Genomic DNA, 230686 nt, shown 5'->3' with positions numbered 1-230686 from the left:
AGCCAGGCATACTGGTCGATGGTTTGCACGAAGCCATTGGCGATGTTGGCCAGGGAGTACAGCAGAATGGAGCCAAACAGCACCGAGAGCCGGCCCCGCCGGTCGCCGAGTATGCCCCAGAGAATGCCGCCCAGCAGCATGCCGCCCATCTGCATGTTAATCAGGAACAAACCCTGGCTGGTCACCTGGTCAGGTGCGGTAACCCCGAGGTCAGCCAGACTTTTTACCCGCACGATACTGAAGAGAATCAGGTCGTAGATATCGACGAAGTAGCCCAGGGCGGCCACGATGACAACGGCGGAGAACAGGCCCGTGGTTTGGGCGGGGGAAGAGCTGGATTTTGGGGACTGCACGGAATTGGCGGCGTTTGGAGGCCCGAAATGTACAGGAGTAGCGCCGAATTCCATTCCGCGCCGAGCTGGCAGTAGTACGAAATTCTATTCCGCAGGAGGCTGGGGTGGGCCGCTCTACGGCGCGGAATGGAATTCCACGTTACCAGGGCAGCCGGGGCCGTCTTCTACCTGCACGGTGGTGTGGTGGATGTGAAATTCCTTTAGCAAAGCCTGGGAAAGCTGGCTTAGCCAGGCCGCATCGGCCCCGCCGGGCCGCACGAGGTGAACCGTGAGGGCAGTATCGTGGCCGTCGGAGCTGAGGCTCCACACGTGCAGGTTGTGTACGGACTGCACCCGGGGCTGGCGCAGCAGGAAAGCCCGCACGGCGCTCAGGTCAATGCTGTCGGGCACGGCGTTCAGGCCCAGGCGCACGGTGTCGCGCAGCAGGCCCCAGGAGCCCATGGCAATGACGGCCAGCAGGACAAGCGCCAGCACCGGGTCGAGCCAGGCCCAGCCCGTGAGCAGCGTGAGGCCCCCGCCCACTACCACGCCCACGCTCACCAGCGCGTCGGTGAGCATGTGCAGGTAGGCGCCGCGTACGTTCACATCGTCTTTCTGCCCGCGCCGGAACAGCCAGGCCGTAAAGCCGTTGATGAGCACGCCCAGGCCGGCCAGCCCCATTACCAGGCGGCCATTCACGGGCTGGGGGTGCAGGAAGTGGTCGGCGGTTTCCCAGAGAATAAAGCCCAGGGCCGCATACAGCAGCGCCGCATTGAGCAGCGCCGCCTGAATGGTAGCTCCGCGAAAGCCAAAGGTGAAGTTCTTGGTAGCGGGCCGCCCCGCAAGCCAGGCTGCACCCCAGGCCAGGGCCAGGCTCAGCACGTCGCTCAGGTTGTGGGCGGCATCGGAGAGCAGGGCCGCCGAGTTGGCCCAGAGCCCGCCCAGGGTTTCGGCCACCACAAACAGCACGTTCAGCGCAATGCCCGTGGCAAAGGCCGCGCTGAACCGCCCCCCGGCCGGCGGGCTGGCGTGGTGATGGTGGGCATGGTCGGGGTGATGGTGCTGGGCCATGCAGTGGGAGTTGATGACGCAAAGCTAGCCCGGGCCACAGCCCGGGGCTTGCAGATACGGCAAACGGCAGCGGCACAGCCAGGTGTTCGGGCCGTCCACTTATTCCGCCGGGCTAAAACCGGCCTGCCAGGACGCGCCGCCGGATGCTGCAGTAGTCTTCTCTTTCTTCTTCGGACAAGCAGGCGCTGGTAATGAGGCTATCCCGTGCCGCCGCAAACCGCGCTTTAAGTCCGGCATTCTGCTTATCGAACTGAAAGGCCTGCAGCGCTTCGGCATAAGCCAGCTGCAAAGGCTGGCATTGCAGGTTGCGCCCAAAGGTGCTGCGCGGGTCGTTGGCCAGCATAAGGAAGTTGTCGGGCAGCCCGGCCAGGTAGCGCACTGTAAGTTTCTGCCCGATTATCGCACCGCGCCAGGTGGTTCCAGCCCTCCCCGGCCCCGTACACGTCGGCCAACTGGTCGTCGAAGGAAGGTTCCCTACTGTAGTAGGCCCTAATCCCTGCCCACCATGCTCTGTGCCCCTTGGCAGTCAATGAGGTAAACGTAAGGATGCGGCTGCTGTTCTGGCTCGCATTCAATCAAGCCAGCAGGACCTTCCCTTTTAAGCGGTTTAGGAAGGCGTTAGCAGGTCATGCTGAACAGCTTCATTAGCTGCTACTTCAACTCCCCTGCGCCTGCCGGAAAACAAAACGCCGGGCCCGGCATTACCCCGGCCCGACGCTTAAGCACAGGCATAGCCCTGCTAAGCCGCGCTCACGCAGCTGCGCAGTATCAGCTCATTGTTCAGGGCGGCGGCGGCCCGGGCGCCACTGGCGGCAGCATGAATTACCTGCTGCAACGGCCCGGTCATGTCGCCCACCGCATACACGTTGGGCACGCTGGTCAGGCCGGTTTCGTCTACCTGCACATACACGCCATCGGAAGTAAGGGCACAGCCCAGCTGGGTGGCCAGGTCGGTGCGCTGCCGCTGGGCGGGGCGCATAAACACGGCATCGACGGGCAGGCGGCTGCCATCGGAGAAAATAATAGCCCGCAGGCATTTCGCCGTGCCATCAAAGGCTTTCACGCGGGCCTCCCTGATTGCTACGCCGAGGCTGTTGAGGTGGGCCAGCTGGCCCGGGGTGAGCCCGGCCGGCCCATCGGTGCACAGCTGCAGGGTAGGGCTCCACTGCTGCAGCAGCACGGCCAGGTGGTAGCCGGCTTCCCCCCGGCCGTACACAGCCACCCGGCTATGGCGGGTTTCCCAGCCGTGGCAGTAGGGGCAATGGTATACGCCGCGCCCCCACAGCTCTTTCAGCCCACTGATGCCAGGCAGCACGTCGGTGACGCCGGTAGCCAGCAGCAGGGCGGGAGCCGTCACCACTTCGCCCTTGCTCAGAGTCAGGGCAAAGCCTTCGGCAGTGGTTTTCACCCGGCGGGCTTCAGCGGCTACCACTTCCACGTTATAGGGCTGCAGCTGCTCGCGCCCAATACGCAGCAGGCCCTGGGGCGGGGCACCGTCGCGGGTGAAAAAGCTATGGGAATGAAAGGCCGGCGCATTGCGCGAAGGCCCGCCATCGAGCACCAGTACGCGGCGCCGGGCCCGGCCCAGCACCAGCGCCGCGCTCAGGCCGGCGTTGCTGGCCCCCACAATGGCCATGTCATAAGCAGAAAAAGAAGGCATCAGAAAGTTTGTTTGATAGAAGCAGACACAATGGCCTACCTCCTGGACTATTCATCCGGAGAAAGGGTTGTTTCGGCAGGAAATGAGTTTTGTCGAACCACCCAAGCCAGGTAGCCGGAAAACAGCGGGCTTCCGTAAACACGCCGCGCTACTCTCCGGCTACCCTGGCCTAAGCTACTGGCCTACTGCACCGTTACCGGGAAGTTTACCTGCAGCTCGCTGCCTTCGAGGTTAGTAGTGGCATTCTTGGTACCGGGCTGGTGGTACAGCACGATGCGCAGGCTGCCGCTGCCGGCGGCATTCGCCCGCAGCGTGGTTTGCAGGCCCAGCTCGCGGTTGTTGCCGTCGCGGTCGGTGCGCGCAATGGTGAGCAGGGCCGCGGGGGTCGTCGTGTAGCCTATCAGGTGGTCGTTGGCTTCCTGTCGTACTTCGTCGCTGATGTTGACCGCCGGATTCTTGGTCTCATCCAGGAAGGTGAGCGTGCCGGTGTAAGACGTATTGGCGGCCAGCGTCAGCGGGGTGATGGTAGGAGCAGCGCCGCCATCCCCGTCCAGGTCGCGGAAGGTGGCCCGTACCGTGGTACCGCCACCAACCGGCGTCAGCACATATTCTGCGGTCGTAATCAGCTCTTTGTCGCCATTGTCTGGCTCAGGGTCTTTCTTGCTGCAGCCAGACAGCAGAACGAGCGGAGCGGCCAGCATTACGAAGAGAAGGTGGCGGAAAGAATTGGTTTTCATGAGAAAAATGAGTTAGGTTTTTTTGAAATGAGTTGAGAATATGTGTTCATTGTAGAAAAGCTGACCTATCGTGACGCGGCCCCGAAGGCCAGCGGCACCCGCAGGCGCAGCGTGATGTTGCGCCCCATCTCGTCGGTGAAGTAGCGGTAGCGGTTGAGGTAGTCGCGGTAGCGCTGGTCGAGCAGGTTGCTGCCCGTCAGGCTAATGGTAAGGGGCAGGCGGCCCAGCTGCAGCGTGGCCCCTACCTCGGCGCCAAGCAGGACATAGCCCGCAGGCGCCGTGGTGAAATCGTACACCTCGGAGGGTGTGCGGGTCTGCCGACGCACCCCCAGCCCGCTGAGCTGGGCGTAGCGCTGGCGCAGGCGGCCCGGCGTGGCCGTGCGGTTGGGCCAGCTCCGGCGCAGGCTCAGCTCTAGGCGGTCGGCGGGCCCGAAAATGAGGTAGTCGCGCTGGTCGTGGTTGTAAGCCACCACCACGGCCGCTTTGCCGGCCAGCTGCCAGCCCTGGGCCAGGTCGTAGGTTCCGGCAGCATCGAAGCCGGTGAACGAGGCGTCGCTTTGGTCGAAGCGGAAGCTGGGAAACACGCCCCGAATGGTGACGGGCGGCGGCATGGGCAGCTGGTAGATATAGCCCGAAATGCGGGTGTGGTAGAGGGTGACTTCGCCGTTCAGCCGGCGGTAGCCGTGCCAGGTAGCCGTCAGGCCAGTGTTGTAGGCCGTTTCGGGCTGTAGGCTGCGGCGGGGTGCGCCGGCCGGCAGGAAATCGTTCTGCAGGTCGAAGCCTTCCTCGTACTGGGCGTTGTGCACGCCCTGGCTGTAACGCTCGTTGGGAGCCGGCGCCCGGCGGGTCAGGCCCAGGTCGCTACGCAGCGTGAGGTGGGGGCCAGCTTCAAAGGAAGTGCCCAGGCTGGCGGCCGGCGTGACGTAGGTGAAGGCCGTCCGCTCCACATAGTAGCCGGCGCCGTTGCCCCGGCCCCGGCGCACCTGCAGGTGGCGGTAGTCGGCCCGCAGGCCGGCTTCCAGCTGCCAGCGGCGGCCGTGCCAGTGCTCGATGAGGAAGGCACCACCCACCACATTGGTGTAGAAGGGCACAAAGTAGCGGAAAGCGTAGGTGTTGTCCTGGTAGGTACCGGCCAGGCCTACGCTGCCCGTAAAATTGCCCAGCGGGCGGTGGTCCAGCAGCAGCTCGGCAGTGGTGGTGCTGTTCTCGTAGCGCAGCTCGGGCAGGTTGCGGGCAGCCAGCGCGTCGTTGTAGGGCCGGTACTTGTCGTATTCTTCCCGCAAGTCCTGCTGCCGGGCCAGGGTGGCCGACAACCGGCCCAGCCCCGTTTTCACAAAGCCACTGAGCTTCAGCAGGTCGTGGGCCACGTACTGGTAGGGCCGGTCGATTTTGTAGCTGAAGTCTGCCGTTTCCCGGGGCCGCGGCCGGGCCACGGCGGCTTCAAAGTCTTCGCGGCTGCCCAGGTGGGCACTCGACAGAATGCCCAGCTTGCTGCCGAAGTGACTAAAGAATGCCTCTACCCCATACCGGTCTTTGTGCCAGCCCAGCGCCGCCGAGTAGTTGAGCTCGGCCTGCCCGGTGTTTTTCTGGTAGTAGTCGGGCGTACGGGTGTTGCCGGCCCGCTTGGCGGTGCCCTGCACCCGCCAGCGCAAGGCCGGCAGGCCCGCCGGGCTGCCCTGCACTGCCGCCGATGCCGCGCCCAGCCCGTTGTTGCTCATCCCCACCAACTGCAGCTCGGCCGAGGTGCCGGCCGAGTCGGGCAGCGGGGCGGGCTCTACCAGCACCACGCCGCCGATGGCATCGGAGCCGTGGCGCACGCTGGCCGCGCCTTTCACCACCGTCAGCTGCGAGGCAATGAAGGGGTCGATTTCGGGCCCGTGCTCCTGGCCCCACTGCTGGCCTTCCTGGCGCACGCCGTTGTTCAGAATGCTGATGCGGTTGGAGTGCAGGCCGTGAATAACCGGCTTAAACACGTTGGCCCCGGTTTGAATAACCGACACGCCGCTGATTTTCTGCAGGGCCTCGCCCAGGGCCTGCCCGCTGGTCTGGCGCAGGGCCTCGCCGCTAAGGGTGGCCGTGGCCTGGGTGCCGGGCAGGCCGGGCTGGTGCCCGCGCACCACGGCACCCTGCAGTAGCACGGCATCGGAGTGCAGGCGGAAGTTGCGCAGCACGGTGCGACCCGGCAGCAGGCGCACTTCTACTGTTTCGAGGGCATAGCCTACGAAGCGCACCTGCACATGGTACAAGCCGGCTGGTGCCTGCAGCTGGTAATTTCCGCTCAGGTCGGTTTGGGTGGCTTGCTGGGTTTCAACCAGCAAGATGGTGGCGCCAGGCAGCAGCTCACCGGTTTCGTGGTCGCTTACGCGCCCGCTTACCAGCGTTGTACTGCCCGGCTGGCCCGGACTGGACTGGGCCCGCACCGGTAGCGCCAAAGCACCCCAGACGGCCAGCATCAGCAGGCGCCATTGCCACCCCGCAACCGGCCGAGCGGCCAGATATCGGAGAAACATCACTAACAAAAAAGGGGGTTGCCGCGCCGTAATGCGCTAATGGCCAATTACTCCGCAATAAGCAGAGCGTAGTGGCGGACGTGCTGTCCGCAGGGGGCCTCCATGCACAGAAGGCCCTGAAAGGATTCTACCGGTTGCCAGAACGCCGCTTCAGGCTGCTGGCTAGCAGGCTTGGAGCTGGGTTTTCGTGCTCGAATCCTTAGGCGCGAGCCGGCGGGCCACGCAAGGCGGCCGGCCCCGTAGCCACACCCGTAGCGCCCGATACGGCCAGCGCCAATAGCGGCTGGGCATATACTGGAGCCACCCGCGGCCCCGGCACTACCACCGGCGCGCCGGCCTGGTAGGCTACGTTGTAAAACTGCTCTACCGGGCAGTGCTGGTGCTTGACACTGAGCAGGGATTTGCCCTTATGCTTGTAGGCTGGCTCGTGGGCAGCCTCTACCTCGGTGTGCGCGTGGGAGTGCAGCGCCAGCACCCATGCCTCGGGCAGCAGCGTCCGCGTGAGGCAGAGCAGCAGCAAGAGGGCAATATGAGAGCGCAAAGCGTGCATTGAAGTACAAAGATGACACGAATCCTGGAAAGCTTACCAGGCACTGCCACAGCGACGTGTAGCGCGACCAGCGCTTAAAGGTTGCCGAAGATAAGACAAGCGCCGGAAATTCCTGGTTTCAATCAACATAAACTATAAAAAGACATAACCTGCCTTCCTCTCTTTTTTACTTCAGCAAAATGCGCCAGCAGCTATGACAACAGCATCTTCAGAACTCACCTGATGTTCAATATTCAAACTTGATTTATTTAGAAAAAATCTAAACAAGCTTTGAATGGCTCTGCTTCCTGCCGTTACTTTGCACTGTTTATAATCATTCTAAATAAACAATGCGTCTTCTAGCACTCCTTCGTTTTGCCTTGCTGCTAAGCTTGCTGCTGCTCAATCTTGACCTTTATGCCGCCGGAGCTGGCTTTGGCAGCGTGCTTGGCACTGCTCGCATGGCGAATACGCAGCCGGCCGCCTTTGCCAGCATTGCCTTAAAAGCAACCAGCATAGGCAGCACCGCCGACGACCAGGGCCGCTTCCGCCTCGACCGCGTGCCGGCCGGCACTTACACCCTGGTGGTGCAGGCAATGGGGTTTGAGCCCGTGGAGCAGACGGTTACCATTACAGAAGGCCAAACAAGCCGGGTTGAGGTAACGCTGGCCGCCAGTGCCACCAGCCTGCAGGAAGTAACCGTGCTGGCCCGCAGCTACACGGCCTACCAGCGCGACGCCACCAACATTGCCACGCGCTCCGACACGCCCCTGCGCGACATTCCGCAGAGCGTGCAGGTGCTGCCGGCGGCCGTGCTGCGCGACCAGCAGGTGCAGCTGCTGCAGGAAAGCATCAAGAACTTCGCCGGCATCAGTCAGTTTGGCGGCTACAACGACTTCAACATGCGCGGCTTCCGCTCTACCACCGGCAACTTCGCCTACAACGGACAGCGCCTGGGCGGGTCGTCTTATACGCCGCAGCCCACTTACAACCTGGAAAGCGTAGAGGCCATCAAGGGGCCGGCCTCGGTGCTGTACGGCTTTGCGGCGCCCGGCGGCATCATCAACCAGACCACCAGGCTGCCCCAGGCCACGGCCCAGCGCGAAATCCGCCTCACCTACGGCAGCTTCAGCCAGCTGCGCGGGGTGGCCGATGCCACGGGCCCGCTCACGGCCGACGGCCGCTGGCTGTACCGCGTGGTGGCCGGTGCCGAGCGCACCGACCACCAGATGCGCGACTGGAAAACGCGCAACGTCTTCATCAACCCGTCCTTTACCTTCCGTCCCAGCGAGCGTACCGACCTGACACTCACAGCCTCCTACTTCCACCAGAACGAGGACGGGGGCACCTGGTACAACCGCGGCATCATGGCCGTGAAAAACGGAGCCGGCCAATACGACCTAGGCGTGCTGCCCCGCAGCTGGAGCCACCACGATGCCAACGACCGCGGCGCCGACCGCATTGCCAACGTGCAGTTTCTCGGCCGCCACCGCCTGGCCGATAAGCTCAGCGTGAGCGTGCTGGCCCGCTACAGCTACTACCACTCCATTCAGCAGTACCACCACATCAACCGCAACAGCTTTAACGCGACTACCGGCACCATTCGTCGACACTTCCGCGACATCGACAACGTAACCCAGGATGCCTTCGTGAACACCTACCTGACCTGGACGCCCCGCACCGGGCCGGTAGAGCACACCATTCTGGCGGGCATCGACTACGGCCACAGCCAGAACGGCTACGACTACGCCCAGAGCGGCGTCGGCGTGCCCGGCCTCAACATCTTCAACCCGCAGTACGGGCAAACCGACCGCAGCTCTTACCTCGGCGAGCGGTACAACGCCCGCTACGACAACCCCAGCAACTTCCTCGGCGGCTACGTGCAGGACCAGCTCACGCTCACGCCCCAGCTCAAGGCCGTGCTGGGCCTGCGCTACGACACCTACCGCAGCACCAGCCTCGACAAGGACCGCACCGAGCAGGTAAGAAACCCCACGGCGGCCATTGTGCTGCCCCAGGACACCTCGACGGCTTCTGCCTTTGTGCCCCGCGCCGGCCTGGTGTACCAGCCCCTGCCCCAGCTTAGCCTCTACGGTTCCTACAGCCAGAGCTTTCAGCCCCAATACTCCAACCTGGCCCGCAGCGGTGGGCCTTTCGACCCCGAAGTGGGCAAGCAGTGGGAAGTAGGCGCCCGCACCGAGCTGCTGGGCCGCCGCCTGGTGGGCTCGGTAGCCTTCTACCACATCCGCAAGGTCAACATCCTCACTACCGACCCCAGCGACCCCAACGGCGAGCGGCAGATTGCCGGCAACGAGGCCACCAGCAAGGGCGTGGAGCTGTCCTTGACCGGCCGCGTGCTGCCCGGCCTGAACATCATTACCAACTACGCTTACAACGAAGCGAAAATCACCAAGAACGGCAACCCCAGCGAGCCCTATGCCTCGCCCTGGTTTGAGAACGCGCCCAACCATACGGGCAACCTCTGGGCCGTGTACACCCTGCAGCGGGGCCCGCTGCAAGGCCTGGGCTTCGGCGGCGGCGCCTACCACGTAGGCAAGCGCTATAGCTTCGTCGAAGACTTCTCCATCCCGGCCTACACTACCTTCGATGCCGTGCTGAACTATCAAATCAAACGCGCGTCCCTGGCCCTGAACCTCTACAACCTGGCCGACACCCGCTACTACTCCGGCGTGTTCTTCAACGACATCGTGTGGGTAGGCAACGGCCGCTCCTTCCGCCTGACGGCGGGCTATTCGTTTTAGTTGCTGGTTGCCAGTTGTTAGTTGTCAGTTGTTAGTTGTTAGTTTATTGATACTCGGCTGAGTACAGCCTCTAGCCAGCAATTGTCTCCATACCCGCCTGCAGTCAGGAAAACCCGCGCCAGCCCACACTGACAACTGACAACTAATAACTGACAACTAAAAACAGATGGCCCGCTCCACCTTCACCCGCCGCTTGTTTACGCTGCACAGCTGGCTGGGGCTGATTACGGGCCTGCTGCTGCTGGTGGTGAGCCTGAGCGGGGTGCTGCTGCTGTTTGAGCCGGAGCTGGACCATGCCTGGAACCCGCAGCTGCTTTCCGTGAGCGCGCCCCCGGCCGGCCGGCCTTCGCTCGACCGGGTGATGGCGGCGGCGCGGCAGCGGTTTCCACAGCCGGCCCATCTGCGCCTGCGCCGCATTCCCACCTCGCCCACCGCTGCCGTGCAGGTGAGCGTCGACCAGCCCGACCACCGCTGGCTGCTGGCTTACTTCGACCCCTACACGGCCCGCTACCTGGGCCAGCGCGACGCCCGGGCCCACTTCTTTGGCTGGCTGCTGGGCCTGCACTACAGCCTGCTGGCCGGCAAGGGCGGCGAGCTGACAGTGGCCCTGCTCGGCCTAGCCCTGGTGCTGAGCGTGCTAACCGGCGCCGTGGTGTACCGCAAGCACCTGCTGCCGGTGCTGCTGTTCCGGCAGAAAGTGAGCTGGAACAACTGGCGGACGGCATCTTCCGGCCTGCACCGGTTGGTGGGCGTGTGGTCCCTGGCTTTCAACCTGATTATTGCCGGCAGCGGCGTGTGGATGCTGCGCGCTGCCTTTCTGCCCGAAACCTACGCGGCCGAGGAAGCAGAGAAGCCGCTACTAACGCAGCCCAAGGTGGCTGTCTCCCTCGACACGCTGGCAGCCCGGGCCGCCAGCGCCGTGCCCGGCTTCCAGCTCCAGGGCCTGGCCCTGCCCCGCACGGCTTCCGACACCGTGGTGAAAGCCCTGGGCCGGCTCGCCGACCGCCCGCTCTACGGCGACTTCAGCCAGACCATTACGCTGTCGGCCCGCAGCGGCCAGGTGCTGGCCGCTGCCGACGTGCGCCAGGCGGCCCTGGCCGAGCAAACCGAGCTGCTGGCCTTTACCCTGCACTTCGGGCAGTTTGGCGGCCTGCTCGTGAAGCTGCTCTGGAGCCTGGGCGGCCTCTCCCCCGCCCTGCTCAGCCTCACCGGCTTTCTGCTGTGGTGGCGCCGCCACAAAAAGCCCGGCCCCCAGCAAAAGGCACCAAGCACCAAATCCCACAAGCCCCTCCTGGTCAGATAGCCCATTTCCAAAACGACCACTGCGCCTAACCACTGCGCACACTGCGGGAAAGCTAGCAGAACAGCTCCGCCCAACTGCCAGCCTGTCAGCCCGCCCCGGGGTGGAACAAGAGTTGAATAGCCGCTCCGCGAACGACGGCTCGGCAAAACCGGCCAAAAATTCACGTTTCTCTCCGTCACATCATCACTTCATAACCTTAGTATGCAAGAGACCGGCTCTATCTCCATCCACACCGAGAACATCTTCCCCATCATCAAGAAGTTCTTGTACTCCGACCACGAAATCTTCCTGCGGGAGCTGGTTTCGAACGCCGTCGATGCCACCCAGAAGCTCAAAAGCCTGGCCCAGCTCGGCGAGTTCAAGGGCGAGCTGGGCGAGCTGAAGGTGAAGGTGAGCGTGGACAAGGAGGCCCGCACCATCACCATCGCCGACCGCGGCCTGGGCATGACGGCCGAGGAAATCAAGAAGTACATCAACCAGATTGCCTTCTCCGGCGCCACCGAGTTTGTGGAGCAGTACAAGGAGAAGGACGCCGCCACCAAAGACCAGATTATCGGGCAGTTCGGCCTGGGCTTCTACTCGGCCTTCATGGTGGCCGACAACGTGGAAATCTTCTCCAAGAGTTACAAGGAAGGCACCGAAGGCGCCCACTGGGTATGCGACGGCAGCACGGAGTTCACCCTCGAAACCACTGAGAAGGAAGACCGTGGCACCAACGTGGTGCTGCACGTAGCCGCCGACTCCGACGAGTTCCTGGAAGCCAGCCGCCTGCGCGGCATCCTCACCAAGTACTGCAAGTTCCTGCCCATCGAGATTGAGTTCGAGGACACGGTAATAAACCAGACCGCGCCCATCTGGACCAAGCAGCCCAGCGACCTCACCGACGAGGACTACAAGAAGTTCTACCATGAGCTCTACCCCCTGAGCCTGGACGAGCCCCTGTTCTGGATTCACCTGAACGTGGACTACCCCTTCAACCTGACGGGCATCCTGTACTTCCCCAAGGTGAAGGACGAGCTGCAGCTGCAGCGCAACAAGATTCAGCTGTACTCGCGCCAGGTGTTTATCACCGATGAGGTGAAGGACGTGGTGCCCGAGTTCCTCATGCTGCTGCACGGCGTGATTGACTCGCCCGACATCCCGCTGAACGTGAGCCGCAGCTTCCTGCAGGCCGACGCCGCGGTGCGCAAAATCAACACCTACATCACCAAGAAGGTAGCCGACAAGCTCAGCAGCCTGTTCAAGCAGGACCGCGCTGCCTACGAGGAAAAGTGGGGCGACATCGGCCTGTTTGTGAAGTACGGCATGCTGTCGGACGACAAGTTCTACGACAAGGCCAAGGACTTCGCCCTGCTGAAGAACGTGGACGACAAGCTGTTCACCCTCACCGAGTACACCGAGCACGTACAGGCCAACCAGAAGGATAAAAACGACAGCACCGTGGTGCTGTACACCAACGACGCCGAGGCCCAGCATGCCTACGTGGCCGCCGCCCAGGAGCGCGGCTACGACGTGCTGAACCTCGACCAGGTGCTCGACCCGCACTTTGTAGGCCTGCTGGAGCAGAAGCTCGAAAAAACCTCCTTCAAGCGCGTGGATGCCGCCACCGTGGGCCAGCTCATCGAGAAAGAGGAAACTACCGAGAGCGTGCTCAGCGAAGACGACCAGAACAAGCTCACCACCCTGTTCGTGGATGCCATTGCCAACCCCGCCATGCACGTGAAGGTGGCCCCGCTCTCGCCCCAGGATGCGCCGGTGGTCATCACCCAGAACGAGTTCATGCGCCGCATGAAAGACATGCAGCGCACCGGCGGCGGGGGCGGCATGCAGATGTTCGGCGCCTTCCCCGACTCCTTCGACGTGACCGTGAACGCCAACCACCCCGTAGCCCAGAAGGTGCTCAGCGGCGACGACGGCGGCAAGCTCGCCAAGCAGGCCTTCGACCTGGCCCTGCTCGCCCAGGGCCTGCTAAAGGGGGAGGCCCTGACGGCCTTCGTGAAGCGCAGCACGGAGCTGCTGTAGCCCCACCCCCAACCCCTCCCCTGTGGGGGAGGGGAGCCTGATGATTAAAAGAAAAAGGTCTGTTGCTTTCGCAACAGACCTTTTTCTGTAAAAAGCGAGCTTGTTTTAGTCAGAAAGTCGAAGAACGACAGGTTTAGGCTCCCCTCCCCCACAGGGGAGGAGTCGGGGGTGGGGCTACTTCTCGTTCCGCGCCACCACAAACATCCTATCCCCGAACTTGCCGGTCAGCTTGTTCAGGTAATAGGTAGGGTACTGCCCGGCCAGCTTGCCCACCTTCTCCACGATGCTGCCACCCAGGCGGATGTGGGTGGGCGGCTTCACGGGATTGAGCAGGTCTACCACCTCAAAGCCCTGCTTGGCCAGCATGCGGCGGATGGTACTCGGCGTGAATTCGTAGAGGTGGTAGGGTGGGATGTCCATCTTGCGCTGCTTGCCCAGCATGCCGTAGGCGGCGAAGCCCAGGCGCACGGTGGGCAGGTTGAGCGTGGCGGGCAAGGCCAGCACCAGCAGCCCGCCCGGCGCCAGAATGCGGTGGAACTTGGCCAGCGTAGCGGCCGGCGAGAGCAGGTGCTCCAGCACGTCGCCCATGTAGGCCAGGTCGAACTGGTTTTCGTGGAAGTCCTTGGTGGTTTCGATGTTGCCGGTTACCACGGGCAGCTTCAGGGCCTGGCGGGCAAACTCGGCGGCGTGCTCGGATATCTCCAGGCCGTGGGTTTCCCAGCCCAGGCTTTGCAGGCTTTTGAGGGTGTAGCCGGGGCCGCAGCCTACTTCCAGGTAGCGAAACTTACGGCCCGGGTAGTGGGCCTGCATGTAGTCGACAAACTTATCCGGCCGGGGCTTGGTTAAATCCAGCTGTTTGCCTTCGTCGATAAACTTCTTGTCCTGCTGGGTGCGGTCGTAGTTGGGCCGGTCGGTGAAGTACTCCTTGCCGTAGAGGCGTTCGAGCTGCTCAGGAGTGGGCTGGGGGTGCAGAAACATCAGGCTGCAGCTGCGGCACTGGGTGCCCTGCAGCTTCTGGCCCTCAAATTCGTAGTAGAAAGGCAGCTGCTTAAAATCGGTGCTGCCGCATAAGTCACAAGTACGCATACACAAAGTAACAATGCAGAACGCGCCGTGCCGTGTTTCCGCTACTCTACCACCTGAAACCGCTTAAGTAGTAAGCCAAACGACAAGGCCCTCCCTCGGCAGCGCTGAGGCTGGAAGGGCTGGCCTTTTTAATCCTACTACTTAATACTTACCACTCAACACTCTCTATGCTCGATGCCCTTGTAATTGGTGCCGGCCCCGTGGGCCTGGCCTGCGCCCTTGAAATCCAGCGCCGGGGCCTGCGCGTGGTCATTGTAGAGAAAGGGGCCCTGGTGAACTCCATTATCGGCTACCCTACCAACATGGAGTTTTTCTCAACGCCTGAGCTGCTGGAAATCGGCGGCTACCCTTTCCCCACCAGCCAGTACAAGCCCCTGCGCGAAGACGCCCTCGACTACTACCAGCGCGTGGCCCGCGCCGAAAAGCTGGAGCTGCGCCTGCACGAGCGGGTGCTGAGTCTCAGCGGGGAGCAGGGCAGCTTCACGGCAACAACCGGCCTGGGCGAGATTCAAGCCCGCAACGTGGTAGTAGCCACCGGCTTCTACGACCTGCCCAACCTACTTAATGTCCCCGGCGAAGACCTGCCCCACGTCAGTCATTACTATAAGGAGCCGTACCAGCACGCCGCCCAGCCGGTGGTGGTGATTGGCGCCAAAAACTCGGCCGCCAAGGCTGCTTTGCAGCTCACCCGGGCCGGGGCCAGTGTCACGCTGTTGGTGCGCGGCCCCGAAATCAGCCCCAGCGTGAAGTACTGGATTCGGCCCGACCTGCTCAACCGCATTGCCGAAGGCCGCATCACCGCCCACTTCAATGCCTGCGTGACAGCCATTCACCCCGATGCCGTGGACATTACCACACCCAACGGCCCGCTCACTGTGCCCGCCCGCTTCGTGTACGCCCTCACCGGCTACCACCCCGACGAAACCCTGCTCGGCGCCCTGGGCATTGAGCCCGACCCCAACGACGTAGCCCGCGCCCCACTGTTCGACCCCACAACCCAGGAAACAACGCAGCCCGGCGTGTACGTAGCCGGTACCGTGTGCGGCGGCCGGGCCACCAGCCGCTGGTTTATCGAGAACGGCCGCCATCATGCCCAGCTTATTGCCGCGCACCTGGCTCGGTAATACCGCTTGGCTTGCTAAAAGGCGCCGGTCCGACACCTTTTAGCAAGCCAAGCGGCTAATTCACATAATTCACATTGTCTACCACGGTCTGCATGTTTACAGACCGGCTGTAGCGCAGCTGCATCTCGTCGGCCGTCAACCGAACCACTTCATAGGGAATGGTAGACGCCCCCATGTTGGCCGCGCCAATGGTAAGAATGGTTTGGCCTGAGTTGAAATTCCAGGGAGCGGTGAGTACCACCGTTTGCGAATTGCCGCTGCAGGGAAGGGGTCCTTCGGTGCGGGTCATCACCCCATTGGTGCCGAAGCTGTACCGGTCGTCGCGCTGACAGGCCTGGGCAGGCATTTGGTCTACGGGCGAGCCGGAGCCTGTAGTACTCGTCCAGGAGGTCATGCGCCAGGGGTCGGCTGTCAGCAGCTGGGTTTTGGTGTTGGGGGCCGGGCCTTCAGTTTCAGTGTCGCAGGCCACCAGCGTAGCCGTGGCCAGAATGGCGAGTAAGGTAAGCTTTTTCATAACTGAATTAGACGAAAAAGAGAAGAAAAGGTGACGCCTGGGTATTTTGCCGACTACCCGGGCCTTCAAGAAACGCACCAAAGCAAATTTGCTTTTCCACTTATACGCAAAAAAGCGCCCTTTCCACGCAGGAAAGGGCGCTTTTTGTAGTTAAACCCGAAGCCTAGCGTGGGAACTGAACGCCGCGGTATTTGGTGGCATCCACGGTGGGGATGGAAGCATCGTACTTGGCATTGATAGCCTTAATCATCTCATTGGCGATGAAGGCATAGCCGCGGGGCGTGGGGTGCACGCCATCAAGGCTGAACAGGTTTCCGGAGATGAACGCCGCCGAGTTCATTATGGTGTTGTTCATAATACCATTGGCTGCAACCCCACGGAAGAAGGTGTTGGCATCAAAGATTGCCAGGTTGCGGGCATTTGCAGCCGAAATCAGCGCCCGGTTGAAGTCGTTGGTAGCGTTCACTACCGCGGTCTGCTCAACATCGTCAAGCACCAGGGTGCTGGGGAAAGGATTCTGAGTGGTCTGGCCAAAAGCCCGGGTGGTATCAACTCCCATAACCAGCAGGAATGTCGACAGGTTGGGTATCGTGGGCGGCAGCGAAGGCCGGGCCTGCTGGTAGAAGTCGCGCCAGTACTTGCCCGAGGGCCGGCCGTAGAGCCCCAGATAGGGCGAAGCCGTGAGCGTGAGCAGCAGGTTGCCGGCGCCGCTGGCATCGCGGATGCTGGCCAGCGTAGTGTTTACGCGAGTGTTGGGCTGGCCGGGAGCCAACGTTCCCGTGGTGTACACAAAAGGCGCAGCGCTGGGCACGTTGTTGGCCGGCAAAGCCAGGGTAGCCCGGAACGAAGGGCCTGCCGTAGTGAAGAAGGGAATACCCGTCACATCCGGGATGGTGGCTACCACGCCCTTGGCACCACCCGAAATCAGAGCGTCGAGCATCTGATTGTTGTTGGTCGTGAACGTGGCGAGCGGGGTGATGGCGTTGGCGGCTGCACCAGCGGTGGCATAGCCCAGTACGTCGTTGTTGCCCAGCCACGAGGTGAAGAAGGTTGGCTTGATGGACCCCACCGTGGCCTGTACACGCTGCAGGTAAGTCTGGAGGGCCATGGCATCGGGCGTAATCCGCTCAAAATAGGGGTTGCCCTGGGTGCTGCCATAGCCGGCCGTGTTGATATCGGACATCCGAATGCCGGGAATGCCAAGGTTGTTTACCGGCTCGGTGAACTTGGTATAGGGCGCCGAGGTGGGCGTATTGCGGCCAGCCGAGCCTGCTACCGGCGCCGTAATTGGCGAGCTGTTGGAATTGGCCGTGGGTGTTGTAAAGCCGGCCAGGCGCACGTAGCCGCTGCCGCTGGCTTGCGCTTCGGTAAACAGGGGCTGTACGAAAGTACCTCCTCCTACGCGGCTAAACTGCTGGGCCAGAATACTGGGGTAAGAATTCAGCTGGCCCTCGCGGTACAGCCCATTGTCGGAAAAGCCGGCGGTCAGGGAGTTGCCCACGGCAATGTAGCGGCTGAAATCAGCCTGTCCGGCGCTTGACTTCGGGTCATTGGAGAGGTCAGGCTGGCAACCACCCAGTACCAAGCCCAGGAGTGCCAAAAACGGCGCGGAACGTTTGAAATTCTGGTTCATACAAACGAAGTAATAGCGGAGTGAAGCTTGGCCTTAGAAGTTATAGCGCAGCCCGATGCCGGGAATGCTGATGTTGGTGCGGTACGTGCCGGCGGGCCGGTCGGTAGTGCCGTTATTAACCAGGTCCTGCTCAGATTGCGAGCGTTTCTGGATGGCCTGGAACATAAAGGACGCGTCTACCCCGAAGTTTTCGGTGATGTCGTAGCCAATGCCGGCCGTGCCGATGATGCGGTTGCCGTCTGGCGTTTCCGGCGTTACGAACCCGTCCTTCACGGCGGTCATGTCGTAAGCGCCGCCCAGGCGCAGGGCCAGCTTATCGGTGGCCTTGTACTGCCCGCCCACGCGGAACGTGAAGGCATCCTGAAACTCACGCTTCGACTCTGAGAAAGTGCCCCGGCCAACCTGTGCCGGCTGCCCGTCTTTCGTAAAGTCAAAGCGCAGCGACTTATAGGCGCTCCACTGCACCCAGTTCACGTCCACGCCAATGGTCAGCTTTTCGGTAGGCATGATACCGACGCCAAAGTTGACCGAGGCTGCCAGCGGCAGGGTAGCATCAAACTTATTGCCCGCGAAGTTTGCCTGCAGGGCTGGGATGGGGTTAGTAACGGTCACGTCGCCGCCTTCTACGCGGGCATCAATCTTCGAGCGGTAGCTCACGCCCAAGCTCAGCTTGTCAGAAGGCTTGAAGAAAATGCCCGCATTCACACCAAAGCCCATTTTGGTCTTGCCGTCCAGCTCAATCTTGCCTTCGGTTCCTGCTACATCAATGGAGCGCTGCAGGTTAACCGCGCCCCGGGCCAGTATCATCAGGCCCGCGCCTACACTCAGCTTATCCGTAAGGGCATAGCTCGCGGTGGGCTGCACATAAATGGCGCTTAGCGTGATTTCTCTCAGGCTATAGCGGCCCTCCCAGCCCTCGGCGTACCGCAGCGTAGAGCCATAAGGAGTGTACACCGAGATGCCTGCCCGAAACTTCCCCTCTTTGGGGCCAAAGCTGGCGTACAGGTTAAATGGCGTCACAACGGTGTTTTGCAGCTCGCGCTGCTCACCACCCGAAGCCGGGCGGAAAGCCTGGCGGGCAAACGTTGCGCTCACGCCTACTTGCACGCCATTCTGGCGTAGCATGGCCAGGGCGCCGGGGTTCAGAAACTGCGCGGCCTGCTCCATGGAGAGGCCCACGCCTACCCCACCCATGCCAATGCTTTGCTGGCTGGGCAGATACACCTGAAAGCCGCTGGCTGAAGCAGCCGACACGCTGCCAAGCAACGCACCACCCGCAAGGAGTAAAGTTTTAAACGTCATAAGAAGTGTGGAAGAATTAGGTGGGTTTGGTTCCTGGGCTTAAAAGTAGCGGAAATTTTCAAGCGAACTAGTAGGCGTGCCGAATATTTTTTTGCCAGTCCCGCTTCCTGTCGTAACGGTACACGGCAGAAGCCAACCTTACCTTTGCCCTTATGATTCTTCGCGCCGATAACCTCATTAAAAAATACAAAGCCCGCACCGTCGTCAATGATATGTCGGTACGGGTAGAGCAAGGCGAAATCGTAGGCCTGCTCGGGCCCAACGGGGCGGGCAAAACCACCTGCTTCTACATGATGGTGGGCATGGTTAAGCCCAACGCCGGCCGGATTTTCCTCGACGACGAAGAGATTACCTCCATGCCGATTTACCAGCGGGCCCGGCGCGGCGTGGGCTACCTGGCTCAGGAAGCCTCGGTGTTCCGCGACCTGAGCGTGGAAGAGAACATCCTGGCCGTGCTGGAGCTCTCCGACCTGCCCAAGGCCAGTTGGAAAGACAAGGTGGAAGAGCTGCTGAATGAGTTCAGCCTCACCCATGTGCGCAAAAACCTGGGCAAGGTGCTGAGCGGCGGCGAGCGCCGACGCACGGAAATTGCCCGCGCCCTGGCCGTCGACCCCAAGTTTGTGCTGCTCGACGAGCCCTTCGCCGGCGTCGACCCCATTGCCACCGAGGAAATCCAGGGCATTGTGGCCAAGCTCAAGCACCGCAACATTGGGGTGCTCATCACCGACCACGACGTGCAGGCCACCCTGGGTATCGTAGACCGGGCCTACTTGCTCTTTGAGGGCAAGCTGCTGAAAGCCGGCACCGCCGAAGACCTGGCCAGCGACGACACCGTGCGCCGCGTGTACCTGGGCAAGAACTTCGAGCTGAAGCGCAACCGGGGCTAAAGCAGTAGAAGCGAAGGCCTGCAGCGCCCACGGCTATACAATGCTTGCTTTACCGGGTGTAAGGCCCGCGGCCTTGCTGCGGACTTCTCCGTATCCGCTATTTCCGGCTAAACCTACATTTGTGGCATGTTCGACCTGCTCCTTTCCGCCGCCGTACAGGCTGGCAGCCTGCGCCGCCTGGAGCACATTCGCCGTCAACCCATTGAAAACCAGGAGCAGGTATTACGCCAGCTGCTGCGCCACGCCCGCAGCACCGACTGGGGCCAGCGCTACGGCTTTGGCGAAAACATTTCGGCTGCAGCTTTTGCCGAGCGGGTACCGGTAAGCACTTACGAGCAGCTATACCCCGAGCTGGAGCGCGTATTGCGCGGGGAACGCGACGTGCTCTGGCCCGGCCGCCCCCGCTGGTTTGCCAAGTCCAGCGGCACCACCAATGCCCGCAGCAAATACGTACCCGTCACGGCCGAATCCTTGCATCAATGCCACTACCGCGCCGGGCGCGACATGACGGCCCTGGCGACGCACTTCTACCCCCGGGAGCGCCTGCTGGCCGGCAAAACCCTGTCGCTGGGCGGCACCCATGGCCCCAACCCCTTTCGCCCGGCCGAGCCCCGCTCCCGGGCCGGCGACGTTTCGGCCGTTATTATGCAGCAGCTGCCGTGGTGGGCCGAGCAGATGCGCACCCCGCCCCTGGAGCTGGCCCTGCTCGGCGAATGGGAGGAAAAGATTGAGCGCATTGCCCGGCACGTCCTGCAGCAGGATGTACGCACGCTGGCGGGCGTGCCTACCTGGATGATAGTGCTGCTGCGCCGCGTCACGGAGCTGGCCGGTGCCGGCAGCATTTGCGAGGTGTGGCCCCGCTTACGCCTGTTTCTGCACGGTGCCGTAGCCTTTGGCCCCTACCGGGAGCTGTTTCGCCAGCTGATTCCGGATGCCCGCATGCGCTACCTCGAAATTTACAATGCCTCTGAGGGCTACTTTGCCGTGCAGGACCAGCCCGACAGCGAAGACCTGCTCCTGCTCCTCAACCACGGTATTTACTACGAGTTTCTGCCGGCCGAGCAGTGGGACAGCCCCGAACCCCGGCCGCTGCCCCTGTCCGAGGTACAGACGGGCCGGACTTATGCCTTGGTTATCAGTACCAATGCCGGACTGTGGCGCTATCTGGTAGGCGACACCGTGCGCTTTACCTCCCTGGCGCCCTACCGCCTGCGCATTACCGGGCGCACCAAGCACTTCCTCAATGCCTTTGGCGAAGAGCTGGTAATAGAGAATGCCGATGCCGGCATTGCTGCCGCCTGCCAGGCTACCGGGGCCGCCGTGCGCGACTACACAGCGGCCCCGGTGTGGTTTGCCGGAGCAGCCGGCTCGCGGGGCGGCCACGAATGGGCCATCGAGTTTCTCAGCAGCCCCAGCAGCTTAGCCCGGTTTACCGAAGTGCTGGATACTACCCTCCGGCAGCTCAACTCCGACTATGATGCCAAGCGCCACCGCGACCTGGCATTGGCTCCACCCGTAGTTAACTACCTACCGGCCGGCACATTCGAGGCCTGGCTGGCTGGGCAGGGCAAGCTGGGGGGCCAGCATAAAGTACCCCGCCTGCTCAACTCGCGCGAGGTTCTGGAAGCGGTTCTCCACCTGCACAAGTAAGTGGACTAGGCGTCAGTACTCAGCAGAGTACGCCTCTTTTATGGCTGTGTTTATCGGGAAAATTGCACTCTTTGCGGAGCTTTAGGATTTTTTTGACGAAATGTTACGTTGCCTTATCATAATTTTCGTTACTATTACTTTTTGATTACTCTAAAATTCCCACCCAACGCGTTAATTTCTACTTCTCCAGTGGCTTCCGCAACCAAAGTATCCCCGTACAAAAGGCCGTATAGCTCACGCCGCAAGCGCTCCTCACAAATGGGCAGCACCAAGTCCAATGGCAACCATATGCTATTGCGCCTGCTTATTGCGCTGGTTGTAGTCTTGGTGGCTACCATCGTTTTCATTGTCAAATTTACTGGCAATGAAACTGTTCCTTACAACATTGTGCAGTCTATGCAGTAAGCGATAGAAGAGCAGCAGGCATTAGCTGACTGCTCTTCTATCGCTTACTGCTAAAGGCTATTGCTCCGTCAGGCTGTCGAACATGCCACCCAGCATGCCGCCGCTCTCCTTGCGGGCATTGCCGCCGTTGGGTGCCAGCGCCTGGATGAGTTTTTTTACAGGCATCGACTGCAGCCACACGCGGCCCGTGCCGCGCAGGGTTGCCAGCAGCAGGCCTTCGCCGCCAAAAATCATGGACTTGAGTCCCCCGGCTCGGGTAATGTCGAAGTCGATGCCCGGCTCGAAGGCGACCACGCACCCCGTATCTACGCGGAGCAGGCCATTGTTGAGGCGCTTCTCAATGATGGTACCGCCGGCGTGTATAAACGCTTTGCCGTCGCCGGTCAGCTTTTGCAGGATAAACCCTTCGCCCCCAAAAAGGCCGGCGCCAATCCGCTGGTTGAAGTGCAGGCTGATTTTCGTGCCGCGGGCCGCCGCCAGGAAGCCGTCTTTTTGCACGATAAGGCCCGCCGGCAGGTCACGCAGGTCGACCGGAATAATGGTTCCCGGGTAGGGTGCCGAGAAAGCCACCCGGGTTTTGCCATAGCCGCCGCGGTGGGTAAAGTGGGTCATGAACAGCGACTCACCCGTAATCAGGCGGGTGCCGGCCGAGAACAGCTTGCCCATAAAGCCCTGGTCGGGCTCGGAGCCGTCGCCCATCTTGGTTTCAAAGGCAATGCCTTCCTCCATGTATACCATGGCGCCGGCTTCGGCAATCACCGTTTCGTTGGGGTCGAGCTCAACTTCGAGCACCTGAATGTCGCCGCCAAGAATGCGGTAGTCAATTTCGTGGGAGTTCACGGGCAGGAATGGTTATAATGATTCACCGCAAAAGTATGCTTCTGCGGCAGAAACTACCTATTCCTTTGCTTATTCGTCGTCGAGGGGCAGCTCACCCCGGGTAGCGGCTGCTTCGCGGTCGGGCTCGGCCATGTTCTTTTTGACCTTGGCCTCGCGGCTGCTGCGCTTCATAAACTCCTCTTCCGACTCCTCTGGCTCGGGCTCGTGATGCCCGTCCTGAATCGGGAAAGCTGCGTCCTCCTCTTCTTCCGGCGTGGGCTTCTCCCCGAACTGCCCGGCCCGGTCCACCAGCTTCTTATCGCGCACGTGCCGGCCCAGAAACTGGTTTATCTGCTCGATGCTGTAGTTGGACGTGATTTCACCCAGGGGGTTAACGCCGATTTCAAAGCCCTCCAGCTCTTTATGGACGCGCGCCTTCTTGTTGGGGTCGGCAGCTTTTTGTTTTGGTTTGACGGGTTTCTTGGCCATGGCATTAGAAAGTTCGCGGAGCAGCGCTGCCCCATCGCTCTCTACGCGAACCGCCGCGAACAGGTGACAGCAGCGGCAGGTATTTGCCTAGGCCAGCACGGCGCCGGCAATCAGCGCCGCCGCGATAATGGCCACTGAGGGCACCTTTTCCCAGAGCAGCAGCAGGAAAGTAAGCCCTACCAGCAGCGGATTAAGCGGCACGCCATAATAAGGCCCCAGGTGCCAGCCCCCCGGCAGAGCCAGCATGCGGTCGGGCAGGGGGTGATAGAGCAGAAACGTGGCAGCACACACCAGACCAGCGCTTACGGCATTTACGCCTTCCAGCGAGGCCTGCACCACGCGGTACTGCCGCAGCCCGTCCCAGAACCGGATAACAAAAAAGATGAGCAGGGTACCCGGCAGAAAGATGGCCGTAGCGCCCACTACTGCCCCCAGCAGCTGCCCGGGTATGCCCGCGCCGGCCGGGCGCATGGCCAAGGAGCCGATGTAGGCCGCAATGGAAAAATTGGGGCCCGGCATGGCCTGCACCAGGCCCAGGCCCGACAAAAACTCGGTGCTGCTGAGGTAGCGCTTGAACTCTACAAACTCGGCATACAGCAGCGGGGCCAGCACCTGCCCGCCCCCAAACACCAGGGAGCCGTTGCGGTAGAAATTTTCAAACAGACGCACCGGCAGCAGCTTGGTGTAGGAGCCCAGCAGAGCCGCGCCAACCAAGATGCCCAGCCACAGCAGAAAGTTGGCCCACTCCACGCGCAATGGCTTTTTCTCCTGCACAATGGCATGACGCCGGTAGCGCACCGTGGTAACGGCGCCCCCGGCCAGCAGCAGCAAGGGCAGCACCCAGGGCAGCTGGAAAAAGTAAGCCAGCATGGCCGAGGCCACGGTCAGGGCCACCGAGGTTTTGGTATGAATCACCTTTTCGGCGATGCGGTAGGCCGAGAAGGCCACAAAGCCCACGGCCACGGGCTGCACAAACTGCACCAGATGCGCCAGGTGGGCGGGGTTGAGCTGGCTCAGGGTCAGACCGGCTACGGTCATGAGCGTGACGGCCGGCGCGGCCCACACCAGCAGGGTGAGGTAAGCCAGGTTGGGGCCGCCCAGCCGGAAGCCGATAACGGTAATGGTTTGGGTGGAGGTAGGCCCCGGTAGCAGCTGGCACAGGGCCTGCAGCTCCAGCAGCTCAGCCGCCGTGATGTAGCGGCGCTTGTCAACCAGCAGCCGGAACATCATGGCCAGGTGAGCCTGGGGCCCGCCGAAGGCCGTGAAAGCCAGGATGGCCACGTCCTTCAGAAAGATAATGCCCCGCACCTGCCGGGTGCGCTTGCCCGAGCGCCGCGGGGGCGGCGTGAGCGACACTTCAGCCACCAGGGGCGGCGAGGCATGCGGCAGCGGGGGCGAAGTACTCATAAATCAAAACGTCATGCCGAGCCTGCCAAAGCATCTCGCGGGTGGTAGTAACTCAATCGAATGGATTACTGCGGCGGGCAAGATGCTTAGCCTGCGCTCAGCATGACGTTCTGACTTGTTGGTATTCGCTTTATTTCTTCTTCAGGCCCAGCTCAATCAGGCGCTCGTTGAGGAACTCGCCGGCGGTGATGTCGGCTTCCTTCTTGGGGTTGTCGGCCGTTACGCAGTGCTCCAGCGCCGCCAGGCTCATCTCCGAGCGGGGGTGCATAAAGAAGGGAATGCTGAAGCGCGAGGTGTTCATCTTCTCGCGGGGCGGGTTCACCACGCGGTGAATGGTTGACTTGAGCACGCCGTTGGTCAGGCGCTGCAGCATGTCGCCCACGTTCACCACAATCTGGTCGGGCAGGGCCGTGATAGGAATCCACTTGCCATCACGGCGCTTCACCTGCAGGCCATCGGCGCTGGCGCCCATGAGCAAGGTAATCAGGTTGATGTCGCCGTGCTCGGCGGCCCGCACGGCATCCTGCGGCACTTCATCCGGGTTTTCAATGGGGAAGTAGTGAATGGGGCGCAGGATGCTGTTGCCGTGCTTCACCTTGTCGTCGAAGTAGTTCTCGGGCAGGTGCAGGTAGATGGCAATGGCCCGGAGCACGTCCTTGCCGGCATTTTCCAGGGTGCGGTAGGCGCGGAAGGTGCTTTCCTTAAAGGTCGGCACTTCCTCGGGCCAGATGTTGGCCGGGTACTCGTTTTTAATGGGGTCTTCGTCTTCCACTTCCTGGCCTACGTGGAAGAACTCCTTCAGGTCGCCGGTGTTGCGGCCCTTGGCGTGCTCCTTGCCTTTGCTGATGTAGCCGCGCTGGCCAGCCAGCTCCGGGTTTTCATAGCGCTGCTTGGCGTCGTCGGGCAGCTTAAAAAAGGCCTGCACATCGGCGTAAAGCTGGCCGGTCTGCTCGTCGGAAAGGCCGTGGTTCTTAAGGGCGACAAACCCGATGTTCTGGTAGGCTTCGCCAAGCTCTTTCACGAATTTGGCTTTGCGCTCGGGGTCGCCCGAGCGGAAATCAGCAAGGTCAAGGGAGGGGATTTCTTCTAACAGCTGGTCTTCCATACAAAAATTGCGTTTACTTTAGACACGACAGTGCCCGTGGTGGGAATGATGCAAGTTATGCAAAACCCCGCAGCGAGTCACGCTCGTATTGCCCCTAATTTTTCCCGAACACCCGCAATTCATGAAACGCCCTGCCTGGCTGCTGTGCAGCACCGCCCTTGCCCTGACCCTGCTGATGAGCTGCGAATCCAGCCGGTCGGCAGGTGAAGCGGCCAATAGCACGCCCACCAATATTTTGGGTCAAAGCATCGAAAAAAATGGTATCCGCCTGATTCCCTTCGACGACTCGCCCAAATTTCCGGAAGCCCAGCTGCGGCTGAGCACCCCGGCGGCCGGCGCCACCGCCCCCAGCGGGCCCGTAGCCTTCGACTATCAGATTAGCAACTTTGAGCTTACCAAGATGAGCGGCGGCCGGCACATGACCGACATGGCCAACTCCATGAAAGGGCAGCACATCCACAACATTGTGGACAACGAGCCTTACACCGCCCACTACGAAACCAAATTCAGCAAGCCCCTGGCCGATGGGTCGCACGTGGTGCTGTCGTTTCTCTCGCGCTCCTACCACGAAAGCCTCAAGCACCGCAGCGCCTACGACCTGCGGGTGGTGAACGTGGGGAGCACGGCCGCGGCCGCGCCGGCCATCGACCTGACCAAGCCCCACCTGTTCTATAGCCGGCCCAAAGACAACTACAGCGGCGCCGACAGCAAGCGTGTGATGCTGGATTTTTATCTGGTTAACACGGTGTTGGAACCCGGTGGCAACAACGTGCGGGCGTCCATCAACGGCACTGAGTTTATCCTCGACAAATGGCTGCCGTATCAGATGGAGGGCCTGCCCGCCGGTGAAAACACCATCAAGCTGGAGCTGATAGACGCCAATGGCAAGCTGCTGCCCGGGCCGTTCAACTCGGTAACGCGCACCTTCACTATTACGCCTTAATACCAAGGCCATATGGCTTTTGCTAACAAGTCCCGTGGCCCAGGCTGCGGGACTTTTTTAATGACGTGCCGGTTTTTACGTACTTGCTTCCTGCACACCTCCGGCTGGAGCCGAGCGTGCTGCTTCCCTCCTTACTTTGCTGCATGCCCGCTACCACTCCCGTCGCCGACTCTACCAACCTGCTCACCCGTGAGCAGGTGCTGCGGGCCCTGCGCCAGATAGACCGCGAGGGGCGGCGCCTGCCGGCCAGCACCGTGTACGAGCTGGTGTACAAAGGCCGCCGCTACCCGCCCCGAGCCGTGGCCGAGCTGGCGTACCGCCTGGCCCGGCGCGACCCCGCAGCCACCTGGCCCCGCCCGGCCGGCAGCCCCACCAACGCGGTGCTGGAGCAGCTCGATTTTACCATCAGCACCAAGCGCCCGGTGCTGATGCCCGGCTCGGCCCACGACGGCGACGAAGCCGCCCGCCAGCAGGCCGAGGAGCTGTACACCGGCAGCGGCCGCGCCACCCCGCCCAGCCCCCGGCTGCCGGCTGCAGCCGCTGTAGCCGAGCCGGCAGAACCATATGCTACGCCCCCACCCTATTCGCGGGCCGACGCGCTGGCGGAGCTTTTCATCGACGAAAGCAGCCTGGATGCCGCCCTGGCCGGCCTGGCCCGCCGCCGCAACCTGCTGCTGCAGGGCCCACCCGGCACGGGCAAAACCTTTCTGGCCCGGCGCCTGGCCTGGCTGCTGCTGGGCAGCCGCGACGAGGGCCGCATCGAGCTGGTGCAGTTTCACCCCAGCTATGGCTACGAAGACTTTATTCTGGGCTTTCGGCCCGACCAGCAGGGCCGCTTTCAGCTGGTGCCCGGCACCTTGCCCCTGCTGGCCCAGCGCGCAATCAACGACCCGGGCCGCCCCCATTTCCTGCTGATTGATGAAGTAAACCGGGGCAATGTGCCGCGCATCTTTGGGGAGCTGCTGCTGCTGCTCGAAGCCGACAAGCGCGGCCCGGCCCACGCCCTGCGCCTGCCTTACGCGCCCCCTGATGCCCCGCGCTTCTACGTTCCCGAAAACCTATACGTCATCGGTACGCTTAACCTCGCCGACCGCTCGCTGAGCCCCCTGGACTATGCCTTGCGGCGGCGCTTTGCCTTCGTGAGCCTGCTGCCGCAGTTTGGGCTGCCCTTTCAGGAGTTTCTGCGCTCCCACCGGGTTCCGGCGCCCCTGGTGGAGCAGCTTTGCGCCCGCATGGCCGCCCTCAACCAAACGATTGCCGACGACCCCGAGCTGGGCCCCGATTTTCAGGTGGGCCACAGCTACTTCTGCCAGCCCCCCACCGATGCCAGCCAAGCCCCGGGCTGGCTGCGCCTGGTTCTGGAGCAGGAAATAGGCCCCCTGCTGGTCGACTACTGGCGCGAGCAGCCCCAGCTGGCTACGGCCCAGCTGCGTAAGCTGCTGGCCTAGCTCCCGGCAGCAAACCGCTTTCCCAGCAAGCAGTAGAGGCCCCTTAGCCCGGTCTCTCATTCCATCCTGCACTCCGCATACGCTGCGGTTACGCCATGATTCCCCTCGCCACGCTGTATTATTTTCTCTGCTATGCCTGGAACCGCCTGCCGGAGCCGGCGCTGCTGCGGGCATCGGAGGCCCGGGCCTTCCACCGCCCCCTGGAGCTACTGGCCCAGGTGCTGCTGCAGGCCACCCGCCGCCGGCTGAAAAACGGCTTGCCTCGGGCTTTCACGCCGCGACAGGAGGAGCTGGCCAGCCTGCGCGGCCGCGTGGAGCTGGCTGCTTCCCTTAGCCAGGGCCTATTGCCCCAGGGCCGGGCCCTGTGCTCTTTCGATGAGCTAAGCACCGACGTACCCCTGCACCACCTGCTGGCCGCTACCCTGGCCCAGCTGGCCCAGGCCACTACGCTGCCAGCGGCCCTGCGCCGTGAGCTTAGTCAGCTACGCCAGCGCTTTCCTTTTCCTTCCACGCCCTCGCTGCGGCCCCAGGCCGAGACTTTTAGCAGGCTGCGCCGGCAGCGCCCGGGTAGTGAGGCGGCCTTTTTGCTGCACATCTGCGAGCTGGTGTGGCAGGTGGCCTTACCCACCCCCACCAAGAGCGGCCGCAGCCGCTTTATCGATTTCCGCCGCGACGAAGCCCTGATGGCCCGCATCTTCGAGCAGTTCGTGCGCAACTTCTACCGCCGGGAGCAGCGCCGCTACCGCGTGTACGCCGAAACCATTGCCTGGCAGGCCGAAGCCCGGGAAGCCCCGGACCTGGCCCTGCTGCCCACCATGCTTACCGACACCACCCTGGAGGCGCCCGACCGCAAAATCATCCTCGACACCAAGTACTACGCTGCCGCGCTGCGCCCCCGCTACGACCGGCAGCGCCTCATTGCGCCGCACCTCTACCAGCTGTATGCCTACCTGCAAAACCAGCGACCCACCCCCGAACAGCGTCTGGAGGGCATTTTGCTTTACCCGGCAGCTACCCAGGCAGTGGACGTACGCTACTCCCTGGGCGGGCACCCGGTGCGGGTAGTCACCCTCGACCTGCATCAGCCCTGGGCTGGCATTGCGGCCAGCTTGCTGGCGCTCATTCAGTAGCCTGGCACTTCATTCACTACTCGAATACCTGGCTCTCAACACCATAAAACAAAAGCCCGGACTTCCATCAGGAAATCCGGGCTTTTGCTTATTCTTCTGCTGACGCTAGGTCAGCATCGAATTACTTAACTTCGGTGGTCGTGGTGGTGGTAGAGCCAGCAGCAGCACCTTCGGTGGTGGTAGCACCAGCGGTGGTGGCAGCACCTTCGGTGGTGGTAGCACCAGCCGTGGTAGCACCTTCAGCACCCATGGCAGCACCAGTGCTGTCGGTAGTGGTGGTGCTCATTTCGGTGTTCTCGGTGGTGGTGGTCTCGGTGGTCGAGGTCTTCGACTCGCAAGAAGTCAGACCAGCAGTCAGGGCCAGGCCCAGGGCAGCAACTTTGAACAGGTTGTTCATTTTAGGGGTAAGTTTGAAATTGGGTTTTAACTAAAAAGCGCCCTTTATCCGGTGTTGGGAAAAAGGTAACCCACCTGAGAAAAATTTTTTTTGAGTGGGTTACAAACGACCCACTTCAGTATTAAAACCAAAGTGAATGAGCAGGGGTAACCTTTCTTCTTCTTTGACTACCGACGACGCGCTGATTGCGGCTATTCATAGCGGCGATGAGCGGGCCCTGGCCCACCTCTACCGCCTGCACTGGCCCATGGTGTCGCACTTCGTGCTGCAGAACAGCGGCTCCGAAGACGACGCCCAGGATGTGTACCAGGAGGGGGTGATGGTGTTTTATGAGAAGGTGCGCGAAGGCTCCCTGGAGCTGAGCTGCCAGATTAAAACCTACCTCTATGCCGTGTGCCGCCGCCTGTGGTTGAAACGCCTGACCAGCAAGAGCCGCTTCGGTGTGCGCCTGCTGGACGATGAGGAGCACGGCCCCTACCTCCACACCGGAGCCGAGGACGACCTTCTGGCCGCCGAAGAGCAGGACCGCCGCTTTGCCACCATGAGCGAGGCGCTGACCCACCTGGGAGAACCCTGCCGCTCGCTTTTAGAAGGATTTTACCTGCTCGACAAATCGATGCAGGATTTAACGGCGGAGTTTGGCTATACCAATGCCGACAACGCCAAAAACCAGAAGTACAAGTGCCTGGTGCGCCTGAAGAAGCTGTTTTTCGCCCATTACAAGGAAGAAGAGACACGCTGAACGCTGCCCGGGAAGATTACCTATGAAGACGGAAGCCGATTACTACGCTCTATTTGAAGCCTACGACCGGGGCGAGCTGGCCGCGCCCGCCCGGGCCGACCTGGAAGCACGCCTGGCCGCCGACCCCGCCCTGGCCCTGCGCTACGCCGACTTTGTGGAGCTCACCAGCACCCTGCGCGCCTTTGGGCAGCGGCAGGCTACCCGCCGTAAGCTGCGCGGCATTCACGCGGCCATGCTGGCCCCCGAAGCGGCCGACGAGCCGCTGGCGGCCTCCGTCGCCTCGCCCCTCACCCGCTCGGTAAACCCCATGCTGCGCATCTCCCGCACCGAGCAGGCCCTGCGCAACTTCTGGAACGGGCACCGCGCCACTATCGGCGTTGCGGCTTCGGTGGCTATACTGGCAGTTTTTGGCTCCCTGCTGGGCGTCGAGATGTGGCGGGCCTCCAAAACCCAACCGTCGATGTACGGCTACACCATACTGCGCCGCGAGGTAGACAAGCTAAAAAATGGCCAGAAGGTTCTTTCGCGCACTATCAACGAGATTGGCGTTCCGGTGCCACCGGTTAACAACGGCAAGTTTAGCGGCACCGGCTTCGCTCTCACAGCCGATGGCTACCTGGTAACCAGCTACCACGTAATTGCCGGGGCCGACTCGGTGATGATTGAAAGCCGGGACCTACAGCGCTACCATGCCGAGCCGGTGTACTCCGACAAATCCCACGACCTGGCCATTCTGCGCATCACCGACAGGAAATTCAACGGCTTCGGGCGGCTGCCTTATACTTTCAAGGCTGGTCAGGCCGACCTGGGTGAGCGGGTATATACTCTGGGCTACCCCCGTGAAGACGTCGTATATGGCGAAGGCTCGCTCAGTGCCCGCTCGGGCTTCCGCGGCGATACTACCTTTTATCAGATTAGCATTCCGGTAAACCCAGGCAACTCGGGCGGGCCGCTGCTCGACGACAAGGGCAACCTGATTGGGGTAGTGAGTGGCCGGCAGAACGACGTGCAAAGCGCCGCCTTTGCCACCAAGTCGTCTTGCCTTATGCGCCTGGTCGATTCGCTGAAGGCGGCCAGCCCGGCGGCTCCTTACCACCTGCCCAAAACCAACCAGCTTACCGGCAACACCCGCCCCCAGCAGCTGAAAAAGCTGCAGGACTATGTATTTGTGGTGAAGGTGTTCGAATAAGCCGTTCCCTGCCTCAGGCATCTTCTATTTTGTTAAAGCCCGTTTTACCACGTAAAACGGGCTTTTTGCTTAAAACTTTGCGCGGGCAAAGTCAGTACTATAGCAGTAAGGTGCTGCTCCTCGCTCCGTCTTCTTCCTAGCAGATGGAAAGCAAGCACCGGCATCTACCAACTGAGTTAATTGACTAGTAGACCATTTAGGTTTTCCTTTGCTTACGTAGTGCTTATTTCTAAGGACTACGCTACCTTCACCCCGCTTCTTTTTTCTTACGCCCGTGCCTCAAAACCCGCAGACCCCGCCCAGTGGCAGTGATGTTGCCAGCTCCGACATATTTAAAAAGTTCTTAGGCAAAGCCGAGGGCTACATCCGCCAGCCGACGCGCATGAAGCAGCTGCTGACCGATGCTTACCACAAAGCCAGCGAGAAGAACGAGGTGGGTACCCTGGCCCATGAAGCCTGGGAAACCCTGCAAACCCTGTTTCGCCTTATCAAAGCCTCCATGTCGGGCGAGTACACCGGCGTACCGGGCACCACCGTGGCCGCCGCCGTCGCCGTGCTTATTTACTTCCTTAGCCCCATCGACCTGATTCCGGACTTCATTCCTGTTCTGGGCCTGCTCGATGATGTAGCGCTGGTCGCCTGGTTTTCTACTACCCTCAAATCGGAGCTCGATAAATTCCATGAGTGGGAAACAACCCGCCCGGCCCTGGTAGCTGCCACCATTGACCACAGCCACAAAGAGGCCGCTGAAAAGGCTGCTGCGGCCATGAGCTCCACTCCCACCTCGGCCACAGTTATGCCAGAGCACCCCGAGCCCGCGCGTGAGTCGGCTAAGAACGCCGGCACAGTCGACCTGCCCGGTAACCCCGCTACGCAGTCGAACACCGACTCGGGCCTGGGCTCGCCGGAAAGCAGCAGCCCACGCCCGGTACACGAGGCCGGCCCCGACGCGACGCCCTCCGATGACACCAACGGCCCCACGGTGCGGGCCTGGGAAGGCAGCCGCAACGGCACCGATGCCAGCAACCTGGACACCGGCGGTAACGTCCGCTAATCGCTCCAAACCTAAAAAAAGCCCCGGCAATTGCATTGCCGGGGCTTTTTCATTCCGTTTCCACACCCTGCCTTATGCGGCTGCGGCGTGGTCGCGCACGTAGCGCACGAAGTCGCCTACTGTGTACAAGGGCACTTCATCGGGAATGGTGATGTGGAAGTTACGCTCCAGCTCCAGGATGATATCCACCACGTCGACGGTGTCGAAGCGCAGGTCGCGGGATAGGCTGGCGGTTTTACGGACGCGGGAAGCCCGAATGGCTTTGCGCTTGCTGATGATGCGGAACACTTGCTGCTCGATGGAAGCAGCGGGGGCGGCGGTAGTGGTGGATACGTACATATTGATTTGCAAAAAAAGGCTGGCTTGGGAGTAGCAGGTTTTCTGTTGGAGGCTGCCTGCCGGGTTTCTAAAAAGCCACTAGCAGGCAGCCGTAACGAACAAGATGCTTAGGCCAGTACAGCCGGCTCGTGGGCCTTCACTTCTTCAGAGTCAGCCTCGGCCTGATTGGTTGCAATGGTGTCGGGATTTTTTCCGGTAATTTTTCCTTTCAGCGTTTCGCTCAGCAGGTACATCACCGGCACCACTACCAGGGTGATAAGCGTGGCAAAGCTCAGGCCGAAAATGATGGTCCAGGCCAGCGGGCCCCAGAACACGACCGACTCGCCGCCGATGAAGAAGTGGGGGTTGCCGGAGGCGAACAGTTCGTAGAAGTCGATGTTCAGGCCAATGGCAAGCGGAATCAGGCCCAGGATGGCCGCCGTGGCCGTGAGGATAACCGGGTTGAGGCGGGTGCGGCCGGCCAGCACGATGGCTTCGCGCAGGGGCATGCCCTGGGAGCGGAGGATGTCGGTGAACTCGACCAGCAGGATGCCGTTCTTCACCACGATGCCGGCCAGGGCGATAATGCCCACGCCCGTCATCACGATGCTGATGTTCATGCCGGTAATGGCCAGGCCGAACAGCACGCCGGCGATGGAGAACAGCACTTCCGACAGAATGATGAGCGGCTTGCTGAACGAGTTGAACTGGGTAACCAGAATGATGAAGATGAGGCCCAGCGAGAGGGCACCGGCCAGGGGCAGGAAGTCGCTGGTTTCTTTCTGATTTTCCTGGGCCCCGCCCATGCGGATGGTGTAGCCGGGCGGCGTGGGAAAGGCTTTCAGCGCCGTCTCGATGTTGGCCACCACGTCGGGGCCGGTGTAGCCGCTGAGTACGTTGGAGGAGATGGTAATCACGCGCTTCACGTCTTTGCGCTTGATGCCGCCGTAGGTGGTGCCGTAGGTGACGTCGGCCACGGCGCTGATGGGCACCTGCCGTACCTGCCCGGTAGCGTCGCGGAAGGTGAGCGGCGCATTCACGATGGCGTCGATGTCGGAGCGGTAGGGCTGGGCGTAGCGCACCTGAATGGGGTACTCGTCATCCGTCGTCTTGAATTTGCTGGCTTCCGAGCCGTAGATGGCCGTGCGCACTTCCATGCCAATCTGGGCGGTGCTGATGCCTTCGCGGTTGGCCCGGGTGCGGTCGATGTTGACGGCAATTTCGGGGTTGCGGTCTTCGAGGTTGGAGCGCAGCTGCTCCACGCCGCCAATCTTGAGGGAGTCGACGTAGCGGGTCACCTTCTTGGAGAGCTTGGCCAGCGTGGGGTAGTCGTCGCCGGCTACTTCAATGGCAATTTCCTTGCCCGTGGGCGGGCCGCTGGCTTCCTGGTCGACCGACACTTCGGTGCCGGGAATGCCCTTCACCACTTCGCGGATTTTGTCCATGTAGGTGCCGGTGGCCGGCCCCTTACGCTCGCTGAGCTCCTTGAAGGCCACGCCCACCTTGCCCAGGTGCGACTGGGCCACGCCCGAGGCGCCTTCCGAGCCGTCGGTAGCGCCCAGGGCCACGTTGGTAATCACCGACTCCACGTCGGGGTTGTTGCGGCCGATAACGCCGTAGATGCGGTTTTCGAGCAGGCGGGTTACCGAGTCGGTCACGGCCACACGGGTGCCTACCGGCATTTTCACGTAGGTGTAGATAAACTTCGGGTCGCCCTTGGGGAAGAAGGCCACTTTGGGATTTCTAACCTTTACTGCCACCCCCGAGAGAACGAACAACACCACCATGCTAATCATCACCAGCGCCGGGTGGCCAATGGCCCAGCGCACCAGGTTGGCGTAGCCATTCTGGAAGCGTGGCAGCGCGCGGGTCTGGAACCAGGCTATCATCCGTACAAACACGAACTTGTTAAGGAAGCACAGCAGGATGATGGTCAGCATCAGGTTGCCGGTGAAGGGCGAGCGGAAGACGTAGCCCAGCACGGCAATAAGCGCGAGTACGCCCATGGCGATGAGGAAGCCGCGGGTCATCTTCGGCTGGTTGTCCTCGGCGTGGTGGTCTTCGCGCTGCATGAAGCTCACGGCGAACACCGGGTTCATGATAAAGGCCACTACGAGCGACGACATCAGGGTGACGATGAGCGTAACGGGCAGGTAGTACATGAACGAGCCCACGATGCCGGGCCAGAACAGCAGCGGCACGAAAGGCGCCACGGTGGTGAGCGTACCGGCCAGCACGGGTACGAATACCTCGCCGGCGGCAAACTTGGCGGCCTTGGCCGTGGTCAGCTTGGGGTGCTCGTGCAGGATGCGGTGGGTGTTTTCGATAACCACAATAGCGTCGTCGACCACAATGCCCAGGGCCAGCAGGAAGGCGAAGAGCACAATCATGTTCAGCGAGAAGCCGAACACGGGGATGATGAGGAAGGCCAGGAACATGGAAATCGGCACCGACAAGCCCACGAACAGGGCGTTGGTGGTGCCCATGAAGAACATCAGAATCAGCGTCACCAGCAGGAAGCCGATGATGATGGTGTTGATAAGGTCGTGCAGCGTGACGCGGGTGTCGTTGGAGGTGTCGCCGGTCACGGTGATGTTCAGCTCCTTGGGCAGCTGCGTTTTGGAGTCGGCAATGATTTTCTTGATTTTGTCGGAGGCGTCAATCAGGTTTTCGCCCTGGCGCTTCACCACATTCAGCGTGATGGCGGTTTTGCCATCGAGGCGAGCGTAGCTTTCCCGGTCTTTGAAGCCGTCCTGGACGGTAGCGATGTCGCCAAGGCGCACGGCGGCGCCGTTCAGGTTTTTCACCTGGATGTTGGCGATATCCGCGGCTTTGCTGTACTGGCCCGCCACGCGCACGGCCCGCTTCTGGTTGCCCACCTCCACGGTGCCGCCCGAGATGGTCACGTTCTCGTAGCCAATGGCCCGCTGAATGTCGCCGAAGCTCAGGCGCGAGGCCCGCAGCTTAATCATGTCCACGTCCACGTTCACCTGGGGCTCCAGGGCGCCCACGATGTCGACGCGGGTGATTTCGGACAGGGCCTCAATCTTGTCCTGGAAGTCGTCGGCGTACTTCTTAAGCTGCACCGCGGGCAGGTTGCCGCTCAGGTTCACGAACATGATGGGCTGCTCGGAAAGGTTGATTTCCTTTACCGAGGGCGGCGAAGGCAGGTCGTTGGGCAGCTCGGTGCCGGCTTTGTCGACGGCGTCCTTAATGAGCTGCTTGGCGTACTGCACATCCACGCCGGAGTTGAACTCTACGTCCAGGATGCAATAGTCCTGGTTGGAGGTGGAATTGATGTGCTTCACCCCGTTCACGCCCTTGATTTGCTTTTCCAGCTGGCGCGTCACCAGGTTTTCAATGTCGGTGGGCGAAGTGCCGGGGTAAATCGTGGCCACGATGATGCGCGGAATCACGATATCCGGAAACTTCTCCTTGCCCAGCTTGATGTAGGCGAATATGCCGGCAATACAGAGTATCACCGTCATAATGTAGATGCTGGTCTTGTTGTTAATGGACCAGCTGGTTGGCCCGAATTCTCTTTCTAAGTCTTGCATGACTTTCTTCTTAATGAAAAAGCGGAAAAGTTGCTTTTAGCCCGGTGTTGCCGGCTAGCTAGCGGCAACGGCTACCATCTGCCCCTCGTTGAGGTTCTGGTAGCCGGCTGAAATCACCTTGTCGTTGGCCGACAAGCCGCTGGTTACTTCCACCTTGCCGTTGTAGGTGTTGCCGGTTTTGATGATGCGCTTCTTGGCCACGGCCTTGCCATCTTCCTGGGCCACTACATACACGTAGCTGTTTTGCTCGTCTTTCTGCACCAGGTCCACCGGAATAACCGTGGCGTTGGGGCGGTTGTAGTTGAGAATGCGCACGGTGGCCACCATGTTGGGGCGCAGGTCGGCCGCTTTGGCTCCTTGCAGGCGCAGCTCCACGGTGAAGGTGCGGCTGGTGGCGTTGATGGCGCGGCTTACCACGCGCACAGTGGCCGGAATTTCTTCGCCGCCCAGGTCGGGAATGGTTACCAGGGCCTTGTCGCCGGCTTTGATGCTGTTGCCATAGGCCTCCGACACATCGGCCAGGATTTTACCACCGGCTCCGCTGGTGAGGCGGGCGATGGGGGCGCCGGGGGCGGTTACCTCGCCCAGCTTGGGCAGCACCTCGTCTACGGTGCCGCTGAAGGGGGCTACTACATTATACAGCTCCCGCTGCCGGTTGAGGGTGGCCAGGTTGCGCTGCAGGGCCTCGTAGTTGTTCTTGGCCTGCAGGTACTGAATTTCGGTGCCGATTTGCTGGTCCCACAGTCCTTTTTGCTTGTCGTACACGGTTTTGGCCAGCTCCATGCGGGTGCGCAGCTCGGCAATGCCGGCTTCGAGGATGGAGGCATCCACGGTGGCCAGCACCTGGCCTTTGCTTACCCGGTCGCCGCGCTGCACGCGCAGACTGGTGAGGGTGCCGGCCGCACGGGAGCTCACTATCGCATTCTGGTCGAAGTCGACGCGGCCCTGCACTTCGAGGTAGCTCTTGAAGCTTTCGGGCTGCACATTCATTACGGAAACCGGGGTAGCCTGCACGGCGGGCGTAGCGGCCGGCCCGGCTTTGGCTTCCAGCTCGGCAATCTTGGCCGCGTTGGCGGCCTGCTCCTGTTTCAGCTTGGCCAGCTCGGCCTTGGGGTCTTTGGCACCGCCGCAGGACGCCAACAGTAGGGCGCTGGCGAAAAAGAGGGCAGCAGAAGGTGTTTTATAGAAACGCATGGGAAGCGAGTTTTTATTTTCGGGTTGGATGAAGCAAGCCCAGGGCTTGCTTCCGCATAAGTGAAAGGCCTGGGGCGGTATGCGGCGCATGGCGCTGCTGCCCGGCTGGCCGTGAATTACTTCTTTACCTGGCTGTAGAGCTGGCCGGTGGCTTTGTCGCGGTCTACCTTGGCCACCAGCACGTCGTAGATGGCGCCGTAGTAGTTGGTCTGGGCCGTGCGCAGCTCGGTTTCGGCGTTGATAACCTCCAGGTTGGAGCCCACGCCGGCGTTGAACTTGATGCGGGTGACGCGGGCCACATCGGCGGCCAGCTCCAGGTTGGCCTTCTGGTTGTCGAGCACATCGAGGGCATTGACGAGGGCGGCGCGACTCTGGGCGTCCTGCATGTCGATGCTCTGGCGCAGGGTTTCGAAGCCTCGCTCAATGGTTTGCTGCTGAATGCGGGACTGCTGCACCAGGTACTTGCGGCGGAAGCCGTCGAACACGGGCACCTGCAGGGTCAGGCCCACGTTGCCGAAGCCAAACCAGTTCTGGTTGGGGAAGCCGTTGGCAGCGCGGGAGTCGGGCCCGCGGAAGGCGAACAGCTCGCCGAACTCCCGGGATGAGCCGTTGAAGCCGTAGGCGCCGGTGAGCAGCAGGCGGGGGTAGGCCCCAGCGCGGCGGTTGCGCAAATCCAGGCCGGCCAGGGCCTGCTGGGTTTCCAGGGTCGAAAACTCGATGCGGTTGTTGTAGTTGATGGCCGCAGCCACCTGCGAGGGTCGGCCGCCGCTGAGGGCCGTCTGCTGGTCCTGGCGGGTTTGTTCGGTGGCATTGCCGGTGCCGGGCGTAGTGGCTGGCTGGCCGGGCAGGGCCGTGGTGCCGTTGGCGCCCCCACCCTGGCTGAAGCTGGCGGCCCCCAGGCTGTTGCGCAGGGCACCGGCATCTACCACGGCGGCGCCCAGCGAGTCGCTCAGCACGATGTTCTGGCTTTGGGGCAGGCCCATCTGAAACTTCAGCAGGGCCAGGCTCAGGTCGGTAAGGCGCTGGGCTTTCTGCTGCTCTACCTTCAGGTTGTTGAGCTGCACGCGCAGGCGGTCCACGTCGAGCTTTTCGGCAAAGCCAGCTTTATATACGGCGCTGGTCTGGCTCAGCACGGTGTCGAGGCGCTGCACGTTGCGGCCCAGCAGGGCCAGGCGCGAGCGGGCCACCAGCGTGCTGTAGTAGGCCTTGCTTACCTGCTCCACCACGTCAATCTCGGCCTGCTGGGTTTGCTTTTTGGCCAGGTCCTCGTACACCTTGGCCGCCTTGAGGCCAATGAGGTAAGAGCCGTCGAAGAGCAGCTGCGACACGCTGGCCGTGGCCGAGCCGGCGTACTGCAGGCCAAAGGCGAAAGGCTGGGGCGGCAGGGCCAGGCTCTGGGTGCCCAGCACTACCCGCTCGCCGGAGTTGGCGTTGTTCAGGTCGCCCGAGGTCAGCACGGTTTGCGTCACGGGGAAGCTTACCAGCGACTTCTGCAGCTTGAAGTTGTCGGCCAGGTTGGCGCTCACGTTCACCTGGGGCAGGCCGATGGAGCGGATTTCGCCCACCCGGGCCCGGGCCGTTTCCTCGCCCAGGCGGGTAGCCAGCAGGCTGGATTTGTTTTTGATGGCATAGTCCACCGCCTGCGACAGGCTCAGGGCCATGGTACCCCCCGTGGGCGGGGCCTGGGGCAGGGCAGCCGGCGTATTCTGGGCAAGCAGCACCCGCGGCGCGGCGCCCAACAGGGCCGCCAGCAGCAGAAGCTTGGGTTGAAACAGCTTTTTCATTTAGGGTAAAAAGGAGAAAGGGGTAAGCAGAAAAGGTGAGAAACGTGGGTGAGGGGTGCGGGAACGAATTATTCTTCTTCAATAACGTGGCGGTATTTATTGATGAGCTTGTGTCCTTTCAGGGTAGCTACTCCCAGCAGAAAATGCTCATCAAACACCCGGCTCACGCGCTGGGGGGCAAACTGGCCGGGCGGGTACACCTCGGGGTTAAACATCAGGTCTATCTGCGCCAGGTGCAGGCGAGCCAGCACTTCCACATCGAGGTCGGGGCGGTACAGGCCCTCGGCCATGCCCCGCTGCAGGTTCTGGGTGAGCTGCTTGAGAATGAAGGTGCTTTTGTGGGTGGCAAACAGCTGCCAGGCTGCCGGGTAGTATTTCTGCAGGTCGAAGAAGATGCCCGGGTGAACGCCGATTACCTGCTGTTCTACCCAGTCGGTGATGTGCACCATCTCATCTACCGCATTGGCCGACTGGCCTACTACCCCCTGGCACTCGCTCTGCACTTTGGCCAGGTGCTGCTCCATGGTGGCCAGTACAATCTGGTCTTTGTTTTCAAACCATTTGTAGAGGGTCTTTTTAGACATGGCCATGCTGGCGGCGATGTCGTCCATGCTCACGCTTTTAATGCCGTTGCGCATAAAAAGCGCGGTAGCGTGGTTAATGATTCGGTCTTTGATTTCCATGATTTGCGGGGCAAAGATACGATGGAAACTTTTTACGTGCCCAAAGTTTCCATTACTTTTTTGTTATCCGATTTCCGGTTCGAATAGTTCCGCGTCCTCTGGGGACGCATAAGCCGGGGCTTTACTTTACCCGTAGATAGATTTTTTGCTTTGTAGCCGGGCCGCGGCCCGGTTGGCGGCCAACGGGCCGGCCCCAATACCTTTGCGGCCCATTCTCTACTTCCATTTCATGAAAATCCGCACCGGCTTCGGCTACGACGTTCATCAGCTGCGCGAGGGCCTGCCGTTCTGGCTCGGCGGCATTCAGGTTCCCCACACCCACGGCGCCCTGGGCCACTCCGACGCCGACGTACTCATTCACGTTATCTGCGATGCCCTTTTGGGGGCCGCCAATCTGCGCGACATCGGCTTTCACTTTCCCGACACCGACCCGCAGTACAAGGGCATCGACTCCAAGCGCCTGCTGGCCGAGGTGATGCGCCTGCTGCGGGCCAAGGGCTACGAGGTGGGCAACATCGACTCCACCATCTGCCTGGAGCGGCCCAAGGTGAACCCACATATTGCCGAGATGCAGCGCGTGCTGGCCGAGGTGATGGACATTCCCGCCGACGACATCTCCATTAAAGCAACCACCACCGAAAAGCTGGGTTTTGTGGGCCGGCAGGAGGGCGTGGCCGCCTACGCCACCGTGCTTATCGTAGCAGCGTAGATTCTTGCCTGATTTATTTTCCAGCGCCTGGTGCATAGTTCAACCCATATGAAAAAATCATTTCTGCTGGCCTTGCTGGCGTTTACCAGCGCCTGCGCCACGGCCCAGACGCCCAGCAAGACCAAAATCAAGGTGAAGAGCAGTGCCAAGCCTGCTGAAACCACCACCGTGCCCGCTACCGCTACCCCACCCACCCGGCAGGCCCCGGTGGATGCCGACTGGAACGCCCACTACGGCGCCCAGGTGACGGCCGAGCGGCTGCGCACCCACCTGGCCGTGCTGGCCTCCGACGAGTACGAGGGCCGCGAAACCGGCGAGAAAGGGCAGCACATGGCGGCCGCCTACATCGCCAGGCAGTTTCAGGAGGCCGGCCTGACCGGCCCGGTGCAAAAGGAAGGCGGCCCCTACCTGCAAACCTTTCAGCTGGAGCACGTGACCTGGGCCGAAGGTGCCAGCCTGAAAGTGGGCGGCACTACTTATAAGTGGATGACCGACTTCTACGGCCTCGGCGATGCGGGCTTTACCAAGGAGACGGAGGTGCAGCCGCTGTTTGTGGGCTACGGCATCGAGCAGGACGGCTACTCCGACTACAAGGGCAAGAGCGTAGCCGGCAAGGACCTGATTATGCTGCTGGGTGAGCCCAGCGATGCCAGCGGCAAGCCCGTGCTGAGCCCCGACGGCAACTCCACCAAGTGGAGCCGCGACTACCGGGCCAAGGCCGACCTGGCCGCGCAGAAAGGCGCCCGCAGCGTGTTTTTTGTGGACTTCAACCCCAACAGCAACTTCGCCAAGCTGGCGGCCCGCCTCGCGCCCTACATCAACCGGCCCAGCATTATGATGGCCGGCGAGCGCAGCGACCGGGCTCCTTCCTTCTTTGTGTCGCCGGCGGTGGGCTACAAGCTGCTGGGTACCAACGAGGGCGCTATTGCGAAGTACACGGCCAAGACGGCCGAGCAAAAGCAGCCCGTGGCGGCATCGTTCAAGGCAAGCAAGCTGCGCATTAAGGCGCCGCGGCAGCGCACGCCCTTCGGCACCGAAAACGTGCTGGGCTACGTGGAAGGCAGCGACAAGAAAGACGAGGTACTGGTGATTTCGGCCCACCACGACCACCTGGGCGTGAAAGACGGCAAGGTGTTCAACGGCGCCGACGACGACGGCTCGGGCACCTCGGCCATTATCAACATTGCCGAAGCCTTTGCCCGCGCCAAAAAGGAAGGCCACGGCCCGCGCCGCAGCCTGCTCTTTCTGAGCGTGACGGGCGAGGAAGAAGGGCTCTACGGGTCTGAATACTACTCCAACCACCCCATCTTCCCGCTGGCCAGCACCGTGGCCGACCTGAACGTGGACATGATAGGCCGCACCGACCCCGAGCACGAAGGCAAGGCCGACTACGTGTACGTTATCGGCTCCGACAAGCTGGCCTCGCAGCTGAAGGTGATAAACGAGGCCCAGAACAAGCAGTACACCCAGCTCGACCTCGACTACCGCTTCGACGACCCCAACGACCCCAACCGCTTCTACTACCGCTCCGACCACTACAACTTTGCTGTGAAGAAAGTACCGGTGGCATTTTACTTCAACGGCGTGCACGCCGACTACCACGAGGAAACCGACGAAGTCGAGAAAATCCAGTTCGACAAGATGGAGAAGCGGGCCCGGCTGGTGTTTCATACCGCCTGGGAGCTGGCCAACCGCGAAGAGCGGATTTTGGTGGACTCCAATAAGCCTTAAGCCACGCTTCACGCAGTGTTTCGCGGTGGTTGACGCAGTGTTCCGCAGTGTCGTTCTGAACAACACTGCGGAACACTGCGTTTTTTTACACTGCGAAACACTGCGTAAAATGATAAAAGCCCAACAGTTTCAGCTCGACGCCGAAACGAAAGCCTTCGACCGCGAGCACCGCCGCAAAATCCGCTTCAACATCGGCAAGTACGATGCGGCCGTGGCCACCGGCATGGGCCACTATGCCAACCACGAGCTGGCCCGCAGCCGCGGCGCCTACCTCAAGGCCAGCGTGCTGGAAAAGCTCGACGAGTACCTGCTGCAGTTTGAGCAGGCTTTTACTGCCCGGGGCGGCCGGGTTATCTGGGCCCGGGATGCCGACGAAGCCCTGGCCGAGATTGGCCAGCTGATGCAGGCCCGGCAGGCCCGCACGGTGGTGAAAGCCAAAAGCATGACCACCGAGGAGATACACCTCAACCAGTACCTGGCCAAGCAGGGAATAGAGTCGGTAGAAACCGACCTGGGCGAGTTTATCGTGCAGCTGAACGGGCAGCGGCCCTACCACATTGTGACGCCGGCCATGCACCTGAGCAAGGCCGACATCAACGACATCTTCGTGAAGCACCTGGGCACGGAAAGCACCGACGACGCCCAGGCCCTGGTGCTGACGGCCCGGCACCTGCTGCGCCACAAGTACACCACGGCCGAGGTGGGCGTGACGGGCGGCAACTTCCTGGTAGCCGAGGCCGGGGCCATCTCCATCACCGAAAACGAAGGCAATGCCCGCCTGTCGGCGGCCTTTCCCAGGCTGCACATTGCCGTGGTGGGCATCGAAAAGGTAATTCCGCGCCTCACCGACCTGGATTTGTTCTGGCCCCTGCTGAGCACCAGCGGCACCGGCCAGCAGGTGACGGTGTACAACACCCTGTACTTCGGCCCCCGCCAGCCCGGCGAGGCCGACGGCCCCGAGGAAATGGTGGTGGTGCTGCTCGACAACGGCCGCACCAACCTGCTGGCCCAGCCCGACAAGCGCGAAGCTCTGCGCTGCATTCGCTGCGGCGCCTGCCTCAACGTGTGCCCGGTGTACAAAAACATTGGCGGGCATACTTACGAAACCACCTACTCCGGGCCCATCGGCTCGGTGATTACGCCCCACCTGAGCGGGCTGCCCGAACACAAGCACCTGAGCTATGCCAGCAGCCTGTGCGGGGCCTGCACCAGCGTGTGCCCGGTGCGTATTAACCTGCACAACCTGCTGCTGCTCAACCGCCAGCAAAGCGTAAATGAAGGCCATGCCCCCGCCGAGGAAAAGCTGGCCATTGGCTTGTGGAAGTGGAGCATGCAGCACCGCTGGGCCCTGGACCTGCTGCCAGGGACGGTAAAAGACTGGAGCCTGCAGCGCCTGCTGGGCCAGGTGGGCTGGAGCAAGCGCCGCGAAAGCCTGCACATAGCACAAAAGTCGTTTCGGGAGCTGTGGCGGGAGAAAGGGCGCCCGGCTAGCCGCGGCTAAAATCCGCTCTATTTCTTGAATCGTAAGTTCGGCCGGTGCACACACCCTTGGGCTTGCCGTGCCCGGGCCGCAACGCCAGCAGGGTTGAATCGGGTTTGCCGTACGCGCCTTCAGGCTGCAAGCCTGCTGCTAGGATTGCCATATACACCCAGCCGACTGTATGGGAATTTGACATGCCGGTGCCGGCAGATAAAGCAGAGCAGCAGTTTTTCTCGCGCACGGCCTTTGCTCGTCGCATCTATATGGTTCAGCGACAAAAGTTTGCTATTGAACGAGTAATTGTAACGCATTGGCCGAAGGTGCATAACTTTTATGTAATGCAAGCGGCCACATGCCGTGATTTGTCAAGTTTATTCTTGAAAATATTATAAATTTCACCTTCCATATAAACCTCTGCTTCTTGCCCAGCGCTTCAGAAAACCCGTTCTTTGCACTTACTTTCTTCACCTACTGCACAATTAATTGTGCAATTCTGCATTAATAGAACCGTTACGAACAAAGCTTCTTCATCGAAATTTCATAGTCCTTTTCCAGCTTTATGATACTGGCGGGAAAGTGATTCATTGTCGCGTCTCACTACCCTTTTTCCATTTTTCTCCATCTCTATTAATAGCAATGAAACAATTTTTACATGTGGGCTCGCGTATGGCGGAGCTCTGCCGCCGAAGTACCTGGCTGCGGCTTCTGAGCTTGGTAATACTGTTGAGCGGGCTGCTTCCTTTCCATAGCCGCGCTTCTAGCGGCATCTTTGAGGGATATGTAGTGTTGAACCCAGGCAGTGGCACTACTTACTACGACCTGAACGGCACCACGCAGAACACCCAGACCATTAACCCGGACTTTAACGGGGGCTTTCTGGGCACCTTTGCTCCAGGGGCAACCCTGGTCTTTCAGGGCGGGCAGCTGAAAACTTTTAAAAACAGCGGGTGCGACGTTATCAATGCCAGAATGCACTACCGGGTGTATCCGGCCGGCCTGCCGGGCGGCAGCTTCACCGCCATCAACCTGCCCTTCGACCAGAACCTGCCGACCCCTGGCGACCAGCAGTGGACCAGCACTTCCTCAACTGCCAACCTGCTGAATGGCCTCGCCGCCGGCGACTATACGGTAGAGGTATATGGCTCGTCAGACTATCAGTTCTGTGGCAACGGCACCAACTACTATAGCGACGGCGGTACCAACTACCGCGCTAGCTTCCGGGTAGCTAATGCCGCGACGACGGTCCTGACGGAAACTTTTGAAGCCGGCAGCAGCTTCACCCTGGTCAATGGCTCGGCAGATAATACCTGGGTGCGGGGCACGGTAGCGGGCGGTGCCAGCAATGCGCTTTACATCTCCAACGACGGGGGCAGCAGCTACGCCTACAGTGGCGCGAACAACGGAAACCGCAGCCAGGTGCATGCTTATACCGATGTGACTGTAGGCGCGGGTCAGACTATCATCAATTTGGCCTTCCAATGGAAGAACATAGGGGAAAACACCTTCGACTACCTGCGGGTATCATATGCCCCTACCACCTTTACCCCCTCGGCAGTAAGCAACGCCAGCCTTGCCGTGGGCACTCCCATCAGCGGCACTGGCACCGGTACGCCGGTTATCCTGGCCGACAACCTGAACGGACAGTCGGCGTTTACCAGCCGTAGCATCGTGCTGCCCTCCAGCCTGGCGGGCAGCACGTTTCGCCTTATTTTCAGCTGGATTAATGATGGCTCGGTGGTTGCCAACCCACCAGCGGCCTTCGACAACGTGACCGTAACAAGCCAGGCTCCCAATCCCATCTGCGGTATTAAGAGCGTAGGGCCCAGCGGCGACTTTGCTTCGCTGACGCAAGCCTTCAGCACCATCAACGCGAATGGCATCTGCGGACCGCTGGTGCTGGAGCTGCTGAGCAGCTACAGCAGCTCCGGGGAAAGCTTCCCGCTTGTGTTCAGCTACGCCGGCACCACCAGCACCAACACCGTGACGGTGCGGCCACGGGCCGGCGCTACCGGCCTCAGCATCAGCAGCACGGCAGCCCAGACCCTGAATATCAGCGGCACCAGCTACTTTATTCTCGACGGCCGGCCGGGTGGCTCGGGCAGCCTCGTGAGTGGCCCGGCTCAGAACACCGACCTGCTCATTGCCAACACCAGCACCTCCGGCAGCCCCCTGGTCTTCAGTAACGATGCCAGCTTTAACACGGTACAGCACTGCCGGGTGCAGGGTGTCGGCACGGCCTCTACGGCAGCCGACATTGCGTTCAGCAGCACAGCTACGGCCGGCAACAGCGACAATATCATCCGCTTTAACACCATCGGCAGCGGGGCCACCACCCCCACCACCCTTATCTACTCAGGCAGCAGCACCAACGCCCGCAATACCATACAGGGCAACGAACTGCAGAACTTCTACAGCAGCAGCGGCGATGCATACGGCATCTTCCTGAGCGCGGCCGGCAGCGGCTGGAGCATTCGCAGCAACAGCCTGTTCTGGACGGCCGCCCGCAATGGCGTAGGCTCCAGCACCCTATACGGCATCAACATCGCCGGGGGCAGCAGCGGCTGCACCATAGAGGACAACTTCATCGGGGGCACAGCGGCCAGTGCCGGCGGCACCCCGATGACCATCTCCGGCTCGCCCGTCAGCTACCGCTTCCGGGGCATTTCGCTGGCCGGCTCGGGCACGGCGGCCAGCATTCAGAACAACACCATTGCCAACTTTGCCTGGCTGTCGAGCAGCGGCGCCACCACGGCGCCCGGTATTTGGACCGGCATGTACCTGCTGAGCAATGCCAATGTGGGCACCGACATCGGCAACACGATTGGCACCAGCAGCGGCGGCGTGGTCGTGACAAGCAGCACCGGAGGCGGCATCAGCTATGGCATCGTCAGCTCGGCTGGCCCATCGGCCCTGCTCATCTCCCAGAACACCATCAGCAACCTGCGGGCAGCGGGCACCACCACCTCGATACCGGTCAGCTTCGCGGGTATTCAGACGGCAGGCAGCAGCAACACTATTTCCCGCAACAGGATTTATGACCTGACGGCTGGCAACAACGGCACGGCAACGGGCATTATCGCCTTTGGTGGCAGCAGCACCGAAATCAGCAACAACCTGATTGGCGACCTGAAGGCACCGACCGCGAGCAACCTGCTGGCGGTGTCGGGCATTACCGTTTCGGGTGGCAGCGCCGTTACCCTGTACTACAACACCATTTACCTGAATGCCAGCAGCAGCGCCGCAACATTTGGTAGCTCAGGCATTTACGCCTCGAGCACCACTACCAGTATTGACCTGCGCAACAACCTGACAGTAAACAACTCGGCCCCGGGTAGCGGCAACGGCCTGAGCGTGGCTCTGCGCCGCGCCAGCACTACGCTGGGAACCTACGCCTCTACTTCTGATACCAACCTGTACTACGCCGGCACCCCGGCAGCCAACCGGCTTATCTACTATGATGGCACGAACAGCGACCAGACCATGGCGGCCTTCAAGACGCGGGTAGCCCCGCGCGAGGCCGGCTCGGTAACGGAGAACGTAGCTTTCGTGAGCACCACTGGCACCGCCGCCGGCTTCCTGCACATCGACCCCAGTGTGCCCACCCTGGTGGAAAGCCGCGGCGCGGCCATTGCCGGCCTAACCGACGACTACGATGCATTGAACACGCGCCCTGCTGGAGGCTACCCGCTGGCCGGCCAAACCAATGGCGGCGGCTCTGCTCCTGACCTGGGTGCTGATGAGGGCAACTTTACGCCCCTGCCTGTGGTGGACGTGGGCATCACGGCGCTGGCAGCACCGGCGGCTAGCCAGGCCTGCTTCACCACCAACGAAACTGTGAGCGTGACGCTGCGCAACTTCGCCAGCACCCCGCTCAACCTTGCCACCAACCCGGTAACGGTGAGCGGCACCATTACGGCGCCGGGCTTTACTACCGTTGCCCTGCCGTCGGTAGTTCTTTCCAGCGGGACGCTTGCCGGCAACGCCTCGCAGACCGTTACCTTCCCCGGCACTTACGACTTGTCGGTCCCGAACACCTACACGTTCAACATTAGCGCAACGGCGACCGGCGACGTAGACCCCACGAACGACGCCCTGCCGGCCGGCAACAACACCCGGGTGGTACAGCCGCTTGCTGCTGGCACCGCTTCGGCCAGCCCGGCCGCGCTGTGCGGTACTGGTAACACCACTACCCTCACCCTGAGCGGCAACTCCGGTGGCAATGTGCAGTGGCAGACCTCGCCCGACAACCTGACGTTTACCGCTATCGGCGGCGCCACCAGCACCAGCTACACTACGCCCCCGCTAAGCCAGACCACCTACTACCGCGCCGTAGTGAGTTGCGGCGCCAACAGCCAGACGTCGAACGTAGTGACAGTAACCGTCAGCGACCCGCAGATTACGGCCGTGAACAGCCCCAGCCGCTGCGGCGCCGGCAGCGTGACCCTGACGGCCACGGCTACGGCCGGCGACACTCCATATTACTACACCACCGCCACCGGCGGTGTGCCCTTTGCCTCGGGCAGTTCGGCTACCGTAACGGTGAGCGCCACCCCAAGCACGCAGACCTACTACGTAGAAGCCCGCACCGGTACGCTGAACGTAGCCGGTGAGCAAAGCAACAGCAGCGCCCCCAGTGGCAGCGTATTCCAGCAGTCCACTTTTACCGACTACCCCCTGGGCTTTAACGTTTTAACGGCTGGCACCCTGACCAGCGTTGACGTGTATCCCTCGGCTGCCGGCACGCTCACCATCCGCCTGTACACCGCCACCAACCCCGGGGCCGGTACGGCCGTGGCGGGCTCCGACCGCACGTTTACCATCACGGCCGGCCAGGTGGGCACCCGCGTAACGCTGCCGCTGTACTACTCGCTGGCAGCGGGTGGCTACAAGCTTAGCAATTTCGCCGGTACCCTGGGTCGCTACTCGACCTATACCGGTACTTACCCCCTCACCAACGGGGCCCTTTCGGTAGTAGGCTCCTACAACTTCTTTACCAGCACGAGCTATAGCAACACCACCTACAACAGCTTCTTCAACCTGGGCTTTGCGCCCGGCAGCAGCGGCTGCGCCTCCACCCCGCGCACGGCCATCAACGTGACCGTGACGCCGGCCCCGGCCCTGCCCCCAGTAAGCTCGGCCCAGACCATTTGCAGCGGCGCCAGCACCAGCATCACCTATTCGGGCTACAGCAACCTGACGGTGAGCCCGACTACCGGCGCTACTGTGAGCGGGCAGACCATCACGTTTAATCCGACCAGCACTACCACTTACACGGTAACCGGCAACGACGGCACCGGCCCCACTGGCTGTTCGGCCACGGCTACCGCCACCATCACGGTGAACCCGGCACCCAACGCCCCCGCGCTGACGCCATCGGCACCGGCCCCCATTTGCGTGGGCACCAGCACCACGGTTACGGCTTCGTCGAACACCGACATGCAAAGCAACCGCCCCATCCTGACTGCCAGCTTCGACACCGGCACGGATGGCTTCACGGCCACCAGCACCGGCTCGCAGGTCAGCTCCGGCTTTACCCGGGTAGCGGCCGGCTATCTGCGGGGTACTGCCAACACCCCTTACAACGGGCCAAGTGGCGCAAGCACCGGCGGCTACTTCATTTCCGACAGCGACAAGTACGGCTCCGGCGCTACGTCGCCCTCCACCCAGACCACGCTGCTGTCGCCGTCCTTCAGCACGGTGAACTATACGGCGGCTACGCTTTCTTTCCAGCACTACTACCGCCGCATCGCGGCCGACGTAGCGGTTATTATCGAATATAGCACCAACGGCAGCACCTGGACCTCGCTGGTCAGCTACACTGCTACTCAGGGCACGGGCTCCGGCACCGAAGCCACCACGGCAGTAGCCCTGCCCGCTGCGGCCCTAGGCCAGAGCAACGTGCAAATCCGGTTCCGCTACCAGACCGACAACGGCTGGTACTGGGCTATTGATAACGTAAGCATTGCCGGCAGCTACAGTGAAGCCCCCACTTTCGCAGTCTCGCCCACGACCGGGGCCACGGTTTCGGGCTCGACCATCACGTTCAATCCCACCACGACGACGACCTATAGCGTAACAGCTCAATATGCGAGCACCGGCTGCACCAGCCCGGTTACCCCCGTTACCATTACGGTAAACCCACGGCCCACTGCAGCCTTCAGCAGTGGCAGCACCTTCACTACCTGCTCGGGCACCAGCACCACGCTTACGGGTACACTGACGGGCACAGCTCCCTTTACCGGCGAGTACACGGTGAACGGCGGCACACCTCAGCCCCTGTCCATTTCGGGCAACACCTTCAGCATCGCCACCGGCACGCTGACGGCCAACTCGACCTTTGCCATATCGGCTTTGAGCGACGCTAACTGCTCGGCGACGACGCTGCCGGCGGCTTCGGCCACCATTACGGTAAACCCGCGGCCTACCTTCACGATTTCCGGTGTAACTCATGTAAACTGCTTTGGCAGCAGCTCGGGCAGCATCACGGTAGCTGCCTCGGGTGGCCTGAGCCCCTACCGCTACTCCAAAGACAACGGCGCAACCTACCAGGTCAGCAACACCTTCACGGGCCTGGCAGCCGGCACCTACCAGATTCTGGTGCGCAGCAACGCCGGCGCCCTCTGTACGGCGGTAGCCAGCCAGTCGGTAACCATTACCCAGCCTACCACCGGGGTGGCGGTAAGCGCCACGCGCACCAACGTGAGCTGCACCAACGCCAACGACGGCAGCATCACCGCCACCGGCTCGATGGGGGCCGGCCCCTACCGCTACAGCATCGACAACGGCAGCACCTTCCTGCCCGGCACGCCCACCGCTACGCCCTACACCTTCACGGGCCTGGACGCGGGCTCCTACACGGTGCTGGTGCTGGATGCCAACGGCTGTACCGCCAGTACGCCCATCACCATTACCACCACCAACCCGCGCCCGACGGCTTCGCTCAGCAACAACGGCCCGCTCTGCGCCGGCAACCCGGCCACGGTAACGGTAAACCTGACCGGCACGGGCCCCTGGAACCTGACCTACACCAACGGCAGCACATCTACCACGGTGTCGGGCATCAGCAGCAGCCCCTATACTATCAACGTGCCGCTGCTGCTGAACACCACTACCTACTCGGTCACCGCGCTCAGCGACGCCTTCTGCACGGGCGCCGGCTCTGGCCTGGGCAGCACCACCATCATGGTGAACACCACCACCACCTGGACCGGCACCGCCAGCAGCGGCGACCCCACCGACTGGTTTAACAGCGACAACTGGACCAACTGCATCCCGACGCGCTTCGTGAATGCCGTAATCCCGAACGGGGCGCTCAACTACCCCGAGCTGCTGACCACGGCCACGGCCGAGGTGAATACCCTGATTGTGAACAACGGCGCCAGCTTCTACCAGGCCGCCGGCCAGCTGCACATCTACGGCAACCTCAACAACAGCGGCTTTCTCGACATTGCCCCGATTGATGGGCTGACCGGCAACCGCGTAGGCCCCACGCTGGCCATTCTGGGCCCCGGCCCGCACATGATTAACGGCCTGGGCGAAGTGCTGCACCTGGCCATTGATACCGGCAGCGGCACCACCTCGCTCAGCCCCAACCTGAGCGTGTACGGCTCGCTGACCATGACCAGCGGCCTGCTGAGCACGGGCAGCAGCACCATTACGCTGCGCGACATCGCCAACGGCCCCTACAGCACGGCGCCGCTGGTGGAAACGGAAACCAGCTACGTGCTGGGCCGCATCTCGGTCATCCGCGACCTGAGCACGGCCGGCGCCTCGGACAGCTTCAATGGCCTGGGCCTGACCCTGACCCCGAACGCCGCCTCTACCACCCTGCCCGGCATCACGCAGGTGACGCGCACGACCGGCACGGTGGTGCTTGGGGTGAACAACAACCAGAGCATTCTGCGCCAGTTCCGCATTATTCCGCAGAACGATGAGGACCTGAACGTGAATATGCTGTTTGGCTACTTCGACCACGAGCGCAACGGCTACGCCGATGCCAACCTGATGCTGTTCAGCCGCGACCTGGCGGCCACCGGGGCTACTCCCTGGATGTATTACCGGGCCTCGCTGGGCACGGCCACGCCGCCCAACGGCACCAATGTGGGCACCGTGGCGATAAACGGCCTGAGCAGCCTGCTGCAGGACTGGACCGTGGGCAGCAGCCTCAGCCCCCTGCCCGTGGAGCTGACCCGCTTCGAGGCCCGCCGCCTGGGCGACGCCGCCGAGCTCAGCTGGGCCACGGCCTCGGAGAAGAACAACCGCGGCTTTGAGGTGCAGGTAAGCGCCAATGGCCGCGACTTCCGCGCCCTGCACTTCCTGGCGTCGGCCTCGCCCAACAGCCTGGCCCCGCGCAGCTACAGCTACTCCGACCGCGAAAGCGGCAAGACCGGCCTGCGCTACTACCGCCTGCGTCAGGTAGACCTCGACGGCACGGCCAGCTTCTCGCCCGTGCGCACCGTGCTCTTCGACCAGCCCCACACCAGCCTGAGCGCGGCCCCCAACCCATTCCGCCAGGAGCTGCAGGTAAGCGTGCAGCTGCCTGCTGCCCAGGCCGCTACCCTTACCCTGACCGACCTGGCCGGCCGCCTGGTGCGCGAGCGGAAAGTGCAGCTGCCGGCGGGCACAACCACACTGCAGCTGCAAGACCTGGGCAGCCTGCCTACCGGCGTGTACCTGTTGCGCCTGCTCCACGCCGGAGCGCCGCAGATGGTGAAGGTGGTAAAGGAATAACCTTATTCCGCCTTTTTGCTCTCCGCCCCGCTGGCCTGTGCCGGTGGGGCGGTTTGCTTTGTGCCGCCCCGCCGCAAGGAGCCCGGCGGGTAGCTGGCCCACAGAGGCTGTATCTTATTCTTTGCTGAATCTTAGCTACTTTTAGCTCTCGTATCGTGCATATTAGCCGCCACCCCTCAGCGCGTCAGATTTGCCTTATTTAACCTTGGTTTTTTCCCATTTAACCACCCATCAATGACAAACCTCTTCTCATCCTGGAAGAACAGGCTAGCCACGGCTGGCCTTCTCTTCGGTTTGCTCTCCCCAGGCCTCGTCGAGGCCCAGGTATCGAGCTACGTCTTTGCCGCCTCCAGCGGCACCTACACGCCGCTGCCAGCCTCGGCCACCCAGGTGCCGGCTATTCTGGCCGACGACGTGATTTCAGGCGCACTGCCCATCGGCTTTCCCTTCGTGTTTGATGGCGTGACCTACACCGAGCTGCGGGCCAGCTCCAACGGCTTTCTGTCGTTTAACCCCGCCGCCGGCTCTAACCTGACCAACAGCCTGGCCACCGCTACCAACGAGCGGCCGCTGATAGCCCCGTTCTGGGACGACCTGGACGGCCGCCCCATGGGGGCCACCGCCTCGGCCAGCTACCAGGTAACCGGCACGGCGCCAAACCGGGTGTTCACCTTTGAGTGGTACAACTGGGAGTGGTTCTACACGGCCAACGTAGCCGTTATCTCCTTCCAGGTAAAGCTCTTCGAAGGCAGCAACCAGATTCGGTTTATCTACCAGCCCGAGGCCAACATGCCCAGCGGCGGCCTCTCGGCCTCCATTGGCATTGCCGGGGGCGGCGCCGCCGGCTGCGCCAGCGACTTCCTGAGCCTGAACAACGCCAGCGCCTCGCCCGTTGCCAGCTCCACCACCGAAACCACCTCGATTAATACCCGCCCGGCCAGCGGCCAGACTTACAGCTTCACGCCCCCGCCCCCGCCCATGGGCACCTGCGCCGCCGTGCGCTGCGCCAACGTGAGCAACATCACCGGCAACTCGGCCCAGCTCAACTTCAGCGGCAGCAGCAACGTGACCAGCTACACCGTAACCTACCAGGCTATGGGGGGCGCCACGCAAACCGTAACCCCGGCCCCGACGGCCTCGCCGGTAAACCTCATGGGCCTGAGTGTAAACACGAGCTATACGGCCACCATCGTGGCCAACTGCGCCAGCGGGGCTTCCACCCCGGTTACGGTTAGCTTCACCACCTCCAACGGCTACTGCGTAACCGGCAGCGGCGGCACGGTGCTGGGCGGCGTGTGCGGCGGCAACAACCTCACCGACATTGCCCTGGTGGGCACTTCGCTGAACGCCACCAACCTCACCTGCAACACCCCCGTAGCCGGCACGGCTTACACCAACTACCCGGCTTCGGGCTCCACCACCACTACCCTGCAGCAGGGCGTTACCTACCCCATCACCGTCAACACCACCGGCAACAGCATTGTGTCAGTGTGGATTGATTACAACCGCAACCTGGTGTTTGAAGCCTCGGAGTGGGTGCAGATTGCCACCACTACCACGGCCGGCACCGCCGTAACGGCCAACATTACGATTCCGACCAACGCCCTGGCCGGCCCTACCGGCATGCGCGTTCGTAGCCGTGCCAGTGGCTCGCCCAACGGCGCCAGCGATGCCTGCACGCAGTTCTTCTCCGGCGAAACCAAGGACTTCACCGTTACCATTGGCCCGCCCCCGGCCTGCCCGGCGCCTACCGGCCTCACGGCTACCAACGTTACTACCACCAGCGCTACCCTGGAATTTACCACCGTGGGCGCCGGCACCTACACCCTCATCTACGGTCCTCAGGGCTTCAACCCGGCCGTAAGCGGCACTACCGTTACGCCGGCCACTTCGCCGGTAAACGTCACCGGCCTGCAGGCCGGCACTACCTACCAGTTCTACGTGCAGCGCGACTGCGGCGCGGCCGGCCCCAGCGTGAACGTGGGCCCCATCAGCTTCACCACGCTGATTGTAAACGACGACCCCTGCGGCGCCACCACCCTGCCCCTGAACCTGACGGGCTGCATGCCCTACGCGACCACGTCGACCGGCTCGACCACGACCACGCCCAACGGCTACACCAACCCCGGCACGGGCTGCGGCATTGCCACGGCTCCGCGCGACGTGTGGTTTAAGTTTACCACGGCCGCCAGCGGCGCCGGTGCTACCGACGTGCGGGTAACCGTAACCGGCGGCGCGGCCAGCGTAGTACAGGCCCTGTCGGCCAACGACTGCATGGGCCCCTTCACGCCCATTCGCTGCAGCGGCACCACGGCTAACGTAGCCGCGCCGGCCCTGGACCTGACCAACCTCAGCCCCAACACCACCTACTACGTGCGCGTGTACAACTACACCGCCGTGGCCCAGTCGGGCAACTTCACCATCTGCGTAACCCCGCTGCCCAGCTGCCCGGCTCCCACCGGCTCCACGGCCATCAACATTACCAAGAACAGCGCAACCCTGAGCTGGATGACCGGTGCCGGCGCCCCCAGCGGCAGCACCTACACCCTCACCTACGGCCCCCCCGGCTTCAACCCCGACCAGGCCGGCACCACCATCCCGAGCGTGAGCGGCAACAGCTTCCAGCTGACGGGCCTGACGCCCCAGACCGACTACTGCTACTACATCCGCCTGAACTGCGGCGGCATCAACGGCAACAGCCAGCGCGTAGGGCCCATCTGCTTCCAAACCCTGCTGGAGAACCCCGCCAACGACGACCCCTGCGGTGCCCAGGCCCTCACCTCGGGCGCAGCGGCTGTGCCCGGCACTACGGTTGGCGCGTCCACCACGCTCATTAGCGGCATCACCCTGCCGGCCTGCTCGCCCGCTTCCAACCCCCGCGACGTGTGGTACACGGTAACCATGCCGGCCGCCACGGTTGGTACCGACTCCCTGATTATCCGCCTCACGGGTGCCGCCGCCGGCATGGTGCGGGTGTACACCTCGCCTGACTGCGCCAGCGGCCCCTTCGCCTCGGTGGCCTGCCAGGCGGCCAGCAGCAGCAACACGGGCTTTGCCGCCCCCATCCGCATCGGCAACCTCCTGCCCGGCACTACCTACTACCTGGCCGTGAGCGGCTACGGCAGCTCCGACACGCCCGGCACCTTCAACATCGGCGTGCAAACCATTTACGTGGGCCCGACCTGTAACGCAGTGACGGCACTGGCCGCCGGCAGCCTGACCCAGACCTCGGCCAGCGTGAGCTTCACGCCCGGCGCCAACAACACGAGCTACACGGTAACCTACGGCCCCACGGGCGGCATGGCCACCACCATCACGGCCACGGCATCGCCCGTAGCGCTCACCGGCCTGCTGGCGGGCACCAACTACACCGTTACCGTAACGCCGCTGTGCTCAAACGGCGGCTCGGCGATGGGCAGCACCATCACCTTCAACACCGTAGCTCCCACCTGCGACCCGGTAACGGCCCTCGCCGTGGGCAGCATCACCAGCAACTCGGCCAGCGTAAGCTTCACGCCGGGTGCGGGCAACACTTCGTACAACGTCTCCATCTCGGCGCCCGGCAACCCCACCACGGTGGTGATGTCGACCTCCTCGCCGGTGGCGCTGACGGGCCTGCAGGCCAGCACCATGTACACCGTTACCGTAACCCCCGTGTGCTCGGCCGGCGGTATGGCCATGGCCACCACGACCACGTTCTCGACGACGGCACCGGTATGTAACCCGGTAACGGCCCTTGCCGTGAGCAACGTTACCAGCGCTTCGGCTACGGTAAGCTTCACGGCCGGCACCGGCAACACCAGCTACACCGTGGCTTACACGGCCACTGGCGGCGGCACCACGGTAGTTACGGCCACCAGCTCGCCGGTAATGCTGTCGGGCCTGACGCCCGGCACGCCCTACACGGTAAGCGTAACGCCGCTGTGCTCGGCGGGTGGTACGGCTACGGCCACCACCACCACCTTCAACACGCCGCTGAAGGCCCGCACCGCGCTGGGCAACGGCGTGGTGGGTGTGTTCCCCAACCCGGCCCATCACAGCTTCACGCTGTCGGTGCCCGCGGTGGGCAGCGCCCGCACGGCAACGGTTGAGATTCTCAACACCCTCGGCCAGCTCATGAGCAAGCAAAGCATTGCCCTGACGGCTACCGGCACCCAAGCTACGGTGGACGTGAGCAGCCTGGCAACGGGCGTGTACCTGGTGCAGGTACGGGCCGGCCAGGACACGGCCATCGTGCGCCTGGTGGTAGAATAAACGTCTCTTCCTTTACTAAAAAAAGCCCCGCCAGCATCTGGCGGGGCTTTTTTGTGCCCATTGGGTACAGGCTGGCGCGGCCAGCTGGTGTAGCAGCAGGCGAATAGCCGGCTGCGCGCAGCTGCCTGCTGCCGGCCTGGTAGCAGCACCTTTCGCCCCACACCGGACAACACCAGTCAACCACCCGTTCTCCGGGCTTCTTTGTGCTTCAGCGGCAATTGCTCCGGGCCCTTGCCCAGGGATATACCTTGATTCGAAAAGTGAACAGTCCCGGAATAAATGTCGAACCCGGCTACCTGCCACCACTTCTCTGCCAGGACTTTTTCCGGTAAGCACTGGGAACCAATTGTGTTTTCCCTTTGCTTAAGGCAACCCGGGCCCACCTTAAAATGAAATTAATGCGTGCTGTGAAATCAGCTTATAATACCCAAACCCCGGGATACACAGGAGGCAGGCCTAGCCTAGCATTTTACTACCCTCCTTTGGGCAGGCTCAAGCTCAAATTGGTGATAAAAAGGCAGTAAACCCCTGACTTCGGACTCTCTACCCCATGCAGTGCCTCGGTTTAGATACTGGCCATCTGCTTGGGATAATGAAAAAAAAGCTTTAACTTTCAGCCCCCTGAAGTACACCCACCCTCCTGTCATCCTTCTTGTGAATGCCCCTCCATTCAATCCATCCTCCACCCCGCACGGTGGCTGCGCAGCCGTGTGCCCAACCACCCTCAATTTGCTTTTACAACCCTAACCCTCACCACATGCACAAACTCTTACTCGCGCGGCATACTCCCCCGCCGCCCATTCCCTCTTCCGGCAAGGCCGTCCGCTGGCTGCGGGCCCTGCCGGTCCTGGCCTTTCTCCTGTTATTAGGGCAAGGACGCGCCTGGGCTCAGGTAACCACCTACTCTTTCTCACAGAGCAGTGGCACCTACACGGCCATCATGGGTACCTCACTGAATGGTAGCACCTTCACGGCTGATGACGTCAACTATACGCTGGCGGCCGGCACCATTCCCTTCACCTTTACCTTCAACGGAACGGGCTACACGGGCCTGACGGTGAACACCAACGGGTACATCACCTTTGGTGCCAATCCCCCCGCTACTAATCTTTACACCCCCATCAGCGCCACCACTGGCTACGCGGGCGCTATCTCCGCATTGGGCTTCGACCAGCAGGGCTTGGCTACCGGGCAGATGACCTACGCCACCGTAGGCACCGCTCCGAACCGGGCCTTTGTTATACAGTGGGCCGACTGGCGCTCGTGGAACTCTACAGGCGAAAACTACAACTACCAGATTCGTCTGAATGAGAACAACACGATTGACATCGTGTATGGGGCCTTCACGGTGGGTGCCACCGCCCGGACGCCGCAAGTAGGCCTGCGCGGCGCTACCAACGCCGACTACAACAACCGCACTTCGACTACGAGCTGGGCCAGCACCACGGCCGGTGGCTCCAATGCTGCCACGGTAACTCTTTCGTCGACGGTATTCCCCGCCTCGGGCCTGACGTACACCTACGCCCAGACTCCCCAGAGCTACGCTTCCAACGCCATTGCCCGCATCAACACCGGCGTGGGGGTAGCGGCTGGCTCCACCAACCAGGCCATTCTGCGCCTCGCCGTTAACACCACGGGAGCGGGCTCTCCGCAGCTGGCGCTGACCGCGCTAACGGCCAATACCAACAACACCACGAACCCGGCCAACATCAGCAACGCTCGTCTGTACTACACCGGCACCTCGGCGTCGTTCTCCACGGCTACGCTGCTTGCAACTGTAGCCAATCCCAGCGGTCAGTACAGCTTTACCGGCTTCACCCAGACGCTGACCTCGGCTTCCACGCACTACTTCTTTATCGCCTACGACATTGCCCCTGGCGCACCGGTGGGCAATGAAGTATCGGGCGACATTGTTTCGTTTGTACTGGGTGGCACTACCCAGCTGGCTGGCACTACAACACCCGCCGCCGGCACCCGCCCCATCGCGGGCTTGCTCGCTGGCAACTACACCATCAATAACGCCATTGCGACGGGCGGCACCAACTTCAACTCCTTCTCGGAGGCCATTACGGCGCTGAACACCGGTTCGCCCACCAGCGCCGTAACGTTTACGGTGGCCGACGGGCAGACTTTCACCGAGCTTCCCGGGGCAGCGCCCCAGAACACGGGCACGCGCACCGGTATGCCGCCGGCTATTCTGGTGACTGGCACGGCCGCAGCCCCCATTGTGTTCCAGCGCAGCAACACGGGTGCTTCGGCTCCCATGCTGCAGGTAACCGGCACGGCCGGCGCGCTCGACGCTGCCATCACGCTGGTGGGCAGCGACTACGTAACCTTCAACGGCATCAACATCTCACAGCCGGCCGGCAACACCTCGCTGGAATACGGCTTTGCCTTCTTCCGGGGCGCCAACAACGACGGCTGCCAGAACAACACCATCCGCAACAGCACCATCACCCTGGACCGGACGGCCAACGTCAACTCGGCGGGCGTATTCTCCTCGGCGGGCGGCATCGACCTGGGCGCTTCGCCCGCTACCACCGCCACGGTAGCCCTGACCTCGGCTACGGCGGCCAGCTCCAACAACCGCTTCTACAACCTGACCATTGCTAACGTTAACCAAGGTATTGTGCTGGCCGGCTTCTCGGCGGCCTTCCCTGACCTGGGCAACGACGTGGGCGGAGCAGGTGCCATGGCGGCTACCACCGGCAACAGCATCACCAACTTCGCCAGCAATGGCATCAACGCCAGCCTCCAGGATGGCGCCCGCTTCAACAATAACACCATCAACAACGCGGGTGGTGCTGCTGCTGCTGCCGCTTTAGCCGGCATCAACATCACCGCGGCCACTACTGGCAACGTAACAGCGCAGTTTAACACCATTACGCTGGCCCAGGCTTCCAGCAACGCTACCTACGGCATTTTCAACAGCAATGCCGGCGCAGCGGCTTCCAGCACGACCATTACCAACAACACGGTTAGCGTGACGGTGAACGTGGCCGGCACGGCTCTGAGCGGCGCCACCTCGGGCATCCACTCGACGGGCGCTAACGGCAGCATCAGCCTCTCCAACAACACGGTGAGCCTGACGGTAGCTGCCACCGGCGCGGTAAACTTTACCGGCGTTACCTACGGCGTGTTCAACAGCGGGGCCTCGGCTACTACGCTGGCCCTGAACAGCAACACGGTAAGCTACGCTACCAGCGCCAGCTCGACGGGCGGCGCGGCTCATACCCTGGGCGGGGTGTACAACACCGGCGCGGCTACCGGCGCGGCTACCATGAACGGCAACAGCTTTGCCTGGAGCCGCAGTGGTGCCGGCACCGGCCCGGCTACGGGCCTGCTGTATGCGCTCTACAACACCGGGATTCATACCGGCGGCATCACCATCAGCAACAACACCTGGGGTACCGCCACGCCAACTACCATTTCTACGGCCGGCAATACCTCCACCGGCTACTTTATCTTCAACAGCAACTCGACGCCCAACGTTACGGTTAGCAACAACACCGTACAGAACCTGGCCCGCCCGGGAACGGGTCCCTTTTACGGCTACTATAACTTCGGCTCGCCGGGCTCGGGCACGCAGACGCTGAGCAACAACACCGTGACGGGCATCGACATCTCGACCGGCTCGAACGGCGTGATTGGCGGCGGCACCGGCACGGGCGCTTTGTATGGCCTGTACACCAACACCAGCACCAACCAGACGCAGGTATTTACCGGTAACATGGTGAACAACCTTACCGCTGGAACCGGCCTCCTCTACGGCATCTTCGCCGCGTCAACCAGCGCTACCTCCACCATCAACAACAACACCATCAGCACCCTGCAAAACTTCGGGGGCACGAGTGTAATGGCCGGCATCTGGGCACCCAGCGGCGCCAGCCAGGTGCAGGGCAACAACGTGAACAACCTGTTCCAGTCGGGCACCGGTGCCACCTACGGCATCTCCACGGCGTCGGCCGGGGTGATTAGCGGCAACACCATCGACCAAATCAACAGCGGCGGCCTCACCGGCACCACGGGCGTATTTGGTCTGCAGGGCACCGGCGCAGCTACCAGCGTAACCGCCAACACCATCACCAACATCACCGGCATGGGCACGAGCCCGGTAACCGGCCTGGCGACGGCGGCCATCGGCAACGTATTCAGCAACGATGTGCGCCTGGTGTACTCGCTGTCGTTCACCAACGGCATGACCACCACGGCCGGCTCCGGCCCGGTATACGGCCTGTTCCTGAACGGCGGCACCGGCACCACCAACGTGTACAGCCACAGCGTCTACGACCTGATGGCCAACACCGGCACGGTGCACGGCATCTACGCCAACAACGGCGCCGGCAACACCCTCAACATTCGCCAGAACAAGGTGTACGGCCTGGGCCTGAGCGGCGCGACCGGCACCATCTACGGTCTGTTTGTGAACGGCGTATCGACAACGGCCGTAGTTAACGCCTTCAACAACCTCATTGGCCTGAATGGCCGCACCGTGACTGACATTGCCGGCACCGGCAGCAACAGCGCCTTCGCCACCGGCGGGGCCAGCGTGGTGAACGGCGTAGGCGTAGGAGGAGCTACGGCTTCTACGGCCAACATCTCCTTCAACACGGTATACCTCGCCAACAGCAGCAGCGCGACCAACTTTGGCAGCTCGGCCCTGTTTGTGACCACGGCTACGCCGATTGTAAACCTGCGCAGCAACATCTTCTACAACACCATGGCACCGGCGGGCACCGGCATCCGCATTGCCTACCGCCGCAGCGCTGCGCCCACCAACACCAACGCACCGGCAGCAACCAACAACGGCAACCTGTACTATGCCGCTACGCCGAGCGCCAGCAACCTGCTCTACGGCGAAGGCACTGCCACGGTAGCCAACGGCCAGCAGACCCTGGCGGCCATGCGCAGCTATTTCTCCGGCACTTCCGGCGGTGAGCAGACTTCCAAGTCCGACGTGGTGGTGTTCGTCAACACCTCGGATGGCAGCCTCGGCAACTACCTGCACATTGACACGACGGCTCCCACCCAGGTGGAAAGCGGCGGCGTGACAGTAGCCGGCATCACGACCGACTACGACAACGATACCCGCAACGCCTCGACGCCGGACATTGGGGCCGACGAAGGCAACTTCGTGCCCAAAGACGTAACGGCGCCCAACATTACCTATACGGTGCTGGGCAACACGGCTAATACGACTTCCCGCACGCTGGTGGTGAACATCACCGATGCCAGCAACGTGGCCAGCGGCCCCAACGCTCCCCGCCTGTACTTCCGCAAAGGCACCATGGGCGCCTTCCAGTTTGTCAACGCCTCGTCGTTTACCTCCACCTCGACGCCGGCCGACAACAACGGCAACTACACCTTCACCTTCAACTACGCCCTCGTGGGCGGCGTAACGGCCGGGGATGTGGTGCAGTACTACGTAGCTGCTCAGGACAACGTGACGCCCGTGGCTAACGGAGGCTCCAACCCCGCTGGCAGCGTGAGCATCAACCCGCCCGGCGCCGTGTTCACGGGCACGCCTAACTCCTTCACCATCCTGCCCACGCTGGCCGGCAACTACTACGTGGGCACTACGATGGGCCCGTACGGCACGCCTGCCTACGCCACGCTGACGGCTGCCGCCGCGGCCTATAACATGGCTGGCATGGGCGGTGCCGTAAACTTCATTCTGGTAGACGGCACCTACACGGGTGAAACCTACCCCATCACGTTCAATAACAACGGGGACGCCAGCTCTACCAATGTGCTGACCATTAAGCCTTATACCGGAATCACACCGGTATTTACCAACACGACGGCCTCTTCTTCCATCGTGCTGAACGGCTCCCGCTTCATCGTCCTGGACGGCTCAAACACGGCTGGCGGTACTACCCGCGACTGGACGCTGGCCATCACCAACACCGGCGCTACCTCGCCGATTGTGATGGTGCAGTCGGGCGCTATTGCGGCCGCCAACAACGTGGTGCGCCATATGAACCTCACCGGTCAGGCAGCCACTTCCACGCGTTGGGGCATCCGCATGCTGAACTCGGCCACCACCGGTGCCAGCAACAACAGCTTCATCAACAACGCCATCACCCGGGTGCAGGAAGGCATTGCCATCAACGGCAACTCCGACACGGTACGGGATACGGGCACGCTTATCAGCAACAACCAGGTAGGCTCTGCCACGGTTGCCTTCGGCGGTGCCACTGCCATTGGCATCTCGGCTACCAACCAGACGGGCATCACCATTACGGGCAACACCGTGCGCAATGCCAACGTGACGGTTGCGACGCTCATCGGCATCGACCTGAACAGCAACGTCGGCACCGCCACCGTACGCTTCAACACCGTGCGTGACCTGATTACCTCGGGTGGCTCTAGCTCAAGCTCGCCGCTGGCCGGCATTCGCCTCAACACCAACACCACCGGTGCCGTGGTAGATGCCAACACTGTCTTCAACATCAAGACGACGAGCACCGGCGGCTGGGGTGGCTACGGCATCTACGTAAACACCGCCACTGCCAGCACCAACAACCGGATTTCGAACAACGTCATCACCGACGTGAACGGCAGCAACTGGAGCAGCTTTACCGGCAGCTCCTCGGCCGGCATCTATCTGAACTCCACGCAGAGCGGCATCAGCATCGTGTTCAACACGGTGAACATGTTTGGTAACTCCTCATCATCCAGCTCGGCAACCATTACGGCAGCCCTGGCTGTGGAATCCGGCTCGACCGGCCTGACGGTAGTGAACAACATCCTGGCCAACGGCATTGTGCACTCGACTGCCGGCGCCCTGCCCTTCTCGCTGTACAGCAGCGCCCCGGCTTCGGCTTACACGCTGATTAACAAGAACGACTACTTCTCCTACGGCAGCCAGGCCCCGGCTTCGGGGGTGCAGGTACGCATTGGTGGCACCAACCACACCACGCTGACTGACGTGCGCGCCGCTACCGGCCAAGACGTCGGCTCGGTGAGCGTAGACCCCAGCTTCTCGCAGCCCAACTCGGCACCGTACGACCTGACGCCGTCGGCGCTGGCCCTCAACAACACGGCTCAGACCGGCACCGGCGTGACCACGGACTACAGCGGCGCCCCCCGCAGCGCTACCCCCGACTTTGGTGCTATTGAGTTTGCGCCCCTGCTGATTGACGTACGCCCGACGGTGCTGGTGAACCCCGCTACCACGGGCTGCTACAGCAGCACCCAGAGCATTACGGTACGCCTGAACAACAACGCCTTGGGTACGCACGACTTTACCGAGAACCCCACCACCATTACGGTGACGGTGACCTTGCCGAACATGACCACGCAGACGCTGACCACCACCGTAAGCAGCAATGCCGGCAACCCCGGCGGCACGCCGCTGGCCAGCACCGGCAGCGTGGACATCGTCCTGCCCGGCTCGTTCAACATGAGTGCTTCCGGCACGTACTCGTTTGCCATCGCGACGGAGACCCTGGACGACCAGAACACGAACAACGACAACCTGACCGTAACCCGTACGGTTGGTCCGCAGGCTACCTTGCCGCAGGCTGTCAACTTCACGGGCTATACCGGCACCGATGCTAACCTGAGCACCTTGTTCCCGGGCTGGCGCGAAGCTACTGGCCTGGTAACGCCGGTACTGGGCGAGTCGACTATAACGTCTCGCAACTATGCCAACGACGCGGCCAGCCCCAACGGCACCTCGGCATCGCTTAATATCTGGTCGAGCACCGTTAACCAGGGTCACTGGATTGTCAGCCCCCGCCTGACCGGCATCACGGCTACTTCCATCCTGACGTATGACGTAGCGCACACTGCCTTCTCGGGCACTGCGGCGGGCACGCTCGACAGCGATGACCTGGTGCAGGTGCGCATTTCGACCGACTGCGGCCAGACCTTCACGGCCCTGCGCACCTACAACGCCGCCAACCAGATTGCCGGCGCTGGCCAGACGGAAACGGTTAGCCTGAGCGCCTACGCCGGCCAGCAGATTATTCTGGGCTTCTTTATCTCGGAAGGTGCCACGGCTACGGACGACACCAACGTGTACTTCGACAACATCGACGTCCGGGTTCCCACGACGGTCGACCTGTCGGCTACCGGCCTGTTCGCTCCCGCCAGCACGGCTACCTGCTACGCCAACGCCGAAACGGTAACGGCCATTGTGACGAATGCCTCGAACACGACGGCCCTGAACTTCGCCACCACGCCCGCCACCGTAACCGTAACGGTAACGCTGCCGAACATGACCACGCAGACCCTCACCGCCACGGTGAACACGGGCACCCTGGCCCCCAGCGCCAGCCAGAACGTGGTACTGCCCGGCACGCTGAACATGTCGGCCCTGGGTACTTACTCCTTCGCTGTTTCGGCCACCGTAACCGGCGACCAGAACACGGCCAACGACCTGCTGACTCCCAGCCCCACCCGCACGGTGGTGGCCCCGACGGCCGGCGCTGTTTCGCCCACCACGCAGAACATCTGCAACAACACGTCGGCGACCCTCGCAGTAGATGGAACGGCCAACGGCACCATTCAGTGGCAGGTTTCCACAACCAGCGCTACTACGGGCTTCTCCGATGTAGCCGGCGCTAACAGCGCCAGCTTCACCACGGCGGCTCTGAGCCCTGGCACCTACTACTTCCGTGCCCAGGTACGCTGCGGTACGCGCACGGCTACTTCGACCAACGTCGGAACCGTGATTGTTGAGAACCCGACACTGGCCAGCGCCCCCACCACCAACCCCGCCAGCGGCACGGTGTGCGAAGGCAACACGGTAACCATCTCGGCTACCAAGCAGGCCTCCCAGACCGGCGTGCGCTTCTACAACGTGGCAACAGGCGGCACTCCCCTCACGGGCGTCACCAACGTGGGCAACACGTACAGCTACACCACGCCGATACTGATGGCGGGCAGCCCCACCTACTACGTAGCCGCCGTAAGCGGCAGCGCAGAAACTGTTGGCCGTAGCGCTCCTGCCGCGACTTCCAACATCTCAGCATCAAACTACGGCTTGGTATTCAACGCCCAGTCAGCATTCACGCTCACCTCTGTTGATATATATCCAGCAGCGGCAGCCGGCACGGTGACCATTCAGGTCCAGGATAACACGGGAACTTTGATTCCTGGCCTGAGCGGCACGTACAGCTACCCGGCCGGTGCAGGTACCACTCCTTACACCGTGAATCTTGGCTACAACGTTCCGGCTGGTACCGGCCTGCGACTGATTGCAACCACCAGTACTACTGCGCTGGTTCGTGAGTCGGCAATAGGTGGCTACCCTTACAATTCGCCCAGCGGCAATGTGAGCATAACCAGCGGCTATATCAGCGGCACTACCACTACGTACTACTACTTCTACAACTGGCAGATTGGTGCCCAGTGCGAAGGCACCCGCACGGCAGTACCGCTGACGGTAACGCCGGCACCGGCTTTCAGCATCAGCCCCTCCATGCCGCAAACGGTGTGCGCCGGCCAGAGCGTGAACGTAACCGGCACGTTTAACCCGGCCGACTACAACACGTTCACCTACACGGCCAACACTTCGGCCGCTGTAGCCGGCATCAGCCAGGCCAGCACCAGCTCGCCTACGGCTACCCTGACGCCCACTGCCACGACGACCTATACCGTTACGGCCAGCAACAGCATGTCGGGCCCGGGCGGCTGCCAGGCAATTCGGACGCTCACGATTAACGTGAACCCGGTGTCTGTTGTAACACTGACAGCTTCTCCAGCTACGACCTGCGTCAATAGCTCGACCCAACTGACTGCTGCCAATGCCGCCGATATTGCGGCCCTGAAGATTACAGAGTTTGCCGCCTTTGCTCAAGGAGGAACTGGCCAGACGCCTACATACCCAAGCTATGTTGGCTCCAGTGAAGACCTGCTTGAAATCAGCAATACAGCCGGCTATGCAATTAACGCAGGGGGTCTGGTGGTAGAAGCCTACCAGGGCACCGCTCTGGACCGGACCTTCACCATCCCGGCCGGCACCATGATTCCGGCTGCAAGCGTTATGGTTATTAAGTTGGGCACCGGTACCGACAGCCCAGCCGACCGCTACTTTAACACTGGCGGGGCCAATGATGCCTTCTTCTCGTCTACTGCCGCGGGCTTCGTGCTCAAGACCAGCACGGGCGCAGTAGTTGATGCCGTAGCGATGAACAGCTATACCTTCCCGGCAGCTTCAGGAGTTTCAGCCAGTGACTTCACCGGCAACATCCCTAGCTCCAGCGGTTTTGCCGGTATCATCCGGACCAACCCTGCGGACACCAACGCTGCCTCAGACTTCAGCGTGTCTAGTGCAACACTTACCCAATCCATCGGCACCTACAACGGTGGCTATACCTCGGGGAGTGCGGGCTTTACCTATAGCTACAGCTCGCCCAACGGCGGTACGTTCTCCAACGCCACGGCCCAGAACCCCACGTTCTCGGCTACCACGGCGGGCTCTTACCCAATTACGGTGACGACCACCAACTCCGCTACGGGCTGCCAGAGCACGGCTTCGTTTACCGTGACGGTGACGAACGTAACGACCTGGACCGGCGCCGCCAGCACCGGCAGCACCACTAACTGGTTTAACGCCGGCAACTGGACCAACTGCGTGCCCGATGCTAACATCAGCGCTATCATCCCGACCGGCCTGACCAACTACCCCAACCTGACCACCGGCATGGCAGTAGCCAACAACCTGACGGTGCAGGGCACGGGGGTGGTGAACATCTCGAACGCCGCCGCTACCCTGGACCTGAAAGGCAACCTGACCACGGCGGGCATGAGCTCGATTAACGCCACGGCCGGCACCATGACCTTCACGGGCACGGCTGCCCAGAGCATCGGCTCCGGCCAGTTCTTCAACGTGGTGCTCAATAGTGCTGCAACCGACCTGCTGGGTGGCGACATCCGCGTAGCCGGTAACTTCGATCTGACCAACGGCATGCTGAACAGCAACGGCTTTGAGCTGCGCATGAACAGCACCAGCGGCAGCTTCATCGGCACCAGCACCACGCACTATGTGGTAATCACCGGCGCCGGCCGCGTGCGCTTCGACAACGTAGGCAGCGGTGGCCGCGCCAGCGTAACCTTCCCCATTGGTACGACGACCTTCAACCCGGCTACGCTCACCAACACGGGCACGCTGGACTTCTTCACGGCCGGTGTTGCAACCGGCATCAGCCGCCAGGGCAACGCCGTTACCAACAACGTGGTGAACCGGACCTGGAGCATCAGCGAAGGGGTAGCCGGCGGCTCGGTATCGGCTCTGACTCTGCAGTGGAACACGGCCGACGAGATGACGGGCTTCAACCGCGGCAACGCCGCTGTGGTGCAGTACCTGAACAACGCCTGGAATGCTCAGTGCTACGTATGCTACGGCCCGGCCAGCGGCAGCAACCCCTTCACGCTCCTGCGCTCGGGCCTGACCAGCTTCGGCAACTTCGGCGTGCAGGATGCGACCATGCCGCTGCCCGTGGAGCTGAGCCGCTTCACCGCCCAGCGCGAAGGCAAGGATGCCCTGCTCGACTGGGCTACAGCTTCGGAGAAGAACAACCTGGGCTTCGACGTACAGGTGAGCACCGACGGCCGCAGCTTCCGCAGCCTGGGCTTTGTGGCCAGCGCTACGGCCAACAGCACCGCTCCGCGCAGCTACCGCTTCCTCGACACCGAGAAGAACAAAGCCGGCGTACGCTACTACCGCCTGCGCCAGGTGGATACGGATGGCACCGCTAGCTTCTCCATGGTGCGCACCGTGGCCTTCGACGGCAGCCTGAGCCTGGCCGCCGGCCTGACGGCTTCGCCCAACCCCTTCACGTCGGAGCTGACGCTGACGGTAACGGCCACCAAGGCCGATGCCGCTGCCCAGCTCACCGTGACGGACGCAGCCGGCCGTGTGGTGCTCGAGCGCAAGCTGAGCATCGAAGCTGGCACGAATGAAGTGTCGCTGCCAGGCCTCGACAACCTGCCCGACGGTATGTACCTGCTGCACCTGCCCCTCGACGGCCAGCTGCAGCACGTGAAAGTGGTGAAAAAGTAAGCTGACCCACTTCCAGCAAAAAAGCCCCCCGGTGTGAGCCGGGGGGCTTTTTTTGTGGCCAGGTGAAGCGTTGCCGTCTGCTGGGTGCTGGTTTGTTAATTCCGCACGCCTGCCTCCAGGCTTATGAGCCTCAAAGCCTTTGGCAAGGTCTTATGACCAGTCGCTACACCTCCTCGTCGGGCAGGATGTTGACGTCCTGCACCAGCACCAGCTTCTCAATCTCGCGGCCCCGGGGCGTGTTGGCCAGGCCGCCGAGGGCGGTTTCCTTGTAGCGGGTTTCCATGCTCTGCCCTACCTCGCCCAGGGCCGCCACGCACTGGTCGACGGGAATAACCGGGTCGACGCCCGCAATGGCAATCTGGGCCGAGCTGAAGGCAATGGCTGCCGCAGAGGCATTGCGCACCACGCAGGGCACTTCCACCAGCCCGGCCACGGGGTCGCACACCAGGCCCAGCATGCACTGTATGGTGATGGCCACGGCCGCAAACACCTGCTCGACGGAGCCCCCCAGGCAGTACACAATGGCCCCGCTGCCCATGGCCGCCGCCGAACCGGTCTCGGCCTGGCAGCCGCCCACAGCTCCGGCCAGGGAGGCGTTCTGCTCGATGATGAGAGCCACACCCGCCGCGACCAGCAGGCCTTCCAGAATGCTGCGGTCGTCGAGCTTGTGCAAGTCCTGAATGGTCACCAGCACGCCCGGCAGAATGCCCGAGGCGCCGGCCGTGGGGGCGGCCACTACCCGGCCCATGCAGGAGTTTACTTCTTTGGCTCCCAGCGCCCGGGTGATGAGCTGCTTGAACTCGGGCGAGAGCACGGTAACGGGGGAGGCGGCAATTTTCTTGGCCCCGTTGTTTATCATGCCCGAGCGGGACGTCATGTCGCCGGTCAGGCCCTCGTGCACGGCGTCGCGCATCACGTCGTAGGCCCGCTGCAGGCCGCTCCAGACTTGCGCTTCGCTGCGGCCTTTCTGCTCGATTTCGTAGGCCAGCACGGGCTGGTACAGGGGCTCGCCGGTGGCCGCGCAGTGGGCCTGCCAGGAGGCAAAATCCGTGAATAAAAGGGACATGGGGATGGGTGGGATTGAAGGAAGAAAGTAGGGTAACGAACGCCAGCCCGCGCAGGTGCCAGCCGGCGGTGGTTCTGTGGCTACGAAGTACGCGCCTAGCCAACAAAAAAGCCGACGCCCATGCGGACGTCGGCTTTGCCTATTAACAAAGGGGCTTAGGAAGCAAACATAGTCAGGAGGCGGTGTAACTTTCTGTTATGCAACCGGCTAACCGCTATTATCACCGCGCAAAAATTTCGGAGGCCAAATTCCGCTATTTGCTGCGCTTGTTTGCGTTGGATTTGACGGCCTCGGACACGGCCCGCCTGACGGGCCTGAGCGTGCGTGCAGTCAACGATTTGTACCTGCGCTTGCGCCGGCGCCTGCAGGCCTGGTGCCCGGTGCCGGCTGGACTCGACGGGGCCGTGGAACTCGACGAGAGCTACTTCGGCCCCCGGCGCGTGCGTGGCAAACGCGGCCGGGGCGCCAGTGGCAAAACCATCGTCTTCGGCCTGTTCAAACGGGGCGGACGGGTGTACACGGAAATTGTCCCGGACTGCTCGAAAAAGACGTTGCAAGCCATTATTCGCGGCAAAATAGACGCAGCAGCCATGGTCAACACCGATGGCTGGCGCGGCTACGACGGGCTGGTCGACGTCGGCTTTGACCGCCACTTCCGCGTCCACCACGGCCAGGACGAGTTTGTCCACGGCGCCTCGCACATCAACGGCATCGAGTCCTTCTGGAGCTTTGCCAAAGCCCGCCTGCAGCAATTCAATGGCGTGCCTAAACACACGTTTCTGCTGCACCTGAAAGAAACCGAATTCCGCTTTAATCATCGCCAAGAGGACCTCTACAAATTGCTCCTTAAATTACTCCGACAACTGCCCCTTTGAGCCTGTTTGCTTCCTAAGCCCCTAACAAAATGGCGTTACTCCACTACCAGACGCAGGGTCTGGCTGCGAACACCGGCGCTCAGGCGCAGCAGGTACACGCCGGCTGCCGGGGCAGTGCCGCCCCCCGTTGGTGAACGACTCGCGGAGGATGCGCGCCGGCATGTTGCCCGCATTAAAGCGGGAATTGGTGGTGCGAGAGGTGTGTATCCAGACTCCGGTCCGGCACACCTGCTCCAGCACCGTCACCTGCTGAAAAACGGTTGCTGCCGCTGGTCGGAAAGCCCTAGCCACCACTAAGGGCAGGCCGTCAAGCCGGCTACGGTCGAGAAGCTGGGCCGAAGCCGCGGCACAAGTCAGGGCCGCAGCCAGGGACAGAAGTAAGCGGTGTTTCATAAAATGAAAACTCCAGCCGATGTAGTTCGGCTGGAGCTCAAAATCAAGCAACTATAAAGCGTGAAAATGTATTCCGCGCGGCTTACACCGCCTCCCCCTCCCCCACCAGCTTAATGCTGGCCGAGTTGATACACAGCCGCAGTCCGCTGGGCGGGGGGCCGTCGGGAAAGACGTGGCCCTGGTGCGCGTCGCACACGTTGCAGAGCACTTCCACGCGGGTCATGCCGTAGCTGGTGTCTTTCTTGTAGCGGATGGCGCTTTCGTCCACCGGCTGGGTGAAGCTGGGCCAGCCGGTGCCGCTCTCAAACTTGGTGCGCGAGTCATAGAGCGGTGTTCCGCAGCACACGCAGGCGTAGAGGCCCGCCTCGTGGGCTTCGCAGTACTCGCCGGTAAAGGCCCGCTCGGTGCCGTGTTCGCGCGTAACATGGTACTGCTGGGGCGTGAGCTGGGCCCGCCACTCGGCTTCGGTTTTCTCCACGCGGCGGGGCGGGGCGGGGCTGCCATGGTTGGCCAGGCGAATAACGTCGTTCCAGGTTTGCATATGATGAGGTGATGAGGTGATGAGGTGATGAGGTGATGAGGTGTAAACGCTGCTGTAGGCTATGGGTTTGCACTGCCCGGCATTTTACGACGAAGCGGTTATCCGCCGTCCGCCCGTTCTTTGTACCCTCAAAAAATACCCTACGCTGTTCTTCATTCTTTTTCCCGCTATGAAAATCCTTACCGCTGCCCAAATCCGCCAGCTCGACTACGCCACCGTTTCCGAGCAGGGCCTGTCCTCGGTCGAGCTCATGGAGCGGGCGGCCACGGCCTTCACCAAATGGCTGCGCCGCCGCTGGAGCACCAGCCAGGTGCCAGAAGTGCTGGTGCTGGCCGGCCCCGGCAACAACGGCGGCGACGGCCTGGCCATTGCCCGTCTGCTGTACCAGGACGGCTACCCTGTGCGGGTAGGCCTGCTGCCCGCCGCCAGCTACTCGGCCGACTACCTGCACAACCGCGCCCACCTGCCGAAAGGCGTACCCGTGCATGAGATTGGGGCCACTCCCCTGGAGCTAAAGCCCAATGGGCTGGTCGTTGATGCCTTGTTCGGCACCGGCCTCTCGCGCCCGCTGGCCGAGGAGGCGGCCGCCGTGGTGGCCCAGCTCAACGAGGCCCGGGCCCGGGTGGTGGCGGTAGACCTGCCCTCGGGCCTGCTGGCCGACTCCCCGCAGCCGGCCGACAGCCCCATTGTGCAGGCCAGCTACACCGTTAGCTTTGGCTTGCCCAAGCTGGCCTTTTTCCTGCCCCAGCATGCGGCCTTCGTGGGCGAGTGGCACGTGGAGGACATCGGCTTGAGCGCAGCATTTATTGCCGACGCGGAAGCGTCCTGGTTTTTCACCGATGCCTCTGCCGCGCAGGGCCTGCTGCCGGCCCGCCCCCCGTATGCCCATAAAGGCACCTTTGGCCATGCCCTGCTGCTGGCGGGCAGCCGGGGTAAAATCGGGGCTGCCCTGCTAGCTACCCAGGCCTGCCTGCGGACCGGCGTGGGCCTGCTCACGGTGCGGGTACCCGGCTGCGGCTACGAGATTCTGCAAACTGCGGCCCCCGAGGCCATGTGCCTGGCCGATGCCCACCCCGACTACCTGAGCGAGCTGCCGGACCTGTCGCCTTACCAGGCCGTGGGCATGGGCCCGGGGCTGGGCCAGCAGCCGGCCAGCCGCGGCGTACTGCAGCAGCTGCTGGAAGAGGCTGCCAATACCAGTGGTCAGCCCCTGCCCCTGGTGCTCGACGCCGATGCCCTTAACCTGCTGGGGCAGCACCGTGAGCTGCTGGCCCAGCTGCCGCCCGATACGGTGCTTACCCCTCACCCCAAGGAGTTTGAGCGCCTCACCGAGCGCGCCCGCGACGACTACCACCGCCTTGAGCTGCTGCAGGCCTTCGCCCGGGAGCACCGCTGCTACGTGGTGCTGAAGGGTGCTTACAGCTGCCTGGCTACCCCCCAGGGCGAGCTGCACTTCAACTGCACCGGCAACCCCGGCATGGCCACCGGCGGCAGCGGCGACGTGCTCACCGGCCTGCTCACCGCCCTGCGCGCCGATGTCCGCCTCACGGCGTTTGCCGCTGTGCAGCTGGGTGTGTATGCCCACGGCCGCGCCGGCGACCTGGCAGCCCAGGAAAGCGGCGAGCCCGGCCTCATTGCCAGCGACATCATCCGCTACATCGGCCCGGCTCTCCGGGAGCTGACGGCCGCCCGCGAGTTTTAGCGCGGCCTGGTAGCCGACAGCCAGTCGTAGAGCAGAATTCCGCTCAGCCCGCCGCGCAACGGCAGTGCTGGCAAAGCGGCGGAGTACAAGGCCGCGCTACACCAGGAAGTAGGCAGCAGCCTGCACCAGCAGCACGCCATCGGTGAGCAGGGCGAAGTAGTAGTCGCCCTGCTCCTCCTCGGCGCCCCAGATAACCGCGGCGGCCAACATAGCCGGCAGCAGCACAGCCAGGGGTGCGGCGCCACGGGCCAGCCCCAGGGTGGCCGCTATGGACAGAAAAAACCAGCCCAGGCGCTTGGCGCCGGCCACGCCCAGCACGCCGGGGAAGGTATAGATGCCCGCCCGGCGGTCGCGGCTGTAGTCGCGGATGTCGAACACCAGGGCCAGGGCCAGCACCAGGAAAAACCGCTGCCCCAGCAGGCCGGCGGCTTCGCTCAGGGGGCGCAGCCCGGCCAGGGCCGGCAGCCCCACCGTAACCAGCGACCACACCCCGGCGATGAGAAAGACCTTCAGCAAGGGCACTTCGCGCAGGGCCCGGCGGCGGCCGCGCCACTTCAGCAGAGGCCAGGAATAAAGCAAGGCCAGCGCCGCCAGGGGCAGCACCTTGGGCAGGTAGCGCCCCCAGTCGTCGCGCCAGAACAAGTACCCGGCCACCACAGCGGCGGCGCCGGCCAGCAGGGCTAAGCCCCGCCGGTGCCCCTGCTGCCAGGCCTTGCGGGCCGAGTTTCCCGCCGGCTGCTGGTGCTTGAAGGGCAGGGCCGCATCCAGATTGTACACCAGCAGGGTAGCGGCGAACACCATCAGCACCAGCCGCTGCCCACCCGCTCCTATAGACGGCCACAGCTGCAGGGTAGCAGCCGTTTGAGCCGCTGCTGCCACTGCCAGCCAGGTGCTGCTATACAGCAGGGCATCAACTCCCCGCAGCCACCAAGGGCGGTCAGGCGGGAAATCAACTGGAGGCGACAGAGCAGGCATCGCCGAAATTTAAGGCTTCAGGGGTTTATGTGCTGATTAATTGATGTGCTGATGTGCTGTGGAGGCAAAACAGCACATCAGCACATCAATTAATCAGCACATCAAAAATCATCATTCATTCATCGCCCGGTTTCACTGTGTGCGGCGTCTACTGGCTTGGACTCGGGGGAGCCTTGCTGGCGCAGGAAGATGCTGAGGCCTACAATGCTGAGAATGCTCAGGAACTCGCTCTGCCAGTTTTGCAGCGACTCGAACCAGAAGCGGCTGGTGCCCATGTACTCCCAGATGCCAACGGCTGCCTTGCCGTGCTGCACCTGCTCCAGGCTGTACACTTCGGCCCCGCCTTTGGCATGCAGCCAGAGCGACACGAAGAACAAGCCGAAAAAGGCCAGGCTCAGCGAATGTTTGTACAGGGCCAGGGCCAGGCCGCCTACCCGCACGGGCCAGGGCGCATCCTTTTTATGGGGCCGCGGCTTGTCGTCCACTTCCTCGGGCTCGTACAGCTTCTTGGACTCGGCCGAGCCTTTCTGTCGCAGCCAGACGGTGAGCAGCACGTACAGGCCCATCTGCAGAAACTCACTTTCCCAGTTTTCGAACGTAGCCTCAATGAAGTGGCCGGAACCAAAGTATTCGCGCGCCGAAAGCTCGGCGAGGCCCATTTCTTTGAGCTCGTCGTTGTAGTCGTGCCTGCCCGTGACGAACTGCCCGGCCAGCGTGCCGACAATCAGAATAAATACCACCAGCGACAAGCTGTTTTCATACAAAAACCGCAGCAGCGCCGACTTGGGACGGGAAATGGCCATGCCGCCTTCTACGATTTCGCTCTTAATTGGGTGCAGCGGCCGGGCCCGGGCAGCAGCAAGAAGCGCCGCCCCGGTGCCGCCCAAAACCGCGTGGGCTTCGGCCGGCACCGGGGCGGCGCCATTCCCCCGCGAGACGGGCTTACTTCAGCTGCAGCGGAGCGGGCTGGCTTCGCTTGTCCTGGAAGGTTTCCTGGTAGAGCTTGATGCTGGCGTCGATGATGTTGTAGGCATCCTCCCGGCCCATGAAGCGCTCCACTACCACCTGCTTGTTTTCCAGGGCCTTGTAGTCTTCGAAGAAACGGCGCATCTCCAGCAGCATGTGGGGCGGCAGGGCGCTGATGTCGTTGTAGTGGTTTACCGACACGTCGTGGGCGGCCACGGCAATGATTTTGTCGTCTTCCTCGTCCTGGTCCACCATCTGCATCACGCCAATCACCTTGGCCTCGATGATGCACATGTGGGGCACATCCACCGAGCACAGCACGAGAATGTCGAGCGGGTCGTGGTCGTCGCAGTAGGTCTGCGGAATAAAGCCGTAGGCAGCGGGGTAATGCACGGCCGAGAACAGCACGCGGTCGAGCTTGAGCAGGCCACTGTCTTTGTCGAGCTCGTACTTGCCCTTGCTGCCTTTGGGAATTTCGATGATGGCCTGCACAATGGCAGGGTTCTGGTCGCCGCGCGACACGTCGTGCCAGGGATTGAAATGGTTGTTCATTGGGTAATGAATTGATTTTTTAATGTGCTGATGTGCTGATGAAATGTTTAGCGGAGGTAGAGGCAATGCTGTATAAAAAGCCTATGTTTATGCCGCCTCTTCACCTATTCTACCATGGTAATGACTGAATCCGATAACTTGATTGTCAGACTGACATTTGAGTTTTCATTATTAATAATGGCATACACTGAGCGCCTGGAAACGCAGCGGCGCTACGTAATGGCTAAACAGCTAATGCGAAGTGGAACGTCAATTGGAGCTAATGTGCGCGAGGCGCAGAGTGCCGAAAGCCGGGCAGATTTTATTCATAAATGCAAAATTGCCGCAAAAGAAGCCGAGGAAACCGATTATTGGCTGATGCTGTGCCAGTGCGCACCTGGCTATGAAGACCCCACGGAGCTGCTTTCCCGCCTGCTGATTATTCGCAAGATTCTGTCGAAGATTATTTCATCGACCCGCAAGCCCTTGGCATAGGTATAGGTAGAGAAACCAGCCCAGCGGTTAATTAGCACATCAGCACATTATTCAATTAGCACATCAACGCAGCACTTCCTGCAAGGGCTGCCCGCTGCAGCCGTTGGGCTCCTGAATGTGCAGCCAGCGGGCCAGGGTGGGCGCGATGTCCACGATGCGGGCGGGGGCTACCGACTGGCCCTTGGGCACGTGCCAGCCCCAGAACAGCAGGGGCACGTGGGTGTCGTAGGTGCCGGCCGTGCCGTGGGTGGTGCCTTTCAGCACGGGATAGGTGTAAGCCTCCAGCCAGCCGGGGGTGAGCATGGCCAGCACGTCGCCGGAGCGGCTCGGGTTGTAGCCGTTTTCCTGAAACATGCCCGGGCCCTGCTGCCAGTGGGTGCGCTGCAGGTCGGTGGCGGTAGTGGTTTGCGCAATGCCGGGCAGCTTGAGCAGGGTGGCCGCCACCTCGGCCTGCACCTGGGCCAGGTTAAGCCCTTTTTGGGCCAGCAGCGGGCGGTTGAGGTACACCTGCTGGTTGTCGAGCTCCGACACCCACTTGCCGGCGCCGTAGCGGCGCACCAGTGCTTTTTCCACCGAGTCGCGCATCAGGGCTACGCTGACGCCGCCGGCCGGCAGGCGGTGCTCTTTCAGGAAGTTAACCGAGTGCGCCGCACCGTGGTCGGCAGTCAGAAACACCAGGGCCTGGCCTTTGCCCACGGTTTTTTCAATCTCGCGCAGCAGGCGGGCCACATCGCGGTCGAGGCGCAGGTAGGTGTCTTCGGTTTCAATGGCGTTGGCCCCGAACTGGTGGCCGATGTAGTCGGTGCAGGAAAAGCTCACGGCCAGCATGTCGGTGATGCCGGGGCGCTGGCCCAGCTGCTCGGCGCGCAGGGCTTCGAGGGCAAAGTCGGTGGTGAGGGAGTTGCCGAAGGGCGTCCAGCGAATCAGGTCGAGGTTGCGCGGCGAGGCTTTGGGCACGGTTTCGCCGGCCGCCTGCAGGTTGGCTTTCACCGCCGGCGTGGGCGCGGCGCTGAGCCGGGGCAGGTCGTGGGGAAATACGGGCTTGTCTTCGCCCTTAAAGGCGCCTTCCCAGGCCGCATCATCGGGGGTGCTTTCGGTGTACTGGCCGATGGGCAGCAGGGTCTGCCAGGGCTGGTCGAGGTAAGCCGCCGCCCGGTTCTGGGCATTGAACTTACTTACCCAGTCGGGCAGCTGCGTCATGTAAAATGTACTGCTTATGAAGGCTCCGTTGCTGCCATCATACCAGTAGGCGGCATTGGCCGAGTGCCCGGCCGGCAGAATGCTGCCCCGGTCCTTGATGCACACGCCCACCACCTTGCTCTGGAAGTTGGTGGCCAGGCGCAGCTCGTCGCCAATGGTAGTGGTGAGCATGTGGCGCGGCGACTGCTGCCCGGCCGCAGCCGAGCCGCCTACCGGCTGCACGGTTTTATCCTCGGTGACGTAGGTGCCGCGGCCTTCCTCGCGCACCCACCAGTTGTTGCCGATAATGCCATGCGTGGAAGGCGTGGTGCCCGTGTAGATGCTGGCATGGCCCGGCCCGGTGTAGGTGGGCACGTAGTTGTAGTGGGTGCTTTCGTAGCTGAAGCCTTCGCGCAGCAGGCGCTTAAATCCATCCGAGCCGTACTTGTCCCAGTAGCGGTAGAGGTAGTCGTAACGCATCTGGTCGACCACAATGCCCACCACCAGCTTGGGGCGGGGCAGGGGCTTGGCCGCTTTCTGGGCAAAGGCAGGAGCCGTCAGCAAGGCAGCCGCGAGGGCTAGGGCAACTTCTTTTCTCAAGGCAAATAAATTGGGCCAGGCTCCAGCCCGGCATATCAGGAAATGGCAAAGCTGCCATCCAACGTCTTCATACGGCACAATACGGGCGCACAGCTGGAGCAGCGCGGCACTCTCCGGCCGCAAAGATACCGCGCAGCGCGCCTCCTCCCCCATCCGGCCAGCCGCCGCCGATGAAGTTGCGTATGCCAGCAGGTTACGTTTCTGGTTCCTGGTTCCTTGTTTCTTATTCCTACCCCCTGGTTGATGGTTAAGAACAGCTAATTTTTAATTCATAATTTTTAATTCCCCTTGAAGCCTGCTCTCATTTTTGACATGGACGGCGTGCTCATCGACAACACGCCCTACCAGGCCCGCGCCTTTCAGCTGCTCTTTCGCGACCTGGGCCTGACCACCAATGCCCGGCGCCTGCTGGCCCGGCTCAACGGCATGCCAGCCACCAACATCCTGAAGACGGTGTTCCGTAATCCCGTGCCTGAAAAGCAGCTCAAAGAGTACGCCAGCCAGCGGGAGTTTCTGTACCGCACCCTGTACTGGACCAAGCGGCGGGAGATGCCCGGCCTGCGCCCGTTCCTGGAAGCAGCCCGGCAGGCAGGCTTTAAAATCGGGCTGGGCACCGGCTCGGCCCCCGAAACCATCGGCTACATCATCGACCACCTCGACCTGCGCCGCTACTTCGATGCCGTAGTGGGCAAAGCCGACGTGGAACGCGGCAAGCCCCATGCCGATACCTTCACCGCAGTAGCCGCCAAGCTGCGCGTGCCGCCGGAGCAGTGCGTCGTCTTCGAGGATGCTGTTCTGGGTGAGCAGGCTGCCTACAAGGCCGGCATGCGCGTGGTGGCCGTGGCATCTTCCCTTAAAGCCAAAGATTTTCAGGCCCCGATGGCCGTTATCAAGGACTTCACGGAGCTGACACCCGAGCGCCTGCTGGAGCTGCTGCAGTCCCAGCCCACCGCGCCCAAGCCCGACAAGCAGCGTGCCCAGCGCAACTACATGAAGCTGTAGCCAGGCAGCGGCTGGCGGCTGGCTTACTCATCATAAGCCTGACACAAAAAAAGGCCCGGTGCGAATGCACCGGGCCTTTTTAGCTTACAAGGCAAGCCTTATTCCACTACCACGCGCTGGGTGAGGACGTCGGTGCCGGCCTGCAGGCGCAGCACGTACACGCCGGCGGCCAGGGCCTGGGTGTCGAACTCACTGGTAGCACCAGCCGCCGTCAGGGCGATGGTGCGCGAGGCTACCACCTGGCCCAGGGCGTTGAGCAGGGTGGCCTGCACGTGCTGCTGGCCCGCTACCGGGGGCAGCAGCACCGCGAAGCGGCCCGCGGCCGGGTTGGGGTACACGCTCACCTTGCCGGCCAGCAGGGCCGACTGGGCGGCCGTCACGCTGGCGCCCCGGAACACCAGGCTGAAGCGCGTGGTGCTGGTGCCGGCCAGGGTGAAGGCGTAGCGCGAGCCGGCGCTGAGCAGCAGCTGGGTGCCGGTCTGCGCGTCGCGCAGGTACACCGTGCCGGTGCCGAAGTTCGCCAGCGTGGCGGCTTCAAAGGCGAAGGCGCCGGCCTGGGGTACGCGCAGGGCCAGGGGCACGATGACTTCCGTGCCGGCTACCGGGGCCAGGCCGTTAATAGCCAGCTCCACGTTACCGGCCAGCGAAGCCAGGTTCCAGCCCGAGGGGTTGGCCAGCTTCACGGCGTCGGTGGCCGCATCTACACCGGCCGTGGCGGCCGCGTCGAAGTACACAATGGCCTCATCACCCACCTGGCTGCCACCCAGCAGCTGCAGCTTGAGCTGCGGACGGGTATCGGCAGTGCTGCGGCCGAAGCCGGGCTGGGCGCCGAACGAAGTGACACGGTTGGCGTTGGTCAGGTTTACTGCGCCGGGGGTGCCAGCGGCGCTAACCCGCACAAAGTAGCCCTGGCCGGCATTCACCAGCGGCGACTCGCCTACACCGTTTACATAAGTGCGATAGAAGCCGCGGTACTGGCTCGTGGCCGAGTACACGTACATGGCGGCATCCATGCCGGGGCGCTGGGCCGCGGTTACGGTGCTCCAGTCGAGCGGAGCCGGGTAAGGGTTACCCAGCAGGTGCCAGCCCGCCTCGGGGTCGGTGCCGCGGTTGAGGGCGCCCGAGTTCTGGGTGCCGTTGTTGAACGTACCACGCAGGTCAACCAGGGCCGTAGTGGGCACGTTGGCAGTGTAGCCACGGGTGGGCTGCATCACGTCGGTCAGGGCGCTGGGCGAGAACCAGCCTTTATCGAAGCTGCCGTAGGGCGAAGTTACCGTAGCAATGCGGTCCTGGTTGTAGCCAAACACCGTGGGGAAGGGCGACACGTTGCCGGGGTCGGCGGCGGTGTTGTAGGCCGGGTTCACCACGGGGGTATACGTCGGGGCCGTCAGGTCGGCAAACGTGGTGCTCTGCACCGGCGAGCTGTAGTGGCGGTAGCCAACCAGAGCGCCGCTCGTGATGGCACGCTGCAGAACACCGCCGGCGCCGGTTACGGTACCCGTGCTGGTGCTCACAATGAGGGCCGTGCCAGGCGTATCCGACAGCAGAGTCAAAGTGTTGGTAGCCGTCGTCACGATGTTGCCGGCCGCCGTCAGGCGTACTTCGCGCAGCACCGATACCGGCTGGGTCAGCGTCAGGTTGCTGGAGTTGGTCGTCGTCAGGTTCATCACCTGCGCGGGCAGGCCGCTGCCGGTCGACTGCGACGAGGTGGCGTTATACACGTAGCTAGCCAGGGGCGAGTAAGTGCGGGTACCCGTCAGCTGTACGGCACCGGTAGCGCCCGAAGTGGTGATGCCGGAGGTGTTGCAGATGCGCAGCTCGCCGCCGTCGGCCAGCACGAAGTTGCCCGAGCCGTTCAGCGTCTGGCAGTTGGTTACCAGCGTTCCGCCGCTCTGCACCTGCAGGGAGCCAAACACGCTTACCGTGCCGGTGAGGGTTGCCACGCCACCATTAACAATAGTAATGTTGTTGTAGATACCAGCCGGCACGTTCTGAGCGCTGCTTACCGTCAGGTCGGTAGGCTCTGTCACGCAGATAGAGAATGTCTTGTTCGTCGGGTTGGGGCTGTAGGGGTAGTAGCGTACCAGATAGGTTGTGCCGGGCGTCAGCGACGTCAGGGTCAGCGACTCGTTATTTCCACCCACATCGGAGCAACCAATGTTTGCCCCGGCAGCGCAGTTATTCGTGCGCACTTCCATAACGCCGTCGAAGGTACCCGTTACCGAGATGTTGTGCGTTGTGCCGGTAGCTGTGAAGCGGTACCACACGTCCTGAGCAGGAGCTGTCCCAGTAAAGCCATTGCAGAGGATGGGAGCCAGCGACTGAGTAGCCCCATTCACAGTGCCGTTGGTAGCCGTGCAAGTGGTCGACGACATCAGCGTAACTGCGTTGACGCAGTCGTCATTGGCAGGCGGGGGCGCAAGCGTGGAGAAGGTATGGGCCGTGCTGGCTGCGGTGGCGCCGCCCGAGCAGTTGCCGGTTACTACCACGCTGTAGCTGGTGCCGGGCGTCAGGCCGGTCAGGGCAATGGGCGAAGCCGAGCCCGTCACCGTCACGGGGCTGCCCATGGCGGGCGTGGCCGTTACCGAGTAGCTCGTGTTGCCGTTGCCAGCCGTGAAGGTGATGTTGGCCGAAGTCGACGTGATGGTGTTCGAGGACACGGCAGTCGGAGCCGCGCAGGCGGCCGGCATGGTGGCACAGATGTTAAACTGGCCGTTGCTACCGTTGTTGTAGGCCCATACCCGCACAAGCAGGGTGGCGCCGGGCGTCTGCCCGGTTACGGTCACCTGCGAGAAGTTGGTGCCGCCGAAGTCATCGTTGCAGCCCAGCGCAGTCAGCATACCGCAGGTGCCGCTGTACACGCTCAGGCCGGTGTCGGTAAGTGGGCTGCCAGTAGCAGCGCTGGTGGCTACCGTCACCGTACCGCTGGCGGGAACTACCACGGTGTACCATACATCGTTGAAGATTGAGCCGGCGCAGGTGGGGTTGGGGATGGGTGCGGCCGAAGCCGTTGCCCCAAGTGTGGTGCCCACCGTGTTGGTGCAGGTCGTGCTGATGCTCAAGGCTGCAGCCGCGCTGCAGTCGTCGTTAGCCGGCGGGGGGGCCAGGGTAGAGAAGGTATGGGCCGTGCTGGCCGCGGTTGCGCCACCCGAGCAGCTGCCGGTTACTACCACGCTGTAGCTGGTGCTGGGCGTCAGGCCGGTCAGGGCGATGGGCGAAGCTGAGCCCGTCACCGTCACGGCGCTGCCCATGGCAGGCGTAGCCGTTACCGAGTAGCTCGTGTTGCCACTACCGCCCGTGAAGGTAATGTTGGCCGAAGTCGACGTGATGGTGTTCGAGGATACGGCAGTCGGGGCCGAGCAAGCCGGCGGGTTGGTTACGCAGATGGTAAAGGGGCCCTGCGTATCAGACGAGCCGTATCCAGCTATACGCACATAATAGGTGGTGCTGGCCGTCAGGCCGGTCACTGTCAGGGCCGGGGCCACGGTGTTGTTGGTCGAGCCAGCCGAGCAGGCTACCTGCGTGAAGGGTCCTGCGGAGGAAGCCGCCGAGAACACGCGTATCTGGCCGGCAGTGCTGCCGGTTACGGTGATAACCGCCGCCGTGCTGGCCGAGCCGCTGGCGGCCGTCGTGAAGGTGTACCACACGTCTTTAGGGCTGGCCGCGATGGCGCAGTCCGGCGAGGAGCCGTTCACGTAGCCATTGGCCGTGGTGGTGGTAGCGCCAGCGGTGGTGCCGTTAGTAGGCGAACAGGTGGCGGCCATTGTTAGGGCAACAGCGCCCGTGGGGTTGTCGTTTGCCGGGGCAGGCGTGAAAACAGTAAAGTTAACAGTAGCAGCAGGAGCTGTGCCACCTGCTGAACAGTTGCTTACCACGCTCACCGTGTAGGTAGCTCCCGTCGTCAGGCCGGTCAGGTTTAACGGTGAGGCGGTAACGGTATAGGTTGTCGTGGCCGGGTTGGTTGTTACGGTGTAGTTGGTTACCCCCGAGGCAGGAGCAGTGAACGAAAGCGTAGCCGAGTTACCCGTGGTATTGTTGCTGATAGAAAGACTGGTAGGAGCCGCACAGTTTGCTGCCGACAGGAACCGTGTTTCCGTTGGCAGCGAATTTCCAGCTGCGTAGTTGGCGACGATGCTCACGGTATAATCGGTGCTAGCCGTCAGGCCCGTAAGCGAGAACGTGGTAGCCGTGGCATTGGCGAAGGTACCAACCACGGCGTTAGTGCTCGTAAGTCGTACCGTAGCCGTGTAGCCCGTCGGGGCAGTGGACGCAGTAGGAGCTACGTAGGTGATGGTAGCAGAAGTGGCCGCAACGGTAGTGGCCGTAGGCCGGATAACCGGCAGCTGCGCCGTGGTGGATGGCGTGTAGGTGAACGTCAGGCCCGAGGTAGGCAGCACCGCCGACGAGAGCGTAACGCTGGAGGAGGTGGTCATAGCAGCCCCAACATTGGTTCGGAGGAACGAGGTAGTGCTTTGACGGTTATTATAGTCGGCCGTCGACGTGCCCCGCAAGCCAATCTGGGTTCCCGTTGAGCTGGTTGTGTTGGTGATGGTGAAGCTGCCATACACGATGTTAATCGCGCCGGTGGCCGTATTCAGCCGGATTTGGAAATTGAAGTTGTCACCCGACCCAGTAGCGCCAAAGCGCTTAAAGTTACTGTACTGTATTACAAACTCCGAACCTACAGTCTGGGTCCGAATCTCACCCTCGGAGCCGGTCGTCGGATTGCCTTGCAGGTCGCGCCCCAGTGCCGCGATGGCCCCGGCATAGGTGGCAGTGGAAGAGATAGGGCCGTAGTTGCTGGTAGTCGCGGTGGTACCAAACGTTATACTACCATTGGTATTGATGACGATGTTGGTTTGCGAACCCCCCGCAAAAGTGAAGGGAGTAGGCAATGCAACCGCATAGCCAACGTCATCCAGCGAGGTGTCACCGCTGGTAGAATTTCCCGTAACTACGGCCACCTGGGTGCCGCCCGTAATGGGCGTGTAAGTGCCCTGGGTTTGGGTAAAGCCATAGGCGTCGGCCCGGTTTTGTGCCTGCGCCACGCCCATGCTCAGCAGCACGGCCCAGAAGGTGGTCAATAGCCACTGCCAGCGGCTTCTGCCGCCAGACAGTAGGTGGGATGCCCGGCCTTTCGGCATGGGGGGGTGCATCCCAGATTGTATCTGTGTTGTCATGAAAAAGAGGGGAAAAGGGTGATTGAAAAAAAACCGCCAGCGAGGGGATGACGGTGGGTTTGCTGTTTAACTCCTAAAGTTAAGGTCTTTTTAACAATCAATGGGGTGTACCATAAGAAATTGATTAAACACCGAAAAATTCTCGGCCAAGGGAGCATAAAACTAGGTGAATGAAATAAACAGGGCATGAAAAATGGCCTTCCGAAAGCGGAAGGCCATTTCTGCTAATTTGATGAAAGTGCGGCTACTGCACTGCCAGTCGCCGCGTCAGCACCTCCGCCCCAATGCGCAGCTGCAGGGTATATACGCCCTGGGCCAGGCCCTGCAGGTCGAGCTGTAGCTGCGTTCCACCAGCGGGCAGCGGCGCCGTGTGCGTCCGCACCTGCTGGCCCAGGCTGTTCACCAGCGTTGCCTGCACCTGCCGGGCCCCGGCCACGCCCGGCACCTCCACCGTGCACCGCTCCCGGGCCGGGTTGGGGTAGAGGTGCACCGCGGCCGCGAGCGGGGCCGAAGTAGCCAGCGGCGCCGCCGGCCCGAAGCGCAGGCTGAAGCGCCCGGCCAGGGGCTGGGCCGCCTGCTGGGCGCTCAGGCTCACCCGGTAGCCGGCCTGCTGACGCAGCTCTACCTGCTGCCCGGTCTGCGCGTCGTGCAGGTACACTGCCTGACCAGCCGGCCAGTTGCCCAGCTCCGCCAGGCGCAGCACGTAGCTGCCTGCCGCCGGCACGGCCAGCGCCAGTGGTACCAGCGTGGCGCTGCTGAAGCCCGGCAGGCCCGCCACGGCCTGCGCTTGTCCGTCGGCAGCCACCGCGGCCAGGTTCAGCCCGCTGGGGTTGACCAGCTTGGCGGCGTCAAAGCCGGCGTCGGTGCCGGCTGTGGCCCCGGCCTGGGCGTAGAGGTACACGGCATCAACCAGGCCCGTGGGGGCCTGCACTTGCAGCTGCAGCTGCGGGCGCAGGTCGGCCTGCCCGCGGCGGAAGGGCGCCGGCTGGGCAAAGTCGGTGCTGCGCTGGCTGTTGCGGAACGTCAGCTGCCCGCTGGCCTGCCCAGCCGACACGCGCACGAAGAAGCCCTGCCCGGCGGCCACGAGCGGGTTGCCGCTGCCCATGCCGTTGACGTAGCTGCGGTACTGCCCCCCGTACTGGCTCGTGCTCTCAAACACGTACATGGCCGCGTCTAGCCCCGAGCGGTCCGCCGCCGCTACGTCGCTCCAGTTCAGCGGCGACGGGTACGGATTGCCCACCAGATGCCAGCCAGCCTGCGGGTCGGTGCCGCGCGTGAGCGGGCCCGTGCTCACGGTGCCGTTGTTGAAGGTACCCCGGAAGTCAACAATTGCCGAAGCCGGAATATTCACGGTATAGCCCTGGGTAGGCTGCATCACATCGGTGAGGGCACTAGGCGAGAACCAGCCCTTGTCGAAGCTGCTGTACGTCGAGGTTACCGAGGCGATGCGGGTTTCATCGTAGCCAAACACCGTGGGAAAGGGCGTAATCAGGTTGGGCGTAGCCGAGCTGTTATAAGCCGGGTTTACTACCGGGGTAAAGCCGGGCGTGCTCAGGTCGGCCAGCGTGGTGCTTTGCACCGGCGAGCTGTAGTGGCGGTAGCCCGGGCCCGCGTTCAGGCCGGGGTCGATGGCACGCTGCATGATGGCGCCGGGGCCCGTTACGGCACCGGTGCTCAGGTTGGCCACCAGGGCCGTGCCGCCGGGCGTCGACAGCAGGGTGAGCGTGTTGCTGGCGGTGGTCACGATGTTGCCAGCTGCCAGCAGGCGGACTTCCTGGGTCACGGCCACGGGCTGCGACAAAGTCAGGTTGTTGGCGTTGCTGGTCATCAGGCTGCGCACGGTGGCGGGCAGGCCGTTGCCGGTGCTCTGGGCCACGCTGCCCATGTAGAGGTAGCTGGCATCGGGCGAGTAGCTGCGGGTGCCGGTCATCTGCACATCGCCAACGGTGGCAGTAGCCGTGATGCCGGCCGCGCTGCAAATGCGCAGCTCGGCCCCGGCAGCCAGGGTAAAGCTGCCCGGGCCGCTCAGGGTCTGGCAGTTGGGTGCCAGGCTGCCGCCGCTCTGCACGAGCAGGGTGCCAAACACGCTGGTGGGGCCGGTAAGGGTGGCTACTCCCCCACCCTGCACGGTGATGTTGTTGTAGGAACCGGGCGGCACATTCTGGGGGCTGCTCACCGTCAGGTCGGCGGGCTGGGTAATGCAGATGCTGAAGGTTTTATCCACGGGGTTGGCCACCGAGGGATAATAGCGCAGCAGGTAGGTGGTGCCGGGGTTGAAGGTGGTCAGGGTGAGGGTTTCGTTGTTGCCCGTGACGTCGGAGCAACCCACATTAGTGCCGGCGGCGCAGTCGTCGCTGCGCACCTCCAGCACGCCGTCGAAAGTGCCCGTGATGGCAATGGTATGGGAGCGCACGCTGGCCGTGAAGCGGTACCACACATCCTGGGCCGGGCCTGAGCCGCCAAAGCCGTTGCAGCTGATGCGTGGCAACGACTGCGTAGCGCCGGCCACCGTGCCGGCTACGGGCGAGCAGGAGGCAGCCGACGTCAGGGTAATTGCGTTGGCGCAGTTGTCGTTGGCTGGCGGGGGCGTCAGGGTGCTGAAGGTGTAGGCCGTGCTGCTGGCCGTAGCGCCGCCGCTGCAGCTGCCGGTGACCACCACGCTGTAGCTCATGCCGGAGGCCAGGCCGGTCAGGGCAATGGGTGAGGAAGTACCGGTAGCTGTCACGGCGCTGCCCGAGGTGGGCGTAGCCGTTACCGAGTAGCTCGTGTTGCCGTTGCCGACCGTGAAGGTGATGTTGGCCGATGTCGACGTGATGTTGCTGGCCGCAACCGACGAAGGCGCCGCGCAGGCCGGGGGCTCAACCACGCAGATAGTAAAGCCGCCCGCAGCCGCCGTGGTGGGTGCCGCGCTGGAGTAAGTGAACACGCGCACGTAGTAGGTAGCTCCCACCGTCAGGCCCGAAGCGGTAATGGTTTCGGTGCCGCCCGAGCCGGTGGCATCGGTGCAAGTCCCCAGGGCCGTGCCGGGGCAGGCCCCCGAGCGCAGGCTGAGCACGGCGTCGAAGCCGCTGTTGCCCGTCACGTTGATGATGTGCTGGCCGGTGGTGGCCACGAAGGAGTACCATACGTCGTCGTCGGCGCTGCCATCGCAGGCGTTGGGTACGGCCGAAGCCGTGGCGCCGATGGTGGTGCCCGATACGGGCGTGCAGGACGCCTGGGGCGTCAGGCCGATGGCCCCGCTGCAGTCGTCGTTGGCCGGGGCCGCGTAGGCCGTGGTGAAAGTGGCGGTAGCAGGCGCAGATGAGGCGCCCCCGGCACAGTTGCGCACCACCTGTACGGTGTAGCTGGTGCCCGGCATCAGGCCCGACAGGGTAGCGGGGGAGGTCGTGACGGTCTGGGTGCTGGAAGCCGGCGTGGTGCTGATGGTGTAGCTGTCGCCGCTGACCACGGAAAAGGACACGCTGGCCGAGCTGGTGCTTACGCTCCCCACGCTGATGGATGGCATGGAGCAGGCCGGGGGGGTGAAGGTGAAGGTGAGCCCGGCAGCAGGAATTACGGTAGCGCTCAGGGCCATGCTGGCCGAGCTGTTGGTGCCGGCGCTGCTGGCCGCCCAGCTGCCGCTCGACAAGATGGTACGGTTGTTAAAATCATTGCTGTTGGCGCCCCGCAGGCCCACCTGGGCATTGGTGCTGCCGCTGCCGTCGTACGTGAAGGGCCCATATACCAGGTCAATGGTGTTGCCCAGCTGGTTTAAGCGAATCTGGAAGCTGAAGCTGTCGTTGGCCGGGCCGGGCGAGCTGTTGCCGAAGCGCTGAAAGTTGCTGAACTGCACCACGAAGGTTTGCGCCGACCCGGAGCCCAGCGTTTGGGTGCTGATTTCGCCCAGCGGCGCCGTCTGCCGCCCCTGCAGGTCGCGGCCTAAAGCCGAAATGGCGCCGCTATAGGAAGTAGTCGAGGAAATGGGAACGGTCGTCGTGGAAGCACTACCGAAAGTCAGCGAGCCATTTGAGTTGATAAACAGCGAGCCGTAAGATGCGCCATTGAACACGAAGCTAAAGGGCAGCGTCACGGGAATAGTCGACGAATCCAGGTAGCCATTGCCGGCAGAGGCCGTGGCAACCACCGTGGCCCCCGTCAGGGGTGCGTAACTGCCATTGCTCTGCGTAAAGCTGTAGCCCGACACCTGGGCCTGCGCTAAGCCAACACTCAGCAATACAGCCCATGCACTTAGCAAAAGCTGCTTTCCAAAGCTTATGCCATTGGTCGAGATGCGGGATACCCAGGCTTGTGGCCCGTTGGCACAACTCCCGGCTTGTAATGGTGTAATCATGAAAGTAGAAAATGGTGAAAAGTGGTTATAGCAAGGGCAAAAAAGGGCTGAGAGGCTACAGCTTGAAAAGCCGGCCCCATGCACGAAAGTGCTTTTTCAGCCTCTATCCATTCTTTGGTTATTTCTGAAAAAGAAGCAGTTAAACAAGAAATCATTGCATCTTCATCCGTTTAACGCAAAAAAGGGCTGCCCCGATTCGGGGCAGCCCTTTCACTTGCTTGTGCGTGCGTGCGCTATTCCACTATCAGGCGCCGGGTTACCAGCTCGCTGCCTACCCGCAGCTGCAGGGTGTAGACCCCGCTGGCCAGGCCGTGCAGGTCCAGGCTCAGCTGCGCGCCGGTTGCCGTGAGGGCCGCGGCCTGCGCACGCACCCGCTGGCCCAGGCTATTGAGCAGCGTAGCCTGCACCTGCCGCGCGCCCGCTACGGCCGGCACTTCAATCGTGCAGCGCTCCCGGGCTGGGTTGGGGTAGAGCTGCACGGCCGCGGCCAGGGCCGCTGCTGCGGCCAGCGGGGCCGCCGCCGGCCCGAATCGCAGGCTCCAGCGGCCCGTCAGCTGCGGCCCGGCCTGCGCCGCGCCCAGCACCAGCACCACCTCCGCCTGCGGGCGCAGCTCCTGCTGCTGCCCCGTCTGCGCGTCGTGCAGGTACACGCCCTGCCCGGCCGGCCAGTTGCGCAGCTCCGCCAGGCGCAGCAAGTAGCGTCCGGCCGCCGGTACCTGCAGCGTCACGGGCAGCACCGTGGCGCTGCTGAAGGCCGGCAAGCCTGCCACGGCCTGGGCCTGCCCATCGGCGGCCACCACTGCCAGGTTCAGCCCGCTGGGGTTGGGCAGCTTCGCCGCGTCAAAGCCCGCGTCGGTGCCGGCCGTGGCCCCGGCCTGGGCGTACAGGTACACGGCATCGACCGGGCCACTGGGCGCCTGCACCTGCAGCTGCAGCTGCGGGCGCGCATCGGCGGCCGGGCGGCGCAAAGGCACCTGCTGGCCGTAGCTGGTCAGGCGCTGGCTGTTGCGGAAGCTTAGGCTGCCGCTGGCCTGCCCGGCGCTCACCCGCACGAAGAAGCCCTGCCCGGCCGCCACCAGCGGGCTGCCCCCGCCCACGCCGTTGACGTAGCTGCGGTACTGCCCCGTGTACGGGCCCGTGCTCTCGAACACGTACAGCGAAGCGTCCAGCCCCGCACGGTCCGCGGCGGACACGGCCGACCAATCCAGCGGCGAGGGGTACGGGTTGCCGACCAAGTGCCAGCCCGCCTCGGCGGCGGTAGCCCCGGTGTTGCGGGTCAGGCTCAGCGTGCGGTCGCCGTTGTTAAGGGAGCCCACAAAATCCACTTTCTCCGAAGCGGGGATATTCACGGTGTAGCCACGGCCTACCTGCAGCGCATCGGTTAGCGACAGCGGCGAGGTCCAGCCCTTATCGAAGGCACCCAGGTTATTCGTGGCCGTAGCCAGGCGAGCCTGGTCGTAGCCAAATACCGTGGGAAAGGGCGTCACCTGCCCCGGCAGGGCAGCCGAGTTGTATGCGCTGTTCACGGCCGGGGTAAAGCCCGGCGTTTGCAGGTCGGCTACGGTGGTGCTCTGAACCGGCGAGCTGTAGTGGCGGTAGCCGGGGCCGGGGTTGAGGCTGGGGTTTATGTAGCGCTGCACGGCGGCCGTGCCCAGCAGCACTCCGCCCGAGTTTACCACCAGCGCCGTCCCCGTGGCATCCGACAGCAGGGTGAGCAGGTTGCCCGCGGCCTGCAGGTTGGTATTCAGCACCAGGGTCTGGCGGATGGCCAGGGGCTGGCTCAGCGACACCGTGGGGCCGTCGCTGGCCACGTTCAGGGTGCGTACGCGGGCGGGCAGGCCGGGGCCGGTCACCTGGGCAGCAGCGCCGTCGGTGATGTAGTGGTAGGCGGCATCGTCGCTGTAGCTGCGCGAGCCGCTTACGGCAATGGCGCCGGCACCGGTCAGGGTGAGGCCGGCGGGGTGGCAGATGGAAAGCAGGCCGCCCCCGGCTTCGAGCTGGAAGCTACCCGGCCCTGTTACCGGCCAGCAGGCCAGCGCCAGGCGGCCGCCGTCGGCAATGCGCAGGGTACCGTCCACGCTCAGCGCGCCGGTTAGGGCCAGCACCCCGCTGTTGAGAATGGTTACGTTGTTGAATGCCCCGCCTGGCAGCGACATGGGCGTGCTCACCACCAGGTCGGGCATGGTAACGGTGAAGGTCGCGGCGCTGGTGGCAGTGTCGGCCGGCGTAGTTACGCTGATGGTACCGGTGGTAGCCCCGGCGGGCACCGTCGTGCTGATGCTCGTAGCCGAGCTCACGGTAAACGCGGCGGCCGTGCCGTTGAAGGCTACCGCCGTGGCGCCCGTGAAGCCGCTGCCCGTTATTACCACCGCTGTGCCGGCAGGGCCGGTGGTGGGCGAGAAGCTGGTAATGGCCGGCAGCGGTGCGCAGGAAGCTGTCAGCGTGAAGTTCCCCTGGCTGGTGCTCCAACCCGATACGTAGACCAGGTACTGGGTCCCGCTAATGGAGGTGAAGGTGACGGTGGAAGCATTATTGGCGCAGCCGTCGTCGTCGCCGGTTACGCAGGTGTAGTTGCCGCAGGTGCCGGTAAAGACAAACAGCTTGGAATCGTAGCTGGTCGTGCCCCCGCAGGTAGCCAGCGTAACCGCTGCCCCGGTGCCGGTGAAGCGGTAGAAGACCCCGCCCGCGCCGTCGATGCTGGTGCCGCAGCTGCCCGTGGGGTCGCCGGTGGTGGTGGAGTTCAGCGTAGTGCCCGTCAGGGAGCTGCCGCAGGTGATAACCGGCAGGTTAGCCGCTGTGCACAGGTCGTTGGCGGGCGCCTGTGGGGCGGCTACTACCACGAAATTACTGGTGCTCTGCGCGGTGCCCTGGCTGGAAGTGGCTGAAATGAGGCCAGTAGTAGCTCCGGCAGGTACGGTGGTGGTGATGCTGGTGCCCGACACCACCGTAAACGTAGCGGCCGTGCCGTTGAAGGCCACGCTCGTGACACCGGTGAAGCCGGTGCCCGTCAGCGTTACGGCGGTGCCTACGGGCCCGGTAGTGGGCGTAAAGCTGGTAATGGCCGGCGCCGGCGCGGCGGCACAGTTTAAGGTTAGGGTAAAGGTGCCTTCGCTGCGGTCCCAGCCCGACACGTAAATCAGGTACTGGGTACCCGCTACTGAGGCGAAGCTGACCGAAGAGGCGGTGGTGCCGCAGCCGTCGTCGTCGCCGGTTACGCAGGTGTAGTTGCCGCAGGTACCGGTAAAGACAAACAGCTTGGAGTCGTAGTTGGTGGTGCCCCCGCAGGTTTGCAGGTTCACCTGGGCCCCGGTGCCGGTGAAGCGGTAGAATACCCCGCCCGCGGCGTCCACGCTGGTGCCGCAGCTGCCCGTGGGGTCGCCGCTGCGGGTAGAGCCGATGGTGGTGCCGGTTACTACGCCGCCGCAGCTCAGCACTGGCAGGTTGGGCGCCGTACACAGGTCGTTGGCCGGGGCCACTACCACCGTAAAGTCGGTGGCGCTCTGGCCGGTGCCCGTGGCATTGCTCACCGAGATGGGCCCGGTAACCGCCGCGGCCGGCACCGTCACGGTGATGCTGGTGGCCGAATTAGCCACAAAGCTGCTGGCCGCGACGCCGTTGAAGCGAACGGCCGTGACTCCGGTGAAGTTGGTACCAGTAATCGATACGCTGCTGCCCACCGCGCCATAAGCTGGGGTGAAGCTGGTGATGGTGGGAGCCCCCGGCACGGTCACCACGAAGTCGCTGCTGCTTTGCGCGTTCCCCAGCGGGGTGGTCACGCTGATGCGGCCCGTGCTGGCGGTGGCCGGCACGTTGGCCCAGAGCTCGGTGTCGCTGGCCACGGTGAAGGGCATGGCCGCGACGCCGTTGAAGCGCACGGCCGTGGCCCCGGTGAATCCCACGCCGCGAATAGTTACGGCCGTGGTGGTAACGGGCCCGCTATTGGGCGTGAAGCTGGTAATGGCCAGCGAAGGCGTCACGTTGAAGTTCGTCAGGCTGGTGGCCGTGCCCGCGGGCGTGCGCACCGTAATAACCCCGGTGGTGGCGCTGCTGGGCACGGTAGCCGTTATCTGGGTGGCCGAGTTCACGGTGAACGTGGCGTACACGCCGTTGAACTTCACGTTCAGCGCCCCGGTAAAGCTGGTGCCGGTGATGACGACGGAAGTGCCCACCACGCCGCTGCCCGGCGAGAAGCTGCTGATGTAGGGCAGCACGGTAAACGAGGTGCTGGCCGTGCCGCCCGGGGTGGTAACCGACAGCGTGCCGCTGGTGGCGCCGCTGGGCACCGTAGCCGTTATCTGGGTACCGGAGTTGACGGTAAACACCGCCGTGCTGCCGTTGAAGCTGACGGCGGTGGCGCCGGTGAAGCCCGTGCCGGTGATGACTACCGCGGCGCCGGTGCGCTGCCCGCCCGCAGGCGAGTAGCTGGTAATGATGGGCGCCGGCCCGCTGCCGGTAACGGTGAAGTTGCTGGCGCTGGTGGCCGTGCCGCTCGGGGTGGTTACGACAATAGGGCCCGTGGTGGCCCCGGCCGGCACCACCACGCTCAGCTGCGTGGCCGAGGTGAGGATGCCCGACGTTACTGCGGTCCCGTTAAACGTGACGCGGTAGGTGTTGCTCAGGTTGGTGCCGGTGATGACCACCGTTTGGCCCGGCATGCCGCTGGTGGGCGAAAAGCTGGTGATGGTGGGCGGCCCCTGGCCCAGCCCCACGGCCCGCCAGGCCTGCGCCACCGAAGTCATCTCCGGCGAGCCAAAGCCGTAGAGGTCGGCCGCGGCCTGCAGTGTGGCCGTGCGGGCGGCGCTGTAGTTCGACGAAGGCGTCAGGTACACGCTTTCGGCGCGGTAGGCAATGCGGGCGGCTTTCTGAATGGTGATGCCGCTTACATTATAGCTGGTGCCGAAATCGTTGGAGCCGCTGCCGCCCACGCTCAGCAGGTAAAACCAGAAGTTGAGCACGCCGGAGTTGTAGTGCACGCCGCCGTTGTCGCCGGTGCCGGTGTACCAGCTGGTGCCCAGGTAAGTGTCGGGCTGGCCCTCGGCGTTGGGGTTGCTCATCGAGCGCAGCGAGGGCCGCACCCGGTCGATGTCTTCGCCAATAAGCCAGGTTTGCTTGGTGGGGTCGAGGTGGTGCTCTACGCAGGCCCCCCAGATGTCGGAGAAGCCCTCGTTCAGCGCACCCGACTCATTCTGATAAATCAGGGCCGCCGTGGTCGAGCACACGGCGTGGCCGATTTCGTGGCCGCACACGTCCACCGAGGTCAGGGGCCGGAAGCGGCTGGCGCCGTCGCCGTATATCATTTCGGTGCCGTCCCAGAACGCGTTTTCCACCGCGTTGCCGTAGTGCACGTAGCTCAGCAGCACCGTGCCCCGGTTGTCATAAGAGTCGCGCCCGTGCTGGCTTACCCAGTAGTCCTGGGTGGCCTGGGCGCCGATGTGGGCATCGAGGGCGGCATTGTCGAAGGCGGCGTTGTTGTACTCGGCCGCGGTCCAGTTGTTGTCGTTGTCCACGAAGTCGACCGCCGTTGCAAACGAGGTGCTTCGCAGGCAGTTGAGGGTGGTGACGCCCTTGCCGCGGGTGGTTTCGCGCAGGCGGTAGCCCCCGGCAAAGCCGTCGGTGGTGCTGTTGCGGGGCCCCAGGTAGCGGGTAGCCATGGTGCCGGGCGCATTCACGTGCTTGATGATGGCGTCGCGCAGCAGCAGCTGCCCGGTGCGGGCGTCTACGTACAGCAGGTCGCGGCTCACGGGCTCCTGGGCGTACACGTTAAACTTCCACGCCAGCACCAGCGGCCGGGCCGCGGCGGGCTGGCGGAAGTCGCCCACCAGCACCAGCTCGCCCTTGGGCCGGAAGGTGGCCTGCAGGTCGCCGGTCTGGCGCCGCAGCAGGGCTTCCTCGGCGGCATCTTCCCACTTGTAGCGGCGGGCCCCCACGGCAGCCAGGGCGCGCTGCAGGGCGGCGCTTTCACTCAGGGCGGGCTGCACGCTCAGGCCCGGGGCCGGGCGCTTTACCTCCCCGCTCAAGGACTCAATGCGGCCGCCGCGCTCGTGCACGGTGTACACGCCGTGCTCCACCTTTACGCCCCGGTAGTATTGCTGAAACCGCTCGTGGGTGAAGCCAATGCCATCGGCCTCGCTGCGCAGCGGGCGCATCTGCTCGTCGGGGCCCAGGCCCAGCTGCTGGCGCAGCACCTGCTGCCGCTCGCTGGCGGCGGGCAAGGGCGTGGCCGCGGCCGACAAACGAATCAGGAACGGGGTGCCGTCTTCCGCGAGCTCGGCAGCGGGAGCGGCGCCTGGGCGGCCGGCCGGGGCCTGGGCCAGGGCCAGCCCGGTGGTGCCCAGCGCCAGCACTGCGGCCAGCCCCGCACGGCGGAGCCAGGAGCCGGGCGGGATTAATTGGCGTAAGCTTGTCTTCATAACGCAGAAAAAAGGGTGAAATAAATGGATAAGTGAATCCTGTAAAAGTACAGGCAATTCCTGCCATTCACAAGCCCACCTGCCCGCGCTAAGCACCTGAAATTTTGAGGCTAAGACTGCGGTGCTGCAGCCGGCGCGGAGCTTTGGCGGAGCAGCCTCGGCCGGCACTGGCCGCTAAAGCAAAAAGCCCTCCCCGGAATCCGGGGAGGGCTTTTATGCTTAGAAAAAGCAGGCAGTGCTTATTCTACCGTCAGACGCTTGGTCTGATTGCCGCTCTTCACCAGGTACACCCCAGCGGCTAGGTCGGCGGGCAGGCTCAGGCGAGCTGCGCCGTCGGCATCGGCCTTGGCTTGTACAATGGCACGTCCCAGCGCGTCGTATACTACTACCGGAGCACCAGCCACCGCGCCGATTACCGTCACCGCAGCCTTGGCCGGGTTGGGGTACACTTCCAGCGTCGTCAGGCTACGGCCCAGCTGCACGGTGCGCACAGGCGAGTAGGTGAAGGTGCCGTCGAGGTCGACCTGCTTGAGGCGGTAGTAGAGCGTGTTGGTCTCGCCGGGGTAGTTGGCGTCGGTCAGGGCGTAGTCCGTGGGGCTGTTGCTGTTGCCCTGGGCTACGCGGCTGCCGATGTGCTCGAAGCTGCGGCCGTCGCGGCTGCGCTCCACGTCAAAGTGCGAGCTGTTGCGCTCGGTGGCCGTGCGCCAGTTCAGCTCCACTTTCGTACCCTGCTTCACAGCCGTGAACGTGAGCAGCTCGACCGGCAGCGGGGCCAGCTCGTTGCCCAGCGTCCAGATGGAGAAGCTGGTGATGGCCGGGCGGTACACCGTGTTGGCCGCCGCATCGCGGGTGATGTAGCGCATGGGCGTCCACTGCCCGCCCAGGCCGGCGCCGGACTTGAACAGGGCCAGGTTGGCTTCGGCGATACCGTTGAGCTCGTGCTCGAAGTAGCCGAAGGTCATGTTCACGTTCAGGCCCGTGTTCACCGTGGCCTGGATGTCGAAGTAGCGCTGGATGCTCACCGAGCCGTTCACGCCCGAGACGGCCGTGCCGGTGGTGCGAATCACGCGGGTCGAGCCCGGCAGAGCGGTGGAGCTGGCATCGGGCTGCAGGGTCAGGCCCAGGCCGCCGAAGCTGGTGCTCACACCGGCCGTGTTCAGGTTGCGCGTCATCTCCACGTTGCCAATCACGTAGGCCGTTTCCGACTCCGTGATGGTAGCCACGGGGGCTAGCTGCACCGTGTAGGCGCTGGTCGTCGTCAGGGTGCCGCTGCTCACGGTCAGGGCAGTGTTTACTGCCATGTCGCGGGTCAGGGTCACCGTGCCGGCGGCCTTGTTCACCGTCACGGTGGCGAAGGCCGTGGCCGAGCTGCCACCAGCCGTCTGAGCGGCGCTGCCCACGAAGGCCACCGTGCCGGTCAGGGTCGCGGTGCCGTTGTTGGCCCAGTTGCCGTTCACCTGCAGGGTCGAGCCCGTGTTCATCGTCAGGCTGGCGCCAGCGGCTACCGTCATGTTGTTGACGGGGTAGTTGCCGGCGGGCAGCACAGGGTAGCGGGGCATGCTGGCGGGCACCATGGCGCTGATGGTCGTCGAGGGCAGTACGCCCTGGCTCCAGTTGCGGCAGTCCGTCCAGTCGGTGCTGGCGTTGCCGGTCCAGGTCGTCGTCGTCAGCACCGGCACGCTCACATTTACCGTGGCCGTGGTGGTGCTTACGTTGCCGCTGGCATCCGATACGGTCAGGGTCACCGTCTGGGCACCCGTGCCCAGGGCCGGCAGCATGCCGGGGGCCTGGAAGGCAGTCGCCGTGGTAGTGCCGAAGTTCAGGAGCGTACCCGTGCCGCCCACGGAGCCGCGGTTAGCTACGGTGCTACTGCCAGCGGCCTCGTTGAAGTCGACGTAAGCCAGCAGGCCAGCCGAGTTGCCGGCTACCGCCTTGTCGCGGTAAAGGTTGAGCTCAGCAGCCGTGCGGGCTACGTTCCAGATACGTACTTCATCGATGTTGCCGTTCCAGGGCTGGCCCGGACGGCCACCAATGAGGACAGGGTTAGTGCCATTGGGTATGGAGTTCACGGCGTTGCGGCTGTTCTGCAGCACGCCATCCACATACAGGCGCAGGGTGGCGCCGTCGTAGGTACCGGCCACGTGGTGCCAGTTGCCATCGGCCATGTTGGTGGTGCCGTAGAGCCAGCCGCCGCTGTTGGTCGATACGTTGTTAATCCAGAACGATGCTACGCCGGGCAAGCCGCCGCCGCCGTTCATGGCCAGGTACCAGGAGTTTTCACCCTTGGTGGTGATGTACTTCTCACCGGTGACGGAGGTACGAATCCAGGCTTCCACGGTCAGGGCCGAGGTTACGTTGTAAGCCGCGTTGTGGGGCAGGCTCACGTAGTCGTCCACGCCGTCGAAGGTCAGGGCCGCGCTGGCTGCGCAGTTACCGAAGGCCGAGGTGGAGAGGGCCACGTTGGTCACGGCGCAGTTGTCGGTGCTTCCGTTGTTCACGCTGGCCGCCGATACGTAGGCCCGGCCCGTGGCGTCCACCGTTACGTTCACCGTCTGGGCAATGGCCGTGGGGGCCAGGGCGTCGGTTACGGTTACGTTAGCCGCGGCGCGGGTCGTGTTGTTGCTGGCGTCGGTCACGCTCAGCACCGTCATAGGAGAAGTATAAGCCACGCCCGGGGTTACCCAGGTGGGCGAGCCCACCAGCGTGCCGGCGGCACCGTTGCCGATGAAGTCGGCCGTGGTGCTGCCCGTGCCTTCGCTCATAGCGTAGCGCACTACCAGCCCGGCCAGGGAGGCGGGGTTGGTGCGGGCGGCACTGCTGCTTACTTCGGCATTGGTCAGGCTGCGGCTCCACACGCGCACCTCGTCGATGGCACCGGGGAAGAATTCTCCGCCGCAGGGACCAGGGCAGGTTGAAGCAATGCGCAGGTTGCTGGCGTTCGGCACCGCGTGGCCCGTGGGGTTGTCGGAGCCGATGAGCACGCCGTCGAGGTAGAGGCGGCGGGTGGTACCGTCGAAGCTGGCGGCTACGTGGTGCCAGGCACCTACCAGGCTAGCCGTAGTGGCTCCCAGGTCGTTGGCCCACCAGTAGTGGTGGATGCCGGTGGGGCTCAGGCGTAGGGCGGTCACCTGGTTGGTGGTGCCGTAGTTGCCCCAGCCAATGATGCCGTAGGTACCCATCTGGTTGGGCTTAATCCAGGCCTCAATGGTGTAGGCGCTGTTGCCCACCGGTACCGGCGTGGTGGCCGGCAGGGCTACGTACTGGCCGCTACCGTTGAAGTTCAGGGCCGTGTTCGTGGCCGATGAGGGAACCACATCGGCGCAGGTGAAGGTGCTCGGCGCTATGGCGTAGCTGAGCGTCGAGGCGCAGTTGTCGGTCGAGCCATTGTTTACCTGGGCCGCCGTGATGGTGGCTGTGCCGGCCGCGTTCAGCGAGGCCGTTACGTTCTGGGCAATAACAGTCGGAGCCGTGTTGTCGACCACGGTTACCGTAGCCGTTGCCGTGCTGGTGTTGCCGCTGGGGTCGGTTACGGTCAGGCGTACGGGCTGGGCTCCTACTTCCGAGCAGTCGAAGCTAACCTGGGCAGCGGGCGTACCGGCCCACTGGTAGGTAGCCTGCACGGCCAGGCGCTTCTGAATACCGAAGCAGGGGTCGGTGAAGACGGCGTTGGTAGCCGGAATAACCACGGTACCCGAGTTGCCTACAACGTAGCTGGTTACTACGCTCTGGCTGGAGCTGGCGTGGCAGCTGCCCAGGGTGAAGCTGCCGGGGCTGCCGTTGGGCAGGCCGTAGCTGGCAAACGTCACGGCGGTAAACACCGTGCCGGCGGGAGCCGTCAGGGTCAGGTTGCCGCCCTCCGTTACCACGGCACCTACCGTGCCTGTGCGCTGCACGCCCAGGACGATGGGGCTGCAGTTATCCGTTGAGCCGTTGTTGAGCATGGCTGCTGTTACCGTGGCCGTGCCGCTGGCATCCAGATTGACCGTCAGGTTTTGGGCAACAGCCGTCGGAGCGATGTTGTCGACCACCGTTACTGTAGCCAGTGCCGTGGCGCTGCCGCCGAAGTTATCCGTCACCAGCAAGGTCACGGGGTTGGCTCCTACGTTGGCGCAGGTGAAGGTCACCGAGCTGGCAGCCTGACGCAGGCTCAGGTTATCAACGGCGATGTCGATGTCCGTGCCATTGATTTCCCCGCGGAAGCGGATGGTCTGGCTGGTGGCCGTTGCCGTGAAGCCGAGACTGAAGGCCGTCCAGGTCTGGCCCGGGCTGGGCAGGGCCAGGGCCTGCGTGCCGTTTACATCGATGGCAAATGCCGTCACGCCTACGCTGTTGGTGTAGAAGGTGCGGTAGTCGCCGCGGATGATGTAGGCCGTGCCCGGCGTCAGGCCGGTTACGGTCTGGCTAATGGACGGGTCGGTAGCGACCTGGCCAGCGTCGTTGAGGATGAACATGCCACCGGGGTTGCCACCGGTAGTGCGGTAGCCGCCGTTGCCGTCGATGTTGGCACCCGTCCAGCCAGTAGCGCTGGTATCGAAGCCGCCGTTCGTGAAGCGCTCGGTGAGGTCACCCAGGCTCAGGGTCACCGCGCCGCAGGTCGAGCTGCTGCCGTTGTTAATCTGAGCAGCCGTTACCGTAGCCGAGCCGCTGGCATTCAGGTTTACCGTCAGGTTCTGGGCGATGGCCGTCACCGCGCAGGGCGTGCGGGTAATGGTCACGGTGTAGGTCGTGGCCGTGCCGCCGCCCACCGGGTTCACCACTACCGTGATGGTGTTGGTGCCGGGGTTCAGGGCAATGCTACCCGAGGCCGTGCCGCTGGTTACGGCCGTACCGTTCACCGTAATGACACCGCCCGAGGTCTGGGCATTGGTGGGCGTTACGGTCGTGCTGGTCGTGGTGCCGGGCACCGTCAGCGAGTAGCTCAGGGTAGCCGGGGCAAACACGGGGCTGATAGCACCCGCGCTTACCACGAGGTTGCTCAGGCTGGGGCGTACCGTGAAGGCCCGGGTTACGCTCTGCGAGCAGGGCGTAGTCAGCACAATGTTGCCGTTGTTGGTCGCGCCGGCGGGCACCACGAAGGTGAAGCCGGTGTTGGTCAGGCTCGAGATGGTGGCGGCAGCGCCGTTCACCGTCAGGGCCGTGGCCGCGCTCAGGTTGGTACCGGTTACGGTTACGGTGGTGCCCACCATAGCCGGGTTTGGCGTCGCGTTCGTCAGCGTAGCCGCGGGCGGAGCCGTTACGGTTACCGTAGCCGGCTGGCTTACGGAGTTGCCGTTGCCGTCGGTCAGGGTCACCGTTACCGTGTTGCTGCCCAGCTCGGCGCAGGTGAAGCTGCTCGGAGTTACCGAGGCCGTCACCGTGCCGCAGTTGTCGCTGGCGTTGCCGGCGTACACCTGCGAGGCCAGCAGCGTAGCGGTGCCGTTAGCACCCAGGGCCAGCGTGGCGGGCTGCGTGAAGCTACCGCCGGGTGCCGAGCTGTTCGGCACCAGGATGTAGATGCGCTTCACCGCGTAGGTGCCGGCATTGTTGGTAAACGTCCAGTCGGGGTGCGTGCCCGGGTTGTTGCCGATACCCAGGTCGCTGTTGCCGCCGTTGCCGCCCCAGTTGTTGTAGGCAAACAGGGTCTGGGCTGCCGTCACGTTGTGCACCTGGAACGAGCCGTAGTTGTTGACGTTGTCGTTCCGGTCGCTGTAGTCGTAGAGGGTATTGCTGGCACCGGCTATGCCGGCTACGTTTTCCGGACCATAGTTAAAGCGCCACATCTCCAGGCGGCCCGTACCGACGTTGGTGCCCGTAGCTACGCCGGCGTTGCTGCTGGCAGCCACATTCAGGCCGGTCACGCTCTGGGCCCAGCTCACAGGGTTCTGCGCGGGGTGGGGGAAGCCAAGCTGGGTCAGGGTCGAGGCGAAGTTGTTCATCGACGCCCACACCCACTTGCTTACGCCGCCTTGCTCTACCTCCATGAAGTACGCCACGCGGGCGGGCGTGGGCATGCTCACGCCGGAGTTGTTCACGGCATAAGGCACGCCAGGCAGGCTGTTGAAGTTGGCTGCGTTCGGAATGTTGAGCTGGTAGAGCACGCCGTAGTTGGCGGCTTCGGGCACGTTGCTCAGCGCCAGGGCCGGCGCATTCGGGAGCAGGTTCGTGCTCGGGGCCGTGTTATCCACTACGGTTACCGTGGCCGTGCCGGTGCTGCTGTTGCCAGCGGCGTCGGTCACCGTCAGGGTTACCGTGTTCGGGCCTACGTTGGCGCAGGTGAAGCTGGAAGGCGACACGCTCAGCGTCAGGTTGGCGGCCGGCGTGCAGTTGTCGCTGCTGCCGTTGTTCACCTGGGCACCGGTCACGGTTACCGCACCGCTGGCGTCCAGGCTCACGCTGATGTTCTGCGTTACTACCGTCGGCACCTGCGTGTCGTTCACCGTCACGTTGAAGCTGCAGGTGCTGGAGTTACCCGAGGCATCGGTAGCGGTAAACGTGTTGGTGGTCGTACCTACGGGGAAGGTTGCGCCCGACGCCAGACCAGCTGTCTGGGTGACGGTGATGGAGCTGGGGGCGTAGGTGAAGAACACCCGGCTCAGCTGCCCGCTGGGGTCACCTGAGTACGAGTTCTGCGGGGCCTGCCCGGTGCTGATGGTATTCTGCGTAATCAGGCGGTTGATGGTGACGGGCGTACCGTTAATGGTAATGGTAGCCGAAGCCGAGCTGGCATACGAGTTTACATCGGCGCCGCGCACACCAAGGATACCAATTACCTCACCGGCTGCCACCGGAATGTTCACCGGAATGTTACCGGTCGTGGTGTTGGAGTTGGTGTAATACAGCAGTGCCGTATAGCTGGCCGTGGCCGAGTAATCAGGCGGCGAAGCGGCAAAGCGCATCACCTGGATGCTCTGCGGACCTGTGGAGGCATCAGTAGGCACTTGCAGCCCAGTGATGACAAAGCTGGAAGGCGCCGTGAAGTAGTAGCCACGGGCCAACCCGGAGTACGGATTGTTATAAGCCGGCTGGGTGATGGTCTGGGGAGCACCACCACAGTTGTCGGTAGCGGTCGGAGCCGTATAGGTAACCGGAGCGCCGCAGGTACCGGCCGCCGCTGCCACCGTGATGGGAGCTGGGCAGGTAATTACCGGCGCCTGGGTGTCGTTCACGGTTACAGTAAAAGTACAGGTAGCCGGGGCGCAGCCGTTGGCGGCCGTGAGGGTAACCGTAGTAACACCACCATTGAAGGTAGAACCAGAGCCCGTGCCCGAGCCGCTGCCCGTCGTTGCGCCGCTGAAGGCGTACGTAATGGTAGAAGCAGGTGAGCCCGATGCAGTGGCAGTGTAGCTTACTACGGCCGTGCAGCTACCACTGGCAGCATTGGCCGACTGGTTGCCGGGGCAGGCCGTGAAGGCAGGAGCGGTATTAACGGTGGCGGTTACGGCCGTGCGGGTGCTTTCACAGGAGCCGTTGGCGGCGCTGTTGAGCACACTCACGTAGTAGGTCGTCGTGGCCGAGATACTAGGCGTGGTATAGGTCGAAGCGGTTGCGCCGGCAATGGCCGTACCGCCCGTTGCTACCGTGTACCAGGCATAGGAGCCACCCGTGGGGGCACCGGCCGCGCTCAGCGTTACCGTGCCCGTGCCGCAGCGGCTGGCGCCCGTAGCAGTGGGAGCCGTGGGTACGGTGTTAATCGTGGCGGTAACGGCGGTGCGGGTGCTTTCACAGGAGCCGTTGGCGGCGCTGTTGAGCACGCTCACGTAGTAGGTCGTCGTGGCCGAGAGGCTAGGCGTGGTATAGGTCGAAGCGGTTTGACCGGCAATGGCCGTGCCGCCCGTCGCTACCGTGTACCAGGCGTAGGAGCCGCCCGTGGGGGCACCGGCCGCGCTCAGCGTTACCGTGCCCGTGCCGCAGCGGCTGGCGCTGGTCGTGGTCGGAGCAGCTGCAACCGGATAAACCGTGATGGTTTGCGTAGTCGTGCCCGTGCAGTTGCCGTCATTGGCCGTCACAGTGTAGGTTGTCGTCGTGGTGGGCGAAGCCGTCACCGTGGCGCCGCTGGTCGTGTTCAGGCCCGCGGCCGGGCTCCAGGTATACGTCGTGGCCGCCGGAGTCAGGCGCCAGGCTTCATTGGAAGCCTGCCAGGTGGTGTTGTTGCGGCCTGCAATAGCGAGGCCGGCCGTACCGTCGACATTTTCGTAGCCCTGCACTTTGGTATTGCCCGCGTTGCTCTGGGTGCCAATATGCAGCTCAGCCACGTTGGTGCCCTCAAACAGGATAATCTGGCCGTTGAGAGCGCCATCGTTCGTGATGTGAGGCGTGTTGTAATGCACCACAAAGCGACGATTGGGGGCCACTCCCGTGGTGAAGTACGTTACCTGCCCAGCCGAAATCGGGAACCAGTCGCTCCAGGCCAGGGCAATATAATTGTCCGGGCCACCAGCCGTGGGGATGGGCTGGGGCGTAAACTGAGCAGAGTTGCTGGGCGGGAACTGGATGTTGCCGTTGGTGGAGATGTTGACGCTGGTGTAAGCCGTGCCGCCATACGTGAAGCTGAAGGGCAGCACAACGTTCATCATGGCATCATCACCTACCGGCCCGTTAGTGGCCGTACCCGAAAGCGGAGCGTAGGGGATGGACGTCGCAGACAAAGCGCTGGTGCTGGCCGTCAGGTTCACGGAACCGCCGGGGCAGATAGCGGTGGGGCCGCTAGCTGTGATGCTTACCGTCGGGTTAGAATTCACGATGGCCGCTACGGCAGTGCGCGGCCCTTCGCAGGAGCCCGAAGCAGCCGAGGTTATGGCGCTCACGTAGTAGGTGGTGGTAGCCGAAATGCTGGGCGTGGTGTAGCTGGGCGTGGTAGCCACCGGCGTGCCGCCGCTGGCTGCCGTGTACCAGGCGTAGGAGCCGCCGCTGGGCGCGCCACTAGCTGTCAGCGTTACCGTGCCGGTACCGCAACGGCTGGCGCTGGGAGCCGTCGGAGCCGCCGGGGCCGGCGTCACCGTTACGCTCTGGGTGCAGGTTGCCGTCAGGCCGTTCACGTCGGTCACCGTCCACGTCACCGTGGTGGCGCCGTTGGGGAAGGTGGCCGGAGCGTTGTTGGTGGTCGTAGCCACTGCGCAGTTGTCGGAAACCGTGGGCGTGCCCAGGGCCGGCGTGTTGGAGCAGGAAACCACCGCGGCCGGGCAAGTAATAGTCGGCGCCTGGGTGTCGTTCACCGTTACGTTAAACGTAATGTTGCTGCTGTTGCCCGAGGCGTCGGTGGCGGTGGCCGTTACCGGCGTGGTGCCCACGTTGAAGAACGAGCCCGAAGCCGGGCTGAACGTTACCGTCGGCGCGCCGCAGTTGTCGGTCACGGCCTGGGTGCCGGTCAGCGTCACGTTGGCGCCGCACTGGCCCGTGGTGTTGCTGGCCACTACCGGCGTGCCAATGGAGGCGGTAGCCGAACCCCGCACGAAGATGCGGTGGATGGTGCTTTGGGAGAAGTTGTTCGGATAGTCGTCTACTTCCCAGCGGTTGCCGCCGCCCTGAATGCCCCAGTGGTAGGTGCTGCTGAGCCAGAAGGGGAAGTTGGTCATGGCCAGGTTGCCCTGGTTGGTCCAGAAGTCTACGGCCTGGGCCGGGATGTTGGCCGTGTGGCCGGGCAGGGCCGTGAAGCTGTTGTTGATGCCCTGCGTGTTGCCGGTGCCGGTCCGGAAGTAGCTCAGCGTAGGGGCGTGCGAGGTCTTGAAGTGAATCACGCGGCCGTGCGCCGAGGTCTGGCCATAAAAGCGCAGCTCCTGCGGGTTCAGGCTATTCACCAGGCTCGGGGCAGCGTGGCCCCAGGCAGCAGTGCCGCCTTCATTGGTGCCCAGTCCTGCAGCAGTCTGCAAGGGCAGGCTGGTCGTGCGTACGTTCAGGGCCGGGTTGGTACCGCCCTGGTGTACGTAGTTGAGGATTTCCACCCAGCCGCCGCCGTCGGTGGTCGCATCCACGTAGCCCTGGAAGGTGTTGCCGCTGATGGTAAACCAGTACACACCCGTCGTCGTTACCGTGCGGGCGCAGTTCAGGCTGGTGAAGGGCGAGGCCGAAGTACCCGCACCGCAGGCCGTGAATACCGGTGCCGTGTTGTCGACCACCGTAATGGTAGCCGGGGCCGTGGCGAAGTTGCCATTGGCATCAGTCACCGTCAGGGTCACGTTGTTGGCTCCCACGTTGGCGCAGGTGTAGTTAAGCTGCGTAACCGGGCTGCCGAAGGTGTAGGTAGCCTGCACCGCCAGGCGCTTGGTTATGAACAGGCAGGGGTCGCCAAACACGGCGTTGGTCGCCGGGATGTTGATGGTGCCGCCGTTGCCCAGCAGGTAGCTTTCCACCGCCGACTTGCTGGTGGTGGAGTGGCAGCTGCCGTAGGTGTAACTGCCGGGGCTGCCGTTGGGCAGGCCGTAGCTGGCGAAAGTCACCGCCGTGAAGGTGGCGCCGGCCGGGGCCGTCAGCGACAGCGTGCCGCCTTCGCCCACCATAGCACCCACGGTGCCCTGGGCCTGGAAGCCCAGGCTTACCGGGGCGCAGGTCGAGGAGCTGCCGTTGTTAACGCTGGTCGCGGGCACGCTTACCGTGCCGCTGGCATTCAGGTTCACCGTGATGTTCTGGGCGATGGCCGTTACCACGCAGTTGCGGGTTACGGTTACGACGTAGGCCGTTTGCGTGGTGCCATCCTGGGCCGTTACCAGCACCGTGATGTTGTTGGCCCCGATGCTGAGCGGAATGCTGGCCGAAGCGCTGCCGCTGGTTACCGCCGTGCCGTTTACCGTCACAGTGGCGCCGGCCTGGGTTACAGTCGGCGTTACGGTGGTGCTCGTGCCCGTGGTGGCTACACTATAGGTAGTCGTGGCCGAGGCGAAGGCCGGGCTCAGGGCGCCGGCGCTCAGGGTCAGGTTGCTGAGCGTGGCCACGTTGGACAGGGTGGTCACCGCGATGTTGTCGCGGGCGCCGCCCTGGTTGGCCACCGTGGTTTTGTCGGCCCGCAGGCGGTAGTAGTACTGGGTTCCGGGGGTGCGGCCCGTTACGGCGAAGCTCGCGGTGGGAGCCGCGATGCTGAACGTTGCCAGCCCGGCGGTAAAGGTCGGGTTGGTGGCTACGTCGAGGAAGTAGCTGTTGGCGGTGCCGATGGCCGGCGCAGTCCAGTTAGCGGTAAAGCCGGTGCTGGTGATGGCCGTGGCCGCGGTGGGCGTGGGCAGCACCATGGCGTAGCTTTCCACCCAGTTGGAGGTGCTGCCGGTCAGGGCGAAGTTGTTCAGCGTGCCGGCGTAGGTGCCGCTGCGGTCGTAGAGCGTGGTCAGGCCGGTGTTGTTGCCGCCGGGCGTGCCCTGGTCAAAGTTGAAGTAGGCTACCAGATTGCCGGGCAGGGCCGGGTTGGTGCTCACCATGTCGGCCCGCAGCTGCGCCAGGCTCAGGGCCTGGTTGTAGATGCGCAGCTCATCGATGCTACCGTTGAAGATACCGCTGGGGCGGCCACCGATAAGTACCGGCGAAGTGCCGGTGGCAATGGCACCGGTGGCGGCACGGCTGTTTTCCAGCACACCGTCTACGTACAGGCGCAGGGTTGCGCCGTCATAGGTGCCGGCCACGTGGTGCCAGCGTCCGTCGGTGAGGTTGGTGGTGCCGTAGAGCCAGCCGCCGCCGGGCGATACGTTGTTGAGGAAGAACGAAGCCACGCCGGTCAGGCCGCCTCCGCCGTTCAGGGCCAGGTACCAGGAGCTTTCATTCTTGGTGGTGATGTACTGCTCGGCCCCGGTGGTGAGGGAGGTACGCACCCAGGCCTCCAGGGTGATGGCGCCGGTAATGTTGAACGCGTTGTTGTGGGGAATGCTCACCAGGTCGTTCGTGCCGTCGAATGACAGGGCATTGGCTGGGGCCGTCAGCACCGTGAATGGGCTGCTCGCCGTCTGGCTGCAGGGGTCGGTGGTTACCACCACGTTGCCGCTGGCAGCGGCAGCAGCCGGCACCACGAAGGTAAAGCCGGTGCTGGTAAGGTTGGAGATGGTGGCCGCGGCGCCGTTCACCGTCAGGGCCGTGGCCCCGCTCAGGTTGGTGCCGGTCACCGTTACCGTAGTCCCAACGCTGGTTGTCGACGGGCTCAGGGTGGTAATCGTGGGAGTGGGTGCAATTACACTTACCTGGGCCGTGCCCGTGTTGCTGTTGCCGTTGGCATCGGTTACAGTCAGCGTAACCACAGTGGGAGTGCCCCCCGTGATAGGCGCCGTAGAAGCGACCCAGGCCGTAGCCGTGGCCATGTTCACCAGCGTGCCGGTGCGGCCATTGCCGCTCGCGTCGGTCAGGGTACCCGAGTTGGGGCCATTCTCAAAGTTGTAGTAGGCGAGCAGCCCGTCTTCGTTGCCGGCCAGGGTTACCGTACGGGTCGCCGCAATCTGAGCGGCCGTGCGGGCCGAGTTCCAGATGCGCACCTCATCAATGAGGCCGTTGAAGTTACAGTTGCTGCCATGGGCACCAATCTGAATCAGGCCGCCGGTATAGGCCACGGCAGCGGTGTTGGTTGCTATCAGCGTGCCATTGCGGTAGAGGCGCATGGTGCTGGTCGGCTGGTCGTAGGTTACCGCTACGTGTATCCAGGTGTTGAGCGGGAAAGCGCCGCTTGGGTCCTGCACCGTTCCATAGGCCGTACCATTGCCACCTTGCAGGCTGCTCTGCAGCCACATCTGGTGCTGGTTGTTCGACGACAGGATATTGCGACAGTCGTTAGCGCGGGCAAAAACCCAGGCTTCCTTCGTGTAGGAGCCGCCGGTCAGGATGTTGCCGCCGCCCAGGTTTACGTAGTCGTTCACACCGTCCAGGTCCAGTGCATACTGGTTGGCCGTTGAAGCGGTAGCGTTAGCACAGGTAAAGTTCGAAGGCGACACGCTCAGGGTCAGGTTAGCCGTCGGGGTGCAGTTGTCGCTGCTGCCGTTGTTTACCTGAGCCGCCGTGATGCTGGCCGTACCGGCCGCGCTCAGCTGCACGGTGATGTTCTGCGTTACCACCGTCGGCGCGATGCCGTCGGTTACGGTTACGATGGCCGCGGCGCGGGACGTGTTGCCATTGGCATCGGCCACCGTCAGCACCGTCATCGGCGTCGAGTAGGCCACGCCCGGGGTAAGCCAGGTGGGAGCGTTGAACAGCGTAGCTGCCGTGCCGTTGCCCATGAAGTCGGCCGTGGTGGTGCCACTGCCTTCGCTCATCGCGTAGCGGGCCACCAGACCGGCCAGCGAGGTCGGGTTGGTGCGGGCCGCACTCTGCGTAATCTCAGCCGCCGTCAGCTGGCGGTTCCATACGCGCACTTCATCTACGCGGCCGTTCAGGTACTCGCCGTCCTGGGGCAGCGAGCGGCGACCGATGCGCAGGGTGGTGCCGGTGGTGTTGAAGGGGTTGCCGGCCTGCGACTTGGTAGCTTCCAGCACGCCGTTCACGTACAGGCGCAGCGTGGTGCCATCATAAGTGGCCGCTACGTGGCTCCAGGTACCCACTGGCAGTACAGATACACCCACCTGGTCGTTGAATTCGCCCACATAGTAGAGGCGGCCACCGCTGATGAGAAGGCCCGAGCGCTGGTTGCTAGTAGGCGTGCCGTAGTTGAAGATAACAGCGCCCTGCCCGGCTGTGTTGGGGTTCACCCAAGCCTCAAGGGTACGGGCGGCGTTGCCCAGGGGCAGCAGCGGATTCGTGCCTTCGGCGTACTGGTTAGTGCCGTTGAAGTTCAGTGCCGGGTTGGTGGCATCTGAGGGCGTTACATCGGCGCAGGTGAACGTGCTCGGCGCTACGCTCGTCGTAATGGGCGCACAGGTCGAGCTGCTGCCGTTGTTTACCTGAGCAGCCGTGATGGTAGCCGTACCCGCCGCGTTCAGCGAAGCTGTTACGTTCTGGGCAATGGCCGTCGTGGTGCAGCTTGTGGTGGTGGCAGTGATGGTGCCCGAGAAGGCACCCTGACCGGTCACCGACGTTTTGTCGGCGCGCACGCGGTAGTAGTAGGTGGTGTTGGGCGCCAGGCCGGTGATGCTGCGGCTGGTGGTGCCGCCGGCTACGGTGAAGGGCGAGCCGGCAATAGCCGTGGCGAACGTGGCCGAAGTAGATACGTCGAGCAGGTAGTTCGTCACGATGCCAATCGCTGGAGCCGTCCAGTTGGCCGTGAAACTGTTGCCGGTAACCAATGTGGCCGCCGTGGGCGTGGGCCGTACCATGGCGTAGCTTTCTACCCAGTTCGAAGTAGAGTTGCCGGCCGTCAGGGCGAAGTTGTTGAGCGTGCCCGTATAGTTGTTGGCCCGGTCGTACACAGTAGTCACGCCAGCATTGTTGCCGCTGGCTATACCCTGGTCTAAATCGACATAGAACTGCAGACTGCCCGGAACCGAAGCCGCCGTGCTGGTCATGTCGGCCTGCACGTTGGCAGCCGTCAGCGCCGCGGTGTAGATGCGCACCTCGTCGAGGCGGCCTCCCAGCGCATTGCCGTAGATAGAGGAAAGTCCCAGCATCAGCGACTCGCTGCCGCTGATGGAGCCCAGCGTGCTGGCACCCGTACCATCGGCTACCCCATTTACATAGAGCTGGCAGTTAGACGTAGCTGCCGTCCACACGGCTGCCACGTGCACCCAGCGGTTGGCCGGCAGCGTAATAGCTCCAGCGGCCCGGCGCCAGGTGGCATTGCCCAAGCCATTGGGCCATACCTCGGCGTGCAGGGTGTTGCCATTGATATACAAGTTGTAGTCCCCGGTTTTCCGGATAATGGACTGGGCGGCGCTGCTGCCGTTGTAGTACACCCAGGCTTCCATGGTGAAGTTGCCTGTTCCCAGGCTGTTCACGGCCGGCGTGCTGCTGAACACAACGTTGTCATTTATCCCGTCAAAGGCCAGCGCATTGCCGGGGGCCACCATCGTGGCCGCGCTCTGCGTGTTGGAGAAAGCCCCTTGGTTGGTAACCGAAGTCTTGTCGGCCCGCACGCGGTAGAAGTAGGTCGTGTTGGCCGCCAGGCCGGTGACGGTCTGGCTGGTGCCGCTCACGGTGAAGGGCGAGCCGGCAATGGTTGTGGCAAAGGTGGGAGAAGTCGATACTTCCAGGCGGTAGCCGTTGTCGACCGTGCCGATAACGGGCGCCGTCCAGTTGGCCGTGAAGCTGCTGCCGGTAACGGCCGTGGCGGCCGTGGCCGTGGGCCGTACCATGGCGTAGCTTTCTACCCAGTTGGAGGTAGAGTTGCCGGCCGTCAGGGCAAAGTTGTTCAGCGTGCCGGTGTTGCCATTGGCTTGGTCGTACAGCTCCGTTATGCTCGCGTTGGCGCCACTAGGAACACCCTGGTCGAAATCGTAGTAAGCCAGCAGGCCGGCCGTGGGGAAGGCAGGAATGCTCACCATGTCGCTCTGAATTTGCGCCTGGCTACGAGCCGTGCTCCAGAGGCGTACTTCATCCATGCTCCCGCGCAGGTAGGGGTCCACGCCGTACAGGGAGCGGCCCAGCCAGTTGTTGGCCAGGTTGCCCAGGCTGGCTGCGTTTAGGGTAAGGTTGGCGTTGGTGCCAATAACGACTCCGTTCAGGTAGATGGTACAGGTAGTGGTGCCGTTGCCATTGGGCGACAGCGTTACGGCTACGTGACTCCAGCGCGTGGGCATTACCGCATTGGTAGTTACACGCTGCTCATTGGCACCCCCGGCGGTGGTGATGGCAAAGCCAATGTTTTCGTCGAAACCAGTACCCCAGGCTGTCCGGGGCGTCAGGAACATATAGCTGCCGGCAGAACCGTTCCCAAAGTCGAAGATGCGGGTCCAGTAGCCGTTGTCGGTGTAGTTAACCCAGGCTTCAAATGTGAAGCTGCTGGCCGAGGCCGTCAGGCCGGCAGGCAGGTTTACGTAGTCATTCACCCCGTCAAAAGCCAGGGCATTGCCGGGCGGGGTCATCACCGTCACGCCAATGGCATTCGATGCCGCCCCTTGGTTGGTCACCGACGTTTTGTCGGCGCGCACGCGGTAGTAGTAGGTGGTGTTGGGGGCCAGGCCGGTGATGCTGCGGCTGGTGGTGCCGCCGGCTACGGTGAAGGGCGAGCCGGCAATAGCCGTGGCGAACGTGGCCGAAGTAGATACGTCGAGCAGGTAGTTCGTCACGATGCCAATGGCTGGAGCCGTCCAGTTGGCCGTGAAACCCGTACCCGTATTGCCCGTAGCGGCCGTAGCCGTGGGGCGTACCATGGCGTAGCTTTCTACCCAGTTCGAAGTAGAACCCGTCAGGGCGAAGTTGCTCAGGGTAGCGGCTGTGCCGCCAGCCAGGTCGTACATTGTGGTCAGGCCCGCGTTGTTGCCGCTGGGTATGCCCTGGTCGAAGTTGTAGTGCAGACGCAGGGAAGCCGGTGCAACCGAAGAGGTGCTGAGCATGTCGGTCCGCACGTTGGCGGCCGTCAGCGCTATATTATAGATACGGACCTCGTCGATGCTGCCAGGCCAGTTATAGCCGCCGCCACCGAAGTGGCCAATTCCCAGGGCAGTCGTGGGGCTAGCCGATAAGTTATTGAAAATGGTCGTTTCGGCGGTGCCGTCTACGTAAATCGTGAGCTGGGTGCCGTTGCGTACGCCCGCCAGGTGGTGCCAGCGGTTGTCGTTAATTGAGGTGGTGCCCACGCAGGTGGTGCCCGATACCGACACCGCACCGCGCCCACTGCTAAAGCCCATCCAGTAGTCCTGGCCGCCGCCCAGGCTGCCCAAAGCCACCCGGACGTCCACGGCGGAGCTGCGCACCCAGGCCTCAAAAGTGAAGTTGCCGGTCCCAAACTGCAGAGCCGATGTCATGGGCACGTTCACCAGGTCGTCCACGCCATCGAAGGCCAGGGCGTTGCCCGGGGCGGCCATCACGTTGAAGGTGCCGCTGGTGGCCGTGCCGCCGGCCGTGGTAATGCTTACGTTGCCAGTAGTAGCCGACGTTAGGGGTACACGCACCACCAGGGTGCTGCCGTTATTGCTTATAATGCCAGCCAGGGCGTTGACCCCGTTAATGGTCAGGGCCGTGGGGCTGCTCAGGTTAGTGCCGGTGATGGTAATGCTCTGGCCCAGGCCGCCGGGGTTAACAGCCACGCTCGCAATAGTGGGCAAGGCCAGTGTTGTTACCGTAGTGGTGCCCGAGTTAGCACCCTGACCGGTGACGGTGCTTTTGTCGGCCCGCACGCGGTAGTAGTAGGTGGTAGTTTGTGAAAGGCCGGTGATGGTCTGGCTGGTGCCAAATACGGTGAAGGGCGAGCCGGCAATGGTCGTGGCAAAGGTGGGAGAAGTCGACACTTCCAGGCGGTAGCCGTTGTCGACCGTGCCGATAACGGGCGCCGTCCAGTTGGCCGTGAAGCTGCTGCCGGTAATGGCCGTGGCGGCCGTGGCCGTGGGCCGTACCATGGCGTAGCTTTCTACCCAGTTCGAAGTAGAACCCGTCAGGGCGAAGTTATTGAGCGTACCCGTGGTGTTGTTTACCTGGCTGTAGGCCGTGGTAATGCTGCCATTGCTGCCGCCGGCTATGCCCTGGTCGAAGTCAAAGTACGCGGACAGGCTGCCGGGCAGGGCCGAGCTGGTGCTCACCATGTCGGCCTGTATCTGCGCCTGCGTCAGCGTGGTCGTGTACATGCGCACTTCGTCGTAGCTGCCGTTGAAGAAGCGCTGCGGAGTGCCGCCGCTCAACCAGCCGCCGATGCCGTAGGGAAGCGCGGCAATGGTCTGCGCCGTGGTGTACGTAGCCGACGTATTCAATGCGCCGTTTACATAGATGTTAACCGTGCGGGGGCCAGCCGAGTACACGACGGCTACGTGCGACCAGCGCCCGGTGGGCAGGGCCGACGTCGAAACGATATCCGTGGGATTGTTGCCACTAACGCTAAAGGCCAGGTTGTTGCCGGAAAACTGGCAGTGCATGGCTCCGGTCGGAAAGTTATCCGCCATGATAAACGAGGTCAGCCCGCCGAAGGCCGCGGGGTTCACCCAGCCTTCCAGGGTAAAGTCGCCCGTAGCAGGCATGTTATTCGCAACCCGTACATAGTCGTTCGCCCCGTCGAAAGCCAGGGCATTGCCCGGCGCGGCGGCCACCGTGAAAGTGGAGGTGGCGTAAGTGGTGAAGGCGTTGTTGTTGGGCGGCTGCACCATACCCAGCGACTGTCCATTCACGAGGATATTCAGCGTCTGGTTGAACGAGCTGCCGCCGCAGCAGTTATAGCGCTGCGCTCCCCGCAAACGCACATAGTACGTTCCGGGCGCGAGCGCCAGGGTCTGCTGTATGCTGGCGTACTGCTGTATGAAGCCTACATAGCTCCCGACTGCTCCAGCGCTGGGGGGGTCGAAGCCCCCGACGGGGCCCGCCTGGGAAATGCCGGCGCCATTGTTACCCACAAAGACCCATGAAGCGCCCGTGGGGTTATACCCGTACACCCCATTGGCCAGGGAGTTGAAGGTTTCAAAGCTGGGGTTGGCCACGGCGCCGCTCATCACTACGTTATCGGACGAACGCACGATTTCCACCAAATCCACGAAGGCGGTATTGTCCCCACCACTGGGGTTCATACCCTGGATAACCAAGGTTGGGTTAGCCGCCTGCACGGCCAGCGGTGGTCCTAGTAGTGCCAGTAGCCAGAGCCACAGGCGGGCAGAAAAAAGGACGGAAGGCCTAGTCCTGGTACTACACCTTCGGTTAGTGGATAAAAAGTGTTTCATGCGTTCGGTCAATAAAGGTGATTGAATTACTCCCCGACCAAGGAAGCTAATTCAGGTACATATGAAAAATCTAGCAAAATTACCTCTGTAGCATGCTGCCAGGCTATAGCATGATGATGCTAGCCCCTCCCCCACGGCTCACATGCCCAGCCGGCCCGCCTGGACGGCCGGCATAAACCGCACACATGCGCATGCCTAACACTTGTAGTATTAGGGTTTATTAATGCATCTTTAGCCGCCGGCTTCTACCGGGCAGCTCGTTCGGCACTGGAACAGGCTGTGTTTTCTTCCCAACCACACCCTTATTTACCAGCCACATGGCCGACCGTATCAACGCTACCATTCCGCCCGCCGACCTGGCCCGGGCCCTCGACCACCTGCAGCAGGCCCGCGCCATTCTGGCGGCCCACCTGCAGCCGCTCACGCCCACCGAGCGCAAGACCATTACCAAGATGGGCAACAAAACCATCGGCTTCATGCAGAAGCTGGTGACCTACGCCAGCAACACCCCCGCCTTCGTGCCGGCCTTCGTCGACTTCAACGAGCTGCGCCAGGACGTGGGCGTGGCCACCGCCCTGCAGCCCCTGGAACAAGCCGCCGCCCAGCTCAGCCTCGACCTCAACAGCACCATTCTGGTGGCCGGGGCCGAAGGCATGCTGAGCGCCTCGCCCGTGTACAAAAACATCAAGTTTATGGCCGAGCAGCGCCAGCCCGCCGCCCAGTCGGCCTACACCGACCTGAGCGAGCGGTACCCGGGCCGCCCGGCCAAAAAGAAGGCCGAGCCTACGGTGTAGCCCGCCCAGGCGATAAAAGCAGCGCTGCCCTGCCTTTTAGGAGCTCCGAACGAGTTTTTGCTCGTTCGGAGCTCTTTTTTTCTCGTGCGGAGCGGGTTTAATCTCCTGCCGGAGTACTTTTTAAGTACTTCCGCAGGCCTTTAAATCGCCGGCGAACGAGCTTTTACCGGCCCGGAACGAGAAAAAACCCGTTCCGCACGAGAAAAAGCTCGTTCGGAACGGGTTTTTGGAGTTGGCGAAGCAGCTGTTGCCCGGGCGCCACGAGCTATTTGCCAGGCGCTACGGGCAGCTACTCGTCCGCCGCGACTTATTCGGCCAAGGACGGGGCCGGGGCGCCGGGCACGGCCACCCCGTAGAGGGCCGCCACGGCCGCATCGACCGCCGCTTCCAGGGCGGCAGTGTCGGCGGCCGGGTCCTGGGCTTTGGCATCCAGAATCTGCTGCACCAGGGCCGCAATGGCCGCCTGCTGCTCGGGCGTGGCGGTGGGGATGGGGAGCTGCGTGAGGTACTTGGGCTTGTACTCGAAGAAGGCGTCTTTCAGCTTGGCACCAATCGACTTAAAGTAGAAGTCAGTGGTGCTGGAATTGAGGACACCCAGCAGGAACAGGTCATCCGTTGGGATGATGGTCGTCTTATCGTTTGAATAAAGCCCTTGCGTGTCGTAGGTGTAAGGGGCGCTGGTAGCGAAAGTGGGGATAATGATTTTGGGCTTTTCGAACTCCCTCCAATAGTTAATGTTGTCCTGCACTTCATACCACTTATAAGGCCCTGGCTTTCGACCTGGCCACTCCAAAGCGGCGGTTTTGTCTAAATTCTTGGGCCGGGGTTCAAGTTGAGTCTTAAATCCCTCTAGATACTTCAGCACAGCAGGGTATTTCTCCATATCAATACCTCGCCGGGTAAACAAAAGGTACTTATCAGCCTTAGGCTGCTTGTATCTTTTCACATCCCGACCTGCCAGAAATGGCACTATAATATCTGCTGACCGTTCATCTTCGGCAATAATTTTGGCGCGAGTGGCTGCATCTACTACAAATGCTGCGTTAAATCCCGTCTTAATCCCATAGTAGACTTTCCCGCAAACATATTCTCCCAGCGGTTTACCAGTAGCCTTAAGCTTGGCTAGCATTTCCTTGTCAGGCTCATCGGCCAAGCTCCACACATCCTCCCCTAGCGTGGCTTGGGTTACCGAGCGCACATGGGTAGCCACCATTTCTTCCAGGGAAGGCGGCGGCAGTTGCGGAATGGCAGCAGCGCGGAAGCTGCTATCTGCCGTAGGCTTGCGCTGGTTTATGGTGAGAATGGCCGGGTAGGCTTTCACCAGGGGGAATACATACAGCTCACCAAAGTCCACAAACTCTACCAGCTGGTAATTGTGAAGCCAGCGGCGCAGAGGTGCCCCGTAGCCAAGGCTAAGCCATTTGTTGGGCGCGATGTAAGACAGCTCGCCGCCAGGAGCCAGCAGTTGCAGGCCCAGCTCAATGAAGTATACATACAGGTCAGCATTGCTGTGAAAAGTGGTGAAACGCTGCTTGAAGTGTGGTTTCATGTCTGCATCCTGGCTATCTCCACGGATGTACGGCGGGTTCCCAATCACCACGTCGAAGCCGCGGAAGGTGCCGGCGTCGTCCAGCACTTCGGGGAATTCGAAGCGCCACTCGAAGGCGTCGCGGAAGATGGCGGCCTGCTCGTGGGCTTTGATTTCGGCGTCGAGCTGGTTGGCCAGCAGCTCCAGGCGGCGCACTTCGAAGTAGCGGGCTTCCTCCTGCTTTTTGGTTTCGGGAATCAGGCTCACCTGGGTTTCGAGCACGATGCGCTGGTTGCGGGCCAGGCGCAGCTTTTCGCGCTTGGGGTCGCGCTTGTGCAGCACGGCGGTAAACTGCTCTTTCAGCTGCTGGAAAAAGCCCAGCAGCCGGGTTTTCTCGTCGCGCCCGCGGCTGCGGATGTAGTCGTGTACGGCGGCCTTGTACTCCTTGAGCGAGAACTTGCCCTTCTTGAACACCTCCGACAAGTCGGCGTCGAGGGCAAAGCGGGCCAGCAGGGAGTTGCCGGTTTTCACGTTCAGGTCGAGGTTGGGCAGGGTTTCCAGCTCGCCGAAGCCGGTGTCGGGCTTGTAGTAGGCGTGCTTGAGCAGCTCAATCCAGAGGCGCAGCCGGCAGATGCGCACCGAGTTGGGGTTGAGGTCGACGCCAAACAGGGCGTGCTCCATCAGAGCGCGCTTTTCGCGAAACAGGGCCTGCTGCAGGCGGGTGCGCTCCTTGCCCACGCTGCGCTGCCCGGTGGCGGGGTCGAAGCCGGCCACGCGGTAGGGGGCGGGCTCGCCGTCGGGGTTGGTCACCACCAGCTCGTCGTGCTCCACGTCGAGGGTGTAGGACAGCACGGCCCCTTCCTCGTCCAGAAACAAGCCCAGGCGGCTTTTCAGGGCCAGCAGCTCGTTGAGAGCACTCACCAGGAAGTGGCCCGAGCCCACGGCGGGGTCGAGCACGGTGAGGGTGTTGAAGTGGGCGGCGTAGGCCAGGCGCTGGGGCCGCTTGGCGGGGGCCAGGCGGTCCTGCAGCTCCTCCAGCGAGTCGCAGCCGGCCAGCTCGGCAAAGGCCGGGGCCTGGGCGAAGTGGCGCAGCACGGCCCGGCCCAGGGTTTGGCGGGCCATGTACATGGTCACGAAGCCGGGGGTGTAGAAGGAGCCGTCCTTGTAGCCGTTTATTTTCTCAAACACCAGCCCCAGCACGGCCGCCGAGAGCAGGGGCCGGGCGGGGGCAGCGTCGGGGCGGGGGGCGTCGGCCTCGGCCGGGGCAGTCCCGGCGTGGGTGGTGGTGGGGTCGGTGGCGAAGTCGTAGGCGTCGAGGAAATGCAGCAGGTAGGGCAGCGCGGCCCACTGCGGGGCGGCGGGTGTGCTGGCCTTGGCCGGGGGCGGCGTGGGGGCGCCCTTCTTGCGCAGCACCGAGCCCGGGAAGGGGGCCAGCCCCAGCCCGTCGCGCAGCCCGCTGATGCTCATGGTTTGCCCCTCCAGCAGGCTGGGCTCAAACAGCGAGGAGTTGAGGTAAGGCACCTGCGGAAACTCCAGGGCCACGTCGGGGCTGCGCTCGGCCAGGGGCTGGTTCAGCACCTCGAAGAACAGGGTTTGCACGTCGTCGTACTCGCCCAGGCGCTCGGGGTGCAGAAAGCGGAAGTGGGCGGCCTGGGCGGGGTCGTGGTAGCGCACGAGCTGGCCTTCCAGCAGCTTGAGAAACAGCAGGCGGTTTACCCACATCAGGCACAAAGCCAGGGCTACGCCTTCGAGCTGGGCGTCGGTGCTGCTGCCGTAGGGCTCGCGCTCGGCGCTGGGCAGGTTTAGCAGGCCGTGCCCGGTCTGGAGCTTGCGCAGGGTGTTTTCGAGCAGAGAGCCCGGCTGCCGCTCCCCCACCGGGCAGCGGCCAATGCGGCGCAGGCCGCCCTGCTTGTCTTCCTTCAGCCCCATCAAATACAGCAGCTCGTTGTAGAACTCCTGGTTGAGGGTGTTGGGGTCGCGGCGCAGCGTAAGGGGCTCCTTCAGCAGGTAGGCCGGGTGAAACAGGCGGTAGAGGCTCATCAGCTCGCCGGCTTTGGCGGGCAGGCCGGGGCGCAAATCCACGTAGGCCGCGCGCAGCTCGCCTTCCAGGGCCGCCAGCTTCTTGCCGGCAATGGACTTGTAGAAAAAGTCGGTGTCGGTGCTGGCCTTGCCCCCGGCTTTCCAGTCCTGAAAGGCCCGCACCAGGGCCTTGTCTTTCCAGAACAGGCGGTGGAAGTCCACGGCGTCGAACACGTACCACTCGTAGCCGGTGGTCACAATAAGCCGCTTGAAGTCGTCGGCCCGGTCGTCGCTGCGGTCTTCGAGGTAGTACAGCAGCAGCTGCTGAAAGGCCTTGCGGTTGAGGTCGGTGGGCGCGAGCATCTCAGCGGGGTTTTTGGGCCCCTTCACTTCCAGCACCACCGCCACCGGCGAGGCGGCGGTGTCGCCGAGGTGCAGCACCAGGTCGCGCTTGCCGTGTACGTTGCCGTAGCGGCTGCCGCCCTCGGCCGGCTTGCTCACCGCCCGCAGAAAGTCGAGGATGTGCGTTTCGCCGTGCCGCTCAATCTTGTGGGGGTCGAGGTGGCGCAGCATCTCCGCCAGGTGGCCCCGGAAGTCGGCCAGCTGGGTGGCAGTGGGGCGCAGGCGGCGCAAAGAGGCCGTCGCGGCGTCGGGTAGCAACAGGTGAGGAACGAGCATAGGAGGCAAAGTAAGGCGAATCGCCGCATTGTGGGCCACAAAAAAGCCCACCTCCGGGTAGAGGCGGGCCGGGTCGTCGGGGGGGCCTGTCCCCTACTCCACCAGCAGGCGCTGGCTGAGCGTCTGGCCCCCGGCCTGCACCCGCACCAGGTACAGGCCAGGAACCAGGCCCGCGAGGCTGATTTCGGCTTCCGCAGTGGCTGGGCGCAGGGCCTGGGTCCGGTGGGTGCGGCCCAGGGCATCAACCAACTTCAAGGCAACGGCACCTGGCGGTAGCGCCACCACTACCCGCCCCCGCGCCGGGTTGGGCACCAGCTGCAGGCGGGCCGCTCCCGCCGGCCCGGCAGTGGCCAGGGCCAGGTCCTGCAGCGAAGCGAGGAACCCCACCGGCGCCGTGCCGCCCGCCGCCCCCGCAGACAGGCTGCCAAAGCGGGCCGGTGTCATCACGCGGCCGGCTGCATAAATGACCGGGCCCGCAACGCTAAGGGCCTGCAGCTGGCTCGAAGAGCTGCTGCCCGCCTGCTGGGCCCACACAAACGTGCCGGTATTGCCCGTATCTACCAGCCGCGCCACAAACAGCGGCCCGGCACTTTGCTGCAGCGTGCTGCTGCCAAAGCGCGCCGTAGCGCCCTGAAAGCTGCCGCCCAGGTACAGCCCGCCGCTGCTGGGGCTCATGGCCGCGATATTGTTCTCTCCGCCCGTTTCCAGGGCCCAGCTCACCGTGCAGGCAGTGCCGGCGTCGGTCAGCTTTAGCAGCAGGCCGTCGGGTAAGGCAGTCCCCTGGGGCGTGGGGCGCGGGTTGAGAAGCACCCGGCTGCCGGCGTCTACCTGCACGCTCTCAAACGTGCCGGCTACGTACACGCTGCCGCCACTGGCCACCACCGCCGTGCCCCAATCCGTGCTGGAGCCCCCGCTGCGGAAGGCCCAGGCCCAGCTACCCCCCGTACCGGCGTCGCTGAGCTTGGCTACAAACAAGTCGTGCAGGGGCTGGCTTAGGGCCCAGGGCGGTACGCTCTGCAGGGTGGTGCTGCCAAAGCTGGCCTGCCCGGCAAACCCGCCGGTGAGGTACACGCTGCGGCCTTCTACGGCCAGGGCGGTGGGCCAGCCAACACCGTCGGCCCGCTGGGCCCACTCCACCCGCGGGCCACTGCCAGCCTCGCTGAGCCGGACAACAAACATATCAGTAGCGGCGCTGCCATTGGGCGCCGTGGAGCTGGTAAAAGTGCTGCTGCCGAAGTGGGCCGTGCCCCTGAACACGCCTGCCACGTACAGGGCCGCACCCTGCAGGCCAATGGCCGCACTCTCGCCATAGCTGCTCCCGCCCAGCTGCTGGGCCCAGCTCCAAGCAGCCCCGGAGCCGGCTTGCGTGAGTTTGGCCACAAAGCCGTTGCCAGTAGAGCTGAGCGGCAGCAGGCGGCTGCTGCCAAAGTCAGCAGCCGCACCGCCGAAGCTACCCGACAGGTACAAGCCGGCCGCACTCACAGCCAACCCGGTGGCCCTATCCGGCCCCGTGCCCCCGGCCCGCTGCGCCCATACAAAGCTGGAAGTGGCCGGGCTCCACTTGGCTACGAATACGTCGGTAGCGCCCGCACTGCTCAGCACCGTAGCGCCAAAGCTGGCCGTGCCCGAAAAAGAACCCGCCAGGTACACGTTGCCGCTGGCATCGGTGGCCGTTGCCGCTACCATAGAGCTGCTGCCATCTACCACCTGGGCCATTTGCCAAGCTGGGGCCTGGGCACGGGCACGGACGGCGGTAGCCAGCCCAAGCACGGCTAATACGAAGACCTTTTTCATAGCGCTGGCAAATGGATTCTGCGCAAGGTAAGGCCATTAAGTACCCGTTCAGCATGCCACCCGCAAGGCTACCTCACTTGTGATTGAGTACTTACAGCGGCTTTCAGTTTTTGTACAGGTCAACCCTATGCCTCCCCCTCTCCTTTTCGGAAATGCGGATTAAGCATTTTTTGGGGGCCGGGGGGTGAGGCGACCACCAGAACAAGGCCGTATAGCAACCAGAGAACTGCTCTCAACTCTTTCGCCGTCCGTGTAGGGCGGACTCTGCGAGTCCGCTCTACCGCGCAAAAGCAAAGGCCCGCCTCCTTGCGGAGACGGGCCTCATCACTTCTTTACCTCATCACCTCATTACCGACTAGCCGCCAGCGCTTCGGCGCCGCCCACGATTTCGAGAATCTCGGTCGTGATGGCCGCCTGACGCGTCCGGTTATACGTCAGCTTCAGCGACTTCAGGAGCTCACCGGCGTTGTCGGTGGCTTTGTCCATGGCCGTCATGCGGGCGCCGTGCTCCGAAGCGTTGCTTTCCAGCACGGCCTTGTAGAGCTGCACTTTCAGCGACTGCGGAATCAGGGTGCGCACAATCTCCTCCTTGCTGGGCTCGAAGATGTACTCCACATTCGAAGCTGCCGTGTTCACGGCCGTATCTTCCACCTGCACCAGGGGCAGCAGCTGCTCGGTGCGGATGATTTGCGTGGCTACGTTCTTGAACTCGTTGTACACCATCACCACCTCATCGTACTGCCCGGCCCGGAAGCCGTCCATGGCCATCTCCGCGGCCACGCGCACCGTGTCGAACGACAGCTTGGTGAAGACGTGGGTGAAGTTGCCCTGCACCGGCCCGCGCTTACCGAAGTAGTCGTGGGCCTTCTTGCCAATGGCCATAAACGAGATGTTGGCCGCCGGCAGGCTGGCGTAGCGCTCCTGAATCAGGGCATTCACGCCCTTAAACACGTTGGAGTTGAACGCACCGGCCAGGCCACGGTCGGAGGTGATGGCAATCACCAGCACGCGGCGTACGTCGCGGGCCGTGCCGTAGTCGCTCAGCACGCCTTCGTCGGCATTGCGCGTCAGGTTGGCCAGGATGGTGTTCAGACGCTGGGCGTAAGGACGCATGCGGATGATGTTGTCCTGGGCCCGGCGCAGCTTGGCCGCCGCCACCATCTTCATGGCTTTGGTAATCTGCTGCGTGCTCGTCACCGACTGAATGCGGCTGCGTACTTCTTTTAAGCTTGCCATTGATTAGTTATCAGTTGTTAGTTGTCAGTTGTCAGGCAGCTGTCAGTTGCTAGAACGAGCTAACAACTGACAACTGATAACTGACAACTTAGGAGGCGTAGCTCGCGGCTACGTCCTTGGCTACCTGGCGGATGGCGGTGGTGCCGCTGTCTTCCAGCTTGCCGGCCTTCAGGGCCTTCAGCACTTCGGGGTGACGGGCGTTCAGCACCTGGCCAAACTCCTTCTCGAACTCGCGCACGCGGTTTACCGGTACGGTGTCGAGCAGGCCGTTGGTGGCGGCGTAGATGATGGCCACCTGGTCTTCCACCTTCACGGGCGAGAACTGGGGCTGCTTCAGGATTTCGAGGTTGCGACGGCCGCGCTCGATGGTGAGCTTGGTCGAGGCATCGAGGTCGGAGCCGAACTTGGCGAAGGCTTCCAGCTCGCGGAACTGGGCCTGGTCGAGCTTCAGCGTACCGGCAACCTTCTTCATCGACTTAATCTGGGCGTTGCCACCCACGCGGCTTACCGAGATACCCACGTTGATGGCGGGACGGATACCGGAGTTGAAGAGGTTGGTCTCGAGGAAAATCTGGCCATCCGTAATCGAGATTACGTTGGTCGGGATGTAAGCCGAAACGTCACCGGCCTGCGTCTCGATGATGGGCAGAGCGGTAAGCGAGCCGCCGCCTTTCACGAGGTGCTTGATGCTCTCGGGCAGGTCGTTCATGTTGCGCGCAATCTCATCCGAAGAGTTGATTTTCGCGGCGCGCTCCAGCAGGCGGCTGTGCAGGTAGAATACGTCGCCGGGGTAAGCTTCGCGGCCCGGAGGACGGCGCAGCAGCAGCGACACCTCGCGGTAAGCCACGGCCTGCTTCGACAAGTCGTCGTACACCACCAGGGCCGGGCGGCCCGTGTCGCGGAAGAACTCGCCGATGGCGGCACCCGTGAAGGGGGCGTAGAACTGCAGCGGGGCGGGGTCGGCGGCCGGAGCAGCTACCACCACGGTGTAGTCCATGGCGCCGCCCTTGGTCAGGGCCTGCACAATCTGGGCGATGGTAGAGGCCTTCTGGCCAATAGCCACGTAGATGCAGTACACCGGCTGGCCGGCTTCGTAGAACTCGCGCTGGTTCAGGATGGCGTCGAGGGCCACCGTCGACTTGCCGGTCTGGCGGTCGCCGATGATGAGCTCGCGCTGGCCCCGGCCAATCGGAATCATGGCGTCGATGGCCTTGATACCGGTCTGCATGGGCTCGTTTACGGGCTGGCGGAAGATTACACCGGGGGCCTTACGCTCCAGGGGCATCTCGTACAGCTCGCCGGCAATAGGACCACGGCCGTCGATGGGCTGGCCCAGCGTGTTTACCACGCGGCCCACAATGCCCTCGCCTACCTTGATGGAGGCAATTTTGTTGGTGCGGCGCACGGTGGCACCTTCCCGGATTTCGGAGTAGTCGCCGAGCATTACGGCCCCTACGTTGTCTTCTTCCAGGTTCAGAACGAGGCCTTGCAGCCCGTTTTCAAATTCAATCAGCTCACCCGCCTGGGCTTTGCTCAGTCCGTAGATGCGGGCCACGCCGTCGCCTACTTGCAACACGGTGCCGACTTCTTCCAGCTCGGCTTCGGACTTGAAATTGGACAGTTGCTGCCGCAGGATTGCGGAGACTTCGTCCGGACGTACTTCTGCCATATGTTTGGGGTGATGAGGTAATGGGGTGATGGGGTGATGAGGTTGATGGTACGAGGCCGAATGAGGCCAACCTGCCTCATCACCTCATCACTTCGTCACCTCATCACAGTTTATTTTGATAGGAGTTTTCTTGCAGGGAGATGCGCATCTTGCGGAGGCTTGAGCGCACCGAATCATCAATTTGCTGGTCGCCAATCCGGAGCACAAAGCCCCCGATGAGGCTGGGGTCCACTTTCTCGGTCAGCTCCACGGACGCCAACCCGGTTTGGCGCTTCACCAGTTCCACCATTTCGGCCCGCAGCGCCGGCGTGAGCGGTGTAGCCGACGTCACGGAGGCTTCCTGCATGCCGCGCATCAGGTTGTACTGGGTATGAAACTCGGACGCCACCCACTCAAGGGCGCTTTCCCGGTTGTGCTGGCTTACGATGCCGAGGAACTTCTCCGTCAGGGCCGACACCTTGCCATTGAAAATGGCTTGCAGGATGGCCAGCTTCTTGTCCTGCTTCACAATGGGGTTGCGCAGCAGCAAGCGCAGGTCACGGTTCTCGGTCAGCGTCTTGCTGAACAGGTCCATGTCCTGCTTTACTTCGGCCAGGGTTCCCCGCTCTTGCGCCAAATCCAGCAAGGACTTGGCGTAGCGGGAAGCAGCTCGTTGTTCTGACATAGTATTGGGGTTGTCAGTTGTCGGTTGTCAGTTGTCAGCTCCGGCTAGCATCGTTCTGAAACGACCTGACGACGGACAACTAACAACTGACAACTGATAACCTAATTCAGTTTAACGTCCTTCAAGTACGAATCCACCAGCTGCGTCTGGGCAGCCGGGTCGGCCAGCTCGCGGCGCAGGATGCGCTCGGCGATGTCGAGCGAAAGCTGGGCAGCGGTGTTGCGTACGTCGGCCAGGGCCGCGTTCTTCTCCGTCTGAATGGCTTCGCGCGCCTGGGTAATCATGCGGCTGCCTTCTTCGGTAGCGCGGTTCTTGGCCGTTTCGATGAGCTGTTCGGACATTTTCTGGGCTTCGAGCAGCATGCGGTCGCGCTCGAGACGGGCTTCGGCCATCAGCTTCTCGTTGCCGGCCTTCAGGGCCTGCATCTCCAGCTTGGCTTCGTCGGCCATGCGCAGGGCGGTGTCGATGCTCTCCTCACGCTCCCGCAGGGAGGTCAGGATGGGCTTCCAGGCAAACTTTGCCAGCAGGAACAACACCAGCAGGAAGATAACCAGCTGCCAGAAAATCAGGCCAAACTCGGGGGTTACAATTTGCATGGTTCTTTAATTGATTGTCAGAGAATAGCTACCGGCTTTCAGCCAAGAATACCAGCGCAGGCCTTACGGGCCTGGCTGGCAGCTTCGCTCGGACCAGGGGCCCGGCAGCTAAAAAGGAAAGCAGCCCGCTGCGCCGCACGCCGAAGCGACGCGCAACGGGCTGCCTAATTCCAAACGGCTTCTTACCCTTGGAGCTTGAAGGAAATCAGCAAGCAAACTACCACGGCGAACAGACCCAGACCTTCGATAAGGGCCGCTACAATCAGCATGGCGGTTTGGATACGGCCGGAAGCTTCCGGCTGACGGCCAATGGCTTCCATAGCGCTGCCACCAATGCGGCCAATACCCAGGCCTACGCCCAGAGCAACCAAACCAGCACCGATACCTGCGCCCATTACGGCCAGACCAGCCGAATTCGAAACCTCAGCAACAGCCTGCAACAACAAAGAGAGAAGCATAAAAAAAAAGAGAAGTGGGAAAAAAGAAAAAAACGAAAAGAAACGGCCCGCAACCTGCGTGCCCGGTATTGAAACTTAAGCGGGATTAGTGGCCGTGGGCATGAGCCGGCTCAGCACCGTCGCCGCCCCCAATCTGGTGGTCGGCGTCGTGGTGCTCTTCCACTGCCCCGCCGATGTACATGGCCGTGAGCAGGGTGAAGATGTAGGCCTGCAGAATGGCTACCAGCAGCTCCAGCACGTTGATGAACAAGCCAAAAGCCAGTGAAACGGGCGCGACGGCCGGGCTCTTGAAGATGAAAATCAGGCTGATAAAGCTCAGGATTACAATGTGGCCGGCGGTGATGTTGGCAAACAGACGCACCATCAGCGAGAAGGGCTTTACCACCACACCGATAAGCTCGACCGGAATCATGATGGGCAGCAGGGCCTTGGGCACGCCGGGGGTGGCGAAGATGTGCGCCCAGTAGTTCTTGTTGGAGCTGGCCAGGGTGATGATGAGCGTGAGCACGGCCAGGGTCAGCGTCACGGCAATGTTGCCGGTGAGGTTGGCCGCACCGGGCATCAGGCCCAGCAGGTTGTTGAACCAGATAAAGAAGAACACCGTGAGCAGGTAGGGCATGTACCGCTCGTACTTGGGGCCGATGGACTTCTTGGCCACTTCATCCCGGATGAAGATGATGATGGGCTCAAAGAAAGACTGCACGCCTTTGGGGGCGCGGCCGTGGTTTTTCTTGTAGCCGCGGGCTACGGCCGTGAATACCAGCAGCAGCAGGGCGCTGCTCAGCAGCAGCGAAGCCACGTTTTTGGTGATGGAGAAGTCGTACACCTTGCTGCCGTCGGTGCTCACCAGGTGCTCGTGCTCCAGCTTGAGGCCGTCGTACTCTGCCCCATGCTCTTCGCCGTGCTTGGGAGCCAGCTTCTCGGAGGAGAATACCGACAGGCCTTTGCCAGGGCGGTAGGCCATAATGGGCAGGTAAGAGGTGAAATGGCCGTTATCGGTCGAGAACCAGTGCCACTCGTGGGAGTCGCCGATGTGATGCAAAATCATTTCCCCCGGGCTGAAGGCCTCGGCCTTTTCAGCCTTTCCGCCGTGCTCGCTGGCAAAAACGGGAAGCGTGAGAATGCAAAACAGGACGGCTAGTAAACGCTTCATTAAAAGTCAATTAAAGTTCGAAATCCGGCTAACGTGCTATTTTTCCGGTACTTGCTTTTTCGAAAACGGCCGCAAGTTAGTCAAAATAGCCCAGATTTCAAATCCAGCCGCTAAGAAGTAGAGAATGAAGAAGGCCCCCAGGAAGGTCCAGGTACCCTGCCCCTCAGTGGCTCCACCCCGGTAAAAATGCACCAGCACCAGCCCCAGCGACAGCAACAGGCGCATGACCATGCTGCCGAAATAGGCCAGCATAAAGTTGTCCGGCGAAGCACTAATCAGCCGGGCCGTCATCCAGTAGGTGACCAGGGTAAGCAGGGCCATGTAAGCCAGCGTATAAAAAGCCAGCGGATGCACCAGCAAGCTGCCCCACATAGCCTGTACCCCCGCCAGCATGGCGGCCAGGGCCAGAAAGAAGGCCGCGAACTGAACAATAAAACGGGACATAGGCTGGCCTGGGCTATTCTTTGGTAAGGGAGCGAATAACCTGATAAAGCGCGGCGAACACGCCCAGCAGCATCAGGCCAATGGTAAACCAGGGGGTTTTGGTCTGGTAATGCCGGTCGAGCCACAGCCCCAGCCAGGTGCTCAGACCAATAATGGCCAGCATCTGAAACGCAATGCCCGAGTATTTGGCAAAGGCACGAAGCCGGTCGGAACCGGGAGAGGATTCGGGCTGACGAGGCATATGAAACAGAGAAAGAAACCGGACTGCAAAGCTACGCCACGGGCCGGGGCCGCAAATGCCTTTTGAATACTGTAATTTTACCCCTTCGGCTACGTTTAGCGCCTGGCTCCGGCCAGGTTGGCGAACAAATCGGGCCGTCTCCAACGTTTCGTCCGCTACAGGCTGCCTTCACTTTCCTTTTGGCTTTGACTAAGTATCTGCTGATTTTCCGCTGGCCGGCGCTGCTGGTCCTGCTCTTTGGGCTGGGCATGGCAGGCTGTGCCTCCGATAAAAACCTCGTGGCCCACACGTTCAACAACATCGCGGCCCGCGACAACGCCTACTTCCTGGCCCGCGAGAAGCTGCGCGAAACGGAAGCCAAGCTGTATGCGGCCCGGCAGAACGACTACAACCAGGTGCTGCCGCTCTTCCCGACGCTGGATAGCGCGGCGGTGAAAGCCAACCGGGCCGAGCTGAACGACATCATCAAAAAGGCCTCGCTGCCCATTCAGCACCGCCCGGGCTCCGACTGGACCGACGACGCCTACCTGCTGGTGGGCTGGTCGCGCTACTACCAGATGCAGTACAGCGACGCCGCCCTCACGTTTAAATATGTCAACTCCACCAGCAAGGACAACAATGCCAAGCACGAAGCCCTGATTGGCCTGATGCGCACCTTCGTGGCCCTGCAGGAATACGACAATGCCAAGGCCGTGTCCGACCTGCTCGACAAGGAGTCGGGCCAGGAGAAAAACGCCCGCGAGCTGTTCCTGACCCGGGCCGACTACTACCTCAAAACCGGTGAGCCTGCTAAGGCCATTCCGCAGCTGGAGCGCGCCATCCCCATGATTGAGTTCAAAAACGAACGGTCGCGCACGCGCTACATCCTGGCCCAGCTGTACCAGGAAGCCGGCGAGGATAAAAAGGCGTATGAACAGCTCAACCAGATTCTGGCCCGCAACCCGCCCTACGAGCTGGACTTCTTCGCCAAGCTCATGCTGGGGCAGGTTTCTGACCTGAACCTGCAGGACAAGGCCCGCCTCAACAAGTACTTCGCGGCCCTGCTGAAGGACCCAAAGAACAAGGACTACCGCGACAAAATCTACTACGAGATGGCGCGGCTCAGCTACCGGCAGCAGAACTACCCCGATGCGCTGCAGCTGCTCCGTCAGTCCATCAAAGCCACTACCACCAACCAGAAGCAGAAAGGCTACACCTACCTGCTGGCCGGCCGCATCTACTACGAGAACCTGCAGAAGTACCGCCTGGCGGCGGCTTACTACGACAGCACCGTGCAGGCCATGTCGAAGGAAGCGCCCAACTATGCCGCCATCAAGGAGCGTAGCGACATTCTGCAGGACTTTGCCAAGCAGTACACCATCATCGAAACCCAGGACAGCCTGCAAACGCTGGCCAGGCTGAACAAAGACGAGCTGGACCAGCAGCTCGACGCCTATGCCGAAGCGGAGCTGGCTGCCCGCCGCAAAGAAGCCGAAAAGCAGGCGGCTGCCGAAAAAGCCCGCGCCCGGGAAGAAGAGTTTGCCTCCCGCCGTCCCAACGAGGCACCCAGCGCCTTTGGCGGCAGCACCCGCCCCGACCCCACTGCGTTCGACCCCACGGCTGCCGGCGGCGCCAAATGGTACTTCGACAACCCGGCCACGCTGGGTACGGCCCGGGCCGACTTCATTCGGCGCTGGGGCAACCGCCAGCTGCAGGACAACTGGCGCACGCGCAATACGCCGGCCAGTGCCACTCCTGGCGCTATTGCGGGCGCGGGCGGCGCAGCCGGTGCCCAGCCGGGCGGCGCCCTCTCCGGCCCCGATGCGGCCAAGCAGGACTCACTGGCGAAAGCGGCTGCGGCCAACCCGGAGGCGGAGAAGCAGGCGCTGGTCGCTAAATACCGCCAAGACCTGCCCCTCACGCCCGAGCAGCTGGCGGCTTCCGACAAGCTGATTGAAGCGGCGATGTACGAGCTGGGCGGCATCTACAAAGAGCAGCTCAAGGAAAAGGAAAAGGGCATTGCCACCTACGAGAAGGAAGTGACGCGCTACCCCCGCGGCGAGCACGCGCCGGATGCCTACTACCTGCTGTACCTGTACTACAAAGACAAGCCCGACCCCGCTAAAATGGCCGAGTACGCGGCAGCGCTGCAGCGGGAATTCCCCAAGTCCATCTATGCCAAGCTTATCATCGACCCGCTGTACCGCGAGCACGAGCAGGCCCTGCGCAAGGCCGTAGCAGCCCGCCTCGATTCGGCCTTCACGCTGTACAAAGACCAGGAATTTACCAAAGCCCGGGCCGTACTGGCCCGCACCGAAAAGCAATTTCCCAAGCATGAGCTGACCGATCGGGTAGCCTACCTGAAAACCCTGCTGGTCATTCGGACCCAGCCGCCCATGACGGCCCGGGCTGCGGTAGAGAAGTTCTACAAAGAATACCCCGACAGCCCCCTGGTTCCGCTGGCCCGCGACCTGGCCACCACCTACCGCAAGCAGGAAACCGGGCAGATTACCGGGGCCCTGGCTTCTACCGACAAACCGGTTGTCTCCCAGTTCCGCCCCGGCGAGGTAGACAACCGCTTGCGCATCATGTACTCCGATACGGAGATGACAACGCCAGCTCCCCCGCCGGCCCCGGCCAAGGATGAAGCCCGGCCGCTGGAAACGCTGACTCCCAAAGACCAGGCCCCAGCGCCAGCTGGCTCAGCGGGCCCGGCCCCTGCCCCGTCACGCAATGCCCTGGAGCCAGCGCCGGCCCCGGCGGAACCAGCACCAAGCACGGGCACCATGCCCACGCCTGCGGCTCCCACTGGTGCTACCACGGCGTCGGCACCGGCTGCAGCGCCTACCACAGCGTACACCACTCAGCTTAGCGCGGCGCATGCCGTGGTACTGGTATTCCCCAAAGCGGCTCCGGCCCCTACCGACCTGGCTACGCAGCTGGGAGCCTACAACAACCGCTTTTTCCGGGCCAACAACCTGCAGGTGCAGCCCCAGCCGCTGGGAGCCGAGCAGGACCTGCTGGTGGTGCGGGCCCTGCCAGGAGCTAAGGTGGCCCAGAGCTACGCAACCAAGCTGCGCGGGCCCCAGTCGCCGCTGGCCCGCCTGCGCGGCCAGGGCTACCAAACCCTGGTCATCACCCTCGATAACCTTACCCTGCTGCAAACCACCGGCGACCTCGCCGGCTACCTGACTTATTACCAGGGCGCGTACAAATAATTCAGGCTAACCAGAAAATGAGGAATGAAGAAAGGAATTTGCCAAAAGCAGGTCCTCTCTCCATTCCTCATTCTTCATTACTCCCTGCCTTGCGTTTAGCTGGGTTAGTTTTGCATATTATTCCTGAATTCGTCTGTTATGCCTGAGTATTCTACCACCCGTCGCGCCAAGCCCGACCTGAAGCCTCGCCGGCCGGGCCGGTTCACGGCCTTCACGCGAACCATGTGGCTGCTGTTTGGGGCCGGCGTTCTGGGCCTGGGGCTGTATGTGCTGGCCGTCAGTGCCAACTTTCTGAACCTGTTCGGGCGCATGCCCAACCTCAAAACCCTCGAGAACCCCAAGAGTGAGCTGGCCTCGGAGGTGTACTCGGCCGATGGCGAGCTGCTTGGTAAGTACTTCCGCGAAAACCGCACTCCGGTTGAGTACAAGGACCTGCCGCAAAACCTCGTTGATGCCCTCATTGCCACCGAAGATGTACGCTTCGAACAGCATTCGGGCATCGACTTCCAGAGCCTCTTTGCCATTCCCTACTACCTGCTTTCGGGCCGCAACCGGGGCAGCAGCACCCTCACCCAGCAGGTAGCCAAGGTACTTTTCAAAACCCGCGACAACCTCAACGATGGCCGACTCAACGGCAATGGCAAGCTGGGCCTGCTTATCACCAAAACCAAAGAGTGGATTCTGGCCGTGCGCCTGGAGCGCAACTACACCAAGCGCGAGATTTTGCGCATGTACCTCAACACGGTGGACTTTGGCTCCAATGCCTACGGCGTCAACACGGCTGCCAAAACCTTTTTTAACAAGAGCCCCAAAGACCTTAATACCCTGGAGGCGGCTACCCTGGTAGGCATCGTAAACGCGCCTTCGCGCTTCAGTCCGGCCGTGCACCCCGAACGCTCACGCAAGCGCCGCAACTGGGTGCTGCGCCAGATGCACAAGTATGGCTACATCGATGCCGCCACTATTGCCGATACGGCCAAGCCCATTGCGCTTAAGTATAGCGTCGAGAACCCCAGCAAGGGCCTGGCGCCCTACTTCCGGGCCGAGGTGGTGAAATCGCTGCTGGCCTGGGCCAGGGAAACCGACCACGACCTGTATGCCGACGGCTTAAAAATCTACACCACCATCGACTCGCGCATGCAGCGATATGCCGAATCTGCCCTGGCCGAGCACCTAAAGCTTCAGCAAAAGTGGTTTGCCGCCCACTGGAAAGGCCAGCAGCCCTGGCGCGATGAGAACGGCAAGGTCATCCCCGACTTTCTCAACACTGCCATGCGCCGTACCCAGCGCTACAAGTCGCTGATGAATATCTACGATGGCAACCGCGACTCCGTCAACTTCTACCTGCGCAGGAAGTACCGCATGCCGGTCTTCACCTGGGAAGGTGAAAAGGAGATGCTGATGTCGCCCCTCGATTCGCTGGAGTATTACAAGCGCTACCTGCGGGCGGGCTTCATGGCCATGAACCCGCTTAATGGACAGGTGAAAGCCTGGGTAGGCGGTCCCAGCTTCAGGTTCTTCAAGTTCGACCACGTGCGCCAGGGCAAGCGCCAGCCGGGCTCCACCTTCAAGCCCATTGTGTACGCCGCGGCCATCGACCAGGGCTATTCGCCCTGCTACACCCGCCCCGACGTAGCCACTACCTTCCCCGCCGAAGCCGGCCGCCCGGCCTACACGCCCCAGAACTTCGACGGTGGCTTCAGCGGCAAAACCTACACCTTACGCCAGGCCCTGGCCCGCTCCATGAACTCCATCACCGCCTGGCTGGTGATGAAGCTTACGCCGGAAACCGTCGTCAACTATGCCAAGCGCCTGGGTATTACCTCAGAAATTGACCCGGTGCCGGCCGTCGGCTTCGGCTCATCCGACTGCAGCATCTTCGAGCTGTGCGGCGCCTATGGCACCTTCGTCAACAAGGGCGTCTGGACTTCCCCCATCATGGTTACCCGCATCGAGGACAAAAACGGCAACGTGCTCCGTGAGTTCGTCCCCCGCACCAAGGAAGTGCTTAGTGAAGAAACGGCCTACCTCATGACGCACATGCTGCAGGCCAGCACCACCGAGCGCGGCGGCACCAGCACCATTTTGCACACGGGCTTCAAGTTTCCCTATGAAATAGGCGCTAAAACCGGCACGACGTCGAACTACTCCGACGCCTGGTTTATGGGCATCACCCCCGACCTGGTCTGTGGCATGTGGGTGGGCGGCGAAGACCGCAGCATTCACTTCCGCAACGGCGAATACGGCCAGGGCGCCCGCCTGGCGCTGCCACTCTACGGCATGTTTATGCGCAAGGTGTACGCCGACAAAAGCCTTGACATCAATAAAGGCCCCTTCCCCAAGCCCAGCACGCCCCTAACCATCGAAATCGACTGCTCGAAGTACTACGGCGGCCAGCGCGACACCATTCCCTATAACCAGAAGATGACTCCTGCCGAGATGGACGATTTGAACGACAAGGACATATAGACGCTGACTGCCGCTGATTTTAATGATTCCGCTGATTGTTTCAGCCCTCAGGCTTCAGCAAAAGCCATTTCTCCTTAAAATGACCAGCGACTTTTGCTGGTCATTTTTTGTTACCGGATGGTGTACATTCCGACGATTTTAAACCGGGCTGAGCCTGCAAATAGCCAGCTTTCCTCCCCCGATAAACATAGAACATGTCGTCCGTATCAGCGTAATCACGGCTAATCAGCGACAATCAGCGATTTATGGCAGCCAAACCCGAACTGCAGGCCCAGATAGCCGCCCTTCCGCACAAGCCCGGGGTATACAAGTACTTCGACGACGAGGGCATTATCTACGTGGGCAAGGCCATCGACCTGCGTAAGCGCGTCAGCAGCTACTTCACCAAAAACGACCACAATAAAAAGACTCAGCAGCTGGTCAAAAACATCAGACGCATCGAATTCACCATCGTCGACAGCGAGTCCGATGCCTTCCTGCTCGAGAATAACCTCATCAAGCAGCACCAGCCCAAATACAACATTCTGCTCAAGGACGGCAAGACCTATCCCTACCTCTGCCTGACCAACGAGCGGTACCCACGCCTCATTCCTACGCGCAACAAAATCAACGACGGCTCGCGCTACTACGGCCCTTATGCGAATGGAACGGCGCTAAACGTGCTTTTGGAGCTCATCAGGGCCCTCTACCCGCTTCGGACGTGCAACTACAACCTTTCACCTCAAAACGTGGCAGCGGGCAAGTTTAAGGTATGCCTGGAGTATCACCTTGGCAATTGCAAAGGCCCCTGCGAAGGCCTGGAAGATGAGGCCACCTACAACCAATACATTCAGCAGATTCGCAATATTCTGAACGGCGACCTGCGCGTGCCCAAGCAGTACTTCAAAGAGAAGATGACGGCGGCGGCCCAGGAAATGCAGTACGAGCTGGCGCATCAGTACAAGGTGAAGCTCGATAAGCTGGAGGCTTTTCAGGCCAAGAGCACCATCGTCAATGCCAGCCTGACCAACATCGACGTCTTTGCCATTGCCAGCAACGAGAAAAGCGGCTTTATCACCTACCTCAAGGTGATGAACGGCTCCATCATCCTGACTCAATCGGTGGAAGTTGCAAAAAAGCTGGATGAGGACGACGCAGAGATTCTGGCTCCTTTGGTCATGCAGATGCGGCAGGAGTTCGAAAGCGAATCCCGTGAAATTCTGTCCAATGTTGCCCTGGTGCTGCCACTGCCTGGTGTTGCGGTGACGGTACCACAGATTGGCGACAAGCGCAAGCTGCTGGAGCTGGCCCTGAAAAACGTGCTTTACCTGCGCAAGGAAAAGGAAAGCATGAACGACCGTAGCAAAGACCTCAACGAGGTGCGCATCATGGAAACCATGAAAAAGGACCTGCGCCTTACGGAGCTACCCAAGCACATAGAATGTTTTGACAACTCCAACTTCCAGGGCGACAACCCGGTAGCGGCAATGGTATGCTTTCGCAATGCCAAGCCCAGCAAGAAAGACTACCGCCACTACCACATCAAAACCGTGGTCGGACCAAACGACTTCGACTCCATGTACGAAGTCGTTTCCCGTCGCTACCGCCGCTTGCTCGACGAAGGTGCCAGCCTGCCCCAGTTGGTTATCGTCGACGGCGGTAAGGGCCAGTTAAGCATGGCTGTCAAAGCCCTCAAAGACCTTAATATCTGGGGCCAGATTCCCGTCATCGGCATTGCCAAGCGCCTGGAGGAAATCTACGTGCCCAATGACCCTCTCCCTCTCTACATCGATAAGAAAAGCGAAACCCTGCGCCTCATCCAGCGCATGCGCGATGAAGTTCACCGCTTCGGCATCACCTTCCACCGCTCCCGGCGCGACGCCGCAACACTCAAAACCGAGCTTACCGATGTGAAGGGCCTCGGCCCCGCCACGGCCGAAAAGCTGCTGAATAAGTTTAAGTCCGTCAAAAAGATTCGTGAGCTCAACGAGGCCGAGCTAATCGCTGAAATTGGCCAAGCCAAGACCCGCGTCCTGCAAGCCTACTTCCAAGCACAGATTACCCCCGCTGAGCCTGATACCACCGATTACTCAGGGCAGTAATAGCGGCCCCTACTCCCAGTATACCTCCCCGGCCAGTTGCTTATGATAAAAGGATGTAGGAACTCCAGCACAAGGCTAACACAATAAAAAAGGCCCCAACCGTGCGACGGTTGGGGCCTTTTTTATTGTGTTAATCAGCGTTTTTAGAAAGACCAGAGGTTGTACTCGTACTCCACCAGGTCGGCGGCCGTCTGCTGAGCAGCCAGAATGCCTTCCCGCTCACCGCCGTACACTTCCGACAGACGCGAATCGCCGGGGTTAGACACTTTGGTGATGTAAGAGCTGAACAGCCACAGCTCGAAAGCGTCAGCGAGGTTCTTGTGCTGAGCATCGTTCTGAGCGTTGAACCAGATGGCGTTCTCGGGGTTCGCCCGGAACACTTTCACCAGGTCGCTGTACTTGAAGGTTGCAACAATGGTTTCAATACCCGAAGTATTGGTAGCCAAGGTTGAAGGAACCAGCAAGGAGATGGTCTTGATGTCGTGATACATTCTCGACCGCTTTTTGTCGAAAATCATATCCTCTTTCAATTCCATCGCATACAGGTCCTTGGCCCGGTATTCGTTCAGGGGCGGGGGCGGCGGGGGCGGAGGAGCAACAGCTACCGTTTCGTAGATAGTCTTGCCCTTCTTATCCTTCATCGGCCTGCCGTTCTTGTCCAGCTTGGGCTGACGAACAGTATTGGTAGCCGCAGCTTTCCCTTTAGCTCCTTTAGCGGCACTTTTCTTAGGCGTAGGAGAACCCCAGCCATCGTCGCTGCCGCCGCCTACGTCCTCCTTCGTAAAGCCTGCCTCGATTTCTTCCTTGCTCAGGCTTACTTCAGCATCCTTGTACGACATGCGCTCACTTACTTCCCGGGGGGTATAAGTAGAAGTCAGCGAGTCATTTTTATAGGCCGGAAGTTCACCACGCTTTACTGCTTCGATGATAACCCGGGTTATTTCCTTGTCCTGCGAGAACATAGGCTTGTTCTGCTTTTCGCGCAGGTCAAGTTGCCGCCAGATAGTCTTGCGGAACATCTGGTCGGATTTAGGAATCGGCCGGTGCGAGCCGTTGCTGCTCGCAGTGGTGGCTTGCTCCTGGGCCGAGGCTGTCAGCGACAGTGTAAGGCCAGCCGCGAGAGCGGCAAGGGTGTGAAAGGATTTCATATCGGGCAAAAGCAAATTGGCTTTAAGATAGTTCGCTAACGCGGCTAAGCCGAAAATATTATATCAGCGGAACGTTGAATTGCTTCGAGATATTCACCGTCTCCACGTTGTTCTGGAAGTTCATACGCTGAACCTCTTTCACTTCTACGTAGATACGGTCGCCTTCGCGGTAAGCATTCACGATATCCGTATTGTTGGCCTCCGGGCCGTTGATTACTTTGGTGGGGATGGCCGGGCGCTTACCACGAACCAGCGTTATCTCGTAACGCGACACCCGGTAGCGCGCATCTTCCGGCAGGAAGGTAGCGAAGCCGGCATCGGGAATAGCCTTCAGCACCATGGTGCGGACAGCGGTACCGGGAGTACCCTGCTTCTCATTGGCCTCACGGCCGCCAACAAAGCACTTAATCTCGGGCTTGGGGATGGGGCGAACCTGGAAGGTCTGCGAGCCAATGGCGTTGCCTTCGCTGGCTACATTGAGGGTAACCTCTTTAGAGTTCGGCACGAGCGTCACATCGCCTTTCTGCGCACCGGGGATTACAGAAGCACCCGAAGCCGAGAAGCTGGGCTTGTACTGAGCACCCAGAGCCGGCACCTGCACGCTCAGCTTGTTGCCGCACTTGAAGTACAGCGCCTGTACCGAAGCTGACTGAATCTGCATTACGGGCTTGGTGATGGTGTAAGGCACCTTCACGGTAAAGGTGGTGTCGCGGCCGTTCTGATTGAACTTAATCGTACCAGTCCAGGAAGCCTTGGCATTGCCTTCTTTATCAAAAGCACCAGGACGAGCAGTAAACTCAACCTTGCCTTTGCCCTCCGGGCTAACCGCCAGCGGGCTGCCGTTCAGGGTCATCGACGGACGGATGCTTGAAGCAGAAGCCGTTAGAAACAGCTCTGCTTTGTACTTCGTGCCTGCTGCAACAGTGTTCGACTCGGCGCTGGCGAAAGCCCCGATTTTGTCAAACACAATGGTCTTAGCACCTACTTTCTCGGCCTGCTTGGTCAGTGCTTCAGCTTCCAGCTTCAGGATTTCAGTTTCTTTCTGCGAGATAGTTGCCAGAGCAGCTACCACAGGCGTGTTCTCAAAGTTGAGCTCAGCAAAGTTCTTAGCGCGCTGGTCTTTGGTTACGCGCGGGTCTTCTTTGCCATCGAGAGCCAAGCCTTCTGCATTAGGCACATACTGCTTCATGTAGTCAGCATATTCGGTCAGCTTGGGCTTCATGGTTTTGTATGCAATGCCATCGCGCTTACCGCCTAGCATCGTAATGGCTACCTTATCCTCACCGCTCATGTTTTTCATCTCAGCAGCAGTGTTCTCAGTAGCCTTCAACAGCTGCTGACGTACGTCGCGCAGGTAGGCAACCATCTCCTTAGTCTTGGCACGAATTTCCTCGCTCTGCTTCAACACAGCTTGGTCACGAGCCTGATTCTGGTTCTTTACCACAGCAGCCTGAATACCCTTGATGGTGTGGTCAGCTGCCGTAGAGGTCTTGTCATTGACGCTCAGCAAGCTGTCGTCGATGAATTTAAACTTCAGCAGAATTGCTGAGTTTACTTGAAGCGCCAGAAGAGCGGTAAGCACGAGATACATCATGCCTATCATCTTCTGCCGCGGTGTTTCTTTTCCGCCGGCCATTATCTGGTTCCTATAAGATGGGTGGAATGACTATTAATCTGCCTAATAATTAGGCTGCGGGAGCCCGCATAGCATTCAGCATGTTGCCGTACACGCGGTTGAGCGAAGTCAGGTTACCAGTCAGGTCAGATACCTGCTTCTGGAACTGCTCGGTGTCTTTGCCAGCCTGGGTCATGTTCTCCATGGCTTTGCCGAGCGTGCCGTAGAAGGCATTCATCGACTTCAGGTGCGTGTTAGCATCCTGCAGTTCCATTTCGTACACTGCGTTCAGAGCGCCCAGGTTCTTGGTTACGTTCTGTACCTGCAGGTGGTACTCTTTTGCATCAGTCGTAGCGTTCGACATGGCGGTAATAGCCTCTACCGTGTTAGCATAAGCCTTGTTGATGCCATCGAGCGACTGGGCAGCAGCCCGTACTTTCTTGGTGTACTCGTCGGTTACGTTGGTAGCATCGCCAAGCTGGCTCAGCTGCTGGGTGGTGGTGCTCAGGCGGTTCAGGCCCTGGCCCAGGTTCGAGATTGCCTCGGGAGTAACGTTGGCATTCTTCAGCATGTCATCGAGCTTCATGGTGAGGCCTTTGCCATTGCTTTCAGCTACGGCGCCCGTCGAGGGGTCATATCCTTCGCTCAGCTCGGGATAAACAAGAGACCAGTCGGGGTCTTTGTGGTTGGGCTGGAAGGCACTCAGAAAGAAGATGATGGCTTCAGTACCGAGACCAACGATGAGCATTTCGTCGGCACCCTTCCAGTGTTCGATTTTGAAAAGTGCACCAACAATTACAACGGCTGCACCGATGCCATAGATTTTGGGCATCAGCGTATCATAGAGGAAACTTCCTTTGGCTGCCATGGGGTTTTTAACGATTGAAAGAGGTTGAAGAAGAAGGTGTGAAAGATGAATTGTTGGGTGGTTTCAGAAGAAATTTATCCCGGGATTAGGGTTAGTTGAGTGAGCTGTTGGTGCCCATGCCGATTTGAATCATCGAGCAACGGAAGCCAATGTAGGAGCGGGCCGAGTCCTGGTATTCGAAATTACGGGCGCCGGTTTCCAGGAAGTAAGCAATGTCTTTCCAGGAGCCGCCACGCACTACTTTGCGCGGCTCGTTATCGTCGGGGTTGGTCGGGTTCAAGTCCCATACCACCGGTACCGAAGCTTCCATGTAGGCATCGTCACACCATTCGGAGACGTTGCCGGCCATGTCGTAGAGGCCAAAGTCGTTCGGGAAGAAGGAGCCAACTTCCGAAGTATAGGCAAAGCCGTCGCTGGCGTAATCACCACGTCCTGGCTTGAAGTTTCCGAGCATACAGCCCTTGCTGTTGCGCAGGTAAGGACCGCCCCAGGGGTAAGTAGCCAGGTCGCGGCCACCGCGGGCGGCATATTCCCACTCAGCTTCGGAAGGCAGGCGGAAGTTGGGGTCGGGTGCAATACCAGATTCCTCGTTAGCCGCGTTTTTGAACTTCGTGCGCCAGTTGCAGAAATACTTAGCGGCAAACCAGTCTACACCTACTACCGGGTACTCGTCGAACGCGGGGTGGGTGTAGTAATACTCCAGCAGGGGGTCGCCCATGTGATACGTAAAGTCACGAACCCATACAGTAGTATCAGGATAGAGCTCAGTCATTACATACTCTTCGCCGAGCACGTCGAGAGAGTCCTGCTTAATGGCCTCAATGAACTGACGGTATTCGTTATTGGTAATTTCTGTTTCATCCATGTAGAAGCCGGCGATAGTCACCTGCTTGTTCATGTTTACCATGGAGGCAGAAATGTCCTGGTCGGTCTGACCCATATGGAAGGTACCGCCGGGGCAGGGCACCATGCCAAAGGGAACCTCCTGAGGATTATATATAGGACGGTCTTCTGCACCAATAAGGTCCCCACTGGGGCGCTTGCTAGCACAGCTACCCAATAATGCGCTCGCAAGAGCAAAAATTGATGCTGCTAAAACCTTGTTCATGGGAGTAAATTTTCTTTTTAATTGCCAATGCCACTATAACGCATTCGTATGGGTTGGCAAATCTACACTTTTTTATGTTGTCACGCAATAGCCTAAACCTGAGCAAACAGGCCCAAATACAGGTTTCTTTCGACCAACGCCTTATTCGGCTCGGTGAAACCTTTAAAATATCCGAGAGAGCCTATTTCATCAGGCTCCCTTTTTTGGATTTTTCCGTGACGCAGTTGGGATACGTGGACTAACAGCCTAGAAGCTGTAACGCGGGGTCCGGATAGCAGGGCGGAAGTTAGTAGCCTTGGGCAGGCGGTAGGAGAGCATAATTTCGTGCGAGCTGAGTGCCCGGGCATCCTGGTCGAATGCGATAAAGTCGAAAGCGTAGCCGATACGGATGGCATTGTCCTTAGCAAAGCTTGCACCTAGCAGGCCAGATACAGACTCCTGGTAACGATAGTTGAGGCCGCCCCAGAACCGGTCGTTGAATGTAGCACGAATGCCGCCTTCATAAGAATAGTTCTTGGCGTTGTCAAATTTGCTGCTGCTGCTGAATTTTCCGGGCAATACGGTCTTCACAAGCACCATAGGAGTGATAACAACGGAAGAGGAAGCCTCGATATTGTATCCGGCCGTAATGTAGGCATGGTTTTCCCCCAGGTATTTGGAGGTAACCCCGCCTCTTTCGCTCTGGAAGGCATATTCTGAGCGGAGCAGGTTGTTCATGCTGATGCCACCGTAGAAGGTCGGCGACTCGTACCAGATGCCGGCGCCGGCATCAAACTTCTGGTCGGAGCCGTCCCTGGGTATGTTGGGGTCGTTGGCGTCGATGAATCGGTAGGAGCCTTTGCTCAGGTAAGTGAAAGTACCCTGCAGGCCGATACCAAGCTTACCGGAACCCAACTTAACATGCTGCGAGTAAGACAAGGCCGTATTGGTCATCTTGGACATGCCCACCTGGTCATAATACACAGACAAGCCAACGCCGCCGTTCAAGGCAAGAACTGGTAGGGAAACGTTGAACAAGCCCGTACGCGGCGAGCCGCCCTCATCGAGGGTGCCGCTGTAGTTCAGATACTGGTAACGGCCCAGCAGGTTGATTTCTCCTTGGTCTTTTATACCTGCATAAGCAGGATTCAGATACATCCCGTTGAAACCATAGTGGGTGAACTGGGGTTGTTGCTGGGCTAACGCTGAGCCGGCCGCGGCTGTAAACAGCAGGGTCGCAAGTAACGTTCCTTTCATAAAGGCGGAGGTGATTGGAGGGGGTGGTGGAGAGGGGGGTGGCTGCAAGAATAGCTTCCAAATGTAGTGGAAAATCATTCTCTAAAAAATTCGCCTAACAAAAAGGCGGGAAACCATTTTATGTGGTTTCCCGCCTTTTTGCACTTTCAGACGTTCTGCTTGCCAGATTTTGGAGTTGTTTTCCCTATATCAGGCCCGTGATGCTTTCTGATGTATGCTTCAATTGCACCGGTCATAGAAGGAGCGTTGGGCTGGGGGGCTTCTATGTCCAGAATCAGCCCTGCATCGATAACGGCTTTGGCAGTAGTAGGGCCGAAGGCCGCTATGCGGGTGCCATCTTGGGTAAAATCGGGGAAATTGATAAAGAGCGAGCTGATACCCGATGGGCTGAAGAAGGCGATGCAGTCGTACTTCACCTCGGCCAGGTCAGAAAGGTCGCTGGCAACGGTTCGGTAGATAACGGCCTCCGTAAACTTCAGATTATTGGCCCGCATAAAGACCGGAAGGTCGTCTTTCCGGATGTCGGAGCAGGGGTACAGGAACTTCTCGTTCTTGTGCTTTTTGATGACATCGAAGAGGTCGGCCGCGGTGCGCTCGCCCACAAAAAGCTTGCGTTTGCGCAGCACGATGTACTTCTGCAGGTAATTTGCGGTTTGCTCTGAAATGCAGAAGTACTTCATTTCAGCGGGCATTTCCAGCTTGGCTTCCTGGCAAATCCGGAAAAAGTGGTCTACCGCGTTACGGCTGGTAAAAATGACCGCCGTGTAATCCAGGACGTTGATTTTTTCGCGACGGAAGTCCTTATAGGATACCGGCTGAACCTCAATAAACTCACGGAAGTCCACTTTGATACCGTACTTCTCAGCAATGGTGAAGTAAGGAGAAATGTCGTTGGTGGGCTTGGGTTGGGTAACCAGGATGCTGCTGATGCGCTTGGCATGCCGGCCTGTACCCGGCTTATCTGCACTCTCGGCCATACAGGAAGAAGAAGGTAATGCTAGTTGCGATAGAGAGAGAATGAATGGGCTACTGAAAGCCCACGGTATGGTCGAGCTTGTCAGTACGTAAAAACAATAAGCTTGAGCAAAACCAACAAAGGCAGTACTTCAGTGGCGCAAAGGTAGGCAAATAAATGCAGATTTAGCAGCGAGGCGTGGTGGTGCAGCGTGCTGGCAACACGCAGAACGGAGGCAACGAGAAGGGCTCCGATTACTGCGCTGGCAACCCAGCCTACCGTGTTGGGCAGGGTTGCATTCAGACTAAGGTAGAGCAGCAGCACTGCAGGAAGCAAAAGGCCTGCGAGCAGCGTGGTTCGCAAAAACTCACGGTATTGCACATTAACAAGACTTTGTACATCGAAAATATAGCCTAGCAGCTCTAAGAAAATATACTTGCCAAATACAAATACAACTATTATTACCGCATAGAGCAGCACCCGCGCCACGATGGCTGATTCGGGCACGTTAATGAAGCTTCTCAACAGAGGCAGGTTCTGCAGGTCGGTATGAACGGCCGTCAGCAACAAGGCCAGCGATAGAGAGAAGAGCAGCACCAACAGCAGGTTGAGCAGCGAAAACGCCGGCTTTGTCAGGTAACTCTGCTGGTCGCTGCTATTGCCAAAAAGGTCTTCAATCTGAAAGATACGGGCCATGCCTGACTGGTACGTGGAACGCACGCCACCATAAAGCAGCCCCAGCAGCAGGAGAAAGCCAAGGTAGACGTTTTGTCCTTGGGTGGCCGGCACTTTGGGCTGAGCACGCAGGGCGCTGGCAGTGGAGCGGGCGCTGTTGCTGGCAGCCACACTATTGCCCGAAAACGAGGCCAGTGCAGGCGAACCTTCGGGCTGCCAGACCCCCAGAAGATGATTTCCGGACGGTAGCCCCTGGGGAAGTAGCCGGCTTAAATCGAGCGAATAGGTGGCCGCTGTGCTGGCAGCAAAAATGAGCTGGTTATCAAGAAACAAGCTTAGCCCGGGGCGCGCCGCAAAGGAGATGGGAAAAGGCTGCCCCTGCTGCACCCTTACCCATTGGTAATAGGCATGGGCGGGTTGATGGTAACCCGGCAGGTAGAGAATCAGGCGGTTGCGGGCCACATCGTGCAGCAGCCACTCCTTGGTAAGCCCAACAGGCGGCGCGGGGGGAAGCTGCTGATACTCGCTTGCCTGCACGGGGGCAGGTAACACGCCCCAGACCAACAGGGCCCAGGCAAGCAGGTATAATGTGCGCAGTGAGCCCATCGGAGGCAGGCTGGTTAGTTGCTCTCCGAGGCCAGCATTTGCCGGCGGGAGATGCGGCTCTGGTACACCCCAAAAAAGATGCTTAGCAGGACGGAAAAGCCCAGCAGGGCCCCAATCAGCACCGTGTTGCCGTAAACGGCGAAGCGGATTACGAACAGAATCACCAGTACGTTGAGCAGGCCCAGTAGCAGCACGGTGCTGATTTGCTGGAAGCCCATGGCCAGGATGCGGTGGTGAATGTGGTTTTTATCGGGGGAGAACGGCGACCGGCCGGCCATCATGCGCAGCGTGAATACGCGCAGCGTGTCGAAGAGCGGAACAAAGAGAATGCCCACCGCAACCGAGGGCGAGGCCGAGCCGAAGGGCTGCCCGACGCGCAGGCCCATCTCGATGAACTGAATAGCCAGCACGGATACGATAAAGCCGCAAACCAGCGAGCCGGTGTCGCCCATGAAGATGGGCGCGCGGTGAAAGTTATAGCGCAAAAACCCCAGCATGCCCCCAATCAGGCATACGGAAACGTACACGTAATTGCCAAAGGCGGGGCCGCCGTAGGTGTAGAAGTAGAAGCCAAAGGTGCTGGTGATTATCAGCACGATGGTACCGGCCAAGCCGTCGAGGCCATCGATGAGGTTGATGGCGTTGGTGACGCCTACGATTACGGCCAGCGTGAAAGCGTAGCTGATACCGATTGGCAGGGTGTCGATACCCAGGATACCCTGAAAGCTGGTGATGCGGATATCGGCCATTATCATCACGATGCCCGTAGCGAGCAGCTGGCCCACAAATTTCTTGGCCACCGACATACCCACGAGGTCGTCTTTGAGCCCAACGAAGAACAAGATGATGCAGCCCGCCAGCAGCTGCTGTATGCTGTTGGTTTTATCCAGGGGCGCGAAGATGGTGAGGGCCGACATGAAGCCGGCAAATACGGCTACTCCACCCAGGCGGGGCGTCAGGGACTGGTGCACGGTGCGCCCATTGGGCGTGTCGAGCATATTCTTGAGGTGGGCGATATAGATAATGGAAGGCACCGCAAACAGCGACACCAGAAAGGCCCACATGCCGGACAAGCTTAACTGTATACCTAAATGATTCATAACGATAAACGAGAAGAGGGAATTTGCCGGCAGAAACAGCTGGCAGGAAGCAAGTCGGACTTAGCTGTGCAGGACGCCAACCCGGTCGAGCAGTGAAATGTGGGTGAAATTATCAGGCACGATGGAATCGGGCACGAAGATGAATTTTTTGTCGAAGATTTGACTGCCCCGGTAGTAGCTAACCCAGTACTGGTTGTTGAGCGGCAATAGAGCCGAGTCAAGCGGCTCGACGGAGACGGCGGAGTGGGCCGGCACTTCTTCGAAGAGGTAGCGCAGGGTGGAGGTGCGCACTGGCTCGCCGTCTTCGCGCACCCCGTAGCCATTGGCATTGACAATGACGCTCTGCAGCGGGTAGGGATTGTGGTTGAGTAGGTACACCTCCCACACGGGCAGGCCTTCGGGAGTCAGGGCCCCTTCATCGGGGACGATGGCGATGGAAACGCCTTCAACGGGGTCGAACGAAATGTCTTGCTTCATGGCTTGATGCGTTTAGCCCTGGGCACTGTATTCGGCTGGGGCACCCAACTGCTGCAACAGGTGAGGCAGCAGCCGCTCCTGTACCTCGGCTACGGTTACGCCCCGGCCCAGCTCCTGCTCCAGGGAAGTAACTGCCTTGTCGGTGATACCGCAGGGCACGATATGGGCAAAATACCCCAGGTCGGGGCATACGTTGAGGGCAAAGCCGTGCATGGTAACCCAGCGGCTGCACTTCACGCCCATTGCGCAGATTTTGCGCGGGTTGGGGGCCCCCTCCTCCCAGCCGAGCCATACGCCGGTGAGGCCCGCAATGCGGCCGGCATTTAAGCCGTACTCAGCCAGCAGCTGAATAACGGCTTCCTCCAGGGTACGCAGGTACCAGTGAATGTCGGGCCGGAAGTTGTCGAGGTCGAGAATGGGGTAGCCTACCAGCTGCCCGGGCCCGTGGTAGGTGATGTCGCCGCCGCGGTTGATGCGGTGGAACGTAGCGCCGTGGGCTGCCAGGGCCACTTCGTCGAGAAGCAGGTGCTCGGGCTTACCGCTTTTACCCAGGGTGTAGGTGTGCGGATGCTCGCAAAGCAGCAGGTGGTTGGGCGTAGGAAGGGGGGACGCACCGCTGCCTTCCAGCTGCCGGTTGCGCGTTTTAACGGCGACCGTCTCCGCCAGCAGCTGTTCCTGCAGGTCCCAGGTAGGCTCATAGGCTACCTGGCCCAACCGCCGCACGCCAATAGCGGGGTTGGCAGTGCCGGTGGCCGGGCCAGTGGCCTGCGGCACGGCTGCGAGCGCCGGGGCAACACAGGAAGAGTAGTTGTCCATTAGGAAAAGGTTAGGGCCGGTGCGGGCAGCAAAAGGCTGCCAGGGAATCCGTTATGGCTTGGCCGGGGAAGAGCAAGCAGGTACAAAGTTACTAGCAGATGTATGGTTTGGCCCTTGCCCTGGCCTTTGCCCTCTTATTTTGCTTGTCTTCAAGCCTCTTCTCATCAGTGTTATGGCGTATGCGTCCCACGAATTAGGGCAAGCCGGCGAAGCCGCCGCGGCCGACTACCTTGGCGGCTTGGGCTTTGAGCTGTTGGCCCGAAGCTACCGGCACGGCCGGGCTGAGGTAGACCTGGTGATGCGCCAGGGCCAGGAGCTGCTGCTGTTTGTGGAAGTAAAAACCCGCTCTTCGGCTCAGTTCGGGCCGCCGGAGACCTTTGTATCGGCACGGAAGAAGGAGCTGTTCCGGCTGGCGGCTACTCAGCTGCAGGAAGAGCTGGACTGGCGCGGCGACATCCGCTTCGACATCGTGGCCCTCACCCTGCTGGGCTCAGGCTTCCGCATCGAGCACTTTGAGGATGCCTTTTTTTAGTGCCTAGTGCTCGGTGCATAGTATCATTCAACGGCACCCTGAGGCCAGAGCTCAGGCTACTGCCTGGCCCGTTTGGGCTGCACTTTGGGAGCTGCTTTGGGCACCGCGCGGCCCTTGGGCGACTGCTGCTCCTCCGGGAGGCCGCGCTTGTCGAGGTTGGCTTCCTTGTCGTAGATGAGAATGGCGTTGCGGTTGTATTCTTTAATCAGCACCGGCTCGGTCACCTCGGGGTCGTAGCCCGACTCGGGGTACTGGTACACGTAGCGCTTGCGGTTGCGAAAGCCCCAATAGTTAATCCACTCCCCTACTTTGCGGCCGTTCTCGAACTGCCCGGTCCACTCGCGCTGGCCTTCGATGGTGAATTTGGCATAGTCGCCTTCCAGCTTGCCGTTCACGTAGGGAATTACCTCGTTTATCAGGCTGCGGTCGTTGCCGTAGTAGCTGATGTTGGCATCGCGCGGGAAGCCCATCTCGTAGTGGGTCTTGGCCAGCAGGATGCCGTTTTTGTCGAACCGCTCCCAGCGCAGGTGGCGGGTGCCCAGGGCGTAGTAGCCGGTTTCGAGCACCTTGTTGTTCTGCAGCTTCTTGTAAGGGCCGTGCAGCACCTTATCTGCGCTGGGGTCGAGCTCGGCCGTGGCTTTGAAAATCTTGCGCTTCTTGGGGTTAAAGTAGTACCGGGCCGGTGCGTAGGTATTGGGCTGCTGGAAGTACTTGAGGTAGTAGAACACCTCAATAATCTGGTTGCGTCCGCGGGGGCCGCTCTTCACGTAGGCGCGCTTGATTTTCTCGCCCAGGAAAAGCTTTTTCTTCTTTTTGGGCTTGCGCTGGGCCTCTTTCTCCTTCTCCTTGGCGGCGCGCTCCTCGGCCTTGGTCATGGCCACTTTGCGGGCCGTGCTGAGGGAGGGCTTGCCCTTGAGCGAATCGGCGGTGCGGGTAAGGGTATCGGCCACCACCACGGCCACAGGAGGCTGGTCGGGGGTGCTGTTGAAGGAAACAGATTTGCGGGTGCAAGCCCAGGGCAGCACGGTAAGCAGCACCAGCAATACCCCTAAATAGCGCAGTAGCCGCGGCCACAGACGGGAAATCAGCATGAAAAGCACGGATAATTATCGCCGCATCAACGCAAAGGTAGCGGGATTTGGTGCCCAGGCTTTTCAATTGTCTATTCAGCTCCTCCGCCGGCAGATGGCGGGTTTACGCTGGCTCCTCCCCGCTTGCCAGGCCGCCCTCTCCTGGCTGGGTCAGCTGAATCGGCTTCCCACCACGACGCGCACCCCTCGAAGCTGTAAGCCGGAGCCGCCTCAGACGCGCGGGGCTTTGGCGGCAGCGGGTGCCGGGCTGCCGGCCTCACTCCCATTGAATGGCCGACGGGTAACAAGGTCGATGCGCTGGCCGGTGGTGAGGATGTGCAGCCGGAAGTCGTGGCCGCTTATCATCTCGTCTTCGGGCAGGCCCGGCAGGTTGCTGTAGCTGACGGCAGCCCCGTCGATTACCACGACTACTTCATCACCAAATACTTCAGCGGGCTGGTCGGGCCGAATGATAAGGCCGGTTTCCTCGCTTAGCCCGATGCCCAGCAGGTGGGGCTGGGCCAGCACGGCGTGCAGCAGGCGGGGGTAGCGCTGGCGCTCGGCAAAGTGCTGGTCGAGCAGGATGCCGGGAATCAGGTTGAGGCCGGGAGCCACGGCCACCTGCCCCACCATATGGCTGCGCCAGCCATGCCCGTAAATCAGCATGAAGCTGGCCAGGGCCGAGGCGCCGGCGCTGGTGCCGGCAATGATGAAGTCGTCTTCCTGCTGGTACTTCTCCTTGAGGATGGCGAGAAACTCCGTGTTCAGCAGGAAGTCGGTGAGCCGCTCCTGGTCGCCGCCGCTCATGAACACCAGCCGGGCCTGGCGCAGGCGCTGCAGGGTGTCGGGCTCGTCGGCCGCGTGGTACTCATCTACCTGCAGGTGGCCCACGTTGGGGCAGTCGAGCTGGCGGAACGCGTGGGCGTACGCCACGGCGGTGCGCGCGGGCTGGCGCCGGGTGGCGGTGGTCAGGATTTCGATGTTGACCGACCGCGCGGGGAGCATGGCCGCCAGGCGGGCCAGCATGGGGTCGTCGTCGCCACCGCCCAGTACGACGAGCGTACCCCGGGCCGAGAACAACGATGCAGCAGCTTCAAGAGGCATGTAAGCAGAATTAGGCCAGCAAGATGGCAGTATTTGCGGAAAATCCCTGCATACGCGGGAGCCGGGGAAACGTCGCCGGCCTTTCTGTGCGCGCCGGATGCCATTCGTGCGAATGGGTTCAGTGCCAGGCCACCCGCTACCGTTGATTTCTTGTGGGCCGCACCTGGGGCGCTCCAACAGCCTGCCTGGGGAAGTGAGCCGGCCACAAAGCGGGCGGAAGCATGCCCGAAGGCAGGGCGGCCGGCCCGGGCCCGAACACGCTTTTCCTGCTTTTCCAAGGCTGAAAGCCATTAAGCGCAGCTTTAGCCCTACTTTTGCCCCGTATATCCCTCCTCAACCCCGCTTGCCTAGCGAAGCACTCTCCCTCTTGTAACGATGCAGCCGCAATCCGTGGAAACCATCACGTCCCTGATACAGGAGGGCGAATTTTTCAAGCTCAAACAACTGCTGCGCACCTTTCCGCCAGCCGACCTGGTAGAACTGATTGAGGGCGAAGACGAAAGGGAGCAGCTCATCATCTTCCGGCTTTTGCCGCTGCAGCTGGCCACGGAAGTATTCGAGTACCTCGACCTGGATGTGCAGCGCCACTTCCTCGACAACCTGGCCCAGGACAAGATTGTCGACATCCTGAACGAGATGTCGCCCGACGACCGCACGGCCCTGCTGGAGTTTCTGCCGGCCAACTTCGTGGCCGAGCTCGTGCAGAGCCTGTCGGAAGAAGAGCGCAAGGTGACGCTGCAGCTGCTGGGCTACCCCGAATACTCGGTGGGCCGCCTGATGACGCCCGACTACATTGCCATCCGGGAGCACTGGACGGTGCAGCAGGTGCTGGACTACATCCGGCAGCACGGCGGGCAGTCGGAAACCCTGAGCGTGCTGTACGTAACCGACGCGCAGGGCGTGCTGATTGACGACATCCGTATCCGGGAGTTCCTGCTGTCGGCCCCAACGGCGCGGGTGCGCGACCTGATGGACCGCCGCTACGTGCAGCTCAACGCCATGCAGGACCAGGAAGAGGCCATCGATATTTTCCGGCGCAACGACCGGGTGGCCCTGCCCGTGGTCAGCGACCAGGGCATTCTGCTGGGTATTGTGACGCTGGACGACATTCTGACCATCCGGGAAGAGGAAGACACCGAAGACATTCAGAAGCTGGGGGGCTCCGAAGCCCTGGACGAGCCTTACCTCGACACGCCGCTGCTGCGCATGGTGCAGAAGCGGGCCGGCTGGCTGGTGGTGCTGTTTCTGGGCGAGCTGCTCACGGCCTCGGCCATGCAGTTTTTTGAAGAAGAGCTGCAGAAGGCCATTATTCTCGTGCAGTTTGTGCCGCTCATCATCAGCTCGGGGGGCAACTCGGGCTCGCAGGCTACTTCGCTTATCATTCGGGCCATGGCCCTGGGCGAGTTCCAGCTCAGCGACTGGTGGCAGGTGATGCGCCGTGAGATTATATCCGGGCTGGCCCTGGGGCTTATTCTGGGGATTGTGGGCTTCGCCCGCATTGCTATCTGGCAGCAGTTTTCTCACGTGTACGGCGAGCACTGGCTGCTGGTGGGATTAACCGTGGGCATCACCCTGGTGGGCATTGTGCTGTGGGGCTCGCTGGCCGGGTCAATGCTGCCGCTGCTGCTCAAGCGCGTGGGGCTGGACCCGGCTACCTCCTCGGCCCCGTTTGTGGCTACGCTGGTCGACGTGACGGGCCTGATAATATATTTTAGCGTTGCCCTGGGCCTACTGAAAGGCAGCTTGCTTTAGCCCCGGCTGGCTTCCCGCAGGCCTGGCTAGCCAGGAAAACACGAGCTGGCGCAGATTGAATTTCCTTATTGGGGCGAAGTAGAAGCGGCAATGGAGGCAGCTATGCCGGCCGCGGCAGCCGACGCCCGTTTTGGAGGGCTGGGCAGTAGCGGTATCTTGGGCGCTCATCGTGTTTCCTAAACGGATATGAAGCAGCTGCGCTATTGGTTTACACTTGTCTTCATGCTGGTTCAGGCAAAGCCCGCGCTAAGCCAGGCTTCCGGCAGCATGCGCATTGACCCGACGTTCTGGTGGGTGGGCATGAAAAACCCCCGGCTGCAGCTGCTGGTGCACAGCCCCGGCATTGCCGGCAGCACGGCCACGCTGGCCGCCTACCCCGGCGTGACGCTGGAGGGCGTGCAGAAGCTGGAAAGCCCCAACTACCTGCTGCTGAACCTGAGCATCAGCGCCAGCGCCGCGCCCGGCCAGCTGAAGCTTGAGTTTAAAGGCAAGAAGAAGCTGAGCTACAGCTACGAGCTGCGCGCCCGCAATACGGCCCCTGACCGGGTGCAGGGCATCAACACCTCCGACTTCATCTACCTGCTCATGCCCGACCGGTTTGCCAACGGCGACCCCACCAACGACGTGGTGAAGGGCATGCACGAAGCCAGCGTAAACCGGGGCGAGCTGACGGCCCGGCACGGCGGCGACCTGAAAGGCATTGAAGACCATTTCGACTACCTCAAGGAGCTGGGTGTTACCACCATCTGGCCCACGCCCCTGGTCGAAAACAACCAGCCCAAAACCAGCTACCACGGCTACGCCTTAACGGACTATTACAAAATCGACCCGCGCTACGGCAGCAACGACGATTACGCCGGCTTTGTGCAGCGGGCCCACCAGCAGGGTCTGAAGGTAGTGCACGACGTGGTGCTCAACCACATGGGCAGCGAAAACTACCTGTTCAGGGACCAGCCCGCCAAAGACTGGTTTAACCAGTGGCCCAGCTTCACCCGCAGCAACTACGCCGACGCCGTGCTGACCGACCCGCACGCGGCCCCGGCCGAGCGCGAGCAGCACGAAAAAGGCTGGTTCGACCTGACCATGCCCGACGTGAACCAGAGCAACCCGCTGGTGGCTACCTACCTGATTCAGAACTTTATCTGGTGGGTGGAATACACCGGGCTCGACGCGTTTCGCATCGACACCTACCCCTACTCCGACCGGCAGTTTCTGATGCGCTTTGGCGATGAAGTGCAGGCGCAGTTTCCGCGGCTGGGCATGGTGGGCGAGTGCACCAGCATCGGCGTGGCGCAGCAGGCCTACTTTGCCCGCAACATCCTGCCGCCGGTGGATGGCTTTAAAAGCAACCTGCCCGGGGTGCTCGACTTCCAGGCTTTCTTCGCCATCACCGACGCCTTCACCAAGGAGCCGGGCTGGAACGAAGGCATCAACAAGCTCTACTACGTGCTGCAGCAGGACTGGCTGTACGAAGACGCGACCCGCAACGTGGTATTCCTCGACAACCACGACCAGAGCCGCTTTCTCTCGGTGGTGGGCGAAGACCAGGCCAAGCTGCGCCTGGGCCTGGCCTGGCTGCTGACCACCCGGGGCATTCCGCAGCTCTACTACGGCACCGAAGTGCTGATGAAGAACTTTACTAACCCCGACGGCCGCTTGCGCGAGGACTTCCCCGGCGGCTGGCCCGGCGACCAGCAGAACCTGTTTACCGCCGCGGGCCGCACCCCGGCCCAGCAGGCCATGCACGACTACGTGCGCACCCTGGCGCAGTACCGCCGCAGCCACCCCGTGCTGCAAACCGGCCAGCTAACGCAATACCTGCCCGGCGAGGGCGTGTACACGTATTTCCGCCACAACGACAAGGGCGAGGCCGTCATGGTCGTCCTCAACTCGGCCAACGCCGAGCGCAGCCTCGACCCGGCCAAATATGCCGCCAACCTGCGCGGCTTTCGCTCGGCCCGCGACGTGGCCACCGGCACGGTGCTGCCCGACCTGAACACCCTGAAGGTGCCCGCCAAAACCGCCTGGGTGCTGGAGCTGCAGAAGTAAGTTGTTAGTTGTTAGTTGTCAGTTGTCAGTTGTTAGTTGTCAGCTTCTAAATAGGTGCTTGACTGGCAATGAGAGCTGACAACTAGCAACTTCTTCAAAGCTAGTCCAGCCGCCGGCGGTTGGCTTTTTTATCCGACAGCTTCTTTTTCATCTCCAGGCGCTTACGCACTGCGGCCTGGCTGGGCTTGGTGGCCTTACGCGGCTTGGGGCGGCGCAGGCTTTTCAGGAGCAGGGCATGAAAGCGGGCCAGGGCAATTTCGCGGTTGCGCAGCTGGCTGCGGTCGTCCTGGGCTACTACCTGCAGGTAGCCTTCGGCGGTGAGCTGGCCGGCGAGCTTTTCCAGCATCAGCTGCTTCTGGGTTTCGCTCAGCAGCTGGGAGTTCATCAGGTGGAAGCGCAGCTCTACCCGCGACTCCACCTTGTTCACGTTTTGCCCACCCGGCCCGCTGGCGCGGCTGGTTTGGAAGCTCAGCTCCGGCAGAAAGGCGTTGGGCGGGGGAAGCACGTCTTTAGAATTATGAGTTATGCATTATGAGTTATGAGTTGCGAAATACGGCCCTGCCATAATTCATAACTCATAACTCATAATTCCCTTTCCAGCAGCATGGCACCGTAGGAGTAGCCGCCGCCGAATACGGTGATAATGACTTTGCTGCCTGCTTGCAGCGTATCCCATACTTCGGCCAGGGCAATGGCAGCGCCGGCGCAGCCGGTGTTGCCCAGGCGCTCGATGTTGCTCACGGCCCGCTCCGGGTCGAGCCCAAGCTGCTTCACCACGTTCAGGGAGATGCGCAGGTTGGCCTGGTGCGGAATCAGGTAGGTCAGCGCCTCGGCGGAGATGCGGTGCTTGTCCATGAGCTGCTGCGTGACGCGGGCCATATAGGTGCAGGCCTGCTGAAACACGTCGCGGCCAAAAGGCATCACAATGCCGCGCTCTACTGGCTTCAGGGTCACGGACTCATCGGCCTTGCTCACCGGGGCCGCCCCGCCGGTAATGACTTCGCTGATGTGCAGGTCGGTAGCCGCCAGCCGCTCTTTGGAGATGAGCAGCGCCGCGGCGCCGTCGCCCCAGAGGTGGCCGGCAATGGTGTCTTCCTCGTTGTTGTAGGCCGTGTTGTGCTCGGTTACCACCACAATGGCCCGGCTGGCTTTGCCCATGGCGAAGTAGCCCTCCACAATCTCCACGGCATTCAGCAGCGAGGAGCAGGCTGAGGAGATGCTCACCGTAGGTATCTCGTTGATGTCCAGGGCCCGCTGCACGGCATGGGCAGCGGTATAGATGGTATCGTGCGGCGTATAGGTACCTACCACAATCAGGTCGATGCTTTTGGCATCGAAGGCCGGGGCTTCGGCCAGCACGGCGTGGGTGGCGGCAATGGCCATGGTATTGGCATTCTCGCCGGGCGCAGCTTTGCGCCGCTCGCGGATGCCGGTACGTTCAATTATCCACTCATCGGCCAGGCCGTTGAGGCGGGTGAAGTGGGCGTTGGTAACGACGGCCTCCGGCAGGTAGGAGGCCACGTGGTGAAGATACACAGGGTGGTGTTGGGTGGGAAACGAATGTGCGCTAGGCTGCGCAAAGGTACGGGCAGCAGCCGGGAGCGGGTTGCTACGCCCGAGGCTAAGCCCGAATTTTACACCGGGGCCCCGCGTCTGACTGTGAAGCTCAACCGGTTAAGAATAGGAAGACTGTAGCCGGCCCTAAATACCCAAAGGCTGGCCAACGGCTCTATCGGCGGCGGATTAACCCCGCTGCTCTCTTATCCGGATTGCGCTGCTGCCCGCAGGTCCGCTTCAGCAGCAAGGCCGCCAGAGGAAGCTGGATAAACACCATTACCAACAGCCCCTGCAGCGCTCGCCGAATTGAACACTTTACCATCGAAGTGAGAAACGCCCTCCGAGAACTCTTCCACCACATGGCCGAACCGGATGTCTACAGCAATTCCTAAGTTGGCGTACAGACTTCGTTCTACCGTTCGCCTCACCCCCCGCCCCCAAAAATGCTTAATTCGCATTTCCGAAAGGGAGAGGGGGAGCCGGTCTAGAATAGCCCTACGACAACTGGGGATGCGCTATAAGTCGTGGTTCTGTAGCCCTCAGCGCGAGCAAAACTCGACGGGCTGCCCGTGAAATGGCAATTGGCGCAGGCAGGCTGCTTGGTGTAATGATGGGCCATGAGCAAAGCGTAAGCTCCGCAGAGAAAGGCAGCAAAAAGCCCCGGCGGTAGCTACCGCCGGGGCAAATTCTGATTTAGTCAGGCCGGTACTACTGCCGCACCCGGCCGCTGCCGATGGTGGTGCTGCTCACCTGGGCGCCACCGCCCACGTACACATCGCCCGAGCCCACCACGGTGGCCTTCAACGTCTTGGTAGCGTAGATGTGCGCATCGCCGGAGCCATGAATCGATACCGAAGCTGTTTCACTGCGCAGCTTGCCGGCCCGCACGGCCCCCGAGCCGTTGATGGAGGCGTCGTGCCGCGGGCAGTTGCCGCCCAGCAACACTTCGCCGGAGCCGTTCAGCGAGGTTTCCAGCTCGGCGGCCTGCACGCCGTGCAGCTCCAGCCCGCCAGGGCCGTTCATGGCCACGTCGAGCTTGTCGGTTTTGATGTCGGTTTCTGCCTTCAGCTTGCCCGAGCCGTTCACACTCAGCCCCGTTACCACCGGCATGGTGATGTATACCACCACCGGGCCTTCAAACTGGTGCCAGCGCGGCTTGCTTTGCTCGCTGCGGGTGCCAATGCGCAGCTGGTTGCCTTTCACGGTAGTTTCCAGCCATTGCTGGTCGGCGGCAGAGGCTTCTACCTCCACGCGCTGGGGGCTGCCCTGGCGCAGCACCACCCGGGCCGAGTTGCCCAGCGCCAGGCGGGTGAAGGCCGGCACCTCGCGCATGTTACGGGCCGGCTTTTCGTCAGAGTCGGCCAGGCGGAAGGAAGTAAGGACAGCCGAGCTCGACAAGGCCAGCGCAGAAACGAGCAGCAAACGGGACGCTTTCATGGGCATGCAGAAAAGATGAAGGGTGAAACCACAGGTAAGGCTTAGGATGCAGACAGTCTCCTTTGGGTTGCCTGAGCGGTGGCACTCGCTTTCCTGAGTTACAGACTTAACGCGGCTTCAAAAACCAGTCAACTGATTTACAGCAATTTGATTTTGTTTATGCAGCTTACCTCTCCATCTATAGGCAGAGTCAGGGCAGGTGGCCCGAAGCGTTGTTTCGCCTGGTGCGGCGCGCAACCGATGTACTCGGCTTACGTCACTGCCGCCCATTTCTTTCGCCAGCCGGGCGCTGCCCCTAGAACTCCAGGTGCAGGCGCAGGGCCACTACATGCACCGGGCCCGGCCGGTCGCGGTTGTAGGCCGGGTTCACAAGCAGCTGGTAGTCGGGGCTGATGCTGGCGTGGTATTTTGGCAGGGCCAAGCTATAGAACAGCTCCGCAATGAACTCCGGGGCGTAGCTGAGCCGGCCATCGCCCACGATAAAGCCCAGGCCGCCCGCCGCCAGGTAAGCCCGGTGCTCTTCCGACAAGCCATTGACTACGGCGGCCAGCCCGAGGCGGTCGTCGGGGCGCTGCCAGCGGGCGCCGGTGCTGCTAAAGCCCAGGCAGGCGCTGCGGTCTATTTCGGTGAAGGCCCAGGTTTCATTCTGGCCGTCGTTGTAGCTCAGGCGGCCAAACAGCCCCAGGCTTTCGCTCAGCTCCTGCTCCAGGTTCAGCACCAGGCCCGTCTTGGTGCGGCCCGGCTGCCGGCTTTTGGTGATGTCGGGGCGCGGGCCGGGGCGCGGCTGTGCCAGCGTTTGCGCATAGCTGCCCATGCCGGCCACGGTGCGGTAGCCCAGCAGGCGCAGGGCGCCCGGCCGCCCCCGCAGCCGGATGGCCTTGGTGAGCTCCACGGTTTCGGAGTGGGCCTGGGCGTAGTTCGTGTCAAGGTCGGGGCCGTTGGCATAAGTGGGCACGGCGGTGCTGGCCACGCGCAGGGCCAGGCCGGGCGACACATACTCCAGCACTGCGCCCACAGTGTAGCCGCGGGTGTTGGCCGGATAGTCCCAGGCACCGGCACTCATCAGGCTCCAGTTCAGAAACTGGGTGCGGGGGTCGTGGGAGTAGCTGTTCTGGTCGAAAAAGTCGGCAATGCTGAACTTGCCGACAATCAGGCCCAGGTAGCGGTTGGGGCGCGGACCGGCCAGCTGGTTTAGCTCGTCTTCGTCTACCGTGGTTTCACTGCCCAGGGCCCAGCGCTGCTGCAGGTAGAGCCGGGCCAGGTACAACAGCGGGGAAGGGTCGCCGATGCGGAACGTTTCGCCATTGGTAGCGCCGGCCACGCCCGAAGCGCCGCTCAGCCCACTGCCACCCGATACCTCGGGGTTAAAAAACACGGCCCCACCCCGCCACAGCTTGCGGCCAATAAACAAGGTGGAGGTAAGGGAAAGCTTGGCATTTTCCCGGGGCTGCAGGCTCAGGCTGTCCTTGTAGGACGAACAGAACTCGGTGTGCCACTGCTTGATAGCAGTCTGCTGAAAGTGCAGGCTCCAATTGCTGCCCGTGGGCGACTGGTTAAGTGCCCCGGCAGTGGCCGCCGGTACAGCGGCTGGCGGGGTAGAGGCAGGCAGCATACCCTGAGCCAGGGCAGCAAGTGGCAGCCAACCCAGTAAAAGGGCGGCACAGCAGGCAGTAGAGCGCATAAGCGGAACAGAGCAAAGCCAGGGTAAGTGGCTCCGTAGAAAAAGGTGAAGAGGAACGAGCGGGCACAGCGAGGCAGGCAAAGCGCTTGCCCTGTCGATGACGCAGCCGGGTTAAAGGAATTGGCATTGCCGCTTGCTACTGCGGCCAGGTGGCAAGCAAGCTTACCCGGCGCAAAGGAACCGGCTGCTTCATGAAGTTTGCGTGTAGCGCCGTTTAGCTGCCGGCCTTGTCGCGCTCCAGGTAGTTCAGGCCCCAGCCCAGCAGCTCCATAAACACGGGCCGCACGCGCTGCCCCTGCTCGGTAAGGCTGTAGTCGACGCGGGGTGGCACCTGCTGGTGCACGGTGCGCTGCACAATGCCGTCGGCCTCCAGCTCGCGCAGCTCCTGAATCAGCATCTTCTCCGTGATTTCGGGCATGAGGCGGCGCAGCTCGCCGTAGCGCCGGGGCTGGTCGAGCAGGTAAGACAGAATGAGCAGCTTCCACTTGCCGCCCAGCACGTTCAGGCCGGTGCGCACGGGACAGGCCACGTTATCGAGCAGGGGCGCGTGGCCCCAGTAGGCTTCCGCCGCCTGCTGCTTAGTAACTTTCGACATATTTTTTCTAGTTGATTTTCAGCAATACTTTCATTTTGGTAGGCACCCTACTTTTTGGTAGGTACTTGCGAAAGGCGAAGTAAAGATACTTCCTTTGCCGCATCAAAACGGCAACCCGAGGCAAGCTGCAGCTTGTGGGGGCAGCCGGCCAGCCTTCAATTTTTCACAACCAATTGGTAGCAATACCAATACACCTCACCCCTACCCTATCATGGCTAAAAAAATCACCGTTCTCGGCGCTACCGGCAACATCGGTACCGCTCTTGTTCACCAGCTGCTCGGCCGGGGCCATCAGGTGACGGCCGTGGCCCGCGCCAGTGCCCGCCTCGACGCCCTGCAAGCCGCCGGCGCTACCACCAAAGCCGGCGATGCCCACGACGTGGCCCTGCTCACCGAAGCCCTGCGTGGGGCCGACGCCGCCTTTCTCATGATTCCGCCGAACGTAACCTCCTCCGACGTGCTGGGCCACATGCAGCAAATCGGCGAGGCCACGGCCGAGGCCGTGCGCGCGGCGGGCCTGTCCAAAGCCGTGTTCCTGAGCAGCATCGGCGCCGACCAGTCGGCCGGGACCGGCCCTGTGCTGGGCCTGCACTACCAGGAAGCCCGCCTCAACGCCATTGAGAGCCTCACCGTGGCTCACCTGCGGCCGGCCTACTTCATGGAAAACCTGCTGCCCAGCATCGGCATGATTCAGCACATGGGCATCAACGGCTCGGCCACCCGGCCCGACCTGCAGTTCCCCATGATAGCAACCAAGGACATTGCTGCCAAGGCCGCGGAGCTGCTGACAGCCGACACCCTGGAAAACCACTCGGTGCACTACCTGCTGGGCCCGCGCAACTACTCCCTGGCCGAGGCAACTGCCGCCGTTGGCCAGGCCATTGGCCGGCCGGAGCTGCCTTACGTCCCTTTTTCCTATGAAGATGCCAAAGGGGGCATGGTGCAGGCTGGCCTGAGCGAGAACATGGCCGACCTCTACATCGAAATGACCCGCCACATGAACGAAGGCGGCGTGATGACCTCCCAGGCCCGCACGGAAGCCAGCACCACCCCCACCACTCTGGAAGACTTTGCCCGCGAGGTATTTGCGCCGGCTTTTAAAGGCGCTATGGCCTGTGTGACGGCTTAAAATCAGTTGAGAGGTGAGAGTTAAAAGATGTTCTGTCTTTTAACTCTCATCTTTTAACTAAAAACAAAGGAGAAGCCGCCAAGCGCATACGCCTTGCGCTTCGCTCTCTCAACAAAGCCCTTTCGGCTCGCCGGAGGGGCTTTGTTGTTACTTTCGCGTCATGTCTGTCCTCCACTACCTCGACCAGGGCCAGGGCCGGCCCCTGGTAATTTTGCACGGCCTCTTTGGCACCCTCGACAACTGGCAGAGCCTGGCGCGGCGCTGGGCCACCGAAGCCGGCCTGCGCGTGATATCGGCAGATTTGCGCAACCACGGCCGCTCCTTCCAGACCAATGAGCACTCTTACGAGCTGATGGCCAACGACGTGCGGGCTTTGCTGGACCACCTGGGCCTGGGCGACGACGTGACGCTGATGGGCCATAGCATGGGCGGCAAGGCCGCCATGCGCCTGGCCCTGCACCACCCCGAGCACCTGGCCCGCCTCATTGTGGTGGACATTGCCCCGCGCTACTCCGACATGGAGCACCAGGACGACATCATAGCCGGCTTGCAAGCCATCGACCTGAGTAAAATCACCAACCGGCAGGAGGCCGACGCGGCCCTGGCCCAATACATTCCGCAGCTGGGCGTGCGGCAGTTTCTGCTGAAGAACCTGTACCGCAAGGAAGACAACTCCTTTGCCTGGCGCATCAACCTCGATGCCCTTACCACTAATCTGCGGGCCATTGGCGAAGAAACGACGGGCCCCGTGCCTTTCCTGAAGCCGGCCCTGTTTATCCGGGGCGGCAAGTCGCGCTACATCACCACCGAAGACAAGCTGCACGGCATTCCGGCCCTGTTTCCCAACTCCCAAGTAGCCACCGTGCCCGATGCCGGCCACTGGGTGCATGCCGAAGCCCCGGATGAAGTGTACGAGCTGGTACGGGCATTCACCACGGCCGGGCCGGCTTAGGGCCCCGTCCCCCTGCGCCTATGGCCGCTTGACCAAATAAGCGCGCCGGGCCTCCTCCAGCGCAGCCACCACCGCTGCACGCTGGGCCAGCAGCTCGCGGCCCAGGCCGGGGTCGCGGCGAAACAGGCGCAGGACCCGCAGCCGGCGCAGGCGCCCGGCCAGGGTTTCCCAGTAGCTCAGGGCATAAAAGCCGGTGAGGGGCAGGCTTAGCAAATACAGGCCCGTAAGCCAGCCCTTTTGCACAAAATGATGCACCACCATGGCCTGCAGCACATAAGCCAGGGGGAAGGTGAGCATGCCCACCACCATCATAATGGGCGCCACAAACTCCACTTCCCTGGTAGCCCGCTGGGCCACCAGAGAGGGCAGCTTGTAGGGCAGGTAGTTGTTGACCACGCCGTAGAGCCAGACGGGCAGGCCCAGCACCAGGTTGAGCAGCCCGGCCCGGGTGCCCTGCTGCTGGCTGTGCAGGGCCTCGTCGCTCAGCCGGTGCCGGCGCAGGGCCTGCAGGTAGGCTTCGAAGTCGGCCCGCATGGCGTGCAGCTGCGCCGGGGCATGGCGCTCAAACCAGGCCACGGCATCGAGCAGGGTCTGGCTGAGCTGGAAGTTGTCGTACAGCGTGCTGGGGTCGTCGTCGGGAATAAGCTGGTCGCCGAAGGTGCGCTCAATCTGCTGCACCAGCACATCTTCAGCCGCGTCTCGGGTGATAACCAACCGCCGCTCCAGGGCCTGCCGGATGGCTTCGGTAAGGGCATCGGCGGCGGCGGCAGGGTCCTGGGCATAGGCCTCGGCGTAGTGGGCCACCACAATGGGCGGGGCCACGTTAAGGAGCACATCGGATCGGAACCGACTGGGGTCGAAGTAATTGATAGCCACGGGCAGCACCTGCAGGCCCAGCTTGAAGCCGTGCCGGGCCTCGGCACCCAGGGCAATGCGGGCCGCCCCGGTTTTCAGGGTCCGCAGCTTGCGCTCCGACACGCTGGTGCCCTCGGGGAAAATCATGATGGTGCCGCCCTCGCCCAGGTAGTCGTAGCAGCGGCCAAAGGTGGCCTCGTTCTGCGCGGCCAGCTGCTCGGGCGTGACGGGCCCGTCTTCGGCACTGCCGGCGTCCTGGCGGCGGTAGATGGGAATGGAGTTGCCCGACTCCAGGATGGCCCGGGATACGGGGTTCTTAAAAAACGTGCTTTTGGCCAGGAAGGCAATGGGCTCACGGCGGTTTACGGCCACCAGCAGCGGGTCCATGAGCGTGTTGGGGTGGTTGCCGGCCAGCAGCAGGGGGCCGGGCAGCGTCAGCCGCTCCGGGTGCCGAATCTCAATGCGCCGGAAAAATACCCGCAGCGCTACCTGTACAAAGGGCTTGGCTAGCGTATAGAAGAGCATAGGCACGTCGGTTTGCCGTGCTAAGGTAGGCCGCCTGCCCGCTTTGTTAGCGGTACCGCCGTGAGGGCTCAGCCGCGTATTTCCGCTAGTACAAAGTCAGTGGCAGCTCAATAGCTACGGCTACGGGCTTGCCGGCCTGCATACCGGGCTTCCAGGGGGCGGGCACTACCGTTTTCAGGGCCGACCACAGCGCCCGCTGCGCGGCTTTGCCTTCGGGCGAGTTAACCGAGATTTTATTGGAGGGACTGGGCTCTACGCTGGCGGCGCGGGCTTCCCCATCGGCACCCACGGTGAAGCGCACCATCCAGCAGCCGGCGTTGTGCACCACCGGCCCTTTGCTGGGGTCTTTCAGGCTGGTCTCCAACTCATCGAGCAGCTTGGCAAAGCCGCCCGGAAACTGGGGCATCTGCTCGGGCAGCAAAATGCCCGGCTCTTTTACTTTTTCATTCAGGCGGTTGCGGGGCGGGTCGTCCTGGGCAGCGGCAGCCTGCAGGCCAAGGCCGCTGAAAAGTACGGCTCCCAACAGGAGCCGTCGTAAGAAAGAAGCAGTGGAAGGTAAAGTTTGCGCCATATAAACTAAAAAGACGGAAAATGGGGGAGCGAAAGAGCTAGCAGGCATAGCTGCTGATTAGCAGTGGCTAAGATACTGAAAAAGCCACAACATGCATTATAATCCTAAAAGATTGGGCATCTTTTAACCGCCACATATGCCCATGTGCAGACTTGCTGCCCGGAGCAAAGCATTCGGCGTGCGGCAGCCTTAGCTGGTACGGAGCTACTTAACCGCTGGATGTTGACCAAGGGTTTCTCCTGCAGCATTTCCGCGTAGCGCGGCCCGCAGGCGCTGTCCGGCCAGCGCGGCCAGCCCAGCTACCAGGCCAGCTACCAGGCCGGTAACGACAACCATAAGCGCCGCCGAGCCTCCCAGCGGCAGCAGGCCGGCCATGCGGCTGGCCAGCAAGCCGTCGTTGCGCAGGTTCAGCCACAGCGCCGGCAGCAGCCAGCTCAGCCCGCCCCCAGCAAAAGCCGCCCAGAACGCCGCTTTGCCGCTACGGGCCAGCAAAAAGCCCAAGGCGAAAGCGACCACGGCCAGGCTCCACCACGGCAGCAGGAGCTGGGCCAGCGAGGCCAGCAGGCAGATGAGCAGGAGCAGGAACCAAGGATTGTGCAGCTTCATACCGGCAAGTTAGCAGGAACTTAGTGCCGGGCCAAGCAGCAATTGGCGGCTTTAGGCGGCCGCCAGCACCTCGGCGTCGTTGTTGGCCGGCGAATTCACGCGCTTGCTTACCACGTACTCGCGCATGGCCGCGGCATCGTACGGCAGCAGCAGCTCCTGATGGGCTTTGCTGCCCAGGTCGTCGGCCAGCCAGGCCTGCTCGGCAGCCCGGCCGGGCAATATCACGGGCATGCGGTTGTGGATGTTGGCCATCAGCGCGTTGGGCTCGGTGGTGATGATGGTGAAGGTGGGGTGCAGCTCGCCGGTGCTGCGGTCCAGCCACTCGTCCCAGAGCCCGGCAAAGGCGAAGAGCTGCTCGTCTTGCAGCAAAATGCGGTGCGGCACCTTGCCCGCAGGCGTGGCCTGCCACTCGTAGAAGCTGTCGGCCAGCACCAGGCAGCGCCGCCGCTGCAGCAGCTGCCGGAAGGAAGGCTTTTCGGCCAGCGTCTCGGCCCGCGCATTTATGGGCTTGGGCCCGCTGGCCGGGTCGCGGCTCCAGCCCGGCACCAGGCCCCAGCTCACCAGCTGTATCTGCTGGGGCGCGGCATTGGTGATGATGGGGAGCTGCTGCGAGGGCGCAGCGTTGTAGTTGGGCCCGGCCGGCTCGGTAAAAGCAGCGTCAAAGCGCTTTTCAGCGGCGGGCGCGGGCGTAACGAAGGTGTAGCGGCCACACATAGGCGAATGGGGGAATGAGTGAATGGGTGAATGAGTTCTTTCAACGCGTACAGCAAGACTTTGCCCAGTTTCCCAGCCCTAGACCTGCTTATGAAGCCAACGCAAACGGAAGGCTCAGATTAGCCATCTAAGACAAGGATAAACGACAAAGCGCGGCCTCCGTTGCCATCTCATTCACCCATTCACCCATTCACCCACACACCCACTCACTCATCCCCTACTTGTACAGCTTCTCGTAGTACTCCTTGGCCATGCGGTTGCTTTCGAACTCGGGCTCTACGTCCTTCATGGCGGTTTTCACCACTTTCAGGAACTGCTTGGGCTGGTCGTAGTACATGGGCACCACCTGGTTTTCGAGCACGTCGAGCAGGGCCACCGACTCCTGGGCGTTGCGCTCCTCGTCGGAAGTACCTTCCGGGGCGTGGGGAATGAGGAAGCCATTCTCACCGGGCTTGATGAACTCGGGAATCCAGCCGTCGGCAATGCTCAGGTTTACCGAGCCGTTCATGGCGGCGGTCATGCCGCTGGTGCCGCTGGCTTCGCGGGGGAAGATGGGCGTGTTCAGCCAGATGTCGGAGCCCTTTTTGAGGGCGGCGCTGAGGTTGAGCTCGTAGCCCGTGAGCACGGCGCAGTTTTTCAGGTGCTTGGTGCGCTGAATGATGCTGTTGAACAGGTTGATGGCGCCGTAGTCGAGCGGGTAGGGCTTGCCGGCCCAAATCATCTGTACCGGCCGCTCGGTGTCGGTCACCAGCTTCACAAACCGGTCGAACTGCTGCAGGATAAGGTCGGCGCGCTTGTAGCCGGCAAAGCGGCGGGCCCACACGATGGTCAGCACCTGGGGGTCGAATACGTTGCCGGTCTGGTCGGCCACCAGCTCGAACAGAGCCTTCTTGAGCTCGTACTTGCGCTCCACCAGGGCCTGGTCGTCCTTGGCCTTGAGAGCGGCGGCCAGGTACTTGTCGCGCCAGTAAGTGCCGTTCTGCGAGTTGGTGATGGCGATGATGGGGCAGATGCCTTCGTTGTGGCCCCACATTTCGTTGCTCACCACGCCGTGCACCTTGCTCACGGCGTTGGCCTTGCGCGCGAAGCGCAGGGCGGTGAGGGTATAGTTCAGCGAGTCGCCGTGCAGGCGGGCTACCTCCCGCACTTCCTCTACCGGCACGCTGCCGAAAAAGCCCATGTCGGTGAGCAGCTTCATGGGGCGCTCCTCGTTGCCGGCCAGCTCAGGCGTGTGGGTGGTGAACACCAGGCGCTTCTTCACCTCGTCGAGCTGGCGGCCGTGCTTGTCGTAGAGCCAGAACGCCAGCGGCAGGCCGTGGCCTTCGTTGAGGTGGTACACGTCGGTTTTGCGGCCAATCAGGTCGAGCAGCTTGCCGCCGCCCACGCCCAGCAGAATGGACTGGGCCACGCGGGCCGCCTCGTTGGGGTCGTAGAGGTGGTGGGAGATGGTGCGCGACACGTAGTCGTTTTCCGGAATGTCGGTGGTCAGAAAGAACATCGGCGCCGTGCCGAAGGTCTCGGGTGCCAGGTACATGGCTTTCACCTGCACGTCGGCCCCGTGAATGGTGATGGGGAACATCAGGCCGGTGTCTTCCAGAAAGGAATAGTACTTGCGGCGGTAGTTCACCTTCAGGGTCATGTCCTCGTTGCGGCCCTGGTCGTAGTAGCCCTCCGACCAGAGAATGCCGATGCCGACCAGGTTTTGCTTGAGCTCATAGGCCGAGCGCATGTGGGAGCCGGCCAGGAAGCCCAGGCCGCCGGAATAGGTTTTCAGCGCCTGGTCGAGCGCGAATTCCATGGAGAAGTAAGCCGCCGCGGTTTTGTACTTCGCAGCGGGGGTGTAAGGTTTAAAGGTGAAGGCCATGAAACGGAGAAAGCAAGCCAAAGCGGCTGCGTGAAAGAATTAGGAATGAAAGAAAAAACCGCCGGCAAAACGCCGGCGGCTTCGGGCCACAAGGTCCGAATAGCGGGACAAAGAAAAAGCGGAAGTTGGATAATAAAACCAACTTCCGCTTCTGCAATCGATTGCAGGCCAATTAAAAACGCCTTATACTGCCGCTATGCCTTTCAGACGCTTGAGTTGCTCGTAAGTTTGCTGCGAAGCCTTGAACTGCCGCTCCACGGCCTGGCGGGCGGGGCCGGAAAGCTCGGAGTTGTCCAGGGCTTCGCGGTAGGCTTTCAGGGCCCATTCTTCACCATAAATGTTTGAATCCAAAATGCTGGCTTCGTCGCGATTGGTCACAATGGCCTTGGCATCCATAAAGCCCCGGTAAAACTTGCCTTTCAGGGTGGTGCTGCTTTCGGCATCGCCCCCGGCGCTGCGGGCAAAGCCATTGATTTCATTCACAAACTGCTCACTTTGCTGCACCAGCTCCTGGTAGTACTTCTGGTTCTGGGCGTCCTTGGTCTCTTTGGCGGCGGTTTTGTAGCCTTCGATGCGGTCGTTGACGAACAGGGCCAGCTCGTTGAGCGTGTCGACTAGTTGGGGGTTAGTATTCATAAAAAATCAGTCTTAATGGGGTGGAAAGGAGGAAAAACAAAACACTGGGCAGAGCATCCGGCTAACGTTGACCTGTTTAAATGGTTTGATTTTAAACCTACTCTCCTGACTCCCTCTCGCGCTAGCGACGCTTGTCGCCCGCCTGCGTCACCACATGAGCTTACCGTCTCGACCAGTCACGCAGCCCCATTAAAGGGTGAAGGAAAGGTCAGGGCCAGCATCTGACTACTTACACATGCCAATTTTTCACGCCATCTCTTTTAACGCATCCATGACACGTTGCTTACTTCCCGCCCTGCTGCTTGCAGTGGCGGGCGCCCTCCCCAGCCAGGCCGGCCGGCTGTCGGCCCCGGTGGCTACTGCTTCCCGCCCGGCAGCGGCCCCCGCTCCCACTGCCAAAGCCGCTCCTGCCCTGCGCATCGACCCCACATTCTGGTGGGTGGGCATGAAAAACCCCCGGCTGCAGCTGCTGGTGCACAGCCCCGGCATCGCCGGCAGCACGGCCACGCTGGCCGCCTACCCCGGCGTGACGCTGGAGGGCGTGCAGAAGCTGGAAAGCCCCAACTACCTGCTGCTGAACCTGAGCATCAGCGCCAGCGCCGCCCCCGGCCAGCTGAAGCTTGAGTTTAAAGGCAAAAAGAAGCTGAGCTACAGCTACGAGCTGCGCGCCCGCAATACGCCCGGCGACCCCAGCAAAGTGCAGGGAGTAAACACCTCCGACTTCATCTACCTGCTCATGCCCGACCGGTTTGCCAACGGCGACCCCACCAACGACGTGATAAAGGGCATGAAGGCGCCCGGCGTGGCCCGCGACTCCATGTACTCGCGGCACGGCGGCGACCTGAAAGGCATTGAAAACCATTTCGACTACCTCAAGCAGCTGGGTGTAACGGCCATCTGGCCCACGCCGGTGGTGGAGAATGACCAGCCCAAGGCCAGCTACCACGGCTATGCCCTCACCGACTTCTACCAGGTAGACCGGCGCTACGGCACCAACGAGGAATACGTGCGCTTTGTGCAGCGGGCCCACCAGCAGGGTCTGAAGGTAGTGCACGACGTGGTGCTCAACCACATCGGCAGCGAGAACTACCTGTTCAAGGACCAGCCCGCCAAGGACTGGTTTCACCAGTGGCCCACCTTCACCCGCAGCAACTTCCGCGACGCGGCCTTTAACGACCCCTACAAGTCGAGCGCCGACTTCAACCAGTTCAACAACGGCTGGTTCGACACCCACATGCCCGACCTGAACCAGAGCAACCCGCTGGTGGCTACCTACCTCATTCAGAACTTCCTGTGGTGGGTGGAGTACACCGGCCTCGACGCTTACCGCGTGGATACCTACACCTACTCCGAGCCCAGGTTCCTGATGCAGTGGGGCGAGGCCATCACCAGCGAGTATCCCAAGCTGGGGCAGTTCGCCGAGACCTGGGTGCAGGGCACGGCGCAGCAGGCCTTCTTCGCCAAGAACATTCTGCCGCCCGTGGACGGGTTTAAGTCCAACATGCCCGGGGTGCTGGACTTCCAGCTGCAATACGCCATCAACGAGGCCCTGACCAAGGACGCGGGCTGGACGGAAGGCATCAACAAAATGTACTACACCCTGCAGGCCGACTGGATGTATGAGGACCCGATGCGCAACGTCACCTTCCTCGACAACCACGACATGAGCCGCTTCTACTCGGTTATCGGCGAGGACTTCGCCAAGTACAAGATGGGCATCGCCTGGCTGCTGACCACGCGCGGCATCCCGCAGCTGTACTACGGCACCGAGGTGCTGATGAAGAACTACTCCAACCCCGACGGCAAGGTGCGCGAGGACTTCCCCGGCGGCTGGCCCGGCGACAAGAAAAACCTGTTTACCACCCGCACCGGGCAGGAGGCCGAGGCCTTCGACTACGTGAGCAAGCTGGCTCAGTACCGCAAGAGCCACCCCGTGCTGCACGCCGGCAAGCTCATGCAGTTTATTCCCGATGCGGGCGTGTACACTTACTTCCGGTACTCCGATGCCGGCACGGTGATGGTGGTGATGAACTCGGGGAAGGACGAGAAGACCGTGGACACCAAGCGGTTTGCGGAGCGTCTGCAGGGATTTTCGTCGGGGCTGGAGGTGACTTCGGGGGCGGTGCTTTCCGATTTAAGCTCTTTGAAGATTCCGGGGCGCACGGCTTGGGTGGTGGAGTTGAAGAAGTAGTTTTTTTAACCGCAGAGGGCGCAGAGGTTTCGCAGAAGAGCCGCAGAGGATTATGCATGAAAATGAGATTTCCTACGCAGTTCGAAAAGCTGCCTATGATGTGCACGTAGCACTGGGACCTGGCTTGCTGGAATCGGCGTATGAAGGCGCTCTACTACATGAGCTACGCTTAACCGGGCTACAGGTACAAAACCAAGTTGCACTTCCAATGGTGTATAAAGACGTCCGGCTTGATGTAGGCTATCGGCTCGACCTGCTGATTGAGAACAAGGTTATAGTCGAGCTTAAAACAGTTGATGCACTACTCGATGTACACCACATGCAACTCCTCACTTACCTTAAGCTGACAGGCTGTAAGCTAGGCCTGCTTATCAACTTCAATGTTCCTCGTATCAAAGAAGGCATCTTCCGCAAAGTCAATGGACTGACTGATTAGAGCCCTCTGCGTACCTTCTGCGAAACCTCAGCGCCCTCTGCGGTGAAAAAGCCCACATAACCATGACCGACCTAACCGACCAAGTAGCCATTATCTCCGGTGCCAGCCGCGGCATCGGCCGGGCCATTGCCCTGCTCCTGGCCCTGCAGGGCGCCAAAGTAGTAGCCGTAGCCCGTAGCGAGGAGGAGCTGACCGAGCTCACCCACAAAACCAGGGGCCTGAGCATCGTGGCCGACATCGCCGACGACACCGACGCCCAGCACGTGGTAGACGAAACCCTGCGCCAGTACGGCCGCCTCGACATCCTGGTGTGCAACGCCGGCGTGGGCTCCTTCAACGAGCTCGAAAACTTCACCGCCGCCGAGTGGGACCGCATGTTCGACACCAACGTGAAAGGCACCTTCCTGCTCTGCAAAGCCGCCGTGCCGCACTTCAAGAAGCAGCGCCGGGGCCACATCGTGGGCATCACCTCCGACGTAGCCCGGCGCACCTTTCCGCACGGCACGGCGTACGGCGCCAGCAAATATGCCCAGGACGCGCTGCTGGGCAGCCTGCGCAAGGAAGTGCGCCCCCACGGCATCAAGGTGAGCACCATCTACCCCGGCCTGGTCGACACCTATTTCAACGACACCACGCCGGGCAGCGCCGAGGCCGAGAAAACCCACCTGCGGCCTTCCGATGTGGCCCAGGCCGTGCGCTATGTGCTGGAAGCACCGCCCCACGTGGTGGTCGACGAGCTGATGCTGCACCCCATCACCCAGGAATGGTAGTTTCAATAAGTAATGTACAATAAGTAATGGATAATTTGAACGTCATTGCGCATTGTTCACTGCTAATTGCTAATTGACTTGTTATCTTGCCGCTCATGAAGAAAACGATGCTGGCCGCCGGCATGCTGACCCTGGCGGCTTTCACCCCGCACATTCCCCCCGTGGCTGATAAGACGCTGCCTCCGCCTGACCCCAATACCACCACCGAAGTACCCCAGGACAATAAGCTGGTTATCTACCAGCTGATGACCCGCCTGTTCGGCAACAAAGTGGCGCTGAACAAGCCCTACGGCACCATCGCGGAAAACGGCTGCGGCAAGTTCAACGACATCACCGACAAGGCCCTTGATGAAATCAAGAAGATGGGGGTGAGCCACGTATGGTACACCGGCGTGATTGAGCACGCCACCATGACCGACTACACCGCCGCCGGCATACCTGCTGACGACGCCGATGTGGTGAAAGGCCGCGCCGGCTCGCCCTACGCCATCAAGGACTACTACGACGTAGACCCCGACCTGGCCGTGAACGTGAAAAACCGCATGGCCGAGTACGAGGCGCTGATTAAGCGCACGCACGACAAGGACCTGAAGGTGCTCATGGACTTCATCCCCAACCACGTGGCCCGCTCCTATAAGTCGGATGCCAAGCCCGCCGGGGTCTTAGACCTGGGCGCTAAGGACGACAAAACCAAGGCCTTCGCTCCCAACAACAACTTCTACTACCTGCCCGGTAAAAGCTTTGTGGTGCCCGCCGGCTACAACCCGCTGGGTGCCAGCAAAGGCCCGCAGGAAGACGGCAAGTACAGCGAAGTGCCCGCCAAGGCCACCGGCAACGACGTGTTCTCGGAAGCCCCCAAGATTGACGACTGGTTTGAGACGGTAAAGCTCAACTATGGCGTCGACTACCAGAACAACCGCGCCACGCACTTCAGCCCCGTGCCCGACACCTGGGTGAAGATGCGCGACATCCTGCTCTACTGGGCCGGCAAGAACGTGGACGGCTTCCGCTGCGACGTGGCTGAGATGGTGCCTGTGGAATTCTGGGCCTGGGTGATTCCAGAGGTGAAAAAGGTAAAGCCCGACATCATCTTCATTGCCGAGGCCTACAACCCCAAGGAGTACAAGACCTATATCGAAAAGGGCAAGTTTGACTTCCTCTACGACAAGGTGGGCCTCTACGACGCCTTGCGCCGCCTGATGCGGGGCGAAGGCACCACCGAAGACATTACCAAGGTGTGGAAAGAGGAAAGCCGGGGCTTCTCCTCCCACATGCTGCGCTTCCTGGAAAACCACGACGAGCAGCGCATTGCCTCCAAGGACTTTGCTACCGACCCCATGCGCGCCATTCCGGCCATGACGGTGACGGCAACCCTGGCCTCCGGGCCGGTGATGCTGTACTCCGGCCAGGAAGTGGGCGAGCCCGCCCGTGGCAGCGAAGGCTTTAGCGGCGAAGACGGCCGCACCACCATCTTCGACTATTGGGGCGTGCCCGAGCACCAGAAGTGGCTGAACCAGGGCAAGTTCGATGGCGCCAAGCTGGGCCCCGCGCAGAAAGACCTGCGCGAATTCTACAGCCGCCTGCTCAACCTGGCGGCCAGCAGCGACGCCATCCGCCGCGGCAAGTTCTACGAGCTGCAGGATGCCAACAACCTCGGCAAGGAGTACAACCAGAAGTACGTGTATGCCTACCTGCGCTACACCGACAAGCAGCAGCTGCTGGTGGTGGTCAACTTCAACCCCGACCGGGCCTATAAGCCCACCATCAACATCCCGGCCGAGGCGCTGACCGCCATGGGCTTAAACCCCAAGAAATTCTACACCTACACCGACCTGCTAAACGGGGGCGAGCCCCGCAAGAGCCTCTACCTGACCCTGGCTCCCATGTCGGCCTATGTTTTTGAGATAAAACCTTAGTAAGGTTGTCGTAGTGCCACAATGAATTTGTAAGTTTGAAGGCTGCGAGGCGCCCGAAAAACGGGCTTTTCGCAGCCTTTTACCTGTTTTGCTAACCCCTTCCCATTCCCTATGGCATCTGTCGCATCGGTCCCTACTACGGGCACGCACAAGCCCCGCCTGAGCTTCTGGCAAATCTGGAACATGAGTTTCGGCTTCTTGGGCATTCAGTTCGGCTTTGAGCTACAGAATTCAAATGTGAGCCGCATTTTCGAAACCCTGGGAGCGAATAAGGACGACATTCCCATTTTGTGGATTGCAGCCCCGTTAACGGGCCTACTTGTTCAGCCCATCATCGGTTATTTCTCCGACCGCACCTGGCACCCATTCTGGGGCCGGCGCCGCCCGTTTTTCTTTATAGGGGCCGTGCTTGCAACCCTGGCCCTCATTTTTATGCCGAATTCTTCGGCCTTGTGGATGGCCGGCGGTATGCTGTGGATTCTCGATGCCAGCATCAACATCAGCATGGAGCCGTTCCGGGCATTTGTAGGCGACAAGCTTCCGGCCGAGCAACGGACGTCGGGGTTTGCCATGCAAAGCTTTTTTATCGGCGTTGGGTCGGTCATTGCGGCGCTGCTGCCCTGGATATTTACCAACTGGTTTCATTTAAGCAATACTGCCCCGAGCGGGGAGATTCCGCCTTCGGTGAAATGGTCGTTCTACATGGGCGCCGGGGCCTTCCTGCTGGCGGTGATGTACACGGTATTTACTACGAAGGAGTTTCCGCCCGAAAACATTGAGGAGTTTCGCAAGGAAAATGCTCAGATTGGTATCTGGGATGGTCTGAAGGAATCCTTCCTAGGCATATTCAGCATGCCAAAGGCAATGCGTCAGTTGGCCATCGTGCAGTTTTTCACTTGGTTTGCCCTTTTCGCCATGTGGATTTACTCTACCAATGCGGTTACCAGCAATATTTACAACATGAAGGTTGATAACGCTTTTTTCACCAAGATAAGCACCTTCGTTGAAGCGCAATCCAAGCAGCCAGGTAGCGAAAAAGCACATAAGGAACTGCAGTCGCTGCAACGGGACATTGCAGAGATAAGGCAGTTTCAAGCCGAGCAGCCCAACAAAATCCTCACCGTTAACCTGGCCAACTACTACAATACAAACGGCAACCCAGATGCCGGCGAAAAGGCGGAGCTGCAGCGCGTGCAGAAGCAGTACAACGATGGCGCCGACTGGCTAAGTCTGGCGTCGTCGGTTCGAAACGGCGTAGCTGCACTTTTTGCGTTTATAATCCCGCTGATTGCGGCGCGCACCAGCCGGCGTAAAACCCATATGCTCTGCCTGCTGATTGGGGGCATGGGCTTGCTTTCCCTGGAATTCATCACCAACCCCGACCTGATTGTTGTGTCAATGGGCTTGGTTGGCATTGCCTGGGCCAGCATCCTGTCCATGCCGTATGCCATCCTGGCCGGCTCCCTGCCCGCCAACCGAATGGGGTATTACATGGGGGTTTTCAACTTCTTTATCGTTATTCCTCAGATTGTTGCAGCCACAATCCTGGGGTTTTGCACCATGCACCTCTTCCAGGGCAACACCCTGCACACCCTTGCCCTGGGCGGAGCCTCAATGGTGCTGGCCGGTTTGCTTACCCTTTGGGTGAGGGACGATGACGACAATAACCCGGCCGTAGTTGAACCACCCATCAGCCCCGGCTACGATACCCCGGCTCCGATAGTACCCAGCACCTAGCTTAGTGCCGCCCCCGTATTTGTACGGAGTAGCCTACCATAAATCCGCATTAATCCTGGCAACAGCCGCCCGGCTGGTGTACGTATCCCGACAGTTCACCTTTCGGGCTTCGTATGCTACTGGCGGCTGTTTTCTTTGGATTGTTTTTTAGCGTTTGTATTGGAATTCTGGCATTAATGCCCCGGCCCCGGGGCCGACGGCTGCAGCCCCGCCCCTACCGGCCCCGGGTAAGCATCCTGGTGGCGGCCCGCAACGAGGAAGCCGCCATAGCGCGCTGCCTGCGTTCCCTGGCCAACCTGAACTACCCGGCCCGGCTGCTGGAAATCATCATTGCCGATGATAAGTCGACCGACCGCACCGCCGAAATCGTGGAGGAGTTTATCCGCGACAAGCCCCAGTTTAAGCTGCTGCGCGTGCGGCAAAACATGGGCACCACCCAGGGCAAGTGCAATGCCCTGGCCCACCTCTGCCGCGCCGCCACGGCCGACTACTTCCTTTTTACCGACGCCGACATGGCCCTGTCGCCCGACTGGGTAACGGGTATGCTGGCCGCTGTGGAGCCCGGCGTGGGCGTGGTAACGGGCATGACCACGGCCACCGGGGGCCTGTACGGCCGCCTGCAGGGCCTCGACTGGCTGTTTGGCCTCAACCTCATCCGCATCATGGCCGACCACAAGCTACCGGCCTCCTCCATCGGCAACAACATGCTGGTGACGCGCGAGGCTTACGAGTCCATCGGCGGCTACGAAGCGCTGGCGTTCAGCGTGAGCGACGACTTGCAGCTGTTCCGCCACGTGGTGGCCCGGGGCTGGCAGTTCCGGCACGTGAGCGAGCCCCGCACGCTGGGCGTGTCGCTGGCTCAGCCCGACCTGATTAGCCTGCTGCGGCAGCGCAAGCGCTGGATGACGGGCATGGACCGCCTGCCCTGGTACCTATCCGGCCTCTTCATGCTCTACGGTGTGTTCTACGGCGTGCTGTTCTGGCCGGGCTTTCTGCCCCTGCCCATGGTAGCCGGCATCTACGGCCTGAAAATAGCCCTGCAGACCCTGTTCCTGCTCATCACCCTGCGCCAGACCGGGCACCGCGAAAACCTGGCCGTGCTGCTGCTCTACGAGCCTTACCTCTGCCTGATGTCGCTAGCTGTGCTGGCCTACACGGCCTGGCCCAGCCACATTGTGTGGAAGCAGCGCCGCTACACCTGGGCCGAAGCCGGGTAGGCGTTCCTGGTTTCTGGTTTCTTGTTACTGGTTTCTTGTTGTCATTCTAACCAGAAACCAGGAACAAGCAACTAGAAATAATCAGCTGCGGAGCATGGTGGCTACTTCCCGGCCGGTGGCTAAGGCGGCGTTTAGCGAAGGGTAGGCGGCCCAGTCGCCGCAGCGGTACAGCCCCTCGGCCAGCTTCAGGGGCAGCTGTACGGGCTGCCCGGCCAGGTACACCGGCAGGGCGTGCTCGATGTGGTAGGTACGCAGGTGCGCCCACTGCCGGGCAGCCGGGCCAAACCAGGCGGCCAGCTCCTCGCGCAGCTGCGCCGTGAGGTCGGCTACGGCCAAGCCATGCTGGCCGTGGGTGCTTACTGAAATCAGCTACCGGCCTGCCGGAGCATAATCCGGGCTGACATCGGCGGGAAAGCTGACGTTGTGTACCAGCCCTGGCCGGGCGTTCAGGCGCAGCAGCCGGTCGCCGCGGCCGGGCGAGTAGCCCTCGGCACTGAAGTAGGTACAGGTAGTAAGGCGCGAGGCCATATCGGCGCTCTGCTTCGGTAACTGCTCGCCCAAGAGCTGGCTGGCGGCCGGGCCGTCGGTGGCCAGCACAACAGCCGCCCCACTTAGCACCTCGCCCGAGGTTAAGCGCACTTCGCTGCCATGAATGGCGGCTACGGTGGTGTTGAGGCGGATGGCGCCGGCGGGCAGGCGGGCGGCCAGCTGTTCGGGCAGCTGCTGCATGCCCAGCGCAGGCACAGCCGCGTCGCCCTGCACAAACTGCTGAAACACGAACTCGAAGAAGTTGCTGGCCGTGCTCAGGCTTCTATCCAGGTACACCCCGCCGAAGAAAGGGCGGAAGAAGGCGTCGATTATCTGCTCGCTCCAGCCGTAGCGGCGCAGGAACGACAGCGTGTCCGTGGCTGGCCGCTGCAGCAATTGCTCGGGCGTGTGCTTCTGCACGTGCCGCACCAGGCTGAGCAGGCGCAGCTTATCGGCAAAGGTGCCCACGGGGGAAGTCAGGGCCGAAAAGGCCGCCAGCGGCTGCTGCAGCGGGCTTTGCAGGGTTGTTTCGCGGCCATCGGGCAGCTGAATAACGGCCCCGGAGCGAAAGGCTTTCAGCAGCAGCGCACCGTAGTCGAACAGCCGCCGCGCCTCCGGGTAGTTGGTTTGCAGCACCTGAAAGCCGCGGTCCAGCCGAAAGCCTTCGGGGCTGAGGTCGGTGCGCACGCGGCCCCCTACGCCGTCCGAGGCTTCGAGCACGAGCACCGGGTGCCCGGCGCGGTGCAGCCAGGTTGCGCAGGACAGGCCCGCCATGCCGGCGCCGATGATGATGATTGGTTGTTTCATTACACCTGCAAAAGCCGGAAAGTGAGGTTCAGGTTTGAGAGGAAGTGCTCTAGAATTTATGCGGCTTCCACTTCTTGCGCGTCTTCATGGTCCAGAACTCCGCCACGCCGGGCCGTCGCAGGCCCACCTGCCAGGCGCCCATTACCTGCCCCAGCCGGTAGCCGCTGGCCTGGTCCTGGGGGTACTGCTTCTGTAATAGCGCGTAGTCGGCGGCCGCTATATCCTTGCCCACTTCGCCGTGGCAGCGCAGGCATAAGGCATTGTTCAGCACAATGGGCCGCTGGTAGGCAAATAAGTCCTGCTGCGGCCGCCGGATGGTGCGCATAGTATCCGGCGTAAGCTCCGCGGCAGGGAGCGCAGCCTGGTTGGCGGGGTTGCGGGGGCGAGTACTGACGCGCCGCGCCGCCGCCTGCATCACCTTAGCCAGCGAGTCGACCAGGCGGTATTGCTCGGGCTTACAAAATGGCGCGGCCCGGGCCACACCGCCCGCAGCCAGCTCCCGGGCCAGGGTGCGGCGCAGCAACGTATCGGCGGTGGCCGTGAGTGAGTCGCCGGCCCAGCGGGTAGCCCGCAGCAGGTCGGCCGGCATAATGCGCTTCACCTCCCAGTTGGCCGTTTCAATGCCGATGCGCTTGCTGTCTTTGAGGTGCTCCACCTGGTCGGGGCGGCAGGCAGCAGAAGCCAGCAGCAGCACTACGCCTGAGCGCATGAAAGCGCGTTCAACAGCAGCTTTAACGCGTGCCGAAACCTTGTTCAGAATGCTCTTTTCCATGTTCAGTTTTCACAACCCAAAATCTACCCTCTGCAGTTCTTTAGCACAGCACAAGTAAGACTCCCCTCCCCCGCACAGGAGGGGCCGAGGGTGGGCTACATCCCTCCTTAGCGCTGCTCAGCCAGCAGAAATGCCTTCAGCGCTTCGTAATCAACCGGCAGGGGCACGCTTCGTTTTGCCCGCCCCTGCAGGTGCTGCACCGATTCGGGCACGGGGATGGGCTGCCCAATCAGCTGCTCTACTACTTCAGGAAACTTCACCGGGTGGGCCGTGGCCAGAAACAGGCCCGGCGCCGCCGGCTGCTGCTCCAGGTAGCGCTGCAGGGCGGTGTACGCCACGGCCCCGTGCGGGTCGAGCAGGTAGCGGTGCTCGGCCCACACCCGCGCGATGGTGGCGGTCGTGTCGGCGTCGCTCACGGTGTCGGTACTCAGGGCGGCCCGCAGCTGGCTGATATCCTGCATAAACAGCTCCTGAATGCGGATGAAGTTGCTGGGGTTGCCCACGTCCATGGCGTTGGAGATGGTAGGCACGGCGGGGCGGGCCTCGTAGTGGCCGCTGCGCAGGTAGGCGGGCACGGGGTCGTTGGCGTTGCAGGCCGCGATGAAGTGGCCCAGCGGCAGGCCCGAAGCCTGGACCAGCAGGCCGGCGCAGAGGTTGCCGAAGTTGCCGCTGGGCACGGCCACTACCGGCGGCGCATCAGCGTCGGGCCACTGCTGCCAGGCAAAGCAGTAGTACAGCTGCTGCGGCAGCCAGCGGGCCACGTTGATGGAGTTGGCCGAGGTGAGGAAGCGGTGACGGGCCAGCTCGCCATCCAGAAAAGCCTGCTTCACCAGGGCCTGGCAGTCGTCGAAGGTGCCGCTTACTTCCAGGGCCGTGATGTTCTGGCCCAGGGTGGTGAGCTGCAGCTCCTGCACGGGGCTCACCTTGCCCGAGGGGTAGAGAATGACCACCTCCACGCCCTCCACGCCCAGGAAGCCGCTGGCCACGGCCCCGCCGGTGTCGCCGGAAGTAGCCACCAGCACCGTCACGGGCGGCGTGCTGCCCTGCCGGGCAAAGTAGCCCAGGCAGCGGCTCATAAACCGGGCGCCCACGTCCTTAAACGCCAGCGTGGGCCCATGAAACAGCTCCAGGGCTGTGATGCCCGGGCCGACGGCCACCAGCGGAAAGTCGAAGCCCACCGTTTCCGCGCAGATGCGGCGCAGCTCGTTTTCGGGAATGCTGCTGCCCACGTAGGGCCGCATCACTTCTACGGCCACGTCAGTCCGGCTCATCTGCCGCATCTCTCCTAGGAGTTTGGATGAGAACTGCGGAATGGCATCGGGGAAGTACAGGCCCCCATCCGGTGCCTGCCCGGTAATGGCGGCCGTGCGGAAGTCAACCGCAGGCGACTGCCGGCGAAGGCTGTAGTAGTTCATATAAGCTGCTCTTTTGTAGTTTCTTAACGTGCGACGACCCGCGCCCCTTCCGTGGCTACTGGCCCAACGTAGGTGAAGGACTCGATGTGCAGCCCTTCAAATACGCTACTCAGCTCCCGGCCAACGGCCTGTGCTGTCGCCTCGGTTTCACTGAGCATGAAAATGGATGGGCCCGAGCCGGAGATGCCGCCGCCAATGGCGCCGGCGGCCAGGGAGCGGCGCCGCGCCTCGGCCAGGCCCGGAATCAGGGCTTGCCGGGCAGGCTCCACAATTACATCCTCCAGGGAGCGGCCAATCAGCGCATAGTTAGCCTGCAGGAAGCCGGCCACCAGCCCGGCCACGTTGGCCCACTGCCGCACGGCCTGGGGCAGCGGCACAGCCTGGGGCAGCACGGCCCGCGACTCAATGGTCTTCACCTCAATCTGGGGGTGCACGATGGATACCCACAGCGGCGGCGCGGCCAGGGCCACGATGTCGATGCTGGGCTCCATGGCCCGCACCAGCGTGAAGCCGCCGTACACGGCCGGCGCGATGTTGTCGGCGTGCCGGGCGCCGGAGGCTATTTCCTCGCCCGCCATGGCAAAGTCCACCAGCTGGGCCTTGCTGTACCGGTTGCCCAGCAAAGCATTGGCCCCCACTACGGCGCCCACCGCACTGGCCGCGCTGGAGCCGATGCCGCTGCCGGGCCTAATGCCCTTGGTGATTTCCACCTCAAACCCCATCGGCTCGGGCAGCGCGGCCAGCAGGGCCAGCAAGGCCACGCCGGCCACGTTGCGCGTCGGCTCCGTGGGCAGCCCAAACCCGTCGAGGTGCCGGATGCTTACGCCCGGCTCGGCCCGGCGGCTCACCTTCACCACGTCGTAGGGGGCGCCCAGGGCCAGCCCCAGCACATCAAACCCACAGCCCAGGTTGGAGACGGTAGCGGGCGAATGAACGGTAACGGAATTCATTTCAAGCACTTGTTTGTGAATAATTAACTGCTGCAAGGCAGTTAGTAGTCGTTGATGGCGCGGGGTCGTACCCGAGAGGGCTATGCCCCGTGCCGGCTATTTGTCGGCCTCTGGCCGACGGTCGTTGAATGATTTTTGAACGACTTCTGCTGAGGCGTTCTGCTGTTGCAGGCCAGAGGCCTGCGAATAGTCAGCACGGGGCACAGCCCTCTCGGGTACGACCCCGCGCTATCACTTCTACCTCAGGAAATACGCTAAGCACCAAGCACTAAAGCACAGCCCGCATGATGTCGGCGAACACGCCGGCGGCGGTGACTTCGCCTCCGGCGCCGGCCCCTTTGATTACCAGGGGCTGCTCCACGTAGCAGTCGGTGTAGAACTGAATGGCGTTGTCCTTGCCGCGCAGGTCGTAGAGGTTGTGGTCGGGGGCCAGCTGCTGCAGGCCCACTTTGGCCCGGCCCTCGGCGTATTGCGCCACGAAGCGCAGCTTTTTCCCCTGGGCCGCGGCCTGGTCGTAGAGGGCGCGGAAGTGGGCTTCTTCCCTCAGCATCTGGGCGTAGAAGGCCTCCACGTCGCCTTCAAAGCAGGACGCGGGCAGGAAGCCCTGGATTTCGATGTCGCTCATCTCCATTACCTCGCCGGCTTCACGGGCCAGTATCAGGGCTTTGCGGGCTACGTCGGTGCCGCTCAGGTCCAGGCGCGGGTCGGGCTCGGTGACGCCGGCAGCCTGGGCCTGCCGCACCACTTCGGCAAAGGGCTGGCTACCGTCGTAGTGGTTGAACACGAAGTTGAGCGTGCCCGACAGCACCGCCTCGAAGCGCTGCACCCGGTCGCCGGTGCGCACCAGGTCCTGCAGGGTGTTGAGGATGGGCAGGGCCGCGCCCACGTTGGTTTCGAACAGGAAGGGCGCGTTGAACTCCTGCGCCAGGCTTTTGAGATGGGCGTAGAAGGCGTAGTCCGACGAGGCCGCCACCTTGTTGCAGGCCACCACGGCCACGCTCTTCGCCAGCAGCGGCGCGTAGCAGCGCACGGTGTCGGGCGTGGCTGTCACGTCGACCAGCACCGAGTTGCGCAGGTTCTTGTCGATGATAAGCTGGGTGAATTCGTCCAGGCCCAGGGGCGGGGCGGCGTCCAGCGCGGCGGCCCAGCTGCCCAGGTCCAGACCTTCGTCGCTCACGGCGCAGTGCCGGCTGCTGGCCAGGGCCACCACCCGCACCTGCACCCGCAGCTTGTCGAGCAGGTAGGCCTGCTGCCGGGCCAGCAGGTCGAGCAGCTTGCCGCCCACGTTGCCGGCGCCCAGCACAAAGAGGTTGACCTGCTTGTAGGTCGCCTCAAAAAAAGCCTCGTGCACCACGTTGATGGCCTTGCGCACATCGGCCGCCTGAATGACGGTGGAGATGTTCTTCTCCGACGAGCCCTGGGCAATGGCCCGGATGTTCACCCCGTTGTGCCCCAGCGCGCCAAACAGCTTGCCACTGATGCCGGGGTGGCTTTTCATGTTTTCGCCCACCAGCGCCACAATGGCCAGCCCCGTTTCCACCCGCAGCGGCTCAATGCGGCCGGCCGCGATTTCCGTGGCAAACTCCTCGTCCACGGCGTCCTGCGACCGGGCCGCATCGGCCTCGTTCACCCCCACGCAGATAGAGTGCTCCGAGGAGCTTTGGGTGATGAGGATGACGTTTATCCGCTCCCGGGCCAGCGCCGCGAACAGCCGCCGCGAAAAGCCGGGAATGCCCACCATGCCGCTGCCTTCGAGGCTGAGCAGGGCCAGGCTGCTTATGCTGGAGATGCCGCGCACCACGGCCGCCGTGCGCGGCGGGGCCACTTCCACCAGCGTGCCGTGGTCCTGGGGCGCGAAGGTGTTTTTAATCCACAGCGGGATGCCGCGCTGCATCACCGGCTGAATGGTGGGCGGGTACAGCACCTTGGCGCCGAAGTGCGACAGCTCCATGGCCTCCTGGTAGGAGATGCGGGCAATGGGCCGGGCGCTGCTCACCAGGCGCGGGTCGGCCGTCATCATGCCGCTCACGTCGGTCCAGATTTCCAGCACCTCGGCTCCGAGCGCGGCGGCCAGCAGGGCGGCGGTGTAGTCGGAGCCACCCCGGCCCAGCGTGGTGGTGTTGCCCTGGGCATCGGCCCCGATAAATCCGGGCACCACCCACAGCCGGGCCTTGTGGGCGTTGAGATAGGCCTTTACCTGCAGGTCGGTGGCGGCCATGTCTACCTCGGCATTTCCGAAGCGGGAGTTGGTGCGAATCAGCTGCCGGCTGTCGGCCCAGGCGGCGTCCAGCCCCTGCTGCTTAGCGGCCGCCGCCACCAGCTGCGACGACAGCAGCTCGCCGTAGCTCATCAGCTTGTCGAGGGTGCGCGCGGAAAGCTCGCCCAGGGCGAAGACGCCGTCGCACACCCGCTGCAGCTCGGCAAACTGGCTGCGGAGCAGGTCCAGGCTGGCCTGCTGGCTGGCCGTGGGCAGCAGTTCCTGGGCGGCAGCCAGGTGGCGCTGCTCCAATCCGTGCAGCGCTTCCCGGTACGCCTCGTTGCTGGCCGCGGCGCTGCGCCCGGCGGCAATCAGCGCGTCGGTGGTGCCGCCCAGGGCCGACACCACCATAACGACGGGGCCTTTAGACAATGCTGCGGCAGCAATAGCTACCGATTTACCAATATTTTCCGCTGAGGCCACCGAGGTGCCTCCGAATTTCAAAACCTGCATGAAAGGTGTTTCTGGTTCCTGGTTCCTTGTTTCTGGTTTAGCCACGCTTATTCCTACCAACGAGCTTCCCGGCAACAAGAAACAAGCAACTAGAAACCAGAAACTATAGCAGCGCTGTTACTACGCCGTACCTTTGCAAACTACTGACATAATTCCCCGAACACAAAATGCTGGATAAATTAGAAGCCATCCGCGAACGGTACGACAACGTCAACGACGAGCTGATGCAGCCCGACGTGATGTCGGACCTGAAGCGGTACAAGGCCCTGAACAAGGAATATAAGGAGCTGGGCAAGATTGTAACCGAATACCGCAACTACCAGCAGGTATTGAGCAACATAGAGAATGCCCGGCAGGTCATTGCCACCGAAAAAGACGAAGACTTCCGCCAGATGGCCAAGGACGAGCTCGACGAGCTGGTGCCCGAGCAGGAGCGCCTGGAGGAAGTTATCAAAGACTTGCTTATTCCCAAGGACCCCAACGACTCCAAGGACGTCATCATGGAAATCCGCGGCGGCGCGGGCGGCGACGAAGCGGCGCTCTTCGCCGGCGACCTGCAGCGCATGTACATGCGCTACGCCGAAAAGCAGGGCTGGAAGATGGAGCTCATCGACGCCATGGAAGGCACGGCCGGCGGCTACAAGGAAATCATCGTAGCCGTGCGCGGCGAAGACGTGTACGGCAAGCTCAAGTTTGAGAGCGGCGTGCACCGCGTGCAGCGCGTGCCGGCCACCGAAACCCAGGGCCGCATTCACACCAGCGTAGCCTCCATTGTGGTATTGCCCGAAGCCGAGGAGTTCGACATTGAGCTGAACATGAACGACATCCGCAAGGACTACTTCTGCTCCAGCGGCCCCGGCGGGCAGTCGGTAAACACCACCTACTCGGCCGTGCGCCTCACCCACCTGCCCACCGGCCTGGTGGCCCAGTGCCAGGACCAGAAGTCGCAGCTCAAGAACTTCGACAAAGCCCTGGCCGTGCTGCGCTCCCGCGTGTACGAGATGGAGCTGGCCAAGAAAAACGAGGCCGACGGCGCCGTGCGCAAGAACATGATTGGCGGCGGCGACCGCAGCGACAAAATCCGCACCTACAACTACCCCCAGGGCCGCGTCACCGACCACCGCATCGGCTACACCGTGTACAACCTGGCCAGTGTGATGGAAGGCAACATCGACGACTTCGTGGAGCAGCTCCGCATCGCCGAAAGCGCCGAGCGCCTGAAGGAAGGCGTAGCGTAAGCTGTTGATAAGACCTTAGACCTTAGACATGAGACCTTAGAAAGTTCTTTCGGCAGAACGATTCTAACGTCTCATGTCTAACGTCTAAGGTCTAATTACCCTGCCACCATACTATTTCCGCTTAACCAGCCGTTTTAGCCGCCCGACTTACGCCCGCCCCCTTATGCGCTACCTTCTCCCCTTGCTTTTCCTGCTGAGCAGCCTGGTTGTGTTCCTGCCCGGCTGTGAGCCCAAGGAAGACCTGCTGCAAACCTCGGGCAGCCTGGAGCTGAAGGCCGACACGGTGCTGTTCGACACAGTTTTCACCACGGTGCGCACCGTCACGAAAAGGCTGTGGGTGTACAACCGCAACAGCGGGGCGGTGAAAACCGATGTAAGCCTGAGTGGAGCCGCGGGCAACACCTACACCCTGCTCATCAACGGCGACCTGGGGCCGGCAGTGAGCGGCCTCACCATTCGGGGCAAGGACAGCCTGCTGGTGCTGGTGCGTGCTCTGGTGGGCGACAACGGCAGCTCGGCCAACCCCAAGGATTTTCTGGTGGAAGACCAGCTGCACTTCCGCACCAACGGCAACGACCAGGTGGTACGCCTGATTGCCTACGGGCAGAACGCCTACTTCCACCGCGGCGACATCATCACCAGCAACACCACCTGGGCCACCGACAAGCCCCACGTCATCATCAACCGCAACGTGACGCTGGGCGCTAATCGGTTCAACATCGGGGTGGCCGTGGCCCAGAATACTACGCTTAATATTCCCAAAGGCGCCCGCATCTACTGCCACGCCGGCGCCACGCTGCAGGTAGATGGCACGCTGAAGGTTAACGACACCTTCAGCCCCAGCGGCGTAGTGCCCGATTCCAGCCGCGACATCGTGCGCTTTCAGGGCGACCGGCGCGAAGCATTCTACAATGACGTGCCGGGGCAGTGGGGCGGCATCATCTTTACCAGCGGTAGCCATAACAACGACATCCGCTACACCGAAATCAAGAACGCCACCTTCGGCCTGCTGCTGTACAACCCCGATGCCCGCGGCCAGGCCCCCGACCTTCTGCTGAAGAACAGCACCATTCGCAACATCTCGGGCTCCAACATTTCCTTTGCTAACGCCACGGCTACGGCGGGCGGTGGCATCATCAGCTACTCGGGTACCGTAAGGGCCACCAACTGCCTGTTTACCAACTGCGGGGAATATGCGGTGCTGGGCGCTGGCGGGGGAGTGTTTAACTTCAACTACTGCACCTTTGCCAACTACACCCCGGCTTTTCAGCGCAAAACGGCTTCTCTCACTTTCCTGAAGCAGCAGCTCAGCGACCCTGGCATTCTGCACCCCATTCGGGTTACCATCAACAACTCCATCGTGTGGGGCTCCATCAAAGACGAGCTGTTTGTGGAAGGTGGCCTCAGCCCTGCTTCGGGCAATAGCGTTAGCATTACCAACTCCCTGCTGCGCACCGACGAGTACCAGGCGGCTCCGGAAATTCGAGCCACCACTCCCACCGACCTGCGCAACCTCGTCAATGCGGACCCGCGCTTTAAGCGCACCCCGCTCAATGCCCCCAACCGCTACGACTACAGCCTCGATGCCGGGTCCCCGGCCCTTAACCGCCCCCCGGTAACAGCTGCTTTTGGTGAAAGGATTGACCTGCGCAACCAGCCCCGCCCCGGGCCGACCAACGCCGCCCCCGACCTTGGGGCTTATGAGCGACAGGAGCCCTAAACAGCCCCGCCTATCCAAAGCAGCGGGTGAGCCAGAGCTAGTGCGCTCCGGCTCACCCGCTTTCTTTTTTTGCTTCTACTACTCGATGTTCACATTACCCACCGCCGCGTATTCCTTGATAAAGGCGTAGGGCTTGCTGTTGAGGGTAGCCAGGAGAATTTTGAAGGGCAGCACCTGCATCACGGCCGATTTGTCCGATACCGTGGGCAGGTTGCGCAGGTCGTTGGCGGTAAAGGTGATGGACGCCGTACCGGCCCGGGCCCGCTTCAGCACGCTCTGGTTGCCGGCCGCAATCAGCACGTACACCGAGTCGGCGTTGCTTACCGTGCTCAGCGCTACGGTGAGGCCGTTAGCTTTGCTGATGGCAGTAGGCAAGGTGCCCGAGTAGTTGGGCATGCTGCCGCTGTGGTTGTAGTTGAAAGCCGTTACACTGCCCGAGCCCGCTATGCTCCAGTTTGAGCCATTGCTGAAGCCCAGCTCGGTAGAAGGGTTGGTTTGGGTGGGCGTGGCCACCTTGGAGTACGTGTTGTTGCTGCCTTTGTCCAGGGCATTTCCGTTTACCGTCACGGCCCCGGCATCCAGGTAGGCCGTGGGCGTCAGGTTATAGAACAGGGCCAGGCCGCTTTCTACGGTCAGCGTGACGGGTACGGGCGTGGGCACGGGCGAGGGGGCGGCGTAATTCAGGCGCAGGCTTATCAGTGCCCCGTGCACGTTCCGGACGGAAGGAGTAGCGGCCGTAGGCGTCGTCGAAGCCGGCGTGCTGGGCGTCGTTGCATCGTCTTTTTTGCAGGAAGCAAGGGCCAGGCTGAAGCCGGCCGCCAGAAAAAGGCTGTAGCAGCAAAAGGTTTTCATGAAGGTAAAAAGGTAGGTAAAATGCCCCGCGGCTCCGTGCCACGACCATTGCAAAGGTGGCCGCCGCCTGCACCCTCGGCAATACCTTGGTTCCCGTATTTTCAGCTCCGTACCAGCACGGACACAAGCGCTTAGTTGCCATGACCAGCCGGCACTGAAGGCCTGCACCGGCCAGCAAAGCCCCAGGCCCGCCATTCTGCACAAAAAAGCCGGGCTCCGCAGGGGCCCGGCCACTTGGCTTGCTCGCAGCTGGCGCTACGCTGGCGGCTGACGCGCTACTCTACCGTAGCATCCGTACGGTAGCGCAGCGCATCAAAGAGAACAAGCTTCTGCATGCCGCTCACCTCATAGCGCTGCAGAGAGCCGCCGCTAAACTTCATGCGCAACTGCTTGCTACTATCAAACAAAGGGTTACCCTGCAATATCGCCGCACTTATCTCGCGGGGCACCTTTCCTTCCCGCACCACCACCAGCTCCGTTACCGGTGCATTGGCCAGCTTCAGCCGGCGGGTATAGGTGTAGCGCTGCAGCCCCCCGCCCAGCTCGGCCGAGTCGACGGCATAGGCCCCCCGCAGGGCCGCTTTGTTGATATCAGCCTGTAGAAACACCTGCAGCTCGTTGGCCCACTTCACGTCGGCCACGCGCACCGTTTCCTCGCCGCCGTCGCGCAGGCTCACGCGCTTGGTAACGGCCCGCCCCTGCTGGGCCAGCTGCTGCATCTGCTGCTCCACCAGGCCGCGCACGTCGTAGTACAGCTTGCCCTTGGGGTTGAGCCGCGGAGCCGCGGGGCCGGTTTCATCGGCGCAGCCCGCCACCGATAGGGCAAGCAAACCAAGTAGAGCTGAACGCAGGGCCGGGGGGCTAACAGACATGAGAAAGGCACCAGGGCCTGTTAAGTAAGAAAAAAACTCAGGCACCCGTGCTGCCCACAAGCTGCAGCAGGTCCCATTTGTTGCCGTACAAGTCGGCAAATACGGCCACCGTGCCGTAGGCTTCCACTCGCGGTGCCTCCAGAAACTGTACGCCGGCGGCCGTCATCTGCTCGTGGTCGCGCCAGAAGTCGTCGGTGTGCAGAAACAAAAACACCCGGCCGCCCGCCTGGTTGCCTACCTGCCGCTCCTGTTCCGGCGTTGCCGCCTGCGCCAGCAGCAGCCGGCCTTCGCTGGCGCCGGGCGGGCTCAGCGTTACCCAGCGCTTGTTTTCACCCGGCAGCTGCGCATCCTCCACCACCCGAAAGCGCAGCTGCCGGGTGAAGAAGGCAATGGCCTCGTCGTAGTCGCGCACCAGCAGCGCCACGGCGCCGAGATGTTGTTTCATGCGGTTGGCTAACAGCGTTAGGGGCGCAGCAGGCTCTGCCCGGTCATCTGCAGCGGCTGCGGAATGCCCATCAGGGCCAGCACCGTGGGGGCCAGGTCGGCCAGCTTGCCGTCGGCCAGGCTGCCGGTGTAGTCGTTGCTGGCCAGAATGCAGGGCACCAGGTTGGTGGTGTGGGCCGTGTTGGGCGAGCCGTCGGCGTTGCGCATGAACTCGGCATTGCCGTGGTCGGCAATGATAAGGCAGGCGTAGCCGGCAGCCAGGGCCGTTTCTACCACGGCCTGGGCACACTGGTCGGTGGTTTCCACGGCCTTCACCACGGCCTCAAATACGCCGGTGTGCCCCACCATGTCGGGGTTGGCGAAGTTGAGCACCACGAAGTCGGCCGAGCGGGCGGCCAGCTCCGGCACCAAGACATCGCGCAGGTCGGCGGCGCTCATCTCGGGCTGCAGGTCGTAGGTCGCCACTTTGGGCGAAGGGCAGAGCAGGCGCCGCTCGCCCACAAACTCGTTTTCGCGCCCGCCGCTGAAGAAGAACGTCACGTGCGGGTACTTCTCGGTTTCGGCAATGCGAATCTGGGTTTTGCCGTGGGTGGCCAGCACCTCGCCCAGGGTGTTGTCGAGGTTGTCTTTATCGAAAATGGGGTTCACCCCTACAAAGGTGTCGTCGTAGTTGGTCAGGGTGAGGTAGTGCAGGTTCAGGCGCGTCATCTGGAAGGCGTGGAAGTCCTGCTGCGTCAGGGCCTCCGTAATCTCGCGGCCGCGGTCGGTGCGGAAGTTAAAGCACAGCACCACGTCGCCTTCCTGAATGGTGGCCAGGGGCTGGCCATCGGCGCCCACTTTCACAATGGGCTTAAGAAACTCGTCGGTTACGCCTTCGCGGTAAGAGTCCTGAATGGTTTGAATCAGGTTCTGCGAGGGCGTGCCTTTGCCGTTCACCAGCAGGTCGTAGGCCACCTTCACCCGCTCCCAGCGCCGGTCGCGGTCCATGGCGTAGTAGCGGCCCACCACCGAGGCAATGCGGGCACCGCTGCGCTCCACGTGGGTTTCCAGCTCGTTCACGTAGCGCACCCCGCTCTTGGGGTCGGTGTCGCGCCCGTCGGTGAAGGCGTGCACGTACACGCGGCGGACGCCGGCTTCGTGGGCAATGGTGCACAGGGCCTTCACGTGGTCGATGTGCGAGTGCACGCCGCCATCTGAGAGCAGGCCAATGAGGTGCAGGGGCTTGTCGTTGGCCAGGGCATAGTCCAGGGCCCGGGCCAGGGCCGGCATCTGCGCCAGCTTGCGCTCCCGGATGGAGCGGCCGATGCGCACCAGCTCCTGGTCGACCACGCGGCCGGCGCCGATGTTCATGTGGCCTACTTCGGAGTTGCCCATCTGCCCCTCGGGCAAGCCCACCGCTTCGCCCGAAGCCTGAAGCCGGCTGTGGGGGAAGCGGCGCAACAGCCCATGGAAAAACGGCGTACGTGCCGTATCGACGGCCGAAACCGTCGCATCCTGCGCGATTCCCCAGCCATCCAAAATCACCAGCAAAACCTGTTTGTTCATGCCGCGAAGATACGGACGGCCCTGCGAGTGGCGCTGTTTGCCTATCTTTCGCCGTAAGCCTATTATTGCAATCTGCTCGTCAGCTTTTGAGCAGAATTCACCGCTTACCTTCTAATAAAAGCTGTTAAGCGGGCCTTAAAATCCTGCTTCCTGGCACCATTTTCGCTTGAAACCCGCCGCGCATGACGCAACTATACTCCCGATAATGAAACGCTATTTTTTTCGAACGCTATTCATCAGCTGGCTATTTCTGCTCAGTGCTGCGGCTGCCCACGCCCAGTCAGACAGCTTCAGCGCCATTCGTTTGGCTCTCCGCAATGGCTCCTCCCGCGAGCTTTCCCAATACCTGGCCCCCACGGTTGAAATCGGGTTCGACGGCGACAAGCAGACCTACAGCGCCACCCAGGCCGAGCTGGTGATGAAGGACTTCTTCGGGAAGAACTCGCCCAGCAGCTTCGAGATTATTCACCAGGGCTCCAGCGACGGCAAAATTCAGTACGCCATTGGCCGCTACACCGGCCGCAACGGCGTGTACCGGGTGTTCGTGAAGCTGAAGCCGCCCCGCGGCACGCCCCAGATTGATACGCTTGACTTTACCAAGGAATAGCCGCGCTTTGCGTCTGGCTCTTGCTAAGCCCCAGCCCTTCCAGGCCGGGGCTTTTTCGTGCGCATTGCCAGAGCCGGCTGGGCTACTGCATAGTTTTCCGTATCTATTCAGGCTGCGGTCCGTAATTTTGCCCCGTGCAAACCGCTTCCTACCTTACGCCCGAAGCCCTGATGACCTTTATCCGCACGGCCCTGGCCGAGGATGTAGGCGATGGCGACCATTCGGCCCTGGCCTCCATTCCGGCCGATGCCCAGAACCGTGCCCACCTGCTGGTGAAAGGCGAAGGCATTCTGGCTGGCGTGGAGCTGGCCCCGCTCATCTTCCACGAAGTGGACCCTGCCCTGCGCATGGAGGTGCGTCTTACCGACGGCACCCGCGTCAAGCACGGCGACATTGCTTTCACCGTGGAAGGCCCGGCGCGCAGCATCCTCACCGCCGAGCGCCTGGTGCTCAACTGTATGCAGCGCATGAGCGGCATCGCCACGCACACGGCCTACCTCACCAGCCTGCTGGCCGGCACCAAGGCCCGCCTGCTCGATACCCGCAAAACCACCCCCAACTTCCGCCTCTGCGAGAAGTGGGCCGTGCTCATTGGCGGGGGCGTGAACCACCGCTACGGGCTGTTCGACATGATTATCCTCAAGGACAACCACGTCGACTACGCCGGAGGAATTGCCCAGGCCATTGCCGCTACCCACGCCTACCTGCAGCGCACCGGCCGCCAGCTGCCCATTGAGGTAGAAACCCGCAGCCTGGCCGAAGTGCAGCAGGTGCTCGATGCCGGCGGCATATCCCGCATCATGCTCGACAACATGAAGCCCGAGCTGCTGCGGCAGGCCGTGGCCCTCATCGCCGGCCGCTACCCCACCGAGGCCAGCGGCGGCATCACCGAGCACACCATTGCCGAAGTAGCGGCCACCGGCGTCGACTTTATTTCCGTGGGCGCCCTCACCCACTCCATCAAAAGCCTGGATTTGAGCCTGAAAGCTTATTGATGTGCTGATTATTTGATTTGCTGATGTGCTAATTTTTTAGTCCCTCGGCTAATCGACAGCGGTGGCCAAGCATCAGCACATCAACACATTAATTCATTAACACATCAATCAGTGAATCAACCCAATCAACGAGGCGGCGGTGGCGGCTTCCGCCAGGCCCAGCAGCCTTCGCCGCTGGCTATCCGCACCAAGAAGACCCAGTTCGATACCAACACCTACACCCGCCTGGCCATGGCCGAAGTGTGGAAGAAGGACTGGCCTTATGCCCTTATACCCTTCGCCCTGGGCCTGCTGCCGGCCATCTTCGTTCATTCCTGGTGGTGGTTGGCCCTCTCGGTGCTGCTCACCGTGCTGTTTGTGCTGCTGCGCTCGGCCCAGGTGACGGGTGTGACGCAGATGGAGCAAAGCAAGCCCCTGTTTGAGCGCATGAGCTTTGAGATGGACCAGCGCTTTCTGCTGATGCGCGTGGGCCCCGAGAAGGAAGGAAAAGCCATGCAGCTGCAGTGGGACATGATTGGCCGAGCCCGCCGCGACGCCGACGCCTACCTGCTCTACCTCAAGCCCGGCACCCCGCCCGAGGGGCTGGCGCCCTGGCGGCAGTGGGTAGCCCGCACCTTCGATGTGCCGGTGTTTTTACATTTGCCCCTGCGCATCTTCAACTCGCCCAACGACCTGAAGCTGTTTGAATCCCTGCTGCGCCGTAAAAACCTGCTGCCCGCCGAAGCCGGCGCTCCCCAGGCCGTATAACGCAGCGACCCACCTTAACATCACAACCGCAACTCTTTCGATATGAAGCTGACCTCTCCCCGCCTGCTGGCCCTGGCCGCAGCCGCCCTTGCCCTGAATGCCTGCAGCTCCGAGCCGTCCGACTGGCGCCCCGAGCAAAAGGTGTCGCTCGACCAGGTAGCCCCCGGCACCCGCGAAACCCAGTACTTCGACCAACACACCGAGCATGCGCCCAACCAGGCCAAAGGCGCTGCCATCACTACGCCGATAAGCTCGGCGATGGAAGTGCAGGGCGACAAAGGCCCCGGCACGCACACGGCCGCCGAAGCCACTTCGGCCAACACCGAAGCCGGCCAGATGAACCACGGCAAAAACGACAACCTGGGCAAGTCGACCCAGGAGGTGATGAGCAACAACGGCAAGCCCGGCCAGCAAACTGCCGGCGAGGGCGAATCCCACGAGGGCCAGCACTAAGCCGCTGACTATGAGAAATGGCAGCTTCGCCTCGCCTACCGGCGCGGGCGAAGCTGCCATTTTGTGTCTGTTAGCCTACAACGCCTCGCGCCTTCCGGCCTGCCGGAACTGCGTTCCGCTTAATGGCCAACAGCCTGCTTTTTTAACTTTTGAGTAGCGCCGAAAAGCTTACCACTAGTCCATCTCCCATATAGGATGGTTGGCTGCTGATTGGCTTTTGTCTTACTACTCACGTCCGCCTACTTATCCGTTGCGCATGTGGTTTGCCATTTCCCTGTTGTTGATAACCGTGCTGGGCGCGGGCTGGGCAGCGGCCCTGGTGCCGCTGTCGCGGGGTGGGCAGTGGCTGAAACCATTGCTGGCCTTTAGCGGGGCCTACCTGTTTACGCTCACCGTCACGCACATTCTGCCCGAAGCCCTGCAGCTATTGCCCGAGGCACCCCAGCGCGTGGGCTACTGGGTACTGGCCGGCTTCTTTGGGCAGCTGGTGCTGGAGGTCTTCTCGCAGGGCGTCGAGCACGGCCACGTACACCACGAGCCCGCGCATGGCCCCCACGGCGTAGCCGGCCGCGTGCCGTTCCTGCTGCTGGCAGCGCTGGTTATTCACTCCTTTCTGGAAGGCAGCATCCTGGTGCGCACGCCGGAAGTGGGGGCCATCAGCCAGAAATTTAATGCCATTGCCGTGGGCGTGGCCCTGCACCATATTCCGGCAGCTTTCGCCCTGGCTACCCTGCTGCGCCTGCGCCTGGGCGGCTTCGCCCGCATGTGGCCCTTCCTGCTGCTGTTTGCCGTGGCCTCGCCGGCAGGCATCATCTTCAGCAACTACGTGGCCCTGGAGCAGCTGCTGCAGGGCGGCCTCTATGCGGCCCTGCTGGGGCTGGTAGCGGGCAACTTCCTGCACGTGTCCACCACCATCCTGTTTGAAACCAGCCCCGAGCACCGGCTGAACTGGCCCAAGCTGCTGGCTACGCTGGCCGGCCTGCTGCTCGCGCTGGCCGTAGGCTGGGCCGAATAGGGCTTAGCCGTCGAGCAGCGGGCCGCGGCCCTGTAAGAAGCTCTCCAGCTGCCGGGCCCGGGCTACTTCCTGCGCCAGGGCAGCCTGCAGCTGCTCCATGCGCTGGCGCATGGCCAGAATAATGTCGAGGGCTTCGGGCTGCAGGCCCAGCTCGTGGTGCAGGCGGGCCAGGCGGGGCAGCAGCTCGTCGGGCTCTTCTACCTGCACGGTATCGGGCGCGCTGCTGGGGCTGAGCAGGCCGAAATCGACAAAGCGGCGCAGGTCGTCGGGGGCCAGGCCGTAGCGCCGGCCGCACTCCTGAAAGGTGAGGGTGATGATGTGCGTTTCCATAGCAAAAGGGGTTAGGCGTTGGGGCGCAGGGCCGCCAGCTGCTGAAACAGCTCTAGCTCTTTTTCCGTGAGGTTTTGCGGCAGCGTGAGGCTAATGCGGAGGTAGAGGTCGCCAAACTGCCCGGGCTGCTTGTACACGGGAAATCCTTTGCCGCGCAGGCGCAGGCGGGTGCCATTGGCCGTCTCGGGCTTGAGCTTGATTTTAACCGGCCCGCCCAGGGTTTCCACGGTCTGCTCGCCGCCCAGCACGGCTTTGTAGATGCTCACGGGCACGTCCTGGGTCAGGTCGTCGCCACTGCGGGCGTAGCGTGGGTCGGGCGCAACGCGGAAGGTGATGAGCAGAGAGCCATTAGGCCCGCCGTTGCGGCCGGGGCCGCCCTGGTCGCGCAGCCGAATGGTTTGCCCATCGGCCACGCCGGGCTGAATGGTCAGCCGCAGGCTTTTGCCATTCACGTTAATCATTCGCGGGCCGCCGCGGTAGGCGTCTTCCAGCGTCAGCTCCATCTCGGCCTGGTAGTCCTGGCCGGCGCCGGGGCGGCTGCCGCCCGCGCTGCGCCCGCCCCCCATTCCCCCAAACAGGGAGCTGAAAAAGTCGGAGAAGTCGGCCCCATCGCCAAAGGGGCTGCCGCCAAAATCACCACCCTGGCCCTGGGTGTACTGGCTCCAGTCGAAGCCTCCGCCGGGCTGGCCGCCGCGGGCACCACCCGCCTGCTGATAGCGCTGCCAGTCGGCCCCGAACTGGTCGTACTTCTTCCGCTTTTCCGGGTCACTCAGCACCTCGTTGGCTTCGTTTACTTCCTTAAACTTGCGCTCGGCCTCGGCATTGTTAGGGTTCACGTCGGGGTGGTACTGACGGGCCAGCTTGCGGTAGGCCTTCTTGATTTGCTCGGTGCTGGCCGATTTATCCACACCCAGCACCTTGTAATAATCCTTGTAATCCATCGTCGAAATACGGGCGGTAAGAAGGGAGGTCAGAATGTTTTACTCTATCCGGGGGGCGTAAGTTATAGCTCGCCTTCAGGGGTGCCGCTTCTTTTCCGTTAAAAAAAGAGCCTGTTCCCAGTAAAGGAAACAGGCCCTCTCCTTCTTTTGGAAAGAAGCATAGCTAAACTTTTAGCCCAGCGTGGCTACGGCGGCCCGCAGGCGCTGCGCTACCTCGCCCGTGCCCAGGATGGCCAGGGTTTCGAACAGGTCGGGGCCGGCGCCGGCGCCGGTCACGGCCACGCGCAGGGCCTGCAGCACCTGCCCGGGCTTCATGCCCTGGGCTTCGGCGGTCTGGTTAAACAGCATTTTTAAACCTTCGGCGGAAGTATCGGCCGCGCCTTCCAGAGCCGTGGCGTAGGCAGCCAGGGCTTCACTCACTTGGGGGTTCCACTTCTTGGCCACCACCTGCTCGTCGTAGCTGCTGGGGGCCTGGAAGAAGTAGCGGGCTTCCATCCAGAAGTCCTTGGGGAAGCTCACCCGCTCCTTCATCACGCCTACAATCTGCTCGGCCTTGGCCTGGTCGCAGCTGATGCCGTGCTCGGCCAGGGCATCGATGAGGTAGGGCGCCAGCTCGGCGTTGGATTTAGCGCGCAGGTAGTGCTCGTTGTACCACTTCACCTTGTTCTGGTCGAAGCGGGCCGGCGACTTGCTTACGCGCTCGATGCTGAAGGCCTGCACCAGCTCGTCCATGGAGAAAATCTCCTGCTGCGTGCCGGGGTTCCAGCCCAGGAAAGCCAGGAAGTTGATGAAGGCCTCGGGCAGGTAGCCGCTTTCGCGGTAGCCACTGCTCACGGTGGGCTGGCCGGTTTCGGCATCGGTGCCGTGCCACTCCAGCGGGAACACCGGGAAGCCCAGGCGGTCGCCGTCGCGCTTGCTCAGCTTGCCGGTGCCGTCGGGCTTGAGCAGCAGGGGCAGGTGGGCAAACTGCGGCATGGTGCTTTCCCAGCCCAGGTAGCGGTACAGCAGCACGTGCAGCGGTGCCGAGGGCAGCCACTCCTCCCCGCGAATCACGTGGCTGATTTCCATCAGGTGGTCGTCCACGATGTTGGCCAGGTGGTAGGTGGGCATGCCGTCCGACTTCATCAGCACCTTGTCGTCGATGGCTGAGGAGTGCACCACCACCCAGCCGCGAATCAAATCCTGGAACCGCACTTCCTCCTTGCGGGGCACCTTGAGGCGAATCACGTAGGGTGCGCCGCTATCCAGCAGCCCTTTCACCTCGTCTTCGGGCAAGGTCAGGGAGTTGCGCATCTGGGCGCGGGTGATGCTGTTGTACTGGGGGTTGGGCACCTTGGCCGCCGTGAGTCGGGCGCGCATGGCTTCCAGCTCGTCGGGCGTATCGAAAGCGTAATAGGCATGGCCCGAGGCAATAAGCTGGTCGGCATACTGCTTGTACATGGGCTTGCGCTCGCTCTGCCGGTAAGGCGCGTGCGGGCCGCCTACCCCCACGCCTTCGTCAATCACAATGCCGCACCAGGCCAGGGCCTCCAGAATGTATTCTTCGGCCCCGGGCACAAAGCGGTTCTGGTCGGTATCCTCAATGCGCAGCAGCATCTTGCCGCCCAGCTTGCGGGCCAGCAGGAAGTTATACAGGGCGGTACGTACCCCGCCAATGTGCAGCGGCCCCGTGGGGCTGGGCGCAAAGCGCACCCGAACTTCTCTCTCCGTCATAGTCAAAAAAAAGCGCGTCCCGGTGTTCGGAACGCGCTACAAAGGTAAGGCCGGTTAACAATGAACAATTAACAGTGAGCAATGAGCAATGTCGTTCCAAACAGAAATTACTCATTGTTCACTGTTAATTGCTCATTGATTTTTACTCCCGGTTTTTGAAGCCCAGCCACAAGGCAAGCCCCAGCAGGGTAATACCGCCGCGGATAAGCCAGCCCACGGTGCTGCCCCAGTTGTCGACCCAGGTCAGCAGCACATGCCTGGTGCCGGGGCTAATGAAGGGCAGGGCCAGGGAAATCAGGCCAATCAGGAATAAAGCGAGTCCAAGTTCTCTCATTGTAATAGCTGTCAGGCGTTAAAGTGCATTTCAGGCTCTAACGCCCAGCAACCGTCGATTGGTATAGCTGGCTTAGCCGGCTACGGCAATGCAGGAAATTTCCACGTCTACATCCCGTGGCAGGCGGCTTACTTCCACGGTTTCGCGGGCCGGCGCGGTGGCTTCGTCGAAGTAGGAGCCATACACTTTATTGATGGTGGCAAAGTTGCCCAGGTCTTTCACGAAGATGGAGCACTTCACCACGTCGGCCAGCGAGAGGCCGGCGGCAGCCAACACGGCGCTCATATTTTTCATTACCTGATGGGTCTGGGCCACTACGTCGCCGGTTACGAGCTGGCCGCCGGCATCCAGGGCAATCTGGCCCGAAACGTACACGGTGTTGCCGGCTTTCACGGCCTGGGAGTAGGGACCAATCGGCGCGGGCGCCTGGTCGGTGAGAATGATTTGGTGGGGCATAGCAGAAAGGTCAAAGTATCTTTGAGCTCAAAGTAAGCCCGAAAAATCCATGCACCTGTTTATCGTCGGCGGCACTGCCCTTGAGGAAGAGTTCCGCCAGAAGTTCGGCCCGGCCCATACCTACGACTTCTGTGCCGAGGATGCCGACGACCTGCGGGTCCGCCTGGGCGCGGCCGATGTGGCCTTCGACTTCCGCCACTACCCCGAGCTGCACTACGAGCAGCCCCGGCAGCCCCTGTTCTACGACACCACCCGGCAGTCGCTGGCCCAGCTGTTCCACGGCGAGAACCCACCGCTGGGGCCGGTTTTTGGTCTGTGCGCCCTTCCCACCCTGCTCAACCGCCCGTTGCTCGAAGTAAGCCTCAACGAGGAAGCCAGCGCCGAAAAGCTGCAGGAAGTCTGCACTGCACTCGGCAGCGACTACCGCGTAGTAGAAGACCGGGTAGGCCTGGTAACGCCGCGCGTGGTATGCATGATTATCAACGAAGCCTGCTACACCGTGCAGGAAGGCACGGCTACCATGCAGGACGTAGACCTGGGCATGAAGCTGGGCACCAACTACCCCCGCGGGCCCTTCGCCTGGGCCAACGCCATTGGCGTGGAGCGGGTGTATGCCGTACTCGAAGCCCTATGGGAAGATACCCACGACGAGCGGTACAAAATCTGCCCCCTGCTCAAGCGGCAGGCGCTAAAGGGGCAGCCATTTGCTATTTAAGCTGTCATTGCGAGGAGGCACGACGAAGCAATCCGTCCTCTAGCACTCAGTCGCCAAATAAACCCAGACATACAAAAGCCCCAACACCAGAGCTGGCGTTGGGGCTTTTCATATTAGAAAGCTGGTAGCTGAGAACAGGACGGATTGCTTCGTCGTGCCTCCTCGCAATGACAGCTAGTATTACTCCACCGTCACCGACTTGGCCAGGTTGCGGGGCTGGTCTACGTTGCAGCCGCGCAGCACGGCAATGTGGTAGCTCAGCAGCTGCAGGGGGATAACCGACACCAGCGGCATGAGCACATCCGAGGTGTGAGGCACCTCAATCACGAACTCTGCCATTTGCGGAATCACGGTGTCGCCTTCGCTTACCACGGCAATGATGCGGCCTTTGCGGGCCTTCACTTCCTGAATGTTGCTCACCACTTTCTCATAAGAGCTGTCTTTGGTGGCAATAACCACCACCGGCATATTCTCATCGATAAGGGCGATGGGGCCGTGCTTCATCTCGGCAGCCGGATAGCCTTCGGCATGGATGTAGCTGATTTCCTTCAATTTGAGGGCACCTTCCAGGGCTACGGGGAAGTTATAGCCGCGGCCCAGGTACAGGAAGTTGGGCACATCCTTGAAGATTTCGGAAATCTGGCGGATTTCGGTATCCAGCTCCAGGGCCTTTTCCACTTTGGCCGGGATGGTGTCCAGCTCGGCCATCAGCTCGCGCAGCTTGGTGTCGGAGATGGTGCCGCGCTTCTGGCCCATAATCATGGCCAGCAGGGTGAGTACCGTCACCTGGGCCGTGAAGGCCTTGGTCGAGGCAACGCCAATCTCTGGGCCAGCGTGGGTATAGGCACCGGCGTCGGTAGCCCGGGCAATGCTGCTGCCCACCACGTTGCACACGCCGAAGATGGTAGCACCCTTGCTCTTAGCCAGCTCAATAGCGGCCAGGGTGTCGGCCGTTTCACCGCTTTGCGAGATGGCAATAACGATGTCGCGCTCCGTAATCACCGGGTTGCGGTAGCGGAATTCGGAGGCGTACTCCACTTCTACCGGGATGCGGGCCAGGTCTTCAATAAGGTATTCGGCTACCAGGCCGGCGTGCCAGCTGGTGCCGCAGGCCACCACAATGATGCGCTGGGCATTCACAAACTTCTGCTCGTAAGCCCGGATGCCGCCCATGTTGAGGTGGCCCGACTCCAGCTCCAGGCGGCCGCGCATGGAATCCATAATGGAGCGCGGCTGCTCGAAAATCTCTTTCAGCATGAAATGCTCGTAGCCACCTTTTTCGATGCTGTCGAGCTCCATCTCCAGCTTCTGGATGTAGGGCGTCTGCGGCACGTCTTCCTTGGTGCGGATGTCGAGCTTGCCGTCGCGGATAACCGCGATTTCGTAGTCGTTTACGTACACCACCTCGTTGGTGTACTCAATGATGGGCGTCGCGTCGGAAGCCACGAAGAACTCGCCCTCGCCGATGCCAATAACCATGGGCGAGCCTTTGCGGGCTGCAATCAGCTGGTTGGGAGCGTCCTTGCTGAGCACCACAATGGCATAGGCGCCCACTACTTCGTGCAGAGCCAGGCGCACGGCCTCTTCCAGGGTACAGACGTTCTGCTTCTGGATTTCCTCAATCAGGTTGACGAATACCTCCGTGTCGGTATCGGAATGAAACTCGTGCCCCTGCTGCATGAGGTGGGTTTTCAGAGCAGCGTAGTTTTCAATGATGCCGTTGTGGATGATGGCAATCCGCTCCGAGGTGGAATAGTGCGGGTGGGCATTCACGTCGTTGGGCTCGCCGTGGGTGGCCCAGCGGGTATGGCCCATGCCTACTTTGGCATGTACGTTCTTGTCGGTCAGGAAAGCTTCCAGCTCACTGACTTTACCTTTCTTTTTATAAACGTTGAGCTCGCCGTTCAGCAAGGCGATACCTGCCGAGTCGTAACCGCGGTACTCCAGGCGATGCAGGCCTTTAATAATAATGGGGCTGGCCTCACGATGGCCGATGTAAGCAACAATACCGCACATGGCAGGAAGAAGTTAAAGCAGAAATGAAAACGAAAAAAAAGCGGCCGACCCGGGTGGGACGGCCGCCGGGAAGAGGCCGCAAAGCTACTGCTGCGAATAATAGATGTAGAGCGTAATGTTTTCGGCATCCACTACTGCCCGGTTCAGGCCCAGGGTGGGCTCCCGAACAAAGGAGCGGCGGATGTTAGGCACCAGAATTAGCGAGTTAGGTAGCTCACCGTCAAGGTTATTGTTCAGATAAGCCTGCAGGTAGTTGGTAACAACCAGGCTGTAGTACGGCGTGGCCGTTCCAGAGTTTATGGCTGGCCCGGAGTAAGCTTCGCTGTTCACCCCCCGGGGGTTAGCGCCGTCAACCTGCACGGCCCGGTCTATTTCCTCAAAGTTTACCACGCGCTGCATCACCCGGTTGTTGGCATCGGCCTCCAGGGCATAAATGCCCCCCGGCAGCGAAAACAGCGCATTCGTATAAGGCTTTAGCGGCACACGCAGCTCGGCCCGGTTAATGGCCAGGCCTTTGAGGTTGCGGAGCGTCCGCAGCTCAGGGCGGTTGAGGTTGATAATGGTGCCCAGGCCTACGCCTTCCTGCAGATATGTTTTCCCGCTGGTAGCGCCGGCCGGCACCACGGTGGCCGGGGCCGGCGGGGCAACCGACGTGAGCGCCCGCAGCTCGGTTCCATCGGTGAGCGTGCTGGTAATGCGGGTGAAGTAGCGCGGGTCGCGGGCTACGCTACCGCCCTGGGCGCTGTACACCGGGCCAAAGGCAATGGGATAGGCCCGCCACTTACGCGGTTTATCGGTTTCATGGAAATACACCTCAATGCGCGGCACCGACCCGCGGCTAAAGCTGAGAATGCCGCTGCTGTAAGTGGGGTTGGGCATAATAGCCAGGCCCTTCAGCTGCTGTTCCAGGGCCGCCTGGTTGAACACCGCCGACCCATTCATGGCGTTAAAGAGGTTGTTGAAGAACATCGAAGTTACCATTGGACTGGCGCTCCGCTGCAGTAACAGCCGGAAGGTTTGGTCTGGAACGGTAACCATTACCGACGGATTGGTATCCGAGCCGTTGCTGGCAACCTGGCGGGTGCGGTCGAGCCGGCCAACCAGGTTCTGAGCCAGCGGGGCAGCATTCACTCCCACCACCGATTCGCTGTTGTATACTTCCCGCTCATCAAGCTTAGCGGTCAGATTATAGATGTCGAACCGAGCCGGCGTAGTGGCGCTGCCATACACCCGCTCGTAGTCCATAATCAGCACCACCGAGTCCAGCACCGGCCGGTCAAACTTTGAGGGCAGCGAGTCGGCGCGCATCGTAAGCTGCGGATTGAAGTACGTAGCGGCCGTGGTAGTGCCCGATACGTTTTCAGTCAGCCTGCCTATCAGGTAGCGGTCGGTTTTGAGCGTTTCCACCGGCTTAAGCTGCACGGTGCCGGCACCCGTCCCCAGCTGCACCGCCATGTAGCTGGTGCTGATGGCGGTGGTGTCGGGCAGGTCCACGTTCAGGTCGGTGCCTTTGTCGCAGGCAGCCAGCGCGAGCGTGGCAAGCAGGGCGGCAGGAGCAATACGGCTAGTTAGCCAATTCATTGTAGAGCGCTAGGTAGGAAGAGTGCAGGTTTTCGTCGGTCGCCACCTGGCTGAGGCGCTTGTTTTGCGAGTACTCCTGGAACAGGCCGTTCATGTTTTCGCTGAAGTCCTCGTCGGAGCGCACCACGGTGTCGGCATACTCCATGCCCATGCGCACAAAGCCGCTGAAGTCGGCCGACTTCAGCGAGTTCAGCATCTGGTCGTCGATGTCGAGCATCTTGGCCTTCTCCAGGATGTTGCCTTCAAATTTGTCGGTAAACTCGTTGTTGTAAATCGAGAACACCGACTTGGCGTCCTTGAACACCGGGTCCTTTTTATAAGTCGTTTTCAGGTAGAGCGGAATCAAACCCGTCATCCAGTCGCTGCAGTGCACGATGTTGGGCGACCAGCCCAGCTTCTTCACCGTTTCCAGCACGCCCTTGCAGAAGAAGATGGCGCGCTCGTCGTTGTCGGAGTAGAACTTGTCGTTTTTATCAACCAGGGCCGACTTGCGGTGGAAATAATCCTCGTTATCGATAAAATAGACTTGTAGCTTTGCCGTCGGAATCGATGCCACTTTAATCACCAGCGGCTTCTCGTCATCACCTACGGCAATGTTGATGCCCGACAGGCGCACGACTTCGTGTAATCGGTTCTTGCGCTCGTTGATGATGCCGAACCGCGGCACAAAAATCCGGATTTCGCAGCCCATCTCCTGCATGCCGGCCGGCAGCCTGCGCAGCAGCTCCGCCACTTTAGTGGTCTGGAGGAAGGGGTCTATTTCAGTGGCCGCGTAAAGGATTCGCAACTTCGACATAAGGTTTTATTGAAAAATGAAGTAAGGCCAAGCTATGGGTGCACAAAATTAAACAATTTTGGGCGAAAGTTCAACAAAACCTACTTTGGAACACGTTCCAATTGCCTTCTTCTTCTATGGAGATTCTTACTTCTGCGGCTGGGTTGCAAGCCTATACCGAAAATATTCGCTGCAACGGCCAGCGCCTGGGCCTGGTTCCCACCATGGGGGCCCTGCACGAGGGCCACTTGCAGCTGGTGCGTGCCGCCCGCGAAAGCTGTGACACTGTAGTGGCTACCATCTTCGTAAACCCCACGCAGTTCAACAACGCCGACGACTTCCGCCTCTACCCCCGCCTGCCCGAGGCCGACGCCGGGCTGCTGGCGGCAGCAGGCTGCACGGCCCTGTTTCTGCCAGCGGTAGAGGAAATATATCCTCAGCCTACGGTGCTCAAATTTGATTTTGGGGCCTTGGAGCAGGTGATGGAAGGCGCCCACCGCCCCGGCCACTTCAATGGCGTGGCCACCGTGGTAAGCAAGCTGTTTCACCTTTCCCGCCCCCACCGGGCCTACTTCGGGCAGAAAGACTGGCAGCAGGTGGCGATTGTGCGGCAGCTGGTGGCCGACCTGTCCTTCGACCTGGAAATTGTGGCCTACCCCACCATTCGGGAAGCCGACGGCCTGGCCATGTCGTCGCGCAATCGCCGCCTCACGCCCGAGGAGCGGGCCATTGCGCCACAGCTGTACCAGGTGCTGCAGGCGGCAGCCCGGCGGATACGGCAGGGCATGCTCCCCGCTCAGGTGGAAGCCCAGGCCCTGGCTGAGCTGCAGCAGCAGCCGCTTTTTAACACCGAGTACTTCGCCGTGGCCGATGCCCATACCCTGCAGCCCCTGGCCGGATACACGCCGGGCCGGGCCGTAGTTCTTTGCCTGGCCACCCACCTGGGGGCCGTTCGCCTTATCGACAACGTGGTGGTGGAGCTGTAATGAGCTGATTGTTGATGTGCTGAGTATTAATGTACTGGTGAGGCAGAGTTGAGCAACCCATGGCTGGTACCGCAGAGTTAGCGGCGCCTAGCACCTGGGTATGATGTCCCAGGTGAACCAGATACCTGGTATAACGAGTAGCTACGCTGCCCTTCTCTTGCGCCGGGCTTGTCGCGGCTTCTGCATTCCTGTTACCGCATTAGCACATCAGCACATCAGCACACCAAAAAATCAGCACATCAACAATCAGCACATTAAAAAACCACCTACCGTACCTTTGTGCCAGCTATGCACATTGAGGTACTTAAATCCAAAATCCACCGTGCCCGCGTTACGCAGGCCGAGCTGCACTATGTGGGCAGCATCACCATCGACGAAGACCTGCTGGACGCCGCCAATATGGTGGAGAACGAGAAGGTAACGGTGGTCAACGTCAACAACGGCGAGCGCCTCGAAACCTATGCCATCCGCGGGGAGCGGGGCACGGGCATGGTGTGCCTGAACGGACCGGCTGCCCGCAAAGTGGCGGTAGGCGACATTGTCATCATCATCTCCTACGGCTTGGTCGACTTTGCGGAGGCCCGCGCTCACCAGCCTACGGTTATCTTCCCCAACGAGCACAACCGGGTATAAATCATTTGGCTATCGGCTGATGGCTATTGGCGTATGGCTTAAAAAGGTTGTCAGCCTATAGCCATCAGCCGATAGCCATCAGCCGGCAGCCATCAGCCAATAGCCTTTGAAAAACCTTCTTACCGTCCTTAAATACGCGCTGCTGCTGGCCTTGTCGGGGGCACTGATGGCCTACGCCCTGCGTGGGCAGGACCTCTCCCGCATTGGCCATTACATCGCTACGGCCAACTACCTCTGGCTGGGTCTGACCATGCTGCTCTCGGTGCTGGGCTACCTCAGCCGCGCCTACCGCTGGCAGATGCAGCTCACGGCTACCCGCAACCCGGTAAAGTACTGGGATGTGTACCACGCCATGATGGTGGGCTACCTGGCCAACATCGTGCTGCCGCGCATGGGCGAAGTCATCCGCTGCTCGGTACTGTGGCGCACCAGCAAGGTGCCCGTGGATGTGTCGCTGGGCACAGTCGTTACCGAGCGGGTTATCGACGTGCTGGTGCTGCTGGGCCTGCTAAGTACCATACTTGTTCTCGACTTCAACCGGTTCTGGACCTTGGTAACCGACAAGCTCATGGGCGGCAACTACGACGCCATGGCCCGCAACCGTACCCCCTTGCTTATTGCCGCCGGCATTGCCGTAGTGCTGATGCTGGGCACCTTCTTCGTACTGCTGCGCAACCTGGAGCGCCTGCGTCAGAATGCGCTGTTTGCCCGCGTGGTCACCTTCGTGAAAGGCCTGCTGGCGGGAGTGTTCAGCGTACTGAAGATGGAGCGCAAGATGGTGTTTCTGCTGCATACCTTCTTCACCTGGCTGGTGTATTATCTAATGGACTACCTGGCCTTCTTCTGCTTTCCGGAAACCTACAACCTCGACATGCGGGCCGGCCTGGCCGTGCTCACCTTTGGGGCTTTTGGCATGGCGGCCCCGGTGTCGGGCGGTATTGGCACCTTCCACATCCTGGTGCAAAGCGTGCTGCTGGCCTACGGCATCAGCCTGGAAGCCGGCATTGCCTATGCCCTGGTGGTGCACGGCGCCCAAACGCTGCTGGTCGTGCTGCTGGGCGGCATCAGCTTCGTCATCAGCATGATGACAGCCGGGAGGAAACAGTTAACAGTTATTAGTTAATAGTTATCAGTTAACAACAAGTGGTTAACTGTTGCTCGTTTTCCTCCCTTTATTCGTACGACGCTGTTTATACCCCAGCGCTAATTGAAGATTACAAATCACGCATTGCCAACTGTTAGCTACTCATTACAAACTGTTAATTGTTAACTGCTAACTGACTCCCATGTGGACCCAAGATAAAATTCTGAGCTGGGAGCAGCTGCCCGCAGTGCTGGCCGACTGGCGCGCCCAGGGCCAGCGGGTGGTATTTACCAACGGCTGCTTCGACCTGCTGCACCTGGGCCACGTCGATTACCTGGAAAAGGCCCGGCACTTGGGCGACCGAATGGTGGTGGGCCTCAATACCGATGCTTCTGTCAGCTGCCTGAAGCCGGGGCGGCCTATTCAGGACGAAATGTCACGCAGCCGTATTCTGGCATCCCTTTCGTTTGTCGATGCCGTGGTCTTGTTCGGGGAGCCCACCCCGCTGGAGCTGATTCAGCTGGTGCAGCCCGATATTCTGGTGAAAGGCGACGACTACGCCATCAGCGGAATTGTGGGGCACGAGCTGGTGTTAGGTAACGGCGGTCAGGTGCTCACCGTACCGCTGGTGCCGGGGTATAGTACCTCGGCCATTGTCAAAAAAATTATGAGTTATGAATCATGAGTTATGGAAGAGCATCCCGGTGCCTCCAGGCTTAATTTCTAACTCATAATTCTTAACTCTTAATTCTCATTGCCATGTACCTTCTCATCATTCTAACCATGCTCGTGAGCTGGGGCATTCAGTGGCGCTTGAAAAGCAAGTTCCGTGAGTACTCCCAGGTAGGGCTGCAATCAGGTCTCTCGGGCGCCCAGGTAGCCGAGCTCATGCTGGCCGACCACGGCATTACCGATGTACGCATCATCAGCACCGAGGGGCAGCTCACCGACCATTACAACCCCACCGACAGAACCGTTAACCTGAGCGAAAGCGTGTATGCCGAGCGCAGTGCCGCTGCCGCCGCGGTGGCCGCGCACGAGTGCGGGCACGCCGTGCAGCACGCCACGGCCTATTCCATGCTGCAGTTCCGCTCGACCATGGTGCCGGCCCTAAGCGCGGTATCTACCTGGATGCCCTGGCTTCTGCTTGCCGGCGTGCTCCTGATTAACCGCTCGGTTATTCCACTGGGCATCGGCATCGCGCTGTTCTCCCTTACCACGCTGTTTGCCTTCGTCACCCTGCCGGTTGAGTTCGACGCCTCCCGCCGGGCCCTGGCCTGGATGGACAAGCGCGGCATCGTAACCACCCAGGAGCACGGCATGGCCAAAGACGCCCTGTGGTGGGCCGCCATGACCTACGTGGTAGCAGCCATCAGCTCGCTGGCTACGCTGCTCTACTACGTATCCATCTTCATGAGCGGCAGCCGCCGCAACTAAGCAGTTCCATTACCGACTCAGAAGCCGCCTCCTGTAGCAGGGAGGCGGCTTTTTTTGTTGACCTCCGTCCTATTGGTCTCTACCAGCTTTCTTACACCGGCAAGCCAGTGTGAGCGGTATTACCCCTCTATTTTTTTTGATTATTTTCTACTAAAAGCTTGGTTACCCGAGTAGACGTACTACTTTGGGCCTTCCTTTCCCACTCAGGTCCCCGCTTGCGACAGCCCCCCCACGTCAGCAAATGAGGCCGCTCATTTTGTGCGCCTTTTTCTGTCGTTTCCATGAACCTTGCTACCCCAAGGATACTGGTGGCCGCCGCCCCCACCCTGCAGCGCCACGGCCTGCTTGCCACGCTCCAGGAGCTGCGCCCCAACCTGTTCCTCAGCGCCACCGCCGATGCCTACACCCTGCCGGCCCGCCTGCGGCGCGAGGCCCCGTCCCTGCTCATTCTCGATGCCAACCTGCCGGGCCCGCCCCTTTCCACCTTGGTGGAACAGGTGCGCCAGGCCCAGCCCCGGCAGCGCCTGCTGGTGCTGGGCGGCCGCCGGCTGCCCCTCTCCCTGCGCCGCCACCTTGTGGACATGGGTGCTGGCGCTTTGCTAGCTAAGCAGGCTACGCCTGAGGAAGTAGTGGCAGCAGTAGAGCAGCTGCTGGCCTCCTCCTCCTGTGTCCAGTTCCAATGCAACCCGGTGCAGCCGTCTGGCTCGTCCAGTAGTCTCAGCTCGCGTGAGCTGGAAATCCTGCAGCTGGTAGGGCAGGACTACTCCACCTCTGAAATCGCGGCCCAGCTCTTCATCAGCGTGCGCACCGTGGATGCCCACCGCCGCACCCTGCTGCAGAAAACCGGCACCCGCTCCTCCGTGGGCCTGGTGCTGCACGCGGTGAAGCGAGGGTGGCTGGAGCTGGGTTAAAAAATAGGTTAAAGCAGGTCTGAGATTAGGTAGAATTGCCGATGCGGGGTGGTGGGGCAATAGCGGAGCTTTGCCCTAAGCCATACATACGGAAATAAGAGATTGTGTTTGGCGCTAGTCTTTTTCTTCCTTTCATTATTTATTCCTTCACCTAATGCGCTACCAAAACTCCCTTGCAAAAAAGATTGGACTGCTGGCCGGCAGCGTCCTCTTCAACATCACAGCCCAAGCACAAGGGTTAGAGCTTTTTTCCATCACGCAAGCCGAAAAAGGGACTGCTAACAAAAGCACCCTTTCTCCGCCCCGGGTTAGTGTGATTGACAACAGTGCACAGGTAGAGCAGAACTACAATCTCATCCGGGCCGATACAACGGCTCTAACTCGCTCCACGCAGCTTCCACTCATTATCGGTCAAATTCAGCTGAATCGGACGGAGTATCTGGCGGCCGCCACCGCCCGTAACGCAGCCGCTAAGGACAGCCCAGAGCAGAAAGCCCTTCAAGCCAGAATTAATGAGTTAGAAGCGGCCAATAAAAAGTTGCTGGAAGACTATACCCGCAAGCAAAAGGAAGAACTGGCATCCCGGCTGGTGCAAGATGAAGTGCATTCTAAGCTCTTGGCCCGGCTTCACGCACTCTATGAGGAGCAATTGAGCAAGCTGCGCATTGATGTAAGCAAGAATATGGTGCTGCAGCGACAAGCTCTTGACTCGCACGCAGAAAACATTAAAAAGCTGCGTCAATATCAAACCGAATACTGGGATAAGATGCCTGAACTCGTAGATATAGAAGCTATGTATAGTTCTAACAAAGCTTATAGAGCATTCGACCGGGAACTGACCACATTGGAACAAAAGCTAAAGAACGCCAACGCCAGCTACGCCACCTTCCAAAAGGCAGGGGGAAACCTAGCCGCGTACAAGCTTAGTCCGACGGATACCACTACTGCGGCACGGAAGGCATACAACCACCAGCTCACCACGGTACAGCAGGCTACTACCGACTTAACGGCCAAGGTTGACACGGTCAGGGCAGGCCTTGAAGCCTACAACCAGAAGGTTGACAAGTGGAAAGGAGAATTTAAGGCTGAGCAAGATAAGAAGATTGCCAACGAAAATAACCTGACAGCTCTGCCGGCCCTGACTAGCATTAAAGGCTCCAGTTTATTTATTCCGGCTGTATCGCTCATCGGCAGTCACCGTGGCGGCGACATTAACAGCCCCAACATGTATTCCCTCAAGCTTTTCACCGCGCTTGGGGGCACTGACAATGCAAACGGCGTAACTAGCAAGCGGGGCACTGAGCGTCTGTTCATTTCCGATGCCAGCACGTTTGGCTTCAGCGCCGATGCGCTGATTTCCCTGAAATACGCCGAGCGGAAGCGGCCTGTAATGGGGGTAACCCTCGGCATCGCATACCTCGATAAGCTGATGACTCCTGATAGCCTGCACAGCTTCACCACTGGTGTAACCACCGCGCGCGCTGGCCTTGAATGGTACCTCATACCCGATGTGTTGTTGCTATACGGTGGCGTAAACAGCCTAACGTTCCTGACTAACCGCAACCAAATCACCGATTACTACACATCCACGCGGCCCAAAGATTTATACTTCTTTGGCAACGGGGGTATCCGTGCCATTCTAAACGTGAGCAAAGAAAGTAGAATCAGTTTCCTTTTTGACTTGGGCTTTGTCTTCAAAGATGATAATGTGCGAAAGTTTGTGCCTAATGACGATTTCACCATAACCACCATACGCGCCACACTGGCTAAAAACTTTATGCTGCGCTAAGAAAGCTATTTAATCAGCGACAACTTTTAAAACGCTGACATATAGAACATTATTAATTCCGCCCGACGGTTGTAGAACTGCATTTAATCGAAAGAGCCCGCTGTAGACACAGCGGGCTCTTTCGATTAAATGCAGAGTATTACCCCAGCTTCTTATACCGCACCCGCTTCGGCTCCACATCCCCCAAACGCTTGCGCTTGGCTTCCTCATAATCCGTAAAATTCCCTTCAAACCACACCACCTCCGAGTCGCCCTCGAAAGCAAGAATGTGAGTGGCGAGCCGGTCTAGGAACCACCGGTCGTGGCTGATGATGACGGCGCAGCCGGCGAAGTTTTCCAGGGCGTCTTCCAGGGCGCGGATGGCGTTTACGTCGAGGTCGTTGGTGGGCTCGTCGAGCAGCAGCAGGTTGGCGCCCTGCTTGAGCGTCATGGCCAGGTGCACGCGGTTCTTCTCACCGCCGGAGAGCATGGCTACCTTCTTTTCCTGGTCGCCGCCGCCGAAGTTGAACTTGCTCACGTAGGCGCGGGAGTTGACGGGGCGGCCGGCCAGCAGCATGGTTTCGGTGCCGCCGGCAATGGTGTCGAACACCGTCTTGCCAGGGTCCAGCACGTCGTGCTGCTGGTCGATGTAGGCGGTTTGCACCGTGGGTCCTACCACGAAGGTGCCCGCATCCGGCTGCAGCTGCCCGGTGATGAGGCGGAACAGCGTGGTTTTGCCCGCGCCGTTGGGGCCGATGATGCCCACAATACCGCCCTGGGGCAGCGAAAAGCTCAGGTTCTCGAACAGCAGCTTGTCGCCGAAGGCCTTGGTCAGCCCCTCAGCTTCAATTACCTGGGCACCCAGGCGGGGGCCGTCGGGGATGAAGAGCTCCAGCTTCTGCTCCTTGTCTTTGGCTTCCTCGCTGGCCAGCTTGTCGTAGTTGGCGAGGCGGGCCTTGCCCTTGCTCTGGCGGGCTTTGGGCGACATGCGTACCCACTCCAGCTCGCGCTGCAGGGTTTTCATGCGCTTGCTCTCGGTGTTTTCTTCCTGGGCCATGCGGGTAGTCTTCTGGTCCAGCCAGCTCGAGTAGTTCCCTTTCCAGGGAATGCCCGAGCCGCGGTCGAGCTCCAGAATCCAGCCGGCCACGTTGTCGAGGAAGTAACGGTCGTGGGTGACGGCGATGACCGTGCCCTTGTACTGCTGCAGGTGCTGTTCCAGCCAGAGCACGCTCTCGGCGTCGAGGTGGTTGGTAGGTTCGTCGAGTAGCAGCACGTCGGGCTCCTGCAGCAGCAGGCGGCACAGGGCCACGCGGCGCTTCTCCCCACCGGAGAGGTTGCCCACCACGGCTTCCTGGGGCGGCGTGCGCAGGGCATCCATGGCCCGCTCCAGCTTGGAGTCCAGGTTCCAGGCGTCGAGCTGGTCGAGGCGCTCCTGCACCTTGCCCTGGCGGTCGAGCAGCTTGTCAAAGTCGGCATCTTCGGCGCCAAAGGCCTCGTTGATTTCGTCGAACTCTTTGAGCAGGGCCACGGTTTCGGCCACGCCTTCCTCCACAATGTCACGTACCGTTTTAGTCGGGTCAAGCTGGGGCTCCTGCTCCAGGTAGCCTACGGTGTAGCCCGGCGACCACACCACTTCGCCCTGAAACTGCTTGTCGACGCCAGCGATGATTTTCAGCAGGCTGGACTTCCCCGAGCCGTTCAAACCCAACACCCCGATTTTGGCGCCGTAGAAGAAGGACAGGTAAATGTTTTTTAGAACTTGCTTCTGCGGTGGGTAAATCTTGCTTACCCCGGCCATGCTGAAGATGATGGTCTGGTCGCTCATGGGCTGGTGATGAGGATAGTACTAGGTGATGAAGTGATGCGGCCAGCGAGAGCGGAATTGCTTTACTCTGCTGGCTCAGGAATGTCAGACCACAAAGAACGGCAAGGTTGCTTTGGGAACCACACCCTGTTCAACAATCCACTAGTCACCTATCCGTGCTGGCTTACCGTTCTTTTTCCTGCTTCATTACCCCATTGCCACATTACTTCATTACTTTTTCCCGTAAACTTGTAGTTCCTTCCTCCTCCACACTCCGGCAGCAACTACACTTTTCTGCACTTCTACACACGAGTTTGATTTTATGGAACCAACCGACCACTTGCTGGCCGAAGCCCGCCGCTACGGCTACGTAGAAAATGAGGGCGTATGGCTGCGGCCAGTGCTGGACCAGCCCGCCCGCCAGGTGGGTGTGGTGAAAGAGTCGGAAGAAGCCGCTCTCCGCTACTTTGTCCAACGCTACGAAGCCCTCCGGGCCAAAGTGGACGACCTGTTGGAGAAGATGGAAGCCAGCGACAACAAAGGCTCCTTCCTGATGAAAGCCCTGCACCTGAAAGAGTTGCTACTCAGCTACGACGGGCTGGGCGACTTTAGCAGCCTGCACCGCCGCCTCACCGAGGCCGAAGAATCCATTGCCGTGACTGTGGTGCGCAACCGCGAGAAAAACCTGGCGGCTAAAATCGGCTTCATCCAGGAAGCCGAGGCCCTGCGCGACACAGTGGAATGGGTATCGGCCAGCGAAAAGGTGAAAGACCTGCGCCAGGGCTGGCTGAAGACCGGCCCCGTCGAAAAGCACCTGACCGACGAGCTGGAAGCCCGCTTCCAGGCCGCCATTCAGGTATTCTTCGACCGCCGCAAGGCCTTCCAGGCCGATAAAAAGGCCATGGTGAACCGCGCCCAGTCCCGCTACCGGGAACTGATTGCGCAGGCCGAGAAGCTAAAAAACTCCGACCAGTTCGAGCAGGCCTCGCGCCAGCTCAAGCAGCTGCAGCAGGCCTGGCGCGACGTTAATGGCAACCTGCCCAAAAAGCAGGCCTCGGAGCTGTGGACGCGCTTCCGGGCTGCTAACAACCATTTCTTCGAGCGCCTGAAGGTGCACATCCAAAGCCAGCAGGCCAGCGCCGCCAGCACCGGCCCGGCCACCCCCGACGTGCTGCTGGCCCGCAAGCGGGCCCTGGCCGAGCGGGCCGAAGCCCTGATGAGCGTGCCGCCCCAGGAGGCCATTCACCAGGCCAAGGCCCTGCAGGCCGAGTGGAAGCAGGTGGGCACGGTGCGCGGCGAAGAGTCGGACCGCATCTGGCACCGCTTCATGGTAGCCTGCGACAAGATATTCGAGCTCAGTGCCCTGGAGTATTACCTGCGCAAGCGTCCCGTGGGCGAGTCCGACGGCAAGACCCCGGCTGAGAAAGCCCGGTTCCGGGCCAGTACCCTGCGCGAGCTGCTCAAAGGCGACCACCAGGAGCTGGAAACCCTCAAAGACAACCTCGACAAGCTGAGTGCTACGCCCGCCAACGAAGCCTTCCGGCAGATGCTGCAAACCAAGATTCGCTCGTTTGAACGAAAGATTCGAACCAAAAATGACTTAATTGGTATCTTCACCGAGCAAGCACAGGCAGCAAGCTAACTTTCGCCGGAGTTTTACGTTGTCGCTTTCAACAAAATACCCGGTTGGATTCTAACGTGAAACGCTTACCTTCGCCAACCTTTTTTTACCCTACCCCACTATGTACTGGACTCTCGAACTTGCTTCCTACCTGGAAGATGCGCCCTGGCCTGCCACCAAAGACGAACTGATTGACTTTTCCATCCGCTCGGGTGCCCCCATGGAGGTAGTCGAGAACCTGCAGGCCCTGGAAGACGATGGCCAGCCTTACGAGAACATCGAAGAAGTATGGCCGGACTACCCGACCAAGGAAGACTTCATGTTCAACGAGGACGAGTACTAGGGTCAGTTAACAATTATCAATGAGCAGTTGCTCAGCGGGCCCTTGCCATCCATAATAGGCTTCTGCATATTGATAATTGATAACTGCTCATTGCTCATTGAAAACCTGGTTGTGGGCTACGCCAACAAGGCGCTGGTCCGCAACCTTTTTTTGTGCGTTCCGGCTGGCGCATTCGTGGCCGTAGTGGGCCACAACGGCAGCGGCAAAACCACCTTTTTTCGGTCCCTCACGGGGCAGCTGCCCTACGCAGGCAGCATCTGCCTGCTGGGACAGGAAATACGCGCCCTGAGCCGCGCAAAGCTGGCATCCTGCCTGGGCTACCTGCCCCAGCGTGGCAGCATCGACTTCTCCATTGCCGTGCGTGAGCTGGTGGTGATGGGCCGCTACCGCCACCATGGGCTGCTAAGTGCCTACTGCCCTACCGACTACGCCCTGGCCGATGCGGCCCTGCAGCAGGTAGGCATGGCCCATTTAAGCGGGCGCGACTTTACCCAGCTTTCGGGCGGCGAGCAGCAGCTGGTATGGCTGGCCCAGCTCAGCCTGCAGCAGGCCCCGGTGTATGTGCTCGACGAGCCCACCCAGCAGCTCGATGTGTACTACCGCCGCCAGGTGTTCGACCTTATCCAACGCTGGACGAGGCAGGGCCAGACCGTGCTGTGCAGCACCCACGACCTCGACAATCTGCCGGCCCTGCAGGGCTACCTGCTCAACTTATCGGAGCCCAAGCCTGCGCTGAAGCCATTGACGCCTGCTTCGGTACTGGAAGCGCGTCAGGTACTGGAAGCGCCGCCTCTGTCGGTTTAAGCTGTGCGTTGCCCCCCTGAATCAGCGTTTGGCTGATAGTTGACAGCCCTTGTAGTTAAACCAGCACTTACGCCTTCCGCTGCCCCGGCTGCCCGCGCAGCACGTGCGCGATGGAACGCATGAACGGCCCCGGCGAAACGGAGTTCATGATGCGAAAACTGTCGACCCAGGACGTCTGCTCGTCCAGAAAGCGGAAGATGCGCTGCAAGGGGTTGCGCTCGAACAGCTGGCGGAAGATGTCGCGGGTGCTTTCGCCCTGCCGCTGCATGATGTCGAGGAGCAGGGTGTCGAATAGCCGGAACTGCCACTTGTCGCCGGTCACCTCGTCGGGTGGCCGGCCGGTACTCGCCAGGGCCCCTACCAGCCGCGCCGACTGTGCCTGAATGCGCTTGAAAGCATAGCCCGTGCTGGGCTTGACCCGCCCGCCCCGGGTGCCCAGGTTAATGATGCGCAACCCGTCCCGTGCCGGCAGCGGATGGTCCGTCATGGGAATGGCGCCTACTTCCTCCTCCACTACCCGGTAGCCGGCCCCGCCCAGCCGCTCGGCTAAATACTGGCGAATGGCCTGCTCGTATTCGGGCTTGGGCAGGGGTGTGCCCGAAAACAGCGTGTACTCCACCAGGGCCCGCCGCGGGCCGAACGGCAGCACGTACATAAAGCGCGCCTCCTGGCCCTGCTCGCCCCGAAAGTCCATGAACTCTACCACTTCCGGGTCGAAGGCATCCACTTCGGTTTCCACTTCCCAGCCCACGAAGTGCTGCACCTGGTAGCGGTATTTACCGGGCTGGGGCCGGATGGACGGGGGCCGGCTGTCGAACGCCCACCGCGCCCTGAACTGCCCGGCGCTGCTGTGTACCAGCACGGCCTCGTCGCTGTGTTCCAGCTGCTGCACGCTGGCTTTAAGCTGCGTGAACTGCGAATTGCCCTGCAGTGCCTGGTGGATGAACCGATAGTAATCCAGCGCTTTAATGGTTTTGTAGCGGTAGCGGCCCAGGTCGAACACGCGCTCGAAGCCTGGGCTGCGGAAGGCGAGCTGCCGCCATTCCTGCGTAATAATGCCATCAAAGAGACTGGGCTGGTCGGTCCAGAACGACCAGGTGCGGTCGTTTTGGCTCTTGGCCTCGGGCTCGAGCAGCAGTACCTTCTTATCGGCCAGGCGGGGCTCACAGGCCAGGTGATACGCCAGGCTGAGCCCGGCCGCGCCGCCGCCAACAATGGCATAGTCAAATTCAATGGAAGCAGGTGCGGTGTCCACGGGCAGCAAAGTATAAAAGCACAAAAAAGCCGGACCCAAAGGTCCGGCTTTCGGTTGTATTTACTACCGGCAACTCGCTTAGAAGTTGGGCGAGAGCAGGTACTTGTGGTAGAAGTCGTCGATAATTTTGACGGCTTCCGAGGCAGTATCCACAATCTGCACCAGGTTCATATCCTCGGGCGAAATGTTGCTTTCCTCGGTCAGCATGATGTCTTCAATCCACTGGAACAAGCCTTTCCAGTACGCCGAGCCCACCAGCACGATGGGGAAGCGGCCGATTTTCTTGGTTTGAATCAGCGTCATGGCCTCAAACAGCTCGTCGAGGGTGCCGAAGCCGCCGGGCATGCCCACAAAGGCCTGGGCATACTTCACAAACATCACCTTGCGCACGAAGAAGTAGTCGAAGTCGATGCACTTGTCCTGGTCGATGTAGATGTTGTGGGTTTGCTCGAAGGGCAGCTCAATGTTGAGGCCCACCGACTTCCCGCCCTCGGCGCGGGCGCCCTTGTTGCCGGCTTCCATGATGCCGGGGCCGCCGCCCGTGATTACGCCGTAGCCGTGACGCACCAGCTTGGAAGCAATTTCCTCCGCCAGCTTGTAGTAGGGATTGTCGGGCTTGGTACGGGCCGAGCCGAAAATGCTCACGCAAGGGCCAATCTTCGACATTTTCTCGAAGCCCTCCACGAATTCGGCCATCACCTTGAAAATCTGCCAGCTGTCGGCGATTTTAATCTCGTTCCAGTCTTTGTCGACAAAGGCCCGGCGCAGGCGCTGCTCTTCATCGGGCATCATCTCGCCCTGCCCAGCTTGCTGACGCATCTCTGTGATGGTGGTCAGCTTGTCGTCATTGACATTGGGTTGCTTAATGGTTTGGCCGCTACCGGCGTTCAGCACCTCATCGGCGAGCTTGGTTTTACTGGTTTTGTTCAGTTTAGACATAGCAGGGTTTTACAAAAAACAAAGTCGCCCCGCACCCGGAACGACCAAAAATAGGGCGCGCAAGTTACCGAATTGTTACCGAACAAAGGAAATTTGGTGATGAAATGATTTATTGATGTGCTGATGTGCTGCTGGTGATGAGGAGCTACAACGTCTGTCATTGCTTCGGCTCCACCTCGCAACAACACGTCTCCTTACCCCCATTTACACATCAGCACATCAGCACATCAGCACATCAGCACATCAGCAAATTACCTTACACCAGCTCCCGCAGGGCCAGCTCGAAGGCGTGCTGCGCAACCCCGGTAAGGGAGGGATGCTGCCGGTGTGTTCGCTCCAGGGCCGCGCCGATAATGCGGGAGGTGTCGGCAAAAATGGCCTGGTCGGTGATTTCAGCGCCGGTTTCCATCAGGTAGGCAAACACCCGGGCCATGCCGCAGTTGGCAATAAAATCCGGCACCACGCCGGTTTGCGAGTCGGCAAACACGCCCGTGGGGCCAAAGAAGATTTCCGGGTCGGCAAAAGGCACATTGGCCCCGCAGCTGATAACCTTCAGGCCACCGGCGAGCAGCTGCTCTACCTGGGCGCGGGTAACCAGCCGGGATGCGGCGGCAGGAATAAATATATCGGCCCCCACCGACCAGATTCGCTCGTTTATTTCCGCAAAGGGAATCAGGTTCTCTGCCGTGAGGGCGTTGCCCTGCCGGTCCAGCAGCAAGCGGCGAATTTCTTCCAGCGTAAAGCCCTCCTCACTCAGCAACCCTCCGGCCCGGTCGATAATGCCTACCACTTTCACGCCCTGACCGGCCAGGTAGTAGGCCGCTGCCGCCCCTACATTGCCCCAGCCCTGAATGATAGCCCGCTGGCCTTGCAGGCTGCTATTCAGCCACAAGCGGTAGTAATGCCCTACGGCTTCGGCTACCCCGTAGCCCGTGATGAGGTCGGCCACGGTGTACTTGCGGGCCAGGCTGGGGGAAAAGTTGGCGTCCTCCACAACTTTCACTACGCCCTGACGTAGCTGGCCGAGTTTATGAATTTTCTGAGGTTCGGTAGCACGGTAGTGCCCGGTCACTACCCCTTCCTGAGGATGCCATAAACCATATTCTTCCGTAATTGGTATAACTTCATGTATCTCATCTACGTTAAGGTCACCACCAGTCCCGTAGTAGTTTTTCAGCAATGGAAAAACAGCTCGGTACCAGCGCTCTAATACCCCACGCTTCCGGGGGTCCTGGGGGTCGAAGTTGATTCCTGATTTGGCCCCGCCGATAGCGGGCCCAGACACGGTAAACTTCACTTCCATGGTTTTGGCCAAGCTTTCTACCTCCCGCTTGTCCAGCCCTTTTCGCATTCGGGTGCCGCCACCGGCCGCCCCGCCGCGTAAAGAGTTTATCACCACCCAGCCTTCTGCTTCCGTCTCCGAATCCTGCCACTCAAATACTATCTCGGGCCGTTTCTGTTCGAATTTGTTCAGCAGGTTTTGCATGGTGGGAATCTGGAGGGACAAAGAAATTTATTTGTGCCCCAAAGGTACGCAAGGCGCCCAAAGCTCGATTATCAAATTAAAATTGCACTTCAACAGGAAATATTCTGGGGAGTTCTAGCAATTTTTAGTGCAAAAGTGAAATGTTTTCACCTATTTTGCGCCCCCTAAAGGAACTTTACCAAGCTGCAATATCGTATTGCGCTTATCTAAGACTTATTTTTTTCCCCCCACCCTTTACTTACTCCATGAAACCACTGCACACGCGCGTAGAGGCGCAGCAGCTGGACCGCGCTGCGGCCATGCTCAAAGTACTTTCTCACCCCAAGCGTCTGGCCATCGTTGATTTGCTGGGCAAAATCAAAGGCAAAGAGCAGCAACTCTCCGTTACTGATATCTATCAGGCCCTGGACCTGCCCCAAGCTATTGCTTCCCAGCACCTCATTACCCTGAAAGACCGCGGCGTGCTGCGCTCGAGCAAGGTAGGCACCAAAATCTACTATTCGCTGGCTGTACCCCAGCTGCTGAAGGTAATTGACACGCTTGAGGACTACTCGGGAAAGCTGTAAAGCTTGAACTTGTAATTTAAGAAGGCTACCAGTCCGGTGGCCTTTTTTTTATGCCTTGCCGGTTCGGAACAGCTCATGCAGGGCCAGCACCTGGGGCAGAACAAGGCGCGCATCGTCGTTCCAGACCAGGTAGTCGGCCCGACGCTGTTTCTCCTCCTCGCTTAACTGCTTGGCCATGATAGCGCTTACTTCCTCGGCGCTGCGGTGGGGGTCGCGCCGCAATACCCGGGCCTGGCGGATAGCCAGCGGAGCCGCTACCACGAGAATGGCATCGAGCTGCTGATACGAGCCCGACTCAAATAGCAAGGCTGCTTCTTTCAGCACGTAGGCATGGCCCGCCTGCTGCTGCTGCTGGGCCCAGACCTCAAAATCGTGCCCTACCCGGGGGTGCACCAAGGCGTTGAGCCGGGCCAGCCGCTCCGGCGCCGGAAACACCAGCTGGGCCAGATGCGGGCGGTTTAGCTGCCCTTGCTCGTTGTAGATAGCGTGGCCAAAGGCTTCCCGCAGCTGCTCCTTCAGCAGGGCATCGTGCTCCATTACCCAGCGGGCGCGGGTATCGGCGTCGTACGTGGGCACCCCCAGCACCTGAAACAGGCGGCTCACAATGCTTTTGCCAGAGCCGATGCCGCCGGTAATGCCTATTCGCTGCATGGTATTAACGCTTGGAAGGTGAACGGGGCGGGCGGCGGGCAGTGCGCGGCTCCAGCCGCACCTGCACCTCGCCCACGGAAGGGCGCACCATTGCCGGCGCGGCTACGGCCACCTCGACTTCGGTGCCGGCCTCTACCTCAGCTGTTTTGCCAACAACAACCGGGTAAGGGTCGGGCAGCTGCGCGACGAGGGTAGACGGCCCCCGAAACACGACGGAAGACGGCTTAAACTGGGCTTTATAAAACGGAGCCGAATCGAGGGAGGCCGGGCTCAGGGCCAGCCGCAGCTCGCGGGTCACGTAGCGGTCGAAGGTCAGCCGCAGGGTGTCGCCGGCCCACTCGTTTACCTGCAGGCCTTCCAGGGCCGACTGCAGGCCGCGCTTCCACATGGCAGCCGGCAGGTAACGGGTGCCCGGCAAGGGCACCGGACGCAGCTCGGCCGGGCGGGCGCCCCAGCCCATATTGGCCCGCAGCAGGCGCCAGCCGCGGCCGGTAACGGTGACGGGCAGGCTTTGGGGCAGCGGCCGCAGGGGCACGTAGTGCGCGGTGTCGTAGTGCCAGCGCAACGGGTAGTCGAGCCGCGTGGTGTAGGTTTTGTTTAAGGCATTCATCTGCCAAAACAAGCCCGACGCCAGAAAACAGGCCGTTACGGCGCGGTAAAAGCTGGGCTCCTGCCCCGCAAAGGGCCGCACAAACCAACGCATCAGCCGGCCCGCCCGGCTCAGCGGCCCGTCCATGTTAGCTGGCTGCGCTGCTGTCGGCCGCGGTGCTGGCTTTGCTGCCTACTTCGCGGGCAATGGCCGTGCGGTCGAAGCGCAGCTTGGTGCCGCGGTCTACCTCAATCACCACCGTATCCTCGGTAAGCTCTACTACCAGGCCGTGCAGGCCGCCGATGGTGACCACCCGGGAGCCTTTGGCCAGCGTCTCGCGGAACTTCTTGGCTTCGGCCGTGCGCTTCTGCTGGGGCCGAATCATGAAAAAGTATACTACCAGGCCAATGGCAACGGGGAACAGCAGCTGGCTAAAGCCCTCACCGGCCGAAGCCTGTAATAAAAGAACCAGAAACATAACGATGGGGTAAGAAGCGCGTTAGAGAGATGCGAAGCAGGGGACAGTAGCCCAGCTGCGTTTGATTGAGCCCGAAATGTACGCCCGGCCCGCGCCTTGGCCCAAACCTACTGGGGCAGCTCCGGGCCTTTGTTGCCGCTGGTCAGCACGTTGGCTTTAATAACTACCGAGGTGATGCTGGGCTGGGTATTGGCCCGCACGTTCACCTGCTTGTTCTGCAGCCCTTGCTTGCCGCGGCTGTCGAACTGTACTTCCACGGTGCCCTTTCCGCCCGGCGCCACCGGCTCCTTGGTCCAGTTGGGGGTGGTGCAGCCGCAGGAGGCCGTGGCGTCCTGAATCAGCAGCGGCGACTTGCCCGTGTTGGTGAAGGTGAAGGTGTGCTGCACCTTGCTGTCGGCGGCAATGTCGCCGAAGTCGAACTCGCTTTCCGCAAACGTCATCACCGGTGCGTTGGGGTTGGGCGCCTCGTCTTCACTCACCACGTTGGGGTTGTCGATGGTGGGGTTAGCAGCCGCATCGGCAGCTTCGGTGGCGGCGGCGTTCATGCCTTCGGCCCCGATTTCGCCATTTTTATCGCTATTGCAGGCCACCGCTCCCAACAGGAGAGCGACGGTAAGTAATTGAGCTAGTTTCATGGTATGCATGGGTTGACAAAACCGCTGCCTTGTACTTCTGGACCGGCCAGGAGCACAAGGCAGCGAGGGGTAAGCTGGCCCGGCAGGGCTACACGCAACGCCGGAACCAGGTTTTATAGCTTGGCGATGATGTGCTGGGCAAACTCGCTGGTGCTGGCCTTGCCGCCCAGGTCGCCGGTGCACTCCTCCTGCCGCATCAGAGTAGCATCCAGGGCTTTTTCAATACGATTGGCGTGCTCGTGCTCACCAATGTGGTGCAGCATCATCAGCGCCGAGCGCAGCAGCGCGGTGGGGTTGGCCTTGCCCTGCCCGGCAATGTCGGGGGCCGAGCCGTGCACGGCCTCAAACACGGCCATGTTGTCGCCGATGTTGGCGCCGGCTACCACCCCCAGGCCGCCCACCAGGCCGGCGCAGAGGTCGGAGAGGATGTCGCCAAACAGGTTGGAAGTCACTACTACGTCGAACTGCTCGGGCTTGCTTACCAGCTGCATGCACATGTTGTCGATGATTTTATCCTCGAATACAATGTGCGGAAACTCGGTGGCCGCTTCCTTGCAGGCGTTGAGCATCAGCGTGCCGGCCATCTTCAGGATGTTGGCCTTGTGCGCCAGGGTCACCTTCTTGCGGCCGTGCTTGGCAGCATAGGCAAAAGCGGCGCGGCATATTTTGCGGGAGCCCTCCACCGTAATCCGGTTGAAGGAGTCGGCAATGCCCAGGCGCTCGTCGAACACCTCTAGGCCCGAGTACAGGCCTTCGGTATTTTCCCGGAACAGCACCAGGTCGATGCCCTCGTAGCGGGTGTGAATCCCCGGCGTGGTCTTGGCGGGGCGCACGTTCTGGTACAGGTCGTACTTCTGGCGCAGCGTTACGTTGATGCTACGAAAACCCTTGCCTACGGGGGTGGTAATAGGTCCTTTGAGAGCTACTTTATTTTTCTCTAATGACTTCAGCAGCGCCGTTGGAATCAGCTCGCCCGACTGGTCGAAGGTGGTTTGACCAGCGTTCTGTTCTTCCCATTGCACGGGAACCTGGGCAGCAGCAAATATATCCGTGACGGCCTTGGTGATTTCGGGGCCAATGCCGTCGCCGGGGATAAGGGTAATCAGATGCATCTTGTTAGAAAATAGATGAATGGGTGAATGAGTGAATGAGTGAGTGGGAAATCATTAGCCCACTCACCCATTCACTCATTCACCCATTAAATTAAGCGCCGCGGCGCGAGTTAATCTGGTTAATGAGCTGGTCGACGTCGCCCAGCAGCTGCTCGGCCTTGGACTTGGCGTCGGAGATGACGCGCTGGCCTTCGGTTTTGGCCGACGACTGCCCGGCTGCCTCCCGGCTGGTTACAAGGCTGTCGGTGAGCTCGGCCAGCACCGAGCGGTATTTCTCCAGCTGATAGCTCAGCCAGGAACGGGTTTCGCGGCCGGTTTCGGGCGCGAACAGCAGACCGATGGCTGCACCGGTGATGGCGCCGCCCGCGAAGCACAAAATGCCGGTAGTGGTTTTGCTGGCCATGATGTGAGAATGTTAGAGTTGAGTGGGTGAGAAGTGATAAATAAGCTCAACGCGGAGCAGCCGGTCGAGGTTGTGGCAGGGTGCAGAACCCCTGCCGCTGCAATGTTACTGATTGTCGAGCAAGCCCCGGCCCGACTTGCGAATGTCGCCGCTGGCGGCCAGGTCCTGGGCCAGCTTGTCGAGGATGCCGTTCACGAACTGCTTGCTCTTGGGCGTGCTGTAGAGCTTGCTGATTTCGATGTACTCGTTGATGGTGACCTTGACGGGAATGCCGCGGAAAAGCTGCATCTCGGTCAGGGCCATCTTGAGAATGATTTTGTCGAGCAGGGCCACCCGCTCCACGTCCCAGTTCTGCACCGAGCCGGCGATGAGCTGCTCCATCTTGGCGTCGTTGGCCAGGGTCTGGTTGTAGAGCGTTTCGGCAAACTCCTTGTCGTCGGCCCAGTTGGCCGAGAGGTTCATCAGCTCCTGCTTTTCGGTAGCGGCGAAGGGCAGCATTTTCAGCGTCTTCAGCACCAGGTTGCGCACAATGGGCCGGTTCTCCTCCCAGTTCAGGTCGGCCGACTCGATGTAGCGCGGCAGGGCTTCGCCCTTGAACACGAACTCCTTGTAGATGTGCCGCAGGATTTCCATATCGGCCTCGTAGTCGGTTTCCTCCAGCCCGGTGGGCTTGCCGGCCAGGTAGGCGCGCACGGTTTCATCGGCGTGCATTTCCTCGCGCCAGGCAGCCCGCAGGGCGTCTTCGGCCTCGGCACCGTCCCAGGCCAGCTTGCGCCGGATGGTGAGGTCCTGCAGCTGCTCGTTGGCCAGGAGCTTGGCAATGGCCATGTTCTGAGCCAGGCGGTCGGTGTTGAGGGCGTCTTCGCGCGGCCCGAGGCGGCGGCGGGATTCCCGCACGCCTTCCTCTTCCAGCACGCCCAGCAGGGCGGCCGGCAGGTTCAGCAGGCGCAGGTACTGGTCGTGAATGCTCTCGGCCCCGTGCAGCAGCTGCCCGCTGTAGAAGGTGGCTTCCTTCTTCACCTGCTTCTGGTAGAAGTCAACCGCGTCGTTCACGGCCTCCTTCACAGCTTTGTCTTCCAGCTCACTGGCGATGGCTCCCGTGCGGTGCCATTCGCGGAACTGCGCCTCGCCCAGCTTGCGCTGGCCTTCCAGCATGCGCCGGTCGGGGGCCTGCTCGGCGTTCAGGTCGGGCTCGAAAGCAGCCGCAATACGGTCCTGGGCCAACAATGCATCGGCCCCCACCGCCTGGTGGTAGGAGTACAGGGCCTGCATAACTTTAATACGAAGAAGACGGCGGTTGAGCATGTGGAAACTGAGTTATGAGTTATGAATTATGAGTTATGAGCGGTGGGCAAGCAGAAGTACTGATTTGGCATTACCGGCGTCAATAACTCATAATTCATAACTCATAACTCCTTTTAGTACGTTGATTTTACTTTGCCGAGGGCGGCGATGCGCTCCTTGGCCTGCTTGGTAGCAGCGGCTTGGGGGTGCGACTCTTCCAGCTCGGCTTTTTCCAGGACCTGCAGGGTGAAGTCGTAGATTTTCTCGGTTTGGGTGAGGGCAGCCTGGCGGCTGCTGCCCACTACCTCGGAGTACACGTTGATGAGGCCGCCGGCGTTGATGAGGAAGTCGGGGGCGTATACGATGCCGCGACGGACCAGCTCGGGGCCATGCACGTTTTCGTCTTCCAGCTGATTGTTGGCGCAGCCGGCTACCACCTGGCACTTCAGGCGGGCAATGGTGTCGTCGTTCAGCGTAGCGCCCAGGGCGCAGGGCGAGTAGATGTCCAGGTTCTGGTCGTAGATGTCTTCCAGGCCCACGGCCTTGGCGCCAAAGCGGGCCGCCGCAGCCTGGGCGCGGTCTTCGTAGTAGTCGGTCACGATAAGCTGGGCGCCTTCCTTCTGCAGGTGCTCGAGCAGGTAAGTGCCAACGTGGCCCACGCCCTGCACGCCAATGCGCTTGCCCTGCAGGCTTTCGGAGCCGAAGGCCTTTTTGGCCGCAGCCTTCATGCCCATGTAGGTGCCGTAGGCCGTTACCGGCGAGGGGTCGCCCGAGCCGCCCATGCTTTCGGGCAGGCCGGCCACGTGGGTGGTTTCCATGCGGATGTACTCCATGTCCTTGGTGGTCATGTTCACATCCTCGGCCGTGATGTACTTGCCGTTGAGGTTTTTCACGAAGCGGCCGAACTTGCGCAGCAGGGCTTCGGTCTTCAGGGTTTTGGCGTCGCCGATGATGACGGCTTTGCCGCCACCCAGGTTGAGGCCGGAGATGGCCGCCTTGTACGTCATGCCGCGCGAGAGGCGCAGCACGTCGTTCAGGGCTTCCATGTCGCTGGCGTAGTGCCACATGCGGGTGCCGCCCAGGGCCGGGCCCAGCACGGTGTTGTGAATGCCGATGATGGCGCGCAGGCCGGTTTCGTGGTCGTGGCAGAACACCACCTGTTCGTGCTGGTGCTCGGCTATCTGACCAAAAATGGCGGCTGGGGCCTGGGTTTGAATCTCAACCATAAAGAGGATGGGGTGGGAATTTGATGGGAAGAGTGCAGCGTAACTTTGTTCACCTTGTTCTTAGGTGAGCAACCCGCCCGACAGCCCGGCTGGCGAAGAGACCATATCCAGACGAAGCAATTGGCAGTAAACAGCTGAGTACTGGCCGCTCCGGTGCAACAAGGTCCTTCGCACAGCCTGAGCTGACCAGCGAAAGTGCTACAAAAGTACCCCAATTTTTCCGATACCGCCCCCCATTTCCGCCTCCCCTTGCGCGCTCTCGCTTCCGTCAATCCCTTCATCTATCGCTACAAGTGGCACTTCCTGGGTGGGGTGCTGTTTGTGGCGCTGAGCACGCTGCTGGCTATTTTCCCGGCCCAGCTCGTGCGCTACGCCTTCGACCTCGTGAACGAAGGCATCGACCTCTACCACCTCTACGCCGGCACCCGGGCCCAGACCGGCGTGTACGAGCTGTTCGGCCGCAACGTGCTGTTCTACGGCATGCTCATCATCGTGCTGGCCCTGCTGCGCGGCATCTTTCTGTTCTTCATGCGCCAGACCCTGATTGTGATGTCGCGGCACATCGAGAACGACCAGAAAAACCAGATTTTCCAGCACTACCAGTCGCTGCCGCTGAGCTTCTACCGCCGCAACAGCACCGGCGATTTGATGTCGCGCATTGCCGAAGACGTGAGCCGCGTGCGCATGTACCTGGGGCCGGCCATCATGTACTTCCTGCAACTGGTGCTGCTGTTCCTGCTCATCGTGCCGCTCATGCTGCTCGTGAACGTAAAGCTGACCTTGTACACCCTGCTGCCCCTGCCCATTCTGTCGGTCAGCATTTTCTACATCAACAACGTCATTCAGCGCAAGTCCGACGAGATTCAGAAGGCGCTGGCGGGTATGACGACGTTTGTGCAGGAAGCCTTTTCCGGCATCCGGGTGCTGAAGTCCTTTGTGCGGCAGCAGGACTCGCACGAGCAGTTCACCAAAGCCAGCAACCACTACAAAGACAAGTCACTCAGCCTCAACTTCGTCAATGCCCTGTTTTTCCCGCTCATTCTGTTCCTGGTGGGCTTGAGCACGCTCATCACCGTGTGGGTGGGCGGGCAGGAGGTTATCCGCGGCACCATCACCACGGGCACCATTGCCGAGTTCCTGATTTACGTGAACCTGCTCACCTGGCCCGTCACGGCCCTGGGCTGGACGTCCTCGCTGGTGCAGCGGGCCGAGGCCTCGCAGGCCCGCATCAACGAGTTTCTGGACCAGAAAACCGACATCATCTCCCGGCAGGACATCAAGCGGGAAATCCAGGGCGACATCGTGTTTGAGGAGGTGAGCTTTACCTACCCCGATACCGGTATTGAGGCCCTGAAGAACGTGAGCTTCCGCATCCGGCCCGGGCAGACGCTGGCGGTGATTGGCAACACGGGCTCGGGCAAAAGCACCATCGCGGCCCTGCTCTGCCGCCTCTACGACGTGACGGCCGGCAGCATCAGCGTCGATGGCACCGACGTGCGCGACTACGCCCTGACCTCGCTGCGCGAGCAAATCGGCTACGTGCCGCAGGATGTGTTTCTGTTTTCCGACACCATCCGCAACAACATCAACTTTGGGCTGGACCAGCCCGACGAGGCGCGCATGCTGCAGGCCGCGAAAGATGCCGACGTGTACGCCAACATCACCGCCTTCCCCGAAGGGTTTGATACCAAGGTGGGCGAGCGCGGCATCACCCTGTCGGGCGGGCAGAAGCAGCGCGTAAGCATGGCCCGCGCCCTGGTGAAGGAGCCGAAGATTCTTATTCTGGACGACTCGCTGTCGGCCGTGGATACCAAAACCGAAAACGCCATTCTGGGCAGCCTGCAGCGCATCATGGCCAACCGCACCAGCCTGATAATCTCCCACCGCGTGTCGTCGGTGAAGCTGGCCGACGAAATCCTGGTGCTCGACGACGGCGTGATTGTGCAGCACGGTACCCACGAGGCCCTCATGGCCGAGCCCGAGGGCCTGTACCGCGCCCTGTACGAACGGCAGCTGCAGACGGAAGAAGCTTAACCACTGCTGCTCCACCCGAGCTTGTGCGATGCGCGGTAGCTGGTTTCTGGTTCCTAGTTTCTTGTTCCTTGTTGCTGGTTAGAACGACAACCAGAAACTAGAAACCAGCAACAAGAAACCGTTAAATCGCCGGGCAGCCAATAAAAATACCCGGCTCAGACTGAGCCGGGTATTTTTATTGTAGAGCCTGGAGAGCCAGCCCCCAGCGTATGCTTACTGCCCGATGGTGACGCGGCGGATGCCGGTACGCTCGCCGGCGGTGCAGCGCACCACGTAGGAGCCGGCCGGCAGCTGGCCAACGTTGAGCACGGCGGGGGTGGTGCCTACCATCATGGTGTAGGTGAGTACCGGGCGGCCGCCTACATCGTTTACCTCCACGCGGGTGGGCCCGGCGGCATCGGTGCGCACGGTCAGCTTGTTGGTGGCGGGGTTTACCTCCGCTTTTACTTTCAGGGCCTTAGGGTCGGCGGCCGGGGTCATGGGGGCGGGCGCAATCAAGGCCGGAGCTTCGGTAGCCGCCGGGCTGGCAGCCGGCGTAGCAGGTGCCGGGGCCGCACCACCGGGGAGAATAGTAGCCTGGGCGTGCGCTGCGGCTACCGGCAGCATGAATAACACAGCCAAAGCCAGTACGGAACGTTTCATAATGCTAATGTGGATGATGCGGAGTAGAAAATTCTTTCTGTAAAGTTACAGACTTCCGTCTATCCATGCCGCCTTAGCAGGAACTATGCCGATTCTGAAGTGTGAAGCAACCTTTCCAGGGCTTGGGGGTAGCGCTCATCGAGGCGCAGGGCCAGCGAATTCATGGCCGAGGTACCGCCATAGCGCAGGCGTCGGAGCACGGCCTGGGCATGAGCCGGCAGGGGCTGCCCCGGGCTAAGCGCCGCGGCCAGGTGCTGCGCCAGCTGCACCAGCCGCGGCAGGCCCATCATCTGGCAGGTGGTGCCGAGGCGCATCAGGCCCTGGCGCAAGGCCACAACGTCGGCCCGGGCGGCCGCTACCTCCAGCAGAAACATTTCCTCCGGAAAGTGGGCGCAGAAGAGCCGGGCCATCAGCACCACATAGGCCGCGTCGCCATCGGCTACGTGCTCCAGGTAGTCGAAGTCGATGAAGTGAGCCGCCCGGAGGCGTCGGGGGGCTGGACTAAGGGAAGACGAAATAGCCATGCAAAGCAGAAAAAAAGCCTGGTCCGGTGCAGAATCAGGCTTAAATGTAGCGGCACCTGGCAGCGGCTTGCAAGCAGCCAAGCCGGTATTTTGCAGCAGCATACCGAAAATACCACGCAGCCCGGACGCTCTTATCCGTGCCAGCCCGGAGGCCGCTGCTCAAAAAAATATTTGGAGGCGGCTTGCACCAACCACGCAAGTTCCCGTACCTTTGTCGCTCCAAATACCAATCGGGGTGTAGCGTAGCCTGGTATCGCGCCAGCATGGGGTGCTGGAGGTCGTAGGTTCGAATCCTGCCACTCCGACGGTAGAGCAGCCGCTCTGTAAAGCCTCCGAACTTCACCGTTCGGAGGCTTTTTTCGGCCGCATTTGGAAAACAAGAAACGGGAGCCGCCCCATCGGCCCCGGTTTCGGGGTGTAGCGCAGCCCGGTAGCGCGCGTCGTTCGGGACGACGAGGCCGTAGGTTCGAATCCTGCCACCCCGACACTAGTAGCAAAAGGGCCGCTGCCATTCTTGGCAGCGGCCCTTTTTTGTTTCTGTCCGTTGCCATTCGTGGGCAATAGTCCCGGCCACCAGGCGTTGGAGCAGCTGACCGGCCAGGCGTCGCTGCCTGATTTTAATGCACTGTTACATCTCTCTTTTTCTTTCATGAACAAACAACTCCTGATTTTCACCCTGCTCGGGGGAGCATCTACCATCGCCCAGGCGCAAAGCGCCATTTCTGCCGGCACTATTTCCCTGGGGGGCAACATCGGTTATAGCCGCAATACTCATTACTCGGAGTTTAATAACGGCTACAATACGTATACTGACGAAACGGCCAACAGTGAATTCCGCTTTTCGCCATCCGTGGGCTACTTCATTGCCGACAACTTGGCCATTGGCCTGGGCCTGGGCTACAGTGCTCAAAGCTCAAAAATCACCCGCACCGGGCCGGGCCGCAACAGCCCTGACCCGCTGGATGCCAGCACTACTTTTTCTGTTGGCCCCTATGCGGAGTACTACAAGATGCTGAGTGACCAGTTTGGCTTAACTGGCCGACTTGGCGTGGGTTATCAGCGAACCTTCCAGCCATACTACAGCGGCAGCAGCGCCAATATTGTTGTTGAAGCCAAAGGCAATGGTTTTTATGCAGGTTTTGCTCCGGGGGTTGTGTTCTTCCCCATACCTAAGTTCGGTATCAGCGCGTCGATTGGCGGCTTGTACTACAGCCGGGTTTCCACTACCCGCAGCAACGACGCGGAAGGAGTATCGTCCCACTCCAGCGGCTTTGGGGCACGCTTCGGCATCGACCAGCTCATGTTCGGCGGCACGTTCTTTCCGGGCCGCTAACCCTGGGACTTCTTTATCCTTTGTCTCTTGCATGAGAACAATTATCGCCGCAGCTACGATGCTGGTTCTTGCTAGCGCTAGCACGGCCCAGGGCCAGATTGCCGCGGGAACCATGATGCTGGGCGGCAGCGTCGGCTATATCCAGCAAAGCACCGAAGGAGCCGTGGGCAACACCAACGAGAAGCTAAGCGAATTGTGGCAGTTCAACGTGAGCCCTACCGCAGCTTATTTTCTAGTTGATAATCTGGCCGTAGGACTAAACTTGGGCTACTCGGGAAGTACTGGTACGCTCTATAACTACATAAGGGCCGTTCCGATTGGCGGTACTGGCAGCGGGGTGACAGTGCTTCAAGACGTAAGTGAACTGCGCAGCTATAACCTGCGGGTAGGGCCCATAGCCCGCTACTACCAGTTTGTGGGAGAGAAGGCGGCCCTTTTTGGGCAGCTCGGCGGCGGCTATCAAGCCAACCGCATGGAAGGAGAAACCACCTCTGCTGACCCGCTTTATGTCAGCAGCGAGCTTGTGACAGGCGGCGGATTTTTTGCCCAGCTCATGCCTGGCTTTGCTTTCTTCCCCACCCATAAGCTGGCCTTGGAAGTAACGCTGGGTGGGTTTGGCTACCAACGCCAGACGCAGAAAGCTACTTTCACCCAGCCTGCCATGGTCCCGGCCAGCAACGTGCGGGAATACACCGCCAGTAGCTTCGGCGCCAGCTTCGGCCTGAGCAGCCTGCAGCTCGGGGCCGTCTTTTACCTGGGCCGGAAGTAGCACTTTGTTCTAAGCACCAGCGAAAGAGCCCCGGCCTGCGCCGGGGCTCTTTTGGTTTGGGCTTTACTTTACCCCTACCCACACCTCCGACTTCTCCCCTGCCCCAAACCGCTCCAGGAAAAAGTTGCGCTGGGTCAGCTTTTGCTCCTGCACGGCCTTTAGGGCGGCGGGGTACAGCGCCGCCGGGGCCAGCAGGTAGCTTACGCCTTCCAGCCGGGCCGTCATTACGCGCTGCCCGGCTGGTATCACGCGGTAGCGAAAGCCCGGAGGCAGCGGCTGGGTGGTATCGGCTACGGCCAGCCCGATAAAGGCCTGAATAGTGTCCTTAGCCGAGCCGGGGTTGTTGAGGTAGAGGTTGGCCAGGTCGCCCTTTAGCTGCCCGCCATCCTGCACCGACTTGGCCTGCCGGAACAGGGGGCCAAACTTGTCGTCGGTGGCCAGGCCTTTGAAGGGCTGCCCGGCCAGGTATAGTGGGGCCGGCTGGGTTTCGAGCATTACCGTGGGCTGCTTGAAGCCACCCAGGTAGGCGTAATAGCCGGCCAGGCCAATGGCAAGCAGAATCAAAATCAGAAAGATGTAGCGGGTCATGCAGGCAATGAATAATTATCAATGTGCAGTTAGCAATGAGCAATGAACAGTTAACAGTTAACAATGAGCAAAATGGTCTAGGTTTTAGCAATTGCTAATTATACACTGTTCATTGCTCATTGCTAACTGCTCATTGCTCGTTCACCAGGTATTGCATGCGGTAGAGCTGGGCATAGTAGCCGCCCTCCAGCTGCAGCAGCTCTTCGTGGGTGCCGGCTTCCTTGATTTCGCCCTTATCCAGCACAATGATTTTATCGGCTTTCTGGATGGTGCTGAGGCGGTGGGCAATAACCAGGGAAGTGCGGCCTTTCATCAGCTTCTCGATGGCCTCTTGAATGAGCTCCTCGGTTTCGGAGTCGACCGAGGACGTGGCTTCGTCGAGCACAATCACGCGGGGCTGGTACACCATGGCGCGCACGAAGCTGATAAGCTGGCGCTGGCCCACGGAGAGGGTGGCACCGCGCTCCATCACGGGATAGTCGAGGGCGCCGGGCAGGCGCTCCATGAAGCGGCGGGCCCCCACCAGGTCGGCGGCTTCCCAGATACGCTCGTCGGAAATGCTGTGGTTGCCCAGCGTGATGTTGTCGCGGATGGAGCCGGCAAACAGGAATACGTCCTGCAGCACTACCCCAATCTGGCGGCGCAGCTGGCTGAGGTCGTACTCGCGCAGGTCGCGCCCATCAACGCAGATGCTGCCCTGCTGAATGTCGTAGAAGCGCGAGAGCAGGTTGATGATGCTGGTTTTGCCGGCCCCGGTGGCTCCCACGAAGGCAATGGTCTGGCCGGGCCTGACGTGGAAGCTGATGTCCCTGAGCACCCACTCGGGCTCGTTATAGGCAAACCACACCTTCTTGAACTCCACCTCGCCCTGCAGCTGCTCCGGTGCGTAGGTGCCGGTGGTGGCCACCAGGTCCTTGTTATCGAGCAGCTTGAGCAGGCGCTCCGTGCTCACCAGGCCCAGCTGCAGGGTATTGAACCGGTCGGCAATCTGGCGGATGGGCCGGAAAAACAGGGCGTTGTACATGATAAAGGCAATGAGGGCGCCCTTGGAGATGGAGCCCTCAATCTGGCCCTGGGCCGCGTACCACACCAACAGGCCCACACCGATGGCGGCCAGCACCTCAGCCACGGGGAAGTAGATGCTGTAGTAGAGCACCGAGCGGATGTTGGCTTGGGTATGCTCCTGGTTTATCTTCTCAAATTTCCGGAACTCCCGCTCCTCGTTGTTGAAAATCTGCACCACGTTCATGCCCGTCAGGTGTTCCTGCACAAAGGAGTTGAGCTTGGCTACGGCGTTGCGCACGTCCTGAAACGACTTCTTGACCTTTTCCTTGAACACGTAGGTGGAAAAGAGCAGGGGCGGAATTACCGACAAACTCACCAGCGTCAGGCGCCAGTCTATCCAGAACATGAAGGCCATGATGAACAGAATCTGCAGGATGTCGCCGGCCATGGCCGCCAGCCCTTCGCTGAACACGTCCGACAGCGTTTCCACGTCGGAGATGTTGCGTGTCACCAGCACACCGATGGGCGTGCGGTCGAAGAAGCTGAGCTTGAGGCCCAGCAGGTGCTGGTAGAGGTCGGTGCGGATGTCGCGCACGATGTACTGGCCCAGCCAGCCGCCGTAGTAGGTCTGCAGGTAGCTGACGCCGGCGTGGGCCACCAGCAGCACCAGCAGCAGGGCAAACTGGGCGTTGAGGCCGCGCATGTCGCCCTGCTCGATGTTGACGTCGACGAGGCGCTGAATGAGAAAGGGCCGCAGCGTGCCCAGCACGGCCGTGGCCACGGTCAGAAAGATGAGGCCGATAAACACGCGCCGGTAGGGGCGCACGTAGCTCAGCAGGCGCCGCAGCACGGCCCAGTCGAATACCTGGCCGGCGTTGGAAGGAAGGGCTTGGGGTTGCATAGGCTACAAAGGTCGGCAGAACATGCTGCCAGGACGCAACAAATGCCGGGCGGGTTTGTGTTTGGCTCCGGCCAGCTTCTTCCGGGCAATCCGGAACCGCGGCATAATATCCCTAAGCCCCTGTGCAGTGGTAGCGCACTACCAAAGACGGGGAGTAAGTCACACCGGAACGGCTGCTGGCTACCCGCGAGTGGATTGTCCTTCTGCGGAGTGGTGTAGAGACACTCGTAAGTGGCCAGCAAGCTCAAGAGCACGGCTTGATTGCCGCAGCCGCCTTTCGCTGGTTAAATCAACCTGCTTGGGCTTCTGCGGGCACGATGCCCGGCCGGTAGTCCACTTTGCTCAGGAACAAGCCCTGGGCGGGAGCCGCGCCGCTGGCCGCCACCCGCTGCTGCGACCACAGCAGCTCCTTAAACCCTTGAGGCGAAAGGCGGCCGCGGCCCACGTCGAGCAGGGTGCCCACCACCAGCCGCACCATGCCCCGCACAAAGCGGTTGGCCCGGATGCGGAACACCAGCCCGCCTGGCGCGGGGTGCCAGGCGGCCTCGTAGCAATAGCACACGTAGTGGTTTTCGCCCCCTTTTACCTTGGAAAAGGTGGTGAAGTCAAACTGTCCTATCATGCAGGCCGCGGCTTCATTCATGGCCGCCACATCCAGCGGGCGGTCTATCAGCAGGGCATGGTCGCGCCGAAACGGGTCGGGCCGGCTCACCACGAAGTACTCGTAGGTGCGCTGCTCGGCATCGAAGCGGGCATTCACGTCGGCCGGCACGGGGTGCAGGGCCAGGGGCCCGATATCAGGCGGCAAGGCCCGGCGCAGGCGGTACAGGAGCAGCTCCGATGTCATGCCTTCGGCAAATTCGGCGTCGAAGTGCGCTACCTGGTGGCTGGCGTGCACCCCGGTGTCGGTACGCCCGCTACCCAGGCAGCTGATGGGCTGGCGCAGCACCTGGGTCAGGCAGCGGTTCACCTCGGCCTGTACTGTGCGCGTGTTGGGCTGCACCTGCCAGCCGTGGTACTGGCTGCCATCGTAAGCCAGGTGAAGAAAGTAGCGCATACCTCGAAATGGGAAATGAAGAATGAGGAACGAAGACGTGAAATTGCGCAGGCAATTCCTCATTCTTCATTCCTCATTAGCACAAGGCCGAAGCCTCGTTACTACATCTTCTCGTAAATCACCGCGGCGCCCTGGCCTACGCCTACGCACATCGTA

161 protein-coding genes, 2 tRNA genes and 1 pseudogene (2 of these 164 cut by a window edge) are annotated in these 230686 nt (G+C 61.6%); 62 read left to right on the top strand and 102 right to left on the bottom strand.

All coding sequences use genetic code 11. The features are described from left to right. The 7 genes from ABD919_RS06185 to ABD919_RS06155 form a co-directional block, all read right to left on the bottom strand. On the bottom strand, nt 1-353 hold the beginning of the coding sequence (locus ABD919_RS06185; RefSeq protein WP_345234787.1) for an MFS transporter. The gene continues 916 nt to the left of window position 1, outside the view; the window shows 353 of its 1269 coding nt (coding positions 1-353); its start codon is at nt 351-353; the stop codon falls past the left edge of the window. Between the two features lie 114 nt (nt 354-467). After that, the gene (locus ABD919_RS06180) at nt 468-1403 is read right to left on the bottom strand and encodes a cation diffusion facilitator family transporter (protein WP_345234785.1); all 936 of its coding nucleotides are present in this window, start codon (nt 1401-1403) and stop codon (nt 468-470) included. A gap of 112 nt (nt 1404-1515) precedes the next feature. Next, entirely contained in the window at nt 1516-1782 is a 267-nt protein-coding gene (locus ABD919_RS06175) for a hypothetical protein (protein WP_345234783.1), read from the bottom strand. A gap of 360 nt (nt 1783-2142) precedes the next feature. Then, a complete protein-coding gene (locus ABD919_RS06170) occupies nt 2143-3063 on the bottom strand; it encodes an NAD(P)/FAD-dependent oxidoreductase (protein ID WP_345234782.1) in 921 nt (306 codons plus the stop codon). A 182-nt stretch (nt 3064-3245) separates the two neighbouring features. Continuing rightward, entirely contained in the window at nt 3246-3800 is a 555-nt protein-coding gene (locus tag ABD919_RS06165; RefSeq protein WP_345234780.1) for a hypothetical protein, read from the bottom strand. A gap of 65 nt (nt 3801-3865) precedes the next feature. Continuing rightward, nucleotides 3866-6310 carry a TonB-dependent receptor gene (locus tag ABD919_RS06160; RefSeq protein WP_345234778.1) on the bottom strand — a complete coding sequence of 815 codons (2445 nt, stop codon included), beginning with the start codon at nt 6308-6310 and terminating at the stop codon, nt 3866-3868. Between the two features lie 199 nt (nt 6311-6509). Beyond that, entirely contained in the window at nt 6510-6830 is a 321-nt protein-coding gene (locus ABD919_RS06155; protein WP_345234776.1) for a hypothetical protein, read from the bottom strand. 359 nt (nt 6831-7189) lie between these two features. Here ABD919_RS06155 and ABD919_RS06150 point away from each other — a divergent pair, with 359 nt between their 5' ends. The 3 genes from ABD919_RS06150 (at nt 7190) to htpG (ending at nt 12926) form a co-directional block, all read left to right on the top strand. Further along, entirely contained in the window at nt 7190-9601 is a 2412-nt protein-coding gene (locus ABD919_RS06150; protein ID WP_345234774.1) for a TonB-dependent siderophore receptor, read from the top strand. A gap of 166 nt (nt 9602-9767) precedes the next feature. Further along, nucleotides 9768-10904, top strand: a complete 1137-nt coding sequence (locus tag ABD919_RS06145; protein WP_345234772.1) for a PepSY-associated TM helix domain-containing protein — start codon at nt 9768-9770, stop codon at nt 10902-10904. Between the two features lie 201 nt (nt 10905-11105). Then, a complete protein-coding gene (gene htpG, locus ABD919_RS06140) occupies nt 11106-12926 on the top strand; it encodes a molecular chaperone HtpG (RefSeq protein WP_345234770.1) in 1821 nt (606 codons plus the stop codon). 174 nt (nt 12927-13100) lie between these two features. Here htpG and ABD919_RS06135 read toward each other — a convergent pair whose 3' ends face one another. Beyond that, nucleotides 13101-14012, bottom strand: coding sequence for a class I SAM-dependent methyltransferase (locus ABD919_RS06135; protein WP_345234768.1), 912 nt, complete (start codon nt 14010-14012; stop codon nt 13101-13103). 167 nt (nt 14013-14179) lie between these two features. Between ABD919_RS06135 and ABD919_RS06130 the strand changes: the two genes are divergently transcribed. After that, a complete protein-coding gene (locus ABD919_RS06130; RefSeq protein ID WP_345234766.1) occupies nt 14180-15136 on the top strand; it encodes a YpdA family putative bacillithiol disulfide reductase in 957 nt (318 codons plus the stop codon). A 55-nt stretch (nt 15137-15191) separates the two neighbouring features. Here the strand turns inward: ABD919_RS06130 and ABD919_RS06125 are convergent, their stop codons facing one another. The 3 genes from ABD919_RS06125 to ABD919_RS06115 form a co-directional block, all read right to left on the bottom strand. Further along, nucleotides 15192-15650, bottom strand: coding sequence for a hypothetical protein (locus tag ABD919_RS06125; protein WP_345234764.1), 459 nt, complete (start codon nt 15648-15650; stop codon nt 15192-15194). Nucleotides 15651-15813: 163 nt separating this feature from the next. Next, nucleotides 15814-17283, bottom strand: a complete 1470-nt coding sequence (locus ABD919_RS06120; RefSeq protein WP_345234762.1) for an SGNH/GDSL hydrolase family protein — start codon at nt 17281-17283, stop codon at nt 15814-15816. Between the two features lie 33 nt (nt 17284-17316). Continuing rightward, entirely contained in the window at nt 17317-18585 is a 1269-nt protein-coding gene (locus ABD919_RS06115) for an OmpP1/FadL family transporter (RefSeq protein WP_345234760.1), read from the bottom strand. 152 nt (nt 18586-18737) lie between these two features. Between ABD919_RS06115 and lptB the strand changes: the two genes are divergently transcribed. From lptB to ABD919_RS06100, 3 genes are all read left to right on the top strand, one after another. Then, nucleotides 18738-19472: an LPS export ABC transporter ATP-binding protein gene (gene lptB, locus ABD919_RS06110; RefSeq protein WP_345234758.1), complete on the top strand. Its 735-nt coding sequence runs from the start codon at nt 18738-18740 to the stop codon at nt 19470-19472. 126 nt (nt 19473-19598) lie between these two features. Next, nucleotides 19599-21122 (top strand): GH3 auxin-responsive promoter family protein, encoded by a 1524-nt coding sequence (locus ABD919_RS06105; protein WP_345234755.1) that lies wholly within the window; start codon nt 19599-19601, stop codon nt 21120-21122. 189 nt (nt 21123-21311) lie between these two features. Continuing rightward, complete coding sequence (locus ABD919_RS06100) at nt 21312-21527, top strand: hypothetical protein (protein WP_345234754.1); 216 nt, start codon at nt 21312-21314, stop codon at nt 21525-21527. Between the two features lie 57 nt (nt 21528-21584). Here ABD919_RS06100 and ABD919_RS06095 read toward each other — a convergent pair whose 3' ends face one another. The 4 genes from ABD919_RS06095 to ABD919_RS06080 form a co-directional block, all read right to left on the bottom strand. Beyond that, the gene (locus tag ABD919_RS06095; RefSeq protein WP_345234752.1) at nt 21585-22367 is read right to left on the bottom strand and encodes a TIGR00266 family protein; all 783 of its coding nucleotides are present in this window, start codon (nt 22365-22367) and stop codon (nt 21585-21587) included. 69 nt (nt 22368-22436) lie between these two features. Beyond that, nucleotides 22437-22835, bottom strand: a complete 399-nt coding sequence (locus ABD919_RS06090; RefSeq protein WP_345234750.1) for a hypothetical protein — start codon at nt 22833-22835, stop codon at nt 22437-22439. Nucleotides 22836-22922: 87 nt separating this feature from the next. Further along, nucleotides 22923-24242: a chromate efflux transporter gene (gene chrA, locus ABD919_RS06085; RefSeq protein WP_345234748.1), complete on the bottom strand. Its 1320-nt coding sequence runs from the start codon at nt 24240-24242 to the stop codon at nt 22923-22925. Nucleotides 24243-24372: 130 nt separating this feature from the next. Next, nucleotides 24373-25347 (bottom strand): isopenicillin N synthase family dioxygenase, encoded by a 975-nt coding sequence (locus ABD919_RS06080; protein ID WP_345234747.1) that lies wholly within the window; start codon nt 25345-25347, stop codon nt 24373-24375. Nucleotides 25348-25468: 121 nt separating this feature from the next. Here ABD919_RS06080 and ABD919_RS06075 point away from each other — a divergent pair, with 121 nt between their 5' ends. From ABD919_RS06075 to ABD919_RS06065, 3 genes are all read left to right on the top strand, one after another. After that, complete coding sequence (locus ABD919_RS06075; protein ID WP_345234745.1) at nt 25469-26290, top strand: hypothetical protein; 822 nt, start codon at nt 25469-25471, stop codon at nt 26288-26290. 143 nt (nt 26291-26433) lie between these two features. Further along, the gene (locus ABD919_RS06070; RefSeq protein ID WP_345234743.1) at nt 26434-27738 is read left to right on the top strand and encodes an AAA family ATPase; all 1305 of its coding nucleotides are present in this window, start codon (nt 26434-26436) and stop codon (nt 27736-27738) included. A gap of 95 nt (nt 27739-27833) precedes the next feature. Then, nucleotides 27834-28868 carry a 5-methylcytosine restriction system specificity protein McrC gene (locus ABD919_RS06065; protein ID WP_345234741.1) on the top strand — a complete coding sequence of 345 codons (1035 nt, stop codon included), beginning with the start codon at nt 27834-27836 and terminating at the stop codon, nt 28866-28868. A gap of 121 nt (nt 28869-28989) precedes the next feature. Here the strand turns inward: ABD919_RS06065 and ABD919_RS06060 are convergent, their stop codons facing one another. After that, complete coding sequence (locus ABD919_RS06060; protein WP_345234739.1) at nt 28990-29265, bottom strand: hypothetical protein; 276 nt, start codon at nt 29263-29265, stop codon at nt 28990-28992. A gap of 136 nt (nt 29266-29401) precedes the next feature. Here ABD919_RS06060 and ABD919_RS06055 point away from each other — a divergent pair, with 136 nt between their 5' ends. The 3 genes and pseudogenes from ABD919_RS06055 to ABD919_RS23940 all read left to right on the top strand — a co-directional run. After that, nucleotides 29402-30007 carry an RNA polymerase sigma factor gene (locus tag ABD919_RS06055; protein WP_345234737.1) on the top strand — a complete coding sequence of 202 codons (606 nt, stop codon included), beginning with the start codon at nt 29402-29404 and terminating at the stop codon, nt 30005-30007. Nucleotides 30008-30029: 22 nt separating this feature from the next. Beyond that, nucleotides 30030-31196, top strand: coding sequence for a trypsin-like peptidase domain-containing protein (locus ABD919_RS06050; protein ID WP_345234735.1), 1167 nt, complete (start codon nt 30030-30032; stop codon nt 31194-31196). Between the two features lie 382 nt (nt 31197-31578). Then, nucleotides 31579-31833: pseudogene (locus ABD919_RS23940) on the top strand (YkvA family protein); the annotation flags it as partial. A 489-nt stretch (nt 31834-32322) separates the two neighbouring features. Here the strand turns inward: ABD919_RS23940 and ABD919_RS06040 are convergent. From ABD919_RS06040 to ABD919_RS06020, 5 genes are all read right to left on the bottom strand, one after another. Beyond that, complete coding sequence (locus ABD919_RS06040) at nt 32323-32589, bottom strand: acyl carrier protein (protein ID WP_345234734.1); 267 nt, start codon at nt 32587-32589, stop codon at nt 32323-32325. A gap of 107 nt (nt 32590-32696) precedes the next feature. Continuing rightward, a complete protein-coding gene (locus ABD919_RS06035) occupies nt 32697-36125 on the bottom strand; it encodes an efflux RND transporter permease subunit (protein ID WP_345234732.1) in 3429 nt (1142 codons plus the stop codon). 54 nt (nt 36126-36179) lie between these two features. Next, nucleotides 36180-37319 (bottom strand): efflux RND transporter periplasmic adaptor subunit, encoded by a 1140-nt coding sequence (locus ABD919_RS06030; RefSeq protein ID WP_345234730.1) that lies wholly within the window; start codon nt 37317-37319, stop codon nt 36180-36182. A 116-nt stretch (nt 37320-37435) separates the two neighbouring features. Continuing rightward, a complete protein-coding gene (locus ABD919_RS06025; RefSeq protein WP_345234728.1) occupies nt 37436-39103 on the bottom strand; it encodes a TolC family protein in 1668 nt (555 codons plus the stop codon). A 68-nt stretch (nt 39104-39171) separates the two neighbouring features. Next, nucleotides 39172-39786, bottom strand: coding sequence for a TetR/AcrR family transcriptional regulator (locus tag ABD919_RS06020; protein WP_345234726.1), 615 nt, complete (start codon nt 39784-39786; stop codon nt 39172-39174). A gap of 229 nt (nt 39787-40015) precedes the next feature. Here ABD919_RS06020 and ispF point away from each other — a divergent pair, with 229 nt between their 5' ends. The 6 genes from ispF to ABD919_RS05990 all read left to right on the top strand — a co-directional run bounded on the left by ispF (nt 40016) and on the right by ABD919_RS05990 (nt 68703). Then, a complete protein-coding gene (gene ispF, locus ABD919_RS06015) occupies nt 40016-40495 on the top strand; it encodes a 2-C-methyl-D-erythritol 2,4-cyclodiphosphate synthase (RefSeq protein WP_345234724.1) in 480 nt (159 codons plus the stop codon). A 48-nt stretch (nt 40496-40543) separates the two neighbouring features. Continuing rightward, nucleotides 40544-42226, top strand: coding sequence for a M28 family peptidase (locus ABD919_RS06010; RefSeq protein ID WP_345234721.1), 1683 nt, complete (start codon nt 40544-40546; stop codon nt 42224-42226). A 109-nt stretch (nt 42227-42335) separates the two neighbouring features. Further along, nucleotides 42336-43727 (top strand): LutB/LldF family L-lactate oxidation iron-sulfur protein, encoded by a 1392-nt coding sequence (locus ABD919_RS06005; RefSeq protein WP_345234719.1) that lies wholly within the window; start codon nt 42336-42338, stop codon nt 43725-43727. A gap of 762 nt (nt 43728-44489) precedes the next feature. Then, nucleotides 44490-52436: an Ig-like domain-containing protein gene (locus tag ABD919_RS06000; RefSeq protein ID WP_345234717.1), complete on the top strand. Its 7947-nt coding sequence runs from the start codon at nt 44490-44492 to the stop codon at nt 52434-52436. Nucleotides 52437-52670: 234 nt separating this feature from the next. Beyond that, nucleotides 52671-56690, top strand: a complete 4020-nt coding sequence (locus ABD919_RS05995) for a fibronectin type III domain-containing protein (protein ID WP_345234715.1) — start codon at nt 52671-52673, stop codon at nt 56688-56690. 757 nt (nt 56691-57447) lie between these two features. Beyond that, nucleotides 57448-68703 carry an Ig-like domain-containing protein gene (locus ABD919_RS05990; protein ID WP_345234713.1) on the top strand — a complete coding sequence of 3752 codons (11256 nt, stop codon included), beginning with the start codon at nt 57448-57450 and terminating at the stop codon, nt 68701-68703. Between the two features lie 163 nt (nt 68704-68866). On the opposite strand, the gene sdaAA is transcribed toward ABD919_RS05990, so the two are convergent. Further along, nucleotides 68867-69769 carry an L-serine ammonia-lyase, iron-sulfur-dependent, subunit alpha gene (gene sdaAA, locus ABD919_RS05985; RefSeq protein ID WP_345234711.1) on the bottom strand — a complete coding sequence of 301 codons (903 nt, stop codon included), beginning with the start codon at nt 69767-69769 and terminating at the stop codon, nt 68867-68869. Nucleotides 69770-69966: 197 nt separating this feature from the next. On the opposite strand from sdaAA, the gene ABD919_RS05980 reads away from it, so the two are divergent. Further along, on the top strand, nt 69967-70644 hold the full coding sequence (locus tag ABD919_RS05980; RefSeq protein ID WP_345234709.1) for an IS1595 family transposase: 678 nt from the start codon (nt 69967-69969) through the stop codon (nt 70642-70644). Between the two features lie 35 nt (nt 70645-70679). On the opposite strand, the gene ABD919_RS05975 is transcribed toward ABD919_RS05980, so the two are convergent. Continuing rightward, a complete protein-coding gene (locus ABD919_RS05975) occupies nt 70680-70817 on the bottom strand; it encodes a hypothetical protein (protein WP_345234707.1) in 138 nt (45 codons plus the stop codon). 302 nt (nt 70818-71119) lie between these two features. Then, nucleotides 71120-71578: a peptide-methionine (R)-S-oxide reductase MsrB gene (gene msrB / locus ABD919_RS05970; protein WP_345234705.1), complete on the bottom strand. Its 459-nt coding sequence runs from the start codon at nt 71576-71578 to the stop codon at nt 71120-71122. Between the two features lie 169 nt (nt 71579-71747). Here msrB and ABD919_RS05965 point away from each other — a divergent pair, with 169 nt between their 5' ends. Beyond that, a complete protein-coding gene (locus ABD919_RS05965; protein ID WP_345234703.1) occupies nt 71748-73280 on the top strand; it encodes an NAD(P)H-hydrate dehydratase in 1533 nt (510 codons plus the stop codon). Between the two features lie 96 nt (nt 73281-73376). Here ABD919_RS05965 and ABD919_RS05960 read toward each other — a convergent pair whose 3' ends face one another. The 3 genes from ABD919_RS05960 to ABD919_RS05950 form a co-directional block, all read right to left on the bottom strand. Then, a complete protein-coding gene (locus ABD919_RS05960) occupies nt 73377-74255 on the bottom strand; it encodes a UbiA prenyltransferase family protein (RefSeq protein ID WP_345234701.1) in 879 nt (292 codons plus the stop codon). Nucleotides 74256-74374: 119 nt separating this feature from the next. Then, nucleotides 74375-75058: a DUF6766 family protein gene (locus ABD919_RS05955; RefSeq protein ID WP_345234699.1), complete on the bottom strand. Its 684-nt coding sequence runs from the start codon at nt 75056-75058 to the stop codon at nt 74375-74377. A 139-nt stretch (nt 75059-75197) separates the two neighbouring features. Continuing rightward, nucleotides 75198-75773: an inorganic diphosphatase gene (locus ABD919_RS05950; RefSeq protein ID WP_345234698.1), complete on the bottom strand. Its 576-nt coding sequence runs from the start codon at nt 75771-75773 to the stop codon at nt 75198-75200. A 120-nt stretch (nt 75774-75893) separates the two neighbouring features. On the opposite strand from ABD919_RS05950, the gene ABD919_RS05945 reads away from it, so the two are divergent. Then, nucleotides 75894-76247 (top strand): four helix bundle protein, encoded by a 354-nt coding sequence (locus ABD919_RS05945; RefSeq protein ID WP_345234696.1) that lies wholly within the window; start codon nt 75894-75896, stop codon nt 76245-76247. A gap of 63 nt (nt 76248-76310) precedes the next feature. Here ABD919_RS05945 and pafA read toward each other — a convergent pair whose 3' ends face one another. Continuing rightward, nucleotides 76311-78026 (bottom strand): alkaline phosphatase PafA, encoded by a 1716-nt coding sequence (pafA, locus tag ABD919_RS05940; protein WP_345234694.1) that lies wholly within the window; start codon nt 78024-78026, stop codon nt 76311-76313. A gap of 288 nt (nt 78027-78314) precedes the next feature. Between pafA and ABD919_RS05935 the strand changes: the two genes are divergently transcribed. Then, nucleotides 78315-79028 (top strand): HAD family hydrolase, encoded by a 714-nt coding sequence (locus ABD919_RS05935; RefSeq protein WP_345234692.1) that lies wholly within the window; start codon nt 78315-78317, stop codon nt 79026-79028. 98 nt (nt 79029-79126) lie between these two features. On the opposite strand, the gene ABD919_RS05930 is transcribed toward ABD919_RS05935, so the two are convergent. The 4 genes from ABD919_RS05930 to ABD919_RS05915 all read right to left on the bottom strand — a co-directional run bounded on the left by ABD919_RS05930 (nt 79127) and on the right by ABD919_RS05915 (nt 113460). Next, nucleotides 79127-84112 (bottom strand): fibronectin type III domain-containing protein, encoded by a 4986-nt coding sequence (locus ABD919_RS05930; RefSeq protein ID WP_345234690.1) that lies wholly within the window; start codon nt 84110-84112, stop codon nt 79127-79129. A gap of 340 nt (nt 84113-84452) precedes the next feature. Then, on the bottom strand, nt 84453-88538 hold the full coding sequence (locus ABD919_RS05925; protein ID WP_345234688.1) for a fibronectin type III domain-containing protein: 4086 nt from the start codon (nt 88536-88538) through the stop codon (nt 84453-84455). A gap of 233 nt (nt 88539-88771) precedes the next feature. Continuing rightward, nucleotides 88772-94948, bottom strand: coding sequence for a M4 family metallopeptidase (locus ABD919_RS05920; protein ID WP_345234687.1), 6177 nt, complete (start codon nt 94946-94948; stop codon nt 88772-88774). Between the two features lie 239 nt (nt 94949-95187). Beyond that, a complete protein-coding gene (locus ABD919_RS05915; protein ID WP_345234685.1) occupies nt 95188-113460 on the bottom strand; it encodes a LamG-like jellyroll fold domain-containing protein in 18273 nt (6090 codons plus the stop codon). 467 nt (nt 113461-113927) lie between these two features. Between ABD919_RS05915 and ABD919_RS05910 the strand changes: the two genes are divergently transcribed. Further along, complete coding sequence (locus ABD919_RS05910; protein WP_345234683.1) at nt 113928-114404, top strand: hypothetical protein; 477 nt, start codon at nt 113928-113930, stop codon at nt 114402-114404. Between the two features lie 307 nt (nt 114405-114711). Here ABD919_RS05910 and ABD919_RS05905 read toward each other — a convergent pair whose 3' ends face one another. From ABD919_RS05905 to ABD919_RS05860, 10 genes are all read right to left on the bottom strand, one after another. Further along, nucleotides 114712-118629: a type IIG restriction enzyme/methyltransferase gene (locus ABD919_RS05905; RefSeq protein WP_345234681.1), complete on the bottom strand. Its 3918-nt coding sequence runs from the start codon at nt 118627-118629 to the stop codon at nt 114712-114714. Between the two features lie 93 nt (nt 118630-118722). Further along, on the bottom strand, nt 118723-120423 hold the full coding sequence (locus tag ABD919_RS05900; RefSeq protein WP_345234679.1) for a T9SS type A sorting domain-containing protein: 1701 nt from the start codon (nt 120421-120423) through the stop codon (nt 118723-118725). Nucleotides 120424-120771: 348 nt separating this feature from the next. After that, nucleotides 120772-121659 carry an ATP synthase F1 subunit gamma gene (atpG, locus tag ABD919_RS05895; protein WP_345234677.1) on the bottom strand — a complete coding sequence of 296 codons (888 nt, stop codon included), beginning with the start codon at nt 121657-121659 and terminating at the stop codon, nt 120772-120774. A gap of 88 nt (nt 121660-121747) precedes the next feature. After that, nucleotides 121748-123328 carry a F0F1 ATP synthase subunit alpha gene (atpA, locus tag ABD919_RS05890; RefSeq protein WP_345234676.1) on the bottom strand — a complete coding sequence of 527 codons (1581 nt, stop codon included), beginning with the start codon at nt 123326-123328 and terminating at the stop codon, nt 121748-121750. Nucleotides 123329-123431: 103 nt separating this feature from the next. Next, nucleotides 123432-123992 carry an ATP synthase F1 subunit delta gene (atpH, locus tag ABD919_RS05885; protein WP_345234674.1) on the bottom strand — a complete coding sequence of 187 codons (561 nt, stop codon included), beginning with the start codon at nt 123990-123992 and terminating at the stop codon, nt 123432-123434. A gap of 101 nt (nt 123993-124093) precedes the next feature. Further along, nucleotides 124094-124588: a F0F1 ATP synthase subunit B gene (locus tag ABD919_RS05880; protein ID WP_345234672.1), complete on the bottom strand. Its 495-nt coding sequence runs from the start codon at nt 124586-124588 to the stop codon at nt 124094-124096. A 182-nt stretch (nt 124589-124770) separates the two neighbouring features. Then, the gene (gene atpE, locus ABD919_RS05875) at nt 124771-125046 is read right to left on the bottom strand and encodes an ATP synthase F0 subunit C (RefSeq protein ID WP_345234670.1); all 276 of its coding nucleotides are present in this window, start codon (nt 125044-125046) and stop codon (nt 124771-124773) included. 85 nt (nt 125047-125131) lie between these two features. Beyond that, a complete protein-coding gene (gene atpB, locus ABD919_RS05870) occupies nt 125132-126199 on the bottom strand; it encodes a F0F1 ATP synthase subunit A (RefSeq protein ID WP_345234668.1) in 1068 nt (355 codons plus the stop codon). Nucleotides 126200-126235: 36 nt separating this feature from the next. Further along, entirely contained in the window at nt 126236-126643 is a 408-nt protein-coding gene (locus tag ABD919_RS05865) for a hypothetical protein (RefSeq protein WP_345234666.1), read from the bottom strand. A gap of 13 nt (nt 126644-126656) precedes the next feature. After that, complete coding sequence (locus ABD919_RS05860) at nt 126657-126884, bottom strand: AtpZ/AtpI family protein (RefSeq protein WP_345234665.1); 228 nt, start codon at nt 126882-126884, stop codon at nt 126657-126659. 185 nt (nt 126885-127069) lie between these two features. On the opposite strand from ABD919_RS05860, the gene porW reads away from it, so the two are divergent. From porW to uvrC, 3 genes are all read left to right on the top strand, one after another. Beyond that, the gene (gene porW / locus ABD919_RS05855; protein ID WP_345234663.1) at nt 127070-130081 is read left to right on the top strand and encodes a type IX secretion system periplasmic lipoprotein PorW/SprE; all 3012 of its coding nucleotides are present in this window, start codon (nt 127070-127072) and stop codon (nt 130079-130081) included. A gap of 138 nt (nt 130082-130219) precedes the next feature. After that, on the top strand, nt 130220-132550 hold the full coding sequence (locus tag ABD919_RS05850; protein ID WP_345234661.1) for a penicillin-binding protein 1A: 2331 nt from the start codon (nt 130220-130222) through the stop codon (nt 132548-132550). A gap of 245 nt (nt 132551-132795) precedes the next feature. Further along, the gene (gene uvrC, locus ABD919_RS05845) at nt 132796-134631 is read left to right on the top strand and encodes an excinuclease ABC subunit UvrC (protein ID WP_345234659.1); all 1836 of its coding nucleotides are present in this window, start codon (nt 132796-132798) and stop codon (nt 134629-134631) included. Between the two features lie 143 nt (nt 134632-134774). Here the strand turns inward: uvrC and porN are convergent, their stop codons facing one another. From porN to lipB, 10 genes are all read right to left on the bottom strand, one after another. After that, nucleotides 134775-135779, bottom strand: coding sequence for a type IX secretion system ring subunit PorN/GldN (porN, locus tag ABD919_RS05840; protein WP_345234657.1), 1005 nt, complete (start codon nt 135777-135779; stop codon nt 134775-134777). Between the two features lie 58 nt (nt 135780-135837). Beyond that, complete coding sequence (gene porM, locus ABD919_RS05835; RefSeq protein WP_345234655.1) at nt 135838-137415, bottom strand: type IX secretion system motor protein PorM/GldM; 1578 nt, start codon at nt 137413-137415, stop codon at nt 135838-135840. A gap of 49 nt (nt 137416-137464) precedes the next feature. After that, nucleotides 137465-138226: a type IX secretion system motor protein PorL/GldL gene (gene porL, locus ABD919_RS05830; protein ID WP_345234654.1), complete on the bottom strand. Its 762-nt coding sequence runs from the start codon at nt 138224-138226 to the stop codon at nt 137465-137467. Nucleotides 138227-138353: 127 nt separating this feature from the next. After that, complete coding sequence (gene porK / locus ABD919_RS05825; RefSeq protein WP_345234652.1) at nt 138354-139370, bottom strand: T9SS ring complex lipoprotein PorK/GldK; 1017 nt, start codon at nt 139368-139370, stop codon at nt 138354-138356. A 246-nt stretch (nt 139371-139616) separates the two neighbouring features. Next, nucleotides 139617-140606: a PorP/SprF family type IX secretion system membrane protein gene (locus ABD919_RS05820; RefSeq protein ID WP_345234650.1), complete on the bottom strand. Its 990-nt coding sequence runs from the start codon at nt 140604-140606 to the stop codon at nt 139617-139619. Nucleotides 140607-140752: 146 nt separating this feature from the next. Next, nucleotides 140753-141583, bottom strand: coding sequence for a uroporphyrinogen-III synthase (locus tag ABD919_RS05815; protein ID WP_345234648.1), 831 nt, complete (start codon nt 141581-141583; stop codon nt 140753-140755). 80 nt (nt 141584-141663) lie between these two features. Continuing rightward, nucleotides 141664-142842, bottom strand: coding sequence for a DUF4271 domain-containing protein (locus ABD919_RS05810; RefSeq protein ID WP_345234646.1), 1179 nt, complete (start codon nt 142840-142842; stop codon nt 141664-141666). A gap of 14 nt (nt 142843-142856) precedes the next feature. Beyond that, a complete protein-coding gene (locus ABD919_RS05805) occupies nt 142857-143906 on the bottom strand; it encodes an MraY family glycosyltransferase (RefSeq protein WP_345234644.1) in 1050 nt (349 codons plus the stop codon). A gap of 96 nt (nt 143907-144002) precedes the next feature. Continuing rightward, nucleotides 144003-144419: a hypothetical protein gene (locus tag ABD919_RS05800; RefSeq protein ID WP_345234642.1), complete on the bottom strand. Its 417-nt coding sequence runs from the start codon at nt 144417-144419 to the stop codon at nt 144003-144005. Nucleotides 144420-144431: 12 nt separating this feature from the next. Then, complete coding sequence (gene lipB, locus ABD919_RS05795; RefSeq protein ID WP_345234640.1) at nt 144432-145235, bottom strand: lipoyl(octanoyl) transferase LipB; 804 nt, start codon at nt 145233-145235, stop codon at nt 144432-144434. Nucleotides 145236-145407: 172 nt separating this feature from the next. On the opposite strand from lipB, the gene ABD919_RS05790 reads away from it, so the two are divergent. Continuing rightward, entirely contained in the window at nt 145408-145767 is a 360-nt protein-coding gene (locus ABD919_RS05790; RefSeq protein ID WP_345234638.1) for a YraN family protein, read from the top strand. Between the two features lie 56 nt (nt 145768-145823). Here ABD919_RS05790 and ABD919_RS05785 read toward each other — a convergent pair whose 3' ends face one another. Then, on the bottom strand, nt 145824-146858 hold the full coding sequence (locus ABD919_RS05785; protein ID WP_345234636.1) for a toxin-antitoxin system YwqK family antitoxin: 1035 nt from the start codon (nt 146856-146858) through the stop codon (nt 145824-145826). Between the two features lie 210 nt (nt 146859-147068). Continuing rightward, on the bottom strand, nt 147069-147941 hold the full coding sequence (locus ABD919_RS05780) for a cyanophycinase (protein ID WP_345234634.1): 873 nt from the start codon (nt 147939-147941) through the stop codon (nt 147069-147071). 375 nt (nt 147942-148316) lie between these two features. On the opposite strand from ABD919_RS05780, the gene mgtE reads away from it, so the two are divergent. Together mgtE and ABD919_RS05770 are read left to right on the top strand one after the other, a co-directional pair. Continuing rightward, complete coding sequence (gene mgtE / locus ABD919_RS05775; protein ID WP_345234632.1) at nt 148317-149693, top strand: magnesium transporter; 1377 nt, start codon at nt 148317-148319, stop codon at nt 149691-149693. A 186-nt stretch (nt 149694-149879) separates the two neighbouring features. Next, a complete protein-coding gene (locus tag ABD919_RS05770) occupies nt 149880-151742 on the top strand; it encodes a glycoside hydrolase family 13 protein (protein ID WP_345234630.1) in 1863 nt (620 codons plus the stop codon). A gap of 100 nt (nt 151743-151842) precedes the next feature. On the opposite strand, the gene arfB is transcribed toward ABD919_RS05770, so the two are convergent. The 6 genes from arfB to ABD919_RS05740 all read right to left on the bottom strand — a co-directional run bounded on the left by arfB (nt 151843) and on the right by ABD919_RS05740 (nt 157012). Further along, complete coding sequence (gene arfB, locus ABD919_RS05765) at nt 151843-152247, bottom strand: alternative ribosome rescue aminoacyl-tRNA hydrolase ArfB (RefSeq protein WP_345234629.1); 405 nt, start codon at nt 152245-152247, stop codon at nt 151843-151845. A 77-nt stretch (nt 152248-152324) separates the two neighbouring features. Then, nucleotides 152325-153278 carry a 3-oxoacyl-ACP synthase III family protein gene (locus tag ABD919_RS05760; RefSeq protein ID WP_345234627.1) on the bottom strand — a complete coding sequence of 318 codons (954 nt, stop codon included), beginning with the start codon at nt 153276-153278 and terminating at the stop codon, nt 152325-152327. 224 nt (nt 153279-153502) lie between these two features. Further along, complete coding sequence (locus tag ABD919_RS05755) at nt 153503-153757, bottom strand: hypothetical protein (RefSeq protein ID WP_345234625.1); 255 nt, start codon at nt 153755-153757, stop codon at nt 153503-153505. 250 nt (nt 153758-154007) lie between these two features. Then, complete coding sequence (locus tag ABD919_RS05750) at nt 154008-154736, bottom strand: head GIN domain-containing protein (protein WP_345234623.1); 729 nt, start codon at nt 154734-154736, stop codon at nt 154008-154010. Nucleotides 154737-155031: 295 nt separating this feature from the next. Continuing rightward, nucleotides 155032-156348, bottom strand: coding sequence for a carbohydrate porin (locus ABD919_RS05745; RefSeq protein ID WP_345234622.1), 1317 nt, complete (start codon nt 156346-156348; stop codon nt 155032-155034). Between the two features lie 283 nt (nt 156349-156631). Further along, nucleotides 156632-157012 carry a winged helix-turn-helix transcriptional regulator gene (locus ABD919_RS05740; protein ID WP_345234620.1) on the bottom strand — a complete coding sequence of 127 codons (381 nt, stop codon included), beginning with the start codon at nt 157010-157012 and terminating at the stop codon, nt 156632-156634. Nucleotides 157013-157223: 211 nt separating this feature from the next. On the opposite strand from ABD919_RS05740, the gene ABD919_RS05735 reads away from it, so the two are divergent. Next, a complete protein-coding gene (locus tag ABD919_RS05735) occupies nt 157224-158141 on the top strand; it encodes an NmrA family NAD(P)-binding protein (protein ID WP_345234618.1) in 918 nt (305 codons plus the stop codon). A gap of 160 nt (nt 158142-158301) precedes the next feature. Beyond that, entirely contained in the window at nt 158302-159093 is a 792-nt protein-coding gene (locus ABD919_RS05730; RefSeq protein ID WP_345234616.1) for an alpha/beta fold hydrolase, read from the top strand. An 18-nt stretch (nt 159094-159111) separates the two neighbouring features. Here ABD919_RS05730 and ABD919_RS05725 read toward each other — a convergent pair whose 3' ends face one another. The 6 genes from ABD919_RS05725 to ABD919_RS05700 form a co-directional block, all read right to left on the bottom strand. Next, nucleotides 159112-160473, bottom strand: a complete 1362-nt coding sequence (locus tag ABD919_RS05725) for a lysophospholipid acyltransferase family protein (RefSeq protein ID WP_345234614.1) — start codon at nt 160471-160473, stop codon at nt 159112-159114. Nucleotides 160474-160558: 85 nt separating this feature from the next. Continuing rightward, nucleotides 160559-160996, bottom strand: coding sequence for an energy transducer TonB (locus tag ABD919_RS05720; protein ID WP_345234612.1), 438 nt, complete (start codon nt 160994-160996; stop codon nt 160559-160561). 252 nt (nt 160997-161248) lie between these two features. Next, entirely contained in the window at nt 161249-161650 is a 402-nt protein-coding gene (locus tag ABD919_RS05715; protein ID WP_345234610.1) for a hypothetical protein, read from the bottom strand. A gap of 51 nt (nt 161651-161701) precedes the next feature. Continuing rightward, nucleotides 161702-162364 carry an SOS response-associated peptidase gene (locus ABD919_RS05710; protein WP_345234608.1) on the bottom strand — a complete coding sequence of 221 codons (663 nt, stop codon included), beginning with the start codon at nt 162362-162364 and terminating at the stop codon, nt 161702-161704. A 217-nt stretch (nt 162365-162581) separates the two neighbouring features. Next, entirely contained in the window at nt 162582-164228 is a 1647-nt protein-coding gene (gene glgP / locus ABD919_RS05705; RefSeq protein ID WP_345234606.1) for an alpha-glucan family phosphorylase, read from the bottom strand. A gap of 183 nt (nt 164229-164411) precedes the next feature. Further along, on the bottom strand, nt 164412-164864 hold the full coding sequence (locus ABD919_RS05700; RefSeq protein WP_345234604.1) for a PA2169 family four-helix-bundle protein: 453 nt from the start codon (nt 164862-164864) through the stop codon (nt 164412-164414). A gap of 271 nt (nt 164865-165135) precedes the next feature. Between ABD919_RS05700 and ABD919_RS05695 the strand changes: the two genes are divergently transcribed. The 6 genes from ABD919_RS05695 (at nt 165136) to ABD919_RS05670 (ending at nt 173131) form a co-directional block, all read left to right on the top strand. Then, nucleotides 165136-167055, top strand: coding sequence for a glycoside hydrolase family 13 protein (locus ABD919_RS05695; protein WP_345234602.1), 1920 nt, complete (start codon nt 165136-165138; stop codon nt 167053-167055). A gap of 52 nt (nt 167056-167107) precedes the next feature. Then, on the top strand, nt 167108-167491 hold the full coding sequence (locus ABD919_RS05690) for a GxxExxY protein (RefSeq protein ID WP_345234600.1): 384 nt from the start codon (nt 167108-167110) through the stop codon (nt 167489-167491). 62 nt (nt 167492-167553) lie between these two features. Then, on the top strand, nt 167554-168261 hold the full coding sequence (locus tag ABD919_RS05685; RefSeq protein WP_345234598.1) for an SDR family oxidoreductase: 708 nt from the start codon (nt 167554-167556) through the stop codon (nt 168259-168261). Between the two features lie 95 nt (nt 168262-168356). Further along, nucleotides 168357-170177: an alpha-amylase family glycosyl hydrolase gene (locus ABD919_RS05680; protein WP_345234596.1), complete on the top strand. Its 1821-nt coding sequence runs from the start codon at nt 168357-168359 to the stop codon at nt 170175-170177. Nucleotides 170178-170288: 111 nt separating this feature from the next. Beyond that, nucleotides 170289-171914 carry an MFS transporter gene (locus ABD919_RS05675; RefSeq protein WP_345234594.1) on the top strand — a complete coding sequence of 542 codons (1626 nt, stop codon included), beginning with the start codon at nt 170289-170291 and terminating at the stop codon, nt 171912-171914. A 176-nt stretch (nt 171915-172090) separates the two neighbouring features. Further along, entirely contained in the window at nt 172091-173131 is a 1041-nt protein-coding gene (locus tag ABD919_RS05670) for a glycosyltransferase (RefSeq protein WP_345234592.1), read from the top strand. Between the two features lie 81 nt (nt 173132-173212). Here ABD919_RS05670 and ABD919_RS05665 read toward each other — a convergent pair whose 3' ends face one another. The 6 genes from ABD919_RS05665 to thrA form a co-directional block, all read right to left on the bottom strand. Next, nucleotides 173213-173467 carry a hypothetical protein gene (locus tag ABD919_RS05665; protein WP_345234590.1) on the bottom strand — a complete coding sequence of 85 codons (255 nt, stop codon included), beginning with the start codon at nt 173465-173467 and terminating at the stop codon, nt 173213-173215. 33 nt (nt 173468-173500) lie between these two features. Beyond that, nucleotides 173501-174466: a protoporphyrinogen/coproporphyrinogen oxidase gene (locus ABD919_RS05660; protein ID WP_345234588.1), complete on the bottom strand. Its 966-nt coding sequence runs from the start codon at nt 174464-174466 to the stop codon at nt 173501-173503. 49 nt (nt 174467-174515) lie between these two features. Further along, complete coding sequence (locus ABD919_RS05655) at nt 174516-175175, bottom strand: c-type heme family protein (RefSeq protein ID WP_345234586.1); 660 nt, start codon at nt 175173-175175, stop codon at nt 174516-174518. 170 nt (nt 175176-175345) lie between these two features. Next, nucleotides 175346-176653 carry a threonine synthase gene (gene thrC / locus ABD919_RS05650; RefSeq protein ID WP_345234584.1) on the bottom strand — a complete coding sequence of 436 codons (1308 nt, stop codon included), beginning with the start codon at nt 176651-176653 and terminating at the stop codon, nt 175346-175348. Between the two features lie 23 nt (nt 176654-176676). Then, on the bottom strand, nt 176677-177603 hold the full coding sequence (locus ABD919_RS05645) for a homoserine kinase (RefSeq protein ID WP_345234582.1): 927 nt from the start codon (nt 177601-177603) through the stop codon (nt 176677-176679). 268 nt (nt 177604-177871) lie between these two features. Then, a complete protein-coding gene (thrA, locus tag ABD919_RS05640) occupies nt 177872-180313 on the bottom strand; it encodes a bifunctional aspartate kinase/homoserine dehydrogenase I (RefSeq protein ID WP_345234580.1) in 2442 nt (813 codons plus the stop codon). 167 nt (nt 180314-180480) lie between these two features. Between thrA and prfA the strand changes: the two genes are divergently transcribed. Together prfA and ABD919_RS05630 are read left to right on the top strand one after the other, a co-directional pair. Next, entirely contained in the window at nt 180481-181551 is a 1071-nt protein-coding gene (gene prfA, locus ABD919_RS05635; protein WP_345234578.1) for a peptide chain release factor 1, read from the top strand. A 163-nt stretch (nt 181552-181714) separates the two neighbouring features. Then, complete coding sequence (locus ABD919_RS05630; protein ID WP_345234577.1) at nt 181715-183271, top strand: hypothetical protein; 1557 nt, start codon at nt 181715-181717, stop codon at nt 183269-183271. 78 nt (nt 183272-183349) lie between these two features. Here the strand turns inward: ABD919_RS05630 and ABD919_RS05625 are convergent, their stop codons facing one another. From ABD919_RS05625 to gpmI, 4 genes are all read right to left on the bottom strand, one after another. Further along, on the bottom strand, nt 183350-184123 hold the full coding sequence (locus tag ABD919_RS05625) for a hypothetical protein (RefSeq protein ID WP_345234575.1): 774 nt from the start codon (nt 184121-184123) through the stop codon (nt 183350-183352). Nucleotides 184124-184398: 275 nt separating this feature from the next. Further along, nucleotides 184399-184953, bottom strand: coding sequence for a hypothetical protein (locus ABD919_RS05620; protein ID WP_345234573.1), 555 nt, complete (start codon nt 184951-184953; stop codon nt 184399-184401). A 79-nt stretch (nt 184954-185032) separates the two neighbouring features. After that, nucleotides 185033-185440 carry a VOC family protein gene (locus ABD919_RS05615; protein WP_345234571.1) on the bottom strand — a complete coding sequence of 136 codons (408 nt, stop codon included), beginning with the start codon at nt 185438-185440 and terminating at the stop codon, nt 185033-185035. A 17-nt stretch (nt 185441-185457) separates the two neighbouring features. Further along, nucleotides 185458-186984, bottom strand: coding sequence for a 2,3-bisphosphoglycerate-independent phosphoglycerate mutase (gpmI, locus tag ABD919_RS05610; protein ID WP_345234569.1), 1527 nt, complete (start codon nt 186982-186984; stop codon nt 185458-185460). Nucleotides 186985-187189: 205 nt separating this feature from the next. Between gpmI and ABD919_RS05605 the strand changes: the two genes are divergently transcribed. The 5 genes from ABD919_RS05605 (at nt 187190) to ABD919_RS05585 (ending at nt 190801) form a co-directional block, all read left to right on the top strand. Further along, nucleotides 187190-187591: a DUF4783 domain-containing protein gene (locus ABD919_RS05605; protein ID WP_345234568.1), complete on the top strand. Its 402-nt coding sequence runs from the start codon at nt 187190-187192 to the stop codon at nt 187589-187591. A gap of 170 nt (nt 187592-187761) precedes the next feature. Beyond that, nucleotides 187762-188586, top strand: coding sequence for a carboxylating nicotinate-nucleotide diphosphorylase (nadC, locus tag ABD919_RS05600; protein WP_345235198.1), 825 nt, complete (start codon nt 187762-187764; stop codon nt 188584-188586). A gap of 111 nt (nt 188587-188697) precedes the next feature. Beyond that, on the top strand, nt 188698-189333 hold the full coding sequence (locus ABD919_RS05595) for a hypothetical protein (protein WP_345234566.1): 636 nt from the start codon (nt 188698-188700) through the stop codon (nt 189331-189333). Nucleotides 189334-189375: 42 nt separating this feature from the next. After that, complete coding sequence (locus ABD919_RS05590) at nt 189376-189786, top strand: hypothetical protein (RefSeq protein ID WP_345234564.1); 411 nt, start codon at nt 189376-189378, stop codon at nt 189784-189786. Nucleotides 189787-190042: 256 nt separating this feature from the next. Beyond that, entirely contained in the window at nt 190043-190801 is a 759-nt protein-coding gene (locus ABD919_RS05585) for a ZIP family metal transporter (RefSeq protein WP_345234562.1), read from the top strand. 3 nt (nt 190802-190804) lie between these two features. Here ABD919_RS05585 and ABD919_RS05580 read toward each other — a convergent pair whose 3' ends face one another. The 5 genes from ABD919_RS05580 to ABD919_RS05560 all read right to left on the bottom strand — a co-directional run bounded on the left by ABD919_RS05580 (nt 190805) and on the right by ABD919_RS05560 (nt 194575). Next, a complete protein-coding gene (locus ABD919_RS05580; protein ID WP_345234560.1) occupies nt 190805-191131 on the bottom strand; it encodes a chaperone modulator CbpM in 327 nt (108 codons plus the stop codon). Between the two features lie 11 nt (nt 191132-191142). Next, complete coding sequence (locus ABD919_RS05575; RefSeq protein ID WP_345234558.1) at nt 191143-192072, bottom strand: DnaJ C-terminal domain-containing protein; 930 nt, start codon at nt 192070-192072, stop codon at nt 191143-191145. Nucleotides 192073-192243: 171 nt separating this feature from the next. Next, complete coding sequence (gene gltX / locus ABD919_RS05570) at nt 192244-193785, bottom strand: glutamate--tRNA ligase (protein WP_345234556.1); 1542 nt, start codon at nt 193783-193785, stop codon at nt 192244-192246. Between the two features lie 142 nt (nt 193786-193927). Continuing rightward, nucleotides 193928-194119: a hypothetical protein gene (locus ABD919_RS05565; RefSeq protein ID WP_345234554.1), complete on the bottom strand. Its 192-nt coding sequence runs from the start codon at nt 194117-194119 to the stop codon at nt 193928-193930. Nucleotides 194120-194191: 72 nt separating this feature from the next. Then, nucleotides 194192-194575, bottom strand: coding sequence for a RidA family protein (locus ABD919_RS05560; protein ID WP_345234552.1), 384 nt, complete (start codon nt 194573-194575; stop codon nt 194192-194194). Between the two features lie 49 nt (nt 194576-194624). Between ABD919_RS05560 and ABD919_RS05555 the strand changes: the two genes are divergently transcribed. Beyond that, on the top strand, nt 194625-195290 hold the full coding sequence (locus tag ABD919_RS05555) for a 3-hydroxyacyl-CoA dehydrogenase family protein (protein WP_345234550.1): 666 nt from the start codon (nt 194625-194627) through the stop codon (nt 195288-195290). A gap of 180 nt (nt 195291-195470) precedes the next feature. Here ABD919_RS05555 and glmS read toward each other — a convergent pair whose 3' ends face one another. From glmS to ABD919_RS05540, 3 genes are all read right to left on the bottom strand, one after another. Beyond that, the gene (gene glmS / locus ABD919_RS05550) at nt 195471-197306 is read right to left on the bottom strand and encodes a glutamine--fructose-6-phosphate transaminase (isomerizing) (protein ID WP_345234548.1); all 1836 of its coding nucleotides are present in this window, start codon (nt 197304-197306) and stop codon (nt 195471-195473) included. Between the two features lie 84 nt (nt 197307-197390). Continuing rightward, nucleotides 197391-198887, bottom strand: a complete 1497-nt coding sequence (locus tag ABD919_RS05545; RefSeq protein WP_345234546.1) for a DUF4270 family protein — start codon at nt 198885-198887, stop codon at nt 197391-197393. Beyond that, entirely contained in the window at nt 198871-199683 is an 813-nt protein-coding gene (locus tag ABD919_RS05540) for a glycogen/starch synthase (RefSeq protein ID WP_345234544.1), read from the bottom strand. The genes ABD919_RS05545 and ABD919_RS05540 overlap by 17 nt, the downstream gene beginning before the upstream one ends. A gap of 116 nt (nt 199684-199799) precedes the next feature. Here ABD919_RS05540 and panC point away from each other — a divergent pair, with 116 nt between their 5' ends. The 7 genes from panC (at nt 199800) to ABD919_RS05505 (ending at nt 206502) form a co-directional block, all read left to right on the top strand. Beyond that, nucleotides 199800-200648, top strand: coding sequence for a pantoate--beta-alanine ligase (gene panC / locus ABD919_RS05535; RefSeq protein WP_345234542.1), 849 nt, complete (start codon nt 199800-199802; stop codon nt 200646-200648). A 288-nt stretch (nt 200649-200936) separates the two neighbouring features. Next, entirely contained in the window at nt 200937-201281 is a 345-nt protein-coding gene (gene panD / locus ABD919_RS05530) for an aspartate 1-decarboxylase (RefSeq protein ID WP_345234540.1), read from the top strand. 106 nt (nt 201282-201387) lie between these two features. Next, nucleotides 201388-202404, top strand: a complete 1017-nt coding sequence (locus ABD919_RS05525) for a lysylphosphatidylglycerol synthase transmembrane domain-containing protein (RefSeq protein WP_345234538.1) — start codon at nt 201388-201390, stop codon at nt 202402-202404. A 163-nt stretch (nt 202405-202567) separates the two neighbouring features. Then, the gene (rfaE2, locus tag ABD919_RS05520) at nt 202568-203050 is read left to right on the top strand and encodes a D-glycero-beta-D-manno-heptose 1-phosphate adenylyltransferase (protein WP_345234536.1); all 483 of its coding nucleotides are present in this window, start codon (nt 202568-202570) and stop codon (nt 203048-203050) included. 74 nt (nt 203051-203124) lie between these two features. Continuing rightward, nucleotides 203125-203802 carry a zinc metallopeptidase gene (locus ABD919_RS05515; RefSeq protein WP_345234534.1) on the top strand — a complete coding sequence of 226 codons (678 nt, stop codon included), beginning with the start codon at nt 203125-203127 and terminating at the stop codon, nt 203800-203802. Nucleotides 203803-204083: 281 nt separating this feature from the next. Continuing rightward, the gene (locus ABD919_RS05510; RefSeq protein ID WP_345234532.1) at nt 204084-204713 is read left to right on the top strand and encodes a LuxR C-terminal-related transcriptional regulator; all 630 of its coding nucleotides are present in this window, start codon (nt 204084-204086) and stop codon (nt 204711-204713) included. A 154-nt stretch (nt 204714-204867) separates the two neighbouring features. Beyond that, on the top strand, nt 204868-206502 hold the full coding sequence (locus ABD919_RS05505) for a coiled-coil domain-containing protein (protein ID WP_345234530.1): 1635 nt from the start codon (nt 204868-204870) through the stop codon (nt 206500-206502). A gap of 139 nt (nt 206503-206641) precedes the next feature. Here the strand turns inward: ABD919_RS05505 and ettA are convergent, their stop codons facing one another. Further along, a complete protein-coding gene (ettA, locus tag ABD919_RS05500) occupies nt 206642-208306 on the bottom strand; it encodes an energy-dependent translational throttle protein EttA (protein WP_345234528.1) in 1665 nt (554 codons plus the stop codon). A 301-nt stretch (nt 208307-208607) separates the two neighbouring features. On the opposite strand from ettA, the gene ABD919_RS05495 reads away from it, so the two are divergent. The 3 genes from ABD919_RS05495 to ABD919_RS05485 all read left to right on the top strand — a co-directional run bounded on the left by ABD919_RS05495 (nt 208608) and on the right by ABD919_RS05485 (nt 211053). Then, a complete protein-coding gene (locus ABD919_RS05495; RefSeq protein ID WP_345234526.1) occupies nt 208608-209927 on the top strand; it encodes a DUF349 domain-containing protein in 1320 nt (439 codons plus the stop codon). 100 nt (nt 209928-210027) lie between these two features. Further along, nucleotides 210028-210249: a DUF2795 domain-containing protein gene (locus tag ABD919_RS05490; RefSeq protein WP_035561220.1), complete on the top strand. Its 222-nt coding sequence runs from the start codon at nt 210028-210030 to the stop codon at nt 210247-210249. A gap of 90 nt (nt 210250-210339) precedes the next feature. After that, a complete protein-coding gene (locus ABD919_RS05485) occupies nt 210340-211053 on the top strand; it encodes an ABC transporter ATP-binding protein (RefSeq protein ID WP_345234525.1) in 714 nt (237 codons plus the stop codon). Nucleotides 211054-211120: 67 nt separating this feature from the next. Here the strand turns inward: ABD919_RS05485 and ABD919_RS05480 are convergent, their stop codons facing one another. The 3 genes from ABD919_RS05480 to ABD919_RS05470 form a co-directional block, all read right to left on the bottom strand. Beyond that, the gene (locus ABD919_RS05480) at nt 211121-212308 is read right to left on the bottom strand and encodes a lycopene cyclase family protein (RefSeq protein WP_345234524.1); all 1188 of its coding nucleotides are present in this window, start codon (nt 212306-212308) and stop codon (nt 211121-211123) included. A gap of 78 nt (nt 212309-212386) precedes the next feature. Beyond that, nucleotides 212387-213127 (bottom strand): LOG family protein, encoded by a 741-nt coding sequence (locus tag ABD919_RS05475; RefSeq protein WP_345235196.1) that lies wholly within the window; start codon nt 213125-213127, stop codon nt 212387-212389. 376 nt (nt 213128-213503) lie between these two features. Next, nucleotides 213504-214733 carry a Glu/Leu/Phe/Val dehydrogenase dimerization domain-containing protein gene (locus ABD919_RS05470; RefSeq protein WP_345234523.1) on the bottom strand — a complete coding sequence of 410 codons (1230 nt, stop codon included), beginning with the start codon at nt 214731-214733 and terminating at the stop codon, nt 213504-213506. A gap of 245 nt (nt 214734-214978) precedes the next feature. Between ABD919_RS05470 and ABD919_RS05465 the strand changes: the two genes are divergently transcribed. Beyond that, entirely contained in the window at nt 214979-215299 is a 321-nt protein-coding gene (locus ABD919_RS05465; RefSeq protein ID WP_345234522.1) for an ArsR/SmtB family transcription factor, read from the top strand. Between the two features lie 48 nt (nt 215300-215347). Here the strand turns inward: ABD919_RS05465 and coaE are convergent, their stop codons facing one another. The 8 genes from coaE to ABD919_RS05425 form a co-directional block, all read right to left on the bottom strand. Then, on the bottom strand, nt 215348-215950 hold the full coding sequence (coaE, locus tag ABD919_RS05460) for a dephospho-CoA kinase (protein WP_345234521.1): 603 nt from the start codon (nt 215948-215950) through the stop codon (nt 215348-215350). Between the two features lie 4 nt (nt 215951-215954). Then, entirely contained in the window at nt 215955-216686 is a 732-nt protein-coding gene (locus tag ABD919_RS05455; RefSeq protein ID WP_345234520.1) for a YbbR-like domain-containing protein, read from the bottom strand. 1 nt (nt 216687) lies between these two features. Then, nucleotides 216688-217017 (bottom strand): preprotein translocase subunit YajC, encoded by a 330-nt coding sequence (yajC, locus tag ABD919_RS05450; RefSeq protein ID WP_345234519.1) that lies wholly within the window; start codon nt 217015-217017, stop codon nt 216688-216690. Nucleotides 217018-217124: 107 nt separating this feature from the next. Further along, a complete protein-coding gene (locus tag ABD919_RS05445; protein ID WP_345234518.1) occupies nt 217125-217652 on the bottom strand; it encodes a DUF1573 domain-containing protein in 528 nt (175 codons plus the stop codon). Nucleotides 217653-217765: 113 nt separating this feature from the next. Then, nucleotides 217766-218764 (bottom strand): isocitrate/isopropylmalate dehydrogenase family protein, encoded by a 999-nt coding sequence (locus tag ABD919_RS05440; protein ID WP_345234517.1) that lies wholly within the window; start codon nt 218762-218764, stop codon nt 217766-217768. 91 nt (nt 218765-218855) lie between these two features. Further along, complete coding sequence (locus tag ABD919_RS05435) at nt 218856-219167, bottom strand: YtxH domain-containing protein (RefSeq protein WP_345234516.1); 312 nt, start codon at nt 219165-219167, stop codon at nt 218856-218858. A 105-nt stretch (nt 219168-219272) separates the two neighbouring features. Then, the gene (gene nusB / locus ABD919_RS05430) at nt 219273-220439 is read right to left on the bottom strand and encodes a transcription antitermination factor NusB (RefSeq protein WP_345234515.1); all 1167 of its coding nucleotides are present in this window, start codon (nt 220437-220439) and stop codon (nt 219273-219275) included. A 146-nt stretch (nt 220440-220585) separates the two neighbouring features. Continuing rightward, nucleotides 220586-221677, bottom strand: coding sequence for a Glu/Leu/Phe/Val dehydrogenase dimerization domain-containing protein (locus ABD919_RS05425; protein WP_345234514.1), 1092 nt, complete (start codon nt 221675-221677; stop codon nt 220586-220588). A gap of 249 nt (nt 221678-221926) precedes the next feature. Here ABD919_RS05425 and ABD919_RS05420 point away from each other — a divergent pair, with 249 nt between their 5' ends. Beyond that, nucleotides 221927-223711 carry an ABC transporter ATP-binding protein gene (locus tag ABD919_RS05420; RefSeq protein WP_345234513.1) on the top strand — a complete coding sequence of 595 codons (1785 nt, stop codon included), beginning with the start codon at nt 221927-221929 and terminating at the stop codon, nt 223709-223711. Between the two features lie 213 nt (nt 223712-223924). Here the strand turns inward: ABD919_RS05420 and ABD919_RS05415 are convergent, their stop codons facing one another. Together ABD919_RS05415 and ABD919_RS05410 are read right to left on the bottom strand one after the other, a co-directional pair. Next, complete coding sequence (locus ABD919_RS05415; RefSeq protein ID WP_345234512.1) at nt 223925-224353, bottom strand: T9SS type A sorting domain-containing protein; 429 nt, start codon at nt 224351-224353, stop codon at nt 223925-223927. A gap of 83 nt (nt 224354-224436) precedes the next feature. Then, nucleotides 224437-224877: a hypothetical protein gene (locus ABD919_RS05410; RefSeq protein WP_345234511.1), complete on the bottom strand. Its 441-nt coding sequence runs from the start codon at nt 224875-224877 to the stop codon at nt 224437-224439. Between the two features lie 231 nt (nt 224878-225108). On the opposite strand from ABD919_RS05410, the gene ABD919_RS05405 reads away from it, so the two are divergent. The 4 genes from ABD919_RS05405 (at nt 225109) to ABD919_RS05390 (ending at nt 226979) form a co-directional block, all read left to right on the top strand. Beyond that, nucleotides 225109-225182, top strand: a tRNA-Pro gene (locus ABD919_RS05405). A 106-nt stretch (nt 225183-225288) separates the two neighbouring features. Next, nucleotides 225289-225362: transfer RNA gene (locus ABD919_RS05400), tRNA-Pro, on the top strand. A gap of 68 nt (nt 225363-225430) precedes the next feature. After that, nucleotides 225431-226210, top strand: a complete 780-nt coding sequence (locus ABD919_RS05395) for an outer membrane beta-barrel protein (protein WP_345234510.1) — start codon at nt 225431-225433, stop codon at nt 226208-226210. Nucleotides 226211-226241: 31 nt separating this feature from the next. After that, the gene (locus ABD919_RS05390; RefSeq protein WP_345234509.1) at nt 226242-226979 is read left to right on the top strand and encodes a hypothetical protein; all 738 of its coding nucleotides are present in this window, start codon (nt 226242-226244) and stop codon (nt 226977-226979) included. Between the two features lie 63 nt (nt 226980-227042). On the opposite strand, the gene ABD919_RS05385 is transcribed toward ABD919_RS05390, so the two are convergent. The 4 genes from ABD919_RS05385 to ABD919_RS05370 form a co-directional block, all read right to left on the bottom strand. Next, entirely contained in the window at nt 227043-227567 is a 525-nt protein-coding gene (locus ABD919_RS05385) for a hypothetical protein (protein ID WP_345234508.1), read from the bottom strand. A 130-nt stretch (nt 227568-227697) separates the two neighbouring features. Then, complete coding sequence (locus tag ABD919_RS05380) at nt 227698-229473, bottom strand: ABC transporter ATP-binding protein (RefSeq protein WP_345234507.1); 1776 nt, start codon at nt 229471-229473, stop codon at nt 227698-227700. Nucleotides 229474-229762: 289 nt separating this feature from the next. Next, nucleotides 229763-230530 (bottom strand): tRNA pseudouridine(38-40) synthase TruA, encoded by a 768-nt coding sequence (gene truA, locus ABD919_RS05375; protein WP_345234506.1) that lies wholly within the window; start codon nt 230528-230530, stop codon nt 229763-229765. 101 nt (nt 230531-230631) lie between these two features. Further along, nucleotides 230632-230686, bottom strand: partial view of a thiolase family protein gene (locus ABD919_RS05370; RefSeq protein ID WP_345234505.1) — the final stretch only. It continues 1148 nt past the right edge of the window; the window shows 55 of its 1203 coding nt (coding positions 1149-1203); its start codon lies beyond the right edge, outside the window — the gene reads right to left on this strand; its stop codon occupies nt 230632-230634.

The sequence above is a fragment of the Hymenobacter saemangeumensis genome, from assembly GCF_039541835.1.
GTDB classification, from domain to species: domain Bacteria; phylum Bacteroidota; class Bacteroidia; order Cytophagales; family Hymenobacteraceae; genus Hymenobacter; species Hymenobacter saemangeumensis.
Note: the sequence above shows the minus strand (reverse complement) of the source record. Positions and strands in the feature narration are given on the sequence as shown.

Bases quoted from the DNA above. Each gene is read 5' to 3' on its own strand.
- ABD919_RS06180 (WP_345234785.1), bottom strand. From the start codon at position 1,403: ATGGCCCAGCACCATCACCCCGACCATGCCCACCATCACCACGCCAGC.
- ABD919_RS06170 (WP_345234782.1), bottom strand. From the start codon at position 3,063: ATGCCTTCTTTTTCTGCTTATGACATGGCCATTGTGGGGGCCAGCAAC.
- ABD919_RS06165 (WP_345234780.1), bottom strand. From the start codon at position 3,800: ATGAAAACCAATTCTTTCCGCCACCTTCTCTTCGTAATGCTGGCCGCT.
- ABD919_RS06160 (WP_345234778.1), bottom strand. From the start codon at position 6,310: ATGTTTCTCCGATATCTGGCCGCTCGGCCGGTTGCGGGGTGGCAATGG.
- ABD919_RS06150 (WP_345234774.1), top strand. From the start codon at position 7,190: ATGCGTCTTCTAGCACTCCTTCGTTTTGCCTTGCTGCTAAGCTTGCTG.
- ABD919_RS06145 (WP_345234772.1), top strand. From the start codon at position 9,768: ATGGCCCGCTCCACCTTCACCCGCCGCTTGTTTACGCTGCACAGCTGG.
- htpG (WP_345234770.1), top strand. From the start codon at position 11,106: ATGCAAGAGACCGGCTCTATCTCCATCCACACCGAGAACATCTTCCCC.
- ABD919_RS06135 (WP_345234768.1), bottom strand. From the start codon at position 14,012: ATGCGTACTTGTGACTTATGCGGCAGCACCGATTTTAAGCAGCTGCCT.
- ABD919_RS06130 (WP_345234766.1), top strand. From the start codon at position 14,180: ATGCTCGATGCCCTTGTAATTGGTGCCGGCCCCGTGGGCCTGGCCTGC.
- ABD919_RS06125 (WP_345234764.1), bottom strand. From the start codon at position 15,650: ATGAAAAAGCTTACCTTACTCGCCATTCTGGCCACGGCTACGCTGGTG.
- ABD919_RS06120 (WP_345234762.1), bottom strand. From the start codon at position 17,283: ATGAACCAGAATTTCAAACGTTCCGCGCCGTTTTTGGCACTCCTGGGC.
- ABD919_RS06115 (WP_345234760.1), bottom strand. From the start codon at position 18,585: ATGACGTTTAAAACTTTACTCCTTGCGGGTGGTGCGTTGCTTGGCAGC.
- lptB (WP_345234758.1), top strand. From the start codon at position 18,738: ATGATTCTTCGCGCCGATAACCTCATTAAAAAATACAAAGCCCGCACC.
- ABD919_RS06105 (WP_345234755.1), top strand. From the start codon at position 19,599: ATGTTCGACCTGCTCCTTTCCGCCGCCGTACAGGCTGGCAGCCTGCGC.
- ABD919_RS06090 (WP_345234750.1), bottom strand. From the start codon at position 22,835: ATGGCCAAGAAACCCGTCAAACCAAAACAAAAAGCTGCCGACCCCAAC.
- chrA (WP_345234748.1), bottom strand. From the start codon at position 24,242: ATGAGTACTTCGCCCCCGCTGCCGCATGCCTCGCCGCCCCTGGTGGCT.
- ABD919_RS06080 (WP_345234747.1), bottom strand. From the start codon at position 25,347: ATGGAAGACCAGCTGTTAGAAGAAATCCCCTCCCTTGACCTTGCTGAT.
- ABD919_RS06075 (WP_345234745.1), top strand. From the start codon at position 25,469: ATGAAACGCCCTGCCTGGCTGCTGTGCAGCACCGCCCTTGCCCTGACC.
- ABD919_RS06070 (WP_345234743.1), top strand. From the start codon at position 26,434: ATGCCCGCTACCACTCCCGTCGCCGACTCTACCAACCTGCTCACCCGT.
- ABD919_RS06065 (WP_345234741.1), top strand. From the start codon at position 27,834: ATGATTCCCCTCGCCACGCTGTATTATTTTCTCTGCTATGCCTGGAAC.
- ABD919_RS06060 (WP_345234739.1), bottom strand. From the start codon at position 29,265: ATGAACAACCTGTTCAAAGTTGCTGCCCTGGGCCTGGCCCTGACTGCT.
- ABD919_RS06055 (WP_345234737.1), top strand. From the start codon at position 29,402: ATGAGCAGGGGTAACCTTTCTTCTTCTTTGACTACCGACGACGCGCTG.
- ABD919_RS06050 (WP_345234735.1), top strand. From the start codon at position 30,030: ATGAAGACGGAAGCCGATTACTACGCTCTATTTGAAGCCTACGACCGG.
- ABD919_RS06040 (WP_345234734.1), bottom strand. From the start codon at position 32,589: ATGTACGTATCCACCACTACCGCCGCCCCCGCTGCTTCCATCGAGCAG.
- ABD919_RS06035 (WP_345234732.1), bottom strand. From the start codon at position 36,125: ATGCAAGACTTAGAAAGAGAATTCGGGCCAACCAGCTGGTCCATTAAC.
- ABD919_RS06030 (WP_345234730.1), bottom strand. From the start codon at position 37,319: ATGCGTTTCTATAAAACACCTTCTGCTGCCCTCTTTTTCGCCAGCGCC.
- ABD919_RS06025 (WP_345234728.1), bottom strand. From the start codon at position 39,103: ATGAAAAAGCTGTTTCAACCCAAGCTTCTGCTGCTGGCGGCCCTGTTG.
- ABD919_RS06020 (WP_345234726.1), bottom strand. From the start codon at position 39,786: ATGGAAATCAAAGACCGAATCATTAACCACGCTACCGCGCTTTTTATG.
- ispF (WP_345234724.1), top strand. From the start codon at position 40,016: ATGAAAATCCGCACCGGCTTCGGCTACGACGTTCATCAGCTGCGCGAG.
- ABD919_RS06010 (WP_345234721.1), top strand. From the start codon at position 40,544: ATGAAAAAATCATTTCTGCTGGCCTTGCTGGCGTTTACCAGCGCCTGC.
- ABD919_RS06005 (WP_345234719.1), top strand. From the start codon at position 42,336: ATGATAAAAGCCCAACAGTTTCAGCTCGACGCCGAAACGAAAGCCTTC.
- ABD919_RS05995 (WP_345234715.1), top strand. From the start codon at position 52,671: ATGACAAACCTCTTCTCATCCTGGAAGAACAGGCTAGCCACGGCTGGC.
- ABD919_RS05990 (WP_345234713.1), top strand. From the start codon at position 57,448: ATGCACAAACTCTTACTCGCGCGGCATACTCCCCCGCCGCCCATTCCC.
- sdaAA (WP_345234711.1), bottom strand. From the start codon at position 69,769: ATGTCCCTTTTATTCACGGATTTTGCCTCCTGGCAGGCCCACTGCGCG.
- ABD919_RS05980 (WP_345234709.1), top strand. From the start codon at position 69,967: ATGCAACCGGCTAACCGCTATTATCACCGCGCAAAAATTTCGGAGGCC.
- ABD919_RS05975 (WP_345234707.1), bottom strand. From the start codon at position 70,817: ATGCGGGCAACATGCCGGCGCGCATCCTCCGCGAGTCGTTCACCAACG.
- msrB (WP_345234705.1), bottom strand. From the start codon at position 71,578: ATGCAAACCTGGAACGACGTTATTCGCCTGGCCAACCATGGCAGCCCC.
- ABD919_RS05965 (WP_345234703.1), top strand. From the start codon at position 71,748: ATGAAAATCCTTACCGCTGCCCAAATCCGCCAGCTCGACTACGCCACC.
- ABD919_RS05960 (WP_345234701.1), bottom strand. From the start codon at position 74,255: ATGCCTGCTCTGTCGCCTCCAGTTGATTTCCCGCCTGACCGCCCTTGG.
- ABD919_RS05955 (WP_345234699.1), bottom strand. From the start codon at position 75,058: ATGGCCATTTCCCGTCCCAAGTCGGCGCTGCTGCGGTTTTTGTATGAA.
- ABD919_RS05950 (WP_345234698.1), bottom strand. From the start codon at position 75,773: ATGAACAACCATTTCAATCCCTGGCACGACGTGTCGCGCGGCGACCAG.
- ABD919_RS05945 (WP_345234696.1), top strand. From the start codon at position 75,894: ATGACTGAATCCGATAACTTGATTGTCAGACTGACATTTGAGTTTTCA.
- ABD919_RS05925 (WP_345234688.1), bottom strand. From the start codon at position 88,538: ATGATTACACCATTACAAGCCGGGAGTTGTGCCAACGGGCCACAAGCC.
- ABD919_RS05920 (WP_345234687.1), bottom strand. From the start codon at position 94,948: ATGAAGACAAGCTTACGCCAATTAATCCCGCCCGGCTCCTGGCTCCGC.
- ABD919_RS05915 (WP_345234685.1), bottom strand. From the start codon at position 113,460: ATGAACCCCAGTGGTGGGGACAATACCGCCTTCGTGGATTTGGTGGAA.
- ABD919_RS05910 (WP_345234683.1), top strand. From the start codon at position 113,928: ATGGCCGACCGTATCAACGCTACCATTCCGCCCGCCGACCTGGCCCGG.
- ABD919_RS05905 (WP_345234681.1), bottom strand. From the start codon at position 118,629: ATGCTCGTTCCTCACCTGTTGCTACCCGACGCCGCGACGGCCTCTTTG.
- ABD919_RS05900 (WP_345234679.1), bottom strand. From the start codon at position 120,423: ATGAAAAAGGTCTTCGTATTAGCCGTGCTTGGGCTGGCTACCGCCGTC.
- atpG (WP_345234677.1), bottom strand. From the start codon at position 121,659: ATGGCAAGCTTAAAAGAAGTACGCAGCCGCATTCAGTCGGTGACGAGC.
- atpA (WP_345234676.1), bottom strand. From the start codon at position 123,328: ATGGCAGAAGTACGTCCGGACGAAGTCTCCGCAATCCTGCGGCAGCAA.
- atpH (WP_345234674.1), bottom strand. From the start codon at position 123,992: ATGTCAGAACAACGAGCTGCTTCCCGCTACGCCAAGTCCTTGCTGGAT.
- ABD919_RS05880 (WP_345234672.1), bottom strand. From the start codon at position 124,588: ATGCAAATTGTAACCCCCGAGTTTGGCCTGATTTTCTGGCAGCTGGTT.
- atpE (WP_345234670.1), bottom strand. From the start codon at position 125,046: ATGCTTCTCTCTTTGTTGTTGCAGGCTGTTGCTGAGGTTTCGAATTCG.
- atpB (WP_345234668.1), bottom strand. From the start codon at position 126,199: ATGAAGCGTTTACTAGCCGTCCTGTTTTGCATTCTCACGCTTCCCGTT.
- ABD919_RS05865 (WP_345234666.1), bottom strand. From the start codon at position 126,643: ATGTCCCGTTTTATTGTTCAGTTCGCGGCCTTCTTTCTGGCCCTGGCC.
- ABD919_RS05860 (WP_345234665.1), bottom strand. From the start codon at position 126,884: ATGCCTCGTCAGCCCGAATCCTCTCCCGGTTCCGACCGGCTTCGTGCC.
- ABD919_RS05850 (WP_345234661.1), top strand. From the start codon at position 130,220: ATGCCTGAGTATTCTACCACCCGTCGCGCCAAGCCCGACCTGAAGCCT.
- uvrC (WP_345234659.1), top strand. From the start codon at position 132,796: ATGGCAGCCAAACCCGAACTGCAGGCCCAGATAGCCGCCCTTCCGCAC.
- porN (WP_345234657.1), bottom strand. From the start codon at position 135,779: ATGAAATCCTTTCACACCCTTGCCGCTCTCGCGGCTGGCCTTACACTG.
- porM (WP_345234655.1), bottom strand. From the start codon at position 137,415: ATGGCCGGCGGAAAAGAAACACCGCGGCAGAAGATGATAGGCATGATG.
- porL (WP_345234654.1), bottom strand. From the start codon at position 138,226: ATGCCCAAAATCTATGGCATCGGTGCAGCCGTTGTAATTGTTGGTGCA.
- porK (WP_345234652.1), bottom strand. From the start codon at position 139,370: ATGAACAAGGTTTTAGCAGCATCAATTTTTGCTCTTGCGAGCGCATTA.
- ABD919_RS05820 (WP_345234650.1), bottom strand. From the start codon at position 140,606: ATGAAAGGAACGTTACTTGCGACCCTGCTGTTTACAGCCGCGGCCGGC.
- ABD919_RS05815 (WP_345234648.1), bottom strand. From the start codon at position 141,583: ATGGCCGAGAGTGCAGATAAGCCGGGTACAGGCCGGCATGCCAAGCGC.
- ABD919_RS05810 (WP_345234646.1), bottom strand. From the start codon at position 142,842: ATGGGCTCACTGCGCACATTATACCTGCTTGCCTGGGCCCTGTTGGTC.
- ABD919_RS05805 (WP_345234644.1), bottom strand. From the start codon at position 143,906: ATGTGGGCCTTTCTGGTGTCGCTGTTTGCGGTGCCTTCCATTATCTAT.
- ABD919_RS05800 (WP_345234642.1), bottom strand. From the start codon at position 144,419: ATGAAGCAAGACATTTCGTTCGACCCCGTTGAAGGCGTTTCCATCGCC.
- lipB (WP_345234640.1), bottom strand. From the start codon at position 145,235: ATGGACAACTACTCTTCCTGTGTTGCCCCGGCGCTCGCAGCCGTGCCG.
- ABD919_RS05790 (WP_345234638.1), top strand. From the start codon at position 145,408: ATGGCGTATGCGTCCCACGAATTAGGGCAAGCCGGCGAAGCCGCCGCG.
- ABD919_RS05785 (WP_345234636.1), bottom strand. From the start codon at position 146,858: ATGCTGATTTCCCGTCTGTGGCCGCGGCTACTGCGCTATTTAGGGGTA.
- ABD919_RS05780 (WP_345234634.1), bottom strand. From the start codon at position 147,941: ATGCCTCTTGAAGCTGCTGCATCGTTGTTCTCGGCCCGGGGTACGCTC.
- mgtE (WP_345234632.1), top strand. From the start codon at position 148,317: ATGCAGCCGCAATCCGTGGAAACCATCACGTCCCTGATACAGGAGGGC.
- ABD919_RS05770 (WP_345234630.1), top strand. From the start codon at position 149,880: ATGAAGCAGCTGCGCTATTGGTTTACACTTGTCTTCATGCTGGTTCAG.
- ABD919_RS05755 (WP_345234625.1), bottom strand. From the start codon at position 153,757: ATGCGAATTAAGCATTTTTGGGGGCGGGGGGTGAGGCGAACGGTAGAA.
- ABD919_RS05750 (WP_345234623.1), bottom strand. From the start codon at position 154,736: ATGAAAGCGTCCCGTTTGCTGCTCGTTTCTGCGCTGGCCTTGTCGAGC.
- ABD919_RS05745 (WP_345234622.1), bottom strand. From the start codon at position 156,348: ATGCTGCCTGCCTCTACCCCGCCAGCCGCTGTACCGGCGGCCACTGCC.
- ABD919_RS05740 (WP_345234620.1), bottom strand. From the start codon at position 157,012: ATGTCGAAAGTTACTAAGCAGCAGGCGGCGGAAGCCTACTGGGGCCAC.
- ABD919_RS05735 (WP_345234618.1), top strand. From the start codon at position 157,224: ATGGCTAAAAAAATCACCGTTCTCGGCGCTACCGGCAACATCGGTACC.
- ABD919_RS05730 (WP_345234616.1), top strand. From the start codon at position 158,302: ATGTCTGTCCTCCACTACCTCGACCAGGGCCAGGGCCGGCCCCTGGTA.
- ABD919_RS05725 (WP_345234614.1), bottom strand. From the start codon at position 160,473: ATGCTCTTCTATACGCTAGCCAAGCCCTTTGTACAGGTAGCGCTGCGG.
- ABD919_RS05715 (WP_345234610.1), bottom strand. From the start codon at position 161,650: ATGAAGCTGCACAATCCTTGGTTCCTGCTCCTGCTCATCTGCCTGCTG.
- ABD919_RS05710 (WP_345234608.1), bottom strand. From the start codon at position 162,364: ATGTGTGGCCGCTACACCTTCGTTACGCCCGCGCCCGCCGCTGAAAAG.
- glgP (WP_345234606.1), bottom strand. From the start codon at position 164,228: ATGGCCTTCACCTTTAAACCTTACACCCCCGCTGCGAAGTACAAAACC.
- ABD919_RS05700 (WP_345234604.1), bottom strand. From the start codon at position 164,864: ATGAATACTAACCCCCAACTAGTCGACACGCTCAACGAGCTGGCCCTG.
- ABD919_RS05695 (WP_345234602.1), top strand. From the start codon at position 165,136: ATGACACGTTGCTTACTTCCCGCCCTGCTGCTTGCAGTGGCGGGCGCC.
- ABD919_RS05690 (WP_345234600.1), top strand. From the start codon at position 167,108: ATGCATGAAAATGAGATTTCCTACGCAGTTCGAAAAGCTGCCTATGAT.
- ABD919_RS05685 (WP_345234598.1), top strand. From the start codon at position 167,554: ATGACCGACCTAACCGACCAAGTAGCCATTATCTCCGGTGCCAGCCGC.
- ABD919_RS05680 (WP_345234596.1), top strand. From the start codon at position 168,357: ATGAAGAAAACGATGCTGGCCGCCGGCATGCTGACCCTGGCGGCTTTC.
- ABD919_RS05675 (WP_345234594.1), top strand. From the start codon at position 170,289: ATGGCATCTGTCGCATCGGTCCCTACTACGGGCACGCACAAGCCCCGC.
- ABD919_RS05670 (WP_345234592.1), top strand. From the start codon at position 172,091: ATGCCCCGGCCCCGGGGCCGACGGCTGCAGCCCCGCCCCTACCGGCCC.
- ABD919_RS05660 (WP_345234588.1), bottom strand. From the start codon at position 174,466: ATGAAACAACCAATCATCATCATCGGCGCCGGCATGGCGGGCCTGTCC.
- ABD919_RS05655 (WP_345234586.1), bottom strand. From the start codon at position 175,175: ATGCGCTCAGGCGTAGTGCTGCTGCTGGCTTCTGCTGCCTGCCGCCCC.
- thrC (WP_345234584.1), bottom strand. From the start codon at position 176,653: ATGAACTACTACAGCCTTCGCCGGCAGTCGCCTGCGGTTGACTTCCGC.
- ABD919_RS05645 (WP_345234582.1), bottom strand. From the start codon at position 177,603: ATGAATTCCGTTACCGTTCATTCGCCCGCTACCGTCTCCAACCTGGGC.
- thrA (WP_345234580.1), bottom strand. From the start codon at position 180,313: ATGCAGGTTTTGAAATTCGGAGGCACCTCGGTGGCCTCAGCGGAAAAT.
- prfA (WP_345234578.1), top strand. From the start codon at position 180,481: ATGCTGGATAAATTAGAAGCCATCCGCGAACGGTACGACAACGTCAAC.
- ABD919_RS05630 (WP_345234577.1), top strand. From the start codon at position 181,715: ATGCGCTACCTTCTCCCCTTGCTTTTCCTGCTGAGCAGCCTGGTTGTG.
- ABD919_RS05625 (WP_345234575.1), bottom strand. From the start codon at position 184,123: ATGAAAACCTTTTGCTGCTACAGCCTTTTTCTGGCGGCCGGCTTCAGC.
- ABD919_RS05615 (WP_345234571.1), bottom strand. From the start codon at position 185,440: ATGAAACAACATCTCGGCGCCGTGGCGCTGCTGGTGCGCGACTACGAC.
- gpmI (WP_345234569.1), bottom strand. From the start codon at position 186,984: ATGAACAAACAGGTTTTGCTGGTGATTTTGGATGGCTGGGGAATCGCG.
- ABD919_RS05605 (WP_345234568.1), top strand. From the start codon at position 187,190: ATGAAACGCTATTTTTTTCGAACGCTATTCATCAGCTGGCTATTTCTG.
- nadC (WP_345235198.1), top strand. From the start codon at position 187,762: ATGACCTTTATCCGCACGGCCCTGGCCGAGGATGTAGGCGATGGCGAC.
- ABD919_RS05590 (WP_345234564.1), top strand. From the start codon at position 189,376: ATGAAGCTGACCTCTCCCCGCCTGCTGGCCCTGGCCGCAGCCGCCCTT.
- ABD919_RS05585 (WP_345234562.1), top strand. From the start codon at position 190,043: ATGTGGTTTGCCATTTCCCTGTTGTTGATAACCGTGCTGGGCGCGGGC.
- ABD919_RS05580 (WP_345234560.1), bottom strand. From the start codon at position 191,131: ATGGAAACGCACATCATCACCCTCACCTTTCAGGAGTGCGGCCGGCGC.
- ABD919_RS05575 (WP_345234558.1), bottom strand. From the start codon at position 192,072: ATGGATTACAAGGATTATTACAAGGTGCTGGGTGTGGATAAATCGGCC.
- gltX (WP_345234556.1), bottom strand. From the start codon at position 193,785: ATGACGGAGAGAGAAGTTCGGGTGCGCTTTGCGCCCAGCCCCACGGGG.
- ABD919_RS05565 (WP_345234554.1), bottom strand. From the start codon at position 194,119: ATGAGAGAACTTGGACTCGCTTTATTCCTGATTGGCCTGATTTCCCTG.
- ABD919_RS05560 (WP_345234552.1), bottom strand. From the start codon at position 194,575: ATGCCCCACCAAATCATTCTCACCGACCAGGCGCCCGCGCCGATTGGT.
- ABD919_RS05555 (WP_345234550.1), top strand. From the start codon at position 194,625: ATGCACCTGTTTATCGTCGGCGGCACTGCCCTTGAGGAAGAGTTCCGC.
- glmS (WP_345234548.1), bottom strand. From the start codon at position 197,306: ATGTGCGGTATTGTTGCTTACATCGGCCATCGTGAGGCCAGCCCCATT.
- ABD919_RS05545 (WP_345234546.1), bottom strand. From the start codon at position 198,887: ATGAATTGGCTAACTAGCCGTATTGCTCCTGCCGCCCTGCTTGCCACG.
- ABD919_RS05540 (WP_345234544.1), bottom strand. From the start codon at position 199,683: ATGTCGAAGTTGCGAATCCTTTACGCGGCCACTGAAATAGACCCCTTC.
- panC (WP_345234542.1), top strand. From the start codon at position 199,800: ATGGAGATTCTTACTTCTGCGGCTGGGTTGCAAGCCTATACCGAAAAT.
- panD (WP_345234540.1), top strand. From the start codon at position 200,937: ATGCACATTGAGGTACTTAAATCCAAAATCCACCGTGCCCGCGTTACG.
- rfaE2 (WP_345234536.1), top strand. From the start codon at position 202,568: ATGTGGACCCAAGATAAAATTCTGAGCTGGGAGCAGCTGCCCGCAGTG.
- ABD919_RS05515 (WP_345234534.1), top strand. From the start codon at position 203,125: ATGTACCTTCTCATCATTCTAACCATGCTCGTGAGCTGGGGCATTCAG.
- ABD919_RS05510 (WP_345234532.1), top strand. From the start codon at position 204,084: ATGAACCTTGCTACCCCAAGGATACTGGTGGCCGCCGCCCCCACCCTG.
- ABD919_RS05505 (WP_345234530.1), top strand. From the start codon at position 204,868: ATGCGCTACCAAAACTCCCTTGCAAAAAAGATTGGACTGCTGGCCGGC.
- ettA (WP_345234528.1), bottom strand. From the start codon at position 208,306: ATGAGCGACCAGACCATCATCTTCAGCATGGCCGGGGTAAGCAAGATT.
- ABD919_RS05495 (WP_345234526.1), top strand. From the start codon at position 208,608: ATGGAACCAACCGACCACTTGCTGGCCGAAGCCCGCCGCTACGGCTAC.
- ABD919_RS05490 (WP_035561220.1), top strand. From the start codon at position 210,028: ATGTACTGGACTCTCGAACTTGCTTCCTACCTGGAAGATGCGCCCTGG.
- ABD919_RS05475 (WP_345235196.1), bottom strand. From the start codon at position 213,127: ATGCGTCAGCAAGCTGGGCAGGGCGAGATGATGCCCGATGAAGAGCAG.
- ABD919_RS05470 (WP_345234523.1), bottom strand. From the start codon at position 214,733: ATGCAAAACCTGCTGAACAAATTCGAACAGAAACGGCCCGAGATAGTA.
- ABD919_RS05465 (WP_345234522.1), top strand. From the start codon at position 214,979: ATGAAACCACTGCACACGCGCGTAGAGGCGCAGCAGCTGGACCGCGCT.
- coaE (WP_345234521.1), bottom strand. From the start codon at position 215,950: ATGCAGCGAATAGGCATTACCGGCGGCATCGGCTCTGGCAAAAGCATT.
- ABD919_RS05455 (WP_345234520.1), bottom strand. From the start codon at position 216,686: ATGGACGGGCCGCTGAGCCGGGCGGGCCGGCTGATGCGTTGGTTTGTG.
- yajC (WP_345234519.1), bottom strand. From the start codon at position 217,017: ATGTTTCTGGTTCTTTTATTACAGGCTTCGGCCGGTGAGGGCTTTAGC.
- ABD919_RS05445 (WP_345234518.1), bottom strand. From the start codon at position 217,652: ATGAAACTAGCTCAATTACTTACCGTCGCTCTCCTGTTGGGAGCGGTG.
- ABD919_RS05440 (WP_345234517.1), bottom strand. From the start codon at position 218,764: ATGCATCTGATTACCCTTATCCCCGGCGACGGCATTGGCCCCGAAATC.
- ABD919_RS05435 (WP_345234516.1), bottom strand. From the start codon at position 219,167: ATGGCCAGCAAAACCACTACCGGCATTTTGTGCTTCGCGGGCGGCGCC.
- nusB (WP_345234515.1), bottom strand. From the start codon at position 220,439: ATGCAGGCCCTGTACTCCTACCACCAGGCGGTGGGGGCCGATGCATTG.
- ABD919_RS05425 (WP_345234514.1), bottom strand. From the start codon at position 221,677: ATGGTTGAGATTCAAACCCAGGCCCCAGCCGCCATTTTTGGTCAGATA.
- ABD919_RS05415 (WP_345234512.1), bottom strand. From the start codon at position 224,353: ATGAAACGTTCCGTACTGGCTTTGGCTGTGTTATTCATGCTGCCGGTA.
- ABD919_RS05410 (WP_345234511.1), bottom strand. From the start codon at position 224,877: ATGGCTATTTCGTCTTCCCTTAGTCCAGCCCCCCGACGCCTCCGGGCG.
- ABD919_RS05390 (WP_345234509.1), top strand. From the start codon at position 226,242: ATGAGAACAATTATCGCCGCAGCTACGATGCTGGTTCTTGCTAGCGCT.
- ABD919_RS05385 (WP_345234508.1), bottom strand. From the start codon at position 227,567: ATGACCCGCTACATCTTTCTGATTTTGATTCTGCTTGCCATTGGCCTG.
- ABD919_RS05380 (WP_345234507.1), bottom strand. From the start codon at position 229,473: ATGCAACCCCAAGCCCTTCCTTCCAACGCCGGCCAGGTATTCGACTGG.
- truA (WP_345234506.1), bottom strand. From the start codon at position 230,530: ATGCGCTACTTTCTTCACCTGGCTTACGATGGCAGCCAGTACCACGGC.